The organism is Fimbriimonas sp. LA-C6 (assembly GCF_055398105.1).
This window is the reverse complement of sequence record NZ_AP038796.1, coordinates 170,410-400,178: the sequence shown is the minus strand read 5'-3', so window position 1 is coordinate 400,178 and position 229,769 is coordinate 170,410. Positions and strand designations below refer to the sequence as shown.

Below are 229,769 nucleotides of genomic sequence, written 5' to 3'. Positions count from 1 at the left end.
GTCACAAGACTGCTTCCGAACCGGATTCGACTCCGCAGCACTCAAAATCAACAGATCCTGAGTAATCGTCGACAACCGATCCACCTCACTGATCACGCGGGGAAGATACCGCTGAAGACTCTCCAACTCAGGAGGATCCTCGTCCAACAAAGTCTCGGCGTAAGCCCGAATCACAGTCAGAGGCGTCCGCAGCTCATGAGACACATTCGCCACAAAGTCCTGCCGAACCCTCTCTAGCCGACGCAAATCCGTGATCTCGTAAATCGAGAGAAACACCCGCCCCGAACTCTCGCTGCTCCAAGCCTTCGCAAGCCCCACCCGCTCCTGAGGGTACGTAAAACCGATCTCCTGCCGCAAAGAACCACCGTCCCGACTCACCGTCCGAACGAGCTGCTCAAGATCATAAGAAAGCGTAATCGCCAAAACGTTCTTACCAACCAGATGGTCGTGACCAAACATCTCGCTGGCCCTGCGGTTGGCATAGATGATCGACGCACGATCGTCGCAGATAAAAACCGCGACCTCAAGACCATCTGCAAGCGCGTCAATCGCCCGCCGCTGCTCCTCAACCTGCGCCAACAACAACTCGCGATTCGAATGGTTCTCAGAAACCTCGTCCTGAATCTCAGAAAGAAGACTATGAAGCTTCAGAGCACTCGCCACAAAAATCGCAGCTCCGGCCACAAGAATCCATCCCGAGTTCATCCTCAGAACTCCGGAAAAAACGGCAACAGCCAGACAAGCCATGCAGGCCGCTGACACATAACAAAGCCCGGTTGCCCAGTTCGTCGCTCGACTAAGCACGTTCTAATGACGTTGAACCTAACCGGTAAGACTCAATCTTCTTATGTTAAGGTTTCATCCTGCGCCGTTAAGCGCCGATCAGACGTCTCTAATCAGAATAGGCAGTATGAAAAGAGTCGAAGCATTCATTCGAGTCAACAAACTCGAAGAGGTCAAAGAAGCCCTAGAGGGTGCAGGCATCCGAGGCATGAGCTGTGAACAAATTCGCGGCTACGGCAGACAACTAGGCAGAACAGATAAGTATCGAGGAAGTACCTACGCAGTCAACCTCCTCCCCAAAATGCGAATCGAAGTCTACGTAAAAGATGAAGAACTAGACGACGCCATCGAAGCAATCTCCACCGCAGCACAAACCGGCGAGATAGGCGATGGCAAAATCTTCATCAGCGAAGTCATCGAAGCAATCCGAATCCGCACAGGCGAACGCGGAGACGCCGCCCTAAGCTAGACCCATCAGTGGCACAGTTCAAAAACTTCTCAATGTGGCGTGGTCGCCTGCCTCACTGGCGGGCAGACGACGTCACCTACTACGTCACCTTCCGCCATCGTCGCCCACTCGATGATGGCGAAAGAACCCTACTCCTCCGCTCCCTCATCAGACCCGACGGCAAACGTTGGGATCTTCTCATCCTCTGTATCCTCCCAGAAGCCACAGAGATGATGTTCAAAGTCAAAGAAGCCCCCGACGGCCAACCCTACGAACTTTCGAACATCATCGAAAAAGCCAAGGCAAAAGTCGGAAGACAGATCATCAAAAAGACCGGCGAACGCTACTCACCCTTCTATGAAGAGAGCTACGACCGTATCGTCCGAGACGAATCCGAACTAGAAACCCGCTGGTTATCCATGCTCGATTCCCCCGTAACCGCCGAGCTCGTAGAAGATCCCGACGACTACCAACAACTCTGGGTCTCCGGAATCTCCGAACTAGACGCCTAAGATTCGTGCTCCCGAACCCCCCGGAAGTCCCATTCTGCTGGAACTTATCGTGTACAATATCTGTATCATTCTAATGTGAGTGCAAGGGACTCAAGTCTTTTGCTTCCAGGAATATAAGAATTAAAGAGGAAAATGGGAAAAACAGTAGGAATTGACCTTGGAACTACCAACTCGGTAGTCGCAGTAATGGAAGGTGGCGAAGCTGTTGTCATCGCAACAGCTGAGGGATCACGCACCTGCCCCAGCGTTGTAGGCTTCAAAAACAACGGCGAGCGTCTCGTCGGTATCACCGCAAAGCGACAGTCTGTCGTGAACCCAGACAACACGATCTACTCGATCAAGCGATTCATGGGCCACACCATGTCCGAGGTCGCCTCCGAGCAGTCACGCATCGGATACAAGATCAAATCGGGCAAGAACAACCAGGTCGTCGCGCACGTACCTGCCCTAGATAAGGACTACACCCCTGAAGAGATCTCCGCAATGATCCTTCAGAAGCTCAAGACAGACGCTGAGGCATACCTCGGCGAAACCGTTGACCAGGCAGTCATAACCGTACCGGCCTACTTCAACGACAGCCAGCGAACAGCCACAAAGAACGCCGGCGAGATCGCAGGACTCAACGTCCTCCGAATCCTCAACGAGCCAACCGCTGCAGCACTCGCATACGGTCTCGACAAGAAGACCGAAGAGAAGATCCTCGTATTCGACCTGGGTGGCGGTACCTTCGACGTCTCCATCCTCGACGTTGGCGAAGGCGTCTTCCAAGTAGAGTCCACCGCAGGCGACAGCCACCTAGGTGGAGATGACTTCGACAACATGATCGTAGACTGGCTCGCATCCGAGTTCAAGAAAGATCAAGGCGTCGACCTCCTCAAGGACAAAGCCGCCGTACAGCGACTCCGAGAAGCAGCCGAGCGCGCCAAGATCGAACTCTCCACGCAGATGTCCACTCAAATCAACCTGCCCTACATCACGGCAGTTGATAACGAGCCAAAGCACCTCGATCTCTCCCTCACAAGAGCCAAGTTCGAAGACCTCACCAGCGGTCTCATGGAGCGCATCAAGGGTCCGTTCGAGCAGGCTCTCAAAGACGCCAAAATCGAAGCCGACGATATTAAAGAAGTCGTCATGGTCGGTGGCTCCAGCCGAATGCCTCAGGTCCAAGAACTGGTCCGAAAGCTAACTGGTAAGGAACCAAACCGATCCGTAAACCCAGACGAAGTCGTTGCAGTCGGCGCAGCCATCCAGGCTGGAATCATCGCCGGAGACTTCGGTAAGGACATCGTCCTTGTAGACGTCACCCCACTCGGCCTAGGCGTAGAAACCCAAGGCGGAATCTTCGACAAGCTCATCGACCGCAACACCACGATCCCTACCAAGCGAAGCCGAATCTACACGACAGCTGCAGACAACCAGCCAGAAGTAGAGATTCACATTCTGCAAGGCGAGCGACCAATGGCACGCGACAACAAGAGCCTCGGCCGATTCCACCTAGCCGGAATTCCACCCGCACCAGCCCGCGTTCCACAAATCGAAGTCACCTTCGACATCGATAAGAACGGAATCCTAAACGTCAGCGCGCAAGAGAAGGGAACAGGCTCCAAGCAAAGCATCACCATCTCCGGCAGCGGCAACCTCAATCGAGACGAAATCGAGCGAATGGTCCACGAAGCCGAGATGAACGCCGAAGCTGACCGCAAGGCACAAGAACTCATCGAGCTCAAGAACAAAGCCGAAAGCCTAGCCCTAAGCTCCGAAAAGTCGCTGAAAGAACTCGACGAGAACGACGTCGACGAAGCAACCCGCCAAAGCGTCACCGAAAAAATCGAAGCCGTCCGAAAGGCCGTCACCGGTTCAGACGAAGACGAAATTCAGGCAGCCTACAACGCCCTGGAAAGCGAGTTCCACAAGATCAGCGAGAAGCTCTACCAAAAGAGCGCCGCAGCAGCAGACGCCAGCGAACAGCCAGGCGAAGCAGCAACCTCCAAGAACGAAGACGTCATAGACGCCGAGTTCAAAGAAGAAAAATAACCCCCACTCCGAGCCCTTTCCTTTCGTCCGCGAGAGGAAAGGGTTGGGATAGGAGAGTCCGGTTGCCTACTAAGCACCAGGAACCTCCACTCCGAGATTTTTTCGTCCCCGAGAGGACACGGGTTGTGATACGAGAGTCCGGCTGCCTAGCAAGCCACCAATCCATACCGAAACCCAGGGCAAAAGGACTAAGTACTTGCCAACTTCCCACCCAACTCCGTAACCTAAAGCCCATAGATGCTCAACAAAACGGATGGAGCAAAACAGCGTGCCCGCAAGCTCAGATCAGAAATGAGTGTGAGCGAGCAATGGTTCTGGGAAGCAGTCCGTCGAGACAGACTCGGCTACAGATTTAGAAGGCAAGTCCCAATCGGCCCCTATGTCCTCGACTTCTATGTTCCAGCTGCCAAGCTTTGCATCGAAATAGACGGAGAACAACACGCCGAACGCGCATTGCAAGACTTAAAGCGAGACGCATACCTCAACGAACTCGGAATCCAAACAATCCGAATTCCATCCCTGGATCTGTTCAACAAAGATGAAGACCGCTACACCTATTGGCTTCAAGAAGTAAAAAGAGCCTGCGCCTCCAGATCCCCAAACCAATAACCTCCACTCCGAGCCCTTTCCTTTCCTCCCGGAGAGGAAAGGGTTGGGTTAGGAGAGTCCGGTTGCGTAGTAAGCACCCGGAACCTCGACTCCAAGATCTTTTTATCGCCCAGAGTAAAGGGCTCGGAATAGAGAACCCGATTACCTTGTCAACCGCCGCGAACAGCTGCGCTTCATCACCTTTGAACAAGTCATGGTCCTCCGATCCGACAGGTGCAAACATGCCAGAAAGGATATCGGAACCCATAAACGAACACAAAAAAGCCCCCGCGTCACCGCGGGGGCAAAAAGAACTAATCAGCCTTCGCGGAGATCCCAAGCTCACCAAGAGCCTTCACAATCGCCGCTTCGTTACCCGAACCGACAATCGACTGATGGATCTTCCCATCCTTATCAATCACAAACATCGTCGGAATCCCAGACACCCCAAACTTAGACGCCGCAATGCTCGTAGCCTGATCATGCCCAGCCTTGTCAAAAGCAAAGGTGAAGCTGTACTTGGTGCCCGAGTTCTTCTCAATCCAAGCATCAAACGGAGCCTTCGCATCAAACACGTTCAAGCTCAGCACCACAACACCCTTCGACTTAACCTGGTCGTAAATCTTCTGCAGACCAGGCATCGAAGCCTGGCAAGGTCCGCACCAGGTAGCCCAGAAATCAAGAAGAACAACCTTCCCCTTGAAGTCACTCAGCTTAAGCGGCTTCCCATCAGGTGCCTGCGCAACGAAGTCAGGCGCAAGGGTTCCGTTCGCCGCCAACTTCAATGATGGAGTGGGTGCGCCCTGACCCGATGCCACCTTCCCAGGAGCCTCGGAAGGCAACAGCAAAAGCTCGCTTCCGCTCGCAGAAGGAGATGCATCCCACCACTTACCACCTAGGAAGAACGGCGTGTCGATGCGGAAATGCTCGGTCTGAAAAGCATCCTTCCCATCAACCTGAGTCTTAGCGCCCGAATAAGAACCGTCTCCGTCAACATCGATAAACAGATCGACCGGTCTGCGTGTTCGGTCTGTGTGCTTCGCCACGGTAAAGATCCCATCGCCAGTGTTCTCAGCAAGAAGAATGGAGTAGGTCTTATCCCCGATCTGCACCTTCCCAGACCGAACAGCAGTCTTCGTAAAGCCCAATCGGGTGTCGCCATCGCGCTTGTACGCAAACAGACTGTAAGTCCCCGACTCTTGCTCCTGAACAGGAGTCCCGTAAGAAGCATGCAGCGAAATCGACTTGTTGTAGCTTGTAATGCCATCCGTCTCACGGCTTTCGTCCCACTCTGGGCTGCCGTCGTCCGTCAGGTCACCGTTCTGATTCAGGTCCACATAGATGCGCCCCTTCTGCCCCTTGATCTCATCAATGGCAAAGTAAGTGACACTCTTAGGGCCATTCCCAGCTACAAACGCTCCGTACAAAGGCTTGCCACGATAGGCTGGCTCCTTCAATATTCCAGCTGGCTTCGTCTCAACAAGACTAACAGCACTTGGGATGTAGCCAAGTCGGTTCTTCTTTAAGAACTCCATGTTCAAGACATTCGGCACGAGCTCAAGGCTCGCCTTAACAATGCTCCCGCCTGGAGCATTTCCAGCAACTCCGGCAGGCTTGATACCAATAGGTCGAGCTGCAACCTGACCACTGGCCTGGAAGGCCATTGCCAATGCGAGCAATGCCGCGGTGCTGTAAGAGGCGTTCTTAGTTTTCATTTTTATTTTCACTTGGTGTTGTGGAGATTGTATCAAGGTGGGGACTGTTCTGCTTCGGCCTCTTAGACAATATTCTTGCAAAACGTGCGCGAAGCTCCGGAGTCCCACTCGTCCCCATCTCTCTCTGGATGGCATTGGCAATGTAAGATCGGTCCGCAGGAGACTCGACCGTTTCAAGTTCATCCAGCGCCTTAGCAAGACGGCGCTGGATTTCAGCTTTCGGAAGTGGCGTAACAGATAAAGGAATATCAGAGGGCATAAAACGGCTAGCGATGAAAATGCTAAGTCCAACAACGGAGATCAGACCCGCAACCACAGCCGCCTGTTTCACTTGTTAACTTCACCCTGGAATTGAGCTGGAGAAGATCCAGCCAACTTTTCAAATCGCTGTTTCTGCTCTTCAGTGCCGTTCGTCTGCACATCAACTGCAAGCGACCCCTGAAGGGAAGCACGCTGATCCGCAGGTGCAGACTCGAACTCAGTCAGAGCCTTGTCAATCCGCTTACCAATCTCGGCTTTAGAAAGCGGAGTAACAGAAGTGGAAGGTGCTCCCCCAGAGCACCCACCAGCAAGAGCAAGGGCCAGCACAGCCAACCCCAAAAGCAATCCCTTTGCCATTACTTAACCAAAGCTCCAGCAGCGGTCGAAATCGCACCGCTCTTCGCATAGTAGTAGTAGCGTGTGGTCGGATCACTAGGCGATGCACCCGGCTTCAAGATGTCCCCAAGCCCCAGTGTCTTCAACTGTGCGGCCGTAGCAGCATAGTAATCATAGTCATGAGGGGTCACCACAGCACTCTTCGCATGACCGTCCACCCAAGCCACATTCGCCCGACCAGACTTCCGAGCATGAGCAAACGGAAGCGTGTACTTGTCAAAGCCCGTGTTGCCACGGAAGTTACCGTCGCTCACGCTCGTCTCAGCCACCGTTCCACTGCTCGCATCAAAGTAAGCAGCATCGCTAAACAGAATCGTCTCAGCAGGCTGAGAGAACTCTGTCAAGCTGGACTTAATCGCGTTCGGATTAACGCCAAAGTCCAAAGGTGTGAAACGTGGGCCACCCTTGCTGCTGAACGGAAGTGCGTAAATCGACCCATTCACACCGAAAGGGATGTACCAGAAAGAAGGCTGCTTCAAATTCACCTGCGGATCATGAGTGATCCCCTCGCTCTTGATATAAGGCGACACAGTCCCAGTCGCATCATAAGTGTCGGCTTTGGCAGGATTGATCGAGTAGCTGGGAAGGTAATAAGTAGACCACCAGCTCTGGAAGGTCAACTCCGTGATGCTAAATCCCCGGGCACCAGGAGGAGTCTGGTCATCCGAATCTCCCGCATACATAATCCAAGACAACCCAACCTGCTTCTGATTAGAAAGCCCAGCCGTCGCCTTGGCAGCAGCCTTCGCCTGAGCAAAAACAGGGAAGAGGATCGCCGCCAGGATCGCAATGATCGCAATAACTACAAGAAGTTCAATAAGTGTAAAAGCTTTTCTAGAGATCATTTCATTTCCCGAGCGACGTGTGCCCGGTTCCTTAGAGGGAGATTATGCGTTTAATTGAACTCAAAAGTTAATAGTTGATCAACTAAATAAACTACACGAACCGATTTTGTCATTGTAATGCTATTTCATTTGGAAAAACCGGCTCTCCACTGAACAAATGAAGGTGGGGTCAGACACCTGCAATCTGAACCAGGATTCTGTTCACCCCAACAACTTGGCTCACTTCTTGATGCAACAAAGATTGCTTCACCCGCACCAGGAGAGAGAAATGAGCAACACAAAAAGGAATTTACTTGTAGCAGTCTTGGCAGTCCCAGCGTTCGCAGCCGCAACACCAACCGTTAGCGGAATCACCGCAAAGCCCAACAGTCTTTTCTACACCGACACAAAGCACGACATTTTCGTGAACAACGGCTGGACGTCCGGCAGCACCACCTTCGGAGCATCCAGCTTCCAACAGTGGCACAACGGCTCACTCACCAACAACAAAGGAACCTACGGCTGGAACTCCACCATCGGAACCGAAACCGGCGGAGCCATGAGCGGTAACCCAGACCGAGGCGACAGCGCGTCCTTCTACGCAGGCCAATCAACCCAAGTAAGCACCAAAGGAACCCTCAAAGAAGTCTTCGAAGGTGGAGCAAACGGCAAGAAGAACCTAAACTGGATCATCGACGGCGAAGACGGCCAGTCCTACTCCATGGACCTCATGTACGGCAACGGCAAGTACATCAAAGCAGCCAATGCCCCCCAACTCATGCTCCTAGAGCGCGGCGGCAACAGCAAGATCCGAGTCTACGGTCTAGACCAACTGGGCCACGCATCCGCCAACTTCATCGATCTCAACACCTTCTCCAGCTACAGTTCAAACTCAGTGAACACCAAAGCCGGCTTCGCCATCGACACCCAAGAAATCGGTGGAGCACAAGACGTCTACGGCCTAGGCCTCAACGTAAGCAGCCTCGGAATGAACAACATCTACGGCTTCCGCTTCGTTGCCCAAAACAGCTTCAACGGCCCAGACATCGTAGGCATCGCCTCCACCCAAGCAGTCCCAGAACCAGCCTCCATGGCCGCCCTAGCCCTAGGCACCCTAGGACTAATCCGCCGCCGCAAATCCGCGACCAAATAACCACCCTCCGAGCCCTTTCCTTTCCTCCCGGAGAGGAAAGGGTTGGGATAGGAGAGTCCGGCAACCCACCAACGACGTCAGACTCCCTCTCCTTCGTCCCCGAGGGAGAGGGCCGGGGTGAGGGTGGACAACCTACCAAACAACCCGAACCAAACGCCCAAGCCAAAAGCCTCCGAGACCCTGATTTTCTCCGCGACTAAGGAAAGCCTTCAGATAAGAAACAGCAAGCAACAAATGCAGCATCTCCAGACCCGAGGACAGCCCTACTCCCCGGAAGCGCGAGGGAATTTAACTTCAGCCACCGTCCACCCAAGGACGTCCGACATCCGGAACCGCCCCCCGAGAGCCCGAGCAAGGTTATCCACAATCTTCAGCCCCAAATGGCTCGCCACGGAAGGATCAAATGTCTCCGGCAAAGAATCGCCACTGTTGGAAACCCAAACCGAAATCTCCTCATCCGTCGCCTCAACGGTCACGTGAATCTCGCCTTCCTTCGTATTCTTAAACCCGTGCTCCACAGCATTGGAGATCAGCTCATTCAGAACCAGCGCCAACTGAGTCGCCTGGTTCATGCTCAGAGTCACATCCTCACCACGCACCAAGAACGAGATCCGAGTATCCGGCAACATCAAAGAAGCCTGCTGGTGATGCACCAGCGTCTCCGCAATGCTCCGAACCCCAACATGATCCAAGTCATCCCGACTCAAAAGATCATGAACCGTAGCAATGGCCAAAATCCGCGATAGCGTGTCGTTCAACGCCTCTTCCAAAGACGTATACCGACTCATCCGCATCTGCAACCGAAGCAGGGAAGCGATCTGCTGCAAATTGTTCTTCACCCGGTGATGCATCTCCTGCATCAAAGTACTGCGAACCTGAAGCTTCGCATGCTCAATCGAGAACGCAGCCTGCTTCGCCAGCGTCTCTAGAGCCTTGATCTCATCCGGACCAAACTCATGGACCTCGCTCGTGTAGCAGCTCAAAACACCCACGGGCCGATCCTGCAACATCAACGGAATACAAATCATGCTCCGCAGACCCTGCTCAGCAGCCAAGTCGTGCCCAATATAGTCGTCCGAGTCCTGAACATCCCGCACAATCTGCGGCTTGTTCTCATCAATCGCACGACCCGCAATGCTCTCACCTAACTTGATCGCACGCTTCCGCTGATAAGCCTTCGCCGGAGCCTGAGTCGCCCGAAGCACCAACTCGCCCCGATTCTCATCCAACAACCGAACCGTACAAACCCGATAGTTAAACTGTTGAGCCGTCAAGTTCACCAACAGCTGCAGAATCTCCTCAAGATAAGGGCTGGTAGCAATCGTCTTAGAAACCTCACTCAAAGCCCCCAAACGGTTACTCTGAGCACCAGCCTGGAACGTGGTGTGATAAGCCTTGATCCCCAGTGCCGTAATATCAGCCATGTCCTGAAGCAACTGCTTCTGACCCGCCGTAAACCGCCACTTGGTCCCACGCCGAACCAAAACCACCCCAAAAGGCACCATCCCCTCGTGAGCCAAAGGCAGCACAGCCAAAGACTCACACTCCGTATACTCGACCCCCGGATACTTGGCAAACTTCTCCTGCTTCTGAGCATCCTTCGGAATGTAAATCGGATGCTCCTCAAGCAAGGCCATCCCACAAAGCCCCACACCACGCCCAAGCCGAAGCCGATTGTTCATCTCTGGAACAATCGTGCTAGCGCGCAAGACCAAGCCATCCCCAGACTCGCGCATCAAAATATCGCACGAGTCAGCGCTGACAGCCTTACACCAGATCCCTGAAAGCTCCGCTAGGACCTCGTCCTTAGTCTTACACTCGCCCAGCGCGGTGAGAAGTGCCTTGTATGTGCCTTGGTCGATTCCAGCCATTTATCCCTCGAATGGGCCAATCGCCGTGGTGCTAATCAGGTCATCCTGGAAGATCCGCGAAGCAAGCGCCACGATCTTGTCGTTGGTCACAGCCTCAATCTTAGCCAGAGTCTCCTCCACAGGAATATCCCGCTTGTGATGAAGCTCATTACGGCTCATCCGCATCATCCGGCTGCTCATACCCTCAAGCCCAAGAACCAGATTTCCGTACATATGCTGCTTGGTCCGCTTCATCTCTTCCGAGTCCAAACCTTCAGCCTTAACCTTGTCAAACTCCTGCTTCACCAAGTCCTGAACCAGCGACCAATGCTCCGGACTCGTACCGCCATAAACGGTAAACGCCCCACCAGCCCCATAGCTCAGCGTATAGCTGCCAACGGCATAAACCAACCCGCGCTTCTCGCGAATCTCCTGGAAAAGCCGGGAAGACATGCTTCCACCCAAAGCCGCATCCAAAACCGCCAAGGTGTAAACCTCGTCGTCATAAATCGAAGTCCCATCCGTGCCGATGCAGAAATGAACCTGCTCAACATCCTTAGCAACCTCGTTCTTGCTGCTCTTGCCCGCAGGCCGAGTCGGCTGATGATCCGTAAACGAAGATGGAATGTTCCCAAGCACCTTAGAAGCCGCCGCCTTCACCAACTCCGGATCGACATTGCCCGCCACAGAAAGGAGCACGTTCTCAGCGCGGTACTGGCGCTCCATGTAGCGGACAATATCTTCTCGACGGAACGAGGAAACCGACTCAGGGGTGCCAATAATCGGCTTGCCCAAAGCATGATTCCCCCATCGATTCTGCAAGTGCAAATCATGCACATGGTCACTCGGCTCATCCTCCGACCGCTTGATCTCTTCCAAAACAACCTTACTCTCACGAGCCAACTCGTCAGGATCAATCAAAGAGTGCAGCATCATGTCGGAAAGAACGTCAATACCGTTCTCCGCATCATCCGCCAACACTCGGCAGTAATAACAGGTCGCCTCTTTATCGGTAAACGCATTCAACGCACCGCCACGACCCTCTATCGACTCCGCAATCTCCCGCGCCGTCCGGCTCTGAGTCCCCTTGAACAACATGTGCTCAATCAGGTGAGTAATGCCCGCCTCGTTATCCAACTCATGGCGGCTGCCGGTTTTACACCAGAGGCCAATCGCTGCCGAACGAACGTGGCCCACCGGCTCAACCAGAACGCGTACTCCGTTGTCGAGAGTGAACTTATTAATAGTGCTCATAGATCTTGTGCAAGCTTAAGGGAAAGGGTGCCGAGTTTATCAATCGAAAGCTGAACTTCAGAGTCGCCTTCCAGCAAAATCTCTTCGTCCACTTCAACAATAGGGCCAATCGCAAAAATGTCGCCTTCTTTAACCGTACAGGTCTGGCTCGCAGCACTAATCGCCTGAGCAAGCGTGAACGGAAGGTCGTCCAGGTTACCGCGAGCCTGCTCCAACCCGTTCACACGGGCCACAGTGCTCAGCAAATACTTGGCGCCAAACTCGTTATCCGAGATATCGTCGGCAATCTCATCAGGCGTGGTCAATACCGGACCAATAGCACCACCCAAGTCGTGCGATCGTCCATACCCACTACCCGCCGCCCGGTCCTCATCCTCTGCCCCCTTATCTACGAGCAGAGTCATCAATGTGATGCCTAAGATCAACTCATCCGCATCCGTCACATCCACCCGGTAACCCGTGCCAACCAAAACAGCGGCCACATAAGTCTCAAAACTCAGGCGGGAACGATATCCCGGATGATTGATAATCTGGCTAGGACCAACCAGCGACGCAGGGTTTCCGTAGAAAAAACTGGGGCGAGGATCGCCATAGTCCAGCGGTGGTTGCCTATCCGTCCGGAAAATCCTCAGACTTCCAGCTTGAGGAATAGGGGCCAGTGGACGAACGTCTTGCGCCTCATGAACACCGACCGCGTTTCCGCCATCGGTTTCGTAGATCTTTCCTGCAAAAACCATGCCTGAACGGGCGCGACCTGGTTCAGCCTTTAGCTCGAAACGGCAAAGCTTCACAACGTAAGGGTACCTCTCCCATCCCCTTGGGGTGATCGCATTTTAGGCGTACCATAAAGCCATGCCTCGCAAGGTCTTGATTTACGACCGAGACCCAAGTGCCGTAAGTCTCATAGAACACTCCCTCAAAAAGAGCGGCTGCACGGTCGTACGCTCCTTCACCTCAGCGTCCTGCATCGAAACCGTCAAAACCAAAAAGCCCGAAGTCGTCCTCCTCGACACAACCTTCGAAGACCTAGACACCTTCCACGTCCTCCGACAAATCCGTAACGACCCAGAAAACGACCCCGTGAGAATCCTCATGCTCGGAGCACCCCATCACCAAAACAGAGCCTTCGATGCCTACGCTCATGGAGCCGATCTTTTCCTCCTCGATGGCACCCTCTCAGAAATCCTCTTGGCCCTAGAACTAATTTGAAGATCAACAGGGAAGTGACCCCAACAAACGAACCAACCACCCCCAAAGAGACGTCACAACTGCGAAATTACGATTTCATAACCAGGATTGCCCCTAAGATGTGCGTTCGCTTGTTGACACTGACGGACTCTTCAGGTAGCATCCGTTCAACCCATAGGAGTTAGATGCTTAGGAGAACCGCATGCCCCTGAAAGTTTTGGTCTGTGACGACGAACGCCATATTGTCCGCCTTATCCAGGTGAACTTAGAGCGCCAGGGTTACACCGTTGTCACCGCATTCGATGGTAAAGAAGGCTTGGAAAAGATCCGATCTGAAAAGCCTAATCTTGTCGTCCTAGACGTGATGATGCCGTACATGGACGGATTCGAAGTGCTAAAGGCTTTACGCCGAGAACCAGAGACTGAGAACCTACCCGTCATCATGTTGACGGCGAAAGCTCAGGACAAAGACGTATTTGAAGGCTACCACTACGGTGCCGACATGTACTTGACGAAGCCGTTCAACCCAATGGAGTTGGTCACCTTCGTCAAGAGAATTGCTGCTGGAAACGATGATTCCGGCGGACCTAAGCGATACGATATCTAACGAGATTTTGTAACCCGACTGCAAGAAACCGGTTTGCCAGCAGGCAAACCGGTTTTTTTGTTGCTCATCTGAATATTTTCTAAAAATGCTTGAGAATTCGTATTCTTGTGTTATCATCACTTTCAAGAATTCGTATTCTCACTGACGAGACTAGGAAAAGCCGATGAGGGTAACACAACAAGACATAGCCAGAATTGCGAACGTATCGCAGGCCACCGTGTCTCGTGTGTTAGCAGGCGACGAAAAAGTAGAACCCTCCATCCGAGACCGTGTCAACGGCGTGATGAAGGCCCACAACTACCAGCCCGACATGAGGGCTAGATCCCTCCGAAGCAAAAGAGCCGGCATGATCGGCCTCGTAGTCCAACGCCCACTAGGCGGACTCACCAATGATCCCTTCTTCGCCAGCCTCACTGCCGAAATCATCGACTACCTAAGCGGCACCCCCTACCATCTCTGCCTAGACACCGTCTCAAGCGAGTCCAGCCAGTCCGCCATCTACGACGATATGCTCCGCACCCGGCGAGTCGATGGTCTTATCCTCGTCGAAAGCGAAGCCCGAGACGAACGGATTCACAAACTTCAGCAGGACCAGTTCCCATTCGTCCTCATCGGCAACCCCGTAGGAAACCGCTCCATCTACAGCGTCGATAACGACAACGTCCTCGCAGCCGAGATCGCAACCAAGCACCTCATCGAACAGGGCTACAAAAGCATCGGAATCCTTGCCGGACGAAAGGGAATCACTGTCTCCGATGATCGCATCATCGGCTACCAGCGCGCCATCCGAGGCACCCAGTCAGAACACCTCATCTGGCACAGCGGATTCGGCTCCGAAGCAGCTCGCACTACCGCAGTCCAACTCCTGCGAAGCGAATCCCGCCCCGACGCACTCGTCATCCTCGACGACTTCATGTCCATGGGCGTGGTCCTAGCCGCAAGGGAAGTGGGACTCAGAATCCCCAACGATCTAGGGCTCGTCAGCTTCAACGATTCCAGTCTCTGCGAACTCCTTGAATGCGGCCTAAGCTCCATGAGCTTGAACATCGACAAGATTGTGCGCGTCGCATGCGATCAACTTCTAGCATCTATCGAAGACCGAACCAGCGAAGCTGACCGCCGCGTGATCATCCCCAGCGCACTCAAAGTCCGGGGCTCTTCCGTTCGGACAAAGGAGGTTGCAAGATGATCACTGCATTCATCCTCCTCACCCTTCAGAAAGACGTCACCCAGAAAGACGTAACAGTCCACGAGTTCATCTTCAAAGCACCCACAAAGGTCGCAAAGGTCAATCTGGCAGGCACATTCAACAACTGGGATAAAGATGCCCAGGCAATGAAGGAAGATGCAGACGGCAAAACTTGGCGCCTCAAGCTCTCTTTGCCATACGGCAAGCACCAGTACAAGTTCGTTCTTGATGGCAGCAACTGGATTCTCGATCCAATGGCAACCAAGAACGAAAGCGACGGAGGAGGAAACATCAACTCCGTCCTCGTGGTGCTCCCTCCAGACTACGCGACGCCAGCAAACCCGAACGACGGGGTCATAGCGGCCAGCGCTCTTCGCCACGAGCAAGAACTGCCTTGGATCAACTACGACAAAGGACAAATCGAACTCAGGTTCAGAGCACGTGCCAACGACCTTGCTTCGGTTTGGGTCGATTGTGGCGGAATTCGCCGTCCCATGAACCTGCTCACCACAGACGAGCTCTACTCCACCTACAACGTCAAACTCAAATGGGACCTCAAAGACGATCTCGCCTATCGCTTCCAGCTTCGTGACGGAGACAAGATTGCCGAATTCGGTTCAAAGGGATTAGACAACCCAGCCAGATTCGTCCTCAAAGCAAAAGAGTTCAAGCCGTTCACTGTCCCTAGCTGGGTCGAGAAGACAGTGATCTACCAGATCTTCCCAGATCGCTTTGCAAACGGATCCACACAGAACGATCCCAAAGACGTGGTCCCCTGGGACGGCAAGCCTACTTACTCCAACCGCTTCGGAGGCGATGCCATAGGCGTAGACCAAAAGATCCCCTATCTCAAAGATCTGGGAATCAAAGCGATCTACTTCACACCCGTCTTCCAATCACCGTCCAACCACCGTTACGACGCAACCGACTACAAGAAGATCGATCCCGAATTTGGAACCAATCAAGAGTTTTTCAAACTAACCAAAGACCTTAAGACAGCAGGGATAAGCACCGTGATGGACTTCGCGTTCAATCACACCGCAACCAATTTCTACGGCTTTGAAGACCTTAAGAAGAACGGTGCGGACTCCAAATTCCGCAACTGGTACTACCCCAAGTCGTTCCCAATCGAAGTCAAAGAGAACCCCAACTACGTGGCCTGGTTCAACTACCCTTCGATGCCCAAACTGAACACGCTCAACCCCGAAACCACCCAGTACCTCCTGAGCGTTCTCGACTTTTGGAAAGCAAACGGCTCCCTCGAAGGGATTCGACTCGATACAGGCAACGAAGTCGATTCACGCTTCTGGAAGCTGATGCGTACCCACGTTAAGAAGAATGACCCTGCCACTTGGATTGTCGGAGAAGTCTGGGGAGACGGCAATCCATGGCTCAAGGGCGACCAGTGGGATTCGGTCATGAACTATCGGTTCCGAGATGCCTGCGTTCGCTTCTTCGCTGAGAAGAATACGAACGCGGAAGAGTTCATGAACTCGCTGACAAGCCTATACAACAGCTACGTCCCGCAGGTCTCCCGAAACATGATGAACCTCCTGAGTAGCCACGATACTCCTCGGTTCTTAACACTCTGTAAAGGCGACCAACGCCTCCAAAAGCTAGCCGCTACCGTCCAGTTCACCTGGGTAGGTGCGCCGAGTATCTACTACGGAGAAGAGCTCGGCATGGAAGGGGATCGCGATCCCGATAACCGACGAGCCATGCGCTGGGATATAGCTAATTCAAGCAATGCAATGCTGGAGTTCTATAAAAAGCTGATCCACTTGCGCGAATCAAAACCAGCCCTCCAATCCGGAGAACCAGTCACCCTTTTTGCGGATCGAGTAGCAAATGTATTCGCATACGCCCGCGTTGACGATTCTGGCGACTTTCTTGTAGTCGTAGGGAATCGTAGTACGGAATCAAAGACGATTTCTTTCCTACTGCCAGAGAGAGTTGCGGCCAGTTCAATGCTCTCCCAAGGCATGATCGACACCCTTACCGGAGCGAAGGTTTCGCTTACGGGACGAACAATCAATTTAACAATCCCGCCGCTGGAAGCTTCAGTGCTCGCACCTGCTTCAAACGGCCTCGGATCAAAGTCCACAAAGCAGCGATCCCATTCATCCCTCGTAACGCACTCGTTAAAGATCCCCCATTGGAGCAAATGATGATTCGAAGAAGAGCCTTCACGCTCATAGAGCTACTTGTAGTTATCGCGATTATCGCGATCCTTGCCGCTATCCTTTTCCCTGTTTTCGCCCAAGCGAAGTCAGCTGCTAAAAAGATCTCAGATCTCAGTAACATTAAAGAGCTGGGTCTGGCCACTATCATGTATCAGGGTGATTCGGATGACATGCTTCCACCCAAAGTGCGACTTGGTTTCGGACCGTCAAACGGTGGCGGAGACCCAGAAGACGCTATGTCGTTCGACAAGCTCGTTTACCCATACGTAAAGAGCTACGCACTTTTCCAAGCTCCGACAGATGGAGGTACGAAGTGGCAAACGACATACGGTATGGCTCGAAGGAGCTACGGAGTTGCAAGCAACCTCTTCAGAAGCACCCAGGTACTTCCGGGATATTGGGGTGGATTTGTAGGTAAAGCTCCGTTGAGCAGCACTTCGGTTCCGCTTCCGGCAGACACCGTTGCAATCGGCCCTCGCCGAACCGGTGCGAATCCGAACGATCCCGACGCATGGAAGCACGAAAGCTGGTACTACAACATCCAGATCGACAACCTCCGCACCGACGATAAGGCAACCCTTGGGTCCCCGGCAGACTGCTGCGGAGAAGTCGAAATGAAGTCGTTCAACGGTTCCAACTTCTCCTATGCCGATGGTCACGCCAAATTTACTGCTATGAACGGAACGAGGCTTTCCGATGGCAAGAAAGTTGGTATCAAGCTGAAAGGCTACAAAGAAGGTGGAGCATGGTGGGTTGGTTCCTTGGACTCTTATTGGGACACCGGTTTCTCCTGCCTTGACTCCGGATGGTCAGCATCTGATGGCGATTGTCCGATGCCAGGCGAGCCAGGTGCACCCAATTGAAAAAGCCACTGCCAGCCCCATTGGTGGCAGTCATTGCCACCGTCTCCGCAGTTGTAGTCCTTGGAATCGGCTTCATGTACTTCTCCAAGGCGACAGCCCCCGACACCCCGACGAAACAGGAAGAGGTCGAACGCTATAACAAAGCAAAGGCCTTCTACCAAGAACGTGGGATGAGCGCGCAACCGAATCCAGAAGCAGACATGCGAGCGAAGTATCCAGGCGGAAAACCCGCTGGGAAGTAAGAAAGCAGAAGTCGGCTACCTCCAACGAGGTAGCCGACTTTTTTGTCAGTGAGCATTCACGAGGGTGAGCTTGCCAGCTTCACCTGCTGGGATCTCTACTTCTCGGTAGTCATCCTGACCGCGGGAGGGAATTGAGACTCCGTTCCACGTGACCAATCCGCCTGCGACTGCCTGGTGGATGCGGAGGCGGTAGCTCTTGATCGAGGTTGTGTATCCCTTCTTCGGAATGCCTAACTTGATTTCGATCCCGTCTTTGTTCAAAACGGCTTCTACTCGCTGGCTGAAGAACGCTCCTCGCTCGTTTGCGGTGGTCAGACCGTCGTCGTCGTACACTTCGAATCGGGCTGGTTTGGTGGCGCTTGGCCAGACGTCCAAAGTGATCTCCTCTACCGGATGCTCTGTGGTGTATTGGAGCACTGGCTGAGTTGCGAGGATGGTGCCTGCTCTCACAAACATAGGTGTGTCTGACCAAGTTTTGGAGTCGGTGTTGAGCTCAATCGTCTGACCGCCTTGGTACCACTGGCGTCCAGACATATCCCACCAGGAACCTTCCGGTAGGTACACCGTCTTCTTGGTCTGGCCAGCATCAACAATCGGCGCAACCAGCAAGCCTTCTCCCATCATCCAAGAGTCGGTGATGTTGGCGCACTTAGGGTCCTCGGGGAACTCCCAGAAGAGGGGGCGGGCAATACCAACACCGGTTTGACTAGCTTCGTGCTCCCAAGAGTATAGGGAAGGAAGCATCGAGTAGCGCCAGCGGATGGCTTGGGTGGCAGCCTTCTCGGCGACCGGACCATACACCCAAGGCTGCCGGAATTCGCCGATCAAACCGTGTACGCGCATGATGGGGACGGTGGCGGCGAACTGCATCCATCTGGCGTAGTTCTCGTTGCTAGGGTGCCCAATGAACCCACCGGTATCCATGCTCCAGTGCGGCTGTCCTAGGTTCAAAAGCATCAACATACGCGCCCTCTGATCGGCCATGTTGTCAAAGCCAGTGTTGATGTCCCCCGACCAGATTCCGTATGAGAACCGTTGGGCTCCGCTATAGAAGTTGCGGCTAATGGACCACACTCGTCGCTTGGAAATACTTCGCTGCCCCTCGAATAGAGACTGCTGCATATGGAAGTGACCTAAGCTATCAAATCCGCCATCGGCCTCATCGTTCCACCACCCCGAGATTCCTGTCTCGAACAGGTTCTTTGAACGCTCCCAGTACCACTTTCGCAGGTCGGGCTTGGAGAAGTCGAAGTCGTTGGCTAGGCGGTGCGAGAAGTAGTCCTCGTAAGGCTTCTTACCTGGCATCCACCAACCCTTCTGTGTCGCTTCGAGGGCGGCTTTGGTTGGCTTCTTGTCCGAGTTCTCAATCAGGATGCGCGGCTTCATGATGCCCACGATTTGAACGCCTTGCTCGGCCATTCTCTTTCCAAACAGACCGCTTTGCCCGTTCGGATACTTCATGGGGCCAACGTTGCCCGGACCGTTGGTGCTGTTCCAACGCCACTCGCCATAGTTGTCCTCACCCCACGCCTTGAAGTCGAAATCAAGGATGAAGCAGTCGAGTGGGATGCGCTTCTCGCGGTACTGGGCGACTAGGGAAGTGACGCTCTTCTCATCCGTACCCCACTGGCTATTCATAAACCCAAGCGACCACTTTGGAGGCATCTGAGGCTTACCCGTTAGGTTGGTAAGAGCGGCGATCGAACGCTTGGGAGCACCCACCACAAAGTAGGCTTCGATATCTTTACGAGAGCCATCTTTGAAGGTGAGTTCTGTGGACGAAGGAGTTAAAAAGTCGCCGTCCACCGAGTCCACAAACAGACCCCACTTGGTGCTGAAGGCAAAAGGCGCGCCACCATCCCCCTGCTGCCCGGCCGCAACGTGTGCCCCTCCGTTGCGAAGGATGCCTGCGGAGAGGTCGGTGCGGCTGTCTGCTGGCGTGAAGAGTCCGTTTCCACGCATCCCATACAAGTTCTGTCCGTCGGGGTGGGTGAGCTTTACGGACCGCTCTGCGAGAGCTGCAAGATCGATGCTAGCAACCTGCTTCTGGTTCAAATCCGATATCACAAGCTGGGTTCCAGAGATTGAGCACAACAACTGCGATGTCTTCAACTGTGAGCCTGAAGCAATCCCAATAGCACGAGCACGCCGCAGACCTCGTGGATCCATCACATCGGTCGGGATGCTGGCAACACCCGTCGGGTGAAACTCGATGCGAAGAACATCCTGCTCCACTGCCGAAACCACGACTTTGCCGTTGGAAGTGGCGAGTTGAAGGGAGCGGCCAACAGCCTTCACAGTTTGACCGTGAGCATAGGTGGCCGTTGTTAGCAGGGCAAGGTATAGCAGTGGTCGTCGCATGCGGCTGGATTCTACTCTTCTATTACCTAGATAGTCGAGGTATCCGGTGTCTATCAAATATGGAAATGTAACTGAACGCCCATGGTTCTTGTGAAGGTTACGGGGCATTACCTACAAAACTTGCCGAACTCATTCAAAATAGGACTATGACGAGCAAAGAAGCTCAGGCCTTACGCGGACTCACCACCAACCACGCACCCTTCATCGAAGCGGCCCGTGCCCATGGTGAGCTCTACATCACACAACCTTTCGAGTTGTATTCCGACGAGAACCACGAGGCGTGGCGGCGGCTGTACGCCCGCATGAAACCTCGGTGGGAGAAGTACGCCAACGAGTGGTTTCTAAGGGGAATAGGTTCACTTTGCCTTGATCCAGAAAGCGTTCCATCCCTGGAAGAGGTCAACAAGTTCCTCAACCCGCTCACCGGATTCAAAGCAAAGCCCGTGAGTGGGTACGTGCCCGCGTTCATCTTCTTCGACTGCCTCCGCAACCGCGAGTTCCCGACGACCATCACCATCCGCGAAGCGGACAAGTTGGACTACCTTCCTGAACCCGACATCTTCCACGACATCGCCGGCCACGTACCGATGCACACCGACAAGGCGTTTGCGGATGCCTTAGTGCGCTTTGGGGACTGTGCGCATACGGCAGTGGAACTCGCCAAGGGCATCGACAACGAGGAAGAGCGAATCCATAAGATCACAAGCATCATTCGCGCGATGGCCCGGTTCTTCTGGTTTACCATCGAGTTTGGCCTGATGAATTCCAAGAACGGCATGAAGGTTTATGGTAGCGGGCTGCTCAGTTCCTACGGCGAGATTGAGCACTGCATCGAAAGTCCAGAGGTTCAGCGGTACCCGATTCAGCTTGAATGGGTGATCAATCAGTCGTTCGAGATCGACCATTATCAGCCTCTTCTGTTCTATGTTGAGTCGTTCGATCACCTGTTCGAGTTGGTGAATCAACTTGAGCTTTGGATGAAAGAAGGGAAGCTGGACAACGTTGCGCCGGGTGAACCTGTGGTGAATGAAGAGGACATTCGGAGCTTCTTGCACGCCTAATTTGCGCGGGTCGCTTTAGAAAATTAGAAAGAGTGGTGTTTTCGTTGGTCCGAAACGGTCGAAAATTAGGGAAAACGGCCGACTTGGGCACTACTCGTTCATTGGGCAGCCTCATCTGAGTGTAGTTCACCGGTAAACTTGGCACATGCCTGTGGAGATCTTGATGCCCGAGCTCGGCGAATCGGTCCATGAAGGAACGGTTAGCCGATGGCTCAAAAAAGAGGGTGAATTCGTCAAAGAAGACGAGCCGGTAGTGGAGATCATGACCGATAAGGTCAACACCGAACTACCTGCGCCCGCCAGCGGAATCCTTGTAAAGATTCTCATCCCTGAAGGAAGTCCTGTAGAGGTTTTCAAGGCGATGGGAATTATCGACGAGAGCGCGAAGGCAGGAGACACCGCCTCTGCAGCACCCGCACCTGCGGCAGCACCCGTCGCGGCCCCAGCAGCCCAGGCTGCACCCGCACCCGCTTCTGCGCCTGCTCCAGTTTCTGAGAGTGGGGAGAAGAAGTGGTACACCCCTGTCGTGAAGTCCATTGCCAAAGAGCAGGGCATCAGCGACGCAGAACTCTCCGCGCTTGCAGGGACTGGCGAAGGTGGACGAGTAACCAAGAAGGACATCGAGTCTTACATTGCTTCGGGAAGAAAGGCCGCCCCGGCAGCTGCCCCCGTCGCAGCCCCTCGCCCAGCAGCCCCAGAACCCAAGCCTGCTGCACCAACCGTAGCTGGCCCTGATCAAGAGATCGTGCCACTGGCTGGTATGCGCAAGATGATTGCTGACCACATGGTCCGGTCTTCCGCGGTTCCAACGGTCACGACCATTGTTCCTTGCGACGTGACCAACATGGTTAAGTTCCGCGAGCGCAACAAGGAATCGTTCATCGAGACTTACGGCGTTAAGCTCACCTACACTCCGTTCTTCATCAAGGCGCTTGCAGAGAGCATTCTTGAGTTCCCGCTGATGAACAGCGCGCTTATGCCGGACAACAACATTGTGAAGACCAAGGGTGTTCACATCGGAGTTGCCGTTTCGCTGGGTGCGAAGGGTGAGGACGGTCTGATTGTTCCAGTTATTCGAGATTGCCACAGCAAGACCCTGATCGACATCGCCCGCGACCTCGAAGGGATCGCCAAGGCTGCTCGATCGAACTCGCTGAAGCCAACCGATGTGCAGGGTGGAACGTTCACACTGACCAACCCAGGCACCTACGGTGCCAGCTTCGGAACGCCGATGATCAACGCTCCGCAGTCTGGAATCCTAGGCACTTACGCGATTGTAAAGCAGCCGGTTGTGATTGATGACGCGATCGCGATTCGGTCGATCATGAACTTGGTTCTGACCTACGACCACCGCTTGGTGGACGGCCAGCTCGCTGGTAAGTTCCTAGCCTCCCTCCGAGACCGACTTCAGAAGTTCGACTTCTTCAAGTAGGTCTCCCCAGACATCTCGAACAAGGCGGTCGTTTTTGACGACCGCCTTTTTTGTATTTCTTTTTCAGATTTTCTGAAAACAGGTTTTTCAAAGTGCTCCGTTTGCTTCGTGGCTTGTGCGTGATGATACGGGACAGATTTGGGGGATGGTGGTTTGTGGGGCTAAAGGCTGGGTTTGAACCTGGGAAATGGGTGGTTTTGGGGGGTGGATGGGTGTGTTTGGGGAGTTTGTGGGTGGTTCGGAGGTTGATACGGGGGGCGGGATTTGGAGAAAAATAGTACTAAAATTTGGGTGTTTTTTGAGGTTTTTTCGGGTTTTTGGGGCGTTTGGAGGCCAATTTTGGGTGAAAAAAATGAGAGCCACATCTTATCAGATCGCTCCTGGCCGGCATTGAAGTGGCCACGGTGTTCAGGTGAGTCTCAGGCTTTGTGCTTTGAGTGAAAGTCACTGTGGTTGGCTATCGGATTGTGTTGTGTCAGGTTCACGGAATTGGTATTAAAGAATCACTTAACATACTTGAAGTATATAAAGCTTGGGTTGCCGTTCTGATTGAGAGGAAAGTAGAGGAGAATAGACGTTCTTATGCCATTGATTACAACAACTGTATGTCTTTTTGCGCTCGGTGCCGGGTGTTCTCCGAGCCAAGGTGGGAAAGCTTGGCAGTGGACTCCTGAATCCGACTTTCCGGGACTACGCTGTGCTGGCAAGAAGTGGGTGGATGTAAAGAGCGGGTTCCCGCACGACCGTGTGAAGACCTGGAAATATGAGTGGAGTCACCACACCCACTATGTTTTGCTAGCGGAATATGGGTCAGGCGAACGGTATTTGTATTGCTACATTCTGGAGGAGCTTCCGGGCAAGAAGTTGCGGCAAGAGGCTTCTTTCTCTATGGTGGCTACGACCTTTGCCACGGAGGCCGGGGTCAGCAATGGTTTGTTTACTATCCGCAAAGTGTGTGAAGGTAAGTCTTCCAGTCGGGTCGTCATTAGTTACGATCTTAAAGAGTAGCTCAAGAGGCATGGCCTTGTTCGAACTCTTCCACTTTTTGCTCTCACGCGGATTGCCTACGCTTTGTAGATGACTTCATGAACGATAAACAGAGATTGCCGACCTCATGCATGGTTGTGGTGGCTTTTTTTGCCGCCATCGGCATATTTCTTGGTCTATTTCTTTTGAGGCAGGAGGGGTTTTTCTTTGACCGTTCAAGTGTTCAGGCTGTCAGTCCCGATGGAGCGATCAAGGCGATGCTTGTGAATGGAAACAGTACACGTAAACATTGGGAGGACCCGCCGTTTAATCAATTGCGCATGGAGATCAGGGATTTGAGCAGAAAACCTTCTTTTAGGGAGAAATCGACGAAGGGATACTTCACGCAATTGAAATGGCTTAATGCGCGTGAGCTTCAAGTTACCGGTAAGAACTTGGAACGTGAACTGACGTCGGTAGGTATGGAAGGGCCAATATGGAGACTTGGAACATTTCGAATTAGGTTTGTTGAAGAGGCACGTTAGCACAGGGACATGAGCGTCTTGGGGCATCGGGGTTCAGGCTTCTGATAACTAATATCTCATTGGTTTGGCAATCTACTGTATCGACCGCTGTGAAGGCATCCAAGTTATTTGGGTCTTACGGAGACATCCTATTAATCATGAATCTGGGATTGACGCTTTCTGGTGGGTTTTAGTGATGAGGGGCAGGTTGTCTTTGACTCAGAAGTACACGGTGTGTTTTATGTTAGTGATCGGTTCGCTTGTTTTATGGAAGTTGACCGGGCTGACTGGTCTCTACGCACTCATGTTGACTGCGTGCGTGGCGGCATGGCTCAGTTACGATGGGAGAGGGAGTACTCTATCCAGCCGCTGGATCGGGTTGCTTGCATTGAGTGCAGTGTGGTGTCTTGGCCATGGTCTACTAGGAGTTGTAGGTGATCAACGAGTTCGTAACCTGGCATTTGACATAACTTTCTTTCCCATGCTTGCTTTGTTTGGAGTGTTCTTTTGGAAAGAAAGGCGTGAAGGTGAAGATTGGAGGTCAGGCAGTCAATGGGTCCTTTTGACTTCTTTGGTGTCCCTCTACATAACACTGTGATCGTTATGCTGTTCGAATGGGATTGGAAGGCAAACAGAAGGCTGGTGTGAGTATGTTCCAGTGAGTTCCTCGCTGTCTGGAGCCGAGTTAGACCCGGTGAATGTATTTCTTGACAACAAACGTTTTGGAGTGAAGTTTGTCTGCGCTGACCAGTCTTGGTTTTTGAAGTGGGATGGAGTTACGTGAATCCTCAGATGGTATTCGCTCTTGCTGGGGTGTGGGCCAAAAGGTTAGATTATGTGCCGTGATTATATATGTGATTGTGCATCTGGAGAATTGTGGGACTCTAATGACAGTCTTTAGTAGCTAATGAATGAAGCAAAACAGGTCAGTTCCCGTCTGAGTCCACTCGTAATTGTATTCCTCCATGGGGAATATTCGTGTTCAGATTTACGATTGCATGCAACGAAGTTTGGTCTTTCATCCTATTTTCGGGAGGAAGGGCCATCGGACGAGGAGGGCTTAGTACGCGATTTTGCTAGACTACTTCTCCTAGCCAATAACCGTGGAGAGACTGACGAGATGGTAAAACTCCTCCTCTATCTTCGAACTGTCTATCTATATTTGAATGGGAGAGAAGATCTCAGCCGATTGCCTAAGGCTTTGGAAGGTTCTGGGAGTTTGGTGCGATTGCTCGTTTCTGAGCTTCGACAGTTCGAAGCTCAGAGGGACGCTGAGACGTTGTATGGCGCATATCTCGCCGAAGTTAGACTGCGTTTACAACATGCTATAGAAGGAATTTTTGAAATGTTTGTTAAGTGATAATCTAGCCGATTGAGGGATCTTGGTGTTTGTTTGATCCCAGAGTTATCGCTTCGCATCGTAGATGCCGCAACATGTCGGATGTTGATGGTTCGTGAGTGGTTGTGAAAATCTTGGTTCACACAATCGATGTGGGTGGAAGTAGTTTGGTCGCCATTTTCTGAATTTGTTAAACCCATCGTGGTATGTCCTCCTTGTTCGCACGTGATAACATTCGTTGCGAAGTGATGTATTTCGGGTTGTGTTTGGCGTTGGGTTGGTCTGGGGGTTTGGGTGGGGATTTGCAGGTTGTTCGGGGGGTGGCTGTTTCTGTGCCGGCTGCTCGGCGGACTGCTGTTCATTTGGATCCGGTTGAGGCGTTGCTGGTTCGGGGGAAGTGGCGGGCGCCTGTGGCTGGGGTTGATAAGTGGGTGGCTGTGGAGGCCAACAAGGAAGGGTGGTTTGAGGAGGGGGCGTTTCGCTCTGGGTATGGGTATTTCACGGTTGAATCGCCCACTGAACGCGTGATGTTGTTGGAGGCCAAGGGGCATTCGATGGCTTATGTGAACGGGGTGCCTCATGCTGGTGATCCTTATGAGTTTGGGTATGTGTCTTTGCCTATTAAGCTTCGGGCAGGGACGAACGATCTGCTGTTTCAGTGTGGGCGGTGGCGGCTTTCTGTTCGGTTAGTGGAGCCTAAGAAGCTTGTTTCTTTGGACCTTCGCGATTCGACTTTGCCGGACAAGGTGTCTGGGAAGAAGGGGATTGGTTGGGCGGCTTTTGTGGTTCGGAATGCTACTGAGAAGCCTTTGAGGAACCTTGAGATTCAGAGTGTGACCGAGGGAGGGAAGACCTTGACGACGAAGCTTCCTGAGGTTGCGGGGCTGGGGGTTCGGAAGGTTGGGTTCCGTTTGGATCTTGGCGGGAAGGCTAAGACGTCGGTTCGGTTGTTGCAGGGCGGTCGGGAGCTTGATTCGGCTGAGTTGAACCTTCGGATTCGGAAGCAGGGGGAGACTTTTAAGCAAACCTTTGTGAGCGAGATTGATGGCAGCGTGCAGTATTTCTCGGTGAACCCCTCTACCACGAAGGGAAGTAATCAGGCTTTGTTCTTGTCGCTGCATGGTGCGAGTGTGGAGTCGATTAATCAGGCGGATGCGTATTCGCCGAAGAACTGGGGGTTCGTGGTGGCTCCGACTAACCGGCGTCCTTTTGGGTTTGACTGGGAGGATGTGGGGCGGTTGGATGCTCTGGAGGTTTTGGGGATTGCGAAGAAGGAGTTTCAGACTGATCCGACCAAGACGTATTTGACCGGTCACTCGATGGGTGGTCACGGGACTTGGAATGTGGGAAGTCTGTTTCCGGACAAGTTTGCTGCTATTGCTCCGAGTGCGGGTTGGATTAGTTTTTACAGTTATGCGGGCGGTGCTCGGTATCCGAACCCTAGTGGTGTGGAGAAGATGTTGCTGCGGGCGTCGGCTACGAGCGATACGTTGTTGCAGAAGCAGAACTATGCTCAGGAAGGGATCTTTATCCTGCATGGTGATGCGGATGACAATGTGCCGGTGACCGAGGCGCGGACGATGCGGGAGGAACTGAGCAAGTTCCATCACGACTTTGATTGGCATGAGGAGAAGGGGGCGAATCACTGGTGGGATGCGTCGCCTGAGCCTGGTGCGGATGCGGTGGACTATGCGCCGATATTTGATATGTTCTCTCGGCATCGGCTGCGGAACAGTTCGGAGGTTCATCATGTGGACTTTACGACCAGCAATCCGGGGGCTTCGGCGAGTTGCCACTGGGTGACGGTGGAGCAGCAGGATGCTGCGCTGGTGCCGAGTCGGGTGGATTTGCAGGCGGATCCGTTGTTGCATAGGTTCTCGGGTTCGACTTCTAATGTGAAGCGGATGACGCTGAGTACGGCTCCTTTCATTGGCGAGAAGAGTTTGTTGGTTGAGATTGATGGGACTGTTTTGAAGGACATTCCGAGCCCAAAAGATGGGCGTCTCTCTTTGGAGAAGAGGGACGGGAAATGGTTGGCAACGACGCCGGTCTTGAGCGCTCAGAAGAACCCTTTACGGTATGGGCTGTTCAAGGACATTTACAAAAATCGGGTGATGTTTGTTTACGGGACGACGGGGACTCCAGAGGAGAATCGTTGGTCGGAGGCAAAGGCTCGGTTCGACGCGGAGATGTTTTGGTATCGGGGGAACAGCTCGGTGGACGTGGTTTCGGACAAGGAGTTTGGGGCTATTCGGGACAAGGATCGGAACGTGGTTTTGTACGGCAACTCCGAGACGAACGGGGCTTGGGGCGGGCTTTTGAAGGACTCACCGGTTCAGATCACTCGGTCTCAGGTGTCGGTCGAGGGGCGGCTGTTGAAGGGGGAAGAGCTGGGTTGCTTCTTCATTCGGCCTCGGTCGGACAGTCGGATCGCCTCGGTGGCGGTGGTCGCTGGGACGGGGTTGGTCGGGTCTCGGATGACCGAGCGGGCTCCGTTGTTCTCGGCGGGGGCAGGGTTCCCGGACTTGCTGGTTTTGACTCCTCAGTGTTTGGAGGAGGGTACGAAGGGGATCGCCGTGGCGGGGTTCTTCGGGATGGATTGGAGCGTCGGCAGCGGGGAGTTCGCTTGGAAGGATTGAAGAGCTACGTCTGCTACCGGGCTAAGGGACCGTTGAAGCTGGACGGTCGGGTGGACAAGGCTGAGTGGAAGGACATCCCTTGGACGGATGAGTTTGTGGATATTGAGGGGGACAAGAAGCCCAAGCCTCGGTATCGGACTCGGGCGAAGATGATGTGGGATGACCAGTATTTGTACATTGCCGCCGAGATGGAGGAGCCTCATGTTTGGGCGACTTTGACCGAGCATGACTCGGTGATTTTCCATGACAACGACTTTGAGGTGTTTTTGGATCCGGACGGCGACAACCATATGTATGCGGAGCTTGAGATTAATGCTTTGAATACGACTTGGGATCTGTTGTTGCCGAAGCCTTATCGGGATGGTGGGCCGGCGATCAATGCGTTTGAGTTGCATGGGTTGAAGACGGCGGTGCATGTGGATGGGACTTTGAATGATCCGCGTGATCGGGATCGAGGGTGGAGTACGGAGATCGCGATTCCTTGGAAGGTGCTTTCGGAGATTGCTCGGTGCCCTTCGCCGCCTGCGGATGGGGATCAGTGGCGGATCAATTTTTCTCGGGTTCAGTGGGAGACTGAAGTTCGGGACGGGAAGTATGTGAAGCTGCCTGGCAAGCCAGAGGATAACTGGGTTTGGTCGCCTCAGGGTGTTATTGATATGCATCGGCCGGAGATGTGGGGCGTTTTGCAGTTCTCGACGAAGCCGGTGGGGACGGATCGTGCTCGGCCTTTGGATGGGCTTCGGGAGCGTGAGGAGCTAATGCGGGTTTATTGGGCTCAGCGGGAGTTTCATGGGAAGCATGGGCGATATGCTTCTTCGGCGGCGGAGTTGGGGTTGGTGGTTGAGGGTTTGAGTTTGAGTGTGACGCCTTCTTTGTTTGAGGCGGTGGTTGGTCGGTGGCACTTGGACCAGTCGTCTCGGATTTGGAAGTCTTAGATTTTTCTTGTGGGTCTTTTGGTCACTCGAAAGTGTGTGTCGATGGATACTGGGTACTGGTACGAAAGGTACAAGGAGATTCCATGACTCACCTAAAATCTTTAGCTTGTTTCGTCTCATTACTTGCAATGGTTGGGGCTGCTTTTGGGCAGGCGGAGGCTCGATGCTCACTGAGTGATTCCAGCAACAATGTCTATCAATCGATGGCCTCTCAGACTAACGCGACTACCTTTGTAGGACGGACCGTGAAGCGGAGTTCCTCGGGCAGTCTTCTTTGGTTTAAAGACTTCTCGAGCATGAAGTATGTTGCCCAGATTCAGTTGGATTCGAGTGGCAATGTTTATGTCGCCGGTTCTTCTGATACCGCGTATTACCTTTTGAAATACAACGCGAGTGGCACGCTGCAGTGGAATAAGAGTTACACCGAGTCCGGTAGTTTCTTTGCTCGTTCTACTGGTCTTGCCACTGATGGCACGAATGTCTATTTAACTGGGTATAGCTTCACGTCTAGTACAGGGACAAAATCGCGGGTGATTGCTTATAATCCGAGCGGTACGGTTCTTTGGAATAACCTCATTCAGCCTCTATCGAACTCCGAGATGGGGACGGTTTTGTATTATGCTGGTACGAGGATGCCGGGTGATCCAGCTGCACTGTATGTGCAGGGACGCGCTTACAACAGCACCCAGGGTGGTATCGAAGTGTATTCCTTCTCTCCATCGACTGGAGCCACGAATTGGAATGTGTACACGCCTCTTGGGACAAATATTGAGCGTGGTTTGATGGCGTTGGACGCTTCTGGGAATCCGACTGTGATTGCCTCTCAGAACTTGACTACCTCTCGCTCATTTACTTTGCAGAAGCTAAATAATGCGGGAACGGTGCTCTGGCAAACGTCGCCGGTAACGACTGGGTTTTATCCCAATTGCATGGTTTTCGATAGTGCTGGAAACATTGACGTGTCTGGTAATACTCCGAACCCATCCACTAGCAGCAATGCATGGATGATCGCTCGGTTTGATGGGGCGTCCGGAGCAGCTCTTTGGAATCAGACCTATTATCGGAGCTCTTCCTACGCTTATTCTATCACTCCGGATTTGACTGGGAACCTCATGGTTGCTGGCTCTTTGTATGATGCTGGTGGCACTAACAGCGTAGATGTACGAATTTCGCAGGTGGATATTTCAACGGGTAGTGAGCTTATGTGGTGGCAATGGAACATTGCGCCTAATGATGGCGGTTATAAAGTGTTACCTATTTCTACGACTGACTTCTTTGTTACGGGGACGTCTGATTTGAATAGTAAAGCATCACCTTTGGCGATGCGGTTCTCGGGTGGTTCGATGATCTGGAACTGGATCACTCAGTAGGAAGCTGACGTGCCTTGGAAGCGTGTTGGTGGGCAATGCGCTTTCAGGGTACGGACTTTTGGTGGCTTGAGGTGCGCTTTCCTGGGCCTGCGCTTCGCTCCGACCTGGGCTGATATGGGGCGCCCCTTCAGGGCTTTTGGACGTGGTTTGTGGGGTTTTTCGTTGGGGGGCTTGGTACCAGGACTGCTCCTTCGCTCTGACGGAGCGCCCCCTTTGGGGCTAGGGAGCAGCGTTGATGGTCGTTGTGACCTGAGTTCAAGGTTGGTGGGTTGTCTTGTTGAGGAAGGGACGGTTTCGTTCCCGCCCTGGTGCTGCATCCGCCGCACCCCACCCTTATTTTAAAGCTACGCTTTCCCAGGCCTGCGCTTCCGCTTCGACCTGGGCAGATATGGGTCGCTCCTTCAGAGCTACCGGAGGTGGGTTGAGGTGTGGGCCTTGAGTTAGCAGCAGGCGCAGGAGCCGCAGCATTCGGCGCATTCGGAGCAGGCTAGGCCCCTGTAGCGCTGCGTTTTTCTCGGACTGGGCTTTGCTTCGACCCAGGCTTGTATATTTCGCCCCTTCAGGGGTTGTGGACGTGGGTTGTGGGGGTTTTTTAGTTGGGGAGCGTGTTGGTACCAGGACTGCGTCCTTCGCTCGGACGGAGCGCCCCATCCGGGGCTGGGGAGATTTAGCGGAAGGGACGGTTAGGGTTTTGCGTATGCCGGGCTTTCAGCCCTCGATTCCTTGGTGAGGCTTTCCCCAGGGCTTACGCCGCTGGGCTGTTGGTATGACGGTCTTTCAGACCTCTCGGAAGGGTTTGGTGTCGTTGAGGGTTGGAGGCTTCTGGCACCCTTTCGGGGTGCGGTTGTTTGTGGGGGCTTTCAACGGGTCTAGCGACCCGTTGCTACTTTCTGGCATCCCGTTCGGGATGCTTCGGAGGGGATGGGGAGCGTGCTTATAGCACTTGGGGTTGGTGGTGGTTGGTTTCCAGGACTGCGTCCTTCGCTTGGACGGAGCGCCCCGTTCGGGGCTGGGGAGATTTAGCGGAAGGGACGGTTAGGGTTTTGCGTATGCCGGGCTTTCAGCCCTCGATTCCTTGGTGAGGCTTTCCCCAGGGCTTACGCCGCTGGGCTGTTGGTATGCCGGTCCGTTGGACCTCTCGGATAGGTTGGGTTTTGTTGAGGGTTGGTGGCTTCTGGCACCCTTTTGGGGTGCGGTTCTTGGTGGGAGCTATCGGTGGGTCTTCGACGCCGCCGCTACTTTCTGGCATCCCGTTTGGGATGCTTCGGAGGGGATGGGGAGCGTGCTTGCAGCACTTGGGTTTGGTGGTGGTTGGTTACCAGGACTGCGTCCTTCGCTCTGACGGAGCGCCCCGTTCGGGGCTAGGGATTTGGTAGGAAGGTCGTTTTGAACTGAGTTCTAGGTTGATGGATTGTCTGTAGAGAGGAAGGGACGGTTTCGTTCCCGCCCTGTTGCTGCATTCGCCGCACCCCGCCCCTGTTTTAAAGCTGCGCTTTCCCAGGCCTGCGCTTCGCTTCGACCTCGGCTGATATTGGTCGCTCCTTCAGAGCTACCGGACGTGGTTTGAGGTGTGGGCCTTGAGCGTGTTGGTACCAGGACTGCGTCCTTCGCTCGGACGGAGCGCCCCGTTCGGAGCTAGGGATAGTTGAAGGAAGGGAGGGTTATGTTTTTGCGTATGCCGGGCTTTCAGCCCTCGCTGTTGTTGATGTGGTTTTCCCAGTGCTTGCGCCGCTGGGCTGATGGTTTGCCGGTCTTTCAGACCTACCGGAGGGGTCGGGTGTCGTTGAGGGCTGGTGGCTTCTGGCACCCTTTCGGGGTGCGGTTGTTGGCGGTGGCTTTCAACGGGTCTAGCGACCCGTTGCTACTTTCTGGCATCCCGTTTGGGATGCTCCGGAGGGGGATGGGGAGCGTGCTTGCAGCACTTCGGTTTGGTGATGGCTGGTTTCCAGCACTGTGTCCTTCGCTCTGACGGAGCGCCCCGTTCGGGGCTTGGGATTTGCTTTGATGGTCGTTGTGACCAGAGTTCAAGGTCGGTGGATTGTTTTTATGAAGGAAGGGACTGTTTATATCCCGCCCAAGTGCTGCGTTCGAAGCATCCACCCTTGATGGAAAGTTCTTTCCTAGGGCTGCGCTTCGCTTCGACTAGGTTTTTTTTTGAGGTCGCGCCGGTTGGCGCTTCAGGGACGGGGTTTGTGGAGTTGATCGGCTTGTTTGGGTTTGTGTGTGCGCTGGAAGGTTCTTCCCCCTCATCCCAACCCTTCTCCCGCAGACTTCGGAAAATCAGGGGGAGAAGGGCTTTGGGAGGTTCAGCGCTATGCTTTACCTGGCCACCGGTTGTTGTGGTGTTTTTGAGGAAGGGACGGTTTCGTTCCGGCCCTTGTGCTGCATTCGCGCACCTCACCCCGATTAAAAGCTGCGTTTTGCTGGGTCTGCGCTTTGCCTCGACCCAGGCTCATTTGGGTCGCGCCGGTTGGCGGTTTCGGACGGTGATTGATTCCTCAGTCCTGCATTGTTGTTTGTTCGCTTTGTAACGTTTATTTTGCTGATGTGAACGTTAGATTGAGGGTTTTGTCTATTCCTGTCGATTCCCATTTTTGGAAGAGTTCTTGTTGGGTGGTTTTGATTTGGTTGAATTCGGTTTGGGTGAGGTTTCGGGGTGCGAATTCGTTGAATTGGTGGAGGGGCCAGCCGGTGGGGGTGGTTCTTTCTAGATCGAAGAGGCCGACGATTTGCTCTATTTTGATTGCGGATTCTGGTAGCGGGCCTTTCTCGCCTTTGCCTGTGGTGTCTTCGATGTTCCAGCCTGCTTCGATCAGGCTGAAGAAGCCGACTAGGTCTGTGAGTACGGTTTCTACGGCGTAGTGGGTGAGGTCGTGGTAGACGAAGTGAAGTGCTACGTGGGTTGGTTGGTGTTGAAAGGTGGCTGAGCCGTCGGATCGTTGGCAGTGTAGGAATCCGGATTTGTCTTGTTGTTTGCGGATGGAGATGGCTAGGGGCATTGGTGGGGGACCATGCACCGTATGCATTCTTTGAAGCTGGGCAAGGAATGCATACGGTTTTCTGGGGCTATTTCAGGGTTTCTTTGATGAAGGCTAAGTCCTCAGGGGTTAGGGTTTTGCCTGAGGCTGTTAGGTTCACAGTTACCTGGTGTTCGTTGCGGAATCCTGGGATGACGCAGCTGACGTGAGGGTGGGCGAGGATGTAGTTTAGGGCTACTGAGGCGAGAGACTCCACTGAGTCACCGAAGCGCGCTTTGAGCTTTTCCAGTTTGGGTTTTAGGGCTTGGATGGCTTCTGCGGAGAACGCCTTGGAGTTTTGGCGGTGGTCGCCTGGTTCAAAGGTTGGGGGCTTTGCAGGGTCGAACTTATCGAGGAGCCGGCCTTGGGCTAGGGGGCTGAAGGCAACGAACGTCATCCCTTCCTTTTCCATGAGCTGGTTCACTGGGGAACCTTCGTCGATGAACTGAGTGTCGAGCGCGTGTGCCCAGCTTTGCAGGACTGAGGGTTTGACTCTTGGGGTGACACGAAGGAAGTCGTTTGAGGAGTAGGCTGATTGGCCTTTGATTCGGACTTTGCCTTCTTCGACCAGTTTGTCCATGGTTGCGGCCGCGTCATCTAGATACATGTCGGACGCGCCGAAGTCGCCGTGGTGGAAGTAGTAGATGTCGATGTAGTCGCGGCCTAAGTTGATGAGGGACTGCTCGCACTGGTGGCGAATGTGGGCTGCTTCGTAGGCGTGTGCGGCGGTGCCCGGGAAGTGGCCGATCTTTGTTGCAACGATGAAGTCAGTTGATTTGACTCCAAGCTTCTCGAAGACTCTGCGAAGCATTTGCTCTGCTTTGCCGTTTCCGTAAACGTCCGCGTTGTCGAAGTGGTTGACGCCTTGATCGATTCCTTTTTTGATGGCGGCGGTGATTTCTGTTTCGTCTACATTAGCCCAGCCGTTTGCGTTGCCATTGACCCAGTTGAGCCCGCCCATGGTCCAGCAGCCGAGGCTGATTTCTGAGACTTTCACGCCTGTTTTTCCGATCTCTCGCATGTTCATATGGTGTTTCTCTTCTGTTATTTGGAGGCGTTGTGGGGGAAGATTTCGGCTCCGTCCCAGTGTTCGTCGGCTTTGCCGTTTTTGATGCGCCACATGTCGAACCAGGTGGTGGTGTAGGTTTTACCTGGGTGGTTTGGGTCGGGGAGTTGGCGGACGGTTGATACGACTACTAGGTCACCTTCGGCTACTACTGAAACGATTTGGGTTTTCCATGCGTTGGGTTTGGGGATGGGGCGCTCGGGCATGGAGCCGAAGAACTGCATGACGGCTTTTCTTCCGTCGACGACGTTTGGGTTGTGTTGGATGTAGCGCTCGGTGAGGTACTTGGGGGCTTGTTTCCAGTGGCCGGCTTCTAGGAGGTCGCGCATGATGTGGAGCACGACTTGTTTGTTTCGGTTGAGCTTCTTATCGGGGCTTGTGAAGAGGCTTTCTGGGTTCGGTACGCCTTTGACGGGGGATTGGGCTGAGGCTAGGCCAACAGTGGCGAGTGAAAGGGCAAGAGCCAGGTGTGCGCGAGACATTCTCTATTTTACGCATATGTTTGCGAGGGCTACGTCAACCCTCGTGGTGATAAAAATGGGTTGGATCCTACGGAGGAACTTACTTATTACCGAAGTTATATCTGTGCGCTATCGATGGCGATGGTGGGGGACACCCAAGGGGAGAGGAAAGTCAGTGACACGAGAAAAGAAGCTTGTGGCATTTAGCGAGTTCGCGCTTGCTAAGTTGGGATTGCGAAAGAGTCCAAGTTCTGTGGTGCCGGTGCCCAGAATGGATGTCACTTTGATGGTTGCGAAGGTGAGCGAGACCGAGGAAGCTGCTGTCTATGAGCTAGAAGAGGTCCGCTCGACCGGGAAGTTTTACTTTAACAAAGAGACGGGCGAAGGTGGGTTGGTGAATGCGACTTCTAGCGATGAGGAGTTGGAGCAGTTTTTGAAGGGGTACGCGCTTGTGTTGGCTGAATGGAAGGAGAGCCGTGCGCTTCCCGAGCGGAAGGCTCATTTGGATCTAGAGTAGGGCGGCTTCTGTTCGGAGAAGGGAGTAGATCACCATGTCTTTTGCTTCTCCTTCGGTAGTGATCGCATTTCGAGCGGTCCCTTCGTAGATGTAGCCGCATTTTTCAGCGACTTTTCTTGATGCCAAGTTGTCGGGTTCGGTTTGAATCTGGAGCCGATTGATGGGGAGCCAACTGAAGAGGTACTGGCTGAAGAGTTTGACCGCTTCGGTGGTGTAGCCCTTTCCGCGTGAGGACTGGTCGAAGAGGATGTAACCTACTTCGACGCCGCTGTAGTAATGGACGGTTTTGAAGAAGACGATCATTCCTAGGATTTGATCGTCTTCTTTGTTTGTGATGAGCATGGTTCCAGAGTCTTCCGACCAGTAGCCGTCTTTTTCGAACCTTGCTTTGATGGAGGTTTCAGTTGGGAGGTGGGTTGGGTAGTGCGGGCCACGGTTCTCAAGGTCTGACGCGAGCACCCAGAAGGCTTCGAGGTCTTTGGAGCGCATCGTGCGGAGATTGATGAGGCGGCCTTTGATCACAGTGGGATTATAGACTTAGTGCCTGGTGTAGGTGGCTTCGACTGCCCACGTCGGCTCGCCTGCTGGCGTTACGTTTTCCATTTTGAGGGTTAGGGTGTGTTCGGTGGGGATCAGTTCTATGGTCCAGCCCCATACTTCTTTGCCTGCGCCGTATTCGCCTTTGGCTTTCACGGAGCCTGATGGAGATTCTTGTCCTTTCAGGTGCATGACGGCTTCGTTTTGATGCCAAGAGTCGACCCAGCCGATTTCGAATGCGTTGGATTTGGCGTGTTTGGCGAGGAGCATGGTTCCTTCTTCTCGTTTGCCTTCGTAGTGCCAGATGTAGGGGATGGTGGCGAACTTGTCGTGTGGGTCCGTATCAATGTGCAGGGTGGAGTCGGATTCGGTTATCTGCTTTTCGGGCGGGAGGAAGGGGAGGTTGAGTTTGGATTTGCCTTTCCATAAACCCTTTGCTGTGTGGATCGACTTTGGTACGGCCATGCCGTCGATTTTAACAGGTCCGTTCGAGATAGACAACGCCGGGGATGGGGTTTTCGTAGTAGGCGGGGATCTCTTGGAAGCCGAGGGTTTCGTACAGTTTGAGGGCTGCTGTTAGGTGGGCTAGGGTGTCTAGTCTTATCGCGTTGTAGCCTAGAGACTGGGCTTGGCTGATGAGTTGAAGGGCGAGTTCTTTGCCTAGTCCGGTGCCGCGAGCTGCCGGTTGGACGAACATGCGTTTGAGTTCGGCGATGCCTGGTTGGAGGGGTCGGATGGCGCCGCAGGCGACGGCTGTTCCGTTTTGGAGGCAGAGGAGGAGTGCGCCTTGGGGCGGGGCGTATTTGCCGGGGAGGTTTGCTAGTTCTTCCTCGAAGCTTTGGAAGCAGAGATCGACATTGAGTTCGGTCTCGTATTCTCGGAAGAGGCGGCGGGCTTGGTCGATGAGAGCTGGCTCTGAGTTCACCCAGACAAAGGATCTCATCGACATGGTTGTTATTTGACCAGTTCTCGGAGGTCGTCTTCGTTTACTTCGTTGCGAGTGTCGGCCATTTTGAGGAAGTTCTCGTATAGCTCTTCGAAACGCTCATCGGTGAAGTTGAAGCCGATTTCTGCGAGGCGGTGTTTGAGTCCATGGCGTCCGCTGCGGGCCGTGAGGATGATTTCACTCTTTTCGGCACCGACCAGTTTGGGGTCGATGATTTCGTAGGTGGATCTCTCTTTGAGGACTCCGTCTTGGTGGATGCCGCTGCTGTGGGCGTAGGCGTTTGCTCCCACGACTGCTTTGTTTCTTTGGACCACCATACCGGTGAGCCTGGAAACGAGTCGGGAGGTTGGCAGGAGTTGAGTGGTGTCGATTTTGGTTTCGCAGTTGAACTTGTCTTTGCGAATATAGAGGGCCATGACGACTTCTTCGAGTGCGGTGTTACCTGCTCGCTCTCCGATACCGTTCATGGTGACTTCTACTTGTCGGGCACCTGCTAGGACGCCTGCTAGCGTGTTGGCGGTGGCCATTCCTAGGTCGTTGTGGCAGTGGCAGGAGAATACGGCCTTATCGCTATTGGGGACATTGTTGATGATGCCTTCGATAAGGTGGAAGTATTCGTTTGGATAGGTGAATCCGGTGGTGTCGGGGACATTGATCGTGGTGGCTCCTGCCTTGATCACTTCCTCGGTTACCTTGTAGACGTAGTCTAGGTCGGCTCGTCCGGAGTCTTCCATGAAGTATTCGACGTCGTCTGTGTATTGACGTGCGATCTTCACGGCGTTCACGCCTGTCTCTAGGGCAACCTCTCTTGTCATCTTGAGTTTGAGCTGAAGATGGTTGTCGCTCACGCCTAGGCCGGTGTGGATACGGCGACGCTCGGCAGGTTTGAGGGCTTCTGCAGCTACCTCAATATCTTTTTGCCGAGCGCGTGTAAGTCCGCAGATGGTCACGTTACGAAGTTCTTTCGCAAGTGTATGGACGCTTTCAAAATCACCCGGCGAGCTGATGGGGAAGCCAGCCTCAATGATGTCCACTCCCAAAGAAACGAGCTGATGACCAATCTCCAGCTTTTGTTCCAATGAAAGACGGACGCCTGGGCTTTGCTCTCCATCTCGAAGAGTCGTGTCGAACACGAGGACGCGGTCTGTCACATCTTAGATTATGGTGTTTATGTGACCGAATTAGCGCTATGTTTCGGACGGGGAGATTGTTTCAGTGTGCGTGAGTAGGGAAAGGTGATGGAAATTTGGTATTCTCGTGAGACGCATGACGCAAGTCGATCTCAATATCACCGCTGGGGAACAGCAAGTGGGTCAGCCTTGGATTTGGCAACTGAGCCGCGAGTTCAACGTTCGCGTAAATCTGCGCAAGGCCAATATCGATAGCGATTATGGATGGGTTCAGATCGAATTAGAGGGACCTGTTGAAGAAATTCAGCGTGCTACGGCTTGGCTTATGACCACGGGACTCCACGTGGAAGCCCAGCAGCGCGCCGTTGGTGCATGAGCGCATACGAACCTTACGTTCCTGAGGATTTTGTTCAGTTTTGGGCCGAGGCCGCCGATGAGGCGAACTCGGTTCCTTTGGATTTTCACCGCAGCCTCAGCAACGATTTTGAGCTGGATGGGTTTATTGTTGAGACGATCACCTTTAAGTCTGTTCAGAACCGCCAGCTGAGTGGTTGGTTGGCTTATCCTGAGGGAGCCCGGCGGTTGCCTGGGTTTGTTTGGGTGCCCCCTTATGGGCGCGAATCTCTGTTACCCAATGCTTATGGGACGCGTGAGGGGTTTGCTAGTCTCAGCTTCAATTTTCACGGGCATGAGGCTTTTTACCAGGAGAAGTACGTTACCACGCGGGGTTACTTTGCGGAGGGTGCGGACTCGCCTGAGACCTGGATTTTTCGGCGGATGCTTCAGGATGCGATGATTGCGAGCAAGGTTTTGCAGGCGCAGCTTGAGGTGGACGAGGACAGGATAGGGGCGATGGGAATGAGCCAGGGTGGTGGAATCTCTATCTGGCTGGGGGCTTGGAGTCCTATTATTAAGGCTGTTTGTGCGGATATGCCTTTCTTGGGTGCGATTGCCGGGACGATTCAGGGGAATGTTTACCGTTATCCTCTGAAGGAGCTTGCTGATTTTATGGAATCGGTGCCTTTGGGGACTGAGCGGGTTTTGAATACGTTGTCGTATTTCGACACGATGAATCAGGCAACCCAGTGTAGGAAGCCGACTCAGGTTTCGGTTGGGCTGAAGGATCCGGCTTGCCGTCCGGATACTGTTCGGGCGATTTTTGAGGCTTTGCCCGGCACGAAAATGTTACGAACTTACGATTGGGGACACGATTGGCACCCTGATATGGTGGAGAATAACCGGCAGTGGTTGCTGGAGAACCTGCGCTGAGAATTTTACAAGTAGCTAGTTCCCTTTATGATTGGGGAGGGATTGAGCGGTATGTGGTCCATCTATCGGATGGGCTTGCTGCTCGGGGGCACGAGGTTGTGGTGGCTTGCCCGAAGAGTTCTCCGTTGGATAAGCGGGTGAATGTGGAGCGGGTTTCGATCTCGGTGAAGCATAAGATTTCGCTGCCTGTGGTGCTTCAGTACATGAAGCTGTTTAAGAAAGGGAAGTTTGATGTGGTTCATGCCCACTTTAGCCCTGACTTCTTGGCGCCTGCGATTGCGGCGAAGTTAACTCACCAGCCGTTTACGATCATGACGCGTCATGTGGCGGTTACTTGGCGTGCGGCTAAGGTGCAGCAGTACACGCGGTTGTTTGACCACTTTATTCCCGTTTCCGGGGCTGTGTTTGAGAAGTTGCAGCAGTCTGGGATTCCAGCGGAAAGGATGACAGTGGCGAAGGCTGGGTGCCCAGCTCTTGGTTGTGGGCGAGATTTGGATGACGTTCGGGCTGAGTTGGGGTTTGAGGGTTTTACGACTGGCGTGTTTGGTCGGTTGGTGCGGGATAAGGGCATTGACCTGGCGATCAAGGCGGCTGGGCTGAGTGGGACGCGGGTGGCTGTGTTTGGCGATGGGCCTGAGAAGGTTTCGCTGGAACGGCTGGCCGAGGCTTCTGATGGGCACGCTCGGCTTTATGGGTTTCGCGAGGATGTTGCGGACTGTATGTCGGCGGTGGATGCGGTTGTGATCCCGAGTCGTTGGACGGAGCCGTTTCCTTACTCGGCTTTGGAGGCGATGTCTTTGGGCAAGCCTATTATTGCGGCAAACGTTGGCGGGTTGCCGGAGATGATTGAGGACGGCAAGACCGGGTTGTTGTTTGAGAAGGACAATCCTGAGGATTTGGCCCGTTGTATTCGGCGGATTCAGGATGAGCCTGTGTTTGCGCGTGAGATGGCTGCGAATGCTCAGCAGGTCCACCGTAGTTTGTATACGGTGGAGAAGATGGCTGAGCGGATTGAAGCGGTGTACCGCGAGCAGTTGGCTCGTCGGGGCCGTTAGCGAATCACGTCGTGGATGGCTTTGACTTGTTCGAGAAGTTCTCTGGCTCGGTCTAGGGGCCATTGGGTTGCGCTGTCGCTGAGGGCGTTCGCTGGGTCTGGGTGGACTTCGATGAATAGGGCGTCTAGTCCTACTGCTACTGCGGCCCTGGTCATTGCTGGGATGCTTTCTCGGACTCCTGCTGTGGAGGTGCCTGCGCCGCCTGGGCGTTGGGCCGAGTGGGTTGCATCGAAGCAGACGGGGACTCCGAAGGATCGCATGATCTCGAGTCCGGGCATGTCTACGATGAGGGCGTTGTAGCCGAAGGACATTCCTCTCTCGGTGAGCATGATTCCGTTTGCGTGGAATTTCTGGAGCTTCTCGACGATGTTCTTGGTGTCTTGGGGTGCCAGGAACTGGCCTTTCTTCACGTTGACGGGTTTGCCTGTGAGGGAGGCGGCTTCGAGGAGGTCGGTTTGTCGGCTTAGGAAGGCTGGGATCTGGAGGATATCGACGACTTGTGCGACTGGGGCGGCTTGGTCGGGGAGATGGATGTCGGTTGTGGAGGGAAGATCGAACATCTTGGCCACGTTTCCGATGATCTCTAGACCTTCTGCCATACCTGCGCCTCGGATGGTGTCACCGGAGGTGCGGTTCGCTTTGTCGTAGGATGCTTTGAAGATGTAGCCGAAGCCGAGTTCGGCGCAGAGTTCCTTCATGGTGCCTGCGACTTGCTCGCAGAGGCCCTGGGACTCAGCAAGGCAGGGGCCGGCGATGATCGCCAGCTTGCCTGTGCCAATTTCTACATCTTTGACTTTGAAGGGTGTCAACCTTTCTTGCCAGCCTTTGGACCTTTGATCTTGCCGATGGCGAGCGTTGCTTTGGTCTCGATGGTGGAAGGAGGGAAGCAGTTGGTGCTGGTGCACTGTTGGTAGTCGAGGGAGAGGACTACTGGGCCGGACTTGGTGCCTGCGAGGAGGGTCACCGGGATTTTGATGGTGTTCTCGTAGACGAGGCTTGCTTTCTCATCGCCTTCCATCTTCATGGAGATGCCCTTTGGATAGCTGACTTTCACAAGCTTGGTTGCACCGCTCTTGAGTTTGAGCGTCACGGGGAGCTGGAACTTGTCTGCGGGTGGGTTTTGGTATCCGTGGAGACCGGAGGCGAAGGTAATGGTGACGACGCCTGTGACGGTTTGTTTGGCGCCAACCACTGTCTTGTCGAGTTTGAATTCGACTTTAGGAGCGACGTTGCCTTCCTGTGCGTATGATGCGCAGGCAAGTGCCGAGAGGGCTAGAAGGGAGAGTGCTCGCATATTTGATTTCCTAGGCCGGAGTTTACCGGCCTATATTTCAAATACGCAAAAATAGTTAGGCTGTGCCTATCCAGCGTCGAAGCTTGTAGACGGTGGTGTCTCGGTTGAGTTGTGCGATGGCTCTGGTGAGCGGGACTGCTTTGGGGCAGACCTTGACGCAGTTTTGAGCGTTGCCGCAACCGGAGATGCCTTCCTCGGTGGTGAGGAACTCGAATCGGTCCTTCTCGATGGTCTTTCCTACTGGGTGGAGGTTGAACAGAAGGGCTTGGCCGAGTGCTGCTGGGCCGACGAATGGGGAGCGCTCGTTCACCTGGGGGCAGGCTTCGAGGCAGCAGCCGCAGGACATGCATCGGCTGAGTGCGTAGCGGAGCTGGCGCACTTCGTCGTCTTGTGGCTGACCCATTCCGAGGTCGTAGGAGCCGTCAATGGGGACCCATCCTTTGACCTTCTTGAGGTTCTCGAACATTTTAGTTCGGTCTACCACGAGGTCTCGGATGAGGGGGAACTTCTTCATGGGCTCTAGGCTGAGCACATAGGTGTCGCCTTCGACCAGAGCGACTTCTTCGATGAGTGCGGTGCAGGCTTGGCGAATCATGCCGTTGATGTTCATCGTGCATGATCCACAGACCTCTTCCAGACACGCGGCTTCCCATGCTGGTGGGCGGACCGTTTTGCCTTCTTTTGTCACGGGATTTTTTTGAATCTCCATGAGCGCGGAAATGACGTTCAATTTCTCGCGGAAGGGGACTTCAAACTCTTCCCAATGTTGCTGGGCGTTTTTGTCCTGCTGCCGTAGAATCTTGATGCGAATCTTCGTCGGAGTAGCTGTCGCGGTCATCGGTTTACTTATTGTACGGATTTGAGGGGGCATAAGTCTTACGGGAGTGGAAAAACTCGCCTGATCCGTTGAGATTGGGGTGAAAATGTTGAGTTGGGCCAGCTTAGCTGGCCTGAAGTCTCTCGATGTGGAGGGCAAGTTTGTTGAGGGTTTGGTATCCGTATTCGACGGCACCAAAGCCGATGACGTCTTCCCGCCGTGCTTTTGTGGGGTGCATTTGCCTGAGGGTGAGCACCGTTTTGCTGTTGGATTGTTCGTCGAAAGTCAGGAGCATTCGGAAACTGCCTGGGTCGTCGTCTTGGTCTGAGCTGTGTATGACTTCGATTCTCGTAGGCGTTTCGATCGCGACGAAGAGCATTCGGTTGGAGTAACGGGTGCCGTCAGGGGCTACCATGTCGAACCGCCAGATTCCGCCCTGCCGGAGGTCGATTTCTTTGGTTTCGATTTCGAATCCTTCTGGGCCGAACCATTTCTGAATCTGGTCGGGGTCGGTCCAAGCGGAGAAGACGAGGCTGCGTGGGGCGTCGATGACTCTGCTTAGGACAATTTCACGGTCGAGCGGCCATTCCCGCCATGGGGAATCTGTGTTTGTTCGTGCGTCACTCATGGTCTTGTTGCTTCCTCTTCATTTGTTGGATGTGGGCTTCCATACGGTCGAGGCGTTGTTCCCACGCGGAGATGTGTTCTTGTATCCATGCTTCTGTAGCGTGAAGTGCTTGGGGTTCTATCTTGCAGTTGCGCACACGTCCAGTTTTTTCTGAGCTTACGAGTCCACTTTTTTCTAATACTCGGACGTGTTTGAGCAGGGATGGGAGAGCGATTTCGAATGGCTCGGCTAGTTCTGTGATTGATTTGGGGCCTTCACAGAGGCGAGTCACGATTGCCCGCCTGGTTGGATCTGCGAGGGCAGAGAATGCCCGATCCAGATCCGTTGAAAACTTAGCCATGTGGGAAAGTATAGTCCGGTTTTTTCGTTTGCGGGAATAAAACTTTCTCAATTGGCTAAGTTTTATTTATTGACCAGGTTGCTTTCGTGCCAAGCAGCCGGAATGAGTGGTCAGATAGGTAGACTTTGAAATCCCATGACCTCGAGCCAAGCCCGCGAAATCGATCTTGAACGAGTGATGATCCTCGGATCTCCGGTTGATCGAGTTTCCATGTCGGAGTGCATGGAGTGCGTCGCCACTTTTGTTAAATCTGGCAAACCCCATTTGATTGTGACTGCGGATGCGAGTGGTCTTGTTCAGGCTCAGACTGACCCGGGCTTGAAGGAGATTTATGAGACTGCGGATTTGGTGACTCCGGACTCCGTGGGTGTTTTGTGGGCGGCTAAGCGGCGCGGCCAGCCTTTGGTGGAGCGGGTGAGCGGTGTTGAGATTGTGGATAACGTTTGCCGCGAGAGTGCCAACCGCGGGTGGCGCGTTTACTTTTTAGGAGCGGCGCCGGGGGTTGCTGAGTTGGCGGCAGAGAAGATGCGGCTTCGGCATCCGGGTTGCAACATTGTGGGTGCTCGGCACGGGTATTTCCCCGCGGATAGCGACGAGGTGGTGGCGAACGAGGTTGCGGAGACGAAACCCGACATCTTGTTTGTCGCGATGGGGATTCCTCGGCAGGAAAAGTTCATTCGTGCTACGTCGCACATTATTGGTGCCAAGGTGGCGATGGGCGTGGGCGGTTCGTTTGACGTGTTCAGCGGGAAGGTGAAGCGTGCGCCTGTGTTCTTGCAGAAGATGAAGATGGAGTGGGCTTGGCGACTTTTGCAAAACCCGAAGAAGATTGGAAAAGTGATGTTGCTGCCTAAGTTTGTGCTTCGGAATCTGCGCGAGAAAGTATGAAGATTTACACCAAGACCGGCGATCAGGGTGAGACTGGGCTGTTGGGTGGTGCGCGGGTTTTGAAGACCAGCCGGCGGATTACTGCGATTGGGGAAGTGGACGAGTTGAACGCGATGATTGGCGTTGCTCGGACTTTTTCAGATGGAGTGTCTCTGGATGAGATGCTGAAGCGGATTCAGTGTTGGCTGTTTGATTTGGGGGCTGAGTTGGCTGCTGAGCCTGGGTCCAAGTTTGATCAGGCTGCTATTACGGGTGAGCAGGTTCGACAGCTTGAGTCTTCTATGGATTTGCTGGATGGGGCTTTGCCGCCGCTTAAGAGTTTTATTTTGCCGGGTGGGAGTGGGTTAAGTGCTCAGTTGCACTTGGCACGGTCCGTGGCTCGGCGGGCTGAGCGGGCTTTGTTGGAGCTACACTCTGAGGCTCCTGTGCGTGAGGATGCTCGGGTGTTTCTGAATCGTCTTTCTGATTGGCTGTTCTTGGCGGCGCGAACCGCAAACATGGTTTCGGACGTCCAGGATACGGAGTGGCATAAAGCTTAGGAATCCAAGATCCATGATCGTTACTTTCATTGCATCAATCGTTTTGAGTCGGGCTGTAGGGCAGACTCCTGTGCAGGATCCGGCAGTGACTGCTCCGAAGGTGGAGAAGAAGGTTGCTTCTAAGCTGATCAGTGCGATGCTGGCGAAGTATATGAACGCCAAGACGGTCTATGGGAAGATTCTGCTTACGGCGAGCACCAACGAGGGGGCTGTTAAGGTTGAGACGAACTTGGCTATTTCTCATCCGTTGAAAATTGCTTTGAGTCAGTTCAAGGTGAACTCTCCTAAGAATGTCGTGGCTCTGCTTTGTGATGGCAAGAAGTATTCGTACAATCCTCCGAAGACTGGCTTGTCGGAGAATCCTCCTCGGGTTTTGTCTGAGTTAGACGAGGGAACGCAAGAAGCTCAGTACCACGACCTTTACATGTTGCAGCGGCAGCAGCTGTTTGACGAGTCACCGATTTTGCAGGTGGTGATGGGTATCAAGTCTCTCGACCGCGACTTTGTGAAGCAGATTCCCACTTTTAGTTACAAGGGCCAGCTGACCGTCCGTGGCAAGAAAGTGGATGTCATTTCGGGACAGTGGAAATCTGAGCCGGACGGGCAGGTCGCTGGGACCTTCGAGATGCATTTGACGGAAGATGGCGACCTTTTTAACTTTGTGACTAAACAAAACTATGCCACGGGTGGTCGAACCATTACAGTCACCTACCTTTGGGAGGCGGATCTGAAGATTGGGGTGGATATTCCCGATTCAATCTTTAAAGTCCACTGAAATTAGGGCAATTCTCGAAATTCTTGAGATTTTGACGACTCAAAAAACACTCTTTTGGGTAGATTGATTCTATGGCTTCCATAGCCGGACGACCGATGAACTTTAGCGATCTTAACAAGGGGATGCGCGCTCGCATTTCTGGGATCACGCACAGTGACGACAACACCAACCGCTTGCAGGAAATGGGCCTGACGGTTGGGACTGAGTTTAGCGTTGTGAAAGTCGCTCCTTTCGGCGATCCTGTCGAGATCGAAGTTCGTGGATACCGATTGTGTCTTCGAAAGAACGAGACCCAAAACTTTGAAGTCGTGCTGCTCGACTGATAGCGACACGCCTCAGGCCGACCCTAAACGTGTTCGGTTGGTGGCGATTGTTGGAAACCCGAACGCGGGAAAGACCACTTTATTTAATGGCCTTACGGGGTCACATCAGAAGGTAGGCAACTATCCGGGTGTGACCGTTGAGAAGGTTGTTGGCAAGCTGGTGCTGCCGAACTCCACTGTTGACTGTGTGGACGTTCCGGGTATGTATTCGTTGACTCCTGTTTCTGAGGACGAGCGGGTGGCTTCTGAGGTGGTGCTTGGGAAGCAGGGGCTTCATCCGGATCTGTTGGTTTGTGTGGTGGATGCCACGAACCTTGAGCGGAACCTTTATCTTTTCACTCAGTTAGCTGAGGTTGGTCAGCCTGTTTTGATTGCTTTGACGATGGTTGATCGTTTGAAGCAGCAGGGGAAGGAGGTTGACCTCACCAAGATGTCGAACATGCTTGGGGTGGAGGTTGTTCCGCTTGTGGGGCACAAGGACAAGGGGCTGAGTGAGCTTAAGGAAGCGATTGAGCGCAACCTTGAGAGTCCTCGGATTCCGATTTGTGAGCTTGGACTGCCCGTTGTTTTAGAGACTCAGACGGCGTTGATTCGGGAGCGGATGGCGCGGTTTGGGGTGGATTTGACGAAGGCGGAAGTCCGGCAGTCGTTGATTCATCCGACACCTGAGTTTGAGTCTTATCTGAGAGATTTTCCGGAGATTCACGAGGCGTATCTTGAGGCCCGTGAGCACTTGGGTGAGGTGCCGGACTTGGAGCCTCATCTGGAGGTTTCGAGTCGTTACCAGTGGGCTTCGGTGGTTCAGCGGGTTTCGATTCGGGAGGTTGAGGAGGTTGTTCGGAAGCGGTCGGTGACTGACCGGATCGATCTCATCCTTACGCACCGGGTGTTTGGGCTGATCGTTTTTGTGGGGATCATGTATTTGGTCTTCCAGTCGATCTACACGTTTGCGAAGCCGTTGATGGACTTTATTCAGTCGGCGTTTGACAAGCTGGCTCAGTTTACGGCTCCTAAGCTGGCTGGCGTGCCGATTTTGCAGTCGCTGATTGTGGATGGGATTATCAAGGGCGTGGGGAGCATGTTGGTGTTTCTCCCACAGATTTTGATTCTGTTCTTCTTTATCTCGGTGCTTGAGGGATCGGGGTATTTGGCTCGCGCTGCGTTTTTGATGGATCGATTGTTGGGTTGGTGTGGCCTGAATGGGAAGGCGTTTATTCCGCTTTTGTCTTCCTTTGCTTGCGCTATTCCTGGGATCATGGCTGCTCGTGTGATGCCGGATCCTAAGAGTCGATTGGCGACGATTTTGGTTGCGCCGCTGATGTCTTGTTCGGCTCGGCTGCCGGTTTATCTGCTTCTGGTGAGCACCTTTATTCAGCCGAAGTACGGCAGTGGATGGGCTGGGTTTACGCTGTTTGCGATGCACTTGCTGGGGTTGTTTGTGGCGATTCCGATTGTGTGGCTGTTTAACCGGAAGATGCTGAAGGGCAAGCGGCTCCCGTTCTTGTTGGAGCTTCCGCCATATCAGTGGCCACGTGGTCGGGATGTTTGGCTGGCGATGGTGTTTCGCGGCAAGATCTTTGTGAAGACTGCTGGGACGATCATCGTGTTTATGTCGACGCTGATTTGGGCTCTCGGCTATTTCCCCCATCTGCCGGAGGAGCGGGTCAAGGCCATTCGTGCCGAGTATGCGGCTAAGGCGACTCCTACCAGTGAGGCTGAGGGAGAGGCTGCTGTTCAGGAAGAGCAGTTGAGTCACTCTGCTTTGGGTCGATTTGGTAAGGTTATAGAGCCAGTATTTGTACCTGCTGGCTTTGACTGGCGGATTACGACTTCGATCTTGTCAGCGTTTCCTGCTCGTGAGACGGTGGTTCCTTCGTTGGGGATTATCTTCTCGTTGGGTGGGGACGTGGAAGGGAAAGAGGAGCCGCTGGAGAAGGCTTTGGCGGGTGCTAAGTGGCCGGACGGAAAGCCCTTGTTTACGCCTTGGGTGGCGGTTGGGCTGATGGTGTTCTTTGCGCTTTGTGCCCAGTGTATGGCGACTTTGGCGACGGTGAAGCGGGAGACAAACTCTTGGAAGTGGGCGGCGTTTATGTTCTGCTACATGACCTTGCTGGCGTATCTCGCAGCGGTGGGGATCCACCAGCTTGGTCGGTTGCTTGGCGCGGCTTAGAAGCCTGCTGAGAGGCCGATGAAGATACCGTTGAGTTCGCGCTTGTTGGCTGCGAAGATATCGACCTCGAAGTTCGGTTTGAGGGCAGGTAGGAATCCTTTGACGGGCATTCCGAGTCCGATTTGGAGGACGCCGCTATCGACTGTGTTGATGCCGTTGGCGCGTGGGGAGACGTGGGAGAATCCGCCGCCGATTTTGTAGTACATTCCGTCTTTGCCGAAGGGCTTGCTGAGAATTGCCGTGAATCGGTAGATGTCTGCGTCGAGGTCTCCGCCGTGGCTAAGTCGTCCTCCGCCGAAGATGCTGGCCTCGAAGCTTAGGTTGTGGCCCAGGAATGACGAGAGCGGGAAAGAGAGGCCAATCTCGGGTCCTTGGAGCGAGTTGTTCTTTCCATCTTTATCGTGGAATCCGCCACTGAAGGTGTATCCGATTCGGACTCCGACTGTCGATTTGCTTAGGTCTGCCTGCGCTTGTGAGAGCGCGGCGGTCGCTAAGATTGCGAGTACAGCAAACTTCCTCATTCGCCGAAAGTATATCGGACCTTGAGTGAGGTTGCTAGTCTGTACTTGCCAATTCTTGGAGTTCCGCTTCTTCGTCTTCGTGGTCGAGCGTGATGTGGACGCCTGGCGTGAACATTGGACGCTGAGGCTCGAAGTGCGTGCTGTCTGCCTTTTCTCGGAGCTTTCTCTTTGCTGCGCGTTCGTCTGCACCTGGTGAGACCGGCCAGACGGTGTCGGCTGCCCAGTAGCTATCGAGGAATTCTGTCCAGACTCTGTCGTAGACGTCTATAGTCTGATCGGCTAGGAGGGACCATTCGAAGTCTTCGTGCAGACGTTTCTTGGCTGCGATGGAGAGTCGCTGTGCTCGTTCTGGATCCCGAATAACTTTGAGGACCGCCCAGGCAAGGGAAGCGGGGTCTCCGGCGAAGCTGAGGGTTCCGGTTTGGTCGTGGAGGACTACTTCTGGGAGTCCGCCTGCGTCGCTGGCTACTACGGCTGCGCCTGCGGCCATTCCTTCTAGCGCTACGATGCCGAATGGTTCGTAGAGGGATGGGAACACGGCGACGTCTGCGACTCGGTAGAGCTGGTGCAGAGACCTGTTGGCCATGAAGCCGGTGAAGAGGACTTTCTCTTTGAGGCCAGCCCACTCGACGAATCTTTCGAGTCGGTCTCTGTGACCTCCGCCGACGATCAGGAACTTGGTATCGGGTTCTTGGGCGAGGATGGCATTGGCGGCGTTGAGGAGGACCTGGATGCCCTTCTCGCGCACGAAGCGGCCGACGAACATGACGATCTTTTCGCCTGGGAGTGCGAGTTTGGCTCGGTGGGCGGCTCGGTCTTCGTCTGACCACTCGAATTCGAATTTGGTGGCGTTGACTCCGTTGTAGATGATCTGGATTTTGTCGGCTGGGCTGTTGAAGGTTTTGTGGACTTCGCCCTTCATGAACTCGGAGCAGACGATGATGCGCCAGGCTTCATAGGTGAGCCAGTATTCTTGCTCGTGGATGTACTTGCTGGTGTCGTTGTAGATGCCGCCGTGCCGTCCTGTTTCTGTGGCGTGGATGGTGGCGATCATTGGGAGCTTGTACTCGTACTTGAGCTCGCGTGCGGAGTCTAGGCTGAGCCAGTCGTGCGCGTGGAATACGGTGGGTTGTCCGCCGGGTCTCCAGTCTTCTAGCAGTTGTCGGACGCGGATATCCGTTGCGACGTTGAGAAGTTGGATCTCGTGGAGGAAGTCGTTGGGTTTATCGGCTAGGTGGACGCGGTGGACGTTGACGCCGCTGGCTTCGACTTCTTCATCTGGGGCGTTAGGCGTAGCCTTGGTGACGACATGGACTTCAATGCCTTTTTTCGCGAGTTGTTGAGACAACTCGTGAACGTGAGGACTGATTCCTCCCACGATGCGGGGTGGGTATTCCCAAGAAAGCATGATGACGCGCATGCGATGGAATTATGGGCGACTTTTGGACCTAGAATAGGTGCTGGGGTGTTACTTCCACAAGTTGTTCTGCTTTTTTGTCTTTTTGCGATCCATATAGGTGGGAATAGACGTAGGTGAGCTCCACTCCGAAGAAGAAGATTTGGGATGTGTAGAAGATCCAGAGCAGTACGATGACCAGTGCTCCGGCCACTCCGTATGCGGCCGACACTTTGGCGTAGGCAAAGTAGATTCCTAGGATGTATTTGGATGCGGTGACTCCGATGGCTGCGACTGCGGCACCTGGGAGAACGTCTCGGAAAGTGAGCATGCCTTTGGGATAGGTCTTGATGCTGACCATGAATAGGCAGAGCAGGAACAGCGTCGTGGCGAATGTATTGAGGAGATGGCTTACGGTTGAGTCGCTGTAGCGTCCTATCCAGCTGAGCCATGCACTCAGGCCGATCCAAGTGATCACGACCGCGCCCATTGCGAGAACGCCCAAGAAAGCGAGGATTCTTGTTTTGATCATTCCTTTGATCAAGTTGCCTTGGTCGGTCTTTTTCCAGATGGTTTTGAAGATCTCTCTTAGCTCGATAAAGAAGTTGCTGGCGCTGAAGAAGGTGACGGTGGCGGCGAACAGGGTGGCGACGATACCGGACGCTGGGTGGAGGGTGCTGGTGATGAGTTGAGAGACGTAGGCGCCTGCTTCGTTGCCGATGGAGTGTTTTGCTTCGTTGATCAGTTTTAGCTGGGCTTCTGTGCTGCCGAGGAAGAAGCCTGCTACGGTGACGCAGAACACGAGGAGTGGGGCTAGGGACAAGATGGTGAAGAAGCTGAAGGCTGCGGACAGTCTTGGAACGTTGTCTTCTGACCACTTTGCGAAGGTTTGGCTGAAGAGGGTGCCAATGGGGGACTCTTGTAGCCGGGTGAAAGGGTTTGGCACATGTGTATGGACGGCGTTTGTTTTGAAACCGTTTCGTTATTAGGCAGCTTCGCGTTCGACGCCTTCGTGTAGCCAGTCTTGGAAGAGTGTGCGGATGAGCATCGTTAGCTCGCTGGGGGCTGGTGAGTCGTCTCTTGAGGCTACGACTGGGCCGAGGCATCCAATGACGGCTTGGAGACGATCTGGATCAATGGGAGCCCGACCGGCGGGTCCTGCTGCGTCTGCGGAGGCTTGGAGCGGAGCTTTGTGGAGTTTTGACCAGAAGATTTCGTCGTACCTCACGTCCCAAGCGGCGTCTAGAAGGTCTTCGGGGAAGCCTCGTTTGGTGACCCGCTCGAAACCTGCTAGCAGTCCGTGGATGGTGATAGAGAGATCGAGCTGCTCGGCGAGGTCTTTGATATTTTGAAGTTGGTTGTTGTTCTTTTGGAAACGGGTGAGGCAGCACATGGAGGCCGCTTGTTCGGCCTGTTTTAGGTTGAGAACGTTCTTGGTTTCGATTTTTGCGGTGCAGTACCCTTTGGGGCAGCGTGCTCCTAGGCAGGAGAGATGGAGGTCGTCTCGTTCGCGTTCGGCGAGTTTAAGAATGGTGGCGATACGGACTGCAAGGGCGCTGGAACGGGCTGCGTGAGAAGGTGGGCGCGATGACCAGGCGTCGAGGAAGGCGCTGACGCCTAGATAGAACTCGGCTTGGGTTGGGGTCTGTATTTTGGTAGAGGGTGTCGTGATTTCGGTTTCATTAGAAAGTATTGAAAATCGATGCCTCTTATTCGCCGCCACTGTAGAGTTATGCCCCTTTCACGGGCGGTTCACCCTAGCGAATGTTGCGGTTGTTTGAACTATGTGGAATGGACCTATTGGGGCGAATGGGGCATGGTAACCTTCGCGGTGCATCTGGGTGTATTTTATGAGATTCGGACTTAGGTTTCTTGGTGTGGTGGTAGGACTGTGCCTTTTGGGAGTGGGTTTTGCTGGGGCTCAGTCGGTCTCTTTTGAAGAGGCGTTGAGTGGGAAGTCGCTGCCTGGGAAGTTGAAGGTTTCGGAGCTGACGGATGATTACAAGCCTTTTCGGCTTACTCTGACGAGCGAGGGTGCTGGCGTGTTTGCTCAGTCGGGATCTTGGATGTCTCAGGTGATGTTTCAGAATCGCGAGTCAGGTGATCCCAAGAACGACATATTCGCCTTTGTTGGGACCTATTGGTCGAATTCTAAAACTGTGCGAGTGGGCGAGAAGGAATTCTTAGTGACTTACTGGCTTGATATGGGATTTAGCACCCGGGAGAAAGAACCTCAGCTAGGACTGGTGCTGAGGCTAAAACTGCTCCGAAGCGATCTCATCTCATCGATTCAGCCGGTCGCCGATTTAAGTAAGGAGCGGCTTGAGAAGGCGATACTGGACAGCAAGTTCAGTATCAACGATGACGCCACTATTGAGATGCCTGCTGAAAGCTCTATTGCGATGGCTATCATGTTGCCAGTTTTTCAGCAAGCGAAGAGGGCGGCAAAGGTTTCGGACGAGCTTTCGAGCGTTAAACAGATTGGGCTGGCACTAATTTTGTGCGCAAGTGACAATGAAGATGTCATGCCCTATGTTCAGAGCACAGGTGGTGCGATTAAGGCTTCTGAGCCTTATCTCAAGAACAATGGGCTATGGTGGACGAAGGACGGGCGTCGGTTTTTGTTCAACATGGCTATGTCGGGTGTCCCTGACACTAGCGTTTCAAACCCGGCTGAGACGGTATTGGTGTACGCCGAGCGCCCTGGTACGGACGGGCGCAGATGTGTGGCATTTGCGGACGGGCATGCGAAGATGCTGCGCGAGGATGAGTGGCGGAGGTATGTACCGACTCTCAACATGAAGCGTGAGCGAAGAGGGAAGCCCTTTCCTGCCAGTTATGGAGCTGAGTTTAATACTCAGACTCCACCTTCGAAGCCGGCTCCTACTGCTAGCGTTTCCGGGTGAACTTTGCGGCATCGGAGTTGCTTCCGGCTACGTTGGGCGGATTGCCTGCGTATTCGACTGTAGCGGCTCCGTTGGCGGCTCCTGTGAGCTTGTTTTTCACATTTAGTTTGACCTCGGCTGCTCCATCGGCTATGGCGGTGGCTTCTTGGACGATGAACTGCGACAGCTCTACTTTGGGGCTACCGCTGGCGGTGACGTAGAGTTTGTCTGAGGTTCCTTTGAGGCGGACTTGTGAGGCTCCGTCAACTTCTAGCCTCGCTGTTTTGGTGGTGACGGTGTCGGCGGTGAGCTCCGAGGAGCTTTCTACTTTTGCTTCGACGCCAATGAGTTTGCCGAGGGCTTGAAGCTTGGATGCACCTTCGAGTTTGGCTTCTAGACTATAGGGGGTTTGGCTGTCGAACTTGATTTGGTTGCTGCCTTCGGACTTGATCTTTAGGTTTGATACTTTTCCTGAGAGGTTCAGCTCGCAAGCGCCTTCCGTTTTGATGTCCATGGACTTGGTTTCAAAGCCGTTTGCGGTGAGTGTGATGCTACCTTCGGTTTTAAGAGCGTCTAGGTTTGGGGAAGTGATGGTGACCAGAATGGGTTTGTCTGTGCTGTAGTTGCCCTTGGTTTTGAGCTGGAGGGTTCCGTGATCGACCGTAGCGGTGACTAGGCTTTGGATATTGGCTTGTGCGAGTACCTCGACCTGCGTTGCTTTGCCTGCCGTGAAAACAACTTTTATGGAGCCTTCTGCATTGAGTTTGGTGAACGGTTCAACCTTGCGAGACTGTTTGACTTCCTCGCCGTTTCCGACGATCATGGGTTGATTTTTGATTTTCTTCTGCCCAGTTGCTGTCGTGCCTCCGTCGCGTGTGTTGCCGATCTCTTCCTTGGGTTCGCACCCGAGTAGGGCTAGAGCGGTGAGCGGTATGGCAGCAAGAATCAGTTTCATAGACATCTCGGTCTATTGTAAGGCAGTGGCGGTCTGTTTGGGGTCCTTGGCCCCAGGCGGGAAGGTATTCTCCCCTGAGCGATGACGGTACAAGAAATCATCTCACGGTTGAATGCCTATTGGGCAGAGCAAGGGTGCGCTATTTTGCAGCCTTATGATGTTGAAGTTGGTGCGGGAACGATGCACCCTGCAACGACCTTGAGAGTTCTAGGTCCGGAGGCTTGGAACGTTGCTTATGTTCAGCCCTCGCGAAGGCCTGCCGATGGTCGGTATACGCGGAATCCTCAGCGGAGCCAGCGATATTACCAGTACCAGGTCATTATGAAGCCCTCGCCGGAGAACATTGTGGACCTGTATATGGGTTCGTTGGATGCTCTTGGGTTTGATACTTCTAAGAACGATGTCCGCTTGGTAGAGGATGACTGGGAGAGCCAGGCTGCCGGTGCGAGTGGTGTGGGTTGGGAGGTTTGGGTGAACGGTGCGGAGGTTACGCAGTTCACGTTCTTCCAGCAGATGGGCGGTATTGAGTGCAATCCGGTTTGTGCTGAGATCACTTACGGCCCTGAGCGACTTTGTTTGATGTTGGGTGCGCAGTCCTCGTTCTGGGATGATCTGATGTGGAACGATACGGTTTCTTATAAGGACGTGGATTTCCAGCTGGAGATGCAGAACAACGTTTATAACTTTGAGGTTGCATCGACGGACATGCTGTTCCAGCTGTTTGAGATGTATGAGGCGGAGTCTAAGCGCGTGATTGAGACTTCGGTGAGTTGGGACTCCAAGCTTGGGATTTTGACCACTCATCCGAGCGAGACGAATGAGGAGATCCCTGCTGACGGCCCTAAGGCTCTGGTTTATCCAGCGTTGGATCTTGCGTTGAAGTGTTCACACGTTTTCAACGTGTTGGATGCTCGTGGGGCTGTCGGTGTGACTCAGCGTGCGGCTTATATTAACCGGATTCGAGCTCGCGTGCGTGCTTGTTGTTTGAAGCACGTTGAGCAGTTTGCGGTTGTTAGCTAAATCTTGATTCGAGGGTGGCCTTTACTGCGGGCCACTCTTCGGGAAGGATTGAGAACATGACTGTGTCTCGGATGAAGCCGTCTGGCAGGATCCCGAATCGGCGTAGGACGCCCTCTTTCACTGCCCCTAGTTTGGTGATGGCCGCTTGGCTTTGAAGGTTGCGGCCGTCTGTTTTGAGGCAGACTCGCACGCAATCCAGTACTTCAAAGGCGTGTTTCAGCATAAGCCACTTGAACTCGGGGTTCACGCGCGTGCCGCGTTGATCTTTTTTGATCCAGGTTGTGCCGATCTCTAGGTATTTGTTGGCGGGCTGGATGTCCATGAATGAGCTACAGCCGACCGCCTGACCGGTTGTGCGGTCGATGGCAATCATGGTGAGGGCGTTGGTCCTTGCGATGAGCGAGCGGGCGAAGCGTTCTACTTCTTGTGGCGAATCGTCTTTGGGGCAGGCCGCTAGGAAGAACTCGAAGGAGGGAACATCAATGGTGGATCTGAGGAGGTCGAAGTGGTGTTCCGCAAGCGGTTCTAGAATGAGATTCGGTCCTTCTAGGCGTACGGGTTTAACCCATGCGTCGTCAGGCATCGAGAGCGAACTCCGACTGAATCGGGTTGATGACTGCTGTTTCGGCGGCGAGTTCTACTCTTTTGATGTCCTCGATCACTTTGAGGAACGCTTTGACGATTTGAGGGTCGAATTGGGCTCCGCTACAGGCTTTGATCTCTTCGACGGCGTCTTCTCGGGCCATGGCGAGTTTATAGGGGCGTTCGGTGGTCATGGCGTCGTAGGCGTCTGCGACGGTGACGATGCGTCCGGAGAGAGGGATGTCGTCACCAGCAAGGCTGCATGGGTAGCCCTTGCCGTCCCATCGCTCGTGGTGTGTGAGGGCGATCTCTCGCGCCATTCTCATGACGGGCTCGGTGCAGTCGGCTAGGATGCTTGCTCCTATGCGTGTGTGCTCTTGCATCATGACTCTCTCGCTGTCGGTGAGAGGGCCTTTCTTGAGGAGGAGGCTGTCTGGGACTCCGATCTTGCCAAGGTCGTGTAGCAGTGCAGCTGCGCCGAGGGCTTCTACAAAGGAGGTGTCTTCGCCCAGGGCTTGTGCGATTTGGGCGGAGAGGTAGCCGACTCGGCGTGTGTGTTCGCCTGTTTGGTCGTCTCGGAATTCGGCGGCGAGCGCGAGACGCTCTAGGACCTCGCGGCGGGCGGCTTGAAGTTGTCTGGTTCTTACTTTGACGGTTTCTTCTAACCAGGCTTTTTGTCGTTGAACCTGCCGGTAAAGTTGCTGGGTGCGTACGACGTTGCGGACGCGTAGGAGCATCTCGGCTAGGTCGAAGTCTTTGTGGAGGAAGTCGGCGACTCCTGCTTCGAGGGCACGCTGCTTGGTTGCAGGTGTGGCGTCACCCGTGAGCATGATGACGGGTACGAATCGTTCTTCTTTTCCTTCTTCGATCTCACGAAACTGGTTCATGAGGAAGAATCCGTCCACTGGTGGGATTCTCAGATCTAAGATGACAACATCGGGCTTGAAGTCTTTGTAGACTCGCTGTGCATCTGCTGCTCTGGTTACAGTCGCCGTATAGCGAGCTCCTGCTTCCTTTAGAGCAGCCTCCAGCAGCAGAATGTTATCCTCATCATCATCGATAAGCAATATTCTTGCGTTTGTTAGCTCCTCGAGTGCCATGGCCCGTCGGTTCTCCCTAATACCCAAGTGAATCGTAACACATCACTTGAGTTCGTGTGAATTATAAATCGACGAGCCAGGTAGGTTTACGCGTTTTTTACAAGAATGCTCATATTCTGTCAATGAACGCGCCGTTTTGCGGAACTAAGATTACAATCCGTAGAGAGTTCGGTACTTAGATCCCAAGCCTTCGAGGTAGTCATCTGCCGACAAAGGTTTGCCCGTCGCTTGTTTAACGAGATCCTTTGGTGGCAGTTGTCGCCCGAACTTATAGACGTGTTGGATAAGCCAGTTGAGGATCTGTGCGAACTCGCCTTGTGCGATGAGATCGTCGGCGTCCTTGATGTCTCGTTTGAGAGCGTTCCAGATTTGGTAGCTGAGGAGGTTGCCCATGCTGTAGGTTGGGAAGTATCCGATGCTGCCCATGCTCCAGTGGACGTCTTGGAGACAACCTTCCTTGTCACTTGGAGGCGTGATGCCCAGATACTGCTCGTACTTTGCGTTCCAGGCGTCTGGGAGGTCGGCGACTTTCAGTTTGCCTTCCAGGATGTCGGACTCGATTTCGAATCGGACCATGACGTGGAGGTTGTAGGTGAGCTCGTCTGCTTCGACTCGGATGAGCGATGGGTTGACCTTGTTGATAGCTTTTACGAAGGTGGGGACATCGGTCTTCTTCAGGTTGGGCATGTGCTTCTGAAGTTCGGGGAGGTAGCGGTGCCAGAAGCCTTCACTTCGTCCGACGATGTTCTCCCAGAGTCGGGACTGGCTCTCGTGTACGCCTAGGCTGACGCCCCCTGCGAGTGGTGTGAGGTCCCATTCTTCGGGTGTCCCTTGCTCGTACATGCCGTGTCCGGCTTCGTGGAGGGAGCCGAAGATGGCGCTTGGGAGGTAGTCCTTAAAGCGTGTGGTGAGGCGGATGTCGCCGCGTGACCAGCCTGTGCAGAAGGGGTGTGGGGCTGTGTCTTGGCGTCCTCGGTTCATGTCGAAGCCGACTTGTTGGACGAGGTACTCCGTGAATTTGCGTTGGTCTTCGACTGGCCAGTCTCCGTAAAGGAAGCTGTCGTCTGGGGTTGGTTGGCTTGCGATTGCCTTGACCAGTTCGACTTGGGGGCCTTTGATGGCTTCGAACATGGCTTTGACATCGGCTGCTGTTCCGCCTTCTTCGTATTGGTCGAGGAGAGCGTCGTAGATGTTGTCGGTATAGCCAAGGTGCTGGGCTTCTTCACCTGCGATTTCGAACATGCGTTCGAGGATGGGTGCGAAGCTGCGGAAGTCGTTGTTGGCTCGGGCTTCTACCCACTTGTCGTGAGCGATGGCGGAGAGCTTGGATTTCTCTGCCACGAGTGCCGTTGGGAGTTTGGTGGCGATGTCGATGTCACGGGTGGTGACTCGGAGCATGTCTAGGTCGGTGCCTGTGGCGCCTATTTTGGCGTCGTTGAGGAGCTTTCGTGTTTCGTCAGAGGTGAACAGCTCGTGCCCGAGTCTCGTGAGATGACCGACGTGTTCGGCTCTGGCTGTACCGCCCCCTTGCGGCATATAGGTTTGGTGGTCCCATTCCATGATGGCGACCGCCGAGCGGAGTGCGTTGATTTCTGCGAGCCTTAGTTTAAGGGCTTCGAGTGCGGCTGACATACCACGAGGATACCGAGATTCTTGGGAAAAAGGGAGAGTCCTTGTTGGGGCCGGTCTGATAGGTCTTTCTGCATAAAAATTAAGTGTCGTTTGAGAAAAGTCAATAAAATGCAACCATGAGGTTTGAATTATGGTAAATCGAGGCATGGGCAAAGATCAGTTGCATCCGATACCGCCTAGAGATCCTGTGTCGGGAGGCGATCTGTATATTAGCGAACTCGCCTGCGATGAGAGTGGGGTTACTATTCGCGGTCGTTTTGAGATTCCTCGTTACGCGCAGTTGGATTCGGAGCAGGCTTTGTTCCTGGAGACATTCTTGCGTTGCAGGGGCATGTTGAACAGCGTTGAGCGTGAAATGGGGATTAGTTATCCGACGGTTCGGGCGCGCCTGGACGCTTTGTTGGATCAGTTGAAGTTGACCCCCACGAAGGAAGAGCCGGTTAAGAAGGATAAGTCTTCGGACAAGAAGCGGCGGATTATCGAACAACTTGAGAGTGGCGAGATTACGCCCGATGAAGCGAAAGAGAAGTTAGGAGTTTTGAAGTGAAGGACGAAGTTCGAAGAATTAGCAAGCTAGTAGCAGAAGGGAAGTTGTCTCCGGAGGATGCTGCCGACCTGATCGATGCGTTTTACGCTTCGGACCGGGGTCCGGTTGAAGAGGAAGAGGTTGGCGAGAAGGCCAAGACATCCAGCAAGGATCCGTTTAAGGGCCTGGTTGAGTCGATTGAGAAATTGACGAAAGAGGGGATGGACGCGGTCAATTGGGAAGAGGTTTCCAAGCAGGCAAAGGAAGGCGCCAAGAAGGGAATTGAGGCGATCAAGAGCGGCTTGGAGGACATTAGCAAGGGCAAGGTGAACATGGCCTGGCTTTCCAACCAAGAGGTGAAAGAGGTTTCTTTGCCTTTGACCGTATCTGCTGGCAAGATTTTGCGCATCGAGAATCCCAATGGGTCTGTGCGGGCTGTTGGCGGATTTGATGAGGGGTTGGTTACAGCTCGTGCGAAGGTGAAGGGCGCTACTTTGGAGGATGCTCGCCAGAAAGCGGCTGAGTACACCTTGATTGTGGAGGAGAGTGATCACCTGGTTTTGATTCGGCAGCCGGATGTGCCGGGGCTTTCCGTGGACTTAGAGATTCAGCTTTCGGATGTGACGACGGTTGAGGTTCGCAGTGAGTCGGGCAATGTCTCGATTTTGGATACTCGTGGCGGTGCTCGTGTGAACAGCCGTTCGGGGAATGTGGAGCTGCGCGGCTTGAGCGGTCCCGTGGACATCTCGGTTGATAGCGGTGACATTGAGGCGAAGGAGGTTCAGTCACCTGCGATCACGGTGGAGAGCAAGAGTGGGAACATTCATCTGGCTTCGATTCGTGGGAATACGAACGCTCGGACGGCCTCGGGCAACATTGAACTGACACGGTCCGGAGGAAAGGTCATTTCTCTGGAATCGGTTTCCGGGAATGTTGCGGTGGATCTGGAAGAGCCAGTGGGTGCGAGTCTGAACGTTCGGACTGTGAGCGGAAATGCTGAGATTGGGATTCCTGATCTTTGTGACTGCCGAGTGAGCCTTTCCACTTTGCGCGGTTCGGTTGAGTGCGGCTTGGAGCTGACTGATGAGGCTGCAAGCGAGATGAGGACCACGGGGCGATTGGGTGATGGCACGGGGACTCTGGATGTGAGCTCGGTGACGGGCAACATCAGTCTTCAGATGCACGATCAAGCGGTCGTGTGAGTTTGGTATCCGAGGGGCGTTGTCCCCTCGGTATTCTTATGGGCGTGAACTACTGGCTGATGAAGTCGGAGCCCGACTGTTACTCCATTGACGATTTGAAGGCCTCCAGCCCGGCGATGTGGGAAGGGTGTCGCAACTATACGGTGAGGAACTTCTTCCGCGACACCATGCAGCCTGGGGACTTGGCTTTCTTTTACAACTCCAATTCGGACCCGATTGGGATTATTGGGGTGATGCGGATTGTGGGTGAGGCTTATCCTGATCCGACCCAGTTTGACCCGACGAGCGACTATTACGATCCCAAGAGTCCGAAGGATAATCCGCGTTGGATTTTGCGGGATGTGGAGTTTGTTGAGAAGTTCAACCGGATTGTGACTCTCAAGGAACTGAAAGAGATCCCGGCTATCTCCGAGATGCAGGTTTTGCGGAAGGGGCAGCGGTTGAGTGTTCAGCCTGTGACTGCGGATGAGTGGGACGTGATTATGCACCTCCCTGGGATTCGCGACTAGCCGAGTTTGTTGAAGAACGCCTCTCGCAGGGTGGCGGGGGTGATTCCTACTGCTTGGGCGAGTTCGAGCATTTCTCGAACGTGTTGGAGTCGGGGATCGTATTTGGCTAGGACTTGGGGGCGGACGACTACGGTTACGCCTCTGTTGCGTGCGGCGGCTTCTCGGATTTGTGTTTTGAGGACGTCTGCCCAGACGCGTGAAGTGAGACCGGAGCGTTGGGCATCTCGGACGGAGCGGGTTTCTGTAGGGAAGAGTTTGAGGCCTTCGGGTACGGGGCCCGGATCGGCGCTCATGAAGAGCATCTCTTTGAACGCGGGGACTGGGTCTCGGGAGGGCCAGGCTCCTTTTGCGGCGACGCCTATCGGTTTGTGGCCGAGTTCATCGAAGATTTTGATGGCTTCTTCGTAGCGATGCTCGACGTCTTCAGGATGTTTGCATAGCCAGTCTAGGTCGTGGCCGTCGTTGAGGACGGCGTCGGCGTTCATCGGGAAGGCTCTCAGGCTGCGGTAGCTGACGAAGAACTGGAATTTATGGCCGGTGTTCCTGGCGAGATCGAGGAGGCGCAGGAGGACTGCTGGTTCGCCGTGGCCGAACTCCGTGGCATCGGGGGTGTCCCAGGGCACGTAGTCCAGATCGATTCGCAGACAGAAGAACATGGGGCACTAGCGAGTGGGGGCGTGCAGGGCATTGGGATGCCTGCACGCTTTTTAGCTTACTTGTCTTGGAGGGCTGCGATGCCGGGGAGCTGCTTTCCTTCGAGGAATTCTAGGCTGGCTCCTCCGCCTGTGCTGACGTGGGTCATTTTGTCGGCGAGGTGGAACTGTTCGACGGCTGCGGCTGAGTCACCACCACCGACGATCGTGAGGCCCTTGCTTTCGGACATGGCGGTTGCGACGGCTAGGGTGCCTGCTTCGTAGGGTTTCTTCTCGAAGACGCCCATAGGGCCGTTCCAGAGGACGGTGCCTGCTGTGGCGATGACTGCGGCGTAGGCGGCTTGGGTTTCTGGGCCGATGTCGAGTCCCAGTTTGTCGCTGATTTCGCCTTCGCCTACTTTGAAAGTTTCGGTGACGGCGGTGTCGGTGAACTCGGTGCCCCAGACGATGTCGGTTGGGAGGACGAGTTTGCCGGGGTTCTCGGCTAGGAGTTTCTTGGCGTACTCGATGCTGGTTTCATCGAGGAGGGACTTGCCGATTTCGAAGCCTTGGGCTTTGAAGAAGGTGAAGACCATTCCGCCTCCGACGAGGAGCTTGTCGACTTTGGGGAGGAGGTTGTCGATGAGGGCGATCTTGTCTTTGACTTTGCTGCCGCCCATGATGGCGACGAACGGGTGGGCTGGGCTTTCGACGGCTTTGCCGAGGTATTCGATCTCTTTTTCGATGAGGAAGCCAGCTACGCCGGGGAGGATGTGCGCCACGCCTTCAGTGGAGGCGTGTGCTCGGTGTGCGGTGCCGAAGGCGTCGTTGACGTAGAGATCGGCGTTAGCGGCTAGGGCTTTGGCGAAGTCGGGGTCGTTCTTTTCTTCTTCTGGATGGAAGCGGACGTTTTCTAGGAGGAGGACGTCACCTGGGTGTGCTGCTTTGACTGCGGCCTCAACGGGCGCGCCGATGCAATCTGGGACGAGGGGGACGTTCTTGCCGAGGAGCTCTGTGAGTCGCTTGGCTACTGGGGCTAAGGAGAACTCCGGCGTTGGGCCCTTGGGGCGGCCTAGGTGGCTGGTGAGGAGGACGATGGCTCCGCCTTCGATCAGCTTTTTGATAGTTGGGAGCGCCTCGGTGATTCGGCGGTCGTCGGTGATTTGGTCGCCTTCGAGTGGGACATTGAAATCACATCGAACGAGAACTTTCTTGCCTTGCACGTCGATATCGCGCACCGTCTTTTTGCTGAGGCCCATAGGTCTTGGATATTACCGGGTTCGAAACGGTGCCGTTCGGCCTATGGAGATGGAGTTCGTTATTTCGTGGCTACACAATCTTATGCGGGATGAGAAGTGAAACTAGAATTTTCAGATGAAGGCGAGCTTCTGGAGCCTAGCTTGCACGACGGCAACTTGCTAGTAGCGGGCCATAGGGCTGGTAGCGGTCTATTTCTGGAGTTTCGTTGGCTCACGCGGAGGGGGAAGAGTATCCGGTGAGTTACTCGGTGCGGGCTCTTGAGAAGGTCACCACGTGAATTGAGGGATTTGCGGTAGGTGGTGATTTTTGGAATTGCCACCTACCGTGTGGGTTCGCCCCACACGTTTAAGGCTATCTTGCTTTTGGGCCGTTGATTCTTAGTTCGGAGGCTGTTTCCACGAATGGTTCTTTTATTCGATCAGCTGTTTTAGGTTTTGCTGTATTGCTTACCGCGAGTTGGGAGCATGATCTAAGATTAGACATGAGCGAAACAGAGACAAAAATTCAGCAGAGCTTTGAGACCTTGGCGCTTCACGGCGGTCAGGTTGTGGATCCCCATTCGAAATCGCGCGCGGTTCCTATTTATCAGACGACTTCTTACGTGTTTGATGACACGGCTCATGCGGCACGTTTGTTTGGCCTTCAAGAGTTCGGAAACATTTACACCCGAATCATGAACCCAACGACCGATGTGTTTGAGCAGCGCATTGGCAAGCTTGAGGGCGGTTCGCATGCGGTTGCTACGGCCAGTGGTCAGGCTGCTGAGCTTTTGGCGATTACGACCATTGCTGAGGCAGGCGACGAGATCGTTTCTTCGAACTCGCTCTACGGCGGAACTTACAACCTGTTCCACTACACCTTGCCTAAGATGGGCATTAAGGTTAAGTTTGTGGATCCGAGCGATCCTCAGAACTTCCGAAAGGCGATTACTGACAAGACAAAGCTGATTTACGGTGAGTCTGTGGGTAACCCCAAGCTGGACACGTTCCCGTTTGATGAGGTGTCCGCGATTGCTAAGCAGTTTGGAATTCCGTTGGTGATTGACAATACACTGCCATCGCCTTACCTTTTGAAGCCTTTTGAGTTGGGTGCGAACGTGATTGTTCACTCGGCTACTAAGTTCATTGGTGGACATGGCACGGCGATTGGTGGAGTTTTGATTGACGGCGGTAACTTTGATTGGGGTGCCAGCGGTCGATTTGCGAACTTTACGGAGCCAGATCCTAGCTATCACGGTCTGAAGTTCTGGGAAGTTTTCGGCGATTTCCCTGGTCTTGGGAACGTTGCATTTGGTTTGAAGGCTCGCGTTCAGGGTCTGCGAGACACCGGTGCGGCTTTGTCTCCGTTCAATGCATTCCTTCTGTTGCAAGGTCTTGAGACGCTGCACCTTCGAGTTCAGCGACACAGCGAGAACTCGCAGAAGGTTGCTGAGTTCTTGGACAAGCACCCTCAGGTTTCTTGGGTTAACTACCCTGGTCTGCCTGGTCACAAGGACCACAGCAACGCGAAGAAGTATCACTACCGTGGTCTTTATGGCGCGATTATTGGGTTTGGCATTAAGGGCGGCTACGAGGCGGCTCAGAAGTTCATTGACAGCCTTCAGATCTTCTCGCTGCTTGCGAATGTGGGCGATGCGAAGTCGTTGGTTATTCACCCTGCTTCGACCACTCACCAGCAGCTGACTCCTGAGGAGCAGTTGAGTGCTGGTGTAACGGCTGACTTCATTCGATTGTCCATCGGACTTGAGAACGTGGACGATCTGCTTGCGGATCTTGAGAATGCCTTGAAAGCAAGTCACTAAATCCCTAGTGGTTTGATTTCTAGTACCAGCGGCGGAGTATTGTTACTCCGCCGCTTATGAATTTAGATGCAGTTGTTGAGAGAGACTTGGCAAAGGCGAAGGCCCGTCTCCAGAAGTTTGAGAGCCTAGTACGGAAGCAGGAGGCTTATGCCAAGGCCAATCCTTCGGGATATCGATCTCGGGTTATTTGGATGGCTGCTTTGGGATATGGCTACATTCTGTTGGTCTTGCTTGTAGCTTTTGCTCTGTTTGGCGGTGTTCTGTGGCTTATGTTTACAGGGCATTTGGGCAGCGGGCTTATCAAGATCACGGTTTTCCTTGCCATTTTTCTTTTCCTTGTTCTTCGTTCCATGTGGGTTCGATTTGGTGCTCCCGAGGGAGTGACTCTTTCGAGGAAGGAGGTTCCAGAGCTGTACGCCGAAGTGGATCAGTTGGCAAAGTCGCTTGGTGCGCCGCCGGTTGAATCGATTCTCATTACCGATGAGATGAATGCCGCGGCTGTCCAACGTCCGAGGCTCGGGATTTTTGGGTGGTACCGGAATGATTTGGTGCTTGGTTTGCCTCTGTTGCTTGCGAGCACGCCCGATGAGGCTCGTTCGGTAATCGCTCACGAGTTCGGCCATTTTTCCGGGGAGCATGGGAAGCTTGGCGGTTGGATCTATCGGGTTAACGCTACTTTTGAGCGGATTAATGCTTCGCTGGACAAGGAAGGGCAGCAGAATCTGATATTTGGGCCATTCTTCCACTGGTTCTCTCCTCGGTTCTCCGCTTGTAGCTTCGCCATGCGTCGGATTAATGAGTATGAGGCGGATCGTGCCGCTGCGAATTCGGTGGGTGTTGGCCCGACTTCGAAGATGCTCATGCGGGTTTGTTACCTGGGCGAAGCGATGAACAAGGCTTTCTGGATCCCATTGGGCGATCAGGCTAAGCAGTCTTCTGAGATTCCGGCGAACCTGTTTTCGGAATTTGCGCGGGCGGCGAAGGGAGTGCCGGCTCCTGAAGAGTTGGAGGCTGCATTAAGGACCGCTCTTGATGAGAGGACCGGGTACACGGATACTCACCCGTCCCTTACTGACCGGCTGGGGTCTTTGGGTGTGGTTCCAGGTGAAGATTTAAGCTCGTTTGTCGCTGAGCTGTCGGTTCCAATCGAAAAAGATGCAGCTCATGTCTTCCTAGGTGCGGCGTATGGCGATATTGAACGGCGGCTTGAAAAGTTGACTGTTGAGCAGATTACCGAGGGCTGGGCGAAGACGAATGGTCGGTATAGCGTTCTTGCTTCCCAGCTTGCTGAGCTGGATAAGAAGGCAGAAGAGGTTCCTTTGTCTGTTGATGATCGCTTGAAGCGGGGGATTTTGATCGAACAGATGAGCGGCTTGGATGCGGCGTTCCCGATTTATGAGCAGCTGATGGTGGAGGCACCGGATCATGGAGGGGTGAACTACTGGTATGGGGCGGCGCTTGAAGAGCGCGATGATGCTCGATGTCTTGAGTTTCTCCAACGAGCTCGGGAGCTTGATCCAGATCTAGTCCTTCAGAGCACCCGTAGCGAAGCCAACTATCATGCTCGTCACGGCAACCATGACGAGGTGGATAAGTTAGGAGAAGTAGCAATGGGTGCCCATATCCGGAAGCTTAGAGCGGAGGCTTTGACTGTTCAGATCTCGATTAAGGACAAGTTTGTTGCTGCTGGGCTTCCCGAGTCGGTGGTGAGTGGGTATGTGAGGCAATTGAAGCTCTGCCCGCTACTTGAGAAGGCATATCTGGTGACGAGACCTAGCCCTGTTGATCCGAATAAGCCGCAGATTGTTTTGGTTGTTTTTCGGAAGAAGAAGTTTATCGAGTCGGGCAACGAGCGTGAGGTTTTGTCACAAGAAGTGATGTCGCAGGTTGAGATTGGTAGCGATTGGTTGTTGTATGCGCCTGTCGAAGACAAGCCGTGGATGCGGCGGATGAAGAAGATTCCTGGGGCTCTGATTTATGATGCGAAAGCGAAGGCAAAATGAGTTCGAACGATAGACTCGGGAGGATAACCCAGGACACAGTCCATTAATTCATCTCCTAGAGACTTGGGCATTCTATGCTTGAAAGCTACGACACACGTTTATGTCTTGATGCGGATGTAACATCCTTTTGGTCGTTTGGGTAGATAGACCTTAAACCAAATGAGCGAGAGGCTTCGGCCTATCGCTCATTATCTACCTTAATGTTGAAGTAGTGTTATGGCGTCGAAAATGGGTACCCGACTCCGTTTGTATAGCCAATTCCGGCAGATCCTGGCTTTACGAACAACCATATAACTGGCATGAATGTCTCGGCGTAAGTTGAGGAGTTATAGGTGTAGTCATATTGTGGAAATGTTAGCCACGGATTTGGAACTAGCACTGTTGAGTTGTAAGTGTAGATTGCAGTCTTGCCTGTTCCGTCTCCCGAGTCGACTGTCCCAAGATTCACTTGAAACAGCATTGGATTGACATGGCTGTAAGTCGTGTCATAGGTAAACGTGGTTCCCTTTGTTCCGTAGGTTCCGCTGAGGATGGATGTTGTTGGGGCCAAGAAGGAATCAGTGAGATTCATGGCAATGGCATGGGTTGATAGGGTCGTTACAGATAAGTAGTTGGTCCCTTGAATTCCTACGACGGCAGAATTGGGTGCTGTCTGCCAGCCTGTGTTCGAGTACGTTATTCGAATCTTGGTCTGCATGACACCACTGACCGAATCGTAGTTCATGGTCCAGTTAGGCGAAGAAAACGAACCCGTCCCAACATAGTTCATTGTGAATCCAGCTTTCACAACGTTCGTCGTTGAAAGTGAACTCGCACCGCTAGAGTCATACAAGCCAGTGTAAGTTGATTGAGAGACTTCCATGCCATAAGTTTGGGCATTTGATGCGCATGCAGCGTAAGCAAGTAGGCAAAACACGAAAGAAGCACGATGTAGTTTAAGTGTCATTGTAAATTCCTCAGAACTGACGTATATGTAACGTTCAGAAGCTGTCCTATGGTTCTATCGTTTTTAAACAATCTTTGGACCCATGATGAGGAACTTAGGTGTAATCTTTGAGAGTGATAACTTCAAGGCGAAACCAGTCTGCTTAGCCTCGAGGTCCTTGCGCCAAAGCTAGTCGCTCCCGATATCGATCTCAGGTAAGGCGGATCGTTGCTTGAGTTTCCGGCAACATTCAGTTTGTCTTGCTCATCAATGTGACTTTGCTCGGATAGCCTTGGATGCTGTCTGCGCCAGGGATCACCAGGCTCAGTCGAATTGCCTCAAAGGGGCGACCTCTTTTATGTAAGAGGGTGAGAGAGCATACAATGTCTTTTCGTGGAATTGATCCAGGGCCCCGAGGAGAAGTGCGGAGCCCTGAAAGCTTAGAGCTGGATTTGGGTGGTGTATTTGTTGACACCTAGGACGAAGCTGGTTTTGATTTGTTGGATGCCTTTAATCTTGGAGATTTTTTCTCGGATGAGGGCTTCGTAGGAGCGCATGTCTCTTACGACGATCTTGAGTAGAAAGTCGAAGTCTCCGCTTACGTGGTAGCACTCTAGGATCTCGGGGATGTCTTGGATGCTTCGGCGGAATCGCTCGATGGGTTGTTCTTGGTGGAGAGACAGGGTGACCATGACTAGGGCCGTGATCTTGAGTCCCATGCGTTCGGCGTCTAGGATGGCGTGGTAGCCACGGATGAGGCCGACTTTCTCCAGGGTACGAACGCGCTGGAGGACGCTGGGAGGGGAGAGTCCTACTCTCTTGGCCAATTCTGCATTGGTGATTCTTCCGTCCCCTTGGAGCAGACCAAGGATTTGGATATCGACTTCATCTAGGTGGGTCTTCATCGGAGCAACGTCTTAGAAATAAAGGACGACCCTCTTTCGCTATACGTCTCTGAATTATCCCCTTTTTGTGTGATGAACTGAAATCTTGGTCCTGAATGCCGGTTTTGACAGCAGGTACAACCTGTTTGTGCAGGAAAAAGCGACTCTGAAGATCCCCTTTGACAGCGTGGTGTTGGCGGCTGTAATTGACGAGCTTCAGGAATATGTGGGAGGGAAGCTTCAGGGTGTGCGTCAGCCGGACGATCACACCGTGATTCTGGAGATCTATCACCTTGGGAAAGAGGCGGCGCTTTTGATCTCCTGTCACCCGATTTTTGCTCGTGCGCACTTCGTGACACGGCGATTGAAGAATCCTCCTACGCCGCCGGTTTTGTGTGCGACGATCCGCGCTCGGCTTGAAGGTTCGTTCATTCAGGAGATTCGGCAGGTGAATGACGACCGGGTGGTTGAGATTGTTTTCGACACCTTGAAGGGTGAGCATGTGCTGGTCGCGGAGTTGATGGGGCGGCACTCGAACATTATCTTGGTGGATGAGTGTCAGCGGATGGTGGCTGCGGCCAAGTGGGTGCCGAAGGACAAGAGCGTGCGGCCCATTCTTTCGGGTCAGCCTTATCAGTCTCCGCCCGTGTTGCACAAGAAGGGAGATGGTCCGAGTTCACCGTTCTTTAAGAAGCTTCAAGAGGCTGGGGGTGGGACGGGGGCGTTTAGTGCCTTTCTTTCGCCCGGTCATGGGGCTTATCCGTTTTCTGTAGGTGCGGTTGGGTTTGAGGAGTTTGCTCGTGCTTCGATCAGCGTGGCGCTGGAGCAGCATTTTAATCTGGCGATACCGGAGCACGAGGCCGATACGCTTCGGGCGAGTCTACTGAGTCAGCTTGACCGAGTGATTGCCGCGCGGGAAGTTGCCTTGGATGGCTTGCGAAATGCTGAGGACGCAGAGGCTAAGGCAGGACGTTATCAGCGGTATGGTGAACTGATTTTGGCTTATGGGCCTGCTGCCCCGGCCGGGTTGGCGCAGCTTCAGGCCTGGGATTATGACGGCAGCGAAGTTTCGATTGCGATCGATCCAGAGTTGGGTTTCAAGGACAATGCGAATCGGTTCTTTGAAAAGGCGAAGAAGGCGAAGAGCGGCATTGGGTTGGTGCGGGATCAGTTGGGGCGGATCTCGGCGGACTATCAGGCGCTGCTGTCATTTCGAGAGACGCTGGTTCTGGAGAAGCGGTTTGACAAGCTTCGGGAGTATCAGGAGGAGGCGAGGTCTCGGAAGTGGCTTCACAAGCAGAGTTCTTCTGGGAAGGTCAAGGAAGACCGGCCTTATGAGGGGCATCGGATTCGGGAGTTGATGGCGCCGGGTGGGTACACGGTTCTGTATGGGGAGAATTCTGAGAGCAACGACTACTTGACGTTGCGCGTGGCGAAGCCGAACGACTTGTGGCTTCACGTGCGGGGTTCTACTTCGGCCCATGTGGTGATTCAGACTTTGAACAAGCCGGATAAGGTGGGGAAGGAGCCGTTGCTGTTTGCGGCGAAGGTTGCGGTTCAGAACTCGCCTAGTAAGCACTCGGGATATGTTCCGGTGGATTACACACTTCGGAAGTATGTGCGGAAGCCTAAGGGCAGCCCAAAGGGGACTGCCTTGTATACGCATGAGAAGACGCTTCACATTGAGAGCTAGGCTTCGAGTGCGTCTGTTTCGGCGAGCAGGATTCTGTCGACTACTTCTGGGGTCAGGGTTTTGCCGTCTGGTCCAGTGATGTAGAAAGCACCTGCGGCGTTGCCTGCCCATTGTCCGACGCGTGCTGCGACGATGTTCCAGCCTTGTTCTGCGAGGAGGCGCGAGAAGCGGAAGGGCATACCGCGTCCGCGTGGTGCTCGGATTTCTAGGATGCCGGGTGAGCCTGGGACGTAGGTGTGGCGGAAGATTCTTTGGTGGCGGGCTGGATCTTTGCCGCGTGAGGTGAGGAGTTCGTCGAGGGTGAGCTGTCCTTTGGAGATGTTCTGGATGGCTTGCGCCACTTTGGTGCTGGTGGCTCCGGGCACAGGGCGGCCGTTGAAACTTACGGTGAAGACGTCGAGAGCCACGGCTGGGTCGGTGTTGGTGGTGCAGGCTCTAATTCCGCCTACGCTGAGGTCAAATGCGTAGAGCACTCCTAGGAGTTTGCTGAGGAGACCTGGGGAGTCGAGTGAGCAGACGGTTAGGTCGGTTGCGCTTAGTTCGGGGCGCATGAAGAGCTCGACGGTGGTTTCGCCTGCTTTGGCTCGGTCTACCAGTGCCATGTGAAGTTGGACTACATCGCTGGGGGTGCTGGTTAGGTAGTGGGCGGGAAGGCTCTCCAAGAATTCTTGCACTTTGCTGCCGTCTACGTGTTTGTCTTTGAGTTGGCGCAGAAGGCGGTGGCGTGTTTGGGCTGGGTCGGCTGGTTGGAGGAGCTCGCCCTGGAGCCGGAGCAGGGTGCGGTCGTAGAGGTACTTGAGGAAGGTTTCTTGTGCTTGCGTCCAGGCTGTTGCGTTGACGGCGTTGACGTCGGCCCAGGTGAGGAGGGCGAGCATGGCAAGACGGTCGGGGTCGGTGACGATCTGGGCGAACTCTTCGACGGTTTCGGGGTTCATCACGTCTCGGATTCGGATGAACCGGGCCATGGTGAGGTGCTCTTGGATGAGCCACACGACGGCTTCGGTGATGTTGGGGGCTAGGTTCCAACGTTTGCAGATCTTATCAGCCATTTCCGCGCCAACATCGCTGTGGCTTCGGGTGGGATCGATTTTGCCGATGTCGTGGAGGATCGCTGCCAGGTAGAGAGGCTTTGTGTCGTTGAGTTGAGATTTGAGTTCGCCGAGGAAGCCGTCGTGTTCGATGGAATCGAGGTAGCGGACGACGCGGAGGCTGTGCTCGTAGACGGTGAAGACGTGGACGTTGTCGTCTGGGACGAGGGTTTTGCAGGCGTCAAGCTCGGGAAGGAGTTCCCTTAGAAGTCCGCACTTATCGAGGTTACGGAGGGTTGGCTCTCCTGTTGAGAGGCCTAGGAGGGCTGCCGGACCGTGGACGGAGTTGCGGACTTTGATGGGGAGATCGTTGACGCTGAGTCCGAGTTGGGTGGCGATGGCGACGCCGACGCTGGCTTCGCCCGGGTCGGCCTCGGGCATGACGCGTACTTCACCCTTAATGGCTAAGGCACCTTCGGAGAGGGAGAAGCGGGATTCTTTGAGTTTCTCTGTTGCGGTGCGGAAGGATCGATTGAGCTCTTCTGCTGCGCTGATGACTTCGGGCATCATTTGGAAGACATCGACCTTGAGGCGGTCTGCAATTTCGGCTTGTCTGGATCGGGAGAGGAAATCTTGAGCTTTGCCTGCGCAGAGATGCAGCAGGTTTCGATAGCGCATCAGGGTGTCGTAAGCTGGGGTTGGGCGCGAGGGGCGTTCGTCGATGGCTTCTCGGAGCCAGTTGGCGCAGTGGAAGTCCCGGAGTCCGCCAGCTCCTTCTTTGAGGTGGGGTTCTACAACGAGGGGGGTGTCGTTGTGGCGGTCGTACATGTGGCGGCGCTCCTCGATTTTTGAGAGGATGAACTCGCCAGCGGCGAATGTTTCGTGGAGGGCGTTGTCCAGTTGGTGGAACAGCTCTGGGTTACCGCTGATGAGGCGCATATCGAGCAGGCCGGTGCGGGTTTTGGCATCGAGTCCGGGGGCGTCGGAGACGAGGCGGTAGGCGTAGCCGACATCCATTTTGAGGTGGGAGAATGCCCAGTGGAGGTCTTGGAAGAGGGCGCGAATGGTCTTGTCTAGCTCAGTTGAGTCTTGCTCGTTGGGGACAACGGTGATGTCGATGTCGCTGTAGGGGCAGAGCTCACGTCGCCCGTAGCCACCGGTTGCGATGATGGCAACGTTTGCGGGTTGGTCAAGCTGCGATTGGGCGTCTGCGAAGATGAGGGACACGATGGTGTCGCAAAGCTCGGTGTGTCGTTCGCACCAAGAAAGGCCCGACGGTTTGGTATTGAGTTCTTGGATTAGTTCTGCACGTCGCAGGCCAATCGCTTCGATTCGAGATCGCGTTTCCTGGTTCACAAGTTCACTGGTTTAAGTAATGGATTGGCTCGTTGGCCGCGATGTTACTCAACTGTTCGGCGCAAAGGTTATCTGCATAGACACAAAGTGGCGTTGATATCACGACGAGCACCATTCCGCCTATGGTCGAGAGTGCTCCGAAGCGACGTATGAGGAGCCAAAAGATATCGGGGGTGCTGTATTTTTGAACCATTGCCCATGCGGTTGCAGCTAGGCTGAAAAGGCATAGGATCACGGCGGTAACGCCGAGGTATCCGTTGGTGTGGGCAAGGATGTCGGCGTCGTCTCCGAGATACGGGATGAGTGCCAGGGAAGCGGTGGTGTTGCCGATGAGGTAGAGGCTGAGGGTGACGAGAGTTCCTAACCAGATCGCAACGACGATGAAGTTGAAAAAGGGGCCTAAGTCGTCGGATTTACGGACTCTTGGGCGTGTTGGGCCCGAGGCGAGAACGATGATGCTTCCTCCGCAACTAACGGCGGCAAGCCAGGATCTTGAGATGAGGAACACGAGCCCTGAGATCAGGAGGGCTGCGATGAAGATGAAGTGGGCCGGGAAGAAACGGAGTTGCGTCCAGGAGGGTTTCAGGAGTCGCGCGATGCCGTAGACAACGGCTCCGAACAACGCCGAAATGGCGAAGCAGCCAGGAATGGCAGAAATGGTGACGGCTGAGGTGCTCCAAGCCCGGACTTCATCATCTGGGTTTGCTCTTTCCGTCATGGCGATCCAGCCTTCGTTCTGTTTGAAGCACGCTTTAGCGGCGGCAGCTTCTTCGCGTTTTTGTTCGGCATCGAGGCGAGAGACGAGGGCGGTTTTGGCGATCCAGATACGTTTGGGGTTGGTGGACTGGGGGATCTTGGTGGTGTAGGTTGCCATCTCCACAACACGAGCACCGTGGAGGCCCATTTTGATGGAGCTTGAGTGGTCTCGAAGGATGCTACCGTTGGTGATGGTGAGGTAGCGATTGAGAAGGCTCCCGTCGGTGTAGAGTGTGGGGTAATCGGCCAGGTGGGTCTTCGCGTAGTTCTCGATCAGCTGACCGACGGCGTCGGATCGGTTGAAGTAGAGGTAGCTGTTTTGCCAGGCTTGACGCGCTTTTACGAGTTCTACAATTTCGAGATGGGATTCTTTGAGACGCTCAGACTGGTGGTCATTCCACTGATTGAGATGCCCCGACTTCATCCAGGCTTGTTGGGCTTGGGTCTTTAGGGTTTTGTCGCTGGGTTTTTCTTGTGCGGATAGAAGCGATAGGTAGGCCGCTTTGACCTGTAGCCAGAAGGCGTTTTGTCGCTCGCTTTCCGAACCGGCTTGGGCGAGTTTGGCGAGGGTTTCAAGCTCTTTAAGGCTGAGGCGTTCGCCATTGGCGAGGCGTTCTGCTCCGACTTGTATCCAGAGACTCGCGTCCGTGAGGGTTCGTGGGGTTGGAAGGGTGCCCCGTTTGTTATCAAGCGTTCTCTCCATGCGTGCGGGTGAGACGCGCTGGGTGGCTTGAGTGAAAAAAGGGCGTGAACGTGGGTGGATAAGCAGCGTGAGGATAGCGCCAAGGCACGCTCCCATAAACGCGCGGCCCAGGGGGGTCATTTCACAAAGGTGGGAACGCTTGTCAGCTCAAGTTTCGGTCCAGGACCGACTTCCCGTCTTGCTTCACCGCCAGGAATCTTTGCTTTGGCCAGATCTTTCGAGAGGCTGAGCGTGTGCAGGGCTGCGAAGACTGCGAGGCAGGCAAGCAGTCCGCCGACCATGGCTGGTGACCAGTAGCCGAGACTTTCCTTGACTCTTTGTACTTTGAGTTTACGGATGACTCGGTCTTCAAACTGGGGTGTGGTCCAGGCATCCATAGCGGAGTCCCGGAGCAGGTTGAGAGCGAATGACTCTGCTTCCTCTTCTTTGCAGCAAGAGGCGCAAACAGACCGGTGCTTCTCTAGGAAGCGAATTTCTTGATCCGACAATTCGCGGTCCGACTGCTCGTTGAGCAGCTTTCCGAATTTACGACAACCAAGAAAACCGATATTCACTCTCCTACTGCCTCCACCCAAAGTTTTCTAAACCTTTCACGAGCCGTGTGCAGTCTTGATCGAACGGTTCCAATGGGAACTTTCATGACCTCTGCCACTTCCTCGTAACTCAACTGCTCCATTTCGCGCAGCACTAGTGTAGTACGCAGTTCGGCGGGCAATTGTGCCAGGAGTTTCTCAATGACTACACGATTTTCGACGCAACCGCCTTCGTGTGGTTGAGCAGAATCGAATTCGACTAGCTCGGCCTTCTTTAGGCGGAGTCTGTCCATACAGAGACGGACACAGATTCGATACAGGTAGCCAGAGAATGCACGGTCGTCTCGAAGCTTGCTGATTTCTCGGAAAGCCTTCAGAAAAGCTTCCTGAGCGACATCCTCAGCTTCATGGCGATCTCGTAAGAGGTTAGTTGCGGTACGGACCAAGCGATTACGGTGTCGTGCAATGATGCACGCCAAAGCAGTTTCATCGCCAACACGGCATCGACTAACCCACTGACGCTCCTGTGCCGCTGGATCTGCGACCGGATTAAAGAGTTTCGTTGCCTCAAACATAGTATTCAGCCTGTAGTTGGACTTCTACATATTACATGACGCGTGCCAAAAGACCCAAAGTTCATGCGATTCTCAGTTTTTTTCATGAGTACACTCTTTTGCAGAAATGCCCTTACTCTGGGTGCCCCCAATTCCCGCTCTGCAGGCTACGACTCAGCCTCAAACGTCGCCTGTGAAGCAAACAGTCGTCGGTCGCGTAACCATAACCGCTCCTCGTCCTTTTAACGACTTTCTGAATCAGATTGCCATTTTTGAGGGCGGGGTGACTGCTAAGTACGATGTCACCACCATCACCGCTGATCGGCTGGAGCTTCACTATGCCGAGGGTGAGCAGTCTGGTTTCGCCAAGGGGCAGGTGGTTTTGCTTGATCCAGACGCTACGATTCATGCTGAGCAGCTTGAATTTACGTGGAAGCCAGTTGAGAAGTTGAAGCCGGATGATCGGCGGCTGTATGCGAAGAACGTGGTGATGGTGATCGCTGGCGCTTATGTTCGTGCGGAGAGCATGGAGATCAAGGCTGGGGTTTGGGAGTTCATCAATGTATCGATTACTTCCTGTGGTCGGAAGAACCCTGCCTATCTGTTGACATCTAGAAAGCTCACTGTGATTCCTGGAAAGAAGGGACGTGTGTCTCGTCCGACCATTTACATCGCGGGTCACAAGATCCTGACAGGGAGAGATCAGTTCTTCAATTTAGACCCTCGAGTGCAAGGGCTCCGTGCTCCCGGAGTTAGCTACCGTCAGGGTGCGGGGATGGGGATCGACTGGTCGAGTGGTTTCATTGTCAATGAGAACACGACTCTTTCTGCTGACTTCAACATGTTTCCGAAGAGTTACCCCGGGTATGGGGCTCAGATTTCTCGGACGTTTATTGATGCCGATAAATCGAACGGGATTGTGGCGCCTCGGTCTGAATTGTCGGAGCGGTTCAACTTTGGCTACTTCGACAGCATTGAGACGACTTCACCCGGAAATGAGAGGGGATATGTTAGTTCGCCCCGTCATAGTGTCAGCGTGGGTTCCTACTGGCATATTGGAACCAGCGCACGTTTGTTTGATGTGCCTGTTACGAAGGCGGCCGAGTTGGCCTATGAGTATGGTGGGAAGTTAGGGCGTTTTTCAGCGCTGACTCAGGTTCGGCTACAGTCGATCAATGAGCGGTCGGGGCCATTCACAACTCGGCTTGGTTTTCAGACTTCGGTGCTGGCTCCTAAGGTGGACATCACCAAGAATTTGTTTACGCATGCTCGGCTGGACCTGAATGGGACCCAGAGCACTCATTCGTTTGGCTGGGTTCGAGGGACTGCGGGTGTTGTTTACGAGCCGATGAAGCAGTTGAGGCTGGGCGCTGCGATGGTTCACTCGTATCAAGGGAGTGATCCAGACTTTGACTTCGACGAACTCGTTCAGACCGATGGGGCTGTGATTCGTGCAGATCTCAACCTTGGTCCTACGAAAATAAGCGCAATGTCAAAATTCGACAAGCGTTTGGGCTGGTTTGATCGTGAGTACACTGTGAGTCAAGTTATCGGTTGTGTGGAAGCGTTTTGGATGAGCCGACGGTTTCCGAGAGAGTATCGGCTGGGTGTGCGTCTGCGACTGGATAATTTCTTCGATGTGTTTCAACGTAGAAAACTGGAACGGAAAAGTTCTCAAAGAACTTTGATCAGTTCACCCGAGAATCCTTAAGGAACATGCGCTACAGCCTGGATCAACAGCAATGTCGAAACTTTGAAGTTTCGTCTCGTCGCGAGTGGGTTTTGCCGAATGGCATCGGTGGATATGCCATGGGAACCGTTAGCGGCGTCAATGCGCGTCGATACCATGGTCACCTCATTGCGGCTTTGACTCCTCCCACGGGGCGGATGCTTTTGTTTTCGGGCGTGGAAGCGTTTGTGCAGGCCGATGGTAATCCGGTCGGGATTTCTGCCAACCAGTATCCGGGGGCGATCTACCCTGAGGGGTATCACTATCTGCGGTCGTTCTCTGTTGGGAAGACGGCGATCTGGAACTTCAAAACGACGAACATTGAGGTCCAGAAAGAGCTAGCTGTTCACCAAGGCGAGAATGCAGTTACGATTGTTTACCGCAATACGGGGAACACACCCTTCCTTTTGACTCTGCGGCCTTTGGTGACTCATCGGGACCATCATGAGAACTCTTACGAGGTCGAGGGATACCCGCAGATTCTTAACTTTCCCAAGAACGGCACCGTTGTTGGACAGAATGGTGTTTCGCTCTATCTGTCTCATCACGGGGCGCAGCGGATGCCGGTTCAGGGTTGGTACTACCGGTTTGAGCACGCTCGCGAGGCTGATCGGGGGCTGGCTCCTCGGGATGATTTCTTCTGTCCATGCGAGCTCCGATACGAGCTTTTGCCAGGGGAATGTGCCACTTTGGTGGCTTCGTTGGAGACCGAGGCGGCTCCTTATGAATTTACAGTAGACCCGGAAGAAGAGAAGTCGCTTGGCACCTCGCTACGGGATGCTGCTTCGAAGTTCTTTGTGAAGACGGAGGACCGTTCGACGATCATTGCTGGCTATCCCTGGTTCACCGATTGGGGGCGAGATACGATGATTTCTCTGCCTGGGCTGTGTTTGCATACCGGACGCGTGAAGGAGGCTCGGCAGATTCTTCACGACTATGCGGGGCAGATCTCGCATGGTTTGATTCCGAATCGGTTCGTTGAGAAGGGTGAGAAGCCTGATTACAACACGGTGGATGCGACGCTTTGGTTTGCCAACGCGATTTACAAGACGCTTGCCACCGAGTGGGATGAGGAGTTTGCCAAGTCCATGCAGGTGAAGCTTGCGGAAGTTTACGACTGGCACGTGAAGGGCACTCTGTTTGGCATTCATGTGGATCCGGCGGATGGTTTGCTTACCCAGGGTGAGACTGGCTTGCAACTGACTTGGATGGATGCGAAGGTCGGGGACTGGGTGGTGACTCCTCGGCACGGTAAGCCGGTGGAGATCAACGGGGTTTGGATCAACGCTGTTCGGATTCTTGAGTGGTTGAGCGACAAGCTTGGACTCCCTTCGGATCAGTACAGGGTTGCGGCTGAGAAGGCTGAGGCATCGTTTGAGAAGACTTTCTGGCACGAGGTTCGGGGGCATTACTTGGACACTGCGGATCCTGCGGATGCATCGTTGAGGCCGAACCAGGTGATCGCGATGGCGTTGCCGTTTGTGAAGCTTGATCCTGAGCATGCGAGCCGGGCTCTTGGGATTGTTTCTCGTGAGCTTTTGACGCCTTATGGATTGCGGACGCTGGGGCCGGATGAGCCGGGTTATAAGGGGCGCTATGCGGGGCCTTTGCCTGAGCTGGACGCTGCGTATCACCAGGGAACGGCTTGGCCTTGGCTGCTCGGGCCTTATGCTACGGCTGTGGCTCGGTATGGCGGTGGCAAGCGAGAAGCGAAGCGTGTTTTGCGTGAAGCGAAGACGATGTTATTGGAGTATGGATTGGGAGGGGTGGCCGAAGTGTATGACGGAAGCGAGCCTCAGCGTCCGGGCGGGTGTCCTTGGCAGGCTTGGAGCGTTGCTGAGATTTTGCGCGCTTGGGTTGAGGATGTAGACGGCGAATAATTCGGCGTCTTCCCACGTGTCAAAATCGTCTCAATACTGGAGCTTCTCTCCGATCTCCAAAATCCTTATGAATTGGTCTACCTGTCCTGATGTGTAAGCAGTTCTGCCACATCCACAACCACACGGAGTATTCGCTCCTCGACGGCGCCAACCGCATTCCCGATATGGTGAAGCGCGCCCAAGAGATGGAGATGAACTCTCTCGCCATTACGGACCACGGGGTCATGTTTGGCGTGATGGAGTTCTACATGGAGTGCAAGAAGGCGAAGATTAAGCCTCTTTTAGGTGTTGAAGCCTATGTTGCTCCTGGCGGAATTCAGAGCCGAAGAGGTGAGGGCGAGAAGGGTGCATACCATTTGCTCCTCCTTGCGAAAGACCTTGAGGGCTACCGCAATTTATGTAAGCTCAGCTCGATTGCCGCACTGGAAGGCTACTACTACAAGCCTCGTGTGGATCACGATATTCTTCGGGCGCATAGCAAGGGCGTTATTGCCACGAGTGCATGTTTGGGTTCGGAAGTTTGTCAGGAGCTGTTGAAGGGCGACTACGACCGCGCGCAGTACATCGCTGGAATGTATGCCGAGATGTTCGATCCCGGCAGCTTCTTTATTGAGCTTCAGGATCACCGGCTTCCTGAGCAGGCTCGTATTCAGGATGGACTGTTGCGGATTGCGAAAGAGCTGAAGCTTCCGTTGGTGGCGACGAACGACGCTCACTACTTGTGCAAGTCCGACGCGACTCCGCACGACGTTTTGCTTTGTATTCAGACGGGTGCGCTCGTGGCTGATGAGAAGCGGATGAAGTTCCAGACTGAGGAGTTTTATCTCAAGAGTCAGCAGGAGATGTACGAGCTGTTTAAGGAGTACCCCGAGGCTCTTGAGAACACTCAGATGATCGCTGAGATGTGCAATGTGGAGCTGGATAAGCAGCGGGCTCCCATGCCTCAGCCAGACGTGCCTGAGGGCGTTGATAACTTTGAGTTCTTGAGAGAGATGTCTCTGAAGGGGTTGAAGGAGCGGACGAAGAATCCCGAGGAGTCTCTGGCTCGGCTTGAGTACGAGCTGGGCGTTATTCAGACGACCGGTTTCGGTGACTACTTCTTGTTGGTGCGGGAGTTTGCGAAGGCGACCCGTGATCGTGGGATCTTCTTTGGCGTTCGCGGTTCGGCTGCGGGCTCTTTGGTTTCTTACTGTTTGGGGATCACGGATGTGGACCCGGTTGAGTACGGGTTGACGTTCGAGCGGTTCTTGAATCCCGAGCGTATCTCCATGCCCGACGTTGACATGGACTTTGAGGACGCTCGTCGTGACGAGATTATCCAGTACGTGACGGAGCGGTTTGGTAAGGACCGAGTGGCACAGATTGTCACTTTTGGAACGCTGGGTGCTAAGGCGGCGATTAAGGACTGTGGTCGGGTGCAGGGTTATACGCCTCAAGAGACTGATCGGCTGACGAAGACTATTCCGACCTTGCCGGGTTGGAACTTGAACCGTGCATACAAGGAGATCGCAGAGTTTCGGCAGATCGTGGACTCAGAGCCTCGCATGAAGAGTCTCTTTGAGACGGCAAAGACCGTTGAGGGCATGGCTCGGAACTCAGGCGTTCACGCTGCGGGCGTCGTTATTTCGCGCGATCCTTTGGTGGAGTATGTGCCGCTCTACCGGGGTAACGATGGGCAGGCGGTTACGGCTTTCGAGATGGGCATTCTTGAGAAGATTGGTCTTCTTAAGATGGACTTCTTGGGGCTGAGCAACCTTACGGTCCTTGCGCGTGCTGTTAAGAATATCCAGAAGACACAGGGCATCCATGTGGATGTTCAGTCGTTGCAAGACGGCGACGCTAAGACGTACGAGATGTTGGGTCGTGGTGAGACGGCTGGAGTGTTCCAGCTTGAAGGTGGCGGCATGACCCGGTGGGTGACTCAGCTGAAGCCTGCCAACGTTCGTGAGCTTGCTGCTATGGTCGCGTTGTATCGTCCGGGTCCGATGGAGCACATCCCTCGGTTTATCGATACCAAGTTCGGGCGGATGAAGGCGCAGTACCTGGACGAGCGGATGAAGCCGATCTTGGAAGAGACGTACGGCGTCATTGTTTACCAAGACCAGGTTATGCAGCTGGTGCAGGCGATCGCGGGCTTTACGCTTGGTAAGGCAGACGTTCTTCGTCGCGCGATGGGTAAGAAGGACGCGAAGGCGATGGCCGACATGAAGGTTGAGTTCATGGATGGTACGGCCGCGCACGGGATCTCTGCGGAGAATGCCGAAAAGGTCTGGGAGCTATTGCTTCCGTTTGCAGGCTACGCGTTTAACAAGGCGCACGCGGTCTGTTATTCGATCCTTGCTTACCAGACGGGTTACCTAAAGGCGAACTACCCGGTTGAGTACATGGCGGCTTTGCTCAGCGTGTATTTGTCGCGCGAGGACAAGGTCACTTCGTTCATTGAAGAGTGTCGCCGGATGAAGATCCAGGTGTTGCCGCCGGATGTGAATGCTTCGCTCGGTGACTTCAATATTGAGGATGTTCAGGCTGCTCGGCCGAGTTCGAAGAAGGAAGAGGGCTTTACCAAGGGTATCCGATTTGGGTTGGAAGCCATCAAGGGCGTTGGTGAAGGGGTCGTTGAAGGGATTATTGAAGAGCGGACATCCAATGGGCCGTTTATTCACCTTTACGAGTTCTGTGACCGTTCGAGACCTGCTGGGATGAACCGAACGGCTTTAGAAGCGCTGATTCGTTCTGGTGCTCTGGACAGCATTGACAAAAATCGGAAGAAGCTCCTGGCGCAAGTTGATGGGGCCATGGCTTATGCGGATCAGCAGAACCGGTCGCGGCTGGCGGGTCAGGCTGACTTGTTTGGCGAGTCCACGGGCGAGACGCTGGTCTCCTATCCTGCCTTGCCTGAGTGCGAGCCTGCATCGCGTGCGGAGAACCTTGCGATGGAGAAGGAAGTGATGGGGATCTATGTTTCTGATCACCCACTTCGGGGGCATGAGCGAACGATTTCGACGCATGCGACCCACACCATTGCTCAGACGCTTGAGCTTGATGAGAACGTGTTTGTGAAGCTTGCGGGTGTTATTGCGAAGCTTCGGACGATTGTGACCAAGAGCGAAGGAAAGAAGATGGCTTCGCTTGTGTTGGAAGACTTTACGGGCCAAATTGGAGCGATCACGTTCCCGGCGACGTACGAAAAGCTCAAAGAGTCGATGGTGAAGGACACCGTCGTGCAGATGTCTGGCTACGTGATGCACCGTGAGAACCGCGGTGAGAAATCGGTTGAGCTGCGGATTGAGGACATCAAGCCGCTCGAAGAGTCGCTGGATCTTGGGTACACGGGTGGCGGTGGTGCTGCTGGGACGGTCAAGGTGAGTATTGGACGTGCGACTGAGAAGCACATGCACAAGTTCAAGACGATCATTGACGAACACCCTGGGGATTATCAGTTGTTGATCCAGATAATGCCTGAGGACAGTTATTTGCCGTTTTATGCCGTGCAACACGTGAATCCGTCTGAGACGTTTATCTCTGCAGTGAAGTCGTGCATGACACGGGTCGATGTAGAGGTTCTTGCAGAGAGTCACTAGTTAAGGAATTTATGAAGAAACGAATCTTATCCATCGCCCTTCTGGTGCTGGCGACTGGCGTTGCACAGGCGCAGGATGCCTTTGATTTCAAGATCTCAGACGTGGCCATCTTGCAGCTCAAGCCGGTTCAAAAGGAGCTGGGTGTTACAGAAGGGCAGCGGGCTAAGATGAACGCGGCCGCTCAGGAATTTAACCGAAAGGTGAATACCTACACCGATCAGTTGAGGAAGGCTAAGACGGATCCTCGAACTCTGAAGGGGCCGAATCCCAAAATTCTTGGGTATGTGGCCGCTCTTAAGAAGTCGGTTCTTTCTCAGCTGACGGCTGGTCAGTTGCGACGGCTGCGGGAATTGACGCTTCAGAACTTGGGAGTTGGGGCGATGATTGATCCCGACGTGGCGAAGAGAGTGGGCATCACCGAGACCCAGCGCAAGAAGCTGAAGACATACTTCTTTGCGGGCAAGGAGAGTTCGGCGAAGATTGAGCGTTCCGCCTTTGATCGTGCTCGGCAGCCGTTTGTTGGACGCAAGCCGAAGACGCAGAAAGACGCTGATGCTCTTCGAGCCGAAGTAGACAAAGCGATGCAGATTGAGGCAGGTCGTATCCGTCCTCAGATCCAGGAAATTGGTCAGTCCACGCTTAAGAAGATGATTGGGACGCTGAACCAGGCACAATTAGCTAAGTGGACGCAGCTCACTGGAAAACCCTACAAACCGTGAGGGTAGGTCGACACGTCTAACCATTGTTTTAGAACCATGAAGATTACGAACTCGATTGCGCTCATTCTTGCAGTTTTCGGTCTTGGCAGTTTTGCCAAGGCTCAGGATCTGCCTGATCAACCTTATTTGTCGCTGTCTCAATCGAGCGCCTTTCTCCTTTCGGATGCTAAGGTTCGAGATGATCTTAAGCTGAGCTCAGCTCAGAAGACGGCTTATGCTAAGACCAAGGCGGCTTTTGATGCTAAGCAGAAGAGCCTTTTTGCTGCTGCGAATCCCAGTCGTTCGGGTTTGGAGGCTGCGGATAAGACGTTTGCCAACTCAGTGCTTGCTGGGCTGAGTCCTACTCAGAAGAAGAAGCTGCTTGGGAAAGCTGCGAAGATTAAAGGGCCAGAAGCTCTGAAAGATGCGCAGGTAGGGAAGGCGATTGGTTTGAGTCCTGCCCAGCAGAATCAGGTCGCTAGTATTTATGCTGGTGCGAGTAAGCGGGAAGAGGATTTGGATGCCCAGCTTGCTGCTCAGCTGAAAGCCATGCCGACCGGCGGAGACAAGGTTGCTAAGAAGAAGCGACGGGTTGCCATTATTAAAGCCAATCAAGACGCCCGTGCTAAGTTGCAGGAGAAGAAGGAACTGGATAACCAGCGTGTGTTGAATTCCGTTCTGACTCCGGCTCAGCGGCAGGCTTGGACGAAGTTCATTAGCTGAGCCTGTAGTTTTATTGATCCTGCTTTGTAGATTGCAGGATCAATAACGCTATACATACTGGATCCAATCTCGGATGATGGCTTCGAGAGCATGTTGTTTGGCGGTGATTTCCTCCGCCCCGGTGAGGGTGAGCAAACAGCGGTCTTTCGCCAGCCACCTTAGCATCCCTTCCGGGTCTGGAATCTCCACCGATGCTCCTTGTCTCACTTTGGCACCGAGGTGTAGGACGAGTTCTATTCGATCTGTCGCGCGTTTATTGAAGGTCGCAAACCATTCGGTTGTGCGGAAGCTGATCGAATTCCATTTAATGCCTTCTTCGATTTCGGGACTGACACCTTGAATGATCTGTCGGACCAAATCGAGTTCTGCCTGCTTTGGATGTTCCAGCCCTTCTACGAATTCCGCGAGGGCGGGGGCGGTTTTGCTCATGCGGGAACGCCGTTTGCGGCTTCTATCAAGCCTGCGATGTCGATCTTTACCATCTTCATCATAGCGGCCATGACTCGTGCGGCTTTTTCGCGGTCGGGATCGCCCATGAGTTGTCCTAGGATCGGTGGAGTGACCTGCCAAGATAGACCAAATTTGTCGGTAATCCATCCGCACTGGACGGGTGTTCCCCCTTCCGAGAGTCTGTCCCAGTAGTAGTCGATGTCTTCTTGCGTCTCGGCCGAGATTGAGAAAGAGATGGCAGGGTTGAACTTGTACTCGGGGCCCGCGTTGAGGGCGATGAACTTGAGGCCATCGATGGTGAAGGACGCGGTGATGGCTGTGCCCGCAGGTTTTGGACCGCCTTCTGGGTAGTAGTCGACGTGGTCTAGCGTAGAGTTCTTGAAGATAGACGTGTAGAACTTGGCGGCTTCTTCAGCCTCGGTGTCGAACCAGAGGAATGGAGTGATAGTGCTCATGGGTGGATCTCACTGTTTGACGAATGGTAACTCTAAACCAGGACAAATGGCGGGAAGAAAATAGAAAAGTCCCCCTGATTGTGCATCAGAGGGACTCGTAGGCTTGGGCGACGAACTACTTGGTGGAGCTTCGTTGCCACAGGGTCTTCACTGCCTGGGCGGGCATTGCCTCGCGCCAGATGGCGAAGTCTTTGATCTTGCCTTTGAAGATTCGCTTCTTATCCCACGCATCGATGGGGGCTATTCGAACGACGTCTTCGGCATCGGCAAGTCCCGTCTTTTCGCTACCGACTTGAACACCGTTCTTGTAGGTGCGGATGGTTTCGCCATCATAGGTTGCGGTGATCATCTGCCACTTATTCGGCTCGATGTCTTGTGAACCCGTGACGTCGACGTCACAGCCCCAGAAGTGAACTCCCTCTCGGAACTTAGCAAGGTATCTGGCGCCACCTTGGTGGCTGTCGGAGTTGTAGCCGAAGCCCGCGATTGGGGTGAGGTGCACGAGTTGTGAGTCTGGATTCACCAAGAGATTGATGGTCCAGTGATCGCTGGCTTTCACTGGGAGTCGACCTAGCTTCTCGTACGTGAAGGTCTTGCCGTCACAAGTGAGAGAGTCGATGGTGAACACTGGGTTGGGTGTTCGGAACTCCACATCTGTCTTGGCAGCGTTGTGATTGGGCGATCGGTCAGCGACACCGGAGATCGTGCCTTCGGTCTTATCGCCTTCAATGGGTTTATCCAGCGTGAGGAGGACCGACTTGAGGTTGTTCGAAAGCTGAGCCTTCGTGACCTCGTAGCCTTTGAAGTTGTAGTTCTTCGTGTCCTCGGCGGTGGCGCGGTCGAGGATCTCGTTGAATTCGACATTCACCGAGTTGACCTGTGTCCAACCTTGAACCTTGAGGATGCGGGGAGCTGTGGTGTCGTTGACCTCATAGCTCGCCGAGTAGGTTGCGCTTGATTCGCCCTTTGGAAGGAAGGTTCGCGCTTTGATGGTTGTGGATGAGGACAGTTGGATGGGCACGGTGTAGGGCTGAGAGTACCGGGTTGGCTCCGAACCATCAAGGGTGTATCGAATGTCTTCGTCTCGACCGAATAGGGAAGGCGTGAGCTCCACTTGGATGGAGTCATCGAACTTTCCGCCGCTTGGGTATGCCACAGGAGCAGCAGCCTTACGGGTGAAGTCGTCGTGCATCGGCGTGGCCGGGGTGACGACATCGTGGGTGTTGCTTGCTACCGTGACGGCGAACACCTTGGTGTTTGCGTCTTTAGGCAGCGTGAGGGTCTTTGCTCCGGCTGGAACTGGGAGCGCGTACTTGTAGATGTAGCTGTAGTCGTAGACTTCGTCTTTGGTGGCCGAGTGGTTGTGTGAGCAGTACCAAGCGATGTTGCCATCCTTGATGAATGCTGGCTCGACGCCTTTGATGTCGTTCTGCCAACCGTAGGCGAAGACTGGCTCGACGCCCTTCCACAGTCGGTGATCCCATGCTCCGATGAAGCCTGTCCAGTACTGGATGGTTCGGGAGATCTGCTGCTTGCCGACTTTGAAGGTTGCTTGACGGTCTCCGTTGGAGGAGGTGGCTAGGACGTAAACCTTGCTCCAGTTACCTTTCGGAAGGGCAATGGTCTGGCCGTTGGCTGCTACTGCGTTCTTGGCGCCGTCTTGAGTTGGGCCGAACTTGAAGGGGATGCCGTCTGCTACAACTCCAGTACCGAACTGCTCGGCTGGGATGGTGAGGCCTTTGGTGAGGTTGCCGTCGATTCGATTCTCGTTGGTGCTGACAACGTCTGCGTTGAACGGGAGCTTGACTGACTGGGTGCTGGTGGTGGCAACTTTTGTTGCGGGCTTGGCCAAGGTGATGGCAAAGGCTCGCACGTTGAACGGCGTTAGGCTTGTGACCAGGGCACCATTCTTGACCGTTGCACGACCGATAGCTTTCTCTTGACCGTCGACTTCACGTGCGGAGAGGATCTTTCCGAAGGAAGTGATGACGACATTGTTGGCGGCCTTTCCTGCGTGCTCTTTGAGGCGGACGATGTACTCGTTGGATTCCTCTGCTCGTTTGAGGGCGAGGATCTCTACGTTATCGTTTGATGTGGAAGCGAGCGAGAGTTGCTTGCTTCCGCCTCTGTGTGCGGTGGTCTGGAAGGCCATGAGAGGCTGATCCAGTTCGTTTGCCTGGCGAGGCGCATCGGAGCTGTTCCAGCTGCCGTTGTGACCATACAATCCGTATAGGATGTCGTGGTGGCCCCAGTCTTGGAAGGCCTGGTCTTGATAGCCACCTCGGACTCCTGGCGTGTAAATAAGCGTGAGCCTGAGCGTGTTGTCGTTCGGCTTGTCCGACGCGTATTTCTTACCGGTGAGGATGGTGGTGCCAAACTTGCCGCGTCGGTCGGTTAGGTCCAGCCACTCGTGCTGTGGGACTTCGTACTTGACCTTGTTGTTGTTTGGTCGCTCGATGGCGCCGATCTGCCAGTTGTAGGTGGCTTTCGGGCTGGAGGCTGCAAGGTGGAATTCGGCTTTGAGTGCGGATTCCTTGCTCTTCCAGTCGATGTGATCGTAGAACTCGACTCGGTTACCGGATGGGCCGTCGGTGAGGCGGACCTCCTGAACGAACTTGGAGCCTTGTGCCTGGCGGGTGATTTCAAGGGAGACGCGCACTGGGCCTCGCTCGGCGACTCGGATCTTAGCCGTTCCGTCTACGTAGGCGCGAGGTGGCTTGTTCTGGTCTTCCCAGTCCATGTTCCATGCGGGCCACTCTTGGGGCTTCTCGTATTGGAAGGCCAAGCGGATTGGCTGTTTGAGGAGCTCTTTCTTGACGAGCTTGTCGTACACGGAGCTGACATCGCCTGCCGCGTTGACTTTGACTACGTATCGGCTGTTCTCTAGCGAGTTGTTGCTGATGCGGAGTTTGGTTGGCTGGTTGGCAGATGCTGCCTTGACGCCGTAGACGGCAAAGCCCATGCTTGGGACCTGCGCGTTGAACAAGACCTTTGCGGTGTTGCCGGTTCGGCTGAGAACTTGACTCTTAACGACCTGGCCAGATGGGGAAGTGACTTCCACTGCTTCTGGGGCAGCACCTGGGAAGGTGACAGTTACTTCTGCGACATCGTTTCGAGTGCCCGAGAGGTTGTTGTAAACGATGACCGGGACGCCACGGGTAGACGTGTTGAGCGTCTTGGAGATGGTGCCTACGCTGTCTGTCGTGATGGCGGCGAACTGGTTGAGGGCAATCAGGTCATCGTTCCAAGCGTAGTCGTAGCTCTTTGGCAAGGCTGTACCGGCCATGGTGTCATGGAAGTGGCTGCCCAACATGAGCGTCCACGCATCGAGGAGCTTCTTATACGGGTAACTTGGTCCACCAAGCCATGAGCTCATGGCTGCTGTGCCTTCTGCGGCCTTGGCCATCTGCTCGTTCTCGCGGTTCCATCGCTTGATCATCGCTTCGGAAGTGATGGAACCAGCTGAGTGTTGCGTGAGGAGGAGATCGCCTTTATAGCGGGGGAGCTTGGCGATTTGAGCTGGAGTGATGTTCTTGAACATCTGCTCCGAGGTCGCGGAGACCACTTTGAGCGGTCCTGTCCCTGCGACGCTCTTTTCGAGCCATTGAACTGAGTTCTCGTCGGGGGCGCCGCCGAAGTCTCCGGTGCCGTAGTAGGCGTAGTCGACGAAAGCGCCTGACTTCTTACCGGTTGCGATTGCGCGCTTGAGCCAGTCAGCCTCTTGCGACATGTCTTTTGTGAGTCGAGTGCCGTAGGAGCCGGGGTTGAGGGCTGCCACGACGCTCTTGCCGTCTGGTCCTTCCCACACGCCGACGTTGAACGGAGTTCCCACGGCCGATCCCCAGGTGAGTTTCTGGGTGGAGAAGCCTTTGATTCCGCAGTGGGCGAGGATGCTTGGGAGTGCGGCGGGGAAGCCGAAGCAGTCGGGCAGCATGTACTCGCAGCTCTCTTTATTGAACTCGCGGCGGAAATATTGGTTGCCGTACATCACCTGACGGATCAGGGATTCGACGCCTGGGGAGTTGACGTCTCCTTCTTCTACTGAGGATCCACCTGGGAACCAGCGACCGGCTGCGATGTAGCCTTTCATTCGCTGGTAGTCAGCAGGGAAGTACTCCTTCATCAGGCGGTATCGGTTGGAGCCTGTGAAGTTGAAGATGTAGTTCGGATATTTCTCAATGAGAGCGAAGTTATCGTGAAGCGTGTTCTTGAGGAACTCGTTGACAGTCTGGGGGAAAACCCAGCGCCACTGAGTGTCAAGGTGAGCGTAGCCGACTTCGTAAAGAGTTGGCTGCTCGGGTGCTTTGGATTGTTGCGGTGTGACGGCACACATTAACAAGGGAAGGAGCATCTGCACATGGTCATTTTATCCCTTGGATTCGGTCACTTAGATTTATGGAGCGCGTTTTTATTATTTCGTTAGGTGTCGCTGCTAACGATCTAGCCGTGGGCCGGTTCTAAAATAGTGGGCCAAAAGGAGCGTTTGGTCTAGTGTGTGCTCATAGTGATCCATCGCTTCGCGTCAGGTTTTGACCAAACACGTGCCGTGGCGGCCGTTTGGCGTCCGTTCCAACGACATGACCCCAAAACAATTGCGATTTTCCTGATATGGTTTGGTGCATCTCACCTGGTCGTCTTATCATCAATCCAGTACCTCCACAAAGAAGTGTGAGTACTTAGAGGATTAAAGTATGAAACTCGTGCGTTTCACTAAGATTGCCCGGGCATTATTCCTGGGTATTGGCCTCGCTCAAGTAGCCTTCGGGCAAACGAGCACACCTCAGCAGCCTCCTGCATCCATGCAGCATGAGATCGTGTCCATGGTTGGTGGTGCAACCAAGATTGGACACACGAACCCCGACAAGGTTTTACACGTGTCTGTAAGTTTGGCGCTGCGAGATCCGGCGGGACTACAGAAATTTGTAGACGATGTCAGTAACCCGAAGAATCCAAACTACCGCAACTACATCACTCCCGACGAAGTTGGAGAGCGGTTCGGTTTGCCTCAAACTTCGGTTCAAAAAGTAACCAGTTATTTGCAGTCGCAGGGATTTAAGATCACCTTGGTTGCGAAGAACAGGATGACCATCCTGGCCGACGCTCCGGTGAAACGGGCGGAGGCAGCTTTCTCCACCCAAATTCACGACTACGTGGCGAGCACACCTCAGAAAGCGAATGGGGTTCCGGAGAGCTTTTTTGCGTTTACTAAACCTCCGCAGGTTCCTGCGAAGATCGCATCTCTCGTTATGGACGTGAGTGGCCTTCAGAACTTCACTAAGCCACAGCCGCGTGCTCTCACAGCGACTCAGACTCGGGTGCTGTACAACTTGTCTCCGGCTTACAACGCTGGACTACAGGGGCAGGGCCGAGTTACGGCGATCTCCAACTTCGATGGATTTCGGTTGACGAACGTTCCGCTGTACTACACGCAGTATGGCCTTCCGACACCCTCGGGCGGAGTAGGCAGCAACGTGCATGTTGTGGCGATCAGTGGTGGTGCTGGCAGTGGAACTGCTGGTGGCGAAGGTGATCTCGATATTCAGATGGTGCTGGGTATGGCTCCGCTTTCGGAGTTTTACATTTACGACGGGGGAGCATCGGACCTCATTGGGGTTTTGACGCGTGAGGTGAACGACAACCTTGCTGACGTTATCAGCGAGAGTTATGGCTGGAATCTTCCTGCGAGCACGGCCACTTCTGCCCACAATCTGCACCTCTCCATGAGCGCGCAGGGCATTACCTACATGGCTGCTACTGGCGACAGTGGCACGACGATTGAGCCTTACTCTTATCCGAACTACGATCCAGAGGTTCTGATGGTCGGCGGAACGACTGCTACAGTCAACGGTTCGGGAGTTCGCACTTCGGAAGTCGGTTGGAGTGGCAGCGGTGGCGGTTGGAGCACCAATACGGCTACGTTTAACACTCTTCCTTCCTGGCAGATTGGACCGGGTGTCCCTACGACCATCAACAAGCGACTTTCACCCGACGTATCGCTTCACGCGTCAAGTAGCTCGGGTGCGTATACGTTCTACTTGAACGGCACCTTAACAAGCGGCTATGTCGGAACGAGTTTTGCGTCTCCTGTGTTTGCCGGAGCTCTGGCCGTTGCCGAGCAGAAAATCATCAGCTTGGGCGGGCTTCCTGCGAACTCTGCTGGAAAGCGTCGATTTGGGCGAATTCAGGATCTGATCTACTCGCAAGCAGGTCGGTCGGATGTTTGGTTCGACATCACTTCGGGTGCGAATGGCAACCTGCCTAATGGAACCGCCTCGTCCTGTACCACGGGCTGGGATACGGTTACCGGCTGGGGATCGATCAACTTCGATGCCTTTGTAGCGACTCAGGCCTCTACTTCAACGGCGCCTCCAGCGCCAACAGGGTTGGTGGCGACTGCTGGTAGTAACCAGGTGACTCTCACTTGGAGCGCGGCTTCAGGAGCAACTTCGTACAACGTGAAACGTTCGCTTACTTCGGGCGGACCTTACACGACGTTGGGTAGCACAACAAGTCCGAGCTTCCTCAATACGGGTCTGACAAACGGCACGACCTACTACTATGTGGTGTCTGCGGTGAATAGCTTTGGCGAGAGCAGCAATTCTGCTCAGGTCTCTGCGACTCCTGTAGCGGCTGCGACGCAGTTGTTGGTCAATCCGGGCTTTGAGACGGGTGTGATCACTCCATGGGTGGCTACGGCAGGGGTCTTGGATAACTCGACGAGTCAGGCTTCTCACTCAGGTAGTTGGAAGGCTTGGTTGGATGGGTATGGCAGCGCGCATACCGATAGCCTGTACCAGCAGGTGGCGATCCCTTCAACAGCAGCTTCGGCTACGTTGACCTTCTGGCTCCATATCGACTCGGCCGATACGAGCACAGTAGCTCATGACACGCTTAAGGTTCAGATTCGAAACTCTAGCGGAACTGTCTTGGCGACTTTGGCTACGTATTCAAACCTCAATAGGGCTACGGGATACTCCCAGAAGTCCTTCAACCTCAGCGCCTACAAGGGTCAGACGATTCAGATCTATCTGGTGGGTGTGGAGAACTCATCGCTAGCGACTTCATTCGTGGTGGATGACTTTGCGCTGACGATTCCTTAGTTCGTCGTTGTAGGTGGTTCTACAAGAGCGCCCCGGTCTCCTGAGAGGCCGGGGCATTTTTCGTTTAGGGCAGGACGTTGCCTGCTGCTCGGTACAGGGCGTACCAGTCGGGTCTCGAGAGGTCGATCTTGCATGCTTCCACGACTTCTAGGACGCGTGTTGGGTTGGTGGTTCCCAGTACGGACTGGATGCGGGCTGGATGGCGCTGGATCCAGGCGATGGCCATTCCGGTCTTGGTGACGCCATACTTTTCGCACATTTCGTCCAGGGCTTTATTAAGCTCAGGGAACTTGGGATGGTCGATGAAGACGCCTTCGAAGAAGCCGAACTGGAAGGGGGACCAGGCTTGGATGGTCATCTTCTTGAGCCTTGAGTAGTCGAGGATGCCACCGTCTCGGTCGACGGAGTTCTCGTGCTTCATGTTGGAGGCGATTCCTCGGTCGATCATGCCGGTGTGCATCATGCTGAACTGGAGTTGGTTCACCTGGAGTTTCATGGGCAGGCTTGCTTGCAGAAGTTCTACTTGGCCTGGGTTGAAGTTGCTGACTCCAAAGTTACGCACCATGCCGCTCTCGTGAAGCTTGTTGAAGGCCTCTGCTACTTCCTCAGGTTCGATGAGGGTGTCTGGCCGGTGGAGCAGGAGGATATCGAGATAGTCGGTGTCGAGGCGTTGGAGGATTCGCTCCGCGGAATCGAGGATGTGCTCCTTGGAGAAGTCAAAGAAGCCTTTGCGGATGCCGCACTTGCTTTGGAGGATCAGCTTCTTTCTATCGATACCTAGTCGGGCGATCGACTTTGCAAAAACCTCTTCGCACTTGCCGCTTCCGTAGATATCGGCATGATCGTAGAAGTCGATCCCAGCATCGAATGAACTTTTGATGAGCGTATCGAGTGCTGCATTCTCCATGCCGCCGATACGCATACATCCCAGGGAGACCTCGGAGACGTTTAGGCCGGAAGTGCCAATCGTGAGTGTTTTCATAGCGTGGCCCATGTTATCCGTTCTTTGCCGCGAAACAGGTGGCGAAGTAGGTGATGAGCTACCTCTGGTAGTCTTTACGGTGTTTGTTGATTTTAGGAGAAGACGATGAAAAGACAGCTTTTAGTGATTCCGGCGCTCGTTCTGGCCGCCTTAAGTTCGGCTCAAAAAGTGACCAGTTATGTGGATACGGCGATCAACGAGTTCAATCCGCCGAACTCGCTTACAGATGGAAGCTCGTTTACCAACGACACTGCATCCACATGGAACAACCTTGCGGCTCTGAGCGCTAACGTTGGGTCGGGTGGGGTTTTGGCAGAGGCCTACTCGGCAGGGAAGATGGGCACGCTGAAGGCGAAAGCTCTCTCCAGCTATCCTCGCACAGCCAATCAGAATTACGCCACGGCTCATGCACATGTCTATACGTTGGATTATCTAAACGTCGGTTCGTCCAGCCTGGCAGTGGGCACTCCTGTTACGATCCAACTCCAAATGGTATTGAGTGGCACATTCTCAACTCCAACCTTCGAGATGGGCGGAGTTTATTCTGCTGATGCATCTGCGGCGATCTACGGTGATTCCTCTGTGGACGGGAAGTTTGCTCGATATACAAACACTGGCAGCGTCCAGCCTTACAATCTGATGTTCACTCTGAACACCAAAGTGGGCGATAGCGTGACCCTTCAGGCTGAGTTGGATGCTTCGACCTACGTGTCGGGCTTGGCGAGTGTTTCCCGAACGGCTTCGGTTGATTTTGCTTCTACAGCCAGAGTATTCGCGTGGTCTAACCAATCCGGCGTCACTCTTACTTCCGCAAGCGGCTACAACTATTCGCCTGTACCAGAACCCGTGAGCGTTGTAGCACTCGGCATGGGCCTCATCGGTGTTTGCCGACGAAAGCGACGTAGCGCCTAATGAGAAGTGGTGGCTCTGGCAAATGCCGGAGCCACCGGCCAGTAATCGGGAGCTAATTCGGGTTCAATAGAGGGGATATGACCCTCGTCGATAAGTTTGCTGCGCTTAAGAGTGAAGGTGAAAAAGCGCTTGTTCTATTTCTGAGCGGCGGCGACCAGCCCTTGGACCAACTGCCAGCGATTATCGATGCCCTTGTTGAGGGTGGCGCTGATGTCATTGAGGTTGGAATCCCATTCAGCGATCCTTTTGGAGAAGGTCCAACCATCCAGGCAAGCAGTCAGCGTGCTCTGGACAACGGGACGACTCCTAAAGGCGTTTTAGATGCTATTTCCCATGTGAAAGCAGGCATTCCGATTGTGACCATGGGCTACTACAATCCCGTGCTGCGGTATGGACTGAACGAATTTGCGAAGATGAGCAAGGAGTCTGGTTCTACTGGCACCATTGTGAGTGACCTTGTACCCGATGAGTCTGACGCTTGGTGTAAGGCTTGTGATCAGGCTGGGATTGAGACGATCTTCTTGGTTGCACCTACGAGCACGTCCGAGCGGATCGAGCAGGTTGCCGCTCGGTCAACAGGTTTTGTTTACGTGGTGTCTCGAACAGGCGTGACGGGTGCTGAGAACCAGGTTCCATTGGACGTGAGCGACCTAGTCCAGCGAGTGAAAGCGCTCACTGACAAACCTGTTTGCGTTGGTTTTGGAATTTCTCAGCCTGAGCATGTGCAGATGGTTTGTCAGTTTGCAGATGGTGCGGTCGTCGGTAGCTTCCTGGTGAACCTCCTCCACAATGAGTGGAAGGACGGCGCAGGGCGGGCGACGATTGTTGAGGCTGTGAGGAAGTTAAAAGCAGCGACAAGGACGGCATGATACTTCTCACGCCTGGGCCCTGTATGACGAGTGATACAGTGCGGGCTGCCGCAGCACTGCCGGATATCAATCACCGCGAGAGCGCCTTTGGCGAGCTGTTCCGAGATACGAAGAGGCGATTGCTTCACGTCTACCCGGCTACCGTGGCTGGGTGGCATCCTTATCTCATTGGAGGATCAGGGACGGCAGCAGTTGAGGCGATGATCACGTCGCTTCTGCCTGATAGAGGAAAGACGTTGATTTTGGAGAACGGCTACTACAGCAGCCGTATCCGCGAGATTTTCGAAGTCTACGGGCTCGCCCATGAGACGCTTTCCTTTGGTTGGCTAGATGCCTGGGACTTTGAACTCATCGAGAAGGCACTTGTGAGTGGAGAGTTCTACGCGGTCCTTGGGACTCACAATGAGACCACCACGGGGCGGTTGAACGATATTGGTTCCCTCGGGAAACTTGCTCGGGAGCATGGCGTAAAGACGTACATCGATGCGATGAGTAGCTTCGGCGCGGACGCCATTCCTTTTGAGAATCTGGACGCGGTTTGTAGTTCAGCCAATAAATGCCTCCACGGTTTGCCTGGCGTTGCGTTTGTTCTGGTGAGTGAGGATTTGGCGGAGGAGTGCAAGAGCTTTCCTCGGCGCAACTACTATCTGAATCTTCCTATGTATGCGGGAGACTCACCTCCTTTGACGCCGCCTGTGTCCGCTCTTTCCGCGTTTAGGCAGGCGTTGGTGGAGTTGGGTGATAAGGGGGCGACTGGGCGAGGGGAGGACTATAACCGGAAGATCTCCTATCTGCGCCATGAGATGCGTCGTCGAGGTTTTGTGACAGCAACACCTGACTTTGAGACCTCGTGTACCTTGAGCTCCTTTAATCTGCCGGACCGCTGGACTTTTGACGAGTGGTCAGCCGCGAACCACGAGCACGGTTTTGTGATCTACGGCTGCAAGGGCGAGCTTCGTGAACAGTTCTTCCAAGTGAGCGTCATGGGTGAGGTGACCCATCGGGAGCTTGAGGATTGGATCAAGCTGGTGGAGTGGTTGTTATAAAAAGAGAGAGGGTTGAGAACTTTCGCTCTCAACCCTCTTCTCAAATTTCTGTCTAGCTCGATATTAACGAGCGTAGAATTCGACGACCTGCTGCTCTTGGAAGAACTTAGGGAAGTCTTCTCGCTCTGGGAGAGCGATGATCTTGCCTTTGAAGTGAGTAACGTCTGCTTCCATGTAAGCTGGGATCGCAGCGCCTTCAAAGTGGCTGTCTCGAGCGATTCGTCGGCTTGACTCTCGGTCTCGAACTTCGATGACATCGCCAACTTTCAGCTGGAAGCTAGGGATGTTTACAACCTTGCCGTTTACCAAGATGTGGCAGTGGTTGACAACCTGTCGCGCTTGGAAAATGGTTCGAGCGTAACCGAGTCGATAAACTGCGGTTGCGAGTCGAAGCTCCAAGAGTCGAAGGAAGTTCAAGCCAGTGTTGCCGCTCATTCGCTGAGCTTTATCAAAGGTGTTTGAGAACTGCTTCTCAAGCATGTTGTAGTAGCGTCGGATAACCTGCTTAGCCAACAACTGCTCGCCGTACTCAGACTGGCGTCGATCCTTGAGGTTCGGACCATGCTGTCCAGCTGGGTATGGTCGTTTGCTCGCTGGACTCTTGGGTCGTCCCCAAATGTCGAAGCCGACGGTGCGGCAAATATCGGTCTTTCTTCCTCGGTAGGTCGCCATGTGATTCTAAATCTTCTCGGAGGCGTCATGCGCCCCTCTGAAGCACATATAATACCTACAATTATTCGACACTTTCAACCCGGCCAAAAAACGTCGTCAAAACGCGGAGTTTTTTCGTGCCGAATCCATGATCGTTTCGTTGGACCAAGATGTTCGTTCTAAGCTTCCTCAGCACCATGATGATTCCTGTTTCGTTCAGTCAACTCTGGTTTAACTCGGAGCGTGTTTCTTTCCCGTCGAAGCCTGGCGAGGTTTTGGTAAAGACCTACTCCATTCGGAAGGAGAGGGAATTTAACGAAGTGATTGCTTCCTGGAACGTGGACCATCCGGCTGTGGCAGCGGTTAAGGTCGAAGTTCGTGGTTCTTCAGGGGACCACAAGACGGGGTGGTACACGTTAGCTGATTGGGCTGCGGATGCACGGCTACGGCCGCGGGTAAGTGTCGCCAAGCAAAAGGACGCCGATGGGGTGGTCTACACGGACACCTTGAAACTAAGTAAGGCCACGACCAGTCTGGACGTCCGTTTGAGCTTAACCAAACTGTCTGAGGGAGCTACCCCAGAGCTTAAGCTCATCGCGGTGTCTCTTTTGGATAATTCCGTGAAGACTGAAGACGAGGGGATTATCTCAGATGCCTGGGGGCGGTCGATTGAAGTTCCAAGGAAGGAGCAAGGGAAGTATCCGAATGGCGGGGTGCTTTGCAGCGCCACATCGCTTTCCATGCTGATGAACTACTGGGGGACGTCTTTGCAACGAAACGATCTACTGAAGGATGTTCCAGAGGTTCAGGCTGGCGTTTGGGACACGGTTTATAAGGGAGCAGGGAACTGGCCCTTTAATACGGCCTACGCGGGATCGTTTGAGGGGATGATTGGCTATGTGAGTCGGTTGCGTTCCATTGCCGACGCTGAGAAGTGGGTTTTAGCCGGCATTCCGATTGCTTGCTCGGTTTCTTATGACATGTTGCGTGGACGGCCCCTTTCCGCTACCGAGTCGGGGCATTTGGTGGTGTTAGTCGGCTTTACATCCACGGGCGATCCAATTCTTAACGACCCAGCTTTTCCAAATGTCCGGAGATCCTACAAGCGGAGTGACTTTGAGAAAGGCTGGCTCTACTCGAAGCGGACCGTGTACATTGTCCATCCAGTTGAGAAGTCGGCTCCCAATGAGCCAGGGGCCCCCTGGATAGTCAAATAGACCCAATTTGAGGGAAGGGTCTGAACCTTTTATTGAGAATTTTTAAGCAGAAGGTCCTAAAGGCTTCTTAACGCGGGTCGATAAAGACGATACTCACGCCGTTCCATGAAGAGGGTCATCGTTCCCATTGTTGTTGTGCTGCTGATTGTATGCGGCATTGGCTCAGTCTTAATGAAAGGCAAAGGTGCCAATCCTGCAGACGCTAAGAAGGCGAGCACTGCCACTGTCACACGTGGCGATATCGTTGTGAAAGTCGTTGAGACTGGGAATGTGGAGGCTGACAAGACGGTTGAGGTGAAGTCCCGAGTTTCCGGACGCCTTAAAGATCTGTTTGTCCAGGAGGGTGATTTTGTAAAGGCTGGGCAGCTGATTGCTGTCATCGATCCGAAAGAGACTCAGCTCCAGGTTTTGCAGGATCGGGCGAACCTGAAGGGTGCCAGCAGCGCGGCCAGCAAAGCGCAGCTCGAAATTGCTCAGCGCAAAGAGACCGCTCAGGCGGGTTACCTTCAGGCCAAGACACGGGTTGAGCAGCTAGAACTGGAGTCGAAGACTCAGCCGGAGCTGACCCGCAACGCGATTCGTACGGCTGAGATTGCTTTGAATACAGCCAAAGAGCAGCGCCGATTGCTCGTGGAAAGCACTCATCCAAACGCTCGAACTTCTGCCGTGACGGCAGTGAGCGAGGCGGAATCGAATTTTGAGAATGCCACCAAGGAGTTCAACCGCCGAAAGGAGCTGCTTGATAGCGGTTATATACCGACCAGGGATTTAGAGTCAGCGAAGTTGACCCTTGATCTTGCAAGAGTGCGACTCGCCCAAGCGAAGGAAGCATTGGGTCGGTTGGATGCTCAGTTCCGGTCAGACATCGCCAGGGCAGATGACTCCATTAAGCAGGCTGACGCAGAGCTACGAAGAACTCGCGCGAATGCGATTTTGGACATCACCAAGCGGAAAGAGTATCTGTCAGCGGTTCGGGACCTGGATAAGGCGCGATCTGCTTTGCAGGATGCAGCGATCTTAGAGCAGGGACGACAGCAGACTTTGGCCTCGGTGAGTCAGCTTGCGGCTGTACTCAGTAACTCCGAGCGAAATCTCGGTGAAACCGATGTGCGGGCTCCGATCACGGGTGTCGTTACGAAGAAGATGTTGCAGGTTGGAGAACTTGCCAGCGGCTTGAGCGGATTCTCAGCAGGTACAAGCATTCTCCGCATTGAGGATCGTAGCGTTCTCAAAGTTGTGCTCGCGGTTAATGAGATTGATATGGCCAAGCTGGTCGTGGGCATGACTGCTACGGTCGACATTGATGCTATTCCTGACCAGGTCTTCACTGGAAAGGTGATCCGCATTGCTCCTGCTAGCAAGGATCTGCCTACTGGGACAACTCAAACCGAGGCTGTGGTCAAATATTCGGTTGAAATTCTGATTTCACATCCTGCGGGTGCCATTCGCTCGGGAATGTCTGCGAAGTGCAGCCTGGACGTGGTGCGGAAAGAGAAGGTTCTTACGCTTCCCCTTGAGTACATCCAGAAAGAGGATCGGAAATCGTTTGTTTATCTTCAGTCGAAATCCGCCGATCCAAAGGCGAAGCCGGAGAAGCGAGAAGTAAAGGTGGGAGCCTCCACGGGTTCTACTGCGGAGATTATCTCTGGAGTTTCTGAAGGGGACATTGTTGTCAAACCGGAGTTCGGTGGTCCTAAGCGAAAGGGTGCCATGGAGTTTGGCGGTGGGGATTAATGAACTTAGGTCAATCCTTCCTAATCGCCATCTCGATGCTCATGCAGAACAAGCTGCGAGCATTCCTCACGATGCTGGGCGTGATTATCGGTGTGATGAGCGTGACCATGATCACGCTCATTTCCAACGGCTTCCAGGCCTATTTGGATAACGAATTTAAGCGTCTGGGAGCCGACACGATGTTCGTCTTCTTTGATGGGGGACGCAGGGGAAGAGGAAACACCGTCGGTGGGATCGACAAGCTCACCACGAACGATATGAAGTTCGTGACGGACCGTGTTCAGAGTGTTGATGTCGCTTCGGGCCTGATGGGTGTTCCTTCCCAGAAAGTTGTGTACGGCAATAACGACGTACCGGACCCAAAGATCCAGGCGACGGATGAGAACTTTCAGGTGCTCAATCGGTTCAACCTGATCGACGGGCGCTCGCTTTCGAAGACCGACGTCCAAACTCGGGCAAATGTTTGCGTGATTGGCGTTGATATCCGTGACCGGCTGTTTGGCAGTGAGAAGGCGATTGGCAAGTACATCCTCCTCAATGGCATCGCGCTCGAAGTGATTGGGATCATCGAGAAGACCCAGTTTATGGGGGATAGCACTGCTAAGTTGATCTTGGCTCCCATCACAACGGCACAGGATAAATGGGTGGGTGGTAACAAGCTGGATGTGATGCTGTTGCGAGCCAAAAAGGGTGCCAAAGTGGATGACGTGATGGACTCTATCTGGGAGGCCCTCATGATTCGGTCCAACAATAAGCCGATCTTCCGGGTGGATTCGAACGAGTCGATTGCGAAAGTATTTGGTGGCGTGGTGGGCGGCGCTGGTGGCGTGCTTGCGGGCATTGCCGGGCTGTCACTGCTCGTTGGCGGCATTGGCATCATGAACATCATGCTGGTGTCGGTGACGGAGCGGACGAAGGAGATCGGTCTGCGCAAGGCCGTGGGTGCTAAGCGTCCGGCGATTCTGGCCCAGTTTCTGGTGGAATCTGCGACTCTGAGCCTTATTGGTGGGCTCATCGGGATGAGCATTGCTTATGGGCTGGGGCAGGTGGTCAGTCTGGCGACGAAGTCAATGGCTTGGCCGACGGCTGGAGGATTACAGGCTCCATTCCCCGTGACGGCAGGCGTCTTCGCAGCGACGTTCTCGGCGATGATCGGCGTGGTGTTCGGTTTGTATCCGGCCATGAGCGCGTCGAAGTTGGACCCGATTGTCGCTCTTCGACGCGAGTAGGTTCTAGTTCAGAATATTGACGGCTCGCGCTGCGAGCAGGACCACAATGGAGAGGCTGATGGTGCTCTGGAGCATCATCAGACACTTCGCCCAGCGGGAAAGGGCAGAGGTGTCTGCAGGCGAGAGAGCCGTGCTGGTGTTGAATGCCAAAAATAGGTAGTCAACAAACCCTGGTGACCAGTTTTCGGCACAAATGGTGGCTAGCTGTGCCTCGGTTAGAGTCATTTGTGGAAACAGAAATGCCCCTTCTTCGTGCTTCTGCCGGAGTTCTCGTTCATGAGGACCGCCCGCATCCAGTCGCCAATACCAGAGCGCGAACACTAGAACGTTCGTGACCCAGAGTAGTGAGGCCGACTTGAGAATGGCTGGGGCTGTTAGGTGAGGCTCGGTCGGGACAAGCAACCGTGTGACGAGCACGATGAGCGCGTAGAGAACAAAGACGGTGAGCGTCGTCAACAGCGCAATCCCGATTCTCCGGTTCCAATTGTGCAGTGCCATTCGATGAGTGATCGCTGCGGGTATCAGCAAAGGAATCGCTAGGGCTGGAAGTATCCAGGAAGGGCCCAATGTGAGATCCTCTGGCAATGCGAAGTGGAAGAGCGCTATGGCCACTACAACCAGCATTACAGGCCATCTGGGCTCCGACTGGAACTGGTCATCAGTATCAAGAATCGCCATCAGGGTTTAGGCTACCTAACGGTGATGACTAGGTATTGATGACGGAGTGTGTTACAGTGCCGTTGTAATGTCCAAGAAAGTAACGATCAAGACCCATCTCGATTTTCTGGTGAGCGTGCCGGAAGCTGACCGTGAGAGGGCAACGGAATATATCCGACAGAAAATTCAGAGCGAACTCTCTCAGGAGTTTGGCGCTCTGTCGGTGAAGTACTCGATTGGCGACAAAGAGCGTGTCGATGTGGATGGAACACTGGACAAGCACGTGATCTCAGGGATCAAGGCTAAGGTTCACGGGATTGAGCGAAACGCTCTGAACTACTTCGTTTACGAAGAAGAGCACAAGTCCTGAAGGAATGGTAGCGGCGACCCGACTTGAACGGGTGACCTAACGGGTATGAACCGTTCGCTCTAACCAACTGAGCTACGCCGCCGACTACGTTGCGACAAGAATGTCGAGCAACTCCTTTAATTAAGGCATCTCTCGCCCTCCCCTGTCAAGGTAGGGGGCATATATGGCATAACCCATTTGGATGGCAAAGATAGGCGTAATGGGTTGTGGCGTGGTGGCGGACTATGGGCATTTGCCCGCGATTGTACGCACACCCGGATTAGAATTGGTTTCGTTATTTGATCCAAACAAGGAGCGGCTGGAAGCTACCGCAGCAAAGTTTGGGAATCCTAGAACCTATCTGAACCAGGATGAGTTTCTCGATTCGGGGCTTGATGCGGTGGTGGTGGCTTCGCCAGCACCCTTTCACCACGTGAATGTGTTGGGCGCTGCCAAGCGCGGACTTCATGTGTTGTGCGAGAAGCCGATTGCGCACGATGACAAGCTTGCGGCTGAGATGATCGAGGCCATGGATAAAGCAGGGAAGATGCTTTTGTGTGGCTTTGTTTACCGATTTAGCGACGTGGCACAGCAGATCAAGAAGTGGGTGGACGAAGCGATCGTCGGCGAAGTGCGGAGCTTGCGGCTGGTCTACCTGTGGGACCTTCACGGCCAGTGGGAGCAGACGCCAGGCGGCAAGTGGATCGAAGCTCCTCGTTGGCAGGGTCGGATGTTAGAGGGCGGCCCCATGGTGGATTGCGGTGTACACCAGATCGATTTGGCACGCTGGTGGCTTGGAAAAGAGGTTACAGACTGGAACGTGTCTGCGGCATGGGTGTCGGACTACGAAGCTCCCGACCATGTTTACCTACACATGAACCACGAAGGTGGCGCGCACACCATGGTGGAGATGTCGTTCAGCTTTGGACATACGGTCAAGGAACCGGCACCCTTGTTCACCTATGACCTCATCGGAACAGGAGGCACCATGCACTACAACCGCCATGGTTGGGTTCTGGAAGTGCGGGATGGTCAGCGGACGCTGGCAGTTCCAGGGGCGAGTGAGAAGAACTTCGCCGGCATGTATCAGGCCTTCGCAGAGGCTCTCAGAACAGGCAAGCCAGGGGCATTCCCCACGGGGCGCGATGGGTTGATCGCCACGAAAATCGCTGAGGAAGCAACTCAAGCAGCCATTTCACGAAGAACCCTGAAGCTGCACACGGCTTAATAGTGTTGGATTTTGCGGATCACGCCTCACGGAGCGGCCTCGTATAGCCTGGTACAGGTGATTTAGCGGGTACGGTTTAGTTGAGGCGTGATTATGAACAAGCAAATCAAGAAAGTACTGGCCGTATCGGCACTTGCAACAGTTGCCACCGCAGCAATGGCACAGGTCCCAAGTCTTCCTGGACTCTCAGGCACCTCTTTCCGCGTGGGTGTTCTTTACCCAATCGATAGCGCAGCCAAGGATCTCGGCAAGAACTGGAAGGCTTTGGGGTTGGACTACCGACTGAGCGGTTTTCAGTTAAAGGCTCCAATCGTCGGAGCAAGCACCTACCTCGGCATTTCTGCTGACTACTTCAATCACGGCTCTAGCAGCGATTTTCCTTTGGCGGTGAACTACAACCTGCGGATGATGGACTTCGTGTTCAGCGCAGGCATTGGTGCCGACTTCTACAACTACGAGGACTCCACGGGTAGTGGCACGGCGCTGCACTTCCAGGCTGCGGTCAGCTACGATGTGTGGAAGATCCCAACACCAATCTTCCTTCAGGCGAAGTATTTCATGTCTGAGAAGAAAGAGCTCCGTTCATTCGGTCTCTACGTTGGCGTTCGGTTCTAAAAAGAGATTCGCTACAAAAAGGAACGGCCCCGGAGATTTCTCTCGGGGCCGTTTTTAGTTTGGGGTGCTCGTCTATCTTAGGCGTCTGCGTAGAGATAGAACTCGTATGGGTGTGGTCGCAGGTCAACTGCGTCGCACTCGTGCTCGAGCTTGTATTCGATGTAGCTCTCGATGAGCTCCTTGCTGAACACGTCGCCTTTGAGAAGGAACTCGTGGTCGTTAGCAAGTGCTGTGAGAGTTGCTCGAAGTGAGCCAGGAGTCTGCTCGATGCCAGCCTTTTCGATTGCTGGGAGCTCGTACAGGTCCTTATCGATTGGCTTTGGCGGCTCGATTCGGTTCTGGATACCGTCGAGGCCAGCCATCATCAAGGCAGAGAATGCCAAGTATGGGTTAGCCATTGGGTCTGGAGCACGGAACTCAACTCGCTTAGCCTTAGGCGACTTGCTGACCATTGGGATTCGGATACAAGCTGATCGGTTTCTTGCGGAGTAGATCAGGTTGATCGGAGCTTCGTAGCCAGGTACCAAGCGTCGGTAGGAGTTCGTGGTTGGTGCGCAGAAAGCGAGAAGAGCTGGAGCGTGCTTCAGCAAACCGCCGATGTAGAAACGAGCATTCTCGGAGAGACCAGCATAGCCTGCCTCATCGTAGAATGTTGGCTCGCCGTTCTTCCAGATGGACTGGTGGCAGTGCATACCGGAACCGTTGTCTCCGAAGAGTGGCTTAGGCATGAACGTTGCGATGTAGCCGTGCTGGAATGCCGTCTGTCGAACGATGTACTTGTACTTCATGACCTTGTCAGCCATGGTTGTCAAGGTGTCGAACTTCATGTCGATTTCGCACTGACCTGCACTCGCCACTTCGTGGTGGTGCATTTCGATGTCGATTCCGACTTCCATCATCTTCAAGCACATCTGTGTTCGAAGGTCCTGGAGCTTGTCAACAGGGGCGCATGGGTAGTAGCCACCCTTTGGCTTAATGGTGAAACCAGGGCCATCGTCGTTACCGCTTTCCCAGTGTGCTTCTTCCGAACCGATCTTGTAGAAAGTGTGCTCTGGCTTGATGCTGAATGAGAGTCGGTCGAAAACGAAGAACTCAGCTTCAGGGCCGAAGAATACGGTGTCGCCGATGCCGGTGGACTTTAGGTACTGCTCAGCTTTAAGAGCGGTGTAGCGTGGGTCCTTTGGATATGGCTGGCGTGTGAGCGGGTCCTCGATGTTGCAGGTGATGACTGCAGTTGGGACTTCCGTGTAAGGGTCCATGAACATCGTGGTCGGGTCTGGCATGAGAAGCATGTCGGACTCGTTGATGGACTGGAAGCCTCGAATGCTCGAGCCATCAAACGCCAAGCCGTCTACAAAGACGTCCTCGGTGAAGTGGTTGGCTGCGATACTGAAATGCTGCCACGTACCCATAAGGTCAGTGAATCGAATGTCGACAATCGGAGCCTCGTTGTCTTTAACAAATTTGACGGCTTGCTTTGGATCCAAAGTATTTCCTCCAGTAGGTTGCTCTGCTAATTACTCAGGTGATTGTCGCGGGGGGCAAAAATCCCATGAGAAAGGACGCCTCGGTTGTGAAAACCTGGACGCCCTTGCAAATTTCCGCTAGCGCCGTTGCTGAACGATTGCGGGGATTATCTCCAATTCGGGCCTCAGAAGGGAAGGGTTTACGTTACAAATTACGAAACCGTTTCACAAATCGACCCTCTTAACAAACCGGACCCCGTGATTCATACAGCTTTTTTGCAAGTGCGTCGTGTGAAACAGGTGTTTGAGCAGGTATTACTACTGGCTTAAATGTTAAGAGCTGGGCAGCGGCGGCAGCGCGGTAGTTGAGCCACGGGAGGGCCGCTTGGTAGAGCTGCTCGGCGATCCCCCCAACCTGTTTGGCGCGTAGTCGTGCCGACTGTTCGGCATAGGCCAGCATGAGGAGATCGGATGCTGCACCGATGGCAATTTGCCCTTCGATGGGGTGTTGAAGAGCGCTGGTGGCTAGTTCGGAAATGAAGGAGTCACCGGCTCCGGTGGCGGAGGCTTTGCCGTCCTTGACCTTTCGCAGGAATCGATCCGCGATGAACAGACGATTGATCTCGTTGGTGCCTTCATAGATGCGGCTCACGCGGGCGTCTCGGTAGTGGCGGGCAATGGGGAACTCTTCCGTAAAGCCGTAGCCGCCGTAAACCTGCAGTGCCTCGTCCACGATGGCGGATTCGATTTCCGTGGCGAGCACTTTACACATGCTGCACTCGATGGCGAACTCTTCGGCTGCCTTGCGGTTGCCATCTACCGTTCCACCCCACGCGTCGAAGGCACCATCGATCAGCGCACCTGTTCGGTAGGTGACCGACTCCGCCACGAAGAAGAGGGCAGCCATTTCTGCAAACTTCTTCTGGATCAGTCCGAAGCTGGAGATAGGTTGTCCAAACTGTTTGCGGTCTTGCGCATACGCTGCGGCCAGACCCATGGCATCGCGTGCAGGGCCCATGGACATGGACGAGAGCTTAAATCGGCCGATGTTGAGGGCGTTAAACGCCACGTGGTGGCCCTGCCCTTCGTTGTGAAGGAGATTCTCGACGGGCACTTCTGCGTTTTCTAGGATCAACCTGGCCGTGGAGGAGCCTTTGAGACCCATTTTGTGTTCTTCTCGGGAGACGCTCACGCCAGGGAAGTCTTTCTCCACCAAAAAGGCGCTGAATTTCTCTCCGTCGATCTTAGCCATCACCAGGAACAGATCGGCCCACTTGGCGTTGGATATCCACATCTTGGTGCCGTTCAACACGTAGTGATCGCCCTTTTTGTCTGCACGGGTAGAGGCAGACAGTGCATCACTACCGCTGTTTGGCTCGCTAAGGGCGTATGCGCCTATCCATTCGCCACTGGTGAGTCTTGGGAGGTATCGAGCCTTTTGGGTGTCTGTGCCGAACAGAGAGAGGCCCACCTGACTGATTCCGCTGGTGATGCCGTACGTGACACTGAATGAGCCGTTGAGACTCATGTATTCGAGAATCCGTGCGGCGAGGTTCTTGCCGAGTCCTAAGCCGCCGTAAGCGTCGGAAGTATCGACACCGCACAGGCCCAGGTCACCCGCTTTTTTGATGAGGGAGGGCATGAGGCCCTCTTCCTGATGGTCGAGCCTTTCGACGAGTGGCAGGACCTCTTTGCGGGAGAACTGCTCAGCCGTTTCGATCATCAGTTGCTCTTCCTGTGAGAAGGCTTCTGGCGTGAAGATGGTGGTGGGCGTTTGGGAGAAGAAGCTGGATCCAGTGATATTTTCTTGGGAAGTGGGCATCTTTGGTCACCTCATTTGCAGAAGTAGTGCTTTGAATTATGGTTGGCTTGGTATTCTATTTGCTTCCGGGCCTGTAGCTCAGTGGTCAGAGCAGGCGGCTCATAACCGCTCGGTCAGGGGTTCAATCCCCCTCGGGCCCACCATCCGGATTCTTTTTCAACTTATTCCCCAAAGGCAAGTTGATTTGCATAACTCCTAATGTCCTTTGGCCATTCTTCCATAAGACTGTAGAACTTCTCTGAGTTGTCGGCAAAGAGCGCCCGCGTTACTTCCTCAAAGTTCGGCAGATCTCCAGCCATGGACGAGAGGAATCTGTAGGCCGCTTCTTTTGCCTGACGCTTACGATCTTTCTCGCTGTTCGCCTTTCGTGCATCTTCCACGAGCTTCCGGAGCGTGATGGAGGCTCCGCCTGGCTGGGTAGCGAGCCAGTCCCAGTGTCTCGGAAGGAGAGTGATTTCGCGGGCAACCACGCCGAGCTTTGGACGTCCTGGTCCTTTGGGCTCTTCGGGGGTTTCTTCGTTAATCGGCGTTGGGAGCCTTGAAAGAACGTCTTGGATCGTTCCTCTAAGATCGATGTCTGTAAGGTGTCCGGTGAGATCGTCATAAACGAGTGGGGAGTTGGCTTCTTCCGCCTTGACCGTGATGGCTACTGCTTGGATGGGGCCTTGCGCAAGAATCTGATGACCCTTGAAAGCTGTGTAGGTCTGAACTTCGGACATGGTGTATTTAACCCGGGTAAAAAGAAAATATGACTCTATAAGTAGACGCGTGTATACTTATGAAGTGAATCGAGATGTGTCAACGTACTGGACCACCTGGCAAGTTATTCGACTTCTTCGAGATTTTGGGAATCGAGGCTGACATGGAGGCGCTTGAGGTAGACAGCATGCAAGGGAACCCAACGGATCCTCATGTAGTGGTTGTGGAAGGTGGTGAGAGCGGCACACGTGAGGCCGAACTCATGCGTTGGGGACTTGTGCCTTCCTGGGCGCAGGGAACTAAGGGCGCCACAAACCTACTTCATGCCCGAGCGGAAACGCTCTTAGAACGTCCATCGTTTCTGGAGGCCTTTCTGAAGCGGCGCTGTATTATTCCCATGAGTTCGTTCTACGAATTCAGTGCGGATTCTCGGTACCTCATCAGCATGAAAGACGGTTCGATGATGGGGGTGGCAGGCTTGTGGGAATCCAAGCGAGTTCCGGGGCAAAAACCCTTGAACACATTCACCATCATCACCACGCCGTCGAACCAGCTGATCAGCGCCATTCATCCTCGGATGCCCGCGATCTTACGTCCTGAAGATTACGGGATGTGGATGGATTACGGCAGTGAAAATCTGGAAGTTTTGACGGAGTTGCTGCACCCCTACAATAGTCGGGAGATGAGCATGGTGCTGGATGGCCCGCGCAAGAGCGTCAAGTCCAAGTCCGCTGGGCAGCTTCAGTCGGCTTTGTTCGAGTGATTTTCGCGTAGTTGCCGCAGGGTGCTGCCTTCATGCAATTTGTCTGCGGTTTTGGCGTGGCGGATGCGCTGCGAGCCGTAAATGCCACTGTGCCCGCTCGCGATGTAGGCAACCACGCAGCAGATGAGCAAGGGGACCGCTAGTTGGGACCCGAATAGTTCGATGCCCATCACGATGCAGGCGATGGGTGTGTTGGCGGCTCCGGCAAACACGGCCACAAATCCGAGTGCAGCGAAAATGGCGATGGGTTGATGGGTGACCTGACCGAACGCGTTTCCGAGGCATGCTCCGATACAGAACAGCGGAGTCACCTCGCCTCCCTTGAATCCAGCCCCGAGGGTTATAGCCGTGAATAGAAGCTTGAGAGCAAATGCTGCGAGCAGGAGTTTGACACTGAAGCTCTTCTGGATGAGCTCTAGGCCGAGTCCGTTATAGTCCCTGTTTCCCACTAAGAGGGTAAGTGCAATGAGGATTACTCCTCCGATCACCGGCCGCCCCCAAGCCGTCTTGCACCAGTTCTTTGCGTAGTGCTGGACTGTATGGGTGAGCTCCGAGAACAGCAGGCTAGTCAGGCCAAAGCACAATCCTGCCAGTAGGAACAGCCCATAGACGAGGGGGCTGAGGCGAGGAACCTCCGTGATGAGCGGGTGGTAATCGAAGTGAATAACCCCAAGCTGTTGGCAAACGACGTCACCGACGATGCTAGCGAACATGCAAGGTACAAGAGACTGAACTCGGAAGCGCCCAATTGCGAGCACTTCCAGTCCAAAGATTGTCCCTGCGAGTGGGGTGCCAAACACAGACCCAAAGCCGCCGCTAATCCCTGCCATGAGAAGCATTTGACGGTCCTGGCTGGTGAGTTTGAAAGGCTTTACCAAGATGTCCGCCAGCGTGCCACCCATCTGGACAGCCGTTCCTTCTCGTCCTGCCGAGCCGCCAAAGAGGTGTGTGGCAACCGTGGTGACGAAAATGAGGGGTGCCATTCGAAAAGGAATGGTCTGCTTGGGATCGTGGATCTGCTCCAGGATCAGATTGTTTCCGCCTTCGACTTTTTTGCCAAAGTAGGTGTAGAGCAGGGAGATGCCCACGCCCGCAACAGGAAGGAGCAAGAGGAGGTTGGGGTGAAGTTGTTGGGTTCGTGTGGCCCACTCAAGCGACTTGAGGAACAAGAATGACGCCGCACCCGATAGGATTCCGACGAGTGAACCCAGAAGACTCCATTTGGCGAGCGTCCGGAGAAGGGTTAACTGTTCGTGAATATTGAATCTAAAAGGCATAATTGACCTACCGCTGAGCAGGATTTCACTGCAATTTGGTAGGAGTCATCAGCCAAGAACCTGGCGGTTTGGTTCAGGGCGAACCCCATGCCCTGGTGATTAATATCCTACCCGACAGGATCGGGTAGGACGATTTTAGTGGAGTCTTCCCAGTCGTGAGAGCGGCAGCCAAGTGAACTCTGCTCGTCCTGTGATCGAATCGCGAGGAACGAGTCCCCAGCCACGACCATCGAACGAGTTGTTCCGGTTGTCACCGATCATCAGGTAGTAGCCTTTCGGAACTGCTACGGCAGGCAACTTCACGACCTGCTTTTCTTCCTCTAGAGAAGAGAACGCAAAGTCTGGGTGTGCCATCAAGAGCGGGCTACCGGTCATGTCGTGCGGACCATTGAGACCTTCATTGGCCGACTCATCTAGGTAGTTGAGCGGAATGATTTGGCCTTTGTATTTGACCAGCTTGAAGCTGGCTTTAGGCATCGACGTTTTCTCGGCGTCTGTCAACTCTTGATAGTTGACGCAGTTTTCGCCCATGGGCACAGTGTCGACACACCTTGAATAGTGTTTGGTGTTGTCGTCTACCGGCTTGCCGTTCCGGTATAGAACGCCTGCTCGGAGTTCGACGATGTCACCAGGAACGCCTTGGCATCGCTTGACGAAGTCGACGTTCACCTGACCATCTGAGTCAACCTGCTCGGGGTGACCGAGGGTGGCACGCACCGGTGGTCTGAACACCACAATGTCGCCTACCTTGGGTTCGGTGTAACGGTAGATCGCTTTGTTGGCAACAATGTAGTCGTTCACATAGAGCGTGGACCACATAGAGCCGGAAGGGATCTTAAAAGCTTGTACTCCAAATGGGCGGATGACCATGAACACAAACACGGCAGCGTAGATCACTGCGTCCAACAGTTCGTTTGTGAACTGAAGGCCTGCGTTGAGTCCCATTTTTCGGAGATGGGGAGGCGCTTTGAGCAGCCTAGGGGTGATGATCAGTCGAATGACTGTGAGGACCACCACAAAAATGAAAACCTTGCTCAGCGGAGTGCGAGCAAGTTTATCAATGATGTCCGACACTCCGCCAGGTTGTGCCTGGCAGAGTGGATAGAACTGGTCGAAGAGCGGCACGGTTTTTTAGCGTCGCTCTTTGATGCGTGCTTCCTTACCGACCTTCTCGCGGAGGTAGTACAGCTTCGCACGTCGTACCCGACCCCGTCGGAGTACTTCGAACTTTGCAACGTTGGGCGAGTGGAGCGGGAATGTTCGCTCGACGCCAACGCCGTTACTGATCTTTCGAAGGGTGATGGTCTCTGCAATTCCACCGTTCTTGATGGCGATGCATACGCCCTCGAAATACTGAATTCGTTCTTTACCGGCTTCGCGGACTTTTACGCCTGCCTTCACGGTGTCACCTGGCCAAATTGTTGGCAGATCTGTCTTTCTCAGATCCTTGGTAACGCTATCTAAAATCGCGGCTTTCGACATTTTTATTCTTCCGTTTCGTTTGTGCCCTTAGAGAACACTCACTAATTGAGTCTTGTCAGACTCCATCCAGAGGCACGACGGAAGGCCGTGCTTAGACATGAACACAGATCATAGCATATCGAGGTCACTTTTTTCCAAGCGAGCCTTTGCAAATAGATCCGGTCGCTTGTCTCGCGTGAGCTTGAGCGCTTCCGTGCGGCGCCATTTTGCTATTGCACTATGGTTGCCACTTAGTAAAACAGGTGGAACACTTTCTCCGTTCCATGTTTCTGGTCGGGTGTAGTTCGGCGCGCTGAGCAGTCCATTGGAATGGCTATCCGCATCCAGGCTCCCTGCCGAACCTAAAACGCCTGGAATCACCCGGGTGATCGCGTCCGCCATGACCAGCGCCGGGAGCTCCCCGTTGGTGAGCACAAAGTCTCCAATGGAGAAGACATGGCTGCAAAGCTGGGTCTCTACTCGGTGGTCGAATCCTTCGTAGTGACCGCACAAGAACACGACCTGGTCATACCCAGACAGTTCTTGGGCATCGCGTTGGGTGAATGACTTACCTGTAGGAGCAGTGAGGATAATCGCCGTCTTGGGGTTATTTCGATCAGCCCCAGCAGCTTTAAGAGCTTGCGCTGTTGGCTCTGCTTTGATCAGCATGCCGGGCTCTCCACCATAAGGAGTCTCATCGACTTTCTGATGGCGATCGTAACAGTAGTCCCTCGGATTCACCGTTTGGAACTGAACCGCCTTCGATTCACTAGCCCGTTTCATGATGCTGTGCTCAAGGGCGTTTTGCACCATTTCTGGGAAGAGCGTGATGAAGTCGATTCGGACCACGAACGGAAAGGTACCGCGAATCCACGCGATTTGCGTCATCGGACAGGTGTTTCATGGCCGCTTTACCGGTCAAAAAGGTATCCTTTCTGAATCATGTCCAATGTGCCCGGAGATCTGAAATACGCCACTTCGCACGAGTGGGTTCGCCTTGATGGTGACGTCGCAACGATCGGAATTACTGACTTCGCTCAGTCTGAGCTTGGTGATGTTGTTTACGTCGACCTTCCAAGTGTAGGACGTGTGCTCCAGGCTGGGGACTCCTTTGGCAGCGTTGAGTCTGTCAAGACCGTCAGCGATGTGTACGCTCCTGTCGCCGGCGAAGTGATTGAAGTCAATGGATCGCTTTCCGCGCAATCCGAGCTCGTGAACTCAAATCCTTACGACACCGGCTACATGATCAAGATCAAAGTGAGCGATGCTTCAAATCTCAGCACTTTGCTTGACGCTGATGGCTACAAAGCCGTCGTAGGTTAATTCAAGTTTCGCTCTGCCAGGTGCCAGCGTTGGGCCACCGGGCAGAGTCTTTCTTATTCCAGTCCAACCCTCCATCACATGCCCTACATTCCTCACACCGAAGCTGATCGTCAAGAGATGTTAGCGACGATCGGTGTCGATTCAATCGACGCCCTATTCCGTGAGATCCCAGAAAACCTTCGCGTTAAGCCTGGCGCTCTAGATCTCCCCCCCGCACTCGACGAGCCAAGGCTGCTGGCACACCTCCGTGAGCTAGCACTGAAGAACGTCAATCTTGCGGATGTGGCTTGCTTCCTCGGAGCTGGCATTTACGATCGATATATTCCCGCGAGCGTAAGTGCAGTCATCTCCCGTGGCGAGTTCCTCACGGCCTACACTCCGTATCAACCGGAAGCATCGCAGGGCTACCTCCAGACGATCTACGAATTCCAGTCGATGATCGCGGAGATCTACGGAATGGACCTCGCGAACGCCTCGATGTACGACGGCGCGACATCCATGGCCGAGGCTGCGATCATGGCGACCGGCGTGAACGGACGTCAAAAGGTCTGCGTCAGCGAAGCCGTTCACCCCCACTATCGGCAAGTGCTCGACACTTACTGCTGGTCGATGGGTATCGAAGTGGTGACACTTCCTGCAACAGACGGCGCAACCAAAGACTATTCCGGACTCAACAACGAGAGCGCTTGTCTGATCGTTCAGTATCCCAACTTCTTTGGAACTATCGAAGATTTGGCCTTGGCCAGAGAAGAGTCCAAGAAGAACGGCGCGCTGCTGATCGTCGTTGCTGATCCAGTTGCTTGCGCACTCCTCAAGCCTCCTGGAGCATTTGACGCGGATGTGGTGGTTGGCGAAGGTCAGCCGCTTGGCGTTGCAATGGGCTTGGGCGGACCGATGGTCGGTCTCTTCGCCTGCAAGTCCGAGCATGTGCGACGCATTCCAGGTCGAATCGTTGGCCGAACCACTGAGATGCATGGCGACCGAACCGGTTACGTCATGACCCTTAGAACGCGAGAGCAGGACATCCGACGTGAAAAAGCGACCTCGAACATCTGTACGAATGAAGCGCTGATGGCCTTGTCTGCGACCGTCTACATGTCGGCTCTCGGCAAGAACGGCCTTCAGGAAGTTGCTACTTCAACCGTTCGCAACACCCAGTACGCCATTCAGAAACTCACTGAAGCCGGTGGAAAGGTTCTCCACGGTGGCAAGGTATTCGGAGAGTTCATCCTCCAGCTTCCCAAGGACCCGACGGAAGTTCGCGATCGATTGCTTGAGAAGAAGATCCTGGCTGGCTTGCCGCTCGCCGGTTACTACTCGGCTTATAAGGATTGTCTGCTCGTCGCGGTGACGGAGATGCGATCGAAGGATCAAATTGACGCATATGCCAGCGCTCTGAAGGAGGTGCTTTCGTGAAGCCACTAATGAAGCGGATGCCAGAGCCGCAACTGATTTTCGAAAAGTCTCGTCCTGGTCGTATCGGGTGCAACTTGCCCCACTGCGACACTCCAGAAGTAGACATCAATGCCATTGTAGGTGAGACCCGAGAAGAGCTGCACCTGCCTGAGATTGGTGAGCTGGACCTTCTGCGTCACTTCACAAACTTGAGCCACCTCAACTACGGCATCGAGACTGGGTTCTATCCTCTCGGCTCCTGCACCATGAAGTACAACCCGAAGGTAAACGAGCTCACCGCTCGCATGCCAGGGTTTGCCAACCTTCACCCCATGCAGCCTGTTGAGACGGTTCCTGGCGCGATGGACATTCTGATGGGTGTTCAAGAGATGCTGATGGCGATCACCGGTTTCGACCACATCACCCTACAGCCCCTCGCAGGTGCCCATGGCGAAATGACCTGCTTGATGCTGATCAAGGCCTACTTTGAGGCGAAGGGAGAAGGGAAGCAGCGACACACCGTCCTGGTTCCAGACTCTGCTCACGGTACCAACCCAGCTTCTGCCGCACGTTGTGGATACGACGTAAAGTCGATTCCAACGGACAAGGACGGCAACACCGACCTCGCAGCTCTGGAGAAAGCTCTAGAAGGCGACGGCGGAAAGGCAGTAGCCGCTCTGATGTTGACCAACCCATCGACCCTGGGTCTGTTCGAACCAAACATCGAAAAGATCTGCAAGATGGTTCACGAGGCTGGCGGACAGGTGTTCTGCGATGGAGCCAACATGAACGCAATGGTCGGCACCACACGACCTGGCGATCACGGCTTCGACTGCATGCACCTCAACCTGCACAAGACCTTCAGCACGCCTCACGGCGGCGGCGGCCCTGGCTGTGGCGCGATCGGTCTTCAGAACCACCTCGAACCCTTCCTGCCAGTGCCGGTGATCCGACGAGAGCCAAACAAGCAGATCGTGGCGGACTATGCACGACCACTTTCGATCGGTCGAGTGAGTCCATTCTATGGTCAGTTCCTCATGGAAGTTCGAGCGTATACCTACCTTCGAGCCTTCGGACGGGAGCACATGGCCGATATCTCTCGCCACGCAGTTCTCAATGCGAACTACGTACGTGAGCGGCTCAAAGAGGTCCTGCCTCCGGCACACGACCGCCCATGTATGCACGAGTGCATTCTGACGGCCGAGAAGTACAAGAAGGAGAACGGCGTTCGTGCGCTGGATATCAGTAAGCGACTGATCGACTACGGATATCACCCACCTACAAACTACTTCCCGCTGATCGTTCCCGAGTGCTTGATGATTGAGCCTACAGAAACGGAAGCGAAGGAGACTCTTGATCAGTTCTGCGACGCGATGATCGCAATCTGCAAGGAAGCAGTGGAGAATCCAGACCTTCTGCACGACGCTCCGAGCACCCAGATTGTTGGGCGACTTGATGAGACGGCGGCCGTCAAGAACTTGGATGTTCGATGGAAGCCAAGCGGAGCTGTCCGCGTCGACACGGGCCGAACTGCTGTAACCGCAGGCTAAGCGGCGATAGGATGGGGCTGTTCGACTCTTGGGTCGGGCAGCCCTTATTGCTTTATCGAATGAATTTCACCATCGAAGACCGAAACAGTGGCCCCATCAACATGGCCCGAGACTCTGAACTATTGAGCCTGGCGGAGCAGGGAAGTGCTGGCTGCCGGGTGTATCAGTGGGATGGCGTGTGGGTGAGCCTAGGTCACTATCAAAAGCCTGATGCAGCTATCCAGCCCGGTTTCAATCAGTGGGTGATGAGACCAACGGGTGGCCGAGCAGTACTTCATGGGCATGATGTGACAGTTGGGCTGGCCGTTCCGCTTGCAAGCCTAGGGATCACGGATTCCAAGTCGATCAAAGCGGTCTACCGAGCGATGGTTGCTCCCCTCATTGCAGCTCTCAACAACTGCGGAGTTCCGGCGGAGTTGGCAGAAAGAACTCGATTTGTAAAGACGGATTCTCTCAGCGCCGATTGTTTCGCGCTTTCATCGCCGAACGATGTAGTCCATCGGGAGACAGGCAAGAAGCTCTGTGGCTGTGCTTTGCGTGTGACCGACCATGCTGCTCTGGTTCAAGCGAGCATTCCGTTTGAGCGTCCCCTGAGGGAGCCGGATGAGGTTATCGTCGGTGGCGTCGCCTTACAAGGCGAGCTGTGGGACTGCTCAGATTTTGCCCAAAAACTGAGTCTCCAGCTAACTCGGGATCATTTCTAGACTTAGGTTCGTCCCAATTTTGTGGGTTTGATAAAAGAGTTTAAGGAGTTCGCAGTCAAGGGCAACGTGATTGACCTTGCTGTGGGCGTAATCATTGGCGGCGCGTTTGGAAAGATCGTGTCCTCCTTGGTTGAAGATATCATCATGCCTCCCATTGGTCAGGTGATTGGGAAGGTCGATTTCAAGAGTCTCTTTGTCGTGCTCGGCGACGACAAAGGCATGCAAGTGAAGTCGATTGAAGAGGCCAAGAAGCTCGGCGTCTCCACGCTGAACTATGGCCTGTTCATCAACAACGTCATCCAGTTCTTGATCTTGGCTTTCGTGATCTTTTTGATCGTACGATCGATCAATAAGTTGAAGAAGGAAGAGGCACCCGCTGCGCCTCCCGCCGATCCAGCGGATGTGGTGCTTTTGACAGAGATTCGAGATCTGCTGAAGAAGAGTTGATGTGATAAAAGAAAAGCCCCAGCGAGTCTCGCTGGGGCTTTTTTAGGATCTGGGGGCAGAATCCTTAGTTTGGTGTCGGAGTGATGGTGAAGCCTTGTGACGTCAGCTCTTGGCCGATGTGTCGAAGCTTCTTCATCGCTCGGAGTTCGATCTGTCGAACTCGCTCTCGGGTGACATTGAGTTCGCTTCCGACCTCTTCAAGAGTTCGTGAGCGACCGTCATCCAGACCAAACCTGAGGCGTACGACATCGCGTTCGCGACTCGTAAGCCGTCCTAGAATGCCGTCAATCTCTTCGCGTCGGATCAGAGTCCATGTCACGTCGCCAGGGTTTGGCATGTTCGTGCTGTGAACAAAGTCTCCAATGGAAGAGTTGTCCTTTTCACCAACGGGAGTTTCCAGGGAGATCGGCTCGACTGCCACGCGCATCATTTCGCGCACACGGTCGATAGAAAGGCCAACCTCTCGGCTGATCTCTTCCTCAGTCGGTTCTCTCTGAAGCTCTTGCTGAAGGCGACTCGCTGTCTTGACAACCTTGTTGATCAATTCAGCTACATACACAGGGATTCGGATCGTTCGCCCTTGGTTAATGATTGCTCGTGCAATAGCTCGGCGGATCCACCACGTTGCGTAGGTGCTAAATCGGAAGCCCTTTCGCCAGTCGAACTTTTCGACTGCTCGAATAAGACCAAGATTTCCTTCTTGAATAAGGTCTGCCAAGGGGATACCGCGCGCATTGTATTTCTTTGCGATGCTGACAACAAGTCGTAGGTTCGACTCGATGAGCACCTTCTTTGCGTACATGTCTCCGGCTTGGACCTTTCTTGCGAGGTCTACCTCTTGCTCTGGGGTTAGAAGCTGTGCGCGGCGCGTCTGCCGCATCCACATTTCAAGTTCCTCAGAGTCGTCGGCTACAGGCTTTTCGTCATCGGCTTCATCCTCATCCGCGGCATCCAGCTCAAGCAAATCGTCTTCTGGTGGCTCAACGGACGGGTCGTCCAGGACGGGAGCGCCCCCAGCCTCCAAATAGGAGTGACGACCTGGAGTGCGTACTGTAATGGCACGTCCACGTCTTGGCTGAGTTGCTAACCCGTTTTCTGCTGACATAATTCTGTTCTATTCCTCCGAAGCTCTCCGTGAACTTCCATGTCGAGAGGTCACTCCAGCCGCTTGATCACCACTGATATACGGTCCGAGTTCACCTAAAATTTCATTCAATACAAAGCTGATCTTGGGGGTATAAGTAAATAACCACCGCGATCACGTTAACACTCCCACCTGTCGATGTCAAGGACACGAAAAATGTTTGACGTGCAAAAGACCGACTCTTTGTCTTTTGCCCGACGCTGCGAGGGTGTAGATAATTATATGTTTAGACGTGTTGATAGGGGCAAGACGTTGCAACTTATTGACCAATTATGCCATTCTTCGGAGTTTTTCGACTGTTTGGCGCAAGGTTCGCCCTACAAAGCAGGCACTTTCCTTGGTGTTGAGTCTACTAAAGCTCAATCGAACGGTTCCTCGAACTAGTGATTCCTCCATCCCCAATCGCGTCAAAACTCGACTAGGTTCCGTTGAATGTGAGCTACAGGCAGCGCCACTGCTGATCGCAAATCCAGCTTGATCACATTCCACCACCAAAGTTTCGCCCTGTACGCCCTTAAAACTTAGACTGAGAATATACGGGGAAGTTCTGTCTCCCCCATTCCATTGCCAGTCTGAAAGTTGTTTGAGTTCCTCTAGAACAATTCCTCGCAGGTCGGATGCATGAGCCAGGTTAACTTGCCACTCTTGGGAAGCAATCTCCGCAGCCACACCAAATCCTACGACCGCAGGGACGTTAATGGTGCCGGCACGGAACCCTAATTCCTGCTCACCCCCATAAAACAAGGGTTCAGGTGGGCTTTCTATGCAATAGAGCAGTCCGACGCCCTTGGGGCCATACAGCTTGTGTGCACTTGCAGATGCGTAATCCAGTCCCTCGACAGAGATCGGGACTTTTCCAAAGGCCTGCGTAATGTCGGAATGCAAGGAATAGGGTTGATGCTTGAACTCTTCGAGATCAAACATGGTGCCCGTCTCGTTGTTGATTGCCATGACACTCACGCATATGGTTTCTGCGTCAGGCTGGCCCAAGGTGGTTCCGCTGTGGGGGAGGAATTTGCCACCATGCGTCGTTTGGTATTCGTCCAGCGAAGAGTGCTCGAAGGGGCTGGTGATGGGTTTGAGAGAGGAGAGGATCCAGTTGTTGGCCTCAGTGGCTCCACTTGTAAAGATAATTTGCAGTGGATCGTCTGCACCCAAGAGGCTTGCGATGCGTTCCCTTGCCAGCTCAACGGCTTCGTGTGCACGTTGCCCGAAGCTATGAATGGAGTTGGCATTTCCAAATGCCTCCGAGAAGAAAGGGAGCATCTCCCGTAGAACGCGCTCGTCTACGGGAGTTGTGGCAGCGTTGTCGAAGTAGCGATCCAGCATGTTGTCGACGACGCTTGATCGCGCTTAGCGAGCTACGCCGATTTTGCTGAAGGCTTCCTTCAAGAGGGCTGGAACGTCGCTGGTTCGATCTGCAACAGATGCGCCAGCGGACAGGAGTGCGTCAACCTTGGACTGCGGTGTACCTGTGTTACCAGAGATGATGGCTCCAGCATGGCCCATTCGCTTTCCAGGAGGTGCGGTTCGTCCAGAGATGAAGCTCACAACCGGCTTCTTCATCGTCTTGATGAACTCAGCTGCTGCTTCCTCGTCGGATCCGCCGATTTCGCCGATCAATACAACGGCTTCAGATTTCGGATCTGCCTCGAACATCTCCATCACTTCGATGAATCGAGTTCCAGGGAGCGGGTCGCCGCCAATTCCGACGCAGGTGGTCTGGCCAAAACCAGCTCGGGTCATTTCCCAAACGATCTCGTAGGTAAGGGTTCCGCTTCGGGAAACGAGACCAACGTTACCAGGGGTAAAGATGTGGCCTGGCATGATTCCCATCTTGCACTCGCCTGGAGTGATGATTCCTGCGCAGTTGCCACCCAGGAGACGGGTGGTTCCGTTTGCGTGGAGTCGGCTCACCATGCGGAGGCTGTCCTGAATGGGGATTCCTTCGGTGATGAGCGTCACGAACGGGACGCCAGCAGCCTCGCACTCGAGAACGGAGTCAGCTGCAAAGGGAGGTGGGACGAAGATGAGCGCCGCGTTTGCCCCGGTCGCCTTCACCGCTTCTTCAACGGTATCGAAGACGGGAACGCCTTCAAATGTGGTGCCGCCCTTTCCTGGGGTGACGCCGCCTACAACCTTTGTGCCGTACTCGATCATCTGCTTCGCGTGGAAGCTACCCTCGCGGCCGGTAATGCCACAGACGATCACCTTTGTGTCCTTGTCGACGAGAACTGCCATATTGCCCAATAGAATACCGACTTTGGCGTGCAACAAGTGTGTGCCACCTCGTATCCAGCCCGGTCGGACCGTTTGTTAAAATTGACGATTTTTCGGAATCATTTCAAAGCACCTGCATGTATAGTAAATATGGCTGCAAAGCCAACCGTTGAATCCACTTCGGTGGAACGGGGGAACCGTAACTTAGGGGTGAACGAAGCCTAATTTGGCTTCCAGGGTATCTCTTGGCCCGAATCCGACAGCTAACCCCGTAGGCGTATGTAAGAGTTTGGTTGCGTGTGCACAACGCCAGATCTCATCTGGAAGAGAAGGCAGAACAATGAAGTTTTGTCAGAGCGCAGGACCCTTGCCTTTGTAGCTTGATAAGATGAAGAGCTTTGTGTGAACCGTTGGGCGCCTCTGGCTGCAATGGAGCGGTGTCAGCGTAGACGAATTCATTACGAAACCCTTCGAGTAAGAACCACCTCCTGTTGACAAAGGGCCTTCTAGTCAGAAGGTCCTTTCTATTTTATCGTTCTGTTAAGTTCGTCCGAACTGACGGTGTAAACTGCACGGCATGAGCAAGGAAACGCCGGGAGTTCGGTACGCAGAGGTGTATCGCGAGACGGCAGAGACCCGCGTACAGATCGTTCTAGACCTTGATGGCGGAACGCGTCGAGACATTCTAACAGGCCTCGGTTTCTTCGACCATATGCTCTCGCAGTTGGCTTTCCATGGTCAAATCGATCTAGGAGTGAGCGCAGAGGGTGACCTTGAGATTGACGATCACCACACCGTAGAAGATGTGGGAATCGTGCTCGGACAAGCCATTCGCCAAGCGCTGGACCCCAGTGTTCCTATTGAGCGATACTCATCCAACCACACCGTGATGGATGAAGCCCTCATCTTGGCCGCCATCGATATTTCAGGCCGTGGAATGCTCACGTACGACATCCCGTTCAAGAGAGAAATGATTGGCGATCTCTCCACGGAGTGTGTTCGCGAGTTCTTCCGTGCACTCTCCTCGCACAGCGGCATCTCCATTCACCTCAAGAAGATTGCAGGCGAGAACGATCATCACGTCTGCGAAGCAACATTCAAAGCGTTCGGACGTGCGCTCCGAGATGCCGTTCAAAAAACAGAGCGACGCGGCTCAACCTCAACGAAAGGGAAGCGCGATTGATCACGATTTTAGACTACGGAATTAACAACATTAGCTCGCTCGAAAAAGCCGTCCGCAAGCTGGGGCACGAGGTCCAGGTTTCAACTAATCTCGATGGCGCAACCAAGCTCCTCATCCCAGGAGTCGGCGCCTATGGAGCGGCAATGCAGCAGCTTGCCCCACTCAAGTCGGATATTCGATCCTTTGCCGCCGATGGCAATCCGGTCATGGGCATCTGCCTGGGCCAACAGCTTCTTTTTGAAAGAAGCGAAGAGCTAGGAGAATTTGAGGGCTTAGGGATCGTGCCTGGCACCGTAAAGTATCTGCCGCCCTCACCTGGACTGAAGGTCCCGCACATGGGCTGGAGTGCTCTCAACTACGTTCGCCATGACGGTTTAGGCGAAGGCGGGCGGCAGGGCGAACAGGTCTACTTCGTTCACTCTCTCTACGTAGAGTGCACAAACCCTGAGGATGTGGTGGCTACGGCGGAGCACGGAATTCAGTTCACGGCGGCTATTCAACATAAGAATGTGTGGGGCACTCAGTTCCACCCCGAGAAGAGCAGCGCAGTTGGACTCAGAATCTTGGAGCGTTTCCTTCAGTGCTAGTCCTCCCCGCAATCGATCTATTGGGTGGCAAGTGCGTCCGGCTCTCCCAAGGCGACTACAACCGCGAAAAGGTGTATGGCGAAGACCCAGTCGCTCTGGCAAAACTGTTTGAAGACGAAGGTGCCGAGTGGCTCCACGTCGTCGACCTAGATGGGGCCAAAACTGGACTCCCCTCCAACCTTCACTGGATTGAAAAGATCGCGTCGCAAACCGGCCTCAAAGTGGAATTCGGCGGAGGCATCCGAAGTCTCGAAGTCGCAAAGTCATCCTTGAATGCTGGTGTGCAAAGAGTCGTGGTTGGAACCAAACTGGTCCAAGACCCAGAACTTGCCGCACTTCTTTTCAGAGAACTAGGCGAAGGCGTCGTCGCAGGAATCGATGCACGAGAAGGAAAAGCTGCGGTTGCAGGCTGGCTCGACCAGTCTGAGGTGACAGCTGTCGAACTTGCTCAGCAGATGGTTGCAGGCGGCGCAAAGCGATTCATCGTCACCGACATCGCCCGCGACGGCATGTTAACCGGACCCAACACTCAATTGCTTTTGGATGTTCAGCGGGCGGTTCCCGTACCGGTCATCCAGAGCGGTGGCATCGCAGAACTAAGCGATCTCGAAGCGTTACTTGCACTAGGAGACGAATGCCCCGAAGGCGTCATCGTGGGGCGAGCCATCTATGAAGGTAAGTTTTCTGTCAAAGACGCGGTCTCTCTTTTAAAAAATTAAACGAAATCGTCCTAGGACCTTAAAATTATTGAATTACAATCATCTTGTCTTGCAAAGAGGGAAGTGAGATGATTGGATTGAACGAAGAGATAGTTGTTCCGGTGGTGTTCGCTTTGATTCCGGTAGTGGCAATCATGACGCGTCATCAACAGAAGATGACAGAAATCATTCATCGTGACAAGTCAAGTCAACTTGGCATGGAGTTGGACGCCGTGAAGTCAGAAATGCGGGAGCTAAAGACTCTTATCCACCAACAGACGATTATGTTGGACAATCTAACTAAGAGGGATCTCCCTGTACCGTCCGTCATGGTCGGCTACAAGGAGCCTGTGGGGAACCGCTGAATATGTTTAACTTGAATGGCCTGCTTGCAGCTTTTGATCCTATTGGACTTGTCAGCGTGATGATTCCAATCATCGCGCTCATGATCCCAATCGTCGCCTTGTTATCCAAGCACCAGCGAGACATGGCGGAACTGATTCACAAGAACCACGCTCAAACTTCGAACAATGATATCCAGGCTGTTCGCCAGGAAATCAGCGAACTGAAGGAGATCGTACATCAACTCGCGATCAGTGTCGATAGTCAGCCGCGGATACCGATGCAGACCCCGCCCGCACCTCACACCGAAACGCGCGAAATTCAAGCGGGACTATAGTGATGCACGATCTAGCCCCCGTCATAGTGAGCCTTGTTTTCTTCATGGTTCCCATCATCGCGATCCTAACGCGTCACCAGCAGAAGATGGCACTCATCATCCATCAGAGTCCCCAGCGGAACGACGGACTTGATCGCGACGTAGAAAAGCTAACGAGGGAAGTAAGCGAACTGAAAGAGTTAATCCACCAGCAAACCTTGATGCTGGATAGCCTTACTCAGAACCGCCTACCGAACATTCCAGAGCAGAGTGACGCTATTAAGCAGAGACTCCATTCTTAATAAGATTTCGATACCTGAAGCAAGACGGACTTCCCATCCGTCTTGTATTTTCTGTCGTGTGAACGAACTTTCCGAAAATTCACTGGCAAGGTTAGCGTTTTGTTGACTTTGCTGGTTGGTTGGCGGTAATGTACTAGTTCGCGTAAATGTGCCCGGAGGCTAGATGAGAGTTATTCAGCCGTCCTCGAAGCGAATCGGCCGGTTCCTCGAGGTCCCCTACCTTATTGAACTTCAACTGAACTCATATAAATGGTTCCTAGAAGAGGGCCTTCCAGAGCTTTTCAAGACGTTTAGTCCGATCTGGGATTTCACCCAGACCAATTATATCGAACTCGTTTCGTTCACGTTAGGCGAGCCCAAGTATTCCATTCAGGACTGCAGGGATCGCGACATGACATTCGAAACCCCGATCAAGGCGATTGTTCGCTTTGGTGGGCGGGATCGTGAGGTGATCGAGTCTGAGGTTTATCTTGGCGACCTGCCAGTGATGACCGACAAAGGCACGTTCATTATCAACGGACGAGAGCGTGTAATTGTAAGTCAGTTAAGCCGCTCCCCAGGTCTGTATTTTGAAGAGGGTGTCGACAGCTCGATGCAAGTCGTTGTATCAGCTCGTGTGATCCCCAACGAAGGCCCATGGCTCGAAGTCGAATCCGACTCGAACTTGGTCGTTCGAACGCAAATAAGCCAAACCAAGAAACTGCCACTCACCCAATTGGTGAAAGCCCTTTACTACTTTGAAAAAGGTAGAGGTCGGCAGGAAATGTTGCTGTCCAATGCTGCTGGTCGACGAGTTGTCGAGCCGGTGGTTGATGGCGACACAGGTGAGGTCTTAGTCGAGGCTGGCAGAGTTCTAAGCCAGGCCGATATCGACGCGTTCCCTCCTTCACTTCAAGAGATGAAGGCCGTCCTGGAGACCCCGCTAGGAACGAACGAAGAAATTCGAAAGTTCTTCAGTAAAGAAGTTGTTCTTGAAACCCCAACCCTAGATGATTTGGTTGGAAAGCGTGTGATCGAAGATCTGAGCGACGGCTCGGAACTGATCATTCGACAAGGCGAAAGAATCGATCGCGATACCGCTAAGCGGATCGAAGCAATGGGGTTAACAAACCTCAAGCTGATCGAAGTTCTTCCTCTTGCGGAGTCCACGCTTGATGCAGATACAACCACCAATGCTCGAGAAGCATTGCTCGATATTTATAAGCGACTTCGCCCAGGTGAAGCCGCAAACGAAGAAGCCGCGAAGCAACTCGTGTACGGCTTGTTCTTTGATATCAAGCGATACGATCTTGGAAAGGTTGGCCGCCGCTTCTTGAACCAGAAGCTCGGTATCAATCTGCCGCTCAACTCACGAAACCTCACCTCGGATGACTTGGTCACGATCTTGATCAAGATGGTCCCTTATGTGAATCGTGAAGCAGAGCGAGACGACATTGACGACCTTAAGAACAAGCGTGTTCGATCGGTCGGTGAACTGTTGCAAAGTCAGCTCCGCCTCGGATTCGTCCGAATGGAGAAGGTTGCTCGAGAGCGAATGACCTCCACTGATCAAGAGAATCTGCTACCAGGCATCATTCTCTCGGTTAAGCCGGTCAGCGCTTCCATTAAGAGCTTCTTTAGTAGCAACCAGCTGTCCACGTTCATGGACCAGACGAACCCGCTGTCGGAAATCACCAACAAGCGACGTCTTTCGTCTCTTGGACCTGGTGGTCTGCAACGAACCAGCGCCAAGCTGGAAGTCCGCGACGTTCACCGTTCTCACTACGGTCGAATCTGTCCTATTGAAACACCTGAAGGTCCAAACATTGGTTTGATCTCTCAGCTCACCACGCATGCTCGTGTGGACGAGTTCGGCTTCATCATGACTCCTTACCGAAAGGTGAACAACGGCGTCGTGACGGACGAAATCATCTACATGACCGCACAGGAAGAGACGGGCCAGCTCGTTGCTCCTGCGGACGTGGAAAGCGATGAGTCTGGTCTCATCAAAGCAGACCGAGTTCAGGTTCGCTGCGCCGGTGGTGACGTGGGTGGTGCAAGCTATCCAATCGTCGCTCGAGATCGCATCGACTTCATGGACGTTTCGCCTGTTCAGATCATCTCGGTTGCTACCGCGCTGATTCCGTTCCTAGAGAACGACGACGCGAACCGTGCTCTGATGGGCGCGAACATGCAACGCCAGGCAGTTCCTTGCTTGAGATCCGAAAAGCCTCTCGTGGGCACCGGATACGAGCGAGTTGCAGCCGTTGACTCCGGCGCTGCTGTCATCGCGAAGTTCCCTGGAACAGTCGAGTACGTGACGGCGCTTGAGATCCGAATTCGAAGAGATACCGGTGAAGTGGATCGATACGAGCTTATGCACCTCGTGCAGAGCAACAAGTCGACCTGTTTCACTCACCGACCTGTTGTCGCTCTCGGACAGCGCGTTCTCAAGGGTGACCCTCTTGCAGACGGCGCTTGCTGTGACGATGGCGAGTTGGCACTTGGTAAGAACGTTCTTGTAGCGTTTATGCCTTGGAACGGTTACAACTACGAAGACGCGATCCTCATCTCGGAGCGCATGGTGAAGGATGACGTCTATACGTCCATCCACATCGAGCGACACGAGAGCGAAGCAGTCGATACCAAGCTCGGACCAGAAGAAATCACTCGGGACATTCCAAACGTTGGCGAAGAGGCCCTGAAGGACCTCGACGAAAACGGAATTATCCGAATCGGTGCAGAAGTTCGACCAGAAGATATCTTGGTTGGTAAGGTAGCTCCCAAGGGGCAGGTTGAGATGACCGCTGAAGAGCGACTCATCATCGCCATCTTTGGTAAGAAAGCTGAAGAAACACGCGACGTATCTCTCCGATTGCCTCACGGTGAAAAGGGAACTATCGTAGACGTCAAGGTCTTCAGCCGATACAAGTATCTCAGCCCTTCGATCAACTACGTGTACAAGGAATCGAAGAAGCGCGAGCGACTCGTTTGCGACCGAACCGATGAGCCTTTGCTCCAGATTCCTGGAGACGAATTGCCAGCAGGCACCAACATGACCGTTCAGGTCTATGTAGCCCAGAAGCGAAAGCTGATGGTCGGTGACAAGATGGCAGGTCGCCACGGAAACAAGGGAGTTATCTCGAAGGTTCTTGCCGCAGAAGACATGCCGTTCCTCGCAGACGGAACTCCGGTAGACATCGTGCTGAACCCACTGGGTGTTCCTAGCCGTATGAACATCGGTCAGATTCTGGAAACGCACCTTGGCTATGTTGGAAAGCACCTTGGCATTGAGTACAAGTGCCCCGCGTTTGAAGGCGCAACCGAAGGCGAAATCCTCGGTGAAATGGATCGATTGGCTAACCACATGCGAAGCCAGGCGCTCCGTGCCTACATGAATGCAGAGCTGATGCTCGACGTCAAGTTCGAGAAGGACGACTACTTTGACCAGATGTTGGTGAAGGTAGAAGCTCGACTCCGAGAGCTAGGTAAGAATGGTCTGGAGCGCGTCAGCCGAATCGTTGCCGCTTCGCCAGTCTTCACCCTGCAAGAGCTTGGTGAGGTGGACTTCGAAACCTTCGTTCCAGAAATTCCTGAGGACGAACTCAACGAAGCGCCATTCGCTGCCGACGACGCGATCTATAAAGAGATTCTCGAGCGAATCGAGAAGAACGTCTTTACTCGTTCCGGTATCGATCCACGCACCTGTAAGAGCACCATCCGTGACGGTCTCACCGGTGAGAAGGTTCCAAACCCAATCACTGTTGGCATGATCTACATGTTGAAGCTCGAGCACCTTGCAGATGAGAAGATCCACGCTCGTTCGATCGGACCTTACTCGCTCGTTACCCAGCAGCCGTTGGGTGGTAAAGCGCAGTTTGGTGGTCAGCGGTTTGGAGAAATGGAAGTGTGGGCACTTGAAGCATACGGTGCCGCTTACACTCTCCAAGAGCTTCTCACCATCAAGTCGGACGATGTCATGGGTCGAGTTAAGGCCTATGAGAGCATTGTCAAGGGTGAAACACTTGCTGAGCCAGGTATTCCTGAGTCCTTCAAGATCCTGGTGAACGAGCTTCGTTCACTCTGTCTGAAGGTCGCCGTCGAAGACGCCGGTAACAAGGAACTGCCTCTGAAGGATCTCGATGAACTGTCGGGTGGAGACGATATGCGTCTCGCTCGATCGGTCGGCTTCTTCAACTAAATAACCACTTCTAACGGAGCCGTTCGATGGATCGAGCGGCTCCGATTAGAGCATATGTCGATAACGTATACGACAAAAACGGGCCCCAGCAGAGATGCAAGGGCTTAGGGAGTAAGAAAGAGAAATTTATGGCAGACGTCAGCCTGTTTGATAAGATCAGGATCGGTATCGCTTCGGGCGAAGACATCCTGGGCTGGTCTCATGGTGAAGTTAAGAAGCCTGAGACCATTAACTATCGCACCTTTAAGCCTGAACGCGACGGGCTTTTCTGCGAGAAGATTTTTGGTCCGGTGAAGGACTGGGAATGTTCATGTGGCCGCTACAAGAAGATTAAGTACAAGGGCATTGTGTGCGAACGCTGCGGCGTCGAGGTCACACGGTCCAAGGTTCGTCGTGAGCGAATGGGTCACGTCGAACTGGCAGCCCCTGTCTGCCACATCTGGTACCTGAAGGGCGTACCCTCGCCTCTCTCGCTCATCCTCGATATCTCCCCGAGGCTGCTTGAGAAGGTCATCTACTTCGCGTCCTTCATTATCATCGATATCAAGACCGAAGAGATTCAAGACCTCCTTCCAGAGATTCGCTCGTCTGTCGAGACCGAAAAGGCCTCGCTACAGATGCAGATGCGCGAACTAGAGGAGGAGTCTCTTGGCCGCTTCGCTGCAGACCTTAACAGCAACCGCGAAGAGTACGACGAGATGTTCGCTCGAGAGCGTGCGAAAGCCGTTAACGACCGAATCAAGGCTGAGTACCGCGACGCTGACGAGCGTCTGAAGGACCTCGACCTCGCAGTTGAGATCCTCGGAAAGCTGGAGAGAAATCAGCTGATCGACGAAGACAAGTACCGCGCAGTTTCTAAACTGCTTTACTCTGTCGGCGATCGAATCGGTAAGGACCTGACCAGCCTCGTGCGTGCCAACATCGGCGCCGCAGCGATCAAGGAACTCTTGCTGGTCGTGGATCTTGAGAGACTCGCACGCGAGCTTCGACAAGAGATCATCATGACCCAGAGCCAGCGACGCGCAAGAGCCATCAAGCGACTTGAAGTCGTGGAAGCTCTTGTCAGCAGCCGGTCTCGCCCAGAGTGGATGATCTTGGACGTCGTTCCAGTCATCTCACCCGAGCTTCGTCCGATGGTTCAGCTAGACGGTGGTCGCTTCGCTACCTCCGACCTTAACGACCTCTATCGACGAATCATCAACCGAAACAACCGACTCAAGAAGATCATCGAGATCCACGCTCCTGAGTCGATTATCAACCACGAAAAGCGACTTCTTCAGGAAGCCGTCGATGCGTTGGTGGATAACGGACGACGAGCTCGCCCAGTGGTCGGTTCTAACTCACGGCCTCTGAAGTCCCTCAGCGACATGTTGAAGGGTAAAGAAGGCCGATTCCGAAAGAATCTTCTTGGTAAGCGCGTTGACTACTCCGGACGATCCGTTATCGTTGTCGGTCCTCACCTTAAGCTGCACCAAGCCGGTCTGCCTAAGGAAATGGCGCTTGAACTGTTCAAACCGTTCGTCATGAAGTCGCTGGTTGAGAAGAAAATCACCCAGAACATCAAGACAGCGAAGCGAATGATCGACCGAATGCACCCAGCAGTTTGGGATGGCTTGGAAGAGGTTATTAAGGAGCATCCGATTCTCCTCAACCGTGCTCCTACCCTTCACCGATTGGGTATCCAGGCATTCGAGCCAATCCTCGTAGACGGTAAGGCTATTCAGGTTCACCCGCTCGTTTGTAACGCTTACAACGCGGACTTTGACGGTGACCAGATGGCGGTTCACATTCCGTTGAGCACCCAGGCACAGGCTGAGGCCCGAGTCTTGATGCTCTCCACGCAGAACCTGTTCTCGCCTGCAGACGGTCGACCTACCTGTGCACCTGTACAGGACATCATCCTTGGCAACTACGCTCTGACGTTCGTTTCGAACGCCGGACGCGACAAGCTGGATGAGCAGGAAAGACTGTACAAGGAAGACCCAACAAAGAACCCTGCTCCTAAGTTCTATGCCAATCCGGAAGAGGTGATTTTCGCTCTCGATACACCGATTGCAGAGCAGAGAATCTTCGTGAACGACCCTGTCAAGGTGCGAATCACTCGACCGATCTTCCGCCCTGACAAGGAAGTGGACTACCGAGACGCCACCACAGGTATCGAGTACCACAAGGTTAAGATCACCACGGAAGAGGGCGATGAGATCGACGAGCTGCAGCCATACGAGCAGGAGTTCGAGACGATCGTCGTCAAGGTAACCCCTGGTCAGTTGGTTCTCAACACAATCCTCCCATACCCTCTGCGCAATAGCGACGAGTTCTTGAAGTGCGAGCTCAATAAGAAGGCTCTCGCCGAGATGATTCTCACCTGCCACCGCCGAGCGGGCGTCGGAGCAACTATCAAGCTGCTCGACGACATGAAGGACATGGGCTTCAAATGGGCGACTCGCTACGGCTTGTCTGTCGCAATCACGGACATGGATCCTCCTGCACGTCGTGAGGAAATGATCAAGGAAGCCGACGACCGCTCCACCAAGATCACCAACCAGTTCCGACGCGGAATGCTCACCTATAACGAGATGACGCAAACCCTCGTTAAGCTCTGGACGGAAACCTACGACGAAATCGGTAAAGAGATCGTCGCAGGTCTCAAGCAGTTGAACCCGCTCTCCATCGTTACCGTCTCCGGTGCTCGTGGTTCCGTTAAGCAGCTTGCTCAGCTCGCTGGTATGCGCGGACTCATGTTCAACCAGTTCAACGAAGTTATTTACGAGTTGCCCGTTAAGAGTTCCTTCCACAAGGGACTAGGAATGCTTGAGTACTTCGTAACCACGCACGGTGCACGTAAGGGTCTGGCGGACACCGCTCTCCGAACTGCTGACGCTGGCTACCTCACGCGACGTCTCTGCGACGTGGCTCAGGACGTCATCGTCAAGTCCATCGACTGCGGAACGACAGAAGGAATTCTCGCTCACCGAATCGTGGACCAGGGCGAGGCAATCGAGCCGATCTCTGATCGTATCTTCGGTCGAATGGCTCTCTCTTCCATCGTCGATCCTGAGACGGGTGAGCAGCTCACCAACCACAACGAACTCATCACCCGCGACAACGCGAAGCGAATCGCAGTGATCGAGAACAAGTATGTGGCCGAGTACAACGCAGCAGCTACAGAAGAAGAGCGAAACGAGATCATGGACAAGTACCGTGGCTTCGGCTTTGATGCCGACGAGCACGGCTACCTCAGCGTCATCATCCGATCGCCTCTTACCTGTGACCTCGTTCAAGGTATCTGCGCCAACTGCTACGGCTCCGACCTTTCAACAGGCAAGCTCGTAGAAGTCGGTGTTGCTGTCGGAATCATCGCAGCACAGTCCATCGGTGAGCCTGGAACCCAGCTAACCATGCGTACGTTCCATACGGGTGGTGTTGCGGGATCTGCGACCATTGCAAGAACGAACCAGTATAAGACCGGTAAGTTCATCCGACAGTTCATGGAGGACTTTGCAACCGCAACAGATACCGACATGAAGCAGTTCGACCCAACGAAGCTCCTTGAGACTCAAGAGAGCATCGTCAAGTCGTTCTTCCAGAACAAGGATGCAGTGCCTCTTACGATCAATGCTGAGGTCGACCTCACAGATCCTAAGGTCAAGCGCAAGTCCGACCGACAGACCAAGGCAGCACAGAAGGCCGCCGATAAGGCCGACAGCGACTCAAGAAAGCTGTGGGAAAGATCTCGAAAGACCTTCTTCTACTCTTGGACGGGTGAATCCAGCGGTATCGTCCGTGTTGAAGAAATCTTCGAAGCACGACGACAGCCTCGTGGTAAAGCCATTATCTGCCCTGTAACCGGTATCGTTCGCGACATCCGCGAGTCGAGCTTCGGTCGATGGGTAGTCATCGAGTCAACCGTTCCTGTTACCGGACCCATCAAGGATGCCTACATCGGCGATATCCAGCAGTGGGAGCAGAACAGCAACGGCGAGTACGAGCATGGCCTCCAGAAGGTCATCGGCCAGAAGATGACCACCGCCTCTCTTGCAATTCTCCGAAAGGCAGAAGTCGCTAAGGTCACCATCTTCTATCCGATCCTGGTACCGCCACTCGGTAAGTTGCCAGTGAAGCAAGGCAGCAAGGTCATCAAGGGAGACCCTCTTACAGAAGGTCCTCGAGATCCGCACGAGGTCTTGGAGCTTGCAGGCGCGGCAGCGGTTTACGACTACTTCGTCGAAAACCTCCAGTCCGTCTATAAGAGCCAAGGTGTAGACATCAACGACAAGCACGTTGAAGTCATCATCCGCCAGATGCTGCGAAAGCGACAGGTTAAGGAACCAGGCGACACGCCATTCCTGCCAGGTCAGATCGTAGACCGATTCTCCTACCAGCGAAGCAACGACCACGTTCGCGGTCTCATCCAGTCCGGCAAGAAGATCAAGTATGTTGATCCAATCACCGGCGAGAACGTCGAGCGAGATCCGAAGGAAGCCAACGCAACTTGGATTCTTCTCGGTATCACCGAAGCTTCCTTGGCAACAGACTCGTTCCTCTCAGCTGCATCGTTCCAAAAGACCACTCGTGTTCTTACGGAAGCTGCAGTCCGTGGAAAGAAGGACCAGTTGATCGGTCTGAAGGAAAACGTCATCATCGGACGACTCATCCCAGCTGGTACCGGCGTCAAGCAGTACCGAGATGTGGCGGTCGATGTACAGCGAGGACCAAGCTGGGCAGAGCAGTCGCTCACCGCATTGGTCGAAGCTGAGGATCGTGGACCGAACGACGGTATCGGAGCACTCGCATTCCCATCACTCGCCGACATGGCAGCCGATGAGGATGACTTCGATCAGTCCTAAGGGAACCGATCTCTACGGAGAACTGTCTAAGGGTGTGGAGCTTCAAGCTCCACACCCTTTTTTTCGTCCCTGGTTGTTTCATATTGCGGAAATATGATTGTTTCTACTGTAAATCAATAATTTCGCTAACCATTATCAGCAAATTTGCATACTTAATAGATATAGAAGGTGTGCTTGCTAGCTAGCTTCAATCTTGGGCCAGCAGCACATGGAAGAAATACGGTGTTTACTTAGCATCGATCATAAAAGCTGCACGTTTTATGGTAGTACTAAGGTATATTATCTCTACCGAATGGTGAATTTTCTTATATGTCAGACAGCTTTGCGACAACACGAGTTTTAGAGATTCTTATCGCTGCGCACAACCAAAATAGGGCTGTGGCCGTTTATGCGGATGCGGAAGAGTTTCAGGCCTATGAAGTCGGCTTTGTCGAGTATGTGGATTGTAGGCAGTTAGTGCTCCGATGTCTAACCCCAAGAGGCGAAGCAGACGGTCGCCGGATCATCAAGCCCGAACACATTATCCGCGCAGATACTGAAACGAGTTACCTATTGAAGATGGAGCTCTTATATCAGCACCGCGACGAGATCAATTTACGCGAGTTTCAACCTATATCGGAAGACCACATGGATTTTCACGGTCAATTGGTTGAAGCGCAAAAGTCTAATACACTGGTCCATATAGTGGATGCAAACGATTGCGGCCCTACTGGCTTCATTTCAAACATTGGCATCGACTACGTGGAAATGATGCGTGTCAACTCATTAGGGCAACATGATGGATACGCGATGATACTCCTTAGTGGTATATGCAAAATCCACATCGGACGTAGGCAAGAACAGGTCCTGGAGTTCCTCTACAACTACAACCGCGAACTAACTCACCTTTTAGAGTCGTAGCCCTCTAGAGATCCACGTTACGTCGAATCCTAAAGTTGGGAACTGGCAGCAAAGTCTCGTCCTTCCGTATCGGAGTGCTTGGGTTAGCCGACATCAATTGCACAATTCGTTTCTCGGCCTCCACAACATAAGCCTCAAATTGGGTCTCCATGTCTTTTCGCATGTCTTCCATGTCATCAAGTAAACGAAGAATCAGCTCGACACCCGCGAGGTTGACACCCATCTCCTGGGTAAGGCGCTGAATGCGTCGGACCCGACGAATGTCCGCCTCGCTGTAGAGTCGATTTTTTGCCCCCACACGACTGGGAGATACAAGTCCGATACGTTCGTATTGACGAAGGGTTTGTGGGTGGACGCCACATAGTTGAGCGGCCACACCAATCATATAGACGGGCTGGTTCTCAGTTTTCATGCCTTAGCCTTACTCAATTCAACAATCTGCTCAAGCAGTTTCTTCTCTTCTCCAGAGACGTTCTTAGGGACCGCAATCTTAATCAACGCCATCAGGTCGCCACGCGAACCGTTCAGCTTGGTCAGACCCTGACCACCCAAACGGAAGTGCTGACCACTCTGAGTCCCAGCCGGAATCTTCATCGAGACGTTGGATCGCAAAGTAGGAACCTTGATCTCACCGCCGAGTGCAGCGGTCGTATAAGGAACAGCAATCTCAACCTCAAGGTGATCGTCTACCAACTTAAAGGTCGGATGAGTCGCCCACTTCACGACAACGTAAAGATCTCCCGCCTTCCCGTTGATACCTGCAGCGCCCTTTCCTGGAACCCGCAGCTTCTTACCGTCGGAAATTCCCGCAGGAATTTTGACCTCCACCTTCTTAGTCGTCGGAATCTTCGTGACACCCTCGCGAGTGCGGCTGGCATCCATTGTCTGGTAGGTAAGGGTTCGCTTGGAGCCCTGATCAATCTCCTCAAGGGAAATTTCGACTACCTTCTCCACATCGCGCGGCTGCTGAGACTCGATATCCTCAAAGTGGGTCCCAAATCGAGTTCTGCCACGAGCGCCACCAGCAAAAATCTGCTCAAAGATCTCGTTGAAGCCACCACCACCATTTGGGATGTTGAAACCACCAAAATCTCCAGCCATTCCGCCTCCAGGAGGCGCACCCGCCTGCTGCGCCTGCTCCCAAGAAGACCCGTACTGGTCATACATCGCGCGCTTCTCGGGGTCGCTGAGGACATCGTAAGCCTCACTGACTTCCTTGAAAAGCGACTCCGCATTCTTATCGTTCGGGTTTACGTCTGGGTGATACTTGCGTGCAAGCTTGCGATAGGCAGCTTTGATCTCTTTCTCATCCGCCGTCCGGGCCACACCAAGGGTCTTATAGTAGTCGTTTGCCATACCAGTAATTCACTCAAGTATATGAGTGTATAACGCTCAATATCTACGATTAGTTTCGCACTTTTTCAGCGTGAAGCTTTTCTCTCATTCTGCCGACAACTACGGTGTGTCACTCAGGACTTTAGAGCTACGAATATCGAGGAGCGAAAATTTACCCGTATTACCTCAAGCGGTGACAGCTGTTCTCAGGTTAGTCGACGATCCCAACGCCTCCCCAAAAGCATTTGAGAAGGTGGTTGAGAGAGACCCCGGAATCATCGCAAAGGTCCTTCGGGTTGCAAACTCTTCCTACTATGGCATGTCAAACGTCGCGACCATCGGTCGCGCGGTCAGCGTGTTAGGAATGAACACGCTCAAGAGCTTAGTTGTCTCCGTAGCCTACCAACAGATGTTGGAAGGTAAAGCGGCAGCAGAAAGCTTCGATAAGCTCGCCTTCTGGCGGCACAGCCTCGGCACAGCAACAGCCGCACGTCTCATTGCAAAGCTGTGCATCCCCATGAAGGCAGAAGAGGTCTACGTAGCCGGCATGATGCACGACGTGGGCGTCCTTGCAATGGAGAAGTTCTGTCCAGAAAAGCTAGAGATCGCCATCAAAACAGCACGCTCCCAACGGATCCTCCTGTACGATGCAGAGCGCCGCGCACTCGATTGCAACCACACAGAGGTGGGGGTTCTCCTAGCGCAGCAGTGGGGCTTTTCACCAATCGTGCGCAACGCGGTCCAATATCACCACGATCCTCTCAGTGATCAAGAGCACGCTCAGACCACTGCCATTGTTGCCGTGGCAAACTCCCTCGCCTACGAAGCAGGCATGAAGAACCAAACCCCGGGCTGCATCCTTCCCATGGAAGAAGGACTCTTAGAGGCCGCCGGTATCGTAGAAGAGCAGCTTCCCGTGGTGCGCAGTGTCATCAACACGGAAGTCGAACGAGCCGAAATCGCCTTTATCGCCCGCTAGAAACTTCTCTGGCACCACACAAGGTGCCAGAGAAGACAGGGAACTCAATGCTCAGCTTCGTGAAGGGCGCGTGTGCTCACAAACTCTTCCACCAGCTTCTGCTGCTCGTTCATGGGCACCTCTTCGTAGTGAGATACCTCCTGCCGAAAACGCCCACGGCCCTTCGTGATAGACCGAAGATCCAAGGCATACCGCATCATCGTCGCCATAGGCACAATGGCTCGAATGCGGGTCTTTCCGGCTGCAATCGGGTCCATGCCCTGTAATCGCCCACGACGACCGTTCAGATCGCCTACAACGTCCCCAACGCACTCGTCGGGCACATCCACGGTTACGGTCATCAAAGGCTCTAAAACGACCGCCTGAGCCTTTTCCGCAGCCGCCTTCAGGGCGAGCGCTCCGGCTATCTTAAACGCCTGTTCATTCGAGTCGACGTCATGGTAGCTGCCGTCATAAACCGCTATCTTGATGTCGGTTGCAGGGAAGCCCGCCACCAGTCCATGGTCCATCGCGTCCCGAATCCCTTTCTCAATAGCGGGGATGAAGTTCTTAGGAATAGCGCCACCGACAACCTTATTCTCGAAAGCAAACCCGCCTCCACGATCCAGAGGTTCCAGCTCAATCCAGCAGTCCCCAAACTGCCCCTTGCCACCTGTCTGCCGCTTGTGGCGCCCCTGTGCCTTCGCCACTGTCCGAACCGTCTCCCGATAGGGAACACGTGCATCCGTGACGACCACGTTGACTCCAAATTTCGACTTCATCTTCTCGATAACCGTCTCAAGATGGATGTCTCCCATCCCTTCCAAGATCTCCTGGTGGGTCGCAGTGTCTCGTGTATGACGGAAAGTCGGGTCCTCTTCCTGCAATCTAGCCAGAGCAATTCCAAGCTTGTCCTCATCCGACTTAGTTGCCGGCTGAATAGCAATCCGATAGATCGGCTCAGGAAACTCGATTCTTGGAAGGAGAATACGATCCTTGTTGGTGGTCAAGGTATCCCCCGTATGCGTGTTCGTAAGTTTCGCAATGCCCCCAATGTCCCCGGGAGAAATCACGCCAGCAGTCTCCTGCCCCTTACCGTGTGGATAGAACAAGTTATGGAGCCGTTCATCCGACTCCCGATTGATATTCAGATAGTGCCCATCAGCCCTCAGAGAACCACTAAAGACACGCACAAAGTTGATCTTTCCCACATACGGGTCGGCCGTGGTCTTGAAGCAGAACGCAGCCACCGGGCCGTCGGCAGCAGGCTCGATCGCGGTGCGATCCCCCTCAGTGCCCTCCACATAGATCGAAGTGCCGTCCATCGTCTTCGGTGCATCAACCGGAGAGGGAAGTTCTCCAATGATCCTATCAAGAAGTGTAGCCACACCAATACCGCTCATCGCGGAACCGATAAGCACGGGCACAACCCGACCCTGCTCAATTCCCACCAGCAGACCATGTTCGATCTCATCTTCCGTAAGAGGTTCGCCGTCCAGATACTTCAAAGCCAGATCGTCGTCGCCCTCTGCCGCAGCGTCCATCATCTTCTCACGCCGCTCCTCAGCTTCCATCGTGTAGCCAGCGGGAACATCTTCAATCTCAACGCCTCGATCTTTGCCCTTGTACACCTTCATGTTGAGCAGATCAAGAATGCCGCTGAATGCCGCCTGGTGCCCAATCGGGATCTGCGTGCTGACCACCATGCGCCCGTATCGTTGGTGCAGGGAGTCCATCAGACCCTCAAAGTCCGCATTGTCTCGCTCAAGCTTGTTGACAAAAATACACTTGGCGAGTCCGTGCTTTTCCGCGATCTCCCAGGCAAGTTCAAAGCCAACATCCAAATCTCGCTTGGCTTCACAAACAAGGATCATCGCTTCAACTACCCGAGCAACGCCATGAAGGTCGCCAATGAAGTCGGGATAGCCTGGAACATCAATCAGATTGATCTTGTGGTCATGCCACTCCAAAGGCACAACACTGGCGCTGAGGCTGATCTTGCGCCGGATCTCTAATGGGTCGTAGTCGCTTTGGGTGTTTCCCGCATCGACAGTGCCTACTCTTTCAATGACTCCGGCGGTGTAGAGCATGTGCTCAATGAGCATGGTCTTGCCAGCTCCGCCATGACCTACAATCGCCACATTTCGAATCTTGTTGGGGGTGTATTGCTTCACCTGATTCCCTCCGCTATGTTAGATTCGGCGTCGTCGCGGCGAGCGCGGCATCTGAAAGAAGCATGGACACCGCGGCGGCGTCTTATCTCAATATACGCCTGTTAAGACAATAGACCCACTATTTCGCACGCAGTTGGCTAAACTACATGTAGATGAACTACTTCATCTTTAATACTGGCGGCGATTGGGATAGCACCACGCTGTACCTTGATGGCGAAGAATTTCTTGCGTCAAAGCTCATCATTACCCTAGAGACAGGTAGAGACGAATTCGGCGAGCCTCATCGTGGCGGAATCGCAAATGGTGGAGAGATGACCGCTTTTGCACTACCGCAAGAAGATGGAGCTGGTGAATTTGGAATCTTCCCAGGAAAGATCGACCTCGAATTTCCGACTCATAAAGTAACGGTAGAAAACCGGTCGGCTATGTTTGCGATTGAGTTCACCAGAGTCTTTTTGGATGGCGTTGAAGTCACCAATGAGATAATGGACCTAAACGTAGAAATAAATGCCATCGACAATAGGGCTTCCGCGTATCTAACCTTGTTCAAACCAAAGATCTTTGGAGCGAGCGAAGTAGCTACTTACAACCTTCTATAGAACATGAGGAACTTTCTTCAATCTAAAACGCTAGTCGTCCTGACGGCTTTTGTCTTGGCCATTACGCTCATCACCCCTGCGTTGGCGCAGCGTGGCTTTGGCGGCGGTCGCTCGTCCTTCGGGGGTGGCGGTGGTCGTAGCTTTGGTGGTGGCGGTTCGTTCCGGGGTAGTGGTTCCTTTGGCGGAACTTCTTCCCGAACTTCACCCTCTAGCTTTGGATCTAGAAGCACCAGTGGCTCGTTCGGCAGCGGCTCTTCCAACCGATCGGGTGGATTTAGTGCACCGAGAACATCCACTTCCACAGGGCCAAGAACCAATTCGAGTTCATTCAACTCAACCGGACGCTTTGGGAACTCTGGACGCGTGACTTCCACTAGCATCAATGCTCCAAGCCAATACCGGGGCATGAACTACACGAGAAGCACCAACATCTATTACGGTGGCTACTCGCGACCCGCATACTACTACGGCGGATGGGCAGACTACAGCTACGGTTGGGCACGCCCAGCATGGTACATGTACACGCCGTTCCATCCCGCTTTCTACTACTCTCCTCCCATTTACTACGGAGGTGGTTACTATCCAGGATCATTCAGCTTCTTGCGCCTGATCTTCGGCCTCGTAGTATTCATCTTCATCATCTGGCTCATCGCCAAGTTGCTAGGTGGCGGCGGACGAAGGGTCAAGTACACCAACTACGGCTAGGACAAACCAAAAGGAAGTTGGATCAGCGAACGGTAGCTGATCCCGCCCTCATCCGCTTGAGAAGCGAAGATCTCAAGATGATTCAAAAGGACCTGAGCAATCAGGTCCTTTTTCATGTGTCTCATCTGCTGCCCAACACTCGTTCGTACAGGGCTCGACTCCGTCCGCAATCTTCCCATCACAATGTGAGGTGGGTAGCTCTTCTCGTTAGGATCGATGATCGGCGCCAGTACATTCTGCATCTGTTCCTGTAGTGTGGATATCGTTCCGACATCTCCACCAACTGCCAGTGCCACCAGCTTGGGCTGGATCGCGTTGGGAATGCCTGTAAACCCGGCAATATCCAAAGCGATATGAGGCTGCGCAGCGCAGAGAGGGCGAATCATCTCGGCCACCCGATGAAGGGTGTCCACCTCACACTCGCCCAAGCTGACCAACGTCAAAACAAACTCAGACTCACTCAACCAGCGTATCGGTTCCGACGCCGTTCTCCGACGAATCTCCATCTGAGCTTTAAGAAGAGCCGGTGCCATCTCCGACGGCATGCGAAACCCGATATAACTCCGGAACAGTGTGCTCACAGCGACATTGATTCTATCAAACAACGTCCAACGCTGCCACAATAGAAGAAGCTCTTGCGTAGTCAAGAGTAAGCGGAACTGTATGAGCTTAGACCCAACCTATCCTCGCCGTGCTACGACCCCCTGCCGTGTTGGGCCAGTCACGATTGGTGGCGGTCACCCGGTGGTTGTCCAGTCGATGATCACGGAAGAGACCCGCAACGTGCAAGCCTGCGTGGAGCAGATCATCGCCCTTCACCGGGAAGGATGCGAAATGGTCCGTGTCACCACTCCCAGCCTTGGCGAGGCGCAAGCTCTAGAAGAAATCCGCGCCAAACTCAACGAACAGTACAAATATGTTCCGCTAACTGCAGACGTCCACCACCAGGGCACCGCCATCGCAGTCGAGTCCGCAAAGCACGTCGACGAGGTCCGTCTTAACCCAGGTCTCTTTGTATTCCACAAACACACCAACCAAGTGGAGTACACCGAAGCCGAGCACATCGCCGAACGAGCCGCAATCGAAGAAAGCTTCCTCCCCGTCATCGAAGCCTGCAAGAAGTACGACCGTGCCATGAGAATCGGAGTCAACCACGGCTCACTCTCCGAACGCATCCTCGTCAGCTACGGCGACACACCCGACGGCATGGTCGAGAGCGCCATGGAGTACCTGCGCATCTGCGAGAAGCACGGCTTCAGGAACCTCAATATCTCGGCCAAGGCTTCACGGGTCCCTGTCATGGTCGCAGCTAACCGCCTCATGGTCAAGCGCATGGAGGAAGAGGGAATGAGCTACCCACTCCACCTCGGCGTCACCGAAGCTGGCGATGGCGAATACGCGCGGATCAAATCGACCGCCGGAATCGCCACACTCCTCATGGAAGGAATCGGCGACACAATTCGAGTTTCGCTCTCCGAAGACCCCATCAACGAGATCCCAGTCTGCTACGACATCCTTCAAGCACTTGGACTCAGAAAGACCAAGGTCGAATACATCGCCTGCCCCTCATGCGGCAGAACAAAATTCAACCTGCCCACCGTCTTGCACCAGGTAAGGGAAGCCACAAGGCACCTGGTAGGACTCGATATCGCGGTCATGGGCTGCATCGTGAACGGTCCGGGAGAGATGGCGGACGCCGATTATGGGTACGTTGGCGCAGCCGGCGGAAAAATTACGCTTTATCGGAAACGTGAGATCGTTAAAAACGGTATTGATCAAGGGCAAGGCGTTGAAGAGTTAATTGCCCTATTGAAAACCGATGGCGTATGGCAAGACCCCCCAGAAAACACCGCTGAAAAGCCCGAGAGTCGAATTCCGCTCAAAGTGCTCTGAGACAACAGAAAAGGATCGAGTCTTGGATTCACCTACGGATAGAGTTCGCAAATCAGGCGTACGTGCTGCCTCCCCCCTAGATCTCATCTCGGTGGGCTTCTCTCGTTCCGACGAGGCAGCAGCCCAAGCTGAGGTCATGGCACGAAGCCTTCTGACCCGCTACCGAACCATGCAGGGCCTTAGTGATGCGTCACTAGCAGACATCGCCGAGATGACCGGCTTGGAAGGCTTTGAAGTGATACGAGCTCAAAGCCTCATGGAACTCGGCCGAAGGGCCGCCATGACCGGACGCGGCCAAATCTCCGAGATCACAGGCCCCGAAGACGTTTATGCCCTCCTTGAAGGGCTCCGTCTTGAGAAGAAGGAGCATTTTGTAGCCATCCTTCTCGATAGCAAAAGTGGCATTCTGCGTGTGGCACCCATCCACATCGGAACTCTTACCATGAGCGTGGTCGGCCCAAGGGAAGTGTTTAGAGAAGCCATCCGAGAGGGAGCCTCCAGTATCATCGTGGCGCACAACCACCCCAGCGGGGACCCCACACCCAGTCCAGAAGACATCGAAGTGACCAAACGACTGGTACAGATCGGCGACATGCTCGATATCCCTGTCTTCGACCACGTCATTGTCGCGGAAAGAGGCTTCAAGTCCCTGAATCGCGAGCGCCTTATGTAGCTCTCAACCGTCTTTCTTTGTGTGAAGTCAAACTGGGACGGAATTGTGGCGGAGCTGCGAGAGAGAGCACAGGCCATGCACGAAGCGCGAGAAGCGGCCCTCGTGCAATGCAGAAAATTAGGCCAACTCTCTGCCAAGTCGATTCGGCATGTCCATCGACACCAGTTCGACGAAGCGCAAAACCTCCTGGAAGAAGCGAAGGAAGTCGCGAAATCAGCCCGAGCTATCCTCGCCCCCTTCCCAGAGCTAAACCCCGCGTACCTTCACGACACAGAGAAGGAGATGGTCGAGGCGGCAGCAGTCCTGGCAATCGTCCACGCCCATCCTTACCCAACCGTCCAGGAACTAGGCGCACAGGTGATGAGCTACCTCAATGGCATGGGAGAGGCTGCCAGCGAAGTCCGCAGGTTCGCTCTCGACGAGATGAGGCGTGGCCACATCGAAGAAGCTGAGCGAATCCTCAAACAGATGGAGACGATCTACGATGATCTCATCACCTTCGACTACGCCGACTCCATGACCGGCGGCCTCCGCAGAACCTGTGATGCCCTCAGAGCCGTCATCGAAAGAACTCGAAGCGACCTCACCGCGACCACCACCCAGCAGGAACTCATTCGAGAACTGCGAGCCGTTCACGAACGACTCGCAGCCGAGTAGCTTCACTCAAACGGAAGATCAACCGGAGGGGTAGGACGATCCACGGAGTTGCGTGCAGGGGCCGACTGCTTACCCCCAAGCGTCCCAATCGCTGTCACATAGATTCCTAGCGCGAATATAATCGGCAAGAAAGCGAACATGGTCGGCTTTCCTCCATGACCACTCAGCGATCTTAATAGCTCGCCCATGTCGCGCTGATTGATCAACATCAAGAACGCACAAAGCACCCAAGCCCCAAGAAGACCCATTCCCATCTGAGTCTTGCCCAAGACCATGTGCCCAACTCCAGGAACGATCGCGTTCAGGATTCGCGCCGATCCGAGACTGGCCAAACCTTCTCCAGCTCCGATAAAGGGGCTATCGCTGAGGTTACGCTTCATCTGGTCGTCCAATGAACCCAACGAATTGACTTCAAGCACAAGGTTGGCGTGCTTCCGTTCCAATCCAACATTGCCCGGCGCAAGCTTAAGAGCACGACCGTAAACAGACAGAGCATCCCGCATCTTTTTCTGCTCCACCATCTCATCGGCAATCGCCTCCAGAACAGTCGCAGCGTGAGGAGCAACGTCCGCCGCCTGACGAAGCAGTTTGCTGGCCTCTACTTTCTGACCCCGCATCTTCTCGACTTTTGATTGCCGAATCAGGTTCTCAGCTTCCCGCAACTGCTCGGGCGTGGTCTCAGGAACGGTCTCCTCTTCAGAGTCCTCAGTAGTCGCCTGCTCAAGTTTCTTAAGCGAAACCAGCTGAGATTCTAAGGTGTCGATACGTCCCTGCAAAGCAAGTCGAATGTCTAAATCGTCAACGAGCTCTTGCTTGGCAATCAGTCTCTGAATCTCAGCTTGAATAGAACTTTCTTTGGACTGCTCATCCATCATAGTTCAGACGGCTTCTGAGTTCACTTTGATTTGTGAGAAACGAACGGATCTCATAAATTGCACCGTCTAACGCATTGAGCAGTCCAACAAGCTGTCCTTCAGGATCATCTGGCTTCGTAATCAGATAATCCAACGGGAAATTCGGAAACGGAGGCAGATCCATCGGCTGATAGGTCCGCATCGTGTCCAAGTAAGAGATGATCCAGCTACGTCGCTGTTCAAGCAACGCAATGGCGACATCCGGTTTGTCAGCGGCGATCTCCCTGACGCTCTCAATCAGCCGAGACACATTGCTGGCGAGCCATTTGCTGAAAGATTCACCGTCATCAGAAGGTAAACCATCAAAACAGGTTCGCGTAGGGGGACCACCAGGTGGTCGATCGAAACATTCTTTGGGGATTGCGATGGCACTCATACTTGCTCACCGAATGTGACCCTTGAATGAGGTCAGCAAATTATATAATACAAGTGATTTGTCTAAAGTGACTGAAGAAACTTTGGTATTATCGTGCGTTTCTTAACCTAACAGCTGCATCAGCATTAAGGCGCCATTCAAAAGCTCTTGCTGCCGCAGCAAAGCGGGGAAGTCAGGGGATTCTTCATTCGATATAGCCGGACCGCCTAGCATGGCTTCCAGAAAGATCTGATCGTCAATCAGCTCAATCTTCGTCTTGATGAGCCTCTGGAGATGCTCCATTTCTTGAAACGACAGCCCTATTTCCATCCAAACCTCCCGAAGCTGAGGTAGCTCATCTGACTTCGGAAGGGGATGCCCGTTAAGAACGAGCCAGTCGAGGGGAGACACTCCCCCCGTTGGGGTGTCGTTATTCATGGGCAATCGTGCGAATTAGACTTCGAGGTTTGGATCAGGCTGAATATTTGCCCAAAGAGCTTCCAGATCGTAAAACTGGCGCTGCTCCTCGCGCATCACGTGGAGAATGATATCGCCGTAATCCTGAAGCACCCATCCGCTTCGGTCTCCCTCAACGCGGATAGGCTTGGCCTTGGCAATCGCCAGTTTCTCGGCAATCTTATCGGCAATCGACTGGACGTGTCGGTCGCTAGTACCGCTGCATACGACGAAGTAGTCTGCAACAGACGTCTTGGCGCGAACATCGAGGGTCTCGATTCGTTCGGCTTTCATGTCTTCGGCTGCAGCCACGATCTGTTCAAGTTTTTCTGTGGAATCCATTCAGTTCTTGTAGAGTTTGTTCTCTTGTATATATCTTAGAACGGTTTCTGGCAAATGGCCCGTGATGTTCTTGCCTTCAGCCAATCGTTCTCTCAGTTCAGTTGAGGAAACCTCAACGGGTGTCATCTTCACGAGATCAATGCGATCTTTGAATTCTTCTGGTATCCGAGAGGTGACATCGCTCTCCGACATAGGTGGTCGAATCACCACTCCAATGCGGCACAGTCTCAGCAATCTCTGAGGGTTCTTCCAGTTGGAGATCCCTTTCAGAGAATCAGCCCCCATCAAGAACCAATAGTCCGCTGGTTGAACCATCTGAAGCTCGCCCAGCGTGTCCACGGTATAGCTAGCGCCGCCACGGGTGATCTCCATGTCGCTCACTGCCATCTTCTCTTCTTTCGCAATCAGCTTCTGCACCATCGCCATGCGGTGCTTGGCCGCCGTGTGGATGGTTCGAGTCTTCAATGGGTTTCGGTTGGCAGGCAAAAAGATCAACTCGTCTAATTCAAGTTGCTCAATACACGCCTTCGCCAACGCAAGATGCCCATAGTGTGGAGGATCGAACGTACCCCCAAAGATTCCGATTTTCATATTTCGTCTGAGAAGGCAAACTCAACTTCTCCCACAGAGACCGTGTCGCCCTCTTGAGCTCCTACGCTGCGAAGGCGCTCAATCACACCAATTCGCTGCAGTCGTCGATGGAGGTAAGCCAATGCCTCATCGTTTCCAAGATCGGTCATAGCGACCATACGAGCAATACGCTTGCCCACAATCTTGAAGCCGTCCTCGGTGGCCTCCACTTCCCAATAATTCTCATCCGCAGCCTTAAGCGCAGGGGTAAGAACCGGCACCTCTTCTTCAGGAGCAGTTGCCTTCAGAACCTCAACAAGCGCAAACAAAAGCCCATCAATGCCTTCACCAGTAACCGCCGAGATTGGATGAAGCGGAACGCCTAACGTCTCGAACTTCTCCCGAAGAGCGTTGTAGATCTCTCCCGGAATAATGTCCATCTTGTTGAGAGCAATGATGCGGGGCCGCTCCCAGATCTCTTGGCTGTAAAGCTTCAGCTCATTCTCAATCAGCTCAAAGTTCGCAAAGGGATCCGATTCATCGGAAGGGAAGCAGTCCACCACATGGACCAAAACCCGCGTCCGCTCCACATGCTTCAAGAACTGATGCCCCAAACCGATTCCTTGGTTGGCACCCTCAATCAGTCCAGGCATGTCGGCAACCACAAAGTTCTCACCCTGATACCGCACCACACCCAGGTTAGGGATGATCGTTGTAAATGGGTAATCGGCAATCTTGGGTCGTGCCGCGCTAATTCGTGAAATCAGTGTGCTCTTGCCAGCGTTAGGCAGCCCAACAAGACCGACGTCAGCCAGAAGCTTAAGCTCTAACTTCGCTCGAACGTAGTCACCTGGCGCGCCCTTCTGAGCAAAGTTCGGCACCTGACGCACGGAAGAGGCATAGTGCTCGTTACCAAACCCACCCTTACCACCACGGCAGATGATGTACTTCATGCCGTGAGTTGTCATATCGACCAGAAGATCACCAGTCTCAGTGTCGGTCACGATGGTGCCCACGGGAACTTTAATGGTAATGCTCGGCGCGTTTTTGCCACGCTTATTACCATTTCCGTGCACGCCATCTTCGGCCATAAATTTGGGTTGTAGCTTAAAGTCGTACAGGGTTCGCCTGGCTCTGTCGGCAATCAAGATGATATCGCCGCCACGACCTCCATCAGATCCATTGGGTCCACCGCGTGGGACATGCTTTTCGCGATGGAAGCTAACAGCACCAGACCCACCGCGCCCGGAGAAAAACTCAACGACGGCTTCGTCTAGGAACATAGACACTAGTTTACCTTCTCCAAGACCCTACTCCCATCCCGAACCTGACCAACCTCAAAACACTAGTCTTGAAACGAGGCTAAAACACTAAACATTCATCCAAATTGAACGTCCCACTTGGAGTGCCGCACATGAGCCAACACCCTGCCTCCTTCAGAGATGACTCCGGATTCGTTTTTACAAGAGGCGGAGAGCTCTTCCGGCAGGTAAACCAAGTTGGCCTTTCCGACTACCAACTGCTCATGGAATCTGGACTCTACAAGAGTCTTGTCTCCAAGGGTTGGCTAGTCTCCCACGAAGAAGTATCTGACTCCCCGTTGGATCCAGAAACCGCTGCCCTCGTGATCAAACCGCAAAGACTCAGCTTCATCTCCTACCCCTACGAGTGGTGCTTTGAACAACTCCGAGACGCCGCGCTCCTAACGCTTTCGATCCAACAAGAAGCCCTCAACCACGGCATGGTCCTAAAAGATGCAAGCGCCTTCAACATCCAGTTTCAAGGCGGCCAACCCATCTTCATGGACACGCTCTCCTTCGAGAAATACACGGAAGGCGAACCTTGGGTGGCCTATAAACAGTTCTGCGAGCACTTCCTAGCGCCCCTAGCCCTCATGCACTTTGGCGATCCCAGGGTATTCGGCCTATGGCGTCAATGCCTCGAAGGATTCCCCCTCGACCTCACATCCAGGTTGCTCCCATTTCGAAGTCGCCTCTCCATGGGTATCGGAATTCATATCCACGCTCACGCAAAAGCCATAGGCAAAGATTCAGGCGCAAACTCCAGACAAGTAAAGTCGCTCAAAGTCACGAAGCAAGCAGTTCTTGGTCTCATCGCAAACCTCACCTCCACCATCAACGGCTTCCAACCGAAATCCATCGATGTCACCTGGGACGACTACAAACCCCTAGAGAGCTACTCCAGCACCGGATTCAACTCCAAAAAAGATGTGGTTGCAGCATTTCTGGCAGAGGCAAACCCAACGGTCGTATGGGACATCGGCGCAAACACCGGTGAGTTTCCAACCCTGGAAGCACAATACGCCAAAGAGGTCATCGCCTGGGATATCGACCACGACGCCGTCCAGACCCACTACCGTCTCCGCAAATCGCAAGCCAACACAAAAGTCTTACCCCTCATCTGCGACTGGGCAAACCCAACCCCCTCGCTTGGCTGGGCAGCAAAAGAAAGGTCATCCGTTTTCGAGAGGTCAAACGCAGACTGCATCGTCGCCCTAGCCGTCATTCACCACCTAGCCATCGGCCGCTTCATCCCTTTCACCGAAATAGCCGAGTCCTTCGCAAAGTGCGCCGCAAAAGCCATCGTAGAATTCGTCCCCGCCTCAGACAAACAAGCCCAAACACTAGTGGCCGGCCGAGACGAGCGGTTCTCTCGATACACAGATGAAGAGTTCCGCACGGCTTTCGAACAATTCTTCACCGTCGTAAAAAGGGTCGAACTGGACGAGTCCGAGCGAGTCATGTACCTACTCAGCCGACTCTGACCCGATCATCCGTTGCTTGGCACTTCTTCATTGGAGGTCAGGTTCACGGCGTTCACCACTGCCTGATAGGGCGAAGCCCCCGTCCAGCTAAGCTCCATAATGGAACGCCGGACAGACTCAATATCGTCTGAGTCGCACTTGGCCTTGATGTCGTGAATCTGCTTCCGCAAAGAAGTCCATTCAAAGGTGTTCTGATTGGCGACCATTCGAATCTTGGGATGAATGGTCGGCGCAAGCTCTTCCTTATCGTAAACCAACTCTTCGTGGATCTTCTCACCCGGACGGATTCCAGTGAACTGGATGGTGATATCCACATCCAACACGAGATTGTGCATGCGAATCAACTCAGCAGCGATCTCCATGATCTTCACGGGCTGCCCCATGTCGAGAATGAAGATCTCACCACGCTTTCCAATCGCCCCAGCCTGAACAATCAACTGAACAGCTTCGGGGATGGTCATGAAGTACCGGGTCATATCCGGATGAGTAATCCGAATCGGTCCACCCCGCTTAATCTGAGCCTCCAGGGCCGGTACCAAGCTGCCACGACTTCCAAGAACATTTCCAAATCTGACAATCGAGAAATTCGTCTCACTCTGCTCAGCCAACGAGCAAATGATGAACTCACAGATCCTCTTGGTCGCACCCATGATGTTGGAAGGATTCACTGCCTTATCTGTGGAGATGAGTATGAAGTTCGTCACTGCATGTCTCACACTCATCTCTGCCACGTTCATCGTGCCAATGACGTTGTTACAAAAGGCTTCGATAGGGTGCTGCTGCATCAGCGGCACATGCTTATGAGCAGCCGCATGGAAAACGACATTGGGCTTGTACTTCTCAAACACCCGCTCCATCGCTCCACGGTCTCGCACATCGGCGATCACCGTAGTGGGAACCAACCCGCTGGTCTGCAGAAGCTCCTGCTCAATCTCGTAAATGCTGTTCTCGCCACGACCAAGCAAGATCAACTCGGTTGGGTTCAGACGAGCCACCTGTCGTGCCAACTCCCCGCCAATCGAACCACCCGATCCCGTGATCAAGACGCGATTACCGTTTGTGTAGCTAGCGGTCGCCTGAACATCGCTCTCAACATGCTCCCGCCGAAGCAGCTCATTCACATTAATCGGGATCAGGTAATTCGACAGCTTCGCATTACCGGCAAGCGCTTTCGTGAGCGCAGGCAGTGATCGCACCCGAGCCCGGGTCTTATTGCACTCATCAATGATATTCCGCATATCCTTCTGAGTCGCAGAAGGAACCGCAAGCAGAATCTCATCAATATCAAACTTGGTGACCAACCGGGGAATATCCTTGCTTGTCCCAAGCACGCGGATTCTGTGAATGGTCTGTCCAGCCTTGCGTGGGTCGTCATCCACAAAACCAACAACTAAGTATTTCGGAGAGGCCGCACGCGCGATTTCTCGATAAATAGCCTCACCCGCGTCACCAGCGCCAACAATCAGCGTTCTTCGTGCATTGGAGTGGTTCGTGCTTCCAAAATAGCCTCGCCAAGCTAAAGAACGACGGGCAATACGAGTACCGCATAGCAGAGTGACTGCAAAGTAGCTAAACAGAAGCGTGCTAACAACGGACTCAAACACTGGCATCCCAGCAAGGACCACCTGCGTCAAGCACATAATCACGCTTACTGCCACACTGCTCAACCCGATATTGATAAAATCAAGGACTCCTAGGTAGCGGATATTAACGTTGTAAAGTCCCCGGAAAATCAGAATACAAGGGCCGACCAAAACGCCGACCAAGGCAAGAGGCGCTAAGGTTTGGAGTGGAGTAGATCGCAAGACGAGGCAGTAAGCAGCTAGGTAAGCAACTCCAAAAAGTATCGCATCGGGAACCATATCCCGAAGCAAACGACCGAACTTACCGAACCTAAGTCGATCTGCGACGCTGTCTTCGCTTCCAGCCATAACCCTATACTCCTTGTAACTTACTTTGCGTATTTCTCAGCGATCTCAAGGATTGCTGAGATGACGTCATCCTGATCATCATCACTCATCGTTAAGTTGAGCGGCAAACTGATCATGCGTTCATAGTTTGTGCTTGCAATCGGAAAATCGTTAGGGGTGAACCCATACTTATTCAAATAATAACTGTGTAAATGAAGAGGTTTATAGTGAACCGAGGTGCCAATGTTCCTGTCCTTGAGTTCTTCAATAAACTGATCGCGATCGATTCCAAGCGTTTCCAAATTGAGTCGCAAGACAAACAGGTGCCAAGCTGTCTCAACATCATCCCTCTCGACCGGCATCTCAAAGAACTTCAGTCGGCCCAATGAGTTCAAATACCGATTGACTAAGTGACGCCTTCTTGCCTGGAACGGTTCCAGCTTTGTAAGCTGCACCAATCCGATAGCCGCCTGGATATCAGTCATATTGTACTTAAATCCTGGTGCGACAACATCGTACTTCCACGACCCCGCCTTGTCAAACCTCTTCCACGCATCCTTGTCCATCCCATGTAAACCAATCACACGGGCCTTGTCAATCAACTCAGGTGGACCCACCAGCATGCCGCCCTCAGCCGTAGTCAGGTTCTTCGTCGCGTAAAAGCTAAAGGCAGTCAAGTTGCCATGTGAACCAATCATCTTGCCCTTGTACTTGGCCGGCAGAGGATGGGCAGCATCCTCAATCACAGCAAGTCCATGGCGTTTGGCGATATCCATAATCGCGTCCAGGTCCACCGGGTGCCCGGCGTAATGAACCGGAATAATTGCTCGGGTTCGAGGAGTGATCGCAGCCTCAACCTTGACAGGATCAATGTTCAGCGTATCTGGCTCAACATCCACCAGCACTGGAATAGCTCCCACATGCTCCACCACATTAGCTGTCGCGCAGAAGGTAAGCGTTGTCGTAATGACCTCATCGCCTTGCCCAATTCCCAATGCAACGAGCGCCAGGTGAAGGCCTGCTGTACAAGAACTGAGTGCTAAGCTAGATTCACAACCAATAAAGTCTGTGAAAGCCTGCTCAAACCGCTTCGTCTTCGGCCCAGTAGTAATCCAACCCGAGCGGAGACTATCAACGACCTCCTCTATCTCCTCCTCACCGATACAAGGCGGATGATAGGGAAGGAATGTCTCTCTTGTTTTCGTAATCATAAAATATCACTCAAAGACGTTTGGGCATGGTGGTGCTTGCAAGTGAAACGGACCGCTGTGAGCTAAATGTTGGAGTGTGAGTGTCTTCTCCCGTGGCACAAAGGCGAGAACTCCTCTCAGGACCACGCATCATAAAGCTCTGACTTGCATGCTTTCCCAACATCTTAGGTATTCACATCCTTGCGCAAGAGCACATAGGGAATGGTGCGAATCAAAATGGACGCATCCATAAACAACGTCCGAGTCCGAACGTATTCAATGTCTTTTTGCTTCCGATCAGCCCATGAGATGGAGTTCCGACCACTGATCTGAGCCAGCCCTGTAATGCCTGGCTTGACCACAAGCTTCTCCTTCTCATCTTCGGAGTACAGCTCAAGCTGGGAAACAAGATCAGGCCTCGGGCCCACAAGACTCATGGTTCCTTGGATGACGTTAAAGAACTGCGGGAGTTCATCAAGGCTTGTCTTTCTCAGGATACGGCCGATCTTAGTTACCCGGGGATCCTTATCACCCGTAAAGGTCGAACCATCAGCGTTCACCACAGGGGGCGCGTTATGGATCATTGTTCGGAACTTGAAAATCCCAAATGGCTGTCCGTTCATCCCCAATCGAGGCTGAACAAACAGGATCGGCCCCGGAGAAGAGATTCGGATTGCCAACGCGATCAAACCCATGATTGGAGCCAGGAGAATGATGGTCATGACTGCAAACACGACATCCAACACCCGCTTTAACAATGTGTACAAATCCATCTTGGTCTGTGAATCGCTGCTCATACTCGCAGATGCCGAAACTAGAAGCCTAAGGTCGCAGTCCAAACAGGGAACGAACCACGCTCATATCCTGCCGTCAATGTCAGCTTGGCGCCATGGCCAGCAATGCTGATCGCTTTAACTTCAGGGAATTCGTAACCCACAATGTAGTTCCAGTTGAACGTATCAAACTCAAGCGCCGCCTTCCAACGATCTGCCGGACTGAAGGATACGTTCCCAAAGACTCCCTTGAATCGTCGAGTTCCAACTCCAACCGATGCAAACACCTCATGACCAAACGAGTGAGTAGCCACGCCGTAAACAGACCGACTATTGTTGTTGTCAACAGGTTGCCCCTGACTCGCTGCTCCGCCCTTACCAGACAAATCCTGAATTCCTAATCCAAAAGACGTTCCCTGGTATTCGTAAGGCAACTGAACATGGAAGTTAAAAGAACTATCTCTCAATCGGCTCTTCATAAAGAACGTTGCAGACAGTCGGAACGATCCAACTTCAAATCCAACTGTTCCAAAACCGGATCCGTTCTGCTGTTTATCACCTTTCACAAACGAAAAGCCACGAAACTTTGAATCCAAGCTCATGTTGGCAAGGCCGCCTGCCATACGGTATTGACCAAGCGAGTAGGCAATCGGCGTAGACAGTGCCATGGCGCCTCGGATACTTTGCTCACCGTCCTTCGTCACCCCGTAGCCGCCGCCAGGCAACCCAGATACATTTCTGAATTGTATAAACGACTCGCCGGTGGTGAAGGAACTGTTCGATCCAGACTGTGCGCTTCCAACCGTGGAAAGTATGAAGGCAGTAAGAAACGCGGGTAGCGCACGCTTGGGAACCGAAGCAACCCTTAACATGAAGGCAATTGTACCAGTGCCTTTTAAACATGTCTTTAAGAAAAGCTAATCAGCCCAAATTTGCGGATGTTTTCACTTACTCAATGACTCAATCTTCATGCCGATTTGCTATTTTCGGGCCTAACCACTCGACGCAATTCGTTCCGTAAACGCGTTGTACTTTGCATAGATGGGTGCTATATCAAACTCTGAACCCTTACGCAAGGAGTTAGCCTTCATTTCTGCAACTTTCTGCCTATCGTTACAAAGTTCAGTTAACACCGCAGTGAGACTGTCCCTGGAACCACCTACATAGTCGATGCCTGCAGCACTCTCGTCAAGCACTTTCTTCAGGTCGCCCCCAAGCGAACTAACAACAATCAGCCCAGCCGCCAAATAGTCAAAGGCCTTCACAGGAAACGACACAGTCGATTCCTTGCTGTACGTACATAGCCCGACGTCGCACCTGCTATACACCCAACTCAGTTCCTCGCTGTTGAGCAAACCCAAATATTCTATGGACTTAGATTGAGAGGCTTCGACACGATGTTTCTCAGGGCCATGTCCGGCGATAAATATCTTGATGTCGTATCCCTGGCGATCAATCTCCTCTCCAACCTGAAGCAGAGTGTCGATGTCGTAGTGTTGGCCCAGACTCCCTGCATAGACTGCCTTCAGGCTCGAATCGCCAGAAAGTCGAGTGGCAAGATCAGGCCGAGGGCAAACTTCCGGCGGCCTCAAGAGAGTCTGATCAACGCCAATATAGAGGGTCTCTTTTTCAAATTTCTGTGGCCGAAGATTGCGCTCGATAATCTCCATATAGGCTGCGCAAACGGAGATCATCCCATCCGCACTCCGCCAAAGTTTCCGTCTTTCCCAATAGAGCGGAGCAAATAGGAGCTTCTCAAATCTTCGAATCGATTTCGGCAGGACATAGGCAAACAACTCCGGCCAAGCATCAACCACGTCAACAATCAACTTGCAGCCAGTTCTCTTCACAACAGACTGGATGCTGCTGCCATAAAACAGTGCAGGGTCAATCACGACCAGCACATCGGGATTCTCCTCACCTGCACTCTCTCTTTCAAACCCCTTGCCGAACTGAATTTCACTCAAGACCCGGTCGAGGCTGATGTTCTTTTGGTAGGCCTTCGAGTCGATCAGCCGCACTGCAAAGTTGCTGTCGACCTCAAATCGGTTCCCTGGATAGTTATAGAAAGCCTTGCCATTGTGGTCAAAAGTAGAAACCCACCGAGTCACACGATGCCCCCGTGAACTCAGAGCCTTTGCGATCAAAGTCGTACGGTGGTCTCGCCAACCGCTGCCAGGTAAGGGCCCATAAGGTGACAAGATCCAAACATTAAGAATTCGCTGCATAGGGGCTCATGTGGTTCCTCAAGTCACCCTTGCGGGGCAATTTGGGGCTCGTTCAATCACCATAATTGTACTTGGACGACAATCTTCCTGCAGTCTCGTCGTCGAGGTCGATTAACTGAGGTATCGTAGTCACCTGATGGGACACGGGCTCATGCTACTCGCAGCGCTTTGCTTGAGGTTGCCTCAGTCTGGGCAAGCTGCAACCGTCGCACAAGGCGACATACTTTCTGTCCAAGTTATCTCATTCCCCGAATTTTCAGGCCAGTTTCCTGTCGTAAGCGACGGATCACTATCTGGGCCTGGCTTTGGACGAATAAGTGCCAAAGGGCGGACATTAGCAGCGATTAATAAAGATATTACTGCACGGTTATCTAAACGTCTAAATAGCCCAGACGTGTTTGTCTCTTTCTATAAGCAATCAACCCGATTTGTCTATCTGTTGGGCGCTAAAGTGACGCCGTCAGTTCCTTCAGCAGAAGATAAGACTTCTCAATTTACTGGGCAAATAGAACTCAAGCCCGGCATGGACCTGAGATCGCTTTTAGCAGGTTCCACCTTCGGTGAGGATTCCGATCGATACACGATCAGCCTCTTCCGAGGCGGTGCATCCGTCGCCCGCCTAGCAGTCTCCGACCTTCTGCAAGGTGCCAAAGCACCAGAACTACAATCGAACGACGTGGTCATCGTCCAGCCACTAAACACAGTAAAAGTCTGGCTCCTCGATGGCTTCAAATCAGTCGGTGAGAAACGTGTCCCAGAGGGAGCAACGCTCGACCAAGCGATCTCAATCGCAGGCGGCGCCGATCTCGGCCAAAATGCTACAGATAACTTACAGGCTGATCTGTACAAAGTAGTCCTTCGAAGAGGTGGCCAGCGGCAAGTCTTCTCGCTCCGAACCTCACGCGACGAAATGGCAAAGATCATCCTAGAACCTGGAGATTCCATCTCCCTAGAAAGGCCAGCCATCTTTAATGTGACCGTGTCGGGATATGTAGCAAAAGAAGGCGAGTACAAGGTCAGCGATTCCACGGACGTGTTCACTGCCATTGCGAAGGCCGGAGGCGCAACAGCTAACGGAACGCTAAGCGGCGTGCTCGTATTCCGTGGACGTGAGGTACGTCGTTTTGATCTTTCCAAGATAAGGCAAGGCGAGCTACCACCTCCATACAAACTCGAACGAGATGACTTGGTGGTCGTCCCCGAAAATCTCAGAACCGTATACGTGTTCGGCGAGGTCGCTCGCCCCGGCAAAGTGCCCATCCCAGACGACAAAACCTACCGACTCTCAGATGTGTTCGCGATCTCTGGAGGGCTGTCCGGCAAAGGAACTCTTCGCCGAGTAAGTCTCATGCGCCCAGCGGCAGATGGCAAGTACATGATGCACTCCTACAACCTTGATGAGTTCCTGAAAGATGGAGATCGAAAAGGTGACCCCGTCATCGAACCAGGGGACGTGATCGTGTTTGGAGAGCCGAAAGGTCTCACTCTACAAGGCGTGTCGGCCTTCGTATCTTCGCTTCTTTTCATCAATACGCTCCGTCGATAAACCAGACGAACCTATGGCTTCAACAGATTTGAATAACAGCTCAAGCGATGCTTCCGGAACCAACGGCATCCCCTCAAAGAACTACTGGATGATCGCCGTCGGTCTGCTGGTGGGAGCGGGTCTCGCCTTTGCCTACACGGTCAGAAAGCCCGAGTACTACTCTGCAAAAGGAAAGATCATTCTCCCGAATTCCGGCTCAAAGAGTTCACTCGGAGGAATCAGCCAGTCCCTAGGCATCAATCTCGGAAGCGACTCCAGCAGCCTCGGCATGTATACGGCCATCCTCAAGAGCGAAGCCGAACTCGATCTCATTTCGAAAGCCACAGGGATACCAAAGAAGAGACTTCGGATCGCTTTCATCGTCAAAGAAGACAACAAGGCAAACACAATCGAAATCAGTTCCATCTACGACGACAAAGAAAAAGCCCTCCAGATAGTCAAAACGGGCATCGGCGTACTCAATAACATCAAGAGTCGAATCAATCTCCCGCTTAAGTCGGATCAAGCAGCCCAACTTGCAAATGCACTGGCGAATCGCCAAAAGCAACTCGAAGAAGCAGAGAAACAACTTGAAGCCTTCCTAAAAGAAGCCAAAACGACACCTGCTGGGTCCATCTCGGTCTCTCAACCAACAAAAGAAGAGACAACGCCCAACAAAACAGGGGGATCATCCAGCACGGTCTCCGGTGCGATGGGCCCGTCCATGTCATATAAGCAGCAACTGACTACGCTCGAAGTGGAGATGCAAAGACTGAACGAAACACTCGGCGCAATCTTCGCAAAGTCAGTGGACCAGAAAGCTACCCCTCCCATGGATCTGCCCCCCATGCAACTCTGGGCAGACAAGCTTGTCACCGCTCAACAGAAACTAGACGAGCAACGCGCAAAATACAAACCCGACTCGCGCGAAGTAAAGCTCGCCGAAAAGAACTACTCACTCCTCCGGGCAAGCATGCAGCGGGACGTAGACAAGTATCTCAAAGCAGTTGAAAGCAACCTTGCAGGTTCAACGGCAAACCTCAGCATCGCCAAAGCCGGAGTCCAAAGCCAAATCAATTCGATCAAGAAATACGTTGAGGCAGCACCCCGCGAAACTCTGCAATACCTCCGCCTCTCACGGGCCGTTGCTACAAACGAGGGAGTCGTAAATCAAGTCCGACTGATGTACGAACGAGCATTGCTTGAAAAATCGGGCGACCCAAACAGCTGGTCGATCCTAGACGAGCCTGCGATCGACGAAGAGTTTGACGGACGTAAAATGACCCGCAATGTGGGAGTTGGAGCGATCCTCGGCCTCATGATTGGATTCTTCGCTGCAACACGGCGTAAGAAAGCGTGACACCAAACTCTCATCAGACTCGAATGAACCAGGCTTCGTTTTCCATCCTCGTTAACTCCTGCGATGCATTCGAGGACTGCTGGACACCATTCTTTACACTCCTTCACAAAGAGTGGCCAACCCTTGACGCGCCGATCTACCTGGTGACAGAGAAGAAAGAGTTCACTTTTCCTCCGCTCAATATCCGCTCCGCGAAGGTGCAGGTCCATCAAACTTCGAGACTAACCTGGAGCGAGTGCTTCATCAAAACACTAGAGCAAATCGAGACCGATCTTGTTCTGTACTTCCAAGAGGACTACTTTATCGAAGCACCCGTCGATGGTGACCTCATCAACCAACTTGCGAGCAAAATGCAGGACGACCCCACGATCAAGTGCATAGGCCTCACGCACTTTGGACCAATGGGACCATTCAAGCCCTCAGATGACGAGCGACTTGTGACGGTAAACCCCAAAGCCCGCTACCGCATCTCAACCCAAGCTGCCCTTTGGCGCAAGGAAACACTCCTCGAGTATCTCCGTCCCGAAGAGAATGGCTGGATGTTCGAAATCTACGGAACCCGAAGAGCCTGGAAACGTCCCGAAACATTCCTCAATGTGGATCCTGCGAAATACGGACCGAACATCCACCCGGTCCTTCAATACACCCACACAGGGATCATCAAAGGGAAGTGGCACCCCGCAATGCCCGAGCTCTTCACACGCAACAGCATCCCCATGGACTTCGAAAAGCGCGGATTCCACGTGCCCAAACACAGACTCCTAGAAAAGCTCGTAACCCTCTCAAAGCTCGCAAAGCAGCCGTTGACCGCGATAAAAGGACTAAGAGGGCTCTAACGTGGCACAAAAAGCTGAGAGATCTATCCTGGCTTCAAGCGCAATCGTCTCAATGCTCTCGATTGTAAGCAGCCTTATCAGCTTCGTTAACCAGCTCATCATCGCCCGCCTCTTCGGAATCTCAGTAGAACTCAGCGCCTACCAAATCGGAATCAGCGCCCCAACCATGGTCTCCGCCATGGTCACAGCAGGCATCAGCTACGCCATGGTCCCGCTGCTGGTCAAAATGAACCTGAAGGATTCGAAACCCAAAGGCTTCCAAGGCACCATGCTCATCTTGATGTCAATCATCGCCGTGGTGATGATCCTTCTCGGGTTGGTATTTGGTGGACTCCTGGTCCACTCCTTCGGAATGGGGCTTCCCGTCGAGCTGCAAGAAGTAGCCGCTAAAGTTTCGATTCTCTCGTGGATCACAGCAGGACTCAGCGTGATCCTCGGACACCTCAGCGCCCTCCATAACTCATCCAAGAGATTCATCTTCCCGGCCCTGGCAGCCATGACGCCGTACCTGGGAATGATCTTCTTCGGACTGATCCTAGGGCATAAACTGGGCGTCTACGCCATCGCACTCGGCATGCTTGCCGGAACAGCTGCCGGCTGCCTCATCCTGCTCGCGCTCGCCAGATCTGAAATCGAATTCACTCGGCCCACGCAAGATCACATCACGGAAGCCCGCAATTTTATCAAGCAAATCCCAGCCATCGGCCTCTCGATGACCATCTTCACAGCCTTTCAGTTTATCGACGCCTACTGGGCACCGCAGGTAAGCACAAGCAGCCTCCCAACCCTCGGATTCTGTCAGCGAATCCTCGTCGCACTCGGTGGCTTCGTCATTGCGGGCCCATTCGCAGTCATCGTCCCGCGCTTAGCACAAGCCACTACCGAAGGGCGGCTAGAAGACTTCCGAAACGACACCGCCAGAGCCATTCGGACACTACTCGGCTTCGCCGGCTTAGCTGCAGTCTCCGTCTCCGTTCTCGCCGTCCCAACAGTAGCCGTCATGTTCCAAAGAGGGAAGTTTGATGCGACAGCAACAGAAAAAGTCGCCGAGCTCCTCCCCTACATGATGGCCGGCATGGTCCCCATGCTCTGCATGGCCATGTTGTTCCGAGCATTCTATGCCCGCAACCAAATCATCCCCACGGTGGTACTTGCTGTCGTCACGGTAGGTCTCTATTTCACGCTCTCCGGCGTGCTAAGTCACGTGAACGGGACTGTTGGAATTGCTAGCTCATACGCCCTGAGCTGGTGGATTGCGTTTCTATTGGCCGCAGGAATGTTATGGAGGGAGAACCTTAAAGAGCTTCTCAGCACCGATAACGCTTGGTTCCTCGTAAAGCTGCTCATCAGTCTCACCATCACCTCCGCCCTAATCCATCTCGTCAGCAAACTCCTCATCTCCGAATCAGCGCCGATGGGACTGGCTCGCACGCTTGCTTCGTTGCTCGTAGGTGCTCTCGTTGGCGTCGGTGGCTTCTTCATCCTCACGGCAAAGATCTTCCAACTACAAGATCTCATCCAGATCTATGGGTTCTTCGGAAGGCTCCTAAGTAGAGTGCTGGGGCAAACCAAAGGAGCACTCCCGTGAACGAAATCCAAGCGAAGATAGCCAAACAAAACAAGGCCCTCGCACTCTTTGTTCGTCTGGCCTTCAAGAGGTTACGCCCCTCTCAGCAACCCAAAAACATTGTCCTCTTCCGCCCTTCAAGAATCGGAGATTTCATCGTGGCAATCCCAGCAATGGTTGCCCTCAGAAAGCAGTTTCCAGCGGCAAAAATTACCTTCCTATCAAGCCTCCCCATCCAAACCTCCTCAGAAGATGTCCAGAAGTCACTTCAGGGCAGTGCCGTTCCCCCATGGTTCGAATTTGTTGTCCCTGGACTCGTGGACGAAGCCCTCGATCTAGGCGGATCCACAGTCAAGGAACAAATCAACCAAGCAAAGCAACTGCTTCGTCGAATCTCACCAGACCTCGTCATATTGCTTCCAACCACCCTAGAAACCTTCCAGCAACGTCTGAAAAAACTCATCTTCTTCAGACTAGCCGGTCTCAAGGCCCCCATCATTGGCTGGTCCATACGACAATCAAGGGAGTTCGACGTGGCAGCCCAGTTCAAAGCAGGAATGTTGGAGCACCACGTAGTTACTGCAGCCCGAGCGGTTTTTGAATGCCCCGGCATGCCGGAATATTCAGAGGACAAGCTAGAATTTCGGCTTCACCTAAACAAGGAAGCCATCACAAAGGCAGAGACAATTTGGAAGGAGCACGACTTGGATGGCAGAAAAGTCGTAGCACTCTTCCCAGGCGCAACCTTCGAACATAAACGCTGGCCCATCGAAAAATACGTCGCGTTGGTGAACCACTTCCAGCGGCACCAAAACGACCTGACGTTTATCCTACTCGGAGCCGCATCGGATCGCATTACAACCACGTCATTACTAGATCAACTCGACCACAAGTTTCCAGACCTCACAGGGAATCTAAGCTTGATGGAACTAGCCGCTGTACTCTCAAAAGTTCATGCTTACGTAGGTAGCGATACCGGCCCGATGCACATTGCCACGGCACTCTCAATTCCCACTATCGCAATAATGAATCATCAGGAATTCGCAAACTCATGGGAACCGTGGAACAGCAGAGAATTTGGACTCAAGCATGATGTACCATGTAAAGGCTGCTACTCCTTCAAACTCTGTCCTCTAGGCACCAAGGAATGTATTACCGAACTGCCCGAAGCAAGGGTCATTCAATCGTTGCAAAAGATTCTCAACCTTACGTAAATTTTTAAAAAGCTTCGATTCTTATTCTATATGAAACTGATATTCTCTCTACTATGCAAAGTGACGGGAAACCGTGCAACCCAGAAGTTCTTAGAAAGAATCGTTAAATATTTGAGCTACTTGTTAGGCGTTGGTGCCGGCTCCTCAGTAAGATGGAGCGGAGAAAGCCAGGTCCTCAATAAGTTGCTGAGATCTTTTGGTAAAGGGGCCACTGTCTTCGATGTCGGTGCTAACAAAGGCCAGTTTATTAAGTCACTGCTGGAAAATAGCAGCTCCGAGGTCGGACTTCAAATCCACTCATTTGAACCAGCAAACTCGAATTTTAGGCTTCTAACAGATACCTATAAAGAACTCCCGAACGTTCACCTCAACAAATGTGCTTTGGGAGAATCTACGGGGAAGCTGTTGCTGTATAGCAATGAAGCTGGTTCAGGTCTAGGCTCTCTAACCAAACGCGATCTTAGCCACATGGGGATCGCATTCGATGTCGAAGAAGAAGTTGATGTTCAAACGATAGACGAATACTGCAAAGTAAACAGCATCGAGCATATTGAACTACTGAAGATCGATGTGGAAGGCCACGAACTCCAAACACTACGCGGAGCAAGTGCCATGTTGAAAGCAAAGAAAATCGCCAATGTGACCGTAGAATTCGGCGGCTGTAATATTGATACTCGCACATATTTTAGAGATTTCTATAACCTATTCAAAGAAATGGGAATGGTCGTCTACAGAATCACCCCTTCAGGGTATCTTCACGAAATTGAAGCTTATAAGGAAGAGTACGAGCAGTTTAGAACCACGAATTTCATCGCAAAACTCGCAAAGAACTAACACGATTGGTGGAGACTTGCTGGCGCAGATAACTGCACTCGTCAAGCGCCTGCCATACAAATCGTACTAGGTATAATTCCCAACGCTAACCCAAGTAAATTGCCATGGTTCGATCAAAGTTGCGCATGAGGGTCTACAGGAGCTGGCACTAATGAATGTGGCGTCGCTCTATCTGGTTCTTTCATTCGTGGCAGCCATCGTTCCTTTCCGGTTGTTCCCAAGCCTGGAAAAGAGGAACGTTCTCCTTCCGGCCTATCTCTTCTTGGGCTATCTTCTCCTGCAGCTGTCCATCTCCGGACTCATCACCCTCAATTACGGCGCGATCTATCCCTACTCGCCCGATCCAAGATCAAATCAAGGGGCTTACGAGAAAGCCGCTCTCTTAACGCTCCTGTGCGTCATTTTCTTTAACTTTGGTTTTCTCAGAACCGACTCAAAACCCCTCAATATTCCGAAGAAGATGAAGGTTGAGTGGGGCAAGGTTTCACAGCTCAGAGCCTCGGTCTTCATAATGGTGTTGGGATACATCGCTGCAGCAGTGCTGATTCAAAGCGAAGGGGGTCTGTCAGCATTTCTCGCCAATCAAGAGAGTTTCCGAGCAGGTGGCAGTCAAGGTAAGGGATTTCTGATCTACCCAGCAACGGCAGGGCTAATTCTCTCCACACTCCTCTACATCAACGCCCGAGCCTCAGAACCTGCATCCAAAAAGAGAAACCTCGCCATCTTGGGTATGGCAGTGCTCTCCGTGCTCCCAACCATCGTCACAGGCTTCCGTGGAGTCATGCTCATGCCGGTCGCGACCTTCGCGCTGTACTGGCACAACATGGTGGCTCCCTTCAACATTCGAAAAGCTGCGGCCTACGGAACTCTATTATTGGTCTTCTTCACTGGCTACGGCATCTACCGGTCCATTCCAAAAGAAGTTTCTCTGAGCGATGCAATTGAGATATCAAAAGAAACCGACGCCTCGGTTTTCTTTGGCCCATTCACACGCTCCATGGGCCTCGAAGTAGTCGCACAAGTCATCAAGGGTATGGATGAGGACCCGAGAATCCAGCACGAAGCATTCTTCCCAGCGGTATACGAAACTGCAACAATTCCGATACCGTCTGCAATCTGGCCCGACAAACCGGTTCCCCTAAACGTCCGCTTTGGCGAGACATTCTTCCTGAACGACATCCGGTACGCCCGCGGTACAGATATGGACTCGGTCGGCGGGATCTCTGCAACATTTGTAGGCTTTCTCTACTGGCAAGGTGGCTTTCTCGGCGTGATCGTTGGCTCATACTGCTTTGGATGGCTCTTCAAAAAGATGGATGCTACATTCGCAGCCTTCCGCCAGTACCCATCAATCAAAATCATTTTTCCACTCTTCGTGATCCCGTTTGCCCTTATGGCAGAATCACCAAGCAACTATTCAAATACATGTTTCCTACATGTCGTCGCCATGGTCATCATCATCTTAGGTCTTAACTGGGTCAATCAAAAGAAGGTCTCGCTCAAATAACAATGGATACAACCGCAGCCGCCCGGCCAATTCGCCATCGCCTCAGCGTCACAGACCAGGTCATCGCCCTGGCTGAGAAGTACGGTCCCTGCAAGGCGATCTACGATTGCGGCAGCCGCGACGCCCTTGATGGCCTCGCCCTCTTTGAGCGCCTCAACGCGGAATCCCTCCATGTCTTCGAGTGCAACCCAACCTCAGCCGAAGTCTGCCGAGCCAACATCGCAAAACACCCCCGAGCCGCAGACGTCCGCCTAAACGAAGTCGCCATCTCAGACTCGGTTGGCACAACAACCTTCCACCCAATCGATACCGAGAAGACAGTAACCCCACACGCAGACGGCAATCCAGGAGCGTCCAGCCTGTTCATGGCGAACCCAGATTTTCCGCATGAGCAATACGTGCAGTCCTCTATTACCGTAGCAACCACAACGCTAGACGTCTATGCAGAGACCCAGCCAGTTTGCAACCTACTGTGGATGGACGTCCAAGGCGCAGAACTCATGGCCCTACGCGGAGCCACAAAGAGCCTCGATTCGATCCGAATCATCCACACAGAAATCTCGTTCCGAGAGATGTACCTCGGTCAGCCACTCTTCTGGGAGATCGACGAGTTCCTCCAACCCAAATTCAAGCTGGTAGAACTCGATCTAGGCCGCTGGCCAAAGGTGCCATGGCTCTACAAAGCTCTGAAGTTCGGCCCATGGGTCGGCAATGCTATCTACGTGAATCGGAATGTCCTGTAGATTCCGAAGCTGAAGGGCTCTTCACAAACCGAAACCAGAACTCCTCCATCGCGCGCAGCAGCTCATTAAGCTCTCCCACCCGGATAGGCTTCAAAAGATAGCAGTTAGCATGGAGGGTATAGCACTGGTCTATGTCGCCAGTGCTCTGAGATGTACTAAGAATAGCAACCGGAATGTTACGGATTCTCTCATCTCGCCTAATCTCTGCGAGCGTCTCCTTCCCGTTCTTCCGTGGCAAATTCAGATCCATGATAATCAGGTCCGGCCGCGGAGCATTTTGATAGGGACTCTCTCGTCGCAAGAAAGCGAGTGCCTCAACTCCATCCTCCACCACATTGATTTTCTTAGGAATTTGCCCCTTGCTAAGCGCATACATGGTCAGCTCAACATCCGCAAGGTTGTCCTCAACCAGAAGTATCTCCACCGACTTAAGACTACTACTCAGCACCGTTTAACTCACTCCCAATTGCAGGTAGTTCAACATAAAACACGGAGCCCTTTCCAACTTCCGATTCCATCCATATACGACCTCCGTGTCTCTCAGAAATTCGTTTGCAAAGAGCCAAACCAATCCCTGTTCCTGGATACTTAGCACGCGTATGCAGCCGCTGGAAAATCACGAAGATCTGATCCGCATATTGAGCATCAATCCCAATCCCATTGTCTGACACAGAAATGCGCCAATTCTTTTCCACAAGTTCGGCAGCTATGGAAACAAAAGGAATTTCTGAACCCCGATACTTAATCCCGTTACTGATTAAGTTCTGCAAGAGTGACACAAGCTGAGTCATGTCCCCATTCACAGAAGGGAGGGGGGAGGTTCTAATCTCCACACCACTGGCTTCAATCACAGGCTCCAAGTTCTGTAGCGCCATCTTGAGAGCACGGGAGAGATCGCAAATCTCAAACGTCCGACCATCAAGATCAAGCCTCGAATAGGCAAGAAGATCTTGGATCAAGATGTGCATCCGCTCCGTGCCTTCCACGGTGTGTCGAATCCACCGTAGTGCCTGCTCATCAAGTTTGTCGGAGTACTCCTGACTCAGGAGCTTAACGAAACCGGACACGGCGCGAAGCGGCTCTTGTAGGTCATGAGAAGCAACATACGCAAAATGTTCCAAGTCCGAATTCGATCGGGCAAGTTCGTCAGTGCGTTGTCGCAGGAGTTCCTGGCTACGAGTCAACTCTGCATTCGCGATCTCCTGCTCAGCCAATAGCCGAACCAAGCGTTCTTCCGATTCCCGCCGCAGCATGTCCGCCGAAACCCGCTCGCTGATGTCCCGCGTGACCTTTGAGAACCCTATCAGCTGATGTTTTGAATCATAGATAGGAGCAATAACTACATGAGCCCAAAAGAGCGATCCATCTTTCCGGAGCCGAATGCCCTCTTCTTCGTACTTGCCATGCTCTTTCGCATAGACTAACTCGCTGTTAGGCTTGTCGTTTTTAAGATCCTCAGCGCAGTAAAAAATCGAAAAATGCTTTCCGACGATCTCGTCCTCCGAGTATCCCTTCATCCGCTCGGCTCCGATGTTCCAAGTTGCGATGAACCCATTCGGATCAAGGGCGAAGATAGCGTAATCCTTTACGCTGTCGATAAGGAGTCTGAATTGATACTCCTTTTCAATCAGCTCGTCGGCGTGACTAAAGCTTTTACCTAAGCGGGTCTTGTTTGTCGAATCTTGCATTTCTTCTCTCGGTGCCTCTCAGGCTGCGGTCTTTTCGATGATATGCGTGCGATCTAGAAACACAGTTTCCATGGACCAAGGTTCTTCGGGAAATCAATACCGCCAAATGCCGGAAGAGGGCAACGAATCAACCCATCAGGCAACGACTGATCTATAAGTGATATGTTTACTGAATAAATTACTAGGTGCAACAGCTATCTGCTGATTTAACGTCGAATGTCAGAAGCATCAATTACTTTAGGCTATTTTGCTTGCAATTCGACAACAAATCGTCGCTCAGCCATTTGAAAGCTCAAATCTACTGACGGACCTTTCAAGGAAATAGATCCCAATGATAAACACTAATTGACGGACGCGATGCAGGCCAAGTCCAAGGACACATGCAAACCATGCAAGCGTCAGTAATCATGGGAACAAAACTCCTTGGCGGCCTTGGCTATCACGGATCCCGTTCGAGCTGGTACGGCGGTCGGCAAGGGTTGTAACCCACAAGCGAAACTCCTCGCCAATTCATGAACGCTGCTTTTGCCCGCTGGCGTACTATAGGGTAAGTATGATTGCGAGGCTTGCTCTATCGTGTCTGGCGGCTCTTCTTCTCGGAAGCGGGGAAGTGAAGGAAGTCACCCCCGCAGCAAAGAGGACACCGAAGGGTTTCATGGGCATGGAACCCGTGCAGTTCATCCAGCACTACCTCGGCATCGTAAACCCAATTCGGGACCCCTTTGAAACCACCGAGCAGTACAACGCCCGCCTCCAAGCAGCCAAGACAAAACCATTTCTCGACAAACTGACCCCCAGCAGCACCTTCGCCTTCCGGCCCTCCATCAAGCTTCTGCGGAATTACGACGCGGACAATTCCAACGCAAAACTCCGAGTCCCCTACGACAACCGGGTGGGTGAAATTCCAGACATCCTAGGCAGCTCCCAGCGCACGTTCAGACTGGCAGAAGACGTCACCACAGCCGATACCTACGTCGCCCCAAACGTCTTCGGCGTTGACTTCACCATTCAAAGGGAGATCGCCAACCACATCTGCCTAGCCACACAAGATCTGGATGACCCAACCGACACAGCGGAGGCCACCCAAGAAGATCTCAACACAGACGGCCTCAACATCCGCTTCAAGATCTCGCCCGATAAAGCCCGTCAAGTCTTCACTCGCTGTGAGGTCCTCTTCATAGGACACCTAGCCCAAGACAAAGACCAAAAGAGCCTCGTCGAAAGCAGATACCTTCACATCCCAGTTACAGACGCTCCCTACGAAGCGCGATACAACAACACCGTCATCCTCATGCAGGTAACAGCCATCAAGGTCTACGACCCTGAAACAGGCGAGGTCCTATACACACGCCTCCTAAATAAGTAGATCGAGCCGGACCTAAATCGTGCCGTGGAAGGTGTCGAGAAGCTTAACCTTGGCCTTCCACGAGTTCCGGCCTTCACCGGTCTCACTCACATCCACGATCTCATACTGATGCCCACCAAACTTCCGGGTGTCACCAGTCTTAGGGAAGTGCTCTTCCTCCTGAACCGCCAGATGACTCAACTCGTCGGCCTCAACGTAAGTGACCTTGTAGATACCCATTACTCAGTTCTACCCGACGAGTTCTTGCGTTTAAACAAGGAATCCAAAACGCCCCCAAACCCGCTCCGCTTCGGCTCAGGATCACTCCCCGCAGGCCATTTATCATCCCAAAGCCACCCAACGATGGTGTCCGAAGTCACGTCGTCCCAGTTCTCCGCATGCCCACATAGCCAATTCAGAGCCTGTAGCCGCTCGGTCAGAATGCTTCGCATCCGCCCCAAGTCATTAAACGAAACCGTTCGGCAACTCTCCCCACTCGAAAGAGCCAAGTCCCCATCCGCTGCCAAAGGCACCTGACCAAGCTGAGCCGCTCGCCCCATCAGCTTCCGTCGATACGCAACCGACGCCGCATCCCCATCCGGAGTACGAATGCGCCAGTAAGCAGCCTCCACCATCTGCGCACGAGCCTCAATCTCTGCCAAGGGACGCAGCCGAACATCGGGCCGCCACTCTTGTGCAGGCACAAAATCACCTAGCCCGAGTTCGTAACCAGGCATGAACTCGTCCCACGCTGGAAACTGATCATCGAGCCCCAACGCCCAAGCAAGCGTAAAATACGCCTCCTGATCCCACCAGTTGTTGACGACTTCTTGCGGAGGCCAGGTGCCAGCAGACAACTCATGTAGCTCAGCCTCTGCTTCGCTAAGTTCATCTCCCAATTCAGCACGAACCCAAGCACTCAAATCCTCGATTCTCGCAGCCCACAACTCGGGGTCCTGCTGAAACTCCTCCTCAGCAGAGGCACGCATACAGTTGGCAAAAAGCACCATCAAACGCAACCGCACACGCGACAGAGTTGGGGGAATGAGTGAGTCTTCTTCTTGCATCGTCATGAACTACTTCGTATAAAAATTAGCCTGCCACCAAACAAGGTCCACGCCCATAGCAACCACCTGGCTTCGGATATTTTGCATCTTGTTATATTCCAAATACGCAACGATCAAGACCGGCCAAAGACAGAAGATCCCGCCAATGAGTGTCCACACAAACAGCTTATGACTCTCACGATGCCGGCGAGCCAACTCCGCCAGATCAGTAGGCAGCGGCCCCGGCGGGCCAACCAAACTAAAACCAACCGTAGGATTCGCTGGTGGCGGATTGTACGGAGGCGGAACAGACTGCTGAAACTGGGTGCTAAACCGGTGACCGCAGCCACACACCACCGCATCAAGCGAGTGCGTACTATTACAAAGTGGGCAAAACTTGAAGTTGCTGGGTCCCATCGCTAAGGGATATACAGTTTTCGAGGGGGAACAGTTTCACCCATTTATCGAAATACCTCTACAACCGAGTACCCTCATAGGGTGTCCAACGTTTGGGTCCTCGATGTCGCCCTCGATCCGCGCAATGGTGGATCTGATGCAGTCTGGACATACCTAGCAGACGACACAACCGCTATCGGAGACGCCGTCTTCGTACCCCTGGGCACCCGCTCCGTGATGGGTTTCGTGGTAGCCCGCTATGAAACCGATGAAGCAGGTCTAGGTTTCCCCATCAAAGCCCTCAAGCCCGTCCAGATGCGCATCGACGGCCTAGCCATCCCCCCACAACTAGTGCAGCTCGGCAAGTTCGTCTCCCAACAATATCTCTGCCCGCTTCCAGTCGCCCTCTCCGCCTCCACACCCCCCGGAGTCCGAGACCGCCTCGTCACCAGCTGGAGCCTCCGAGCAGCCCGAGTCCTCGACCTAACCCCCACGCAACAAGAGGTAGTCCGAGTGCTCCAAGAGAAAGGCGGAGCTATAGACGAGGGCAAGGGCAAGAACATCGAAGCCTCCATCTTAAGAACCCTCAAACGACTCGCAGCCCTCGGCGTAGTCGAGCGCACCATGACCATCCACCAGCCCCAAGAAAGGCGCAAGAGCGAAGGGCTACTCAGGCTCTGCGCTGACCAGGCCAAAGTGGATCAATTCTTGGCACACGAGGGCCGACGAAAACCGGCCCAAGCCCTCACCCTCATGCGAATCCAATCCGCAGAGCAAGGTGCCCTCACAGCCCACGAAATCCGAGCCCTCGCTGGAGTCACAGAGTCCACCGTAAGAGCCCTTGTCCAAGCAGGCTTCCTAGAGCGAGCAGACGCTGACGGCCATCTCCAAACCAAAGCCCCACCAACCCCCAACGACGCCCAAAGCATCGCCATTGATGCCATCACCGAATCCGTCAAAACCCACGAGTCCCGAAACTTCCTCCTCTTCGGCGTCACAGGCAGCGGTAAAACCGAAGTCTTCCTAAGGTCCGCCGCCGAAGCCCTCCGCCAAGGCCGCCAAGTTCTCTACATCGTCCCGGAAATCGCCCTCGCAGCCCAGGCCATCGCCCAACTCCGAGACCGGTTCGGCAACACCGTCGCCGTCCTCCACTCCGACCTAGCCGCCACAGAGAGACTCAACAACTGGCTCCGCATCCGCGACGGAGACGCCTCCGTCGTCCTCGGCGCACGATCAGCCATGTTCGCCCCGCTCAACAACATAGGCCTCATCATCGTAGACGAAGAGCACGAGCAGTCCTACAAACAAGACTCCGCACCCCGCTACCATGCCAAACGTGTTGCCCTCGAACTAGGCAAGCTCCACAAATGCCCGGTAGTGCTCGGCTCCGCCACGCCCTCACTAGAATCCTTCCACCAAGCAGAAAACCACGAGCTCACCTTGCTCTCCCTCCCAGCGCGTGCAGCCTCAGCAAAACTGCCAACCATCGAAGTCCACAACCTCTCCGATGGCTACAAAGCAGGGAAGCCAGCCATCATCTCCGACCGCCTCCGCGAGCTCATGGAGCAAGCCCTAGAGCGCGGTGAGCAAGCAATCCTCTTCCTCAACAGAAGAGCCTACGCCCCCTTCCTCATGTGTCGCGACTGCGGTCACCACATGGGCTGCCCACACTGCTCCGTCTCCCTCTCCTTCCACCGCCGAGACAAGAAGCTCAAGTGCCACTACTGCGACTACCAAATCACCCCACCCGACTGCTGCCCAAAATGCGCAGGACTGCGTATCTCCCCCTTCGGAGTGGGCACCGAAAAAGTAGAAGAGGCCATGGCCGCCGAGTTCCCAAACTACAAAGTAGCCCGACTCGATAGGGACGTAGCCAAAAAGAAGGGCGCCCTAGAAGAAACGCTCGCAGGCTTCCGCGCAAACGAGATCCAAATCCTCGTCGGAACCCAGATGGTAGCCAAAGGCCTCGACTTCCCGAACGTCACGGTCGTCGGAGTCATAGCCGCAGACATCTCCCTCAACCTCCCCGACTTCCGGTCCTCAGAGCGAACCTTCCAACTCCTCTCCCAAGTCGCCGGCAGAGCAGGACGAGGCGCCGCCCACGGAACAGTAGTCATCCAAACCTTCAACCCCGAGCACCCCTCGGTCACCTTCGCCCAAGCGCACGACTACCTGGCCTTCTTCGACGCCGTCTGCAAAGAAAGAGAAGAAGCAGGCTATCCGCCCTTCAGAAGGTTAGTGAACATCGTCCTCAGCGGCGAAGACCTCAACACGGTCATCAAAGCAGCCGATGAAGTCGCTAGACTCCTCAACCGCCACATCAGCCCCAAAGACACGCAACTGCTAGGCCCAGTCGACTGCCCCGTAGAAAGAGTCCTAGGCAAGTGGCGACAGCACATCCTCCTAAAGCTTCCACCAACGTCCTCGGTGGAAGCGGTAGGAATAGCCCTCCAAGGCTACTCACCCAACAATGTTCAGATCGTAGTCGATGTCGACCCGATGTCCCTCATGTAGCCCCTCAGATCCGCTGAATCGACCCCATAAACGCCACCGTCTTCGACTTCTTATCGATGATCGCAAACGCAAACGGTCGATTCACATGAAACTCAATCGGCTTACTAGGGAACCGCATCGCCCGGGTCATCGTGATTCCCGTCGCGGCCGCAGCCTTCGTACCAGACTCATCCACCTTGATGTAAGTCTTCTGCACAATCCGCCCCAGCGCTCCCATCTCACCACTCGGAACCATGGGCCGGAAGTCAGCATGGGCAAACAGAGGAGCAAGCCCCATCTTCTTCAAAGCCTGCTCAATCGGCGGCTCACTCTTAATCTCAAACTTAGGCAGTTCCAAATCCACTTCCGAACCTGAGCCTAGCAACGCCGCATCAATCGCAGCACCATCAAAGTTTCTCAAGATCTTATCGGGCGAACTCAAACCCTTAGGAAGCATCACCACCATCGAAAACGGCGAGTCCTTATAGTCCAACCGAACAAAATTGCACCGAGAGTTCTGACCATAAGCCATAAACCCCGTCCGCTTCATCATCGGCACACTCTGCACACCGCGAGAACTCTTGAAAGACTTGGACGTAGTCTTCGCCTCAACAAAAGGCACGTCCCACCTGCCATCAAATGTGATCGCATTCACCAAAATCGACTTCTCACTCGGACTAAGCGTCTCAAAAAGCTTCTCAATCCGATTCTTGGTGTGCTCCTTCACCCACGCGTTAATCTGTCCAGCCCCAACCTCACCAAACCCTTTCAACTTATAGTGGCTAGCATGAAGCTTCTCAGTCACGCGCTTCTTGTAGTCATCCGATACACGAAGATCTGGAGCCGTAAAAGTGGCATTCGCAATTTGCAGAAACCCACCAGACTGCAGTTCATGGCTCAAACTCGACCAGTACAGGTTAAACGCCCCTAAGTCGGTACTAGGTGTTTGCAAAGTAGAGAACACGGCCTTCTGAGTGTTCCCAGCAGAAGCATTCGCCAAAAGCGAAAGAGCCAACTGAGCGCTAAGCGGCGACACAACCATGTTCTGGCCAGCCGACGCCTTGGTGTTCGTCCAAAGGACGCGGGCAAAATCGTTCTGTTGGACTGGGGTCATAGTGCCTGCTGCAATGAGAGTCAAGAAACTGAGGCTCATACAGGCTTAGACTACTAGCACAACGCTTTGTTTCGATGGTCCTAGGCAGGAATCGCACGCAAAAAAGCGGGTCTCTCCAAAAAGAGACCCGCTTAGCTAACTTAAACAGCCTGGCCGAGATAAGCCGCAATAACCTTCGGGTCATTACGGATCGCACTAGGAGGTCCCTGAGCGATCTCTTCACCGTGGTCCAAAACCACAATGTTCTCACAAAGGCTCATCACAAACCGCATGTCATGCTCAATCAAAAGCACCGTCATGCCGTGCTCGTTCCGAATCTTCTTCACCATGGCATTCAACTCCTCTTTTTCTTGAGGGTTCATGCCAGCCGCTGGCTCATCCAACAACAGCAATTGAGGCTGCGTAGCCATAGCCCGCGCAATCTCAAGCCGCCGCTGCATTCCATACGAAAGGTCCGCACTCCGAACATTTGCCACGTGAGCCAGATCAACAATCTTCAAAAGCTCATAAGCCTTCGCTTTCAGCTCTTCCGTCTCATTGATCGCGCCCGGCAAATAGCTCAACGCGCTAAAGAGACCCGTCTTGTGGCGAAGGAATCCGCCCACCACCACGTTCTCCAGCACAGAAAGAGCCTTGAACAACCGAATATTCTGGAACGTCCGCGCAATACCCTTATTAGCAATCTTGTTCGCAGGCGTACCAGCAATGCTCGCACCGTTGAAGATGATGTCGCCACTGGTCGGCTTATAAACGCCCGTGATCAAGTTGAAGCACGTCGTCTTACCCGCACCGTTCGGACCAATCAGTCCAAACAGATCACCCTTATTGATGTTGAACGAAACACCGTTGACAGCAACCAAGCCACCAAACCGGATGGTCGCATCCTTCAGCTCTAGGAGACTCAAGCGGACACCTCCGTAGTCTTCACATCTTGGCGACCCATCAACTTCTTCACAAAGTCCCAACTGAATTCGTGATGAGCAAACACACCCTGTGGACGTAACAACATCAACACAATCAGAGTGACCGCAAACACCACCAGTCGAAGCTTCGCACCCTCAACAGTCGCCTGCAACGGATGCGCAAAGTTAAACAGGGCACCAAGTAGATATGAAGACGCAATACCCACGGCCACAATCCCCGCATACATCCCAACCCGCTTAGAAGCCGCCCCATGGATGTTGTACATCACATAACGAGCGGCAGCCACTGCAAACGCAATGCTCAAAGCAATGCCAAGCAACAGCGAAAGCCGAATGTCGCTCATGTCGCGCATCTTCTCAGGAAGATAGAACAGAACCATCGCAGACAAAGCCGAACCCGTAATCGAGCCGGTTCCACCCAAAACGACCATCGTCACGATAATGAACGACAGGTCCATCTTGAAGATCTGCGGCGAGATAAAGCCCTCAAAGTGAGCCAGCAATGCACCCGCAGCTCCAGCAAACGCCGATCCAATAAGGAACGCCGTCACCTTCACCATCGTGACATTCACACCCATCGCAGAACTTGCCACTTCGTCTTCACGAACAGCAAGAAACGGCAAACCGTGCGCCGTCTTCAAAAGGTTGCGGCAAATAGCAATGCAGAGGAAAGCCAGCATCCAAACGATCCAGATGTACTGGAACCGTGGCGACACCGTCAAACCATACGCACCACCAATCGCCTGTTGGTTCTGAACGACAATACGAATGATCTCGCCAAAACCAAGCGTGACAATCGCCAAATAGTCGCCCTTAAGCCGCAAAGAGGGAAGGCCTACAATGAGCCCCGCCACCGCAGCCGCAAAGGCCCCAGCAATCATCATCAAGAACAGCCAAGCCCCACCCGTTAAGTGCGACTTACTAAAGAACAACGTGGCCAAATACCCCGCTGTGTAAGCACCCACTTGGTAGAAAGCGGCATGTCCAATCGAGAACTGACCGGTAATTCCGTTGATGAGGTTCAAGCTCACCGCCAGAGTCACATACAGACCAGCCAACACAATCAGACGCTGAATAAACGAGTTCTGATGACTGGCCACAGAATCGAGGCCAAGGCAGAACATAAGCGCCAGCGCGATCGACGCAAGGCGAACACCCCAGAGTTTCAAACCTTCTCCACCTTGGCTGATCCGAGCAGTCCACCGGGCTTAAACAGCAGAACGACAATCAAAACCACAAACGCAATCGCGTCGCGGTAAGCATCATATCCTGCCCAAACAACGAGCGTCTCAGCAACACCCATCAGCAAGCCGCCAAGTACAGCACCAGGAATATTTCCAATGCCTCCCAAAACAGCCGCCACAAAGGCCTTCACGCCGAGCAACATTCCGAAGAATGTATCAATCTTAATGCCGCCAATGAACGTCGCGTTCATCATCGCACCCGCACCCGCAAGGGATGAGCCGAGAATGAACGTAAAGGTGACGATCTTATTGACGTTGATTCCCATCAAGGCTGCAGAGTCAAAGTCCAGCGACACCGCACGCATCGCACGCCCACGCTTGGTAAACAGAACCAAGTAAGTAAGCATGCCCATCAGCACGAGCGTCATCACCAGCATGATGAGCGTTCCCTTAGGAATGTTAATAGCTAACGCAGAACTCGACGCCTTCGAAACCGAATCGTTGTAAGTGCGCTCAAGATCCTGAGACTTCGTTCGAAGCTCCTTACCTTTAGGGCTCAGATTGAACTCGTCTTTCTCAGATTTTAATTGTTCCGCATAAGCAGCCTTGGCCTCAGCAATCCCCTTCTTCAAGGTCTCGGCCTGAGCCAAAAGAGCAGCATCCGGCGCTCGAAGCGTCACCGACACGTTCCCCTGATAAGGATTAATCTTCGGGTCGATGTTCGGAGCTGGGCTGTTAGGCAAGAACAGTTGTCCGCCGTATTGCAGAAGCAGCGAGATACCAATTGCCGTAATCAAAGAGGCAATTCGAGGCTGGCTTCGCATCGGACGATAAGCAAACCGCTCAATAAAAACGCCAATCAAAGAGCATGCGGTCATACTCGCCACGAGCATGATCAACAAGTGGACCCAGGTTCCGCCATGCAAGTCATTGCCAGGCACGTAACCAAAAGCCCAAGAAACGAAAAGAGCTACGTACGCACCCAACATGAACACTTCGCCATGGGCAAAGTTAATCAGTTTGAGAACGCCGTAGACCATGGTATAGCCCAGCGCAACAAGGGCGTAGATTGCGCCAAGCAATATACCGTTCACAAGTTGCTGGGGCAGGGTTGTGAATTCAAACCCTGCCAGCAAATGAATAGGAAAGTCCATCAAGGGCTACTTAATCTGATCCGGGGTGTAGGCCTTCTTAAAGACCTGGAAACCCTCTGCTAGCGAACGAACTTCAACGACGAGAGCCTGCTTGATCGGGTTACCACCCTGACCCTTCAGTGTGATCTTGCCAGAGACAGCGTTATAGTTCTCAGTCTCGTCGATGGCAGTGATGAGCGCCTTGGTGTCCAAGCTCTTAGCTCGCTTCAATGCATCGAGAGTGAGTCCAGCTGCGTCATATCCAAGCGCTGCCATGGTCGTACCTGGCTCCTGACCGCTGTGTGCTGCTTTCCACTTGGTGAGGAACTCTTTAACAACTGGGCTATCCTGCTTGTTGTTATAGTGGTTGCACATGTAGCTGCCAATGATCGCCGTTCCGCCTGAGTCAAGAAGCTTAGGGCTGTCCCAACCGTCGCCACCCAAGAACTTAGCCGTGATGCCAGCATCGCGAGCCTGTCGTGAGATAGGACCTACTTCAGCAAAGTAACCGCTGAGGAAAACGCCGTCTGGATTCTTAGCCTTCAACTCAGTCAACTGACCGCTGAACTGCGTCTGACCTGTTTCGTACTTCTCTTCAACAACAATCTTTCCACCAAGCTTGGTGAAGTTGTCAGAAAAGCTCTTGCTAAGACCCTGAGAATAGGGCTGAGCATTGTCTGTCATCAAAGCCACGTTTCGAAGACCAAGCTCCTCATAAGCGAACTTCGCCATGACAGGACCCTGGAAATCATCCGTGTAGCAAACTCGGAAAACGTTAGAACCTTCGTCGGTCAAAGTGGTCTTCGTTGCCCCAATAGCAACGACAGGAACACCCTTAAGGAAAGCTGACTTAGCCATCTGAATGGTCTGTCCGCTGGAAACCTCTCCAAGAATAGCGATAACGCCCTTGGACATCAGCTTCTCAGCTGCAGACTTGGCTTCTTGCTGCTTCGACTGGCTGTCTTCAACCAGGAGCTCAACCTTCTTGCCCTGAATGCCACCAGCTTTGTTAATCTCTTCAACGGCCATCTTAGCGCCGGCGTAACTGTCGTCACCCCAAGGCTTCTGGTCGCCGGTAAGGCTGGCTACAATGCCGATCTTAATTGTGTCGCCTGTGACAGGGATAGTTTCCGCAGTAGGAACCGGTCTCTTAGCTCCGGAAGCACCCGAAGTTTCGGACGAATTCGCTGGCTTGTTTTCCGCTGTTTTGCCATCGGCACCACTACCGGTACAGCCTGCGAGTAAACCCAATGCAAGTGTCGCAACTGCGAACTTGAAAGTGAATCGGTTAGAAAGAATCACGCTATAAACACCACCTGAATAAAGGAGAACGCCCGCGACCCAAGTCCACGGTCGGCTTAGTATACAGAATACTCTCTGCATACGCTAGCACCTTGTTGCGGGTAGCTTATCTGTAATGGCCCAAGAATCGATCCGTCCCATGTTGGACCGGGCACTTGTCTTACTCCAGCAGGGCAACCCAAGAGCTGCCCTCATTGAACTTGACAATGCATCAAAATTGCAGGAAATCAGCTCAGACATAGAGTCCCTGAGAGGTCTCGCAGTGTCCCAGATGGGCCAAGTCCAGCTAGCGTCAAAAATTTTCAAAAAAGCAATTGAGCTCGATCCAGAGAACCCAAATCTCTACTTCAACCTGGCCGCTCACCACAGCCAACTAGAAGAAAAATACGACGCCATCCTCAACGCAAAAGAGACGCTCCGACTCAATCCAAAACACCTAGGCGCAATCAAGCTCCTTAAGAAGTACAAAGTCGAACTCCCAGAAGGCGTTACCGAAGAAGGCGGAGACCACGATTTCGATCTCCCAGAGGCCCCCGAACTCCATATCCTCAAACTCGGACCCGCATGGACCTATGCAGGCTACGCCCTCATCTTTATGGCGGTAATCGCGAACATCCTCTGGTTCCTCCATCCACCCATCAGCCTAAGCGCACCGGTCTCCGCAAAAGCCCAACCCGAAATCAATCCAGACCGATCCGTCTTTGCCGGAGTGGTCGTTTGTACCTATACCGTCACAGCAGTCATATCTTTTGCCTGGATGGTAGTAGATATCATTGATAGAAGAAGAAGGTTCAGCTGGCTCCTGCCATGCTTCGCAATGAGCTTCTGTGGTCTACACGGCCTAGCCGTCGGCCTATACATGCTGTACGGACGAAAATCGTCCTACTAAACCGAATCGTTTTAATGCACTGGGAGTCTAATAAAACTAAATGTCGATGCTCGTAACTTTCATCGCGCTGGCCCACCTAAGCCAGGCACCCACCGGAACGCTGGAGGTCCCATTCCGTCTCGGCGACAGCGCACTCATCGTTGACGCAAAGGTAAACAACCGCCCGGTGTCCCTCATGTTCGACACCGGCTTCGGCGGATTCGTGCTCCTAAACTCTTCCATCGACGTGGGACCCGCAGACGGAAAAATGACCCTCCGAGACTTCGTCGGACAGCTGGAAGTCGACACCGTCAAGATGAAAAGCCTCTACCTAGGCGCGAAAAAGATCGATACCCAGGATGAGAGCATCGTCCAAGACCGATCCGACTACACCAGCTCCTACGGACAGCATGTCGACGGCATCATGGGCTTCTCAGTCATCAAAGACAACATCACAGAAATCAACTTCGAGAAGAAGAAGTTTGTTTTCTATCCAAAAACGTTAGACATCTCAAAGCGCGTCCCCGACAACAAGAAGACCTTCCTGCTAAAGATGCTGCCCATCGGGCACAACTCCATCGAACTCCCGGTCAAGACCCCAAGCGGCAAGAACATGACCCTGGCGCTGGACACGGGCAACGCCTTCTTTGCCACCACCCATAAAGACGTACTAGAGCGCGTCGAACTCTGGGAGCCAAACAAGGCCGCCAAGTTCACCCGGGTATCTGGCGTCGCCTCCGGAAACGTGGATAGCTGGTCGCTCAAAATGCCGCCGCTCACCATCTTCGGAGTCCCCGTGAAATCAACCGTCTGGGACATCATCGATCTCCCATCCAGCTCGGCAGAAGGCGACGGAACCGTCGGCTTCGGGTTCCTCAAGAACTTCAACATCACCATCGACTACGCACGCCGCCGTGTCTGGCTAGAGAACTGGAACACCCCCATCGAAAACGAAGAGAAGGGAGACCTAGGCATCTCAGCCGGATACGACCGGTCACGCAAACGTGTCGTGGTCTTCCTGGTAGCCCCAGATAGCCCAGCCAGCGTTGCTGGAATCAAAGAAGGAGACGAACTCCTCTCCATGGACGGCAACGACTTCGAGCGAGTCGGTTTCCGCCGCATCCGCCAGCTCCTAGAAGGCCCCATCGGCAGCAAAGTGAAACTGGCCGTCTCCCGAAACGGGACCCTCAAGCGATTCGAAATCGAACGCAAGCCTCTCTACAACGAGAAGTAACTAAGCCAGCCAAATCCTAAGCGCCTCATCCAGCATCGGCTCGGTGAGGCGCCCGGTAAACGTATTCTGCTGGCTCGGATGGTAAGACCCCACAATCTTCGGCCCAACACCATCCTCAGAAACAGCTCCGTGACCAAAGCGAGCAACCTTACGCCCAAGCAGCTTGTGAACATGAGTCCACGAGATCGATCCAAGGCATAGCACCGCCTCCCACTCGCGAACAGCCAGGAGTCGTGACAAAAACGTCCCACACGCCTCCAACTCAGAGGGAAGTGGCTTATTATCCGGCGGCGCACAATGAGCACTCGCCGCAATCAACACCCCGCGAAGCTCCAGGCCATCATCGACCGAAACACACTCAGGTTGATTCGCCACCCCTACTCGGTGCAGAGCAGCAAACAGAAAATCCCCGCTCCGGTCACCCGTAAACATCCGCCCCGTCCGATTCGCCCCATGCGCAGCAGGCGCCAAACCCACAATCAACCGCCGAGCTTCAAAATCCCCGAAATACGGAACAGCCCTGCCCCAATACTCCTCATCTGCAAACGACTTCCGCTTCTCACGTGCCACCTTCTCGCGCCACTCCACCAGCCTCGGACAAGCACGGCAGCTCACGATTTCACGATTGATAGCATCGATCGAATCCATAGAACGTAAACTATAGCTGGTGCCCATCTACGAATACGAACCCGATGACCGAGACTGTCTCATGTGCGAAGGACGCATAGCAGTCATCCAAGGCATCGAAGAACCCCACCTCCAGTACTGCCCCTATTGCGGGCTAGACGTCAAACGCGTGATCAGCCGTGCCTCCTTCAAGATCGGTAAAGAGAACGACTACACAGACGCAGCCAAGAAAGGATTCACCACCTGGCGAAGGTTAGAAGAAGGGAAGTGGGAAAAAATCGACGGTCCCGGCGAAGACATGATCGTGGCCAGCGAAGAGGACATCCAGGCAGTACGAGCCGAGAAAGAGCAGAAGGCCAAGGTCATCGACCTTGACACTCCCTCTAGCTAATGCCCAGCGACTCCTCAAACCCGCTCATCACGTTCATCACGTGAACAAGCTGCGCCGCCCCACATTTCCCATCAATCGCAGCCATCAGTTGCACAGTAAGCAAACTGAACGGCTCGTCCTGAGCAATGCGTAGCCGATACAGCGCAAAGGGCTGGCCAACCACAAGCTGTGTATCCCACTCAGAGGTCTCATCCCGACGAACATAAAGAGACCGCCCATACCTCTCTTCAAAAAGGTCATCAATCTCAGAAATATCGTCGGGGGTCCGAATGGCCACAATCACGGTCGCGACAGCAACCCGTTCGTAGTCCAAAGATTCCGTATGGATCGTAGCCCCTTCAGTCCAACCCACCGATTCTAGCGACCGACTCACAGCTTCCTCTGAAGCTTCAAGATTCGTCAAAATCGTCGGCGGCTCAACAACCAGCCCAGCCTCAGCCAACGGCCCGATAGCAATGAGCGCCAGCGTCCCAACAGGCGATGGAACCGATACCTCGTCAGCACAAACCATCGGATTGTTGTCCATCAGCTCAATCAATCCGTGAAGAGCACCCGACCCAAATCCGGTGTAGACATGGCGACGCCATTCACCTTGAGAAAAGGAAATCCCAGCCTCACCTGCAATCTCCTTCACCGCAGAAACCCTCGGATGAGCCCTCAACAATGCAAGGATCGAAGCACTCCCGCTTCCGGCAGTAATCATCCTAAACTCTCCGCACGCGAATCGTCACAGGCAATGCCTTAACGCCCTTCACGAACAACTTCAAGTCAAGATCAGACGAATCCATAGTCCCGTCAGAAACCTTGATCAACATCCGTCCAGACCCCTTCGCGGTTCCCGAAACAGTGAGCGTAATAATCGCGAGCTTAACGCCTTTTACCGTCTTAAAACCGACAAAACGATAAGTGGTATTCAGCGACGTCTCCTGGCGAGAAGGACCAATCGTAACCGGCACATCGGCCTTCCAACTGCCGCCTATCGCCTGGCTCTTCTCTGGAAACTGCGCGCCAAGGTTCCCAGCCGCAATCCCACCTTCTATGGCAACATTGCGCGAGTTCAGCCACACCTCAGCACTCTGGCTGCCAAGTGGAAGAGCCTGTCCACCACTCGTCGGCTGCCCCATGAATACCGCAATGTCGGCAATCCCTTTCTTAACCTCGCGAACACGCATCGCAGTCGGAATCGTGACGCTTATCCCCTTAGCATGATCGTCCAGCCCCTTCACGGTCGAGTTGATCTTAAAACGAAGCACCTGTCCCTTGGTGTACTTTGCACGGAACAGGTACCCCTTCCCAGAAGGAGTTATCTGCCCAAGCCCCTGGGAGGCAATCCCCAGGACCAAAGCAAGACCAAACAACTTCATTTTGAGATTTCCAGGAGCTTTACATTCACGTGAAGAACGGCATTCTTAGGTGCGCCTGGAGCTCGAGGCATCACACCAAATCCAAGAATCGGAGGAACCACGCCCTCGCGCTCGCCACCCTTCTTCATGCCGTCAACCAAAAGATCAATCCCCTTCAAAGTCTCGCCAGCCCCAACCTTAAACGTAAACGGCTTGTTCTGACGGTCGGCAGTCGAGTCAATGGTCTTGCCGCCCGATACCTTTACCGTGTACAGAATGCTGACCTTGTCACCCTTCTTAGCCGCGGCTCCTTCACCCACTTTAATGTCCTTCTTAAAGACGGTGTCCTCTTCACCCTTCTTCACAACATCAAGAAGCTCAATGTCAAAGAACAGATCTGCGTTCGCCGGAATCTTCCCGCCGCCACCCTTCTCGCCATAACCCAAAGCCGAAGGAATCGACAACTTACGCTTGCCTCCAACCTTCATGCCCTCAACACCCAGATCCCAGCCCTTAATGACCGAACCCGCGCCAAGAACAAAGCTAAACGGCTCGTTGTTATGATCAGCCGTGGAGTCAAACTTCGTGCCGTCTCCCAGCGTTCCGGTGTACAGAACAAAAACGGTATCGCCAGCCGCCGCAGTCAAGCCATCGCCAACCTTAAGGTCATCTTTCTTAAGCTCTTTCACGGGACCTGTCGTGTCCACTGGCTTAGCAGCCCCTTTTTCAGCAGTCGGCTTTGTGCCGCCATCAACGGGTTTCGATGAATCAGCTTTGTCCCCGCATCCTACGAGAAGAACAAGACACGCTACCAACCAAGGTGCTCGCATAGACATAGGAACAACTCTACCATCTCCACAATTCCTAGGACGTACTGCTCGCACCCGGTAAACTCTCAAATGTTATGGCAAAGAAGGACAACAAGAAGGGTCCCCAGGCACCTCGATCCATCCAAAATCGACGTGCGCGGTACGACTTTGCCATCATAGAAGAGTACACCGCGGGAATCGCCCTCCTAGGTTCAGAGGTTAAGAGCCTCTATCTGGGCCAGGGAAGTCTTACCGATGCCTTCTGCAAAGTCGTAAACGGGGAAATGTTCCTCATCAATATGGACATCGATCCATACGAAAAAGCGACCGTATTCGCCCACGACCGCCGACGTGATCGCAAACTCCTCCTCAATCGACGCGAAATCAACGTCATCGAGCGCAAGTCCATGGAAAAGGGCCTCACCATTGTCCCCCTAAGCGCCTTCTTCAGCGATAAGGGCAAAGTGAAGATCCATCTCGCCCTCGCAAGAGGTAAAGCCGAGTACGACAAGCGCAAGCAAATCGCCAAGGACGACGAAAGACGAGAGATTGAAAGAGCACGCAACAACCGCGACTGAAGAGTGCCAATTAGTTTGCCGATAACACGAGTGTGGAACAGCAAAAGGAACTGTGTTCGCATCTATCGGTTGGGTGCGACGTTAAGTTAGCGCTCTTCGAGCAAGGTCGTGCAGTCACATTGCACGGCGAAGTGGTCGCAGAAGCGCCTCTCGAAGTCAGAATTAAGCAGGCGACAACCTCAGGAATCGTACTCCCCCACTCAGTAGTGATCATCTCACAAACTGAAAACGGAGTAGTCCGAGGCGACGCTACCGCTACCTCCTGTCGAGAAACCCCAACAGGACTCGTACTCTCGTTCAGCGAGATCGAGTGGGAAGATCTAGAGCGACGGAAATATCCCCGAATCGCCGTGGGCCTCACCGTAGCGCTCCGCACCGTTCAAGAGTTCGATGGCAACGCAGAAGTCTGCAACATGAACGGCACAACAGCCGACATCGGCCTCGGTGGAGCATGGGTCAAAACAGAGTCCCAGCTTGAAGAGGGAAGTCTCCTGGAGTTCCAAGCCAGCCTCGGCGATGGCACAGTAGTCCGAACGTTCGGATTGGTCGTTCACTACGATGCAAACCGAAACGGCGCAGGAGTCGCATTCCTCGATTTCTTGGGCGACTCCCGCGGACAGCTTAACGAATACCTAGCACGCGCTGCCTAATTGGCGAGCTGACCCACAAACACCGTTTCTGCGGGACCGGTCATCAAAACATGGCCGGTCTCAAGGTACTCCACCTTGAGGTCTCCACCAGGTAGGTGGATCAAAACAGATCGCTCAGATCGTCCAGTAAGGAATCCAGCAACGCCCACAGAACAAGCTCCTGTGCCGCATGCCAAAGTGATTCCAGCACCTCGCTCCCAAGTCCTCTGCTTCAAAGTCTGTCGATCAATCACTTGAACAAAGTGAACGTTCGTGCGCTTAGAAAACAGTGGGTGATGCTCCAACTTCGGCCCGATCTCTTCCAAAGCAATCGCATCAACATCCTCCACAAAGATAACCAAGTGAGGGTTACCCATGGAAACCGCCGTGCCGCGATACCCTTCGCCCACTTCCTGATCAATAAACTGCTCATCAGCAGGACCAGTCATAGCAATATCGGCTCGCGTAAGCCGCGCCGGACCCATGTCCACGCGTACCAGATCGCCATCAAACGCCAAAGTGAGAACACCCGCCCCAGTCTCCACAGGCACCGATTCCGCCTGAGTATGACCGTGGTCCCGAAGCAATTTAGCAAAGCAACGAACCCCGTTGCCACACATTTCGCTCTCCGAACCATCCGGATTGAACATCCGCATTCGGTAAGGAGCCGCAGTTCCGGCTTCAACAAGGATCAATCCATCCCCGCCAATGCCGAACTTGCGGTCGTTCACGTTCCTAGCCAACTCGGCCAAATCACCTGTCGGCAAACCATCCTGCAAGGCATCGATCATCACGAAATCGTTGCCGATGCCTTGCATCTTCGTAAACTTAATCACTCTTCGTTTCTTCGCCCCATATCTGCCTCGTGCTCAGAAGCAGGTCGATACGAACCCACAGGCTTGCTGGGAACGATGCTGGCCACCGCATGCTTATAAACTAACTGGGTCGGTTTTCCTGGAGTGTCCAAGAGAACTGTAAATGCATCAAATCCTCTCACCTGGCCTCTCAGCTGGACGCTGTTTGTGAGATAGATCGTGACTCCGATGCCTTCTTTCCGAACCTGGTTCAGGAACATGTCCTGTAAATTAATTGCCTTGCCCATCGTCATGTACTCCTATTGCATAGCTCCGCGAACGATGCTGAGCGCTTCAGCGCGCAAGTCATCGAACGCCTCGCCAATGGTTGTTAACCCCGGCTCAGAGCGAAGCCACGTGCGTTGCCTCTTTGCATAGCGCCGCGTTTCCACGATCGTTGTCGTGATGGCCTCCTCTAATTCGGTTTTCCCTTTCAGGTAGTCGCTAATCTCTCGATAACCGATCGCCCGCATTCCGGGGTGATGCAGTTCGTACCCGTCATCGAGAAGTTTAATAACTTCGTTAACCCAATCATTTTGCACCATAAGGCGGGTTCGCATTTCAATCCGCTCCCACAGCGCATCAGTCTCGGGCTGAATACCTATCTTAATTTTGTGAAATGGAGGAAGCGAGAAATGGATCTCATTCCCCGTGTCCTCACACCGCTCAAGCGCCCGCTTCACCCGAACCGGATTCAGCAGATCCACCGTTTCCGCAGCAGAAGGATCCTTCGAAAGCAACTCTGCTACCAACGAATCAATTCCCTCATCCATTTCACGACGGTTCAGTTCGTCGCGGAGTTCACCTTTCGGCTCCGGTCGTAGATTTTTGTACTCGTCAAACAACGCCCGAATGTAAAATCCCGTTCCGCCTACGACAACTGCGGACTTTTGAGCATGAAATAGGTCTTCTAGAAGCTGGGATGCAAGCAGGCAGAACTCGCCCACACCAAACTGCTCATCAGGATTCTTCAGATCCAAAAGGGCATATCGGTCCTTCTCAATGGGCTTGGCCGTACCAATATCCATCCCACGATAGACCTGAAAAGCGTCCGCATTGATCAGCTGTGCGTCCAGCTCTTCGGCAATCTGCTCAGCAAGAGCAGATTTGCCGGATGCCGTTGGCCCCATAACGGCAATGAGCAACGGTGTTTTGTTCAAAGTGATAAGGAGCTTAGAACTCCATCAAGGCAGTAATCGAATATTCGCGAAGGTTCTTGCGCCCCTCCAAGAAGGACAACTCAATCAGACAACCAAATCCGCAAACCTTTCCGTTCAGACGCTCCACCAAACGAGCCGCGGCCGCAGCCGTCCCGCCCGTAGCAAGCAAGTCGTCCACAATGTAAGCACTCTGCCCAGGCCGCAACGCATCCACATGCATCTCAACCGTGTTGGTTCCGTACTCCAGCGCATACTCTTCGCTGATTCGGTCATAAGGCAGCTTGCCCAGCTTCCGAGCCATGATGAAAGGCACACCTAAAGCCAAAGCCACAGGTACGCCAAAGATAAATCCCCGGCTCTCAATCCCAACAATCGACTCCGCACTCTTAGCCCGGGCATCCTCCGCCAAGAGATCCACAACCTCCTGAAACGCAGCCGGATGCTCCAATACAGGAGTGATGTCCTTAAAGATAATTCCAGGCTTAGGAAAATCGGGGACGTCGCGGATAAGTGAGCTCGCAAGCAGTTCAGCCATGAGTCCTAATAATACCGTCCCACCATTCCAACGCAATCACCAACACACCAAAAGAGCCGAACCCAACGCCTCCGGCCCTTTTCCTTTCATCCCCGAGAGAAAAGGATGGGATTGAAGAGCCCGGCTGCCAAACTCCCTCTCCTTCGTCCCCGAGGGAGAGGGCCGGGGTGAGGGTGGACAAAGTGCCAAACCATCCGAACCCAACGCCCAAGCCAGCGCCTCCGGCCCCTTTCCTTTCGTCCCCGACAGGAAAGGAGGGAGTAGGAATGTCCGACTGCCCGCCAACCACCCAGGATTGAAGAGCCCGGCTGCCAAACTCCCTCTCCTTCGTCCCCGAGGGAGAGGGCCGGGGTGAGGGTGGACAACCTGCCAAACCATCCGAACCCAACGCCCAAGCCAGCGCCTCCGGCCCCTTTCCTTTCGTCCCCGAGAGGAAAGGATGGGATAGGAGAGTCCGGTTGCCCCTCAGCCACCACGCCAAGTTCTTTCCTAGCATCGCCGAACCTCAAAACTGAGAGGCTCGCCGACTTTCCCTGTTCTCAATCGATTGAACCCAGAAAGAGACGTTCCAGTTCTCTCCGAGATCCTCAAACACCTCCGGGGCGCTGAAGCCGTCCAAGCTCCATATCATTCGGATGCGCAAAAACTTCAAGAACCAACAGGACCCACAGTAACCCGTCATATGCTCAACGAACGCCCCCGCCCCAAATGGGACGGCACAAGCTAAAACCACGAACCCCAAACACAAAAAAGCCCAGGCCACCAGACCCGGGCTCAGACCAAACCCGATTCTCAGGCTTCGATCTCGGGACCTGGCTCCCAGCCCTTCTCTTTGGCTGGCATCAAAACCTTCAAACTCAAATCCTGATCCACCCGAATCTGGCAAGAAAGACGAAACTCACCAAGAACCCCATCTTCCTCAAGACAAGCCTTCTCAGCCTCACCCATCGCAGGCTCGCCGGAAGAAATCGCCACCCGGCAAGTCGTACAACGCGCATTACCACCACATCGGTGACTCACATCCACGCCGTTACTCTCAAGAGCAATCGCCAGCTTAACCCCGGCGTCAACGCTGAACGGCTCGTATCCCTCTACTGTGATCGTGTGTTGGCTCATGCAAGCAACTCTACCACTCGATCCAAGAAATATTGCCAGCCGCTAACAGGAATTCAACGAACCGGGTAACTTAATAGGTGATGCGCACGGATGTAAGTGTTCTCGGAGCGAAGATAATCGCGATTGTTGCACTGGGTGTAGTAGCCACTGGATGCCGGTTCAAAGGCTGGGAGAGCTTTAACACAGCCACCACTCCAGTTGAGTACAACAAGAAACCAGTAGGCAACCCATACGCCGATGGCGGACTCGCGTCAGCAACAGGCGGCCTCAACACCAAAACCCGATACAGCGAAGGAGCCAAGGTCAACACCGGCGAAAAACTCAACGCCGCATACGACCAGCCAACCAAAGGCACCGGCCAACAGCCAGGCGAGTACGGCAACGTCAGCGTATCCGGAACAGGCCAGTCCAACGCTCCAGGCCTCCAGCCATCCCCCAGCGAAGCCACCCGCGCAACGGGCAATCTTCACTAAGCAGTTCTTTTGAACGCTTTTTAGTCTTAATCACACGAACCTCCAAACGGAGGTTCGTATGAAAATCTTTTACCCACTCACTCTCATAGCGCTGGTTCTCGTAGGCTGCGGCGGCCCCACGTTCCAACAAGCCGCTAAGCCGTCCTCGCCAGATATCGCATCCGCTCGGCCCGTGAAGGAAGAGGCAAAAAACGTCTCCTTCAATGTCCTGAAAAATCGCGATATCGTCCGATCCTGCCAACTCGGCCTCCGCGTCGATAAACTCGAAGCAGCAGAAAAACAAGTCACCTCGGTCGTAACCGAAACAGGCGGATACATCGAATCCTCTGCCAGCAGCGACTTAGACTCCAGCGACGCATCCATGGAGATCCACGCGAGAGTCCCCATCGCCAAATTCGATTCCTGCATCGGCACCATCGAAAAACTCGGCGTCCGACTGGAAAAACGGATCGACACCCAAGACGTGACCGCCGGAATCTACGACTTCGATGCAAGACTGAAAAGCTTAAGAGCCACGGAAGAGGGCCTGCGAGCACAAGTGAAGCGCGCAAAGACCACAGACCAGATCAACGCCGCAGAAAGCCAACTTGCTTCAGTCCGAACCAACATCGAAGCCCTCACCACGGAACGTAAAGGACTCGTGGGTCAAGCTATGATGAGCACCTTAACCCTCAAACTCCAACAGGGTGTCGTCATCCCAGCCGCAGACAAAGATCCCAACTGGACCTCCCAAACCTGGGCGCAAGCCTCCGCTGTATTCGGTGGCTTTGTCCGAGTTGTCCTCTCTATAGGTATCTGGCTCGTGGTCTTCAGCCCCGTCTGGCTCATCGCACTCTTCATATTCCTCCCCATGATCAAGCGCGCCAAACTCACCAAGCAGACCCCCTAGATGCAGAAAAGTAAATTTCTTGCATCCTCAATTGGGTTTGGAACGTAAAATTGAGTCGAATATGCCGACGTTCTCGGACATCTACCGCAGGTTTCGTCGGCCTTACCGTGTCCAGTGGGAAGATCTAGGGCCACCGCGTCTTCAAACCAACAGCGCCGAAATGACTCGGTCGTTCTTCAAGTACGGCTCCCTCGTCGACCGAGTCACCAAGATCTTCTTCAGCATGGACCCCGCCACGGTGGAGAAGGTCCTCGAAACCTACCGACAGCGATACGGCGACGGAGCCTATGCCTACGCCAAGCGCACCATCGGCTCCTGGAAACAAGGCCAAGTCCGTCAAGTCGGACAAACCGTCATGCGACTCCTCGAAGTCGTCCCACTTTACGTAGACCTAGACACCAAGTTCGAACTGGCACGGATTATCCGAGAAGAGACACTAAGAAGACTCCGCCAAGTTAGAATGGAACTGGTCCTAGGAGCAGATGACAACCTAACCGATCTCATGGCCCGAATGCACGAGATCATCGACGCACAAGTAGCCATCGAACTCCCCGCAGGAGTCCTCGAGGCACAAGCCTGGTTAGGCAAAGAAGACGCAAGCCTCTTTCAGAAGATGATCCGAGAAGCAGAGAAGAGACTCCTCTCCGAACAGCTCACCGATTTCTTTCTGCGAGTACGGTTTCTGCAGCAAATGCGGAAACAAATTCAAATTCCGGTCAAGATGTCGATCATATTCGAACTTCCGACCGCACTTGTAACGTTACGAATCGTACAAGGCAAAAAACAGGAACGCATGAGTCAGCAAGAGTTTCAAAATGACGACGCAGGTCTACTGGCAAAGTGGAACGACCTCGAACTAGAAACCCGCTTCAAAAGCGGTGAGGTCAGCTACCCCGAATACGTCCTGCGAAACATGGACCAGTTCTTCACCCCCGAAGAACAGTCCGAACTACACAAAATCGCCGCCATGCACGGTCTGGAACTGGAGCGCCTCCTCATGGAGATCCAAATCAAGTCCCGCACCAGCGAAGCCGACCTGCAGAAGCTGCTCACCACCCTCCGAACCCTCCAAGAAAAGAATATCAGTGCGGACGTCGTCAGCCGCCACGAAACCCCCAGCGGCCACATCGAAATCAGCGCCCGTTCACGCAAGCACCTAGGCTGCCTCCCGCTCATGGGCGTAACACTCCTCATTCCCGCCTTGGCGATAGTTCTATCCCACAGCCTCCGATGATAAGATAGGGAGATGCTCTTCTCCCTAGCCCTTGCGCTCCTTGGCTCGCCCTCCGTAGCCGATCTCAACGCCCTCATCGGCAAGAAAGATATCAACGGACTCACGCAGCTGTTAGCCCCACTCCCAGCAGGTCAGCGCAACCCCTTCAAGGTCATTAAGACTGGAGGAGCATACGGAGTCGGTCGCTATCCCTGGAAAGCCGCCGCTCTACAAGGTCTAGACGGAGCCGACCGCTTCGTGGTCATCTCCACACTCCTCACCAGTGAAGACGTCGGCGACATCCTCCTCAAAAGGTCAGGAGACAAACTCGAATTCATTCCTGAATCTGAAGACATGGGCGTCCGCATCAAACATCACGACCTAGATGTCCGCTTCCACATCCCAACCAAGAGTGCCGACCTCAAAGACACCATCCAGATTGCCGTAGCCAAGCCATCCTCCGAGTTCGTCTTCCGACTCTCCTCGCAATACATCGTCTCAGCAATCAAAGACTCCACCGGCACTCCGGTCCAGTTTAAGCAAGTAGGCGGCATTGTGCTTTGCAAGACACCGGCAGGCACCAGCGGCGAATACACCCTCACCTACAAAGCAGTTGTCAATCTCCCCCAGTACGCAGGCAGCATCGAAAAAGACGAAGCCACCCTCGTCAACGATTACTGGATGCCACTCATCGCACGCAAGCCAGCCACCTTCAGCATCACCGTACACGGACCCAAAGACTGGCTCAACGTCTCCCAAGGTGAAAAGCAGTCCGATGAGATCGTCGGAGACGAAAGAGTCACCAAGTACAAGATGGACCTCCCGGTGGTCTTCACCAGCGTCTCCAGCGGCCCCTACAAAACCTTCTCCCAAACCATCGATGGTCGCCGATTCACTGTCTGGAGTCCCCGCATGTCCCAAGAGCAGATGCGTATCCAGACCGAGCTCTACGCACCCATCCTCAAGTTCTATAACACCATCGCCCCATTCCCATTCAGTGGCTACGGAGCGCTCGATAGCCCTCACTACGGAGGCGGTGCCCTAGAAGCCTACTCCTACGCAACCTACGGCGGCGGACTCCCTGCAGAAGATGCCCACGAACCTAGCCACACCTGGTGGGGCGGCATCCTCAACAACACCTACCTCAACTCCTTCTGGAACGAGAGCTTCGCCAATTTCAGCGTCGGCCTCTACGCCAGGAACGTCCCGATTGGCAAGAGGGAGGAGAGAGCACTAGCCTTCATCCAAGGAGGCAACGCACAACCAATCTACAACGAAGTTTCCTGCGCAGAGTCCGGTGCGGATGTAGGGCCTGCTGGCAGCGCCATGGGCTACGGCAAAGGAGCACAGGTCCTCCAAATGCTCGAAGTCCTCATGGGCATCCCCGAGCTCATGGGCGCCATGCACGACTGGGTCACCAACAATCCCCTCGGCGAACCCGCCAACTGGGATGGCTTCGAAAAGGCAGCGATCGCCCGCCGCCCAGACCTGAACCTAAAGACCTTCTTCGACGACTGGATTCGGAAACCAGGCTACGTCAATCTAGACAAAACAACCGTCACCTACGCCGAAGGCAAACTCATCGTCAATCTCAAGTTCGAGAAAGAGAACTTCCGAATCCCGTTAGAGGTCCTCATCAAAGACCAGAAAGGCGTCGAGACGATTAAGACCTTCGACGTACGAACCAGCACCAAACTCGAAATCCCTCTCGAAGAAAAGCCAACCCTAGTCTCACTAGACCCCTACCGCCGACTTCTAAGAGACATAAGCCCAGACGAGACACCCATCGAGTTCAACCGCGCGCTCAACAGCATGTCGGTCTACGTAGACCCCACCCACAAGGATTGGCAAGCCGACTCTCCAGGCAAATCCATCGCAACGCTCCCAGCAGACCTAAACGGAATCCTCCTAGTAGGCTCCCCCGAAACCCTCCCAGCCATGAAGCCCCTCTGCGATAAGGTCGGCTTCAAAGTAAAAGGAAACACCCTCACCTACCAAGACACAACCATCAACCTAGACAAAGGCCAAGCCATGGCCATCGTCGACCTAGGAAACGGCAAACACTGCGCCATCCGCCTAGGAAAAACCCGCCACCCAGCCAACCCAGGCCGAGCCCACCGAGCCCTAGTAGACGACCTAGGCCGCTTCCTAACAGGCCAAACCGCCCCCAAAACCACCGGCCACCTAACCTACAATCCATAGCAGATCCTCCGGCCCCTTTCCTTTCGTCCTCGAGAGGAAAGGATGGGATAGGAGAGTCCGGTTGAGTTTGAATCTCTACGACGATCTCATATGGTGAGAACACTGCCAACGAAATAGACAAGCCCCTCCGAGTCCTCTCCTTTCGTCCCCGAGAGGAGATGAATACAGGTAAAAATACGGTTACACAGCTTCGGATTGGTTTCGCTGTGTACCGTTATATATCGCCGCATAACGGGGACAAAACGGGGACCATATTGGGGACCAATGCAGAATAAAAAACTGCTTGGTCCCTTTCTTTTTGCGCGGATGGTCGAACCAACACTCACGTTCAACCGTTTAGAATGCAACCAGTAAATTTGCGTTGCATGATGTACATCGGAAGTTACTGGATGGAACGGAGTTTCAGGATGTTTAAACCGAGGTTCAGTGTGAATCGACTGTTTGAGTCGACGCTTGGGCCATTTGGCAGCGTGTTTCTACTAGAAATACGTAGACAAACACGCAATATTGCGGTGTCGTGCGCAATTATATATGCACTGGATATAAATTCATGAAATCTGTTTGATACTCGAAAAACTTAAGAACTAAGTGAACCGTCAGTACAAGTGACTACGTGTTAGTTATAAGTAAGTGTCTGAATTCAAGAAGATGAGGCACAAGGAGAAAGAATATGACAATTCAGGTTATCGGCATATCTCGATATGAATTCACGGACGAAGCAAACAACAAGGTGCTCAAAGGGTGCAAGATACAAGCAATTGAACCTAGCGCACGCATCGACACCAATGAATTCAAGGGCTTCAAGGTCATCGAATACTCGGGAGATGAGTCGCTGTTGCGGACTATTCGAGCAGAGCAGATCCCTCAAGCATATGACGTCAGCTTCACTATGAAGACCGTAAAAGATGGCAAGGGAAAGAATGTTCCAACGCCTTACATTACCGTTCTGACTCCCGTGACGACGAAGCAATAGGTGATTTATGAGTGCTGAACAGGCTGCAGAACTGCTTACTAAGATCCAACTAGTAGAGGAGCATTTGCAACAGCTTAATCTGCTGATAAAAGCATCAAATGCTGTGCTCTTATGCATGAGTATGGCGCTCCTAGTAACGCTGTTCTTCGTGGTGTTTAGCTCCGTTAAAAGGGTGCGATGAAACATGTCTACCGATGCTCTCGGACTAATCTATCTACTTCCGAAGTGCCTTATGGTGTACGTCTTCTTGATCTGGCCCATCGAATGGGTCATCGACAGAATGAAAGGAGCGGTCAATGCTCTGTAGACCAACCAGCACTCTTCGAAGCCGAAAAGACAAGACGCGGCAAATTGAGGTTCAAGTACGGTGATCTGGGTTAACGCCTCATGGGCCGACTCCGGGGTAGTGACGGACTACCTGCAACTTTTGCCCGTGGTCATCACTGCCGGATTCCTCGCAGCCGCCGCCTACTCGCTGCTGTTTCGAATCAAGGGAAACGAAAACTAACACACCTGACTTTTCGTTTCGCTTGGTTTGAAACAGCCACCGACCAACTAACGATTTCGGCCCGCCCCGGCTGGAAGACCCCGGACCTAGGGTACGTGGGAATTATTTTTGGGGCATGAAAGGAGACAACATGAAAAACCTCATTACAAAGATTGGCGCAAAGCCAATCACGCTCGCAACCGCCTCCCTAGGCATCGCTTCCGCTGCCATGGCAGACACCACCGCAGGTGGTGGCTCGAGCCTCGATTACACCACGTCCTTTGAAGCGTTTTCAACGCAGATGGGAACGTTCTTCAGCACCAACGGGCCGAAGGCCATTGGCGCTCTAGTCGTGATCCTTGCATTTGGCATTGCATGGAAACTCATCAAGCGCGCTGCTAAGAGCGTGTAAGGGAGCCTACTCATGACAAGGGCACTTCTCACTGTCTTCATGGCAGGGCTGGGTGCCCTGTCAATTGCTCAAAACACCACGGACGTTCAGTCCGTGGGTCCCCTAACCGCCACGGTGACGTTGATGAGGATCAATACAGATCATTGGCCGCTTGACTGCGTGATTATCCATGCGACCGGCAACTATGGATGGGGATACGACCTCATGCAGGAGAGCATCAACACACCGGGCGGTTTGGTGCCGCTTGCGGCGCCTCGGGCCACCGGACTCTCTGGTAGTGCTGGCTACGGACCGGTGCAAGCTGGAACCGAGCCGAAAGTTGACGTGTTCACACCGTTCTGGAACTTCGTGAACGCGCAGACTGACAACTCCAAGAAGTATGGTGGGTTCTTCTTCAGGGTCTTCACCAAGAATTCAAGTTCAGTCATCACTTCAGAGTTCCGATGGCATTTTATGTACACGCCAGCCTACAACAGCATCGATGCTGGCTCAGTGAACTCGGGCGGCAATAACGGAGCGAACGCCAACGACATTAAGAACCAGAACGTCAACCAAGGTGGTTTCTGGTCCTCCATCTTTGTGCCTCAAGAAGAGAATGTGAATCTCCTAAAGGCACAAATCAACCGAGCGGCTACATGGGGGCCGCTTGGAATCATCCTGGCTCTTCGTGATGAGTCGAATGCGGTCGTTGGTGAAGGTGGTCCACAAGGCTACGTTCGCTATGTTCTTGTAACGCCCGGACCCTATGGGAACTTGAACTTCGATCTGAGACCATACAGCGGCTACATCGTACTGATGCGCGGAGTCTTTGCTGGAGCGTTGTGGTTCACAGCAACGTTCGCGCTTTGGAAGCGGGTGGTTCAGAGGGCCTGATGCTCGGCTGTCAGGTTCGAATCTGGCGTGTGATTGGCTTTACGCTCTTGCTGATGCTGGCGTTTGGTTTTGGATATAGAAAAGGCATGGACACCGTGAAGGTGAAGTACGTGCCAATCGTGGAGGACGAAAATGGTATTAGACGCTTTGATAGCAATCCTTACCGGACTCATTAAGGCCGCGATGGATCTGCTTCCGGATTGGAACATTGGATGGGCTGCTCCACTGAATGTTGACAACACGTTCTATGGATACGACTTCAATGGGCAAAGTTGGGGTTCAAACACCCCCATTGTGAACATCATTAAAATCCTTAAGAGTGTGAACGACTACATTCCCATGGACCACCTGATAGCCATCCTCAGTATGGCGGTGACATTCTGGTCGGTGATGTGGGCATGGCGGGCCATAAAGCTGCTTGTCGGCTGGGTCCGAGGAGCTGGCACATGAACCTCTTTGAAAAGCTGGTCACGATGTCGCTCTTTGTGTTCGTCACGGGTTACGTGACTTCCGAAGTTACGGTCTGTAGCCACCAGGTCAAAGCGAGGGCCGAAAGGTCAGTTCGTTGTTACGCAAACAAACTGCTAGGTGAGCTGGGCCAATGATAACGGGGATAACGGGACTGCCGGGAAGTGGTAAGACGCTCCTGGCGGTCTCCACAATGCTCCAGCTCAAGGGCAAGAGACGCTGCCTAGCGAACTTCCATAGCCGCACTGGCTCCTGGGAGTTCGGCCTTTGGCCCGATATGGTTGAGGCGGGTAACTGCCTTGCCATCATTGATGAAGCGCAGATGTGGTTCTCGGCTCGGTCCTGGAACAAGCAAACCCAGCTGGAACTCAGTTGGTTTCAGCAGTCGAGAAAAGAGGGCTTAGACCTCATATGGATAGCGCAGCATGAGGCGCGAGTTGACACAGCGATACGCGAGGTCACGGCGTTCTACAAGAAGTGCCGAAGCCTTTTCCATGGACGCCTAGTGATGGTTAAAACAGTCACCCCGGATGAACCAAAGAAGGCTGTGAAGATTGAATTCTTTGCACCTACGCCCTCGCTCTTTCGCCACTATTGGACTGAGCAACGCATTGGTGACCGAGAAGGTACCGGCTACGCCTTTGGCAGAGCGTCCGTGTCCGGAGGACCGGCGCTCTGGCGAAGCGGAGACGGACAACTCATCATTGCTCCTAACACCTGGCGAATTGAGTTCCCATATGGCAAGGTGAGATACCTCAGTGAATATTTGCAGGTTCCAGGTGTGGTTTCGCTTGCTCTGGCGAGCTGGTCAAGGGCCGGGGCGTCTAGAGGTTGGCGTGACATCGTGTCGATGGGTTACCGCGACTCATACGGATTGCTCCACGCCGTGGATGCAGACAACATTCTTCAGCCAACTGAGGACCTAGAGGCTCCCGCAAACTGGCTGCTGAGCGCATTAAAGGAAGTAGAGCACACAGTCGCCTCGATTCCGGAGCGGGTCGGGCTACTAAACGGAGTCATCCGACTGGAAAACACTGACAAACAAGGCAACCGGATCTAGCTCAAGGATCTTGGCAATATCGACAAGATCTACTAGATCTAGATGCCGAACTCCGTGCTCAACCTTACTGATGTAGGTGTAAGAGCGACCGAGCATGAGAGAGAGCTCTCTGGTAGAGAGACCCTTCTTGACCCTTGCATTCTTGAGAACATCTCTGAGGCGGTCGTACTCGGGCCTGTTGCCCTCGCGTGGCCTATGCTCTCTCATTTCTCAAGCTGGCAGGAAAAACGTTTCCTTTTTGGTCACACTTGCTGTACAATGCCTTTTGTCACGAACATGAGAGAGGACTATAAGAATGAGGAGGAACTATGGGCAGCTGATTTGAAATTCCTGAAGTCCCATTGGCTAGAAATATCCCGCTACCCATCCGACAGATGCCGAGCCGTGCTCATAGAGGATCTTCAAGCGACGTTCACGAGTGAGAAAGCGCGATCAATGAATCCCTTTAGGCTTCTTCACATCCTTCCAGAGTACTGGAAACAACTAGATCTCAGAGAGGAACTATTAAGAGGCAGTCTTAAACGTTACATGAACCCATGGACACCTAGTGAAAATGGTGATTCGTGAAGTAAGTAGGATTTTGATAGAAACATATTTATATCTATCCATTTTCCAAAGATGACAATATTCATGTATCAAAAATCTATTAAATTGACTCGGTCTTTAGGCATGATTCAGCTCAATGTTGTGTTACAAAGCTACATGTGCTAGATGGATCCCTTGCAACATGTTGTTGTCTTCATGACGATCATTGGTTCGTTACTCAGGCTCTTAAATCCTTTTCATCTGCTGGTCCTGTCATTGCGTACATAAGCAGACTTGCCTGGGACAGTTCACCCGGAGATTGGGAGCGATGCGTGCACGCCGCCGAGTCTGCAGGTGCGGAGGTGGTCCTGGGAGATTGGATAGATGAGACCTCGCATAGGCGGTTTGCGCTAGAAGACATGAGAAGGCGGGGATTCGAGTATGTGCTCATCCCAGACGGCGATGAGGTGGTAGAGCCAAAACTACTTGAGAACCTCATCAAGATCGCTGAGGCTGATCTTGCAGACGTGGTGCGGGTCCGCATGGACACATATTGGAAGTCAGCGGAGTATGTCATCCGTCCAAGAGAGGAGCTTGCCCCGATTCTCCTTCTCAAAACGAGCGCTTGCCATCACTTGCACATTCGAGAATATGAGGGGCCAAGGTTGCTGGTTCTGAGTCCAGAGCACGGCGTGTTACATCACCTCAGTTATGTTGGTCCCAGTGAGCGTATCGTAAGGAAAATCAGCACTTGGGGGCACAAATCCGAAGTAACAGAAGGCTGGTACGAGCGCGTGTGGTTGGGTTGGGACAATGACAAGCTCATGCGGGAGTTGCATCCTACGCATCCTTTTGCATACGGATTCGCGGAGAGGATCACGCCTGCTTCTGTCCTCAAGGGGCTCGCGACATCGTCACCGTCACACGTTGATCCGAGACCCGACGGTTGGCCCTCTGTGTCGGTAGTGATCCCCCTTTATGGCGGCCCAGAGGATATCGCGCAATGCTTAGAAAGCCTTGCCAAGTGCCAGGATCTTCTTCACGAAACTCTTGTGGTGGATGACGTATCGCCCGATGACGCGCCCGAAGTCGTCGGTCAATTTGGGTTTGCGAAACTGATTCGAAACGAAACCAACTTAGGATTTGCTGGAACTTGCAATGCTGGACTTACAGCGTCCACTGGCGAGGTTGTCATTTTCCTGAATAGCGACACGATTGTTCCTCGAGTCGCGCTTATCCGGCTCGTTCAATCGCTGATGGTTCCTGGAGTCGCAGCAGCAGGGCCATTTACTAACAATGCAGGGCATCATCAGCTGATTTCGCCGACTTACACTTCCATAGACACACTCGATCTGTTTGCGGAGGACTTCGCCCAAAGACCAAATTCAGACGCAGATGTCGATATGCTAGTCGGTTTCTGCCTGGCTGTCCGAAAGTCGGTGCTGAACGAGATTGGTGGGTTCGATGAACGTTTCAAGCGAGGGATGTTTGAGGACAACGACCTGAGCTATCGCATGCGCCGAGAGGGACACCGGTTGGTGATTGCTTCTCGAAGCTACATCCATCACCACGGCTCGCGCTCACTCAACCGGAGCGGTGAAGACACGGGCGGACTGTTCCATCGCAACAAGCTGGTGTATGACCAAAAATGGAAGGCCGACGTGGAATCGGGCTTTGCCTCCCATCTTGCGGGCTATTCACCTCAACCTATCGTGTTCAATTGGGATAGGCATCCTGAAAAGCTAGCTCTTACGTTGAAGGCCCAGGCCAGAGCCGCCGACATCTCCCTATGCATGATTGTCAAGAACGAAGAGCGAGTTTTGAGCGAGTGTTTACAAAGTGCGAAACCTTACTTTAAGCAAATAATCCTGGTAGACACCGGCTCTACAGACAGGACGGTAGAAATCGCTAAGGAAGCTGGGGCTGAGGTCCATGTCTATCCTTGGACCGACAGTTTCTCAGATGCGAGAAACCAGTCGCTGAAATATGCGACGGGTCGGTGGATCTTCTGGATGGACGCAGACGATACACTCCCGATGTCTTCAGGCGAAATCTTGCTAAGAGCCGCAACCGAGGCTCCCGAGGACGTCATCGGCTTCGTCGTGCCCGTTCAGTTCGTAGAAGAAGGACCGGGTGCTGGGACACGCGTAGACCATGTCAAGCTGTTCCGAAACAAACCTGGCATAGGGTTTGAAGGGCGAATCCATGAGCAGATCTTGGCCTCGCTCAGGGCAATCGGCGGACAGATTGCCAGGTTAGATGCGGTGGTGATGCACTCGGGCTACGACACATCGGTAGAAGGTCAGGCCAATAAGCGAGTCAGAGATTACAAGCTCTTGAAGCTGGATCTTGAGGACAGGCCCAATCACCCATTTGTGCTATTCAACCTCGGCATGACCGACCACTATACGAACGAGCACGAGACCGCAGTGGAATGGCTTCAAAAGAGCATCGATGCTGCCGCGCCAGATGAGTCTCATGTGAGAAAGGCCTACGCGCTAATGGCGGTGTCACTCCGTCTATTAGGGAGACACCACGACTCACTGGAGGCACTTGAAACCGGACTTGCCGCCGTTGGAGATGACGCGGAACTTCGGTTCCAAGCCGGACTGCTACTCACAGAAATGGGGCGTTACGAAGAAGCGAGGACCTATTACGAGTCGATCCAAGAGGATACTGGCGGATACTTCACCTCGATCGATATCGGCATCCTGACGCACAAGAGGTACTTCAATCTTGGCATGGTTTGCATGATGCTGGGTGACTATCCGTCAGCAAAGAGCTGGCTGGAAAAGACCATGGAACACGGCCCCCTCTTTGTACCCTCGGCACAAGAACTGTTTAAGGCGGCGCTGGAGTATTCAGATCTTCGAACGGCCCAGGAGGTAATGAACCGGTTCCTTGCAGTAGCTGGTCCGACCGAAGAGTGGGCTGATCTGGGCATTCGTTATGCCGAGAAGCTTGGAAGTTGGAGCGATGCCGAGCAGTTCCTTCTAGAGGCCATTCGCCGATTCCCGCAAGCACCGGGCCCACGAATGGCTCTTGCCCGTGCATATCTTGCAAATGGCAATGAAGCCGTTGCTATTCGGCATCTCTTGGTACTAGAGGACATGGGCTCTGCAGAGGCAGCCTTCTACCTAGGGGTGAGCGCTACCAGACGAGGAAACTACCAGGAGGCCTACAACTGGATGGACCGAGCACATAAGCTGAACCCAAATCATGAAGATACAAGGATCCAGTTAGAGAACCTGGGCCGGGTGCTCTCGGAGGCATAAGGATGGAGAAGGTAACAGTAGTCGGGCAATCAGGTTCACCAGGAGGTGGACCCTACGCCGTTCTTACATTTGTTGTGGAAGATGGCAGGGTGCTAGAAGGCACATTCGAAACAAACGGATGCCCCTCAGCGCACACCGCCTGCTGCGGAGTAATCGCCTTCATGAAGAACCGCCCCATAGAGCAAGGCCTCAGAATGGATGGCAGCGATCTGCTGATCCTGCTAGGAGGTCTCCCGGAAGGAAAAGGACACTATGCGGATATCGCAGTGAACGCAATGAAGGACGCGTTAGCGAAGTGTTAGCCGGATCGGACTTGCTCATAGCTATGAATGGACTTCGTAACACTCGCCATTCCCTAAAGACCTAGTAAGCATGAATTCATGCGAGATTACTAAAAGTGCAAGATTTCCGTTAATACTTGCATTGAAGTATTGAATTGATCTTTACCTGGCAGATTGACGTAAAAGTAATGCTCAATTGACGCGTTTATCGCTCCATTCAGCCGTAAACTACTAGCCTAAGGTAACCCTATGTCAAAATGCGAAACGACAGTTTGTTCTGATACTGGTTGTGTCCCAGGGCAGTCTGCATGCTTGCCTGAAGCAAATCCACTAGGCTTCATTCCTGTCCCCTTCACTGGTGGTTGCGGCTCTTGCGGTTCACAAAGCCCGTCTGACTGGACGATTGTGCAGACATACCCGCCCACACCCACGTTCATTGATTCAGGCAATAAGACGAGCTATAAGATCCAAGACGTAGTGACTTACTCAGTTTCCTATAAGGGTTCCGGTGCCGCTCCAAACTGTGTTCTGCTCCTAATCCAGGGCACTGGTGGAGCTAGTGGCTATGCCGCACAAGGTCTTCCCAACGTTCAAGCATCTCTCGGGCCTAATACGACTGTTGCCTATAACGGGACCTCCGGTCCAAATGCTGTGTACTTCATTGGATCAAGCTTCTACCAAAGCGTACCGGTCAGTTCTGGTGGTGGACAGATAACGCTCCCTCTTACAGTAACGATGACTACCAGCTCGGCTGGAAATGGGAATATTTCAGGTGGCTTCACCGTTACAGTGGTGACGCAATAACATGAGTGAAATTCAAAAGCACAATAGCTCCTTTGATGGTAGCGATCATCCCTACCGTCCAACGCCCGATCCACATACTGGTGAGATGCGCATTGACCCTGAAATTAGTTTGAAAGCGCGTGGATATGGGCTTCAAATCAGTTTCTTCTACAGCACGAAGAGTACTGCTAAAGGGTATTTCGGTCTGGGACGATCAGCCACGACCAGCGCTCAGATTACGTCCCCTACAAGTTCAGGTCCTGTCACGCTTCTATACGGAGATTTCAGGGCGTTTACTTACTCGCTCACAAGCTCATCTGGCGGAACATTAACTTACTCACCGTCAAGCGCTCCTCTTTCAGGATCGACCCTCACTTACGCATCGGGAGCTTTCATTGAGACTCAGCTCAATGGGACAGTGGTGAAATATGACGATCACACAATAAGCGGAACTGCCCGAATCTTTCAAATGACTTCGGCGCAGGACGCGTCGGGCAATCGCACCACGTACACGTATGGAACTGGCAGTGAACTACAGCAACTGAAGACCATTACCGAGCCAGCCGGGCGTGTCGTGACCTATGCGTACGCTACAAGCGGCCTCTACACTCTTGTTTCGGCGATCACGGATTGGTCTGGGCGTATTTGGACATTCCAATACGACGCAAACCAGTGTCTCACAACCTTCTCCGTACCAAGTGGTTGCCAGACAAAATATTCCTATACAAACGTAGCTTCGACGACTCTGGTTTCTGCCATTGAAGACCCCCGAGGTTATAGAACCTCCTACAGTTACGACACTCAAGGCCGGGTAGCAGGGATGACTGGCGCTGCCGCCTCCTGGACTTACAGCTACGCGACGGGGCAGTCTGTATTCACCCCGCCAATCGGTTCGCCAACAACTTATCTCTTCGATGGTGTTGGAAATCTCATCACAGAACAAAACCCAGCTGGTTATGGCATCTACTATCAATATGATGCTTCTCGAAATCGGACCAAGAAAGTTGTCCCTTCGGGAACTGTGATGAGCCAAACCTATGATGCTTTCACGAGAGTGATCGCGTCCGACGACCCACTCGGTTTCCGAACGACTTTCCAGTACGATTCGGCAGGAAATCTGACTACGCAAGTGGACGCACTTGGTTCGGTATGGACCTCAGTGTATGACTCGAAGCGAAACCTAGTCGGAAAGGTCGATCCACTCGGGCGTCGTCAAACGTTTACTTACGATACATGGGGGCAGATGCTTTCCTCGCAAGATGGGCGTGGGCTAATTACTAGCTACGTCTACGACATCTATGGGAACAAGACCTCCCAGCGGAGTTCCGACGGTGCCGTAGTAACGATGCAATATGACATCCTTGGGCGTCTGACTACGCAAATTGACGCACTCGGAAGGGCCTCGACCTATGCGTACGATGCAGGTGACCATCTAATAGGTCAGACCAACCCTGCCGGTGAGTCAACCAGGTACATCTACGACACGTGTTTACTTCAGGCGGTAGTAGATCCACTCGGAAACCGTACGAGTTATACGTACGACCGTTTTGGTAACAGAACAACGGAGATGAACGCTCTTGGGTTCATCACCACTTACTTTTACGACATCATGGGGCGCACCGTGGGCAGCATGGATCCTCTTGGAAACGTCTCCTCGGTCATTTACAACGCAGCTGGGCAGTATGCCTGCTCCGTCGATCCACTTGGTTATCGAACGACAACGATCTACGACTTTGCAGGACGCCAGGTAGCCACACAGAATGCGCGCGGCTACCTCACAACCACTGTATATAACGCGCGAGATGTTATTGGCAGCCAGGATGCTCTTGGATTCCTGACGAGCTACGTTTACGACGCGCTCGACCGCCGCATTGCAATGCAGACTCCTCTGGGCTTCCGATCGACGGTTGTCTATGATGCGGCAAACCAAATGATCGCGCATGTCGATCCACTGGGCTTCATTACAACTTACACTTACAACCTAGACGGTCAAAAAGTAGAGGTGCTAGACGCCCTCGGTAACCGAACGACAACCGTGTACACGGCCAACTCCACGCGCTCCGCAGCTTCCGTCGATGCGCTCGGTAACCGCACCAGCTACGCATACGACCTTGCCGGTCAGCAATTGTCAGTTCAAGATGCCCGCGGCTATCTCACCACGTCATCCTATGACCTTGCAGGTAGGCGACTAGCCTCTCTGAATGCCATCGGGGCCATCACTACGTACGGCTACGATCTTGCCGGACGAATGGTTCGTGTCACGGACGCACTGGGAAGGGTTTCCACAACCACGTTTGATGCAGTCGGCCAGCGAATTGCAAGCACCTCACCACTCGGGTTTGTCTATACCAGTGTCTTCGATGCAAAAGGACAACAGATCGCTTCAGTCGACGCCCTCGGAAATCGCAGTACAAGCATCTACGATGCAAGAGGGCAGCTTCAAGTGGCTGTCGATGCGCTGAACTACCTCACAACCTACTCCTACGACTCAGTTGGAAACCAAACAGTTGTGCTGGATGCGCGCGGAAACAGAGTAACGTCGGCGTACGACGCGTTAAATCGAGGTCAGGCGAACACAGACCAGCTCGGATTTGTGACGACGACGACCTACGACGCAAACGGTCGCCGAACCGCCATTCAGGATGCCAAGGGTGGGTTTATCACTTTCACCTATACGTCTAGAAACGAGCTGAGGTCACAAGCAGATCCCCGAGGGTTTACCACGACCTTTGCCTACGATGCAGTAGGTAACTCCGCAACAAGGCAGTTCGCAAATGGCGATGTCACCACTTACAGCTACGACAACGCCTACCGCCAGACCGGAGCGCTTTACGCAGATGGAACGCGCACAACGTTCGGCTACGACGCGACCAGTAACCGGACCACGATGGCGGATTCGGGTGGGGTAACGACCTTCTCCTACGACGCCATTGGCAGGACAACCGGCAAGACCGACCCAGGTGCTCTCGTCCAGTCCTACGTGTACGACCTCGCAGACCAGAGAACGGTGCTTGTAGAGCCAGATGGAATCGTGCGAACCTTCACCTACGATCTCAACGGACGTGTGGTTGCTCACCAATCTATCAACGGAACTCTAACAACTCACGCCTACGACTCCGATGACCGCCTGACCACTCAGATCTACGTGAACGGCATGAAGTCGGTTACAAGCTACGACTCGGTAGGGCAGGTGAAAGTCAAGACCCATCTTGACGCAAGCAACTCCACCATCAACCGGTTCACCTACACCTATGACGGTGTCGGGAACAGGACTGTGGTGAGCGACGCCATTGGTTCCCTAACAACATACAGCTACGATGCCAAGAACCGGCTCATCAAGGACTCGACAACAGGAACCAACGCGCATGTCTACGACTACGCGTACGACGCCATCGACAACACGCTGAGCTCAACAGAGCCAAATATGGCTTCCAGCTCAACGTACGATGCGTCCAGCCGGGTGGTGACAGCCATCTACGGTGGCCTTTTAACAAGCTACACCTACGACTCAAATGGAAACCAGACGGTGATCCAAGAGCCAAGTGCCCGCTACACCATGTCTTACGACAAGGAGAACCGGCTGAAGACATATGTTCGTCCCGACGGCCTAGTTGCCACGTATCTTTACGACGGCGACGGCATGAAGCGCACCGAGCAGGTTTACAATGGCATCTCAACCATTGTTTGGGATGGCAGCGACTACCTCCAAACCCGCTACGATTCGAGCGCCACGTTTGTAACCACCACTTACGCCACCACCATGCAGGTGGGCAAGACGTACACTTGGACCATCACCTACGCCAACACCGGAGGCATCGCCTGGACGGCAGATAGAGGCTTCCTGTCAATTCTGTCTGGCATCGTAGGTTGGAGCCTCTCAGGTCACACGCTCAATCCAGGAGAAGTGGTTCCTCCTGGCGCTTCTCGCACCTTTGCAATGCAGGTAATCCCTGCGATTCCTGGTCTTACTACGGTACTCTACTCGATGGGTGAACTTGGCATCGTCACCCTCACGCCGCAGTACCCTGCACCGGTCATGGTGACTCCATAATGGCACAACGCGTAATCTCACACCATACAGTGAACGGACAGATTGAGTCTCAAGCCTACCAAGGCTTTACTCAAGCGATCCTCACCGACGCATTAGGATCTGTGGTAAAAACAAGCTCCAACGATCCCAACCTACGCTACACCCCGTACGGCTCTCCCCTAGGTGGAAGCACATGGGTCCAAAGCCTCTTCACTTGGGTAGGTAGTCACGGCTACCGCGTGACAAACGCAAAGTACATCGAGAGCTACGTAAGGGCCAGACACTACTCAGCCAAGAGTGGGGCATGGACTAATGTAGATCCACTGTGGCCAAAGCAGAGAGCTTACGGGTATGCCGATCTGAACCCAACTTCATGGACGGATCCGTCGGGCCTTTGGTGCCATTCGAACACGTTTCACTTTGGGCTTCACTCTTATAGTTACTATACTAATAAGGTTTGTTATTCGCTCAGTATTGAGTCTTTGTGTAATATTACGGGTGTTATTTGCATTAAAGAAAATGGATCGCTGTTCATTTCCCGATTTGACATGCACTGGGTGCCCGTTGGCGGGATAGCATCCAGCATAGCGGCATGTCTTGGCTACTGTAAGAAGTTTCCCAAAGGTGGGCTGATTCAATGCACAACCATCTGCTCAATATTCCTGAATATTGGCTCGGCTATGATATACGGTTGCTTGAATTCAAGCGGAGATTCGTGCGTTAAGTGGAACGCCACGGGTTGTGATTCTGTAGACTATAAATGCTGTGCTGGTGAATATGGTAAACTTTAATCCAAGTATAGAGGTTGAACGAGTTAGTTGTTTCCTACTCAGCTTTGGTTCGTTTTCTAATGCATTTTGGTTTTGGAGGGGTAACAGTAAGCCGATGGCAATTTCTTGGCTTGCTATAAGTGTTGTTGAACTCGTGCTGGGGTTTGTGATTCGCAGTGAAATTAGTGGTCCTTATTGGGTTTCCTTAGGAATTTCCTGGTTTATTTTAGGAAGTTGGCTATCAACCCACTACACCGGCACGAGTGCGAAATCTACTCTAACTGAGGAAAAAGATCATACTATATGACCTCTTGATAATTGACCAGTATAGACCCCTAGCTTCGCCTCTTCTTTGTTGGTTGTGAAAACTGCAACCATGCGTGGGTCACAGCTATGTTTGCACCTTCACCTATCAAAACAATGGTGGAATCGCGTGGACAACCGAGCGAGGATTCCTTGCAAACATCATTGCTGCAGGTTGGAGCTACAGCGGCTTCAACCTAAACCCCGGAGAAGTTGTGGTTCCCAACGCTTCCAGAACTTTTGCCCTTACGGTAATTCCTGGCAGCGCAGGTACCGTAAACTTAACGTACTATATGGATGAGGTAGGCATTGCCGCGATCTCACCTTTCTACTCGGCAACAGTAACGGTGACTCCATAATGGCACAACGCGTAATCTCACACCATACAGTGAACGGACAGATTGAGTCTCAAGCCTACCAAGGCTTTACTCAAGCCGTCCTTACCGACGCCCTCGGCTCGGTCGTCCGCACGAGCAGCAACCCTGTGGACCTTAGGTACACGCCGTACGGCTCAGCGCTTGGTACAGGCTACTGGGTCCAGAGCCTCTTCACCTGGGTGGGAAGCTTCGGCTACCGCGTGACAAACGCCAAGTACATCGAAAGCTACGTAAGAGCCAGACACTACTCTGCCAAGAGTGGGGCATGGACGACTATCGATCCACTGTGGCCTGAAGAGTTAGCATACGGCTATGTTGCGCAGGGGCCTGTCACTTTGGTTGATTTCTCTGGATTGGCGAGTTGTCAAACAAAGGTGGGCGACCCATGTAACCCGAAAGCTATTGCCGACTGCATTGACAAGTGCAAGTACATTCGAATGAACTTTAAGTCTTGTGTTCTTGCGGGAATTTCAAGAATTAGACAAGGTAATGTAGAATTAGAAGTTCTTGATTTCGATTGCAGGTGCAAGTGCCCAGACCATATCCAAAGCTCTAACACTGCCCTAAACTTAGGCGTATCTAAACTTCACTCAAAATTTGGCAAGTGTAAGATTGCCAAAAAGGGACTTCAAACACCTGCCAACAGTTGCTTGCCTAACCTGGGTGGTACCCACCAGACTTGGACCTACATGTGCGGCAATAAGATGGCAACAGTGAGCGTTCTGTGTTGCCGTTGCCCCGATAAACCAGGAAGCAACTGCTATCCTATTATCAAACCATGAAGTCTCCTTTCTATTCATTACGAGACCAATTATCATATGAAGTATGTCACGCAAGAAGAATTCTATCTAGTTTTCAACTCCTATGCTTCTAGCATAATCGAGACACTTAGGTTTCCGATGAGCAATTGGGATAATCGTGAACCATATGGAGCAGACATCGAATTGATTAGCAATTTTGACGGATTGCAAGATTCTTCATTCGATCCTGCTCCAACCGGAGTTCAATTTATAGGAGATGTTTCAGTGCACTTCCTTGAACCGTTATTTATTACTACTTCAAGAATCAAGTATTGCAGCTTTAAAGCGTGCTCGTTGGACTTCATTTCTGCCGTCCTATTGCATTTAAGATGCACGCAAATGATCGAATTTGTTAATTGCATAGCACCAATTGATGAGCTCAAAGAAAGCAATCTAACCATTGCACTAAATAATGCTACATGCCAGTTCAAAGGGACTTGGGATGGGTCATTTGCTACCGTTGTTCTCTATTACCCATTATCTAGTACGTGCACTTCAGTTATTGGAGTCAAGACTAATTATATATTTGCTTACGGAGATAAGGATTCAAATCCGAAACCTATCATTGAAGCTGCATGTGCTGTAAATTCTTTGCATGAACTGTATATATATGATTTTAAATGGACCATCGAAGACTTAATCGCTGTTACGTCATTTAAACTCAATGTATTAACTGTGGGCGGGGAATTGATTGCACCACTTTACTACCCTGAAATTGAATCTAATCCATACCATCTAGAATCCCTTGATATTAGTGAGTTTACTCCAGGCAATCCTGGGGTAATTCCTTGGGTTTTACAGCGCATGGACAGTGTTCATAAATTAATACTGCCCTCACTTACTCTAGATGATGAACTCTTAGGTATTTTTGAGAAGGCCCGTGTTTCTATCTTGAACTTTAATGAAATTACAAACATTGATTGCACTGATGCAAAGGTATGTAAGGAAGTTCTCGAAATCTTAGTATACAATCTTAGCCCTAAAGATATTGATACACTAACCAACATTTTTCCTTCTGCAAAGATTTTAAATCTCTAGGCTTAACTTTGGTGGCAATTGCGCTCTCGATGCACGCAGAGCAGGTTTACAACGGTATCTCAACCATTGTCTGGGATGGCAGCGACTATCTCCAAACCCGCTACGATTCGAGCGCAACGTTCGTGACTACCACGTACGCAACCACCATGCAGGTGGGCAAGACGTACACTTGGACCATCACCTACGCCAACACCGGAGGTATCGCATGGACGGCAGATAGAGGCTTCCTATCAATCCTATCTGGCATTGTAGGTTGGAGCCTCTCAGGGCACACGCTCAATCCAGGAGAAGTCGTTCCACCTGGCGCATCTCGCACCTTTGCAATGCAGGTGATTCCTGCGATTCCTGGTCTTACTACGGTACTCTACTCGATGGGTGAACTCGGCATCGTCACTCTCACGCCGCAGTACCCGGCACCGGTCATGGTGACTCCATAATGGCACAACGCGTAATCTCCCACCATACAGTGAACGGACAGATTGAGTCTCAAGCCTACCAAGGCTTTACTCAAGCCATTCTCACCGATGCATTAGGATCCGTGGTAAAAACAAGCTCCAACGATCCCAACCTACGCTACACCCCCTACGGCTCTCCCCTAGGTGGAAGCACCTGGGTCCAGAGCCTCTTCACATGGGTAGGAAGCTTCGGCTACCGCGTGACAAACGCAAAGTACATCGAAAGCTACGTAAGAGCCAGACACTACTCAGCAAAGAGCGGGGCATGGACTACGGTGGATCCACTATGGCCTGAGGAGAGACCATACGAATACGGATATTCTAGTCCTTTCTTCTACATAGATCCTTTCGGACTTGGACCCTTGGATCCTTGCGAACGAAGGTATGATAGGTGTATTGCACCTGCTGCAAGCCGGCGACGACGATGTGTATCAAATGCCTACAATATCGGGTCAAAGCTTAGACGATGTGATAGACTCCCTCGACCGGCAAGAGAAGAATGTAGACAGGAAGTTCTTCATGAAGCAAACATTAAGAACGCAGAGTGTCTTGCTGAGTTTGATGCGGCTAATGAAATCTGCACTGAGGATTACGAAATATGCAAAGAGAGGCGACGTCAAATCCAGCAAACAGAAGCGGTTGTTTGTGTAGGAGTTGCAGCTTATGAATTTTGCAAATGGGCTCTCGCTATTGGATTAGCTCCTGAAACAGGCGGATGCAGCCTTGGACTTCTAGCTATACCGTGACCTGCAGAATAACTCTAAGTGGATCATTGAGAGTGCGTAGCTGTTCGTCAAAATGCTATGATAGACTGTATAGTCTAAAAGTTACCTGAATTGGACTCACAAGTATGAATTCAAAGTCCGCGTTCAAGAGATTTCATTTCAAGTCATTCACAGTCGATGTATATTCGGACAATGCTGTGGTTTCTGACAAACCACCCATCTCAAATAAGTGGATGAAATCGCAAGACTTTCTCTTCTTGCAGCATTCATGTCTCTTATATATGTCAATAAATGAATTTCGGTCATCCGGGATAAAGCATAGACAAGAGACCATTGCTAAGTGGTTAGGTGATGGTGATTTTGATCTTGAAGAATCAAATAGTCTGTTATCGACGTTTTTCCCAGAGATTCAGCACATCGTCTCTATCAGCAGAGACAGATTAAAGGAGAAGTGCCTGCTCTTCTTGGGTGACTATGAAGTTGTTATTCAGATAATTTATTCTATAGAACCTATGAATCATGAAGGGATGAAAAGCGATGTTGAAAAGACAATGCGATTCAGCTTTCGCTCTTCCTCAGCGACAGAAAAAGCGACTAGTATAGACTAATTGCTTTTCAGACCACCGCGCGTTCTTGTCCTGACACACTAAACAGACAGATTGAATCTCAGGCCTACCAAGGCTTTACTCAAGCCATCCTCACCGACGCATTAGGATCCGTGGTAAAGACAAGCTCCAACGATCCCAACCTACGCTACACCCCGTACGGCTCTCCCCTAGGTGGAAGCATCTGGGTCCAGAGCCTCTTCACCTGGGTGGGAAGCTTCGGCTACCGCGTGACAAACGCCAAGTACATCGAGAGCTATGTAAGGGCCAGACACTACTCAGCCAAGAGTGGGGCATGGACTAATGTAGATCCACTGTGGCCAACGCAGAGAGCTTACGGGTATGTGGCTGGTGGGCCAGTGAATTTGGTGGATCCCACTGGTTTAGGTCCCAAAAAAGGAAGACCTGGCTGGGACCGTACAGCCGGCAAAAATATCTATGCGGATTTTTACAAGCGATTCGGTGATTGCGGTTATAGTCCAGAGGAAGCGAAAACTCTAGCTACACTAATGATGTGCATCGCATATGGCGAGTCTAATTACAATTCATCAACAGTTGCTGATGGAGCAACTGGCCTCTTTCAGATCACATTAGGCCAGCAAAAAATTGCCAAAGACGAGGATCCTGACTCTTGCAGTGGTTCATTGACGAAATCGGGAGTTAACAAGAGCGTTATCTTCAGATTGCTTTCCGTGAAATGCGAAGCTAACCCCGGTGCTTCCGCCTACGACCTACTGTCAGAGTTCCAAGGAGTTCTACAGGGAGTGCGTGCCCTTGGCGGCCCTGTTAAGGGACAACAAAATAACCTGACTATGTCTTGTCTGGCTGATCACGGGTTGGTAAAAGCACGACCCACCTGGAAAAGGACTGGTCTGATTTCCGTACCAATTTTCCCAGACGTGTGGCCTCCACGCGACGGACACGTCTATCCGAAGTATGATTTTATTAAGCCAAGTGACAGTTCTTATGCCCAACTAAACAAAATTCGGTGCCGCAAATGCTCGTAACATTTCTCGCTTTCATTAGCACTCCTAACCTGACAGTTCCACTACAGCAGCCGATTCTATACCTTACGCATGGTACTAGCCCCAGGAAAGTTGCAGGATTCACTTTTAGCTTGTTGGAAAGGAAACTATCCATTCAAAGCGGACGAGTAGATCACATTATTGGGGATAGTCGTAGGCCTGCGAAGAGTGAATACGCCGTCGATATCGAGTCACGCACGATCGTCCAGTTCCGAAATAGTGATTTTAAGATGGTGGCCTATGACTTTAACGGGGGCGTGCGCTGGGAACGTCCTGTTGGAGGTGGGTATCCACACGCGTTTCTTCTGGCAGGGAATGCTGTCTTGTTCATTCCAAACGCTCCTCTCAACACCTACAATCCGTATCGTCTGTCACCTGCAGGGTACTTGCGGTGGAACCCCAATGATGTGCAAGTGGTCGCCAGAAGTTTGGCTACTGGTAAGCAGCTTTGGATGAAGCCACTCATCAAGTGGGGACTGCCTCTCGTGTACCTCGGAAATTCAGAGTATCTTGCGCTCACACCGAACTACAGTCGATCCAATTCCAGGCCTTCGTATTCATTACAAATACGATCAGTAGTAGATTGTCGTGTAATCGCACAAGTAGCAGTTAATTCGAGACAATTGAAAATGCTCGTCACCGACATCGCACCGTACGGCCAGCCATGGTTCACAATTATAACGAGCAAGATTGACGGAACCCGCTCGGTTCACAAGCTTAATCCGCTTTCGTTTATTGAACTCCCGCCTCTGAGAAAACGTGGCAATCGATGCTTCTCTTTACAAGTTGACCGACGCCGCCGTACCGCCAGTATCGGGGTGTTTTTCGCCCACAATGATCAAGAGGCAATGCGATCTTGATTTAGTACCCATCGAGGGTTAGACGCTCTCAGGGCACACGCTCAATCCAAGAGTTGTGGTTCCCAACGCTTCCAGAACTTTTGCCCTCGCGGTGATTCCTGGCAGCGCAGGTACCGTAAACTTAACGTACTATATGGATGAGGTAGGCATTGCTGCGATCTCACCTTTTTACTCAGCAACAGTAACGGTGACTCCATAAATGGCACAACGCGTAATCTCCCACCATACAGTGAACGGACAGATTGAGTCTCAGGCCTACCAAGGCTTTACTCAAGCCGTCCTTACCGACGCCCTCGGCTCGGTCGTCCGCACGAGCAGCAACCCCGTTGACCAAAGATACACGCCCTATGGCTCAGCGCTTGGAACGAGTTACTGGGTCCAGGTCCAGTTCACCTGGGTAGGAAGCTTCGGCTACCGAGTGACAAACGCAAAGTACGTCGAGAACTACGTAAGGGCCAGACACTACTCAGCCAAGAGTGGGACATGGACTAATGTAGATCCACTGTGGCCAAAGCAGAGCGCTTACGGGTATGTGGCTGGTCGGCCAGTAAGAGACGCAGATCCGTCCGGGCTTAATCCGCCTGAAGGGCCAAATGGAGATGCTTCTGAGGCTGGCAAATGTCTTTATCGTCATAGAAGGGAGGTATCCATCGTGTTTAGTATCTGTTCGAGTTGCGCCGTTCCGTTAGGACTATTCCTCACAAGACAGCTTACTGCCCCGCATCCCTACCATGAATATAGACATTGTCTGTTTTGTTGTCTACTTCAGACCAAGTTTGGCGGGAATTGCGGAATTAATTCGCAGAAAATACAAAACACGATACAGGCAGTAAGCGACAAAGTCGCAAACGAACGACTTAGTTACTGTAGTGCTGGCGTAGTGATCAGCGCGTTAGTAGGTTTGGGGCTTAATACGTGCCATGGAGGCTGTGCGGATGCGTTTGGCGGACCCAAAAAGCCACCACTTATTCCGCCTTGTGTTGTGTAAAGAAATGCCACAGAGACGAATATATTTAATAGTCGCTCTTTTGATAGTTTTTGTGGGCGTATTCGCAATCTGTGCACGGTGGCGAAGTATGTATTGGTCTCCAAACCAAATTAAGGATAAGACCTTTGACTCTTCGGCCTGGAAGAGCGGAACAGAAAATCTACACTCAATTGATAATGATCGATTCGCTATGCGAAGAGATGTGGTAATGCTTGCCAATAGGGGGCTTTCGGTGGAGGACCTTATACTTCAATTGGGTGAACCGCAAGAAACCATAAAATGCACAGTGGGTGACTGCGTCGAAGGTGCGAGAGGGTTTACCTTAGATGAACAGATCTATGATGCGTTGAACTCTCGACTTGGTACCGAGAAGGCTTCGCGTAAGTTGTTGTATGTCATTGGCGTGATACCAACCGCGAGGCCTCCATTGAATTTTGGCGACTACTACGTTTGTTATGTCTGTTTCTTTGTTGATAAGAATAACAGGGTATTTAAAGCTATTGACTATATGGACTAAAACAAAAAAATCTTTCTTGCAATGAATCCGTGATATTGCAAAGTATTCATTTATTGTCTCCTCCTGTTTTAGTGGAATTGGCTAATCTTAGAGTGTGGATGGCTGCTGCGCTTTTAAGTACATCGAGCAGCGAGATGGTGCATCTAATTCTATAAATAATTGCAATGATATGATTAAGAAGTATTGTACATGACCATGACATTATCTCAATTTGTTAAGTCGGAAGTGATTGGCCAGCTTCTTTATCCGGAGGGTCTTCCTTCCGCCATTAGTCCTCCAGACTGGCCTTCGGAGGGAGATACGGAGGTGCATGATTGCCAGAGAAGATTCTTCTTGAGGGTGGCCTCAGACATTCCTGCCATAGAAATGGATGATTTGGCTCGTTCGTATAACTGCCTGGGATTCATGCATGTTGAAGAGGCAAGAGATTGGCTGCCTCTATGGATGTGTTGTAGTGTATACGCTTGTCAAATAGAGCTGGATTATTGGGGTGAGATCGCCTTCAAGGTGAGCCTGAGACTGATGGACTCATTTGAGGCCGGGAACAGCACTGTGCCCCACGAAGCGGTTATCGAGTTTTATAGACAGGCAGGCAATGGCTGTGACTTCGAATTTGTGGAGGCAATCAATAAATCCCTGGGGTTCGACCTACTAAGTGAAGAACTCTCGGAGGAAGAATAAGCGAAGCCAGACAATCTCGTCGGTAGTGGCCCTGATTCCAAGAGCGATGTACTTACAGGAAGCCACTACCCAACCTTGCAGCCGGTAGCAGAACGACCACATGGAGAGCTTAGAGATGAGCGGCTATTCCTTGCAGTCTTCGAAATTGGCACCGAGCTTCAGGGAGTTCTTACTTACCCTCAAGAAGATTACGACAACAAAAGACCACACCTGGCTTTGAGGGGAATCACTGTAGCGGCATTCAAGAAATGTCTCTTTCGACCGCCATCTACAGCGGCCTTTTAACAAGCTACACCTACGACTCAAATTGAAACCAGACGGTGATCCAAGAGCCCAGTGCCCGTTACACCATGTCGTACGACAAGGAAAACCGGCTGAAGACATATGTTCGCCCCGACGGATTGGTAGCCACGTATCTGTACGACGGTGACGGCATGAAGCGCACCGAGCAGGTTTACAATGGCATCTCAACCATTGTTTGGGATGGCAGCGACTACCTCCAAACACGCTACGATTCGAGCGCAGTGTTGGTTTCGGCTTCTGTTCCAGCGACCATGCAGGTGGGGCATAGTTATGTTTGCACCTTCACCTATCAAAACAATGGTCGAATCGCGTGGACAACCGAGCGAGGATTCCTTGCAAACATCATAGCTGCAGGTTGGAGCTACAGCGGCTTCAACCTAAACCCCGAAGAAGTGGTGGTTCCCAACGCTTCCAGAACTTTTGCCCTCACGGTGATTCCTGGCAGCGCAGGTACCGTAAACTTAACGTACTATATGGATGAGGTAGGCATTGCTGCGATCTCACCTTTCTACTCAGCAACAGTAACGGTGACTCCATAAATGGCACAACGCGTAATCTCCCACCATACAGTGAACGGACAGATTGAGTCTCAAGCCTACCAAGGCTTTACTCAAGCAATCCTCACCGACGCATTAGGATCCGTGGTAAAAACAAGCTCCAACGATCCCAACCTACGCTACACCCCCTACGGCTCACCCCTAGGTGGAAGCACCTGGGTCCAGAGCCTCTTCACCTGGGTAGGGAGCTTCGGCTACCGAGTGACAAACGCCAAGTACATCGAAAGCTACGTAAGAGCCAGACACTACTCAGCAAAGAGTGGCGCATGGACTACTGCCGATCCACTATGGCCGGCGGAGAGAGCGTACGGTTACGCGAACCAGAACCCGGCTACTTGGTTGGACATTACTGGAATGCAGAAAGTCACTTGGATGGCCTTTGCTGGACAAGTGAAACACCATAAAAATCCAATTCTTCCCAAGCCGACCGATTGCAAACGCAAAAATAGGAGTCGTATGCAATGCTTCTATTGTGCTTATGAGTCTTTGCAAAAAGGTGAACGTGAGGGACCACTCCAGGCATGCAAAAATGCAAACTTAATTTGTGGCAGTCATATTTCTTGTGGAAGTTGTGGTCCGTGCCCTGAACCAGCGGCACCAGATTGTTTAGATGGCACTATTCATGACTTCGGAGAATTCTTAAGAGGCAGCTCCTCGGCAGGTAAAGGTCATATGAATTGTGCCAAGAGTTGTGGGGGATTTGGGGTGGGTGACAAGCTTGCACATTGCTTTAAGGGATGTATGATAGCCCTATGCATCCCGTTTTTTGGTGCAACAATTTGGCATTGTAGTAGCCCTGGAGGATTGAAGGATCCAGATGAAGACGATATAGAAGCAGAGCATTTCGGTATTGATATTGGTATTAGAGTGGACGGCCCTCAAGAGTGCTTAACTGAGTGTGCAAAAGCAACCCAAGGAACTCTCATGTATTAGGTTGAGCTTCTTCTATACTCACACTGTTCAAAGATAGTTAAGATTTTAGTGATGTGTATTATTTGCAAAAATGACACTGTTGTTGGTTGTTTCTGTCAATTAAGAACGTATGGCCTTGGCTATTCCTCCCGCGTGACAGCGAACCAAGCTTTCATTAAAACTCTAAGATTGCTCCGTATCATTGTCTAATAAAATAGAATAGGTTAGCAGTACTGAGGAGATAGTGATGACAACGCTTCTGTTTGCATCTTGTGATAGCGTTTGGGAGGTATAATTATGAAGAAACAATCACCACTCATTTTGTGTTTATGTGTCTTTTCTGTTGCCGTGATCGTAGTATATGTTAAGATTGCAAGATGTGAACAAAGGAGTAAAGTTCTTCGTAAGCTGACTTCTAAAGCGCAAGTGAGTCGCCTGTTTGGTCAGCCATCGTATGTGGAATATAGTGGTGATGGTCCGTCACGTAAAGAAGCATGGCTATACGAGCCAGAGGGTTATGGCTGCAAGCAGGACTCAACAGCGGTAGTCTTCGATGTGCATGGCCAGATCCAACGCGTGTTCGATTACGAGACACCTGAAGGCAGTCGATTTCTTGATGGGTTTTCTAAGAATTGATTCATCTTAAATTGAATAGGGAACTTGGCATCGTCACTCTCACGCCGCAGTACCCGGCACCGGTCATAGTGACTCCATAAATGGCACAACGCGTAATCTCCCACCATACAGTGAACGGACAGATTGAGTCTCAAGCCTACCAAGGCTTTACTCAAGCAATCCTCACCGACGCATTAGGATCCGTGGTAAAGACAAGCTCCAACGATCCCAACCTGCGCTACACCCCCTACGGCTCTCCCCTAGGTGCAAGCTACTGGGTGCAGAGCCTCTTCACGTGGGTAGGAAGCTTCGGCTACCGCGTGACAAACGCAAAATACATCGAAAGCTACGTAAGAGCCAGACACTACTCAGCAAAGAGTGGCGCATGGACTACTGCCGATCCACTATGGCCTGAGGAGAGAGCGTATGGGTACGTTAACCGTAATCCAACTGGCTCAGTAGATCCCTATGGGCATTCTGCTGGCTTTGGGGCGACAGATCCAATGAAGTCCTGTAAGAATAAGCGCCCCCGTACTTCATGTTTCAAATGCACATATGAGTACTTGCATAAAAAACAAAATCATAGCCCTCAGATGAGTTGTGATTCCGCTAATAGGCATTGTGGAACCCATATCGCATGTGGGCCATGCGGACCAGGTCCTGCAGGCTTCCCGAATGCTCCAGGATGTACAGATGGCTTGGCAAAGGTAATGGCGTTTGCGCACTTCTTACGTGGAGACAGCACGGTAGAGGATGCTTGCGGTGGATTTCAAGGGTTTGATAAATTAGCACACTGTTATGCAAATTGCATTTCACTAGTCTGTGCCGGGCCTATTGGACATGCTGCTTGCATGTGGGAACAACGCGGAGAAGATGATCCAGAAGATATTGAAGCTAACGAAATCGGTCGCGGTTTTGGAATGGAAGCATGGTCCGGTCAAGAGTGTTTTGATAAGTGTGCAAAGGCCCTTTATGGAGCAACAGCATTCTAAATATTTCGATGAGCATTTTAACTAAAGTACTTATATTGTTTTCTCTGTTGTTGTCTATGTCTGCTAGCTATTGGGTGATTTCTAATAAACGAATAGTGGAAACGGTTAATTTCCTCGATGCCTGTTCGTGTGGAATGCCCGCCGCTGGGTGTAAGAAAGTTCTGGGAGAACCTGCTGAAATACTATCACACAATAGAGAAGTGGTTTGGGTTTATAAAAGCACTATTGGGAATCCACAAGATGTCGTAATAGTCGAGAACGACGGGATCATACGTGAGATCCTACGAACAGATAGAGATGCTGATCGAAGCAGGTACCTCTCGAAGTACAAGTAAATGGCACAACCCGTACGTAAACGGCCGAGTGACGATCTCGATTGATCCAATGGGAACGAATCCTGCATGCATTGGTTGCGGCATATGTCTTGGTGTAGCGGCCCTAGCAACCCTGCTAACTTGCGTCGAGGCTGAAGATTACCAGGCATGCATCCTGTGTCGATTATCTACCAACCTAGCATTACAAGCGCTATTACTCGTGACCGGTCCCCATTTTCTTTCCAATCTAAGAATATAGTTTCTGAGCCTCCTCTTGTTTTGTTTGCAGCGCAAGCTTGAAATCCGATGGTGTTAATCCACCCAGTCCAAGATGCGGTCTTCGGTTGTTGTAGTGATCCTGGAACTCATCAAGTGCAGCCTGGAGTTCAGAGCCACGCATAAAGAGTTCACAGGACAAGAGTTCGTCGCGAAGCTTCCCAAAGAAGCTTTCGATGTAGCCATTTTGCCAAGGTTTGCCTGGCTGGATGAATCGGTTTGAGACACCACCTGGAAGCGTCATCGCCCTAAACTCAGGACCGTTGTCACTGATGATTGCCTGTGGTTTTCCGTGGACTAAACAGAGCCACTCCACTTCCTTCTCTACAGCAAACGCTGGAAAGCTGGAAGCTGCTTTGAGCAAGAGGCACTCTCTGGCAAAGCAGTCAAGAACACCTAAGATGCGGGTGCTACGACCGTTCTCAAGTCGTTCATGACAAAAGTCAAGGCACCAAGCCTGGTTGGGACCTGTCAGCACCGGACCTTCCACTTTGGGAACGACTAGCTTTCTGCGCTTGCGGTATTTCAGGCTCAAACCTTCCTGCTTCCAGATTCGGTGGACTGCCTTGAGGTTCACACCAGGCAAAAGAGCATGTACCCTTCTAAAGCCGTCGAGGGTTGGCTTTGGCAAGTTCCAATACCTACTGTTTTAGACCAGGACTTCGCTCTTTAGGCAGATGCCTGCTTGCAGGGCGAGATAGCTGGACCACACGACAAGAACACGTCCTTGTAAAGCCCCGAATGAGCAAGAAACCCACAGCACGCCGCCTGCCCTCGGAGCTCACATTTTCCCTTCTGAAGCTCCTTTAAGGCAGCGTTGTCTAGACTGAGCTCGCTTACCAAATGCCTGAGCCCTCGGTTCTCATCTTGCAAAGCGCGCATAGCCGTCAGTTCGCTCTTGGTCATGCCAGCGTAGCGCTCACGCCAAGCATACAGAGTCTGCACGCCGATGCCATGAGTCCGACCGACTGAAGCAATGGTTGCACCCGCCTCAATCTCTGCTAGAACTTTGATGATCTGTTCTTCGGTATATCGTTTTCCTTTTGCCATGTTCCTTCTCCTATTCTGGAGCCAGAAACCTCTATTCTAGGGGTGGATAATCTAAAGCTAACTGGTCAAATGGAAGCGGTAGCCAGTTTTCTTTTCGAGCAGCCTTTCTATAGTGCTCTGATCTCGTCCAGCAGCTACAAGCCTTTCGTATTCAGCAAGCACTTCCTGCTTGTTTGCTTCTAGAACACAGTCGAAGCGCCGTAGCACCACCATCGGCAACATGACACGTTCGTATTGAGGTGGTCGATATGGTCCGCGAAGAAGCTCGGCGATGTCCCAAATGAGCTTGACTGATTCTTCGTGGGTACGCATTTCGGGGAGTCTACCAGTGGAACCACGCTCCATGGAAGGAATGGTGGATCAGATGTGTGGGGCTTATTTGCAGGTTCAATAGCTGCTGTGCCGATCTTATTGATAGACCCCCGGTTTGTATAACGGGGGTAGAAAATGTAATGAGACAAAAAGAAGATAAAAATAATGAAAATAAGAAAAATATTGATTCTTCAATGAAACGAATCTCACCAGATCCGCGTCGTACATATCAGGACCGGGGTCGATCCAAACGTCATCTCCTAGATAACCGCCAAGTAGGTTGCTCAGCGTAGAAACTGGCATCTCGAAGACGGCAAAACGTTTTGCCCTAATACCGGAATACCCGAGTTCCTAGACCCGGCGAGGCCGTGTCTCTTTGCCACTCCACCGAGCGAGTGGGCTAAGGAGGTATCAGGATTCTAGGACTTACAGCAACCCAAAACGTCGTCCCTCTGCCCGAACCAGCAGAGCGCAAACTCGACTATCTCAGCTTCACCTTGCCTAACTGGGACGATCCAGTCAAAGCCTTCGAGAAGCTGGGCCTGAACTTCACAGAACTAGGCTACGCGCTGAACCGGTACAAACGAAGTGCAAAGGCGGATAGCGGCGATATCCGCGTGATGTGGGACGGTAACGAGATCGGTATGGGCGTCCATGTCCAGATGTCGGGCGGGGCCTGTCGCTTGGTCGAATCCCTGGAAGGCTTCACTGACTGGCGAAGCTGGTTAAGTTCCTGGCTAGATGAAGGCGCAAGGTTCACCCGTGTCGACCTCGCGGGTGATGACGTCGCCGGAACGATCCCGTTCCAACTAGTACTAGACCAGGTTAGAACCGGTGTCGCGGTGAGACGCTCGCAAAGCCATGAATACCGACAGAAGACCATTCGAGGCAACACCTATGAATCGCTGACACTGGGAAGTCGTAAGAGCGAGACCTATGTTCGCATCTATGACAAAGGCATGGAGCAGGGCGAGGGGCGCAGCTGGCTACGCTTCGAGTTCGAGTTCAAAGGAGATCGGGCGGACGCCATGGCCCGAATGCTAGTCAACGAGGGCTGGGACGCGGCTTTCGGGGTCATCCTCTCGGTGCTCGCTTTCAAAGATGAAACACACCAAACGTCGGATAGATCCAGGCAGCGTAACGCGCCATGGTGGGAAGCCTTCGTCAACGCGAGCAAGCATGTCTTAAGAATCGAGCGTGAGGCTCATAAGTGCCTCATCAAAGCGCACGCCTGGCTCATAAAACAGGCGGCTCCCATCATTAGCACACTCGACTCTTTCGAAGGCGGAAGTATTGATTGGTTCGTTGACATCATCAAACAAGGCAAACCGCGTATGACCGCTCGTCATCGAATGATGCTTCAGGGGCTAGGAGCACTTCCAACTCTTCAGGTGACAGGATGAGACGCGGGCCTAAGACTCCAGCCGTGACGGTAGAAAATGAAACCGTGATCCTCCCGAAACTCGCCTTTCGAGTCGAAGAGCTAGTACATGTACTAGGGCTTGGCAAGACCACCCTATGGGACCTTATCGGCTCGGGGCAACTCTCCCATATCAAGGTCGGTAAAGCGGTCCTGGTCACCTCAAAACAGCTTGAAGACTTCTTAGACCGCATGGAACATCTAAGGGGCCGGGCCTAAAGCTGGCCCGTAACGATCCGTTCTAGTTCGCTGGCTAGGATTCGCCGCGCTTCGGTTAAAGTCCTCGTATAGTGGCGCTGGTTGACCCCTTGCAGTGCGTGGCCCATGTGCTCCTTCCTCGTGCTGTCTGAGACCATCGGCATGAGCTTCTCTATCCAGTTGTTATGTGAAAGTCTGCAATCTCTGATAGTCATCTCTTCGGGCAAGTTCATCCATGGCTTAATCTTTTGGAACTCTTTACGGTGGTCGCTAACATCCATGAACCCGCCTTTGCTACTTGGAAATAGCAGCGTAGAACGCCTCTGAACGTTCCTCACCTCTCTGGTTAGCTCCATGTACTCTTTAATCCACTTGCACAGGCTAGGGCATAGAACGGCGGTTCTGTGCTTGTTGCACTTGGGCTGACCGATGGTGTGTCCTCCCTGGTCGTCAACCACGACCGCGCGGTCAATGAGCAGCAGGCCGTTATCTAGGTCGAACTGCTCTTCGGAGAGGGCGAACAGTTCACCGCGGCGCAAACCGGCTCCTAAAGCGATTGCAAAGAACATAGGCCAAGAAGGATCTAGACGCCCTTGTCTCGCTAGTACGGCAAGCCGCATAACCGCCATACGGGCTTCAACCGGTGATAGGGCTACGCCTGGTCGTTCTTGCACTTTAGGCAGCGTAACAACCACAAACGGGTTACCGCCGTTCGTGTAGGTTCCGTACCGTATGGCGTTGAGCATATAGCCTGAGAGGTCCTTGCGGATGGTGTGGAGCTGGCTTGGGGTGAGCTGGTGCCGAGAACGCAGCTCCACAAAGAATTCTTTGGCTGTAAGCGGGTTGATATCCTCTAGGGGCATATTGCCAAGGATGGGCCCAATGAACCGCTTAAAACGGCTCGCACGCCCATTAATGGTCTTGCCTTGGTTCTTCTCGGCCCATTCGTTATTTCTGAGCCATTCCGCCCACTCTGAGAGCGTGTAGCCTTGGGACTGCTTCTTCTTGGCTCTGTCCACTTCGTCTTTAAACTCTCGTAGGGCCTTCTTGCCTTCGGCTTCAGTGGATACAAGCCTATCCAGTTCGTGAGGTAGATTCCACTTATCTCGGCAAACAATCCGTACTCGCCACTTGCCTTTATGCCTACCGCTCTCGATCTTCTTAACTGACCCTTCGCCCTTCACGGCTCTAGGTCTTTCGGCTGTTTTTCTCATATCTGAATTGAACCAGACGGTTTTTCAGCCTTTGCGAGTTTGGAACGGTGACAAAACGGGGACTTTCTCCCTAAGAAAACAGACTACCAACCATACTTTGACCACTCCAGGTTCAAAACATGGCGTCATTGTAAGCAGATAGGTAGCTATACCGTCTCCCCCGAGAGGAAAGGATGGGATAGGAGAGTCCGGCTACCCACCAGGGACGTCAGAACCCTCTCCTGCATCCGTGCGGGAGCAGGGCAGGGTGAGGGTGGACAACCTACCAAATTTCCGCAAAGTTAACTCCAACGTAACCGCTAATGCCCCGAATGGGGCGCTCCGTCCCAGCGAAGGACAAGCGTAAGCGCAGTCCTGGTACTCACGCCAAGAGCCGACTCAAACAACAAATTGCGTCAGCACCACAACGATTTGGGTCGAACAACTCCCACCACTCCCCGTGCTATCATGCGTGTGATAACCTTATCATATCGTCATTATATGACGACTCAGCGCATCGTGAAAGAGGTCAGGAGGGGAGCATGGACCTACTTCTTGTCACTGACGGAGTCGTCCCTTCCTATTCTCATTCAAAGCGTATGTCGTTAACTACTACCATCATCCTGGCCGGAATGCTCCGTCAAATTCCCATCCCAACTCTGCCGCAGGTGAAGCCGATGAACTCAGTGTCCATGGGTAATTCAGCTACCTTTCCTGAAGATAAGCTGTCCTTCCCAATCGCCCCAGGGCCCATCAGCCCAACTTGGGTCTCAATCGAAAAGAACTACCCAGGCACCCCGAAGTGGTTGCGTGAGGCCAAGTTTGGTATCTGGGTTCACTTTGGGCCTCAAGCCTCCGGTGAAAGTGGTGACTGGTATGCCCGCAAGATGTACGAACCAGGCACAACGGCGTACAACAAGCACCTCGCCAAGTTCGGACATCCTTCCGAGACGGGTTATAAGGACGTCCTTCGTGCCTGGAACCCAGACAAGCTAGATCCTGCCAAACTCACCAAAATCTACAAGGATGCAGGCGCGCGTTTCTTGGTGATTCAGGCCGTGCACCACGACAATTTCGATCTATGGAATTCAACTTTCCAGCCCTGGAACTCCACTCGTCTGGGTCCAAAACGAGACCTCCTCGGCGAATGGTCTAAAGCGGCAAAGAAGCAGGGGATTCGCTATGGATTCACTTTCCACCACGAATACACCTGGTGGTGGTGGCAAACGGCTTTTGGTGCCGACAAAGAGGGGCCATACAAGGACAAGCCCTACGACGGCAACCTCACTCTGGCAGACGGAAAAGGGAAGTGGTGGGAAGGAATGGACCCTCGCATGCTCTATGGTGTTGACCTTCGGGAATACAAGGGTGTAGATGCTGCTGCCCACTCACCTTGGAGCCCGCCTCCTGCGGGCATCTTCTCGAATCACCTCGACTACTGCCATTGGTATGTGACCAATTGGGCACAGCGAATGACGGATGCGGTCGACAAATACGACCCCGACTTCATCTACACAGACGGAACAGGACCTCAGCCGTTTAGCGGGGATTACACAGGAACCGGATACAAGTCCGATGCAATGCAGCGCGTGATTGCGCACTTCTACAACCAGAATCTTAAGAAGCGGGGGAAGATCGATACGTTTAGTATCGTCAAGTTCCGCCCACCTACGAACGGTACGGTCAACACCGAGGAGTTTGGGATACCACGTCAAATCAAGACCGACCAACCTTGGATCGCCGAGGCTCCTGTCGGTGATTGGTTCTATGAGCCGGGCTTCTACTACGACTCTTCTATCATGATTCGCTACCTCGTCGAGGCTGTGTCACGTGATGGCTGTGCGGCTATTTGCGTCTCCTTACAGCCGGACGGCTCGCTTGATCAAGGCAGTCTGAACATGCTTCAAGGAGTCGGGGATTGGATGAAGATCAACGGGGAGGCAATCTACGGTAGCAAGGCATGGGTAATCCCGGGTGAAGGGTACACAGACTCAAATGGACTGCGAATGATCCCCGGTGGGAAGCTCGGCGAGGCACAGGCACGTACGCCATTCAGCCCTGAAGACTTTCGCTTTGTCGTTGGTAAGAACGGAGGCCTCTATGCGATCTGCATGGCGGTTCCCGCCGGCGGAACCGAGGTCTCCATCAAGTCGCTCGGTGCATCAAAGCACCTCTGGAAGACTCCGATCAAGTCGGTTTCGCTTCTAGGATATCGGAAGCCTCTGAAGTGGAAGCAGAACGATCAGGACCTCACGATTACGATTCCAGAAGGGCTGAACCTCAAAACGGCAGTCACTTTCAAGATCAAGTAGCCAGCACCAAAGCCTTATGTTCTATTCAATCCTTGCCTCATTAATCGCCATCGCTCCTGTGTCCGTTTCCTCCCCCGACAAGAGGATCACGGTGGAGCTTGCCCCAGGGGCGCTTACTTACCAAGTTAAAGTAGATGGACAGCTGGTTCTGGCTCCATCGCATCTCGGCTTAGGCTTCGAGGACGGTTCCGAATTCGGACGGAATGCAGAAGTCTTGTCCACGGCACGTAAAAGTTACCGGGGAGAATGGGAAGACCCGTTTGGAACCAGTCGGCGAGTGAAGGACCGCTGGAACGAGGTTCAGATTTCACTCGCCGACTCCGGTCGGCAGCTGTCTGTTATCGTTCGAGCGTACGACGATGGTGTCGCGATTCGTTACCAGCTCCCTACGGGCGGGTTCTCGATAACAAGCGACCAAACCGAGTTTCGGTTTCCCACCGATGCCCCTGCCTGGGGTGGCCAGTTTGCTACGAGCGCCGAAGTCAATTACCCTCAAACTCAGCTCAGTCGCCTTCCAGATAAGGACGCTTGCTTACCGGTCGTGGTTAAGACTCCAGCTGCGTTTGTAGCGATCGCCGAAGCGGATCTCCTCGACTGGTCCGGCATGTTCCTCAGACGATCCAGCCAGACGGGACTTCGCGCTTCGCTTGCTTCCGCAACGACTGGCACTGGCTCCCGGAAGTCACCCTGGCGGGTTCTGATGATCGGTCGCACGGCTGCCGATCTTGTGTCGACTAACCTGATCAAGAACCTTTCCGAACCCTCGCGCATCACGGATACCAGTTGGATCAAGCCAGGCATAACCGCATGGGACCCCTGGTGGACCGGCCAGAATCCTTCTCAGCCACAGTTCCGTGGTTTAGATGCTCGGGGCGATACGGCTGCCGATAAGCGCTACATCGACCTTGCAGCGGAGATGGGATGGCCCTACCAGCTTGTGGACTGGTTCTGGTACGACATGAACAGCCCGGATCCTGCAACGGCATCTCAGCACGTTCCGAGCGTCGACATCCCCGAACTGATCCGCTATGCGAAGTCGAAGGGTGTCGGGCTATTCTTGTGGATCCACAGCAAGGACGTCAAGCGGATGGGAGCTGACAAGCTGTTCAAGATCTATCATGGGTGGGGCATTGTTGGCGTCAAGATCGACTTCATGGACAGCGACAATCAGGAGACCGTTCGATGGTATGAGGAGACTCTTGCCGCCGCTGCGAGGCACCACCTAATGGTCGACTTCCATGGAGCCTACAAGCCCACGGGCCTTGCCCGTACGTACCCCAACTACATCACTCAAGAAGGTGTTCTGGGTGCGGAGTATAACAAACTTCCCGGTGAGCGGTTTACCCCACACCACATGATCACCCTCCCCTTCACACGCGGCCTGCTCGGTCCGGCAGATGTAACACCTGGGGCTTTCCTCAACGTGGAACCTTCTGAGTTCCGCACTGGCTCTATTCCATCCACAACCATGGGTAGTCGGTGCCGTCAGTTGTCTCTGACGGTGCTCATGACCTCGCCTCTGCTGTGCCTCTGCGATGCCCCAGAGAACTATCGAGGACAGCCAGGGCTCGAGTTCCTGAGAGGCCTGCCAACTGTCTGGGATGACACTCGAGTCATCGCCGCTGACTTCGCCAGCAACCTCGTGATCGCACGCCGAAAGGGTAACAACTGGTGGCTTGCTGCGATGAACGACACAACGCCACTAACCCTCCGCGTGCCGTTGTCCTTCCTCGGCAAAGGAAGCTATCGCCTAGAGTCCTTCGCGGATGGAATGCGACCGAGTGATGTAAAAACCAACTCGAAAACAGTCCATCAAAACGAAATCCTAGAGATCCCCATGGCCGCTAATGGAGGCTTTGTTGGTCGCTTCATCGTCACTGAAGACGCGAAAAAACCTCCAGTCAATAACGGCTCATAGCAGGTTAGGATCATGCGACTTCGTATGCTTGTGTAGCCAAGCATACGAAATCGCTGCTGTGGTTTGGAATGACTCGCAGCTTAGTGGATGCACTCTTCGACACGATATATGCGCCAGACCCCAGACTCGCGGATGAAGTAGATGTACAGCTTTGCGTTCGAAGCTATTTTGATCTCAAGTGCATTGTTGAGTAGGCGTTCGTGCCATGAATCTTCGGAGTCGATCATCAGCTTCTGTTGACGGCCTGATGCTGCTGGAGGTTTGGTGAGGTCTATGTGATCGACTCGGTCAATCTGTTTGACTAGGCGAAGGATCTGGGGCTTCGTAATCTCACTCTTTGTCCAGCTAAGTTTGTATTCCGTCCATTTCGGCTGGGTGGCTTTGCCTTGCAAGATCGTGCGTGTCAGTTCCTTACTTTGGATCGTCCCTGAGCTCCAGTTGCCAGTCGTTCGATGGCACACGATCAACCCCATTTTGTTGCTGACCGTTCTCGTATCCCCAAGTGCGAATCTTCGCAGAACATTATCTGCAAGTGACTCAGTGATCGTTTCAGAACTGATCGCAATGCAAATAACGGCCAGCAGCATTCTTCACTTGCTCCCTGAGGGTGCAAGTGACTTCACAATTGCGAGTCCAGAAAATCCACAACTTAGCAGTGACCAGCACAGCACAATGATCCAGCTAAGGTGCATTTGCATGCTTAGTGCAGCCAAGGATGCTAGCACGAATCCTGCACATGCTAGCCAAGTCATTCCAGATGGAATTTTGCCAAGGCGCATTAGGTTGTTCTGGACTGGTCGTGAGAATACGGCTATCCAGACACCGATTGCCGTTGCAATGCAAGCAAGGGGGAACCACGTAGAGCTGAACACTTCTGTTAGTTTTTACCCTGTAATTTTTAATTCACAGATTTATTTTTGATTTGATCTGTGGAAATATCTGTTTTCAATGATCTTTGCCTTTTTTAGGGCTTGCGGGTGATGATACGGGACAGGTTGTTGGGAGTAGGGCTAAGGGCTTGGTTTGAACCTGGGTTTTGGGGGGATTTGGGGGTCGGGGCTTGGGTTTTGTGTTTGCTTTGAGTGGTTAGAAGCCCTTATTGGATGGCAAAAATAGTACTAAAATTTGGTTGTTTTTGGGCAAAAAAGGGGCGTTTTTTTGCGTTTTTCCTGGGATTTGACTCGTCTTTTGCGAGTTGGTTTTGGATGACCAGCCAAAGGTGTAGGGCTGTTTGGCTGGTCTTGATTTGTGAGGTGGAGACTACTCGTTGAGGTCTAGTTCTTGGAGGATGCGGGGGTTCATTCTCCAGTCTTCGCTTACCTTTACGTGGAGTTCTAGGAAGACTTTCTTGCCGAGCAGTTCTTCGATGTCTGCTCTGGCATCGATACCGATCTGTTTGAGGAACTGGCCTTGTTTGCCGATGATGATTCCTCGTTGGCTGGATTTCTCTACGTAGATGGTGGCGGAGATGGTGACCAGTTTGTCGCTCTCGTCCCAGTCTTCTACAATGACGGCGGTTGAGTGGGGGATCTCTTGGCGGGTGGCTTTTAGGATCTTTTCCCGGACGAACTCAGCGGCCATGAAGCGGCTGGACTGGTCGGTGTACTCGTCCTCATCGTATAGAGGTGATCGTTCTGGGAGTGCTTCGACGATCTTGCTGACCAGCAGGTCCACGTTTGTTCCGGTGGTTGCGGTGGTCATCATGTAGTCGTCGTCGCCAATTCCTAGCATGGACACGTACGCATCGACGTTGCGTTGGACGTCTTCGGCTTTTAGCAGGTCCATCTTGTTCATGCAGAGCATGAGAGGGAAGGGGCTGTCGGCTCGGACGCTTTTGAGCATCGATGCGATTTGGCGGTCCATTTCGCCTGGGTGGTGTGCGCCGTCTGCTACATAGATGGCCATTGCGATGCTGTCCAAGGCTCCACGGGCCTGGTCGACCATGGTCTTACCGAGGCGCGTATGGGCGTCGTGAATACCAGGGGTATCGATGAATGCGATCTGGTATTCGTCAGTCGTGGCAATGCCCATGACACGCTTGCGCGTTGTTTGGGGTTTGTTGCTTACAATGGAGACCTTCTGACCGACGATGCGGTTTAGAAGTGTGCTTTTGCCAACGTTCGGTTTCCCGATGAGGGCTACATATCCGGCTCGGTAGCTCATATTAATCCCTCTTCCTAAACAGAACGTTCATAGACAATTCTGCGACTTCGATTGGCGATCCGCTTGGTTCGGCGCGTGCGGTTACCACTTCTTCGCTGCCGTATCTCTCGCTATTTCCACCGTTTGGACGTCCCTTCTTGCGTCTTCTTCTTCGTCGTCCCACTTGCTCTGGGCTCTCTTCGGCCTGACCGGCTGGGAGTTCGCTTTCTTCTTCAAGCTTCGGTGTTCGGAGGAACCACTCGTCGGCCACTTCGTCTTGATCGCTGCCTTCCATCCACTCGTCGAGCCGCATGATGGGCACATCGAAGTTGGAGCTGTCGTGGCGGACGTTCTGTTCGCGTTCTGGCAGGACTTCCATTCTCAGGATGTCGGCGGGGTTGACGTTGAGCAGGTGCTCGATCTCGACCTTGGGTCCGACCAGGAACACGTGGGTCGATCCGTCAATCGCGTTGAACCGCAAGTTGGTGGTATCGAAGGCCACCCACTCTTGAGTGAGGAGGTTGTAGGCGCTGCACTTGTCTGGAAGGGTGATGGTTCGAGGACCGGTACCCGAGCAGTGGACGGTGCAGAACGGAGCTCTGACGTGTACGACGTCGTCGTGGAAATTCCAGACGTGCGCGCCTGCCATCTGGGCCAAGGCTCGGATGAGGGCTGGGCTGACGAGTGGCTCGCCTAGGAACACGCTGGTCCACTGGGCTGCTGGGTCGTCCTTGAATTCCTTGACTACGAAGCTGGGGAGGCCTGTTTGGGTGTACTCGCCAAGCACTGTCGCGTCTTCTGGGATTGCGAAGTAGCTGGGTTCCAACTTGGTGCCGCCGATCACGCTACGATCTGGGAATGCCTCAGAAAGCGGGTGTCGTCGGTTCAGGATGGTGGTGCCTGCCTTGCTGTAGAACGGCTGAGGCTTCAGGGCGATGCCGGTTACTTCTCTTGCGCGCTCCAAGGAGTCGCGGCCTGCGTCGAAGAGACCTGCGGAGTAGAGCCAGACGAGGACCTTGTTATCCTTCTGAAGTCTCGACTTGATTGCTGCGCGGAGATCTGGGCGGACATCCCATGCGTTGAGGAAGATGTAAAGCTTGCTCTCTGGGAACTTCTCTCGGTGGGCGAGGTCGCTCAAGAGATAGAAGGCGGCACTGACACCGGCTCGAAGCACGGACTCACGAACGTTTTGCACCAAGAGGGCAAAGGCGTTGGAGTCGACTAGGTAGGCAAGTGCTCGTTCATCGATGAAGATGGCTACTTCGGGATCGTTCAGCGGCACTTCCATGCGCTTGATGAGGGCGGAGCGAACCTGGTTCGCGCGCTCCCATACGCTATGGGTTTTCAGCCAGCCGTTACCCCAGAGGTCCATCCATTGGACACCGCTGCCGTGAGTGAGGGCCACGCCCGCGCCGCGCCAGTGGACATTCTCAAGTGCCTGTGGAGTCTTGATGACTGGGTTAAAGTCATCTGGCTCATGGCCCATGCTGAGGGAAGTCTTGAAGTCTTCTTCGCTGATGTACAGCTTGCCGTTGAGTGCGAAGGAATCGACTGGGCAAGGGAAGGCTGCAGTTCCACCTGGCTCGCGGGTTCGGTAGCTGGGAGGACCTGCGATGAAGTCGACTTCTGGTGCGCGGAGCAGCTTTCCTAGGGCCAGGTGTCCGCTGGCCGGGTGGGACCACTCGAACGTGTATCCGTAGCTGACGCCGACGAGGAAGTTGCCTTCACTGGCTGCCTTGGCTGCGTAGGCGAGTTCACTGATTCGCTGGACTGTTGAGTCGCTGAGGAACAAGTGGTAGTCGACATACTTGCGTTGGCGACGTGAGGAGCGGATGAATCGCTCTCCATCTCCGCCTTCGGGCTGATACTCGGGGACCTGAATGTTATCGAAGCTGATGCTGCCATCGAACCATGAGGCTCGAAGGGTGACCACGTCGTTGAGGTAGCGCTGCTTGGCCCATTGTCGGAACTTGGTGGTTGCGGCGGGGGAAGTGTCGTATCCGCTGCCTTCGGAGAAGAACCACTCGCCGCGCTCAAGGTGAACACCGAGGATGTGATCTTTCTGTTCGAGTAGGCGGAGTTTGCGGATGAACAGCTCTAGGCATTGCTCGGCGACGCTCCAGAATTCGTCATCGCAGGCGCTTGGCTCTGCGACTTCACCGGAGGCGTGGCGGTAGCGGGCCTTGGGGTAGCGCATCTCCCAGTCTCTTGGAGCCTGGAATGCGAGTCGGAAGACGATTTGCGCTTCTGGGTCGCGGGCGACGGCTTGGCGAAGCATGTAGCCTGCGAAGCTGGCGCTGGCATCTACTTGTGCGAGATCGACTTCGAGGTCTACCAGGAACGAGTGGAGGTGAATTCCTGACTCGGCGGCCATTGACAGTTGCTCAAGCACGGTTTGGGAGCGTTTCTCATCTGATGGGCTACCGAAGTAGAACACGGGTGGGTACACCACGTGGTTTCGCACGATGGTGGGGACACCGTTTCGCAACACGATTTGAGGTGCTGTTTCGGGCGTCGGAATGAGCGGCTTGACCTTGGGTGGTTCTGGCGCTGGTCGCTCGTACTTGACCGGTTCTGGTTGCTTATGAGCGGTTTCCGCTGCTGGAGTTGAATCCTCGTC

General features: G+C 53.2%; 215 protein-coding genes, 2 tRNA genes, 4 pseudogenes and 2 riboswitches (2 of these 223 only partly in view). Of the genes and pseudogenes, 124 read left to right on the top strand and 97 right to left on the bottom strand.

Going from position 1 to position 229,769, the window contains the following annotated elements; translation table 11 throughout:
* Positions 1–705, bottom strand: partial view of a sensor histidine kinase gene (locus tag ACZ51B_RS01915; protein ID WP_464295542.1) — the 5' portion only. Its footprint begins 477 nt before the window's first position; 705 of the gene's 1,182 nt are visible here — the first part of the coding sequence; the start codon lies at positions 703–705; its stop codon lies off the left edge, out of view.
* Between the two features lie 205 nt (positions 706–910).
* On the opposite strand from ACZ51B_RS01915, the gene ACZ51B_RS01910 reads away from it, so the two are divergent.
* The 4 genes from ACZ51B_RS01910 to ACZ51B_RS01895 all read left to right on the top strand — a co-directional run bounded on the left by ACZ51B_RS01910 (position 911) and on the right by ACZ51B_RS01895 (position 4,386).
* Positions 911–1,252, top strand: a complete 342-nt coding sequence (locus ACZ51B_RS01910) for a P-II family nitrogen regulator (protein ID WP_464295541.1) — start codon at positions 911–913, stop codon at positions 1,250–1,252.
* An 8-nt stretch (positions 1,253–1,260) separates the two neighbouring features.
* Entirely contained in the window at positions 1,261–1,743 is a 483-nt protein-coding gene (locus ACZ51B_RS01905; RefSeq protein ID WP_464295540.1) for a hypothetical protein, read from the top strand.
* A 132-nt stretch (positions 1,744–1,875) separates the two neighbouring features.
* Complete coding sequence (dnaK, locus tag ACZ51B_RS01900; protein ID WP_464295539.1) at positions 1,876–3,777, top strand: molecular chaperone DnaK; 1,902 nt, start codon at positions 1,876–1,878, stop codon at positions 3,775–3,777.
* Positions 3,778–4,014: 237 nt separating this feature from the next.
* Entirely contained in the window at positions 4,015–4,386 is a 372-nt protein-coding gene (locus ACZ51B_RS01895; RefSeq protein WP_464295538.1) for an endonuclease domain-containing protein, read from the top strand.
* 293 nt (positions 4,387–4,679) lie between these two features.
* Here the strand turns inward: ACZ51B_RS01895 and ACZ51B_RS01890 are convergent, their stop codons facing one another.
* The 4 genes from ACZ51B_RS01890 to ACZ51B_RS01875 are packed head-to-tail and all read right to left on the bottom strand — an operon-like array spanning position 4,680 to position 7,582.
* On the bottom strand, positions 4,680–6,080 hold the full coding sequence (locus ACZ51B_RS01890; RefSeq protein WP_464295537.1) for a TlpA family protein disulfide reductase: 1,401 nt from the start codon (positions 6,078–6,080) through the stop codon (positions 4,680–4,682).
* A complete protein-coding gene (locus tag ACZ51B_RS01885) occupies positions 6,070–6,411 on the bottom strand; it encodes a hypothetical protein (protein WP_464295536.1) in 342 nt (113 codons plus the stop codon). Before ACZ51B_RS01885 ends, ACZ51B_RS01890 begins: the two co-directional genes overlap by 11 nt.
* Positions 6,408–6,698 (bottom strand): hypothetical protein, encoded by a 291-nt coding sequence (locus ACZ51B_RS01880; protein WP_464295535.1) that lies wholly within the window; start codon positions 6,696–6,698, stop codon positions 6,408–6,410. Before ACZ51B_RS01880 ends, ACZ51B_RS01885 begins: the two co-directional genes overlap by 4 nt.
* Positions 6,698–7,582 (bottom strand): prepilin-type N-terminal cleavage/methylation domain-containing protein, encoded by an 885-nt coding sequence (locus tag ACZ51B_RS01875; RefSeq protein WP_464295534.1) that lies wholly within the window; start codon positions 7,580–7,582, stop codon positions 6,698–6,700. Before ACZ51B_RS01875 ends, ACZ51B_RS01880 begins: the two co-directional genes overlap by 1 nt.
* A gap of 268 nt (positions 7,583–7,850) precedes the next feature.
* Here ACZ51B_RS01875 and ACZ51B_RS01870 point away from each other — a divergent pair, with 268 nt between their 5' ends.
* Positions 7,851–8,714 carry an exosortase-dependent surface protein XDP2 gene (locus ACZ51B_RS01870; protein WP_464295533.1) on the top strand — a complete coding sequence of 288 codons (864 nt, stop codon included), beginning with the start codon at positions 7,851–7,853 and terminating at the stop codon, positions 8,712–8,714.
* Positions 8,715–8,977: 263 nt separating this feature from the next.
* On the opposite strand, the gene ACZ51B_RS01865 is transcribed toward ACZ51B_RS01870, so the two are convergent.
* The 3 genes from ACZ51B_RS01865 to ACZ51B_RS01855 are packed head-to-tail and all read right to left on the bottom strand — an operon-like array spanning position 8,978 to position 12,609.
* The gene (locus ACZ51B_RS01865; RefSeq protein WP_464295532.1) at positions 8,978–10,585 is read right to left on the bottom strand and encodes a GAF domain-containing protein; all 1,608 of its coding nucleotides are present in this window, start codon (positions 10,583–10,585) and stop codon (positions 8,978–8,980) included.
* Positions 10,586–11,818, bottom strand: a complete 1,233-nt coding sequence (locus ACZ51B_RS01860; RefSeq protein WP_464295531.1) for a M16 family metallopeptidase — start codon at positions 11,816–11,818, stop codon at positions 10,586–10,588.
* The gene (locus ACZ51B_RS01855; protein WP_464295530.1) at positions 11,815–12,609 is read right to left on the bottom strand and encodes a fumarylacetoacetate hydrolase family protein; all 795 of its coding nucleotides are present in this window, start codon (positions 12,607–12,609) and stop codon (positions 11,815–11,817) included. The genes ACZ51B_RS01860 and ACZ51B_RS01855 overlap by 4 nt, the downstream gene beginning before the upstream one ends.
* Positions 12,610–12,670: 61 nt before the next feature.
* Here ACZ51B_RS01855 and ACZ51B_RS01850 point away from each other — a divergent pair, with 61 nt between their 5' ends.
* From ACZ51B_RS01850 to ACZ51B_RS01825, 6 genes are all read left to right on the top strand, one after another.
* Positions 12,671–13,027: a response regulator gene (locus tag ACZ51B_RS01850; protein ID WP_464295529.1), complete on the top strand. Its 357-nt coding sequence runs from the start codon at positions 12,671–12,673 to the stop codon at positions 13,025–13,027.
* Between the two features lie 181 nt (positions 13,028–13,208).
* Entirely contained in the window at positions 13,209–13,613 is a 405-nt protein-coding gene (locus ACZ51B_RS01845; RefSeq protein ID WP_464295528.1) for a response regulator transcription factor, read from the top strand.
* A gap of 163 nt (positions 13,614–13,776) precedes the next feature.
* Positions 13,777–14,802, top strand: a complete 1,026-nt coding sequence (locus ACZ51B_RS01840; protein ID WP_464295527.1) for a LacI family DNA-binding transcriptional regulator — start codon at positions 13,777–13,779, stop codon at positions 14,800–14,802.
* The gene (locus tag ACZ51B_RS01835; protein WP_464295526.1) at positions 14,799–16,970 is read left to right on the top strand and encodes an alpha-amylase family glycosyl hydrolase; all 2,172 of its coding nucleotides are present in this window, start codon (positions 14,799–14,801) and stop codon (positions 16,968–16,970) included. The genes ACZ51B_RS01840 and ACZ51B_RS01835 overlap by 4 nt, the downstream gene beginning before the upstream one ends.
* A complete protein-coding gene (locus ACZ51B_RS01830) occupies positions 16,967–17,848 on the top strand; it encodes a prepilin-type N-terminal cleavage/methylation domain-containing protein (protein WP_464295525.1) in 882 nt (293 codons plus the stop codon). The genes ACZ51B_RS01835 and ACZ51B_RS01830 overlap by 4 nt, the downstream gene beginning before the upstream one ends.
* Complete coding sequence (locus ACZ51B_RS01825; RefSeq protein ID WP_464295524.1) at positions 17,845–18,090, top strand: hypothetical protein; 246 nt, start codon at positions 17,845–17,847, stop codon at positions 18,088–18,090. The genes ACZ51B_RS01830 and ACZ51B_RS01825 overlap by 4 nt, the downstream gene beginning before the upstream one ends.
* Before the next feature lie 45 nt (positions 18,091–18,135).
* Here ACZ51B_RS01825 and ACZ51B_RS01820 read toward each other — a convergent pair whose 3' ends face one another.
* Positions 18,136–20,451 (bottom strand): glycoside hydrolase family 31 protein, encoded by a 2,316-nt coding sequence (locus ACZ51B_RS01820; protein WP_464295523.1) that lies wholly within the window; start codon positions 20,449–20,451, stop codon positions 18,136–18,138.
* 146 nt (positions 20,452–20,597) lie between these two features.
* On the opposite strand from ACZ51B_RS01820, the gene ACZ51B_RS01815 reads away from it, so the two are divergent.
* The 7 genes from ACZ51B_RS01815 to ACZ51B_RS01785 all read left to right on the top strand — a co-directional run bounded on the left by ACZ51B_RS01815 (position 20,598) and on the right by ACZ51B_RS01785 (position 30,717).
* Complete coding sequence (locus ACZ51B_RS01815; RefSeq protein WP_464295522.1) at positions 20,598–21,512, top strand: phenylalanine 4-monooxygenase; 915 nt, start codon at positions 20,598–20,600, stop codon at positions 21,510–21,512.
* A gap of 145 nt (positions 21,513–21,657) precedes the next feature.
* On the top strand, positions 21,658–22,944 hold the full coding sequence (locus ACZ51B_RS01810; RefSeq protein ID WP_464295521.1) for a dihydrolipoamide acetyltransferase family protein: 1,287 nt from the start codon (positions 21,658–21,660) through the stop codon (positions 22,942–22,944).
* A gap of 582 nt (positions 22,945–23,526) precedes the next feature.
* Entirely contained in the window at positions 23,527–23,952 is a 426-nt protein-coding gene (locus ACZ51B_RS01805) for a hypothetical protein (RefSeq protein WP_464295520.1), read from the top strand.
* A gap of 77 nt (positions 23,953–24,029) precedes the next feature.
* The gene (locus ACZ51B_RS01800; RefSeq protein WP_464295519.1) at positions 24,030–24,455 is read left to right on the top strand and encodes a hypothetical protein; all 426 of its coding nucleotides are present in this window, start codon (positions 24,030–24,032) and stop codon (positions 24,453–24,455) included.
* A gap of 1,524 nt (positions 24,456–25,979) precedes the next feature.
* Positions 25,980–28,412, top strand: coding sequence for a carboxylesterase family protein (locus ACZ51B_RS01795; protein WP_464295518.1), 2,433 nt, complete (start codon positions 25,980–25,982; stop codon positions 28,410–28,412).
* Positions 28,400–29,347, top strand: a complete 948-nt coding sequence (locus ACZ51B_RS01790; RefSeq protein WP_464295517.1) for a carbohydrate-binding family 9-like protein — start codon at positions 28,400–28,402, stop codon at positions 29,345–29,347. The genes ACZ51B_RS01795 and ACZ51B_RS01790 overlap by 13 nt, the downstream gene beginning before the upstream one ends.
* Before the next feature lie 83 nt (positions 29,348–29,430).
* Complete coding sequence (locus ACZ51B_RS01785; protein WP_464295516.1) at positions 29,431–30,717, top strand: outer membrane protein assembly factor BamB family protein; 1,287 nt, start codon at positions 29,431–29,433, stop codon at positions 30,715–30,717.
* A gap of 1,060 nt (positions 30,718–31,777) precedes the next feature.
* Here the strand turns inward: ACZ51B_RS01785 and ACZ51B_RS01780 are convergent.
* The 4 genes from ACZ51B_RS01780 to ACZ51B_RS01765 all read right to left on the bottom strand — a co-directional run bounded on the left by ACZ51B_RS01780 (position 31,778) and on the right by ACZ51B_RS01765 (position 35,282).
* Positions 31,778–31,966 carry a hypothetical protein gene (locus tag ACZ51B_RS01780; protein ID WP_464295515.1) on the bottom strand — a complete coding sequence of 63 codons (189 nt, stop codon included), beginning with the start codon at positions 31,964–31,966 and terminating at the stop codon, positions 31,778–31,780.
* A gap of 1,285 nt (positions 31,967–33,251) precedes the next feature.
* Complete coding sequence (locus ACZ51B_RS01775; RefSeq protein ID WP_464295514.1) at positions 33,252–33,716, bottom strand: hypothetical protein; 465 nt, start codon at positions 33,714–33,716, stop codon at positions 33,252–33,254.
* A gap of 67 nt (positions 33,717–33,783) precedes the next feature.
* Complete coding sequence (locus tag ACZ51B_RS01770) at positions 33,784–34,761, bottom strand: aldo/keto reductase (protein ID WP_464295513.1); 978 nt, start codon at positions 34,759–34,761, stop codon at positions 33,784–33,786.
* A gap of 17 nt (positions 34,762–34,778) precedes the next feature.
* Positions 34,779–35,282 carry a nuclear transport factor 2 family protein gene (locus tag ACZ51B_RS01765; RefSeq protein ID WP_464295512.1) on the bottom strand — a complete coding sequence of 168 codons (504 nt, stop codon included), beginning with the start codon at positions 35,280–35,282 and terminating at the stop codon, positions 34,779–34,781.
* A 154-nt stretch (positions 35,283–35,436) separates the two neighbouring features.
* On the opposite strand from ACZ51B_RS01765, the gene ACZ51B_RS01760 reads away from it, so the two are divergent.
* The gene (locus tag ACZ51B_RS01760) at positions 35,437–35,778 is read left to right on the top strand and encodes a hypothetical protein (protein WP_464295511.1); all 342 of its coding nucleotides are present in this window, start codon (positions 35,437–35,439) and stop codon (positions 35,776–35,778) included.
* Here the strand turns inward: ACZ51B_RS01760 and ACZ51B_RS01755 are convergent.
* From ACZ51B_RS01755 to ACZ51B_RS01740, 4 genes are read right to left on the bottom strand one after another with little or no spacing between them, the layout of a single operon-like run.
* Positions 35,770–36,300: a GNAT family N-acetyltransferase gene (locus tag ACZ51B_RS01755; RefSeq protein ID WP_464295510.1), complete on the bottom strand. Its 531-nt coding sequence runs from the start codon at positions 36,298–36,300 to the stop codon at positions 35,770–35,772. The two genes, ACZ51B_RS01760 and ACZ51B_RS01755, sit on opposite strands and share 9 nt — an antisense overlap.
* Positions 36,301–36,315: 15 nt before the next feature.
* The gene (locus ACZ51B_RS01750) at positions 36,316–36,780 is read right to left on the bottom strand and encodes a DUF1579 family protein (protein ID WP_464295509.1); all 465 of its coding nucleotides are present in this window, start codon (positions 36,778–36,780) and stop codon (positions 36,316–36,318) included.
* Positions 36,781–36,790: 10 nt separating this feature from the next.
* Complete coding sequence (locus ACZ51B_RS01745) at positions 36,791–37,264, bottom strand: GNAT family N-acetyltransferase (RefSeq protein WP_464295508.1); 474 nt, start codon at positions 37,262–37,264, stop codon at positions 36,791–36,793.
* 5 nt (positions 37,265–37,269) lie between these two features.
* Positions 37,270–38,412 carry a 2-isopropylmalate synthase gene (locus tag ACZ51B_RS01740; protein ID WP_464295507.1) on the bottom strand — a complete coding sequence of 381 codons (1,143 nt, stop codon included), beginning with the start codon at positions 38,410–38,412 and terminating at the stop codon, positions 37,270–37,272.
* Between the two features lie 115 nt (positions 38,413–38,527).
* Between ACZ51B_RS01740 and ACZ51B_RS01735 the strand changes: the two genes are divergently transcribed.
* From ACZ51B_RS01735 to ACZ51B_RS01725, 3 genes are read left to right on the top strand one after another with little or no spacing between them, the layout of a single operon-like run.
* Positions 38,528–38,767 carry an NIL domain-containing protein gene (locus tag ACZ51B_RS01735; protein WP_464295506.1) on the top strand — a complete coding sequence of 80 codons (240 nt, stop codon included), beginning with the start codon at positions 38,528–38,530 and terminating at the stop codon, positions 38,765–38,767.
* The gene (locus tag ACZ51B_RS01730) at positions 38,764–39,660 is read left to right on the top strand and encodes an acetylxylan esterase (RefSeq protein ID WP_464295505.1); all 897 of its coding nucleotides are present in this window, start codon (positions 38,764–38,766) and stop codon (positions 39,658–39,660) included. Before ACZ51B_RS01735 ends, ACZ51B_RS01730 begins: the two co-directional genes overlap by 4 nt.
* Entirely contained in the window at positions 39,636–40,715 is a 1,080-nt protein-coding gene (locus ACZ51B_RS01725; protein ID WP_464295504.1) for a glycosyltransferase family 4 protein, read from the top strand. The genes ACZ51B_RS01730 and ACZ51B_RS01725 overlap by 25 nt, the downstream gene beginning before the upstream one ends.
* Here ACZ51B_RS01725 and kdsA read toward each other — a convergent pair.
* The 5 genes from kdsA to ACZ51B_RS01700 form a co-directional block, all read right to left on the bottom strand.
* Positions 40,712–41,524 (bottom strand): 3-deoxy-8-phosphooctulonate synthase, encoded by an 813-nt coding sequence (kdsA, locus tag ACZ51B_RS01720; protein WP_464295503.1) that lies wholly within the window; start codon positions 41,522–41,524, stop codon positions 40,712–40,714. The genes ACZ51B_RS01725 and kdsA overlap by 4 nt on opposite strands.
* Positions 41,521–42,009, bottom strand: coding sequence for a protein-disulfide reductase DsbD domain-containing protein (locus tag ACZ51B_RS01715; protein WP_464295502.1), 489 nt, complete (start codon positions 42,007–42,009; stop codon positions 41,521–41,523). The genes kdsA and ACZ51B_RS01715 overlap by 4 nt, the downstream gene beginning before the upstream one ends.
* A gap of 55 nt (positions 42,010–42,064) precedes the next feature.
* Positions 42,065–42,847 (bottom strand): succinate dehydrogenase iron-sulfur subunit, encoded by a 783-nt coding sequence (gene sdhB / locus ACZ51B_RS01710; RefSeq protein WP_464295501.1) that lies wholly within the window; start codon positions 42,845–42,847, stop codon positions 42,065–42,067.
* Positions 42,848–42,950: 103 nt separating this feature from the next.
* On the bottom strand, positions 42,951–43,454 hold the full coding sequence (locus ACZ51B_RS01705) for an SRPBCC family protein (RefSeq protein ID WP_464295500.1): 504 nt from the start codon (positions 43,452–43,454) through the stop codon (positions 42,951–42,953).
* Positions 43,447–43,794, bottom strand: coding sequence for an ArsR/SmtB family transcription factor (locus ACZ51B_RS01700; protein WP_464295499.1), 348 nt, complete (start codon positions 43,792–43,794; stop codon positions 43,447–43,449). Before ACZ51B_RS01700 ends, ACZ51B_RS01705 begins: the two co-directional genes overlap by 8 nt.
* A 135-nt stretch (positions 43,795–43,929) precedes the next feature.
* Between ACZ51B_RS01700 and ACZ51B_RS01695 the strand changes: the two genes are divergently transcribed.
* From ACZ51B_RS01695 to feoB, 5 genes are all read left to right on the top strand, one after another.
* Positions 43,930–44,682, top strand: a complete 753-nt coding sequence (locus ACZ51B_RS01695; RefSeq protein ID WP_464295498.1) for a WecB/TagA/CpsF family glycosyltransferase — start codon at positions 43,930–43,932, stop codon at positions 44,680–44,682.
* Positions 44,679–45,221 (top strand): cob(I)yrinic acid a,c-diamide adenosyltransferase, encoded by a 543-nt coding sequence (locus tag ACZ51B_RS01690; RefSeq protein ID WP_464295497.1) that lies wholly within the window; start codon positions 44,679–44,681, stop codon positions 45,219–45,221. The genes ACZ51B_RS01695 and ACZ51B_RS01690 overlap by 4 nt, the downstream gene beginning before the upstream one ends.
* Before the next feature lie 13 nt (positions 45,222–45,234).
* Positions 45,235–45,996, top strand: a complete 762-nt coding sequence (locus ACZ51B_RS01685) for a hypothetical protein (protein WP_464295496.1) — start codon at positions 45,235–45,237, stop codon at positions 45,994–45,996.
* A gap of 71 nt (positions 45,997–46,067) precedes the next feature.
* Positions 46,068–46,319, top strand: coding sequence for a FeoA family protein (locus tag ACZ51B_RS01680; RefSeq protein WP_464295495.1), 252 nt, complete (start codon positions 46,068–46,070; stop codon positions 46,317–46,319).
* Positions 46,297–48,489, top strand: a complete 2,193-nt coding sequence (gene feoB / locus ACZ51B_RS01675; protein ID WP_464295494.1) for a ferrous iron transport protein B — start codon at positions 46,297–46,299, stop codon at positions 48,487–48,489. Before ACZ51B_RS01680 ends, feoB begins: the two co-directional genes overlap by 23 nt.
* On the opposite strand, the gene ACZ51B_RS01670 is transcribed toward feoB, so the two are convergent.
* Genes ACZ51B_RS01670 through ACZ51B_RS01655 form a run of 4 tightly spaced genes read right to left on the bottom strand, consistent with a single transcriptional unit; the run spans position 48,486 to position 52,129 of the window.
* A complete protein-coding gene (locus tag ACZ51B_RS01670) occupies positions 48,486–49,010 on the bottom strand; it encodes a hypothetical protein (protein WP_464295493.1) in 525 nt (174 codons plus the stop codon). The two genes, feoB and ACZ51B_RS01670, sit on opposite strands and share 4 nt — an antisense overlap.
* A 34-nt stretch (positions 49,011–49,044) precedes the next feature.
* Positions 49,045–50,418: a glycosyltransferase family 4 protein gene (locus ACZ51B_RS01665; protein ID WP_464295492.1), complete on the bottom strand. Its 1,374-nt coding sequence runs from the start codon at positions 50,416–50,418 to the stop codon at positions 49,045–49,047.
* Positions 50,419–50,458: 40 nt separating this feature from the next.
* Complete coding sequence (locus ACZ51B_RS01660; protein ID WP_464295491.1) at positions 50,459–51,352, bottom strand: YihY/virulence factor BrkB family protein; 894 nt, start codon at positions 51,350–51,352, stop codon at positions 50,459–50,461.
* Between the two features lie 39 nt (positions 51,353–51,391).
* Complete coding sequence (locus tag ACZ51B_RS01655; protein WP_464295490.1) at positions 51,392–52,129, bottom strand: hypothetical protein; 738 nt, start codon at positions 52,127–52,129, stop codon at positions 51,392–51,394.
* 127 nt (positions 52,130–52,256) lie between these two features.
* On the opposite strand from ACZ51B_RS01655, the gene ACZ51B_RS01650 reads away from it, so the two are divergent.
* The gene (locus ACZ51B_RS01650) at positions 52,257–53,312 is read left to right on the top strand and encodes a hypothetical protein (protein ID WP_464295489.1); all 1,056 of its coding nucleotides are present in this window, start codon (positions 52,257–52,259) and stop codon (positions 53,310–53,312) included.
* On the opposite strand, the gene ACZ51B_RS01645 is transcribed toward ACZ51B_RS01650, so the two are convergent.
* Positions 53,296–54,246 (bottom strand): GIN domain-containing protein, encoded by a 951-nt coding sequence (locus ACZ51B_RS01645; protein WP_464295488.1) that lies wholly within the window; start codon positions 54,244–54,246, stop codon positions 53,296–53,298. The genes ACZ51B_RS01650 and ACZ51B_RS01645 overlap by 17 nt on opposite strands.
* 81 nt (positions 54,247–54,327) lie before the next feature.
* Between ACZ51B_RS01645 and ACZ51B_RS01640 the strand changes: the two genes are divergently transcribed.
* Positions 54,328–55,266 carry a glycine--tRNA ligase subunit alpha gene (locus ACZ51B_RS01640; RefSeq protein WP_464295487.1) on the top strand — a complete coding sequence of 313 codons (939 nt, stop codon included), beginning with the start codon at positions 54,328–54,330 and terminating at the stop codon, positions 55,264–55,266.
* Here the strand turns inward: ACZ51B_RS01640 and ACZ51B_RS01635 are convergent.
* From ACZ51B_RS01635 to ACZ51B_RS01625, 3 genes are all read right to left on the bottom strand, one after another.
* Positions 55,259–55,849: a GNAT family N-acetyltransferase gene (locus ACZ51B_RS01635; protein ID WP_464295486.1), complete on the bottom strand. Its 591-nt coding sequence runs from the start codon at positions 55,847–55,849 to the stop codon at positions 55,259–55,261. The genes ACZ51B_RS01640 and ACZ51B_RS01635 overlap by 8 nt on opposite strands.
* Positions 55,842–56,948, bottom strand: coding sequence for an HD domain-containing phosphohydrolase (locus ACZ51B_RS01630; RefSeq protein ID WP_464295485.1), 1,107 nt, complete (start codon positions 56,946–56,948; stop codon positions 55,842–55,844). Before ACZ51B_RS01630 ends, ACZ51B_RS01635 begins: the two co-directional genes overlap by 8 nt.
* A 150-nt stretch (positions 56,949–57,098) precedes the next feature.
* Entirely contained in the window at positions 57,099–58,580 is a 1,482-nt protein-coding gene (locus ACZ51B_RS01625; RefSeq protein WP_464295484.1) for a carboxypeptidase M32, read from the bottom strand.
* A 130-nt stretch (positions 58,581–58,710) separates the two neighbouring features.
* Between ACZ51B_RS01625 and ACZ51B_RS01620 the strand changes: the two genes are divergently transcribed.
* The 3 genes from ACZ51B_RS01620 to ACZ51B_RS01610 are packed head-to-tail and all read left to right on the top strand — an operon-like array spanning position 58,711 to position 60,817.
* On the top strand, positions 58,711–59,127 hold the full coding sequence (locus tag ACZ51B_RS01620) for a DUF2089 family protein (RefSeq protein WP_464295483.1): 417 nt from the start codon (positions 58,711–58,713) through the stop codon (positions 59,125–59,127).
* Positions 59,124–60,308, top strand: a complete 1,185-nt coding sequence (locus ACZ51B_RS01615) for a DUF4097 family beta strand repeat-containing protein (RefSeq protein WP_464295482.1) — start codon at positions 59,124–59,126, stop codon at positions 60,306–60,308. The genes ACZ51B_RS01620 and ACZ51B_RS01615 overlap by 4 nt, the downstream gene beginning before the upstream one ends.
* A gap of 44 nt (positions 60,309–60,352) precedes the next feature.
* Positions 60,353–60,817, top strand: a complete 465-nt coding sequence (locus ACZ51B_RS01610) for an EVE domain-containing protein (RefSeq protein WP_464297160.1) — start codon at positions 60,353–60,355, stop codon at positions 60,815–60,817.
* Here the strand turns inward: ACZ51B_RS01610 and ACZ51B_RS01605 are convergent.
* Complete coding sequence (locus ACZ51B_RS01605; RefSeq protein ID WP_464295481.1) at positions 60,814–61,473, bottom strand: polysaccharide deacetylase family protein; 660 nt, start codon at positions 61,471–61,473, stop codon at positions 60,814–60,816. The genes ACZ51B_RS01610 and ACZ51B_RS01605 overlap by 4 nt on opposite strands.
* A gap of 56 nt (positions 61,474–61,529) precedes the next feature.
* Positions 61,530–62,708, bottom strand: a complete 1,179-nt coding sequence (locus ACZ51B_RS01600; RefSeq protein ID WP_464295480.1) for a phosphoglycerate kinase — start codon at positions 62,706–62,708, stop codon at positions 61,530–61,532.
* A gap of 482 nt (positions 62,709–63,190) precedes the next feature.
* Here ACZ51B_RS01600 and ACZ51B_RS01595 point away from each other — a divergent pair, with 482 nt between their 5' ends.
* On the top strand, positions 63,191–64,510 hold the full coding sequence (locus ACZ51B_RS01595; protein WP_464295479.1) for an O-acetylhomoserine aminocarboxypropyltransferase/cysteine synthase family protein: 1,320 nt from the start codon (positions 63,191–63,193) through the stop codon (positions 64,508–64,510).
* A 56-nt stretch (positions 64,511–64,566) separates the two neighbouring features.
* Positions 64,567–66,513: a M48 family metallopeptidase gene (locus ACZ51B_RS01590; RefSeq protein WP_464295478.1), complete on the top strand. Its 1,947-nt coding sequence runs from the start codon at positions 64,567–64,569 to the stop codon at positions 66,511–66,513.
* Positions 66,514–66,727: 214 nt separating this feature from the next.
* On the opposite strand, the gene ACZ51B_RS01585 is transcribed toward ACZ51B_RS01590, so the two are convergent.
* Both ACZ51B_RS01585 and ACZ51B_RS01580 read right to left on the bottom strand, forming a co-directional pair.
* Positions 66,728–67,375, bottom strand: a complete 648-nt coding sequence (locus ACZ51B_RS01585; protein ID WP_464295477.1) for a hypothetical protein — start codon at positions 67,373–67,375, stop codon at positions 66,728–66,730.
* 503 nt (positions 67,376–67,878) lie between these two features.
* The gene (locus ACZ51B_RS01580; RefSeq protein WP_464295476.1) at positions 67,879–68,343 is read right to left on the bottom strand and encodes an Lrp/AsnC family transcriptional regulator; all 465 of its coding nucleotides are present in this window, start codon (positions 68,341–68,343) and stop codon (positions 67,879–67,881) included.
* A gap of 127 nt (positions 68,344–68,470) precedes the next feature.
* Here ACZ51B_RS01580 and ACZ51B_RS01575 point away from each other — a divergent pair, with 127 nt between their 5' ends.
* Positions 68,471–70,015 carry an Rqc2 family fibronectin-binding protein gene (locus tag ACZ51B_RS01575; RefSeq protein WP_464295475.1) on the top strand — a complete coding sequence of 515 codons (1,545 nt, stop codon included), beginning with the start codon at positions 68,471–68,473 and terminating at the stop codon, positions 70,013–70,015.
* Here the strand turns inward: ACZ51B_RS01575 and ACZ51B_RS01570 are convergent.
* From ACZ51B_RS01570 to ACZ51B_RS01555, 4 genes are all read right to left on the bottom strand, one after another.
* A complete protein-coding gene (locus ACZ51B_RS01570; protein WP_464295474.1) occupies positions 70,012–72,399 on the bottom strand; it encodes a [protein-PII] uridylyltransferase family protein in 2,388 nt (795 codons plus the stop codon). The two genes, ACZ51B_RS01575 and ACZ51B_RS01570, sit on opposite strands and share 4 nt — an antisense overlap.
* A gap of 4 nt (positions 72,400–72,403) precedes the next feature.
* On the bottom strand, positions 72,404–73,858 hold the full coding sequence (locus ACZ51B_RS01565; protein WP_464295473.1) for a hypothetical protein: 1,455 nt from the start codon (positions 73,856–73,858) through the stop codon (positions 72,404–72,406).
* Between the two features lie 116 nt (positions 73,859–73,974).
* Positions 73,975–74,412, bottom strand: coding sequence for a hypothetical protein (locus ACZ51B_RS01560; RefSeq protein ID WP_464295472.1), 438 nt, complete (start codon positions 74,410–74,412; stop codon positions 73,975–73,977).
* On the bottom strand, positions 74,409–74,966 hold the full coding sequence (locus ACZ51B_RS01555; RefSeq protein WP_464295471.1) for an RNA polymerase sigma factor: 558 nt from the start codon (positions 74,964–74,966) through the stop codon (positions 74,409–74,411). The genes ACZ51B_RS01560 and ACZ51B_RS01555 overlap by 4 nt, the downstream gene beginning before the upstream one ends.
* Positions 74,967–75,072: 106 nt before the next feature.
* Between ACZ51B_RS01555 and ACZ51B_RS01550 the strand changes: the two genes are divergently transcribed.
* From ACZ51B_RS01550 to ACZ51B_RS01530, 5 genes are all read left to right on the top strand, one after another.
* Positions 75,073–76,656 (top strand): hypothetical protein, encoded by a 1,584-nt coding sequence (locus ACZ51B_RS01550; RefSeq protein WP_464295470.1) that lies wholly within the window; start codon positions 75,073–75,075, stop codon positions 76,654–76,656.
* A gap of 98 nt (positions 76,657–76,754) precedes the next feature.
* Entirely contained in the window at positions 76,755–78,554 is a 1,800-nt protein-coding gene (locus ACZ51B_RS01545) for an amylo-alpha-1,6-glucosidase (RefSeq protein WP_464295469.1), read from the top strand.
* 89 nt (positions 78,555–78,643) lie between these two features.
* On the top strand, positions 78,644–82,135 hold the full coding sequence (locus ACZ51B_RS01540; RefSeq protein ID WP_464295468.1) for a DNA polymerase III subunit alpha: 3,492 nt from the start codon (positions 78,644–78,646) through the stop codon (positions 82,133–82,135).
* A gap of 11 nt (positions 82,136–82,146) precedes the next feature.
* Positions 82,147–82,854: a hypothetical protein gene (locus ACZ51B_RS01535; protein ID WP_464295467.1), complete on the top strand. Its 708-nt coding sequence runs from the start codon at positions 82,147–82,149 to the stop codon at positions 82,852–82,854.
* A gap of 36 nt (positions 82,855–82,890) precedes the next feature.
* Positions 82,891–83,556, top strand: coding sequence for a hypothetical protein (locus ACZ51B_RS01530; RefSeq protein WP_464295466.1), 666 nt, complete (start codon positions 82,891–82,893; stop codon positions 83,554–83,556).
* Positions 83,557–83,604: 48 nt separating this feature from the next.
* Here ACZ51B_RS01530 and ACZ51B_RS01525 read toward each other — a convergent pair whose 3' ends face one another.
* The 3 genes from ACZ51B_RS01525 to ACZ51B_RS01515 form a co-directional block, all read right to left on the bottom strand.
* On the bottom strand, positions 83,605–83,985 hold the full coding sequence (locus ACZ51B_RS01525) for a DUF1801 domain-containing protein (RefSeq protein ID WP_464295465.1): 381 nt from the start codon (positions 83,983–83,985) through the stop codon (positions 83,605–83,607).
* Positions 83,982–84,461, bottom strand: a complete 480-nt coding sequence (locus ACZ51B_RS01520) for a VOC family protein (protein WP_464295464.1) — start codon at positions 84,459–84,461, stop codon at positions 83,982–83,984. Before ACZ51B_RS01520 ends, ACZ51B_RS01525 begins: the two co-directional genes overlap by 4 nt.
* Before the next feature lie 115 nt (positions 84,462–84,576).
* On the bottom strand, positions 84,577–88,812 hold the full coding sequence (locus ACZ51B_RS01515) for a glycoside hydrolase family 38 N-terminal domain-containing protein (RefSeq protein WP_464297159.1): 4,236 nt from the start codon (positions 88,810–88,812) through the stop codon (positions 84,577–84,579).
* Positions 88,813–89,152: 340 nt separating this feature from the next.
* Here ACZ51B_RS01515 and ACZ51B_RS01510 point away from each other — a divergent pair, with 340 nt between their 5' ends.
* Positions 89,153–91,561: a protease pro-enzyme activation domain-containing protein gene (locus ACZ51B_RS01510; protein ID WP_464295463.1), complete on the top strand. Its 2,409-nt coding sequence runs from the start codon at positions 89,153–89,155 to the stop codon at positions 91,559–91,561.
* Positions 91,562–91,625: 64 nt separating this feature from the next.
* Here the strand turns inward: ACZ51B_RS01510 and ACZ51B_RS01505 are convergent, their stop codons facing one another.
* The gene (locus ACZ51B_RS01505) at positions 91,626–92,543 is read right to left on the bottom strand and encodes an aldo/keto reductase (protein WP_464295462.1); all 918 of its coding nucleotides are present in this window, start codon (positions 92,541–92,543) and stop codon (positions 91,626–91,628) included.
* A 105-nt stretch (positions 92,544–92,648) separates the two neighbouring features.
* Between ACZ51B_RS01505 and ACZ51B_RS01500 the strand changes: the two genes are divergently transcribed.
* From ACZ51B_RS01500 to ACZ51B_RS01490, 3 genes are all read left to right on the top strand, one after another.
* Positions 92,649–93,455, top strand: a complete 807-nt coding sequence (locus tag ACZ51B_RS01500; RefSeq protein WP_464295461.1) for a PEP-CTERM sorting domain-containing protein — start codon at positions 92,649–92,651, stop codon at positions 93,453–93,455.
* A gap of 77 nt (positions 93,456–93,532) precedes the next feature.
* Positions 93,533–94,324 (top strand): tryptophan synthase subunit alpha, encoded by a 792-nt coding sequence (gene trpA / locus ACZ51B_RS01495; protein WP_464295460.1) that lies wholly within the window; start codon positions 93,533–93,535, stop codon positions 94,322–94,324.
* A 23-nt stretch (positions 94,325–94,347) separates the two neighbouring features.
* Positions 94,348–95,370, top strand: coding sequence for a pyridoxal-phosphate-dependent aminotransferase family protein (locus tag ACZ51B_RS01490; protein WP_464295459.1), 1,023 nt, complete (start codon positions 94,348–94,350; stop codon positions 95,368–95,370).
* A 63-nt stretch (positions 95,371–95,433) separates the two neighbouring features.
* Here ACZ51B_RS01490 and rpsD read toward each other — a convergent pair whose 3' ends face one another.
* Entirely contained in the window at positions 95,434–96,042 is a 609-nt protein-coding gene (rpsD, locus tag ACZ51B_RS01485) for a 30S ribosomal protein S4 (protein ID WP_464295458.1), read from the bottom strand.
* A 149-nt stretch (positions 96,043–96,191) separates the two neighbouring features.
* On the opposite strand from rpsD, the gene ACZ51B_RS01480 reads away from it, so the two are divergent.
* The 3 genes from ACZ51B_RS01480 (at position 96,192) to ACZ51B_RS01470 (ending at position 100,201) form a co-directional block, all read left to right on the top strand.
* On the top strand, positions 96,192–97,238 hold the full coding sequence (locus ACZ51B_RS01480) for a C39 family peptidase (protein ID WP_464295457.1): 1,047 nt from the start codon (positions 96,192–96,194) through the stop codon (positions 97,236–97,238).
* A 105-nt stretch (positions 97,239–97,343) separates the two neighbouring features.
* Positions 97,344–98,972, top strand: coding sequence for an efflux RND transporter periplasmic adaptor subunit (locus tag ACZ51B_RS01475; protein WP_464295456.1), 1,629 nt, complete (start codon positions 97,344–97,346; stop codon positions 98,970–98,972).
* Positions 98,972–100,201, top strand: a complete 1,230-nt coding sequence (locus ACZ51B_RS01470) for an ABC transporter permease (protein WP_464295455.1) — start codon at positions 98,972–98,974, stop codon at positions 100,199–100,201. Before ACZ51B_RS01475 ends, ACZ51B_RS01470 begins: the two co-directional genes overlap by 1 nt.
* Positions 100,202–100,204: 3 nt before the next feature.
* Here the strand turns inward: ACZ51B_RS01470 and ACZ51B_RS01465 are convergent, their stop codons facing one another.
* Positions 100,205–100,879, bottom strand: a complete 675-nt coding sequence (locus ACZ51B_RS01465) for a hypothetical protein (RefSeq protein WP_464295454.1) — start codon at positions 100,877–100,879, stop codon at positions 100,205–100,207.
* Positions 100,880–100,946: 67 nt separating this feature from the next.
* Between ACZ51B_RS01465 and ACZ51B_RS01460 the strand changes: the two genes are divergently transcribed.
* On the top strand, positions 100,947–101,228 hold the full coding sequence (locus ACZ51B_RS01460) for a hypothetical protein (protein WP_464295453.1): 282 nt from the start codon (positions 100,947–100,949) through the stop codon (positions 101,226–101,228).
* A 5-nt stretch (positions 101,229–101,233) separates the two neighbouring features.
* Here the strand turns inward: ACZ51B_RS01460 and ACZ51B_RS01455 are convergent.
* Positions 101,234–101,310 (bottom strand) — tRNA-Met (locus ACZ51B_RS01455).
* A 99-nt stretch (positions 101,311–101,409) separates the two neighbouring features.
* Between ACZ51B_RS01455 and ACZ51B_RS01450 the strand changes: the two genes are divergently transcribed.
* Together ACZ51B_RS01450 and ACZ51B_RS01445 are read left to right on the top strand one after the other, a co-directional pair.
* Complete coding sequence (locus ACZ51B_RS01450; protein ID WP_464295452.1) at positions 101,410–102,435, top strand: Gfo/Idh/MocA family protein; 1,026 nt, start codon at positions 101,410–101,412, stop codon at positions 102,433–102,435.
* A 93-nt stretch (positions 102,436–102,528) separates the two neighbouring features.
* The gene (locus ACZ51B_RS01445; RefSeq protein ID WP_464295451.1) at positions 102,529–103,050 is read left to right on the top strand and encodes a hypothetical protein; all 522 of its coding nucleotides are present in this window, start codon (positions 102,529–102,531) and stop codon (positions 103,048–103,050) included.
* Positions 103,051–103,127: 77 nt separating this feature from the next.
* Here ACZ51B_RS01445 and glnA read toward each other — a convergent pair whose 3' ends face one another.
* Both glnA and ACZ51B_RS01435 read right to left on the bottom strand, forming a co-directional pair.
* Positions 103,128–104,537: a type I glutamate--ammonia ligase gene (gene glnA / locus ACZ51B_RS01440; RefSeq protein ID WP_464295450.1), complete on the bottom strand. Its 1,410-nt coding sequence runs from the start codon at positions 104,535–104,537 to the stop codon at positions 103,128–103,130.
* A gap of 220 nt (positions 104,538–104,757) precedes the next feature.
* Complete coding sequence (locus tag ACZ51B_RS01435; RefSeq protein ID WP_464295449.1) at positions 104,758–106,338, bottom strand: acyl-CoA dehydrogenase family protein; 1,581 nt, start codon at positions 106,336–106,338, stop codon at positions 104,758–104,760.
* Positions 106,339–106,405: 67 nt separating this feature from the next.
* Between ACZ51B_RS01435 and ACZ51B_RS01430 the strand changes: the two genes are divergently transcribed.
* A tRNA-Ile gene (locus ACZ51B_RS01430) sits at positions 106,406–106,481 on the top strand.
* An 18-nt stretch (positions 106,482–106,499) separates the two neighbouring features.
* On the opposite strand, the gene ACZ51B_RS01425 is transcribed toward ACZ51B_RS01430, so the two are convergent.
* On the bottom strand, positions 106,500–107,057 hold the full coding sequence (locus ACZ51B_RS01425; RefSeq protein WP_464295448.1) for a DUF2239 family protein: 558 nt from the start codon (positions 107,055–107,057) through the stop codon (positions 106,500–106,502).
* A 74-nt stretch (positions 107,058–107,131) separates the two neighbouring features.
* On the opposite strand from ACZ51B_RS01425, the gene ACZ51B_RS01420 reads away from it, so the two are divergent.
* Positions 107,132–107,800, top strand: coding sequence for an SOS response-associated peptidase (locus tag ACZ51B_RS01420; RefSeq protein ID WP_464295447.1), 669 nt, complete (start codon positions 107,132–107,134; stop codon positions 107,798–107,800).
* Here the strand turns inward: ACZ51B_RS01420 and ACZ51B_RS01415 are convergent.
* The 4 genes from ACZ51B_RS01415 to trmD form a co-directional block, all read right to left on the bottom strand.
* On the bottom strand, positions 107,779–109,077 hold the full coding sequence (locus tag ACZ51B_RS01415) for a voltage-gated chloride channel family protein (protein WP_464295446.1): 1,299 nt from the start codon (positions 109,075–109,077) through the stop codon (positions 107,779–107,781). The genes ACZ51B_RS01420 and ACZ51B_RS01415 overlap by 22 nt on opposite strands.
* A gap of 32 nt (positions 109,078–109,109) precedes the next feature.
* Positions 109,110–109,179, bottom strand: a riboswitch (Fluoride riboswitch).
* A 33-nt stretch (positions 109,180–109,212) separates the two neighbouring features.
* Positions 109,213–110,202, bottom strand: a complete 990-nt coding sequence (gene lepB, locus ACZ51B_RS01410) for a signal peptidase I (RefSeq protein ID WP_464295445.1) — start codon at positions 110,200–110,202, stop codon at positions 109,213–109,215.
* A 6-nt stretch (positions 110,203–110,208) separates the two neighbouring features.
* The gene (gene rplS, locus ACZ51B_RS01405) at positions 110,209–110,559 is read right to left on the bottom strand and encodes a 50S ribosomal protein L19 (protein WP_464295444.1); all 351 of its coding nucleotides are present in this window, start codon (positions 110,557–110,559) and stop codon (positions 110,209–110,211) included.
* 108 nt (positions 110,560–110,667) lie between these two features.
* Positions 110,668–111,426 carry a tRNA (guanosine(37)-N1)-methyltransferase TrmD gene (gene trmD, locus ACZ51B_RS01400; protein ID WP_464295443.1) on the bottom strand — a complete coding sequence of 253 codons (759 nt, stop codon included), beginning with the start codon at positions 111,424–111,426 and terminating at the stop codon, positions 110,668–110,670.
* Positions 111,427–111,480: 54 nt separating this feature from the next.
* Between trmD and gcvH the strand changes: the two genes are divergently transcribed.
* From gcvH to mscL, 5 genes are all read left to right on the top strand, one after another.
* Positions 111,481–111,861 carry a glycine cleavage system protein GcvH gene (gene gcvH, locus ACZ51B_RS01395; RefSeq protein WP_464295442.1) on the top strand — a complete coding sequence of 127 codons (381 nt, stop codon included), beginning with the start codon at positions 111,481–111,483 and terminating at the stop codon, positions 111,859–111,861.
* 78 nt (positions 111,862–111,939) lie between these two features.
* A complete protein-coding gene (gene gcvPA / locus ACZ51B_RS01390; protein WP_464295441.1) occupies positions 111,940–113,277 on the top strand; it encodes an aminomethyl-transferring glycine dehydrogenase subunit GcvPA in 1,338 nt (445 codons plus the stop codon).
* A 17-nt stretch (positions 113,278–113,294) separates the two neighbouring features.
* Positions 113,295–114,806 (top strand): aminomethyl-transferring glycine dehydrogenase subunit GcvPB, encoded by a 1,512-nt coding sequence (gene gcvPB / locus ACZ51B_RS01385; protein WP_464295440.1) that lies wholly within the window; start codon positions 113,295–113,297, stop codon positions 114,804–114,806.
* Between the two features lie 59 nt (positions 114,807–114,865).
* The gene (locus tag ACZ51B_RS01380) at positions 114,866–115,510 is read left to right on the top strand and encodes a lipoate--protein ligase family protein (RefSeq protein ID WP_464295439.1); all 645 of its coding nucleotides are present in this window, start codon (positions 114,866–114,868) and stop codon (positions 115,508–115,510) included.
* Positions 115,511–115,531: 21 nt separating this feature from the next.
* Positions 115,532–115,957, top strand: a complete 426-nt coding sequence (mscL, locus tag ACZ51B_RS01375) for a large conductance mechanosensitive channel protein MscL (protein WP_464295438.1) — start codon at positions 115,532–115,534, stop codon at positions 115,955–115,957.
* A 64-nt stretch (positions 115,958–116,021) separates the two neighbouring features.
* Here the strand turns inward: mscL and ACZ51B_RS01370 are convergent, their stop codons facing one another.
* From ACZ51B_RS01370 to sucD, 3 genes are all read right to left on the bottom strand, one after another.
* Positions 116,022–117,062 (bottom strand): sigma-70 family RNA polymerase sigma factor, encoded by a 1,041-nt coding sequence (locus ACZ51B_RS01370; RefSeq protein ID WP_464295437.1) that lies wholly within the window; start codon positions 117,060–117,062, stop codon positions 116,022–116,024.
* Between the two features lie 309 nt (positions 117,063–117,371).
* A complete protein-coding gene (locus tag ACZ51B_RS01365; protein WP_464295436.1) occupies positions 117,372–118,430 on the bottom strand; it encodes a cysteine desulfurase family protein in 1,059 nt (352 codons plus the stop codon).
* A gap of 24 nt (positions 118,431–118,454) precedes the next feature.
* Positions 118,455–119,342, bottom strand: coding sequence for a succinate--CoA ligase subunit alpha (gene sucD, locus ACZ51B_RS01360; RefSeq protein WP_464295435.1), 888 nt, complete (start codon positions 119,340–119,342; stop codon positions 118,455–118,457).
* A gap of 136 nt (positions 119,343–119,478) precedes the next feature.
* A riboswitch (cyclic di-AMP (ydaO/yuaA leader) is annotated at positions 119,479–119,614 on the top strand.
* A gap of 284 nt (positions 119,615–119,898) precedes the next feature.
* Here sucD and hisB point away from each other — a divergent pair.
* The 9 genes and pseudogenes from hisB (at position 119,899) to ACZ51B_RS01315 (ending at position 132,676) form a co-directional block, all read left to right on the top strand.
* Positions 119,899–120,504, top strand: a complete 606-nt coding sequence (gene hisB, locus ACZ51B_RS01355) for an imidazoleglycerol-phosphate dehydratase HisB (RefSeq protein ID WP_464295434.1) — start codon at positions 119,899–119,901, stop codon at positions 120,502–120,504.
* Positions 120,501–121,091 (top strand): imidazole glycerol phosphate synthase subunit HisH, encoded by a 591-nt coding sequence (gene hisH / locus ACZ51B_RS01350; RefSeq protein WP_464295433.1) that lies wholly within the window; start codon positions 120,501–120,503, stop codon positions 121,089–121,091. The genes hisB and hisH overlap by 4 nt, the downstream gene beginning before the upstream one ends.
* Positions 121,085–121,810 carry a 1-(5-phosphoribosyl)-5-[(5-phosphoribosylamino)methylideneamino]imidazole-4-carboxamide isomerase gene (hisA, locus tag ACZ51B_RS01345; protein WP_464295432.1) on the top strand — a complete coding sequence of 242 codons (726 nt, stop codon included), beginning with the start codon at positions 121,085–121,087 and terminating at the stop codon, positions 121,808–121,810. Before hisH ends, hisA begins: the two co-directional genes overlap by 7 nt.
* A gap of 68 nt (positions 121,811–121,878) precedes the next feature.
* On the top strand, positions 121,879–122,154 hold the full coding sequence (locus ACZ51B_RS01340; protein WP_464295431.1) for a hypothetical protein: 276 nt from the start codon (positions 121,879–121,881) through the stop codon (positions 122,152–122,154).
* Positions 122,155–122,156: 2 nt separating this feature from the next.
* Complete coding sequence (locus ACZ51B_RS01335) at positions 122,157–122,468, top strand: hypothetical protein (protein WP_464295430.1); 312 nt, start codon at positions 122,157–122,159, stop codon at positions 122,466–122,468.
* Positions 122,469–122,470: 2 nt separating this feature from the next.
* A complete protein-coding gene (locus ACZ51B_RS01330) occupies positions 122,471–122,749 on the top strand; it encodes a hypothetical protein (RefSeq protein WP_464295429.1) in 279 nt (92 codons plus the stop codon).
* A gap of 163 nt (positions 122,750–122,912) precedes the next feature.
* Positions 122,913–126,929: a DNA-directed RNA polymerase subunit beta gene (gene rpoB / locus ACZ51B_RS01325; protein WP_464295428.1), complete on the top strand. Its 4,017-nt coding sequence runs from the start codon at positions 122,913–122,915 to the stop codon at positions 126,927–126,929.
* Positions 126,930–127,072: 143 nt separating this feature from the next.
* A pseudogene (rpoC, locus tag ACZ51B_RS01320) lies at positions 127,073–131,626 on the top strand (DNA-directed RNA polymerase subunit beta'); the annotation flags it as partial.
* A gap of 459 nt (positions 131,627–132,085) precedes the next feature.
* Positions 132,086–132,676, top strand: coding sequence for a hypothetical protein (locus ACZ51B_RS01315; protein WP_464295427.1), 591 nt, complete (start codon positions 132,086–132,088; stop codon positions 132,674–132,676).
* A gap of 4 nt (positions 132,677–132,680) precedes the next feature.
* Here the strand turns inward: ACZ51B_RS01315 and ACZ51B_RS01310 are convergent, their stop codons facing one another.
* Both ACZ51B_RS01310 and ACZ51B_RS01305 read right to left on the bottom strand, forming a co-directional pair.
* Positions 132,681–133,088 carry a heat shock protein transcriptional repressor HspR gene (locus ACZ51B_RS01310; RefSeq protein ID WP_464295426.1) on the bottom strand — a complete coding sequence of 136 codons (408 nt, stop codon included), beginning with the start codon at positions 133,086–133,088 and terminating at the stop codon, positions 132,681–132,683.
* Positions 133,085–134,032 carry a DnaJ C-terminal domain-containing protein gene (locus ACZ51B_RS01305; RefSeq protein WP_464295425.1) on the bottom strand — a complete coding sequence of 316 codons (948 nt, stop codon included), beginning with the start codon at positions 134,030–134,032 and terminating at the stop codon, positions 133,085–133,087. The genes ACZ51B_RS01310 and ACZ51B_RS01305 overlap by 4 nt, the downstream gene beginning before the upstream one ends.
* Before the next feature lie 25 nt (positions 134,033–134,057).
* Here ACZ51B_RS01305 and ACZ51B_RS01300 point away from each other — a divergent pair, with 25 nt between their 5' ends.
* On the top strand, positions 134,058–134,990 hold the full coding sequence (locus ACZ51B_RS01300; protein WP_464295424.1) for an HDOD domain-containing protein: 933 nt from the start codon (positions 134,058–134,060) through the stop codon (positions 134,988–134,990).
* Between the two features lie 44 nt (positions 134,991–135,034).
* On the opposite strand, the gene fusA is transcribed toward ACZ51B_RS01300, so the two are convergent.
* Positions 135,035–137,143: an elongation factor G gene (gene fusA / locus ACZ51B_RS01295; protein WP_464295423.1), complete on the bottom strand. Its 2,109-nt coding sequence runs from the start codon at positions 137,141–137,143 to the stop codon at positions 135,035–135,037.
* Positions 137,144–137,295: 152 nt separating this feature from the next.
* Here fusA and ACZ51B_RS01290 point away from each other — a divergent pair, with 152 nt between their 5' ends.
* Together ACZ51B_RS01290 and ACZ51B_RS01285 are read left to right on the top strand one after the other, a co-directional pair.
* Positions 137,296–137,742, top strand: coding sequence for a hypothetical protein (locus ACZ51B_RS01290; RefSeq protein ID WP_464295422.1), 447 nt, complete (start codon positions 137,296–137,298; stop codon positions 137,740–137,742).
* Between the two features lie 3 nt (positions 137,743–137,745).
* A complete protein-coding gene (locus ACZ51B_RS01285) occupies positions 137,746–138,447 on the top strand; it encodes a hypothetical protein (RefSeq protein WP_464295421.1) in 702 nt (233 codons plus the stop codon).
* On the opposite strand, the gene ACZ51B_RS01280 is transcribed toward ACZ51B_RS01285, so the two are convergent.
* Positions 138,444–139,028: a 2'-5' RNA ligase family protein gene (locus ACZ51B_RS01280; protein WP_464295420.1), complete on the bottom strand. Its 585-nt coding sequence runs from the start codon at positions 139,026–139,028 to the stop codon at positions 138,444–138,446. The two genes, ACZ51B_RS01285 and ACZ51B_RS01280, sit on opposite strands and share 4 nt — an antisense overlap.
* Before the next feature lie 82 nt (positions 139,029–139,110).
* Here ACZ51B_RS01280 and ispG point away from each other — a divergent pair, with 82 nt between their 5' ends.
* The 3 genes from ispG to ACZ51B_RS01265 are packed head-to-tail and all read left to right on the top strand — an operon-like array spanning position 139,111 to position 141,670.
* On the top strand, positions 139,111–140,340 hold the full coding sequence (gene ispG / locus ACZ51B_RS01275; RefSeq protein ID WP_464295419.1) for a (E)-4-hydroxy-3-methylbut-2-enyl-diphosphate synthase: 1,230 nt from the start codon (positions 139,111–139,113) through the stop codon (positions 140,338–140,340).
* Between the two features lie 22 nt (positions 140,341–140,362).
* A complete protein-coding gene (locus ACZ51B_RS01270; protein ID WP_464295418.1) occupies positions 140,363–141,013 on the top strand; it encodes a JAB domain-containing protein in 651 nt (216 codons plus the stop codon).
* A 21-nt stretch (positions 141,014–141,034) separates the two neighbouring features.
* Positions 141,035–141,670, top strand: a complete 636-nt coding sequence (locus tag ACZ51B_RS01265) for a haloacid dehalogenase (RefSeq protein WP_464295417.1) — start codon at positions 141,035–141,037, stop codon at positions 141,668–141,670.
* A gap of 2 nt (positions 141,671–141,672) precedes the next feature.
* Here the strand turns inward: ACZ51B_RS01265 and ACZ51B_RS01260 are convergent, their stop codons facing one another.
* The 6 genes from ACZ51B_RS01260 to obgE form a co-directional block, all read right to left on the bottom strand.
* Entirely contained in the window at positions 141,673–142,545 is an 873-nt protein-coding gene (locus ACZ51B_RS01260; protein ID WP_464295416.1) for a hypothetical protein, read from the bottom strand.
* A complete protein-coding gene (locus tag ACZ51B_RS01255; protein ID WP_464295415.1) occupies positions 142,535–142,960 on the bottom strand; it encodes a hypothetical protein in 426 nt (141 codons plus the stop codon). Before ACZ51B_RS01255 ends, ACZ51B_RS01260 begins: the two co-directional genes overlap by 11 nt.
* Positions 142,961–143,062: 102 nt before the next feature.
* Entirely contained in the window at positions 143,063–143,383 is a 321-nt protein-coding gene (locus ACZ51B_RS01250) for a hypothetical protein (protein WP_464295414.1), read from the bottom strand.
* 9 nt (positions 143,384–143,392) lie between these two features.
* Complete coding sequence (gene rsfS / locus ACZ51B_RS01245; RefSeq protein ID WP_464295413.1) at positions 143,393–143,737, bottom strand: ribosome silencing factor; 345 nt, start codon at positions 143,735–143,737, stop codon at positions 143,393–143,395.
* Positions 143,738–144,328, bottom strand: a complete 591-nt coding sequence (nadD, locus tag ACZ51B_RS01240) for a nicotinate-nucleotide adenylyltransferase (protein WP_464295412.1) — start codon at positions 144,326–144,328, stop codon at positions 143,738–143,740.
* Positions 144,325–145,590, bottom strand: a complete 1,266-nt coding sequence (obgE, locus tag ACZ51B_RS01235) for a GTPase ObgE (RefSeq protein ID WP_464295411.1) — start codon at positions 145,588–145,590, stop codon at positions 144,325–144,327. The genes nadD and obgE overlap by 4 nt, the downstream gene beginning before the upstream one ends.
* 131 nt (positions 145,591–145,721) lie before the next feature.
* Between obgE and ACZ51B_RS01230 the strand changes: the two genes are divergently transcribed.
* The gene (locus ACZ51B_RS01230) at positions 145,722–147,092 is read left to right on the top strand and encodes an SAM-dependent methyltransferase (RefSeq protein WP_464295410.1); all 1,371 of its coding nucleotides are present in this window, start codon (positions 145,722–145,724) and stop codon (positions 147,090–147,092) included.
* 5 nt (positions 147,093–147,097) lie between these two features.
* Here ACZ51B_RS01230 and ACZ51B_RS01225 read toward each other — a convergent pair whose 3' ends face one another.
* From ACZ51B_RS01225 to ACZ51B_RS01205, 5 genes are all read right to left on the bottom strand, one after another.
* Positions 147,098–149,023: a polysaccharide biosynthesis protein gene (locus ACZ51B_RS01225; protein WP_464295409.1), complete on the bottom strand. Its 1,926-nt coding sequence runs from the start codon at positions 149,021–149,023 to the stop codon at positions 147,098–147,100.
* Between the two features lie 20 nt (positions 149,024–149,043).
* Entirely contained in the window at positions 149,044–150,213 is a 1,170-nt protein-coding gene (locus ACZ51B_RS01220) for a DegT/DnrJ/EryC1/StrS family aminotransferase (RefSeq protein WP_464295408.1), read from the bottom strand.
* A 164-nt stretch (positions 150,214–150,377) separates the two neighbouring features.
* Entirely contained in the window at positions 150,378–150,989 is a 612-nt protein-coding gene (locus ACZ51B_RS01215; protein WP_464295407.1) for a sugar transferase, read from the bottom strand.
* Positions 150,990–151,006: 17 nt separating this feature from the next.
* Entirely contained in the window at positions 151,007–151,837 is an 831-nt protein-coding gene (locus ACZ51B_RS01210; RefSeq protein WP_464295406.1) for a hypothetical protein, read from the bottom strand.
* A gap of 120 nt (positions 151,838–151,957) precedes the next feature.
* Positions 151,958–153,193 (bottom strand): glycosyltransferase family 4 protein, encoded by a 1,236-nt coding sequence (locus ACZ51B_RS01205; RefSeq protein WP_464295405.1) that lies wholly within the window; start codon positions 153,191–153,193, stop codon positions 151,958–151,960.
* A gap of 136 nt (positions 153,194–153,329) precedes the next feature.
* Between ACZ51B_RS01205 and ACZ51B_RS01200 the strand changes: the two are divergent.
* The 9 genes and pseudogenes from ACZ51B_RS01200 to ACZ51B_RS01160 all read left to right on the top strand — a co-directional run.
* Positions 153,330–153,587: pseudogene (locus ACZ51B_RS01200) on the top strand (polysaccharide biosynthesis/export family protein); the annotation flags it as partial.
* Complete coding sequence (locus ACZ51B_RS01195) at positions 153,588–154,739, top strand: SLBB domain-containing protein (RefSeq protein WP_464297207.1); 1,152 nt, start codon at positions 153,588–153,590, stop codon at positions 154,737–154,739.
* 13 nt (positions 154,740–154,752) lie between these two features.
* Positions 154,753–156,078, top strand: coding sequence for a GumC family protein (locus ACZ51B_RS01190; protein WP_464295404.1), 1,326 nt, complete (start codon positions 154,753–154,755; stop codon positions 156,076–156,078).
* Positions 156,075–156,914 (top strand): hypothetical protein, encoded by an 840-nt coding sequence (locus ACZ51B_RS01185; RefSeq protein ID WP_464295403.1) that lies wholly within the window; start codon positions 156,075–156,077, stop codon positions 156,912–156,914. Before ACZ51B_RS01190 ends, ACZ51B_RS01185 begins: the two co-directional genes overlap by 4 nt.
* 52 nt (positions 156,915–156,966) lie before the next feature.
* On the top strand, positions 156,967–158,502 hold the full coding sequence (gene murJ, locus ACZ51B_RS01180) for a murein biosynthesis integral membrane protein MurJ (protein ID WP_464295402.1): 1,536 nt from the start codon (positions 156,967–156,969) through the stop codon (positions 158,500–158,502).
* Positions 158,499–159,695, top strand: coding sequence for a glycosyltransferase family 9 protein (locus ACZ51B_RS01175; RefSeq protein ID WP_464295401.1), 1,197 nt, complete (start codon positions 158,499–158,501; stop codon positions 159,693–159,695). The genes murJ and ACZ51B_RS01175 overlap by 4 nt, the downstream gene beginning before the upstream one ends.
* A 30-nt stretch (positions 159,696–159,725) precedes the next feature.
* On the top strand, positions 159,726–160,529 hold the full coding sequence (locus tag ACZ51B_RS01170; protein ID WP_464295400.1) for an FkbM family methyltransferase: 804 nt from the start codon (positions 159,726–159,728) through the stop codon (positions 160,527–160,529).
* A 151-nt stretch (positions 160,530–160,680) separates the two neighbouring features.
* A complete protein-coding gene (locus tag ACZ51B_RS01165) occupies positions 160,681–162,036 on the top strand; it encodes an oligosaccharide repeat unit polymerase (RefSeq protein ID WP_464295399.1) in 1,356 nt (451 codons plus the stop codon).
* A 2-nt stretch (positions 162,037–162,038) separates the two neighbouring features.
* Positions 162,039–162,779, top strand: coding sequence for an FkbM family methyltransferase (locus ACZ51B_RS01160; protein ID WP_464295398.1), 741 nt, complete (start codon positions 162,039–162,041; stop codon positions 162,777–162,779).
* Here the strand turns inward: ACZ51B_RS01160 and ACZ51B_RS01155 are convergent.
* Positions 162,751–163,227: a response regulator gene (locus ACZ51B_RS01155; RefSeq protein WP_464295397.1), complete on the bottom strand. Its 477-nt coding sequence runs from the start codon at positions 163,225–163,227 to the stop codon at positions 162,751–162,753. The two genes, ACZ51B_RS01160 and ACZ51B_RS01155, sit on opposite strands and share 29 nt — an antisense overlap.
* Positions 163,217–164,467, bottom strand: coding sequence for a PAS domain-containing sensor histidine kinase (locus ACZ51B_RS01150; RefSeq protein ID WP_464295396.1), 1,251 nt, complete (start codon positions 164,465–164,467; stop codon positions 163,217–163,219). The genes ACZ51B_RS01155 and ACZ51B_RS01150 overlap by 11 nt, the downstream gene beginning before the upstream one ends.
* A 553-nt stretch (positions 164,468–165,020) precedes the next feature.
* Between ACZ51B_RS01150 and ACZ51B_RS01145 the strand changes: the two genes are divergently transcribed.
* Complete coding sequence (locus ACZ51B_RS01145; protein WP_464295395.1) at positions 165,021–165,833, top strand: hypothetical protein; 813 nt, start codon at positions 165,021–165,023, stop codon at positions 165,831–165,833.
* Positions 165,834–165,845: 12 nt separating this feature from the next.
* Here ACZ51B_RS01145 and ACZ51B_RS01140 read toward each other — a convergent pair whose 3' ends face one another.
* Genes ACZ51B_RS01140 through ACZ51B_RS01130 form a run of 3 tightly spaced genes read right to left on the bottom strand, consistent with a single transcriptional unit; the run spans position 165,846 to position 167,275 of the window.
* Positions 165,846–166,052, bottom strand: a complete 207-nt coding sequence (locus ACZ51B_RS01140) for a hypothetical protein (RefSeq protein WP_464295394.1) — start codon at positions 166,050–166,052, stop codon at positions 165,846–165,848.
* Positions 166,052–166,885 (bottom strand): DUF4272 domain-containing protein, encoded by an 834-nt coding sequence (locus tag ACZ51B_RS01135; RefSeq protein WP_464295393.1) that lies wholly within the window; start codon positions 166,883–166,885, stop codon positions 166,052–166,054. The genes ACZ51B_RS01140 and ACZ51B_RS01135 overlap by 1 nt, the downstream gene beginning before the upstream one ends.
* A 3-nt stretch (positions 166,886–166,888) precedes the next feature.
* Positions 166,889–167,275, bottom strand: a complete 387-nt coding sequence (locus ACZ51B_RS01130; protein WP_464295392.1) for a hypothetical protein — start codon at positions 167,273–167,275, stop codon at positions 166,889–166,891.
* Between the two features lie 81 nt (positions 167,276–167,356).
* Between ACZ51B_RS01130 and priA the strand changes: the two genes are divergently transcribed.
* Positions 167,357–169,768, top strand: coding sequence for a replication restart helicase PriA (priA, locus tag ACZ51B_RS01125; protein WP_464295391.1), 2,412 nt, complete (start codon positions 167,357–167,359; stop codon positions 169,766–169,768).
* A gap of 4 nt (positions 169,769–169,772) precedes the next feature.
* Here the strand turns inward: priA and ACZ51B_RS01120 are convergent, their stop codons facing one another.
* From ACZ51B_RS01120 to ACZ51B_RS01100, 5 genes are all read right to left on the bottom strand, one after another.
* Complete coding sequence (locus ACZ51B_RS01120) at positions 169,773–170,900, bottom strand: serpin family protein (RefSeq protein ID WP_464295390.1); 1,128 nt, start codon at positions 170,898–170,900, stop codon at positions 169,773–169,775.
* A 101-nt stretch (positions 170,901–171,001) separates the two neighbouring features.
* Entirely contained in the window at positions 171,002–171,766 is a 765-nt protein-coding gene (locus ACZ51B_RS01115) for an ABC transporter ATP-binding protein (RefSeq protein ID WP_464295389.1), read from the bottom strand.
* Positions 171,763–172,953, bottom strand: a complete 1,191-nt coding sequence (locus ACZ51B_RS01110) for a branched-chain amino acid ABC transporter permease (protein ID WP_464295388.1) — start codon at positions 172,951–172,953, stop codon at positions 171,763–171,765. Before ACZ51B_RS01110 ends, ACZ51B_RS01115 begins: the two co-directional genes overlap by 4 nt.
* The gene (locus tag ACZ51B_RS01105) at positions 172,950–174,122 is read right to left on the bottom strand and encodes a branched-chain amino acid ABC transporter permease (RefSeq protein WP_464295387.1); all 1,173 of its coding nucleotides are present in this window, start codon (positions 174,120–174,122) and stop codon (positions 172,950–172,952) included. The genes ACZ51B_RS01110 and ACZ51B_RS01105 overlap by 4 nt, the downstream gene beginning before the upstream one ends.
* Before the next feature lie 6 nt (positions 174,123–174,128).
* Positions 174,129–175,403 carry an ABC transporter substrate-binding protein gene (locus ACZ51B_RS01100; RefSeq protein WP_464295386.1) on the bottom strand — a complete coding sequence of 425 codons (1,275 nt, stop codon included), beginning with the start codon at positions 175,401–175,403 and terminating at the stop codon, positions 174,129–174,131.
* Positions 175,404–175,518: 115 nt separating this feature from the next.
* On the opposite strand from ACZ51B_RS01100, the gene ACZ51B_RS01095 reads away from it, so the two are divergent.
* Positions 175,519–176,292: a tetratricopeptide repeat protein gene (locus ACZ51B_RS01095; RefSeq protein WP_464295385.1), complete on the top strand. Its 774-nt coding sequence runs from the start codon at positions 175,519–175,521 to the stop codon at positions 176,290–176,292.
* A 40-nt stretch (positions 176,293–176,332) separates the two neighbouring features.
* Complete coding sequence (locus ACZ51B_RS01090; RefSeq protein ID WP_464295384.1) at positions 176,333–177,505, top strand: PDZ domain-containing protein; 1,173 nt, start codon at positions 176,333–176,335, stop codon at positions 177,503–177,505.
* On the opposite strand, the gene ACZ51B_RS01085 is transcribed toward ACZ51B_RS01090, so the two are convergent.
* Positions 177,506–178,153, bottom strand: a complete 648-nt coding sequence (locus tag ACZ51B_RS01085) for a uracil-DNA glycosylase (RefSeq protein ID WP_464295383.1) — start codon at positions 178,151–178,153, stop codon at positions 177,506–177,508.
* Between the two features lie 19 nt (positions 178,154–178,172).
* Here ACZ51B_RS01085 and ACZ51B_RS01080 point away from each other — a divergent pair, with 19 nt between their 5' ends.
* Positions 178,173–178,523 carry an FmdB family zinc ribbon protein gene (locus ACZ51B_RS01080; RefSeq protein WP_464295382.1) on the top strand — a complete coding sequence of 117 codons (351 nt, stop codon included), beginning with the start codon at positions 178,173–178,175 and terminating at the stop codon, positions 178,521–178,523.
* Here the strand turns inward: ACZ51B_RS01080 and ACZ51B_RS01075 are convergent.
* Genes ACZ51B_RS01075 through ACZ51B_RS01065 form a run of 3 tightly spaced genes read right to left on the bottom strand, consistent with a single transcriptional unit; the run spans position 178,516 to position 180,702 of the window.
* Positions 178,516–179,226 (bottom strand): hypothetical protein, encoded by a 711-nt coding sequence (locus tag ACZ51B_RS01075; protein ID WP_464295381.1) that lies wholly within the window; start codon positions 179,224–179,226, stop codon positions 178,516–178,518. The genes ACZ51B_RS01080 and ACZ51B_RS01075 overlap by 8 nt on opposite strands.
* A gap of 1 nt (position 179,227) precedes the next feature.
* Positions 179,228–179,887: a hypothetical protein gene (locus ACZ51B_RS01070; RefSeq protein ID WP_464295380.1), complete on the bottom strand. Its 660-nt coding sequence runs from the start codon at positions 179,885–179,887 to the stop codon at positions 179,228–179,230.
* Entirely contained in the window at positions 179,884–180,702 is an 819-nt protein-coding gene (locus ACZ51B_RS01065) for an FKBP-type peptidyl-prolyl cis-trans isomerase (RefSeq protein WP_464295379.1), read from the bottom strand. Before ACZ51B_RS01065 ends, ACZ51B_RS01070 begins: the two co-directional genes overlap by 4 nt.
* A gap of 68 nt (positions 180,703–180,770) precedes the next feature.
* On the opposite strand from ACZ51B_RS01065, the gene smpB reads away from it, so the two are divergent.
* Together smpB and ACZ51B_RS01055 are read left to right on the top strand one after the other, a co-directional pair.
* Positions 180,771–181,253, top strand: coding sequence for an SsrA-binding protein SmpB (gene smpB / locus ACZ51B_RS01060; protein WP_464295378.1), 483 nt, complete (start codon positions 180,771–180,773; stop codon positions 181,251–181,253).
* 32 nt (positions 181,254–181,285) lie between these two features.
* Entirely contained in the window at positions 181,286–181,903 is a 618-nt protein-coding gene (locus ACZ51B_RS01055) for a PilZ domain-containing protein (RefSeq protein ID WP_464295377.1), read from the top strand.
* Here the strand turns inward: ACZ51B_RS01055 and dapF are convergent.
* From dapF to ACZ51B_RS01030, 5 genes are all read right to left on the bottom strand, one after another.
* On the bottom strand, positions 181,900–182,718 hold the full coding sequence (gene dapF / locus ACZ51B_RS01050) for a diaminopimelate epimerase (protein ID WP_464295376.1): 819 nt from the start codon (positions 182,716–182,718) through the stop codon (positions 181,900–181,902). The two genes, ACZ51B_RS01055 and dapF, sit on opposite strands and share 4 nt — an antisense overlap.
* Complete coding sequence (gene hfq / locus ACZ51B_RS01045) at positions 182,715–182,984, bottom strand: RNA chaperone Hfq (RefSeq protein WP_464295375.1); 270 nt, start codon at positions 182,982–182,984, stop codon at positions 182,715–182,717. The genes dapF and hfq overlap by 4 nt, the downstream gene beginning before the upstream one ends.
* Before the next feature lie 12 nt (positions 182,985–182,996).
* Complete coding sequence (miaA, locus tag ACZ51B_RS01040; protein ID WP_464295374.1) at positions 182,997–183,881, bottom strand: tRNA (adenosine(37)-N6)-dimethylallyltransferase MiaA; 885 nt, start codon at positions 183,879–183,881, stop codon at positions 182,997–182,999.
* A 28-nt stretch (positions 183,882–183,909) separates the two neighbouring features.
* On the bottom strand, positions 183,910–184,431 hold the full coding sequence (locus ACZ51B_RS01035) for an adenine phosphoribosyltransferase (protein ID WP_464295373.1): 522 nt from the start codon (positions 184,429–184,431) through the stop codon (positions 183,910–183,912).
* A gap of 792 nt (positions 184,432–185,223) precedes the next feature.
* Entirely contained in the window at positions 185,224–185,547 is a 324-nt protein-coding gene (locus tag ACZ51B_RS01030; RefSeq protein WP_464295372.1) for a 2Fe-2S iron-sulfur cluster-binding protein, read from the bottom strand.
* An 80-nt stretch (positions 185,548–185,627) separates the two neighbouring features.
* Between ACZ51B_RS01030 and ACZ51B_RS01025 the strand changes: the two genes are divergently transcribed.
* From ACZ51B_RS01025 to ACZ51B_RS00975, 11 genes are all read left to right on the top strand, one after another.
* Entirely contained in the window at positions 185,628–186,020 is a 393-nt protein-coding gene (locus ACZ51B_RS01025; RefSeq protein ID WP_464295371.1) for a hypothetical protein, read from the top strand.
* Between the two features lie 58 nt (positions 186,021–186,078).
* Positions 186,079–186,909: a DUF4349 domain-containing protein gene (locus ACZ51B_RS01020; RefSeq protein ID WP_464295370.1), complete on the top strand. Its 831-nt coding sequence runs from the start codon at positions 186,079–186,081 to the stop codon at positions 186,907–186,909.
* A 61-nt stretch (positions 186,910–186,970) separates the two neighbouring features.
* Positions 186,971–188,143 carry a hypothetical protein gene (locus ACZ51B_RS01015; protein WP_464295369.1) on the top strand — a complete coding sequence of 391 codons (1,173 nt, stop codon included), beginning with the start codon at positions 186,971–186,973 and terminating at the stop codon, positions 188,141–188,143.
* 12 nt (positions 188,144–188,155) lie between these two features.
* On the top strand, positions 188,156–190,324 hold the full coding sequence (locus ACZ51B_RS01010) for a M1 family metallopeptidase (protein WP_464295368.1): 2,169 nt from the start codon (positions 188,156–188,158) through the stop codon (positions 190,322–190,324).
* Positions 190,325–190,994: 670 nt separating this feature from the next.
* Positions 190,995–191,297, top strand: a complete 303-nt coding sequence (locus tag ACZ51B_RS01005; RefSeq protein ID WP_464294542.1) for a hypothetical protein — start codon at positions 190,995–190,997, stop codon at positions 191,295–191,297.
* Positions 191,298–191,664: 367 nt separating this feature from the next.
* Positions 191,665–191,805 carry a hypothetical protein gene (locus ACZ51B_RS01000; protein ID WP_464295367.1) on the top strand — a complete coding sequence of 47 codons (141 nt, stop codon included), beginning with the start codon at positions 191,665–191,667 and terminating at the stop codon, positions 191,803–191,805.
* A gap of 130 nt (positions 191,806–191,935) precedes the next feature.
* Complete coding sequence (locus tag ACZ51B_RS00995; protein WP_464295366.1) at positions 191,936–192,196, top strand: hypothetical protein; 261 nt, start codon at positions 191,936–191,938, stop codon at positions 192,194–192,196.
* A 12-nt stretch (positions 192,197–192,208) separates the two neighbouring features.
* Positions 192,209–193,069, top strand: a complete 861-nt coding sequence (locus ACZ51B_RS00990) for a hypothetical protein (protein ID WP_464295365.1) — start codon at positions 192,209–192,211, stop codon at positions 193,067–193,069.
* A gap of 132 nt (positions 193,070–193,201) precedes the next feature.
* Positions 193,202–193,519 (top strand): hypothetical protein, encoded by a 318-nt coding sequence (locus tag ACZ51B_RS00985; protein ID WP_464295364.1) that lies wholly within the window; start codon positions 193,202–193,204, stop codon positions 193,517–193,519.
* On the top strand, positions 193,516–193,674 hold the full coding sequence (locus ACZ51B_RS00980) for a hypothetical protein (RefSeq protein ID WP_464295363.1): 159 nt from the start codon (positions 193,516–193,518) through the stop codon (positions 193,672–193,674). The genes ACZ51B_RS00985 and ACZ51B_RS00980 overlap by 4 nt, the downstream gene beginning before the upstream one ends.
* A complete protein-coding gene (locus ACZ51B_RS00975) occupies positions 193,671–194,597 on the top strand; it encodes a zonular occludens toxin domain-containing protein (RefSeq protein ID WP_464295362.1) in 927 nt (308 codons plus the stop codon). Before ACZ51B_RS00980 ends, ACZ51B_RS00975 begins: the two co-directional genes overlap by 4 nt.
* Here ACZ51B_RS00975 and ACZ51B_RS00970 read toward each other — a convergent pair.
* Positions 194,544–194,804 (bottom strand): helix-turn-helix domain-containing protein, encoded by a 261-nt coding sequence (locus tag ACZ51B_RS00970; RefSeq protein ID WP_464294535.1) that lies wholly within the window; start codon positions 194,802–194,804, stop codon positions 194,544–194,546. The two genes, ACZ51B_RS00975 and ACZ51B_RS00970, sit on opposite strands and share 54 nt — an antisense overlap.
* Positions 194,805–195,541: 737 nt before the next feature.
* Here ACZ51B_RS00970 and ACZ51B_RS00965 point away from each other — a divergent pair.
* The 20 genes and pseudogenes from ACZ51B_RS00965 (at position 195,542) to ACZ51B_RS00870 (ending at position 216,014) form a co-directional block, all read left to right on the top strand.
* Positions 195,542–198,397: a glycosyltransferase gene (locus tag ACZ51B_RS00965; RefSeq protein WP_464295361.1), complete on the top strand. Its 2,856-nt coding sequence runs from the start codon at positions 195,542–195,544 to the stop codon at positions 198,395–198,397.
* A 2-nt stretch (positions 198,398–198,399) separates the two neighbouring features.
* Positions 198,400–198,699, top strand: a complete 300-nt coding sequence (locus ACZ51B_RS00960; RefSeq protein WP_464295360.1) for an iron-sulfur cluster assembly scaffold protein — start codon at positions 198,400–198,402, stop codon at positions 198,697–198,699.
* A 228-nt stretch (positions 198,700–198,927) separates the two neighbouring features.
* Positions 198,928–199,482, top strand: a complete 555-nt coding sequence (locus ACZ51B_RS00955) for a hypothetical protein (RefSeq protein WP_464295359.1) — start codon at positions 198,928–198,930, stop codon at positions 199,480–199,482.
* A gap of 1 nt (position 199,483) precedes the next feature.
* A complete protein-coding gene (locus ACZ51B_RS00950) occupies positions 199,484–203,512 on the top strand; it encodes a hypothetical protein (protein ID WP_464295358.1) in 4,029 nt (1,342 codons plus the stop codon).
* Positions 203,512–204,282: an RHS repeat domain-containing protein gene (locus ACZ51B_RS00945; RefSeq protein ID WP_464295357.1), complete on the top strand. Its 771-nt coding sequence runs from the start codon at positions 203,512–203,514 to the stop codon at positions 204,280–204,282. Before ACZ51B_RS00950 ends, ACZ51B_RS00945 begins: the two co-directional genes overlap by 1 nt.
* A 94-nt stretch (positions 204,283–204,376) precedes the next feature.
* Entirely contained in the window at positions 204,377–204,568 is a 192-nt protein-coding gene (locus ACZ51B_RS00940; protein ID WP_464295356.1) for a hypothetical protein, read from the top strand.
* Between the two features lie 73 nt (positions 204,569–204,641).
* Positions 204,642–204,923 (top strand): hypothetical protein, encoded by a 282-nt coding sequence (locus ACZ51B_RS00935; protein WP_464295355.1) that lies wholly within the window; start codon positions 204,642–204,644, stop codon positions 204,921–204,923.
* Positions 204,923–205,723 (top strand): RHS repeat domain-containing protein, encoded by an 801-nt coding sequence (locus tag ACZ51B_RS00930; RefSeq protein WP_464295354.1) that lies wholly within the window; start codon positions 204,923–204,925, stop codon positions 205,721–205,723. Before ACZ51B_RS00935 ends, ACZ51B_RS00930 begins: the two co-directional genes overlap by 1 nt.
* 117 nt (positions 205,724–205,840) lie before the next feature.
* Complete coding sequence (locus ACZ51B_RS00925; RefSeq protein WP_464295353.1) at positions 205,841–206,779, top strand: hypothetical protein; 939 nt, start codon at positions 205,841–205,843, stop codon at positions 206,777–206,779.
* 11 nt (positions 206,780–206,790) lie between these two features.
* A complete protein-coding gene (locus ACZ51B_RS00920) occupies positions 206,791–207,216 on the top strand; it encodes a hypothetical protein (protein WP_464295352.1) in 426 nt (141 codons plus the stop codon).
* Entirely contained in the window at positions 207,216–207,980 is a 765-nt protein-coding gene (locus ACZ51B_RS00915; RefSeq protein ID WP_464295351.1) for an RHS repeat domain-containing protein, read from the top strand. The genes ACZ51B_RS00920 and ACZ51B_RS00915 overlap by 1 nt, the downstream gene beginning before the upstream one ends.
* A 697-nt stretch (positions 207,981–208,677) precedes the next feature.
* Positions 208,678–209,571 carry an RHS repeat-associated core domain-containing protein gene (locus ACZ51B_RS00910; RefSeq protein ID WP_464295350.1) on the top strand — a complete coding sequence of 298 codons (894 nt, stop codon included), beginning with the start codon at positions 208,678–208,680 and terminating at the stop codon, positions 209,569–209,571.
* A 1,077-nt stretch (positions 209,572–210,648) separates the two neighbouring features.
* Positions 210,649–211,437 (top strand): RHS repeat domain-containing protein, encoded by a 789-nt coding sequence (locus ACZ51B_RS00905; protein WP_464295349.1) that lies wholly within the window; start codon positions 210,649–210,651, stop codon positions 211,435–211,437.
* A 706-nt stretch (positions 211,438–212,143) separates the two neighbouring features.
* A complete protein-coding gene (locus ACZ51B_RS00900) occupies positions 212,144–212,635 on the top strand; it encodes a hypothetical protein (RefSeq protein WP_464295348.1) in 492 nt (163 codons plus the stop codon).
* Positions 212,636–212,707: 72 nt separating this feature from the next.
* Positions 212,708–212,920 (top strand): annotated as a pseudogene (locus ACZ51B_RS00895) (integrase core domain-containing protein); the annotation flags it as partial.
* Between the two features lie 65 nt (positions 212,921–212,985).
* Positions 212,986–213,477, top strand: a complete 492-nt coding sequence (locus ACZ51B_RS00890; RefSeq protein ID WP_464295347.1) for a hypothetical protein — start codon at positions 212,986–212,988, stop codon at positions 213,475–213,477.
* Positions 213,478–213,840, top strand: a pseudogene (locus tag ACZ51B_RS00885) (RHS repeat-associated core domain-containing protein); the annotation flags it as partial.
* 9 nt (positions 213,841–213,849) lie between these two features.
* Positions 213,850–214,428: a hypothetical protein gene (locus ACZ51B_RS00880; RefSeq protein WP_464297211.1), complete on the top strand. Its 579-nt coding sequence runs from the start codon at positions 213,850–213,852 to the stop codon at positions 214,426–214,428.
* 405 nt (positions 214,429–214,833) lie between these two features.
* On the top strand, positions 214,834–215,043 hold the full coding sequence (locus ACZ51B_RS00875) for a hypothetical protein (RefSeq protein ID WP_464295346.1): 210 nt from the start codon (positions 214,834–214,836) through the stop codon (positions 215,041–215,043).
* Positions 215,044–215,123: 80 nt separating this feature from the next.
* A complete protein-coding gene (locus ACZ51B_RS00870) occupies positions 215,124–216,014 on the top strand; it encodes an RHS repeat domain-containing protein (RefSeq protein ID WP_464295345.1) in 891 nt (296 codons plus the stop codon).
* A 561-nt stretch (positions 216,015–216,575) separates the two neighbouring features.
* On the opposite strand, the gene ACZ51B_RS00865 is transcribed toward ACZ51B_RS00870, so the two are convergent.
* From ACZ51B_RS00865 to ACZ51B_RS00855, 3 genes are read right to left on the bottom strand one after another with little or no spacing between them, the layout of a single operon-like run.
* Positions 216,576–217,235: an integrase core domain-containing protein gene (locus ACZ51B_RS00865; protein ID WP_464295344.1), complete on the bottom strand. Its 660-nt coding sequence runs from the start codon at positions 217,233–217,235 to the stop codon at positions 216,576–216,578.
* 38 nt (positions 217,236–217,273) lie between these two features.
* On the bottom strand, positions 217,274–217,654 hold the full coding sequence (locus tag ACZ51B_RS00860) for a transposase (protein ID WP_464295343.1): 381 nt from the start codon (positions 217,652–217,654) through the stop codon (positions 217,274–217,276).
* 57 nt (positions 217,655–217,711) lie between these two features.
* Positions 217,712–217,966: a type I restriction-modification system subunit M N-terminal domain-containing protein gene (locus tag ACZ51B_RS00855; RefSeq protein ID WP_464295342.1), complete on the bottom strand. Its 255-nt coding sequence runs from the start codon at positions 217,964–217,966 to the stop codon at positions 217,712–217,714.
* A 410-nt stretch (positions 217,967–218,376) separates the two neighbouring features.
* Here ACZ51B_RS00855 and ACZ51B_RS00850 point away from each other — a divergent pair, with 410 nt between their 5' ends.
* A complete protein-coding gene (locus tag ACZ51B_RS00850; RefSeq protein ID WP_464297206.1) occupies positions 218,377–219,369 on the top strand; it encodes a replication initiation factor domain-containing protein in 993 nt (330 codons plus the stop codon).
* Positions 219,366–219,605: a helix-turn-helix domain-containing protein gene (locus tag ACZ51B_RS00845; RefSeq protein ID WP_464295341.1), complete on the top strand. Its 240-nt coding sequence runs from the start codon at positions 219,366–219,368 to the stop codon at positions 219,603–219,605. The genes ACZ51B_RS00850 and ACZ51B_RS00845 overlap by 4 nt, the downstream gene beginning before the upstream one ends.
* Here ACZ51B_RS00845 and ACZ51B_RS00840 read toward each other — a convergent pair.
* Positions 219,602–220,798, bottom strand: coding sequence for a tyrosine-type recombinase/integrase (locus tag ACZ51B_RS00840; protein WP_464295340.1), 1,197 nt, complete (start codon positions 220,796–220,798; stop codon positions 219,602–219,604). The two genes, ACZ51B_RS00845 and ACZ51B_RS00840, sit on opposite strands and share 4 nt — an antisense overlap.
* Before the next feature lie 521 nt (positions 220,799–221,319).
* Between ACZ51B_RS00840 and ACZ51B_RS00835 the strand changes: the two genes are divergently transcribed.
* Positions 221,320–223,089 carry an alpha-L-fucosidase gene (locus tag ACZ51B_RS00835; RefSeq protein WP_464295339.1) on the top strand — a complete coding sequence of 590 codons (1,770 nt, stop codon included), beginning with the start codon at positions 221,320–221,322 and terminating at the stop codon, positions 223,087–223,089.
* A gap of 16 nt (positions 223,090–223,105) precedes the next feature.
* On the top strand, positions 223,106–225,007 hold the full coding sequence (locus ACZ51B_RS00830) for a glycoside hydrolase family 97 protein (RefSeq protein WP_464295338.1): 1,902 nt from the start codon (positions 223,106–223,108) through the stop codon (positions 225,005–225,007).
* Positions 225,008–225,087: 80 nt separating this feature from the next.
* Here ACZ51B_RS00830 and ACZ51B_RS00825 read toward each other — a convergent pair whose 3' ends face one another.
* The 3 genes from ACZ51B_RS00825 to ACZ51B_RS00815 all read right to left on the bottom strand — a co-directional run.
* Entirely contained in the window at positions 225,088–225,594 is a 507-nt protein-coding gene (locus ACZ51B_RS00825; RefSeq protein WP_464295337.1) for a hypothetical protein, read from the bottom strand.
* Between the two features lie 673 nt (positions 225,595–226,267).
* Positions 226,268–227,170 carry a GTPase Era gene (gene era / locus ACZ51B_RS00820; protein ID WP_464295336.1) on the bottom strand — a complete coding sequence of 301 codons (903 nt, stop codon included), beginning with the start codon at positions 227,168–227,170 and terminating at the stop codon, positions 226,268–226,270.
* Position 227,171: 1 nt separating this feature from the next.
* Positions 227,172–229,769, bottom strand: partial view of a hypothetical protein gene (locus tag ACZ51B_RS00815; protein ID WP_464295335.1) — the 3' portion only. The gene runs 384 nt beyond the window's last position; the window shows 2,598 of its 2,982 coding nt (coding positions 385–2,982); its start codon lies off the right edge, out of view; it ends in the stop codon at positions 227,172–227,174.

What these genes read in the sequence shown, in the direction of transcription:
- ACZ51B_RS01910 (WP_464295541.1), top strand. Translation starts at nt 911, where the DNA reads ATGAAAAGAGTCGAAGCATTCATTCGAGTCAACAAACTCGAAGAGGTC.
- dnaK (WP_464295539.1), top strand. Translation starts at nt 1,876, where the DNA reads ATGGGAAAAACAGTAGGAATTGACCTTGGAACTACCAACTCGGTAGTC.
- ACZ51B_RS01895 (WP_464295538.1), top strand. Translation starts at nt 4,015, where the DNA reads ATGCTCAACAAAACGGATGGAGCAAAACAGCGTGCCCGCAAGCTCAGA.
- ACZ51B_RS01890 (WP_464295537.1), bottom strand. Translation starts at nt 6,080, where the DNA reads ATGAAAACTAAGAACGCCTCTTACAGCACCGCGGCATTGCTCGCATTG.
- ACZ51B_RS01880 (WP_464295535.1), bottom strand. Translation starts at nt 6,698, where the DNA reads ATGGCAAAGGGATTGCTTTTGGGGTTGGCTGTGCTGGCCCTTGCTCTT.
- ACZ51B_RS01875 (WP_464295534.1), bottom strand. Translation starts at nt 7,582, where the DNA reads ATGATCTCTAGAAAAGCTTTTACACTTATTGAACTTCTTGTAGTTATT.
- ACZ51B_RS01870 (WP_464295533.1), top strand. Translation starts at nt 7,851, where the DNA reads ATGAGCAACACAAAAAGGAATTTACTTGTAGCAGTCTTGGCAGTCCCA.
- ACZ51B_RS01865 (WP_464295532.1), bottom strand. Translation starts at nt 10,585, where the DNA reads ATGGCTGGAATCGACCAAGGCACATACAAGGCACTTCTCACCGCGCTG.
- ACZ51B_RS01860 (WP_464295531.1), bottom strand. Translation starts at nt 11,818, where the DNA reads ATGAGCACTATTAATAAGTTCACTCTCGACAACGGAGTACGCGTTCTG.
- ACZ51B_RS01850 (WP_464295529.1), top strand. Translation starts at nt 12,671, where the DNA reads ATGCCTCGCAAGGTCTTGATTTACGACCGAGACCCAAGTGCCGTAAGT.
- ACZ51B_RS01845 (WP_464295528.1), top strand. Translation starts at nt 13,209, where the DNA reads ATGCCCCTGAAAGTTTTGGTCTGTGACGACGAACGCCATATTGTCCGC.
- ACZ51B_RS01840 (WP_464295527.1), top strand. Translation starts at nt 13,777, where the DNA reads ATGAGGGTAACACAACAAGACATAGCCAGAATTGCGAACGTATCGCAG.
- ACZ51B_RS01835 (WP_464295526.1), top strand. Translation starts at nt 14,799, where the DNA reads ATGATCACTGCATTCATCCTCCTCACCCTTCAGAAAGACGTCACCCAG.
- ACZ51B_RS01830 (WP_464295525.1), top strand. Translation starts at nt 16,967, where the DNA reads ATGATGATTCGAAGAAGAGCCTTCACGCTCATAGAGCTACTTGTAGTT.
- ACZ51B_RS01820 (WP_464295523.1), bottom strand. Translation starts at nt 20,451, where the DNA reads ATGCGACGACCACTGCTATACCTTGCCCTGCTAACAACGGCCACCTAT.
- ACZ51B_RS01815 (WP_464295522.1), top strand. Translation starts at nt 20,598, where the DNA reads ATGACGAGCAAAGAAGCTCAGGCCTTACGCGGACTCACCACCAACCAC.
- ACZ51B_RS01810 (WP_464295521.1), top strand. Translation starts at nt 21,658, where the DNA reads ATGCCTGTGGAGATCTTGATGCCCGAGCTCGGCGAATCGGTCCATGAA.
- ACZ51B_RS01805 (WP_464295520.1), top strand. Translation starts at nt 23,527, where the DNA reads ATGCCATTGATTACAACAACTGTATGTCTTTTTGCGCTCGGTGCCGGG.
- ACZ51B_RS01800 (WP_464295519.1), top strand. Translation starts at nt 24,030, where the DNA reads ATGAACGATAAACAGAGATTGCCGACCTCATGCATGGTTGTGGTGGCT.
- ACZ51B_RS01795 (WP_464295518.1), top strand. Translation starts at nt 25,980, where the DNA reads ATGTCCTCCTTGTTCGCACGTGATAACATTCGTTGCGAAGTGATGTAT.
- ACZ51B_RS01785 (WP_464295516.1), top strand. Translation starts at nt 29,431, where the DNA reads ATGACTCACCTAAAATCTTTAGCTTGTTTCGTCTCATTACTTGCAATG.
- ACZ51B_RS01780 (WP_464295515.1), bottom strand. Translation starts at nt 31,966, where the DNA reads ATGCCAGAAAGTAGCGGCGGCGTCGAAGACCCACCGATAGCTCCCACC.
- ACZ51B_RS01775 (WP_464295514.1), bottom strand. Translation starts at nt 33,716, where the DNA reads ATGCCCCTAGCCATCTCCATCCGCAAACAACAAGACAAATCCGGATTC.
- ACZ51B_RS01770 (WP_464295513.1), bottom strand. Translation starts at nt 34,761, where the DNA reads ATGAACATGCGAGAGATCGGAAAAACAGGCGTGAAAGTCTCAGAAATC.
- ACZ51B_RS01765 (WP_464295512.1), bottom strand. Translation starts at nt 35,282, where the DNA reads ATGTCTCGCGCACACCTGGCTCTTGCCCTTTCACTCGCCACTGTTGGC.
- ACZ51B_RS01750 (WP_464295509.1), bottom strand. Translation starts at nt 36,780, where the DNA reads ATGGCCGTACCAAAGTCGATCCACACAGCAAAGGGTTTATGGAAAGGC.
- ACZ51B_RS01745 (WP_464295508.1), bottom strand. Translation starts at nt 37,264, where the DNA reads ATGTCGATGAGATCCTTTGTCTGGGTGAACTCAGAGCCAGCTCTCATC.
- ACZ51B_RS01735 (WP_464295506.1), top strand. Translation starts at nt 38,528, where the DNA reads ATGACGCAAGTCGATCTCAATATCACCGCTGGGGAACAGCAAGTGGGT.
- ACZ51B_RS01730 (WP_464295505.1), top strand. Translation starts at nt 38,764, where the DNA reads ATGAGCGCATACGAACCTTACGTTCCTGAGGATTTTGTTCAGTTTTGG.
- ACZ51B_RS01715 (WP_464295502.1), bottom strand. Translation starts at nt 42,009, where the DNA reads ATGCGAGCACTCTCCCTTCTAGCCCTCTCGGCACTTGCCTGCGCATCA.
- sdhB (WP_464295501.1), bottom strand. Translation starts at nt 42,847, where the DNA reads ATGACCGCGACAGCTACTCCGACGAAGATTCGCATCAAGATTCTACGG.
- ACZ51B_RS01705 (WP_464295500.1), bottom strand. Translation starts at nt 43,454, where the DNA reads ATGAGTGACGCACGAACAAACACAGATTCCCCATGGCGGGAATGGCCG.
- ACZ51B_RS01700 (WP_464295499.1), bottom strand. Translation starts at nt 43,794, where the DNA reads ATGGCTAAGTTTTCAACGGATCTGGATCGGGCATTCTCTGCCCTCGCA.
- ACZ51B_RS01695 (WP_464295498.1), top strand. Translation starts at nt 43,930, where the DNA reads ATGACCTCGAGCCAAGCCCGCGAAATCGATCTTGAACGAGTGATGATC.
- ACZ51B_RS01690 (WP_464295497.1), top strand. Translation starts at nt 44,679, where the DNA reads ATGAAGATTTACACCAAGACCGGCGATCAGGGTGAGACTGGGCTGTTG.
- ACZ51B_RS01685 (WP_464295496.1), top strand. Translation starts at nt 45,235, where the DNA reads ATGATCGTTACTTTCATTGCATCAATCGTTTTGAGTCGGGCTGTAGGG.
- ACZ51B_RS01680 (WP_464295495.1), top strand. Translation starts at nt 46,068, where the DNA reads ATGGCTTCCATAGCCGGACGACCGATGAACTTTAGCGATCTTAACAAG.
- ACZ51B_RS01670 (WP_464295493.1), bottom strand. Translation starts at nt 49,010, where the DNA reads ATGAGGAAGTTTGCTGTACTCGCAATCTTAGCGACCGCCGCGCTCTCA.
- ACZ51B_RS01665 (WP_464295492.1), bottom strand. Translation starts at nt 50,418, where the DNA reads ATGCTTTCTTGGGAATACCCACCCCGCATCGTGGGAGGAATCAGTCCT.
- ACZ51B_RS01650 (WP_464295489.1), top strand. Translation starts at nt 52,257, where the DNA reads ATGAGATTCGGACTTAGGTTTCTTGGTGTGGTGGTAGGACTGTGCCTT.
- ACZ51B_RS01645 (WP_464295488.1), bottom strand. Translation starts at nt 54,246, where the DNA reads ATGAAACTGATTCTTGCTGCCATACCGCTCACCGCTCTAGCCCTACTC.
- ACZ51B_RS01640 (WP_464295487.1), top strand. Translation starts at nt 54,328, where the DNA reads ATGACGGTACAAGAAATCATCTCACGGTTGAATGCCTATTGGGCAGAG.
- ACZ51B_RS01635 (WP_464295486.1), bottom strand. Translation starts at nt 55,849, where the DNA reads ATGCCTGACGACGCATGGGTTAAACCCGTACGCCTAGAAGGACCGAAT.
- ACZ51B_RS01630 (WP_464295485.1), bottom strand. Translation starts at nt 56,948, where the DNA reads ATGGCACTCGAGGAGCTAACAAACGCAAGAATATTGCTTATCGATGAT.
- ACZ51B_RS01625 (WP_464295484.1), bottom strand. Translation starts at nt 58,580, where the DNA reads ATGTCAGCCGCACTCGAAGCCCTTAAACTAAGGCTCGCAGAAATCAAC.
- ACZ51B_RS01620 (WP_464295483.1), top strand. Translation starts at nt 58,711, where the DNA reads ATGGTAAATCGAGGCATGGGCAAAGATCAGTTGCATCCGATACCGCCT.
- ACZ51B_RS01605 (WP_464295481.1), bottom strand. Translation starts at nt 61,473, where the DNA reads ATGTTCTTCTGTCTGCGAATCGATCTGGACTACGTGCCCTGGGACACC.
- ACZ51B_RS01600 (WP_464295480.1), bottom strand. Translation starts at nt 62,708, where the DNA reads ATGGGCCTCAGCAAAAAGACGGTGCGCGATATCGACGTGCAAGGCAAG.
- ACZ51B_RS01595 (WP_464295479.1), top strand. Translation starts at nt 63,191, where the DNA reads ATGAGCGAAACAGAGACAAAAATTCAGCAGAGCTTTGAGACCTTGGCG.
- ACZ51B_RS01590 (WP_464295478.1), top strand. Translation starts at nt 64,567, where the DNA reads ATGAATTTAGATGCAGTTGTTGAGAGAGACTTGGCAAAGGCGAAGGCC.
- ACZ51B_RS01585 (WP_464295477.1), bottom strand. Translation starts at nt 67,375, where the DNA reads ATGGAAGTCTCTCAATCAACTTACACTGGCTTGTATGACTCTAGCGGT.
- ACZ51B_RS01580 (WP_464295476.1), bottom strand. Translation starts at nt 68,343, where the DNA reads ATGAAGACCCACCTAGATGAAGTCGATATCCAAATCCTTGGTCTGCTC.
- ACZ51B_RS01565 (WP_464295473.1), bottom strand. Translation starts at nt 73,858, where the DNA reads ATGGAGAGAACGCTTGATAACAAACGGGGCACCCTTCCAACCCCACGA.
- ACZ51B_RS01555 (WP_464295471.1), bottom strand. Translation starts at nt 74,966, where the DNA reads ATGTTTGAGGCAACGAAACTCTTTAATCCGGTCGCAGATCCAGCGGCA.
- ACZ51B_RS01550 (WP_464295470.1), top strand. Translation starts at nt 75,073, where the DNA reads ATGCCCTTACTCTGGGTGCCCCCAATTCCCGCTCTGCAGGCTACGACT.
- ACZ51B_RS01545 (WP_464295469.1), top strand. Translation starts at nt 76,755, where the DNA reads ATGGGAACCGTTAGCGGCGTCAATGCGCGTCGATACCATGGTCACCTC.
- ACZ51B_RS01540 (WP_464295468.1), top strand. Translation starts at nt 78,644, where the DNA reads ATGTGTAAGCAGTTCTGCCACATCCACAACCACACGGAGTATTCGCTC.
- ACZ51B_RS01535 (WP_464295467.1), top strand. Translation starts at nt 82,147, where the DNA reads ATGAAGAAACGAATCTTATCCATCGCCCTTCTGGTGCTGGCGACTGGC.
- ACZ51B_RS01530 (WP_464295466.1), top strand. Translation starts at nt 82,891, where the DNA reads ATGAAGATTACGAACTCGATTGCGCTCATTCTTGCAGTTTTCGGTCTT.
- ACZ51B_RS01525 (WP_464295465.1), bottom strand. Translation starts at nt 83,985, where the DNA reads ATGAGCAAAACCGCCCCCGCCCTCGCGGAATTCGTAGAAGGGCTGGAA.
- ACZ51B_RS01520 (WP_464295464.1), bottom strand. Translation starts at nt 84,461, where the DNA reads ATGAGCACTATCACTCCATTCCTCTGGTTCGACACCGAGGCTGAAGAA.
- ACZ51B_RS01515 (WP_464297159.1), bottom strand. Translation starts at nt 88,812, where the DNA reads ATGCTCCTTCCCTTGTTAATGTGTGCCGTCACACCGCAACAATCCAAA.
- ACZ51B_RS01510 (WP_464295463.1), top strand. Translation starts at nt 89,153, where the DNA reads ATGAAACTCGTGCGTTTCACTAAGATTGCCCGGGCATTATTCCTGGGT.
- ACZ51B_RS01505 (WP_464295462.1), bottom strand. Translation starts at nt 92,543, where the DNA reads ATGAAAACACTCACGATTGGCACTTCCGGCCTAAACGTCTCCGAGGTC.
- ACZ51B_RS01500 (WP_464295461.1), top strand. Translation starts at nt 92,649, where the DNA reads ATGAAAAGACAGCTTTTAGTGATTCCGGCGCTCGTTCTGGCCGCCTTA.
- trpA (WP_464295460.1), top strand. Translation starts at nt 93,533, where the DNA reads ATGACCCTCGTCGATAAGTTTGCTGCGCTTAAGAGTGAAGGTGAAAAA.
- ACZ51B_RS01490 (WP_464295459.1), top strand. Translation starts at nt 94,348, where the DNA reads ATGACGAGTGATACAGTGCGGGCTGCCGCAGCACTGCCGGATATCAAT.
- rpsD (WP_464295458.1), bottom strand. Translation starts at nt 96,042, where the DNA reads ATGGCGACCTACCGAGGAAGAAAGACCGATATTTGCCGCACCGTCGGC.
- ACZ51B_RS01480 (WP_464295457.1), top strand. Translation starts at nt 96,192, where the DNA reads ATGTTCGTTCTAAGCTTCCTCAGCACCATGATGATTCCTGTTTCGTTC.
- ACZ51B_RS01475 (WP_464295456.1), top strand. Translation starts at nt 97,344, where the DNA reads ATGAAGAGGGTCATCGTTCCCATTGTTGTTGTGCTGCTGATTGTATGC.
- ACZ51B_RS01470 (WP_464295455.1), top strand. Translation starts at nt 98,972, where the DNA reads ATGAACTTAGGTCAATCCTTCCTAATCGCCATCTCGATGCTCATGCAG.
- ACZ51B_RS01465 (WP_464295454.1), bottom strand. Translation starts at nt 100,879, where the DNA reads ATGGCGATTCTTGATACTGATGACCAGTTCCAGTCGGAGCCCAGATGG.
- ACZ51B_RS01460 (WP_464295453.1), top strand. Translation starts at nt 100,947, where the DNA reads ATGTCCAAGAAAGTAACGATCAAGACCCATCTCGATTTTCTGGTGAGC.
- ACZ51B_RS01450 (WP_464295452.1), top strand. Translation starts at nt 101,410, where the DNA reads ATGGCAAAGATAGGCGTAATGGGTTGTGGCGTGGTGGCGGACTATGGG.
- ACZ51B_RS01445 (WP_464295451.1), top strand. Translation starts at nt 102,529, where the DNA reads ATGAACAAGCAAATCAAGAAAGTACTGGCCGTATCGGCACTTGCAACA.
- ACZ51B_RS01435 (WP_464295449.1), bottom strand. Translation starts at nt 106,338, where the DNA reads ATGCCCACTTCCCAAGAAAATATCACTGGATCCAGCTTCTTCTCCCAA.
- ACZ51B_RS01425 (WP_464295448.1), bottom strand. Translation starts at nt 107,057, where the DNA reads ATGTCCGAAGTTCAGACCTACACAGCTTTCAAGGGTCATCAGATTCTT.
- ACZ51B_RS01420 (WP_464295447.1), top strand. Translation starts at nt 107,132, where the DNA reads ATGTGTCAACGTACTGGACCACCTGGCAAGTTATTCGACTTCTTCGAG.
- ACZ51B_RS01415 (WP_464295446.1), bottom strand. Translation starts at nt 109,077, where the DNA reads ATGCCTTTTAGATTCAATATTCACGAACAGTTAACCCTTCTCCGGACG.
- rplS (WP_464295444.1), bottom strand. Translation starts at nt 110,559, where the DNA reads ATGTCGAAAGCCGCGATTTTAGATAGCGTTACCAAGGATCTGAGAAAG.
- trmD (WP_464295443.1), bottom strand. Translation starts at nt 111,426, where the DNA reads ATGACGCAAATCGCGTGGATTCGCGGTACCTTTCCGTTCGTGGTCCGA.
- gcvH (WP_464295442.1), top strand. Translation starts at nt 111,481, where the DNA reads ATGTCCAATGTGCCCGGAGATCTGAAATACGCCACTTCGCACGAGTGG.
- gcvPA (WP_464295441.1), top strand. Translation starts at nt 111,940, where the DNA reads ATGCCCTACATTCCTCACACCGAAGCTGATCGTCAAGAGATGTTAGCG.
- gcvPB (WP_464295440.1), top strand. Translation starts at nt 113,295, where the DNA reads ATGCCAGAGCCGCAACTGATTTTCGAAAAGTCTCGTCCTGGTCGTATC.
- ACZ51B_RS01380 (WP_464295439.1), top strand. Translation starts at nt 114,866, where the DNA reads ATGAATTTCACCATCGAAGACCGAAACAGTGGCCCCATCAACATGGCC.
- ACZ51B_RS01370 (WP_464295437.1), bottom strand. Translation starts at nt 117,062, where the DNA reads ATGTCAGCAGAAAACGGGTTAGCAACTCAGCCAAGACGTGGACGTGCC.
- ACZ51B_RS01365 (WP_464295436.1), bottom strand. Translation starts at nt 118,430, where the DNA reads ATGCTGGATCGCTACTTCGACAACGCTGCCACAACTCCCGTAGACGAG.
- sucD (WP_464295435.1), bottom strand. Translation starts at nt 119,342, where the DNA reads ATGGCAGTTCTCGTCGACAAGGACACAAAGGTGATCGTCTGTGGCATT.
- hisB (WP_464295434.1), top strand. Translation starts at nt 119,899, where the DNA reads ATGAGCAAGGAAACGCCGGGAGTTCGGTACGCAGAGGTGTATCGCGAG.
- ACZ51B_RS01340 (WP_464295431.1), top strand. Translation starts at nt 121,879, where the DNA reads ATGATTGGATTGAACGAAGAGATAGTTGTTCCGGTGGTGTTCGCTTTG.
- ACZ51B_RS01335 (WP_464295430.1), top strand. Translation starts at nt 122,157, where the DNA reads ATGTTTAACTTGAATGGCCTGCTTGCAGCTTTTGATCCTATTGGACTT.
- ACZ51B_RS01330 (WP_464295429.1), top strand. Translation starts at nt 122,471, where the DNA reads ATGCACGATCTAGCCCCCGTCATAGTGAGCCTTGTTTTCTTCATGGTT.
- rpoB (WP_464295428.1), top strand. Translation starts at nt 122,913, where the DNA reads ATGAGAGTTATTCAGCCGTCCTCGAAGCGAATCGGCCGGTTCCTCGAG.
- ACZ51B_RS01315 (WP_464295427.1), top strand. Translation starts at nt 132,086, where the DNA reads ATGTCAGACAGCTTTGCGACAACACGAGTTTTAGAGATTCTTATCGCT.
- ACZ51B_RS01310 (WP_464295426.1), bottom strand. Translation starts at nt 133,088, where the DNA reads ATGAAAACTGAGAACCAGCCCGTCTATATGATTGGTGTGGCCGCTCAA.
- ACZ51B_RS01305 (WP_464295425.1), bottom strand. Translation starts at nt 134,032, where the DNA reads ATGGCAAACGACTACTATAAGACCCTTGGTGTGGCCCGGACGGCGGAT.
- ACZ51B_RS01290 (WP_464295422.1), top strand. Translation starts at nt 137,296, where the DNA reads ATGAACTACTTCATCTTTAATACTGGCGGCGATTGGGATAGCACCACG.
- ACZ51B_RS01285 (WP_464295421.1), top strand. Translation starts at nt 137,746, where the DNA reads ATGAGGAACTTTCTTCAATCTAAAACGCTAGTCGTCCTGACGGCTTTT.
- ispG (WP_464295419.1), top strand. Translation starts at nt 139,111, where the DNA reads ATGAGCTTAGACCCAACCTATCCTCGCCGTGCTACGACCCCCTGCCGT.
- ACZ51B_RS01260 (WP_464295416.1), bottom strand. Translation starts at nt 142,545, where the DNA reads ATGATGGATGAGCAGTCCAAAGAAAGTTCTATTCAAGCTGAGATTCAG.
- ACZ51B_RS01255 (WP_464295415.1), bottom strand. Translation starts at nt 142,960, where the DNA reads ATGAGTGCCATCGCAATCCCCAAAGAATGTTTCGATCGACCACCTGGT.
- rsfS (WP_464295413.1), bottom strand. Translation starts at nt 143,737, where the DNA reads ATGGATTCCACAGAAAAACTTGAACAGATCGTGGCTGCAGCCGAAGAC.
- nadD (WP_464295412.1), bottom strand. Translation starts at nt 144,328, where the DNA reads ATGAAAATCGGAATCTTTGGGGGTACGTTCGATCCTCCACACTATGGG.
- obgE (WP_464295411.1), bottom strand. Translation starts at nt 145,590, where the DNA reads ATGTTCCTAGACGAAGCCGTCGTTGAGTTTTTCTCCGGGCGCGGTGGG.
- ACZ51B_RS01230 (WP_464295410.1), top strand. Translation starts at nt 145,722, where the DNA reads ATGAGCCAACACCCTGCCTCCTTCAGAGATGACTCCGGATTCGTTTTT.
- ACZ51B_RS01225 (WP_464295409.1), bottom strand. Translation starts at nt 149,023, where the DNA reads ATGGCTGGAAGCGAAGACAGCGTCGCAGATCGACTTAGGTTCGGTAAG.
- ACZ51B_RS01220 (WP_464295408.1), bottom strand. Translation starts at nt 150,213, where the DNA reads ATGATTACGAAAACAAGAGAGACATTCCTTCCCTATCATCCGCCTTGT.
- ACZ51B_RS01215 (WP_464295407.1), bottom strand. Translation starts at nt 150,989, where the DNA reads ATGAGCAGCGATTCACAGACCAAGATGGATTTGTACACATTGTTAAAG.
- ACZ51B_RS01210 (WP_464295406.1), bottom strand. Translation starts at nt 151,837, where the DNA reads ATGTTAAGGGTTGCTTCGGTTCCCAAGCGTGCGCTACCCGCGTTTCTT.
- ACZ51B_RS01205 (WP_464295405.1), bottom strand. Translation starts at nt 153,193, where the DNA reads ATGCAGCGAATTCTTAATGTTTGGATCTTGTCACCTTATGGGCCCTTA.
- ACZ51B_RS01190 (WP_464295404.1), top strand. Translation starts at nt 154,753, where the DNA reads ATGGCTTCAACAGATTTGAATAACAGCTCAAGCGATGCTTCCGGAACC.
- murJ (WP_464295402.1), top strand. Translation starts at nt 156,967, where the DNA reads ATGCTCTCGATTGTAAGCAGCCTTATCAGCTTCGTTAACCAGCTCATC.
- ACZ51B_RS01170 (WP_464295400.1), top strand. Translation starts at nt 159,726, where the DNA reads ATGAAACTGATATTCTCTCTACTATGCAAAGTGACGGGAAACCGTGCA.
- ACZ51B_RS01165 (WP_464295399.1), top strand. Translation starts at nt 160,681, where the DNA reads ATGAATGTGGCGTCGCTCTATCTGGTTCTTTCATTCGTGGCAGCCATC.
- ACZ51B_RS01160 (WP_464295398.1), top strand. Translation starts at nt 162,039, where the DNA reads ATGGATACAACCGCAGCCGCCCGGCCAATTCGCCATCGCCTCAGCGTC.
- ACZ51B_RS01150 (WP_464295396.1), bottom strand. Translation starts at nt 164,467, where the DNA reads ATGCAAGATTCGACAAACAAGACCCGCTTAGGTAAAAGCTTTAGTCAC.
- ACZ51B_RS01145 (WP_464295395.1), top strand. Translation starts at nt 165,021, where the DNA reads ATGATTGCGAGGCTTGCTCTATCGTGTCTGGCGGCTCTTCTTCTCGGA.
- ACZ51B_RS01140 (WP_464295394.1), bottom strand. Translation starts at nt 166,052, where the DNA reads ATGGGTATCTACAAGGTCACTTACGTTGAGGCCGACGAGTTGAGTCAT.
- ACZ51B_RS01135 (WP_464295393.1), bottom strand. Translation starts at nt 166,885, where the DNA reads ATGACGATGCAAGAAGAAGACTCACTCATTCCCCCAACTCTGTCGCGT.
- ACZ51B_RS01130 (WP_464295392.1), bottom strand. Translation starts at nt 167,275, where the DNA reads ATGGGACCCAGCAACTTCAAGTTTTGCCCACTTTGTAATAGTACGCAC.
- ACZ51B_RS01120 (WP_464295390.1), bottom strand. Translation starts at nt 170,900, where the DNA reads ATGAGCCTCAGTTTCTTGACTCTCATTGCAGCAGGCACTATGACCCCA.
- ACZ51B_RS01105 (WP_464295387.1), bottom strand. Translation starts at nt 174,122, where the DNA reads ATGGACTTTCCTATTCATTTGCTGGCAGGGTTTGAATTCACAACCCTG.
- ACZ51B_RS01095 (WP_464295385.1), top strand. Translation starts at nt 175,519, where the DNA reads ATGGCCCAAGAATCGATCCGTCCCATGTTGGACCGGGCACTTGTCTTA.
- ACZ51B_RS01090 (WP_464295384.1), top strand. Translation starts at nt 176,333, where the DNA reads ATGTCGATGCTCGTAACTTTCATCGCGCTGGCCCACCTAAGCCAGGCA.
- ACZ51B_RS01085 (WP_464295383.1), bottom strand. Translation starts at nt 178,153, where the DNA reads ATGGATTCGATCGATGCTATCAATCGTGAAATCGTGAGCTGCCGTGCT.
- ACZ51B_RS01075 (WP_464295381.1), bottom strand. Translation starts at nt 179,226, where the DNA reads ATGATTACTGCCGGAAGCGGGAGTGCTTCGATCCTTGCATTGTTGAGG.
- ACZ51B_RS01070 (WP_464295380.1), bottom strand. Translation starts at nt 179,887, where the DNA reads ATGAAGTTGTTTGGTCTTGCTTTGGTCCTGGGGATTGCCTCCCAGGGG.
- ACZ51B_RS01065 (WP_464295379.1), bottom strand. Translation starts at nt 180,702, where the DNA reads ATGTCTATGCGAGCACCTTGGTTGGTAGCGTGTCTTGTTCTTCTCGTA.
- smpB (WP_464295378.1), top strand. Translation starts at nt 180,771, where the DNA reads ATGGCAAAGAAGGACAACAAGAAGGGTCCCCAGGCACCTCGATCCATC.
- hfq (WP_464295375.1), bottom strand. Translation starts at nt 182,984, where the DNA reads ATGGGCAAGGCAATTAATTTACAGGACATGTTCCTGAACCAGGTTCGG.
- ACZ51B_RS01035 (WP_464295373.1), bottom strand. Translation starts at nt 184,431, where the DNA reads ATGGCTGAACTGCTTGCGAGCTCACTTATCCGCGACGTCCCCGATTTT.
- ACZ51B_RS01030 (WP_464295372.1), bottom strand. Translation starts at nt 185,547, where the DNA reads ATGAGCCAACACACGATCACAGTAGAGGGATACGAGCCGTTCAGCGTT.
- ACZ51B_RS01025 (WP_464295371.1), top strand. Translation starts at nt 185,628, where the DNA reads ATGCGCACGGATGTAAGTGTTCTCGGAGCGAAGATAATCGCGATTGTT.
- ACZ51B_RS01020 (WP_464295370.1), top strand. Translation starts at nt 186,079, where the DNA reads ATGAAAATCTTTTACCCACTCACTCTCATAGCGCTGGTTCTCGTAGGC.
- ACZ51B_RS01015 (WP_464295369.1), top strand. Translation starts at nt 186,971, where the DNA reads ATGCCGACGTTCTCGGACATCTACCGCAGGTTTCGTCGGCCTTACCGT.
- ACZ51B_RS01010 (WP_464295368.1), top strand. Translation starts at nt 188,156, where the DNA reads ATGCTCTTCTCCCTAGCCCTTGCGCTCCTTGGCTCGCCCTCCGTAGCC.
- ACZ51B_RS01005 (WP_464294542.1), top strand. Translation starts at nt 190,995, where the DNA reads ATGACAATTCAGGTTATCGGCATATCTCGATATGAATTCACGGACGAA.
- ACZ51B_RS00995 (WP_464295366.1), top strand. Translation starts at nt 191,936, where the DNA reads ATGAAAAACCTCATTACAAAGATTGGCGCAAAGCCAATCACGCTCGCA.
- ACZ51B_RS00990 (WP_464295365.1), top strand. Translation starts at nt 192,209, where the DNA reads ATGACAAGGGCACTTCTCACTGTCTTCATGGCAGGGCTGGGTGCCCTG.
- ACZ51B_RS00985 (WP_464295364.1), top strand. Translation starts at nt 193,202, where the DNA reads ATGGTATTAGACGCTTTGATAGCAATCCTTACCGGACTCATTAAGGCC.
- ACZ51B_RS00980 (WP_464295363.1), top strand. Translation starts at nt 193,516, where the DNA reads ATGAACCTCTTTGAAAAGCTGGTCACGATGTCGCTCTTTGTGTTCGTC.
- ACZ51B_RS00975 (WP_464295362.1), top strand. Translation starts at nt 193,671, where the DNA reads ATGATAACGGGGATAACGGGACTGCCGGGAAGTGGTAAGACGCTCCTG.
- ACZ51B_RS00970 (WP_464294535.1), bottom strand. Translation starts at nt 194,804, where the DNA reads ATGAGAGAGCATAGGCCACGCGAGGGCAACAGGCCCGAGTACGACCGC.
- ACZ51B_RS00965 (WP_464295361.1), top strand. Translation starts at nt 195,542, where the DNA reads ATGAGAAGGCGGGGATTCGAGTATGTGCTCATCCCAGACGGCGATGAG.
- ACZ51B_RS00960 (WP_464295360.1), top strand. Translation starts at nt 198,400, where the DNA reads ATGGAGAAGGTAACAGTAGTCGGGCAATCAGGTTCACCAGGAGGTGGA.
- ACZ51B_RS00955 (WP_464295359.1), top strand. Translation starts at nt 198,928, where the DNA reads ATGTCAAAATGCGAAACGACAGTTTGTTCTGATACTGGTTGTGTCCCA.
- ACZ51B_RS00950 (WP_464295358.1), top strand. Translation starts at nt 199,484, where the DNA reads ATGAGTGAAATTCAAAAGCACAATAGCTCCTTTGATGGTAGCGATCAT.
- ACZ51B_RS00945 (WP_464295357.1), top strand. Translation starts at nt 203,512, where the DNA reads ATGGCACAACGCGTAATCTCACACCATACAGTGAACGGACAGATTGAG.
- ACZ51B_RS00940 (WP_464295356.1), top strand. Translation starts at nt 204,377, where the DNA reads ATGGCAATTTCTTGGCTTGCTATAAGTGTTGTTGAACTCGTGCTGGGG.
- ACZ51B_RS00930 (WP_464295354.1), top strand. Translation starts at nt 204,923, where the DNA reads ATGGCACAACGCGTAATCTCACACCATACAGTGAACGGACAGATTGAG.
- ACZ51B_RS00925 (WP_464295353.1), top strand. Translation starts at nt 205,841, where the DNA reads ATGAGCAATTGGGATAATCGTGAACCATATGGAGCAGACATCGAATTG.
- ACZ51B_RS00915 (WP_464295351.1), top strand. Translation starts at nt 207,216, where the DNA reads ATGGCACAACGCGTAATCTCCCACCATACAGTGAACGGACAGATTGAG.
- ACZ51B_RS00905 (WP_464295349.1), top strand. Translation starts at nt 210,649, where the DNA reads ATGGCACAACGCGTAATCTCCCACCATACAGTGAACGGACAGATTGAG.
- ACZ51B_RS00900 (WP_464295348.1), top strand. Translation starts at nt 212,144, where the DNA reads ATGACCATGACATTATCTCAATTTGTTAAGTCGGAAGTGATTGGCCAG.
- ACZ51B_RS00890 (WP_464295347.1), top strand. Translation starts at nt 212,986, where the DNA reads ATGTCGTACGACAAGGAAAACCGGCTGAAGACATATGTTCGCCCCGAC.
- ACZ51B_RS00880 (WP_464297211.1), top strand. Translation starts at nt 213,850, where the DNA reads ATGCAGAAAGTCACTTGGATGGCCTTTGCTGGACAAGTGAAACACCAT.
- ACZ51B_RS00870 (WP_464295345.1), top strand. Translation starts at nt 215,124, where the DNA reads ATGGCACAACGCGTAATCTCCCACCATACAGTGAACGGACAGATTGAG.
- ACZ51B_RS00860 (WP_464295343.1), bottom strand. Translation starts at nt 217,654, where the DNA reads ATGGCAAAAGGAAAACGATATACCGAAGAACAGATCATCAAAGTTCTA.
- ACZ51B_RS00855 (WP_464295342.1), bottom strand. Translation starts at nt 217,966, where the DNA reads ATGCGTACCCACGAAGAATCAGTCAAGCTCATTTGGGACATCGCCGAG.
- ACZ51B_RS00845 (WP_464295341.1), top strand. Translation starts at nt 219,366, where the DNA reads ATGAGACGCGGGCCTAAGACTCCAGCCGTGACGGTAGAAAATGAAACC.
- ACZ51B_RS00840 (WP_464295340.1), bottom strand. Translation starts at nt 220,798, where the DNA reads ATGAGAAAAACAGCCGAAAGACCTAGAGCCGTGAAGGGCGAAGGGTCA.
- ACZ51B_RS00835 (WP_464295339.1), top strand. Translation starts at nt 221,320, where the DNA reads ATGGACCTACTTCTTGTCACTGACGGAGTCGTCCCTTCCTATTCTCAT.
- ACZ51B_RS00830 (WP_464295338.1), top strand. Translation starts at nt 223,106, where the DNA reads ATGTTCTATTCAATCCTTGCCTCATTAATCGCCATCGCTCCTGTGTCC.
- ACZ51B_RS00825 (WP_464295337.1), bottom strand. Translation starts at nt 225,594, where the DNA reads ATGCTGCTGGCCGTTATTTGCATTGCGATCAGTTCTGAAACGATCACT.
- era (WP_464295336.1), bottom strand. Translation starts at nt 227,170, where the DNA reads ATGAGCTACCGAGCCGGATATGTAGCCCTCATCGGGAAACCGAACGTT.